The sequence below is a fragment of the Saccharothrix sp. DSM 118769 genome, from assembly GCF_052936295.1.
On record NZ_CP193627.1, the window covers coordinates 2,556,043 to 2,786,728 of the forward strand.

176 protein-coding genes, 4 tRNA genes and 4 pseudogenes (2 of these 184 running past the window's edge) are annotated in these 230,686 nt (G+C 73.1%); 103 read left to right on the top strand and 81 right to left on the bottom strand.

What is annotated here, in order from left to right:
- From ACRAKJ_RS11885 to ACRAKJ_RS11895, 3 genes are all read left to right on the top strand, one after another.
- Positions 1–1,405, top strand: partial view of an acetoacetate--CoA ligase gene (locus ACRAKJ_RS11885; protein ID WP_438923589.1) — the 3' portion only. Its footprint begins 545 nt before the window's first position; only the last 1,405 of its 1,950 coding nucleotides appear in the window; its start codon lies beyond the left edge, outside the window; the stop codon is at positions 1,403–1,405.
- An 80-nt stretch (positions 1,406–1,485) separates the two neighbouring features.
- The gene (gene couO / locus ACRAKJ_RS11890; protein WP_438923613.1) at positions 1,486–2,358 is read left to right on the top strand and encodes a 4-hydroxyphenyl-beta-ketoacyl-CoA hydrolase; all 873 of its coding nucleotides are present in this window, start codon (positions 1,486–1,488) and stop codon (positions 2,356–2,358) included.
- The gene (locus ACRAKJ_RS11895; protein WP_438923590.1) at positions 2,355–2,792 is read left to right on the top strand and encodes a DUF3237 domain-containing protein; all 438 of its coding nucleotides are present in this window, start codon (positions 2,355–2,357) and stop codon (positions 2,790–2,792) included. The genes couO and ACRAKJ_RS11895 overlap by 4 nt, the downstream gene beginning before the upstream one ends.
- Here the strand turns inward: ACRAKJ_RS11895 and ACRAKJ_RS11900 are convergent.
- From ACRAKJ_RS11900 to ACRAKJ_RS11915, 4 genes are all read right to left on the bottom strand, one after another.
- Positions 2,789–3,607 carry a phosphotransferase gene (locus tag ACRAKJ_RS11900; RefSeq protein ID WP_438923591.1) on the bottom strand — a complete coding sequence of 273 codons (819 nt, stop codon included), beginning with the start codon at positions 3,605–3,607 and terminating at the stop codon, positions 2,789–2,791. The genes ACRAKJ_RS11895 and ACRAKJ_RS11900 overlap by 4 nt on opposite strands.
- Positions 3,608–3,667: 60 nt before the next feature.
- Entirely contained in the window at positions 3,668–4,090 is a 423-nt protein-coding gene (locus tag ACRAKJ_RS11905) for a hypothetical protein (RefSeq protein WP_438923592.1), read from the bottom strand.
- 113 nt (positions 4,091–4,203) lie between these two features.
- Entirely contained in the window at positions 4,204–4,878 is a 675-nt protein-coding gene (locus ACRAKJ_RS11910) for a response regulator (RefSeq protein ID WP_438923593.1), read from the bottom strand.
- Positions 4,875–5,972, bottom strand: coding sequence for a histidine kinase (locus ACRAKJ_RS11915; RefSeq protein ID WP_438923594.1), 1,098 nt, complete (start codon positions 5,970–5,972; stop codon positions 4,875–4,877). Before ACRAKJ_RS11915 ends, ACRAKJ_RS11910 begins: the two co-directional genes overlap by 4 nt.
- Before the next feature lie 141 nt (positions 5,973–6,113).
- Between ACRAKJ_RS11915 and ACRAKJ_RS11920 the strand changes: the two genes are divergently transcribed.
- From ACRAKJ_RS11920 to ACRAKJ_RS11940, 5 genes are all read left to right on the top strand, one after another.
- Positions 6,114–6,674, top strand: a complete 561-nt coding sequence (locus tag ACRAKJ_RS11920) for a QsdR family transcriptional regulator (protein WP_438923595.1) — start codon at positions 6,114–6,116, stop codon at positions 6,672–6,674.
- Between the two features lie 132 nt (positions 6,675–6,806).
- On the top strand, positions 6,807–8,156 hold the full coding sequence (locus ACRAKJ_RS11925) for an alpha/beta hydrolase domain-containing protein (protein ID WP_438923596.1): 1,350 nt from the start codon (positions 6,807–6,809) through the stop codon (positions 8,154–8,156).
- The gene (locus ACRAKJ_RS11930; protein ID WP_438923597.1) at positions 8,153–9,430 is read left to right on the top strand and encodes a hypothetical protein; all 1,278 of its coding nucleotides are present in this window, start codon (positions 8,153–8,155) and stop codon (positions 9,428–9,430) included. Before ACRAKJ_RS11925 ends, ACRAKJ_RS11930 begins: the two co-directional genes overlap by 4 nt.
- 152 nt (positions 9,431–9,582) lie before the next feature.
- Positions 9,583–10,185 (top strand): MSMEG_1061 family FMN-dependent PPOX-type flavoprotein, encoded by a 603-nt coding sequence (locus ACRAKJ_RS11935; RefSeq protein WP_438923598.1) that lies wholly within the window; start codon positions 9,583–9,585, stop codon positions 10,183–10,185.
- Positions 10,186–10,385: 200 nt separating this feature from the next.
- Entirely contained in the window at positions 10,386–13,709 is a 3,324-nt protein-coding gene (locus ACRAKJ_RS11940; protein WP_438923614.1) for a discoidin domain-containing protein, read from the top strand.
- 28 nt (positions 13,710–13,737) lie between these two features.
- On the opposite strand, the gene ACRAKJ_RS11945 is transcribed toward ACRAKJ_RS11940, so the two are convergent.
- Both ACRAKJ_RS11945 and ACRAKJ_RS11950 read right to left on the bottom strand, forming a co-directional pair.
- A complete protein-coding gene (locus tag ACRAKJ_RS11945; RefSeq protein WP_438923599.1) occupies positions 13,738–17,547 on the bottom strand; it encodes a DUF4062 domain-containing protein in 3,810 nt (1,269 codons plus the stop codon).
- A gap of 78 nt (positions 17,548–17,625) precedes the next feature.
- Positions 17,626–18,108, bottom strand: a complete 483-nt coding sequence (locus tag ACRAKJ_RS11950; protein WP_438923600.1) for a TetR/AcrR family transcriptional regulator — start codon at positions 18,106–18,108, stop codon at positions 17,626–17,628.
- A gap of 186 nt (positions 18,109–18,294) precedes the next feature.
- On the opposite strand from ACRAKJ_RS11950, the gene ACRAKJ_RS11955 reads away from it, so the two are divergent.
- From ACRAKJ_RS11955 to ACRAKJ_RS11970, 4 genes are read left to right on the top strand one after another with little or no spacing between them, the layout of a single operon-like run.
- Positions 18,295–19,110: an ABC transporter permease subunit gene (locus tag ACRAKJ_RS11955; RefSeq protein ID WP_438923601.1), complete on the top strand. Its 816-nt coding sequence runs from the start codon at positions 18,295–18,297 to the stop codon at positions 19,108–19,110.
- A gap of 23 nt (positions 19,111–19,133) precedes the next feature.
- Positions 19,134–20,153 carry a glycine betaine ABC transporter substrate-binding protein gene (locus tag ACRAKJ_RS11960; RefSeq protein WP_438923602.1) on the top strand — a complete coding sequence of 340 codons (1,020 nt, stop codon included), beginning with the start codon at positions 19,134–19,136 and terminating at the stop codon, positions 20,151–20,153.
- Positions 20,146–21,006: an ATP-binding cassette domain-containing protein gene (locus tag ACRAKJ_RS11965; RefSeq protein WP_438923603.1), complete on the top strand. Its 861-nt coding sequence runs from the start codon at positions 20,146–20,148 to the stop codon at positions 21,004–21,006. Before ACRAKJ_RS11960 ends, ACRAKJ_RS11965 begins: the two co-directional genes overlap by 8 nt.
- Positions 21,007–21,022: 16 nt before the next feature.
- Positions 21,023–21,886: a TauD/TfdA family dioxygenase gene (locus tag ACRAKJ_RS11970; RefSeq protein ID WP_438923604.1), complete on the top strand. Its 864-nt coding sequence runs from the start codon at positions 21,023–21,025 to the stop codon at positions 21,884–21,886.
- A 48-nt stretch (positions 21,887–21,934) separates the two neighbouring features.
- Here the strand turns inward: ACRAKJ_RS11970 and ACRAKJ_RS11975 are convergent, their stop codons facing one another.
- Both ACRAKJ_RS11975 and ACRAKJ_RS11980 read right to left on the bottom strand, forming a co-directional pair.
- Positions 21,935–23,383, bottom strand: coding sequence for a protein adenylyltransferase SelO family protein (locus ACRAKJ_RS11975; RefSeq protein WP_438923605.1), 1,449 nt, complete (start codon positions 23,381–23,383; stop codon positions 21,935–21,937).
- Positions 23,384–23,392: 9 nt separating this feature from the next.
- The gene (locus ACRAKJ_RS11980; protein ID WP_438923606.1) at positions 23,393–24,253 is read right to left on the bottom strand and encodes an alpha/beta fold hydrolase; all 861 of its coding nucleotides are present in this window, start codon (positions 24,251–24,253) and stop codon (positions 23,393–23,395) included.
- Positions 24,254–24,462: 209 nt separating this feature from the next.
- Here ACRAKJ_RS11980 and ACRAKJ_RS11985 point away from each other — a divergent pair, with 209 nt between their 5' ends.
- The 3 genes from ACRAKJ_RS11985 (at position 24,463) to ACRAKJ_RS11995 (ending at position 29,705) form a co-directional block, all read left to right on the top strand.
- On the top strand, positions 24,463–26,220 hold the full coding sequence (locus tag ACRAKJ_RS11985) for a glycosyltransferase (RefSeq protein WP_438923607.1): 1,758 nt from the start codon (positions 24,463–24,465) through the stop codon (positions 26,218–26,220).
- Positions 26,217–27,668 (top strand): AMP-binding protein, encoded by a 1,452-nt coding sequence (locus ACRAKJ_RS11990; RefSeq protein WP_438923608.1) that lies wholly within the window; start codon positions 26,217–26,219, stop codon positions 27,666–27,668. The genes ACRAKJ_RS11985 and ACRAKJ_RS11990 overlap by 4 nt, the downstream gene beginning before the upstream one ends.
- Before the next feature lie 261 nt (positions 27,669–27,929).
- Entirely contained in the window at positions 27,930–29,705 is a 1,776-nt protein-coding gene (locus ACRAKJ_RS11995) for a cellulose-binding domain-containing protein (RefSeq protein ID WP_438923609.1), read from the top strand.
- 74 nt (positions 29,706–29,779) lie between these two features.
- Here ACRAKJ_RS11995 and ACRAKJ_RS12000 read toward each other — a convergent pair whose 3' ends face one another.
- Entirely contained in the window at positions 29,780–30,739 is a 960-nt protein-coding gene (locus tag ACRAKJ_RS12000) for a WYL domain-containing protein (protein WP_438923610.1), read from the bottom strand.
- Between the two features lie 98 nt (positions 30,740–30,837).
- On the opposite strand from ACRAKJ_RS12000, the gene ACRAKJ_RS12005 reads away from it, so the two are divergent.
- The 3 genes from ACRAKJ_RS12005 (at position 30,838) to ACRAKJ_RS12015 (ending at position 34,298) form a co-directional block, all read left to right on the top strand.
- Entirely contained in the window at positions 30,838–31,437 is a 600-nt protein-coding gene (locus ACRAKJ_RS12005; protein WP_438923615.1) for a DinB family protein, read from the top strand.
- Positions 31,438–31,508: 71 nt separating this feature from the next.
- Positions 31,509–32,603, top strand: coding sequence for a DNA glycosylase AlkZ-like family protein (locus ACRAKJ_RS12010; protein ID WP_438923611.1), 1,095 nt, complete (start codon positions 31,509–31,511; stop codon positions 32,601–32,603).
- 348 nt (positions 32,604–32,951) lie between these two features.
- Positions 32,952–34,298, top strand: coding sequence for a pectate lyase (locus ACRAKJ_RS12015; RefSeq protein WP_438923612.1), 1,347 nt, complete (start codon positions 32,952–32,954; stop codon positions 34,296–34,298).
- An 85-nt stretch (positions 34,299–34,383) separates the two neighbouring features.
- Here ACRAKJ_RS12015 and ACRAKJ_RS12020 read toward each other — a convergent pair whose 3' ends face one another.
- From ACRAKJ_RS12020 to ACRAKJ_RS12030, 3 genes are read right to left on the bottom strand one after another with little or no spacing between them, the layout of a single operon-like run.
- Positions 34,384–36,780, bottom strand: coding sequence for an ATP-binding cassette domain-containing protein (locus tag ACRAKJ_RS12020; RefSeq protein ID WP_447008933.1), 2,397 nt, complete (start codon positions 36,778–36,780; stop codon positions 34,384–34,386).
- A 25-nt stretch (positions 36,781–36,805) separates the two neighbouring features.
- The gene (locus ACRAKJ_RS12025; protein ID WP_438926933.1) at positions 36,806–37,216 is read right to left on the bottom strand and encodes a VOC family protein; all 411 of its coding nucleotides are present in this window, start codon (positions 37,214–37,216) and stop codon (positions 36,806–36,808) included.
- A gap of 5 nt (positions 37,217–37,221) precedes the next feature.
- Positions 37,222–37,668: a helix-turn-helix domain-containing protein gene (locus ACRAKJ_RS12030; RefSeq protein WP_438926932.1), complete on the bottom strand. Its 447-nt coding sequence runs from the start codon at positions 37,666–37,668 to the stop codon at positions 37,222–37,224.
- A 121-nt stretch (positions 37,669–37,789) separates the two neighbouring features.
- Here ACRAKJ_RS12030 and ACRAKJ_RS12035 point away from each other — a divergent pair, with 121 nt between their 5' ends.
- The 3 genes from ACRAKJ_RS12035 to ACRAKJ_RS12045 all read left to right on the top strand — a co-directional run bounded on the left by ACRAKJ_RS12035 (position 37,790) and on the right by ACRAKJ_RS12045 (position 40,011).
- Positions 37,790–39,358, top strand: coding sequence for a glycosyltransferase family 39 protein (locus tag ACRAKJ_RS12035; protein WP_438926931.1), 1,569 nt, complete (start codon positions 37,790–37,792; stop codon positions 39,356–39,358).
- A 52-nt stretch (positions 39,359–39,410) separates the two neighbouring features.
- On the top strand, positions 39,411–39,584 hold the full coding sequence (locus ACRAKJ_RS12040; RefSeq protein ID WP_447008934.1) for a CsbD family protein: 174 nt from the start codon (positions 39,411–39,413) through the stop codon (positions 39,582–39,584).
- A 139-nt stretch (positions 39,585–39,723) separates the two neighbouring features.
- Positions 39,724–40,011 carry a DIP1984 family protein gene (locus ACRAKJ_RS12045; protein WP_438926868.1) on the top strand — a complete coding sequence of 96 codons (288 nt, stop codon included), beginning with the start codon at positions 39,724–39,726 and terminating at the stop codon, positions 40,009–40,011.
- Positions 40,012–40,277: 266 nt separating this feature from the next.
- Here the strand turns inward: ACRAKJ_RS12045 and ACRAKJ_RS12050 are convergent, their stop codons facing one another.
- Positions 40,278–41,219 (bottom strand): helix-turn-helix domain-containing protein, encoded by a 942-nt coding sequence (locus tag ACRAKJ_RS12050; RefSeq protein ID WP_438926869.1) that lies wholly within the window; start codon positions 41,217–41,219, stop codon positions 40,278–40,280.
- Positions 41,220–41,298: 79 nt separating this feature from the next.
- On the opposite strand from ACRAKJ_RS12050, the gene ACRAKJ_RS12055 reads away from it, so the two are divergent.
- Positions 41,299–42,000 carry a methyltransferase domain-containing protein gene (locus ACRAKJ_RS12055; protein ID WP_438926870.1) on the top strand — a complete coding sequence of 234 codons (702 nt, stop codon included), beginning with the start codon at positions 41,299–41,301 and terminating at the stop codon, positions 41,998–42,000.
- Positions 42,001–42,045: 45 nt separating this feature from the next.
- Here ACRAKJ_RS12055 and ACRAKJ_RS12060 read toward each other — a convergent pair whose 3' ends face one another.
- The 3 genes from ACRAKJ_RS12060 to ACRAKJ_RS12070 all read right to left on the bottom strand — a co-directional run bounded on the left by ACRAKJ_RS12060 (position 42,046) and on the right by ACRAKJ_RS12070 (position 43,860).
- Complete coding sequence (locus ACRAKJ_RS12060; protein ID WP_438926871.1) at positions 42,046–42,456, bottom strand: hypothetical protein; 411 nt, start codon at positions 42,454–42,456, stop codon at positions 42,046–42,048.
- A 290-nt stretch (positions 42,457–42,746) separates the two neighbouring features.
- Positions 42,747–43,172 carry an HIT family protein gene (locus tag ACRAKJ_RS12065; RefSeq protein ID WP_438926872.1) on the bottom strand — a complete coding sequence of 142 codons (426 nt, stop codon included), beginning with the start codon at positions 43,170–43,172 and terminating at the stop codon, positions 42,747–42,749.
- A 16-nt stretch (positions 43,173–43,188) separates the two neighbouring features.
- On the bottom strand, positions 43,189–43,860 hold the full coding sequence (locus ACRAKJ_RS12070) for a metalloregulator ArsR/SmtB family transcription factor (RefSeq protein ID WP_438926873.1): 672 nt from the start codon (positions 43,858–43,860) through the stop codon (positions 43,189–43,191).
- Between the two features lie 319 nt (positions 43,861–44,179).
- Between ACRAKJ_RS12070 and ACRAKJ_RS12075 the strand changes: the two genes are divergently transcribed.
- The 4 genes from ACRAKJ_RS12075 (at position 44,180) to ACRAKJ_RS12090 (ending at position 48,525) form a co-directional block, all read left to right on the top strand.
- Positions 44,180–45,058 carry a hypothetical protein gene (locus tag ACRAKJ_RS12075; protein ID WP_438926874.1) on the top strand — a complete coding sequence of 293 codons (879 nt, stop codon included), beginning with the start codon at positions 44,180–44,182 and terminating at the stop codon, positions 45,056–45,058.
- A 14-nt stretch (positions 45,059–45,072) separates the two neighbouring features.
- A complete protein-coding gene (locus tag ACRAKJ_RS12080; RefSeq protein ID WP_447008935.1) occupies positions 45,073–46,071 on the top strand; it encodes a YVTN family beta-propeller repeat protein in 999 nt (332 codons plus the stop codon).
- A gap of 468 nt (positions 46,072–46,539) precedes the next feature.
- Positions 46,540–47,601 carry a lytic polysaccharide monooxygenase gene (locus ACRAKJ_RS12085; RefSeq protein WP_438925117.1) on the top strand — a complete coding sequence of 354 codons (1,062 nt, stop codon included), beginning with the start codon at positions 46,540–46,542 and terminating at the stop codon, positions 47,599–47,601.
- Between the two features lie 282 nt (positions 47,602–47,883).
- On the top strand, positions 47,884–48,525 hold the full coding sequence (locus ACRAKJ_RS12090) for a DNA alkylation repair protein (RefSeq protein WP_438925135.1): 642 nt from the start codon (positions 47,884–47,886) through the stop codon (positions 48,523–48,525).
- Positions 48,526–48,555: 30 nt separating this feature from the next.
- Here the strand turns inward: ACRAKJ_RS12090 and ACRAKJ_RS12095 are convergent, their stop codons facing one another.
- Genes ACRAKJ_RS12095 through ACRAKJ_RS12105 form a run of 3 tightly spaced genes read right to left on the bottom strand, consistent with a single transcriptional unit; the run spans position 48,556 to position 53,201 of the window.
- The gene (locus ACRAKJ_RS12095) at positions 48,556–50,340 is read right to left on the bottom strand and encodes an ATP-binding cassette domain-containing protein (RefSeq protein ID WP_438925118.1); all 1,785 of its coding nucleotides are present in this window, start codon (positions 50,338–50,340) and stop codon (positions 48,556–48,558) included.
- The gene (locus ACRAKJ_RS12100) at positions 50,337–52,286 is read right to left on the bottom strand and encodes an ATP-binding cassette domain-containing protein (RefSeq protein ID WP_438925119.1); all 1,950 of its coding nucleotides are present in this window, start codon (positions 52,284–52,286) and stop codon (positions 50,337–50,339) included. Before ACRAKJ_RS12100 ends, ACRAKJ_RS12095 begins: the two co-directional genes overlap by 4 nt.
- A complete protein-coding gene (locus tag ACRAKJ_RS12105; protein WP_438925120.1) occupies positions 52,287–53,201 on the bottom strand; it encodes a glycosyltransferase in 915 nt (304 codons plus the stop codon).
- Between the two features lie 498 nt (positions 53,202–53,699).
- On the opposite strand from ACRAKJ_RS12105, the gene ACRAKJ_RS12110 reads away from it, so the two are divergent.
- The gene (locus ACRAKJ_RS12110; protein ID WP_438925121.1) at positions 53,700–54,905 is read left to right on the top strand and encodes a SpoIIE family protein phosphatase; all 1,206 of its coding nucleotides are present in this window, start codon (positions 53,700–53,702) and stop codon (positions 54,903–54,905) included.
- A 118-nt stretch (positions 54,906–55,023) separates the two neighbouring features.
- On the opposite strand, the gene ACRAKJ_RS12115 is transcribed toward ACRAKJ_RS12110, so the two are convergent.
- Positions 55,024–55,929, bottom strand: a complete 906-nt coding sequence (locus tag ACRAKJ_RS12115) for a LysR substrate-binding domain-containing protein (RefSeq protein WP_438925122.1) — start codon at positions 55,927–55,929, stop codon at positions 55,024–55,026.
- A gap of 106 nt (positions 55,930–56,035) precedes the next feature.
- Between ACRAKJ_RS12115 and ACRAKJ_RS12120 the strand changes: the two genes are divergently transcribed.
- The 6 genes from ACRAKJ_RS12120 to ACRAKJ_RS12145 all read left to right on the top strand — a co-directional run bounded on the left by ACRAKJ_RS12120 (position 56,036) and on the right by ACRAKJ_RS12145 (position 62,051).
- A complete protein-coding gene (locus ACRAKJ_RS12120; RefSeq protein WP_438925123.1) occupies positions 56,036–57,016 on the top strand; it encodes a fumarylacetoacetate hydrolase family protein in 981 nt (326 codons plus the stop codon).
- Positions 57,013–57,966: a cyclase family protein gene (locus tag ACRAKJ_RS12125; protein ID WP_438925124.1), complete on the top strand. Its 954-nt coding sequence runs from the start codon at positions 57,013–57,015 to the stop codon at positions 57,964–57,966. The genes ACRAKJ_RS12120 and ACRAKJ_RS12125 overlap by 4 nt, the downstream gene beginning before the upstream one ends.
- Positions 57,967–57,978: 12 nt before the next feature.
- Positions 57,979–59,097, top strand: a complete 1,119-nt coding sequence (locus ACRAKJ_RS12130) for an FAD-dependent oxidoreductase (protein WP_438925125.1) — start codon at positions 57,979–57,981, stop codon at positions 59,095–59,097.
- 65 nt (positions 59,098–59,162) lie between these two features.
- Positions 59,163–60,179: an amidohydrolase family protein gene (locus ACRAKJ_RS12135; RefSeq protein WP_438925126.1), complete on the top strand. Its 1,017-nt coding sequence runs from the start codon at positions 59,163–59,165 to the stop codon at positions 60,177–60,179.
- Positions 60,176–61,114, top strand: a complete 939-nt coding sequence (locus ACRAKJ_RS12140) for a VOC family protein (RefSeq protein ID WP_438925127.1) — start codon at positions 60,176–60,178, stop codon at positions 61,112–61,114. Before ACRAKJ_RS12135 ends, ACRAKJ_RS12140 begins: the two co-directional genes overlap by 4 nt.
- A gap of 4 nt (positions 61,115–61,118) precedes the next feature.
- On the top strand, positions 61,119–62,051 hold the full coding sequence (locus ACRAKJ_RS12145; protein ID WP_438925128.1) for a fumarylacetoacetate hydrolase family protein: 933 nt from the start codon (positions 61,119–61,121) through the stop codon (positions 62,049–62,051).
- Positions 62,052–62,056: 5 nt separating this feature from the next.
- On the opposite strand, the gene ACRAKJ_RS12150 is transcribed toward ACRAKJ_RS12145, so the two are convergent.
- Positions 62,057–63,049, bottom strand: a complete 993-nt coding sequence (locus tag ACRAKJ_RS12150) for a substrate-binding domain-containing protein (protein WP_438925129.1) — start codon at positions 63,047–63,049, stop codon at positions 62,057–62,059.
- A gap of 11 nt (positions 63,050–63,060) precedes the next feature.
- Complete coding sequence (locus ACRAKJ_RS12155) at positions 63,061–65,721, bottom strand: family 78 glycoside hydrolase catalytic domain (RefSeq protein ID WP_438925130.1); 2,661 nt, start codon at positions 65,719–65,721, stop codon at positions 63,061–63,063.
- 176 nt (positions 65,722–65,897) lie between these two features.
- Here ACRAKJ_RS12155 and ACRAKJ_RS12160 point away from each other — a divergent pair, with 176 nt between their 5' ends.
- The 4 genes from ACRAKJ_RS12160 to ACRAKJ_RS12175 are packed head-to-tail and all read left to right on the top strand — an operon-like array spanning position 65,898 to position 71,409.
- Positions 65,898–66,791, top strand: coding sequence for an ABC transporter permease subunit (locus ACRAKJ_RS12160; protein ID WP_438925131.1), 894 nt, complete (start codon positions 65,898–65,900; stop codon positions 66,789–66,791).
- The gene (locus ACRAKJ_RS12165) at positions 66,788–67,606 is read left to right on the top strand and encodes an ABC transporter permease subunit (RefSeq protein WP_438925132.1); all 819 of its coding nucleotides are present in this window, start codon (positions 66,788–66,790) and stop codon (positions 67,604–67,606) included. The genes ACRAKJ_RS12160 and ACRAKJ_RS12165 overlap by 4 nt, the downstream gene beginning before the upstream one ends.
- A gap of 38 nt (positions 67,607–67,644) precedes the next feature.
- Positions 67,645–68,895 (top strand): extracellular solute-binding protein, encoded by a 1,251-nt coding sequence (locus ACRAKJ_RS12170; protein ID WP_438925133.1) that lies wholly within the window; start codon positions 67,645–67,647, stop codon positions 68,893–68,895.
- 24 nt (positions 68,896–68,919) lie between these two features.
- Positions 68,920–71,409 carry a glycoside hydrolase family 3 C-terminal domain-containing protein gene (locus ACRAKJ_RS12175; RefSeq protein ID WP_438925134.1) on the top strand — a complete coding sequence of 830 codons (2,490 nt, stop codon included), beginning with the start codon at positions 68,920–68,922 and terminating at the stop codon, positions 71,407–71,409.
- Positions 71,410–71,457: 48 nt separating this feature from the next.
- Here ACRAKJ_RS12175 and ACRAKJ_RS12180 read toward each other — a convergent pair whose 3' ends face one another.
- The 3 genes from ACRAKJ_RS12180 to ACRAKJ_RS12190 all read right to left on the bottom strand — a co-directional run bounded on the left by ACRAKJ_RS12180 (position 71,458) and on the right by ACRAKJ_RS12190 (position 74,494).
- The gene (locus ACRAKJ_RS12180) at positions 71,458–71,949 is read right to left on the bottom strand and encodes a hypothetical protein (protein WP_447008936.1); all 492 of its coding nucleotides are present in this window, start codon (positions 71,947–71,949) and stop codon (positions 71,458–71,460) included.
- A 466-nt stretch (positions 71,950–72,415) separates the two neighbouring features.
- Complete coding sequence (locus ACRAKJ_RS12185; protein ID WP_438921465.1) at positions 72,416–73,561, bottom strand: nucleotide disphospho-sugar-binding domain-containing protein; 1,146 nt, start codon at positions 73,559–73,561, stop codon at positions 72,416–72,418.
- 270 nt (positions 73,562–73,831) lie between these two features.
- Positions 73,832–74,494, bottom strand: coding sequence for a hypothetical protein (locus ACRAKJ_RS12190; protein WP_438921464.1), 663 nt, complete (start codon positions 74,492–74,494; stop codon positions 73,832–73,834).
- 120 nt (positions 74,495–74,614) lie between these two features.
- Between ACRAKJ_RS12190 and ACRAKJ_RS12195 the strand changes: the two genes are divergently transcribed.
- Positions 74,615–76,114, top strand: coding sequence for an AlkA N-terminal domain-containing protein (locus ACRAKJ_RS12195; protein ID WP_438921463.1), 1,500 nt, complete (start codon positions 74,615–74,617; stop codon positions 76,112–76,114).
- A gap of 13 nt (positions 76,115–76,127) precedes the next feature.
- The gene (locus ACRAKJ_RS12200) at positions 76,128–76,667 is read left to right on the top strand and encodes a methylated-DNA--[protein]-cysteine S-methyltransferase (RefSeq protein ID WP_438921462.1); all 540 of its coding nucleotides are present in this window, start codon (positions 76,128–76,130) and stop codon (positions 76,665–76,667) included.
- A gap of 359 nt (positions 76,668–77,026) precedes the next feature.
- Here ACRAKJ_RS12200 and ACRAKJ_RS12205 read toward each other — a convergent pair whose 3' ends face one another.
- The 3 genes from ACRAKJ_RS12205 to ACRAKJ_RS12215 all read right to left on the bottom strand — a co-directional run bounded on the left by ACRAKJ_RS12205 (position 77,027) and on the right by ACRAKJ_RS12215 (position 81,711).
- The gene (locus tag ACRAKJ_RS12205; protein ID WP_438921461.1) at positions 77,027–78,505 is read right to left on the bottom strand and encodes a UvrD-helicase domain-containing protein; all 1,479 of its coding nucleotides are present in this window, start codon (positions 78,503–78,505) and stop codon (positions 77,027–77,029) included.
- A 69-nt stretch (positions 78,506–78,574) separates the two neighbouring features.
- Positions 78,575–79,126: a hypothetical protein gene (locus ACRAKJ_RS12210; RefSeq protein WP_438921460.1), complete on the bottom strand. Its 552-nt coding sequence runs from the start codon at positions 79,124–79,126 to the stop codon at positions 78,575–78,577.
- Between the two features lie 56 nt (positions 79,127–79,182).
- Positions 79,183–81,711: a hypothetical protein gene (locus ACRAKJ_RS12215; RefSeq protein WP_447008937.1), complete on the bottom strand. Its 2,529-nt coding sequence runs from the start codon at positions 81,709–81,711 to the stop codon at positions 79,183–79,185.
- 143 nt (positions 81,712–81,854) lie between these two features.
- On the opposite strand from ACRAKJ_RS12215, the gene ACRAKJ_RS12220 reads away from it, so the two are divergent.
- From ACRAKJ_RS12220 to ACRAKJ_RS12245, 6 genes are all read left to right on the top strand, one after another.
- Positions 81,855–82,514 (top strand): FHA domain-containing protein, encoded by a 660-nt coding sequence (locus ACRAKJ_RS12220; protein ID WP_438921458.1) that lies wholly within the window; start codon positions 81,855–81,857, stop codon positions 82,512–82,514.
- A 169-nt stretch (positions 82,515–82,683) separates the two neighbouring features.
- Positions 82,684–84,237 (top strand): FHA domain-containing protein, encoded by a 1,554-nt coding sequence (locus tag ACRAKJ_RS12225; protein WP_438921457.1) that lies wholly within the window; start codon positions 82,684–82,686, stop codon positions 84,235–84,237.
- 26 nt (positions 84,238–84,263) lie between these two features.
- Positions 84,264–86,528 carry a protein kinase domain-containing protein gene (locus ACRAKJ_RS12230; protein WP_438921456.1) on the top strand — a complete coding sequence of 755 codons (2,265 nt, stop codon included), beginning with the start codon at positions 84,264–84,266 and terminating at the stop codon, positions 86,526–86,528.
- Positions 86,529–86,550: 22 nt separating this feature from the next.
- Positions 86,551–87,534 carry an AAA family ATPase gene (locus tag ACRAKJ_RS12235; RefSeq protein WP_438921455.1) on the top strand — a complete coding sequence of 328 codons (984 nt, stop codon included), beginning with the start codon at positions 86,551–86,553 and terminating at the stop codon, positions 87,532–87,534.
- A complete protein-coding gene (locus tag ACRAKJ_RS12240; RefSeq protein WP_438921454.1) occupies positions 87,531–88,700 on the top strand; it encodes a DUF58 domain-containing protein in 1,170 nt (389 codons plus the stop codon). Before ACRAKJ_RS12235 ends, ACRAKJ_RS12240 begins: the two co-directional genes overlap by 4 nt.
- On the top strand, positions 88,697–90,811 hold the full coding sequence (locus ACRAKJ_RS12245) for a DUF4129 domain-containing transglutaminase family protein (RefSeq protein ID WP_438921453.1): 2,115 nt from the start codon (positions 88,697–88,699) through the stop codon (positions 90,809–90,811). Before ACRAKJ_RS12240 ends, ACRAKJ_RS12245 begins: the two co-directional genes overlap by 4 nt.
- A 115-nt stretch (positions 90,812–90,926) precedes the next feature.
- Here ACRAKJ_RS12245 and ACRAKJ_RS12250 read toward each other — a convergent pair whose 3' ends face one another.
- The 4 genes from ACRAKJ_RS12250 to ACRAKJ_RS12265 are packed head-to-tail and all read right to left on the bottom strand — an operon-like array spanning position 90,927 to position 94,877.
- Positions 90,927–91,733: an ATP-binding cassette domain-containing protein gene (locus ACRAKJ_RS12250; RefSeq protein ID WP_438921452.1), complete on the bottom strand. Its 807-nt coding sequence runs from the start codon at positions 91,731–91,733 to the stop codon at positions 90,927–90,929.
- A complete protein-coding gene (locus tag ACRAKJ_RS12255) occupies positions 91,730–92,803 on the bottom strand; it encodes an iron chelate uptake ABC transporter family permease subunit (protein ID WP_438921451.1) in 1,074 nt (357 codons plus the stop codon). The genes ACRAKJ_RS12250 and ACRAKJ_RS12255 overlap by 4 nt, the downstream gene beginning before the upstream one ends.
- Entirely contained in the window at positions 92,800–93,843 is a 1,044-nt protein-coding gene (locus tag ACRAKJ_RS12260) for an iron chelate uptake ABC transporter family permease subunit (RefSeq protein ID WP_438921450.1), read from the bottom strand. Before ACRAKJ_RS12260 ends, ACRAKJ_RS12255 begins: the two co-directional genes overlap by 4 nt.
- Positions 93,840–94,877: an ABC transporter substrate-binding protein gene (locus ACRAKJ_RS12265; RefSeq protein ID WP_438921449.1), complete on the bottom strand. Its 1,038-nt coding sequence runs from the start codon at positions 94,875–94,877 to the stop codon at positions 93,840–93,842. Before ACRAKJ_RS12265 ends, ACRAKJ_RS12260 begins: the two co-directional genes overlap by 4 nt.
- Positions 94,878–95,235: 358 nt before the next feature.
- Here ACRAKJ_RS12265 and ACRAKJ_RS12270 point away from each other — a divergent pair, with 358 nt between their 5' ends.
- On the top strand, positions 95,236–95,739 hold the full coding sequence (locus tag ACRAKJ_RS12270) for an alpha/beta fold hydrolase (RefSeq protein ID WP_438921448.1): 504 nt from the start codon (positions 95,236–95,238) through the stop codon (positions 95,737–95,739).
- A 58-nt stretch (positions 95,740–95,797) separates the two neighbouring features.
- Here ACRAKJ_RS12270 and ACRAKJ_RS12275 read toward each other — a convergent pair whose 3' ends face one another.
- Complete coding sequence (locus ACRAKJ_RS12275; protein ID WP_438921447.1) at positions 95,798–96,526, bottom strand: alpha/beta fold hydrolase; 729 nt, start codon at positions 96,524–96,526, stop codon at positions 95,798–95,800.
- 149 nt (positions 96,527–96,675) lie between these two features.
- Between ACRAKJ_RS12275 and ACRAKJ_RS12280 the strand changes: the two genes are divergently transcribed.
- Both ACRAKJ_RS12280 and ACRAKJ_RS12285 read left to right on the top strand, forming a co-directional pair.
- On the top strand, positions 96,676–97,053 hold the full coding sequence (locus ACRAKJ_RS12280; protein WP_438921446.1) for a winged helix-turn-helix transcriptional regulator: 378 nt from the start codon (positions 96,676–96,678) through the stop codon (positions 97,051–97,053).
- 63 nt (positions 97,054–97,116) lie between these two features.
- Positions 97,117–97,749: a DinB family protein gene (locus ACRAKJ_RS12285; RefSeq protein WP_438921445.1), complete on the top strand. Its 633-nt coding sequence runs from the start codon at positions 97,117–97,119 to the stop codon at positions 97,747–97,749.
- Here ACRAKJ_RS12285 and ACRAKJ_RS12290 read toward each other — a convergent pair.
- A complete protein-coding gene (locus ACRAKJ_RS12290) occupies positions 97,739–98,968 on the bottom strand; it encodes an FAD-dependent monooxygenase (protein WP_438921444.1) in 1,230 nt (409 codons plus the stop codon). The two genes, ACRAKJ_RS12285 and ACRAKJ_RS12290, sit on opposite strands and share 11 nt — an antisense overlap.
- Before the next feature lie 163 nt (positions 98,969–99,131).
- Here ACRAKJ_RS12290 and ACRAKJ_RS12295 point away from each other — a divergent pair, with 163 nt between their 5' ends.
- Positions 99,132–99,698, top strand: a complete 567-nt coding sequence (locus ACRAKJ_RS12295; protein WP_438921443.1) for a dihydrofolate reductase family protein — start codon at positions 99,132–99,134, stop codon at positions 99,696–99,698.
- Between the two features lie 110 nt (positions 99,699–99,808).
- Here the strand turns inward: ACRAKJ_RS12295 and ACRAKJ_RS12300 are convergent, their stop codons facing one another.
- The 7 genes from ACRAKJ_RS12300 to ACRAKJ_RS12330 form a co-directional block, all read right to left on the bottom strand.
- Positions 99,809–100,303: a YxiG-like protein gene (locus tag ACRAKJ_RS12300; RefSeq protein ID WP_438921442.1), complete on the bottom strand. Its 495-nt coding sequence runs from the start codon at positions 100,301–100,303 to the stop codon at positions 99,809–99,811.
- Between the two features lie 167 nt (positions 100,304–100,470).
- Positions 100,471–101,340, bottom strand: a complete 870-nt coding sequence (locus ACRAKJ_RS12305; protein WP_438921441.1) for a GyrI-like domain-containing protein — start codon at positions 101,338–101,340, stop codon at positions 100,471–100,473.
- 108 nt (positions 101,341–101,448) lie between these two features.
- On the bottom strand, positions 101,449–102,048 hold the full coding sequence (locus ACRAKJ_RS12310; RefSeq protein WP_438921440.1) for a hypothetical protein: 600 nt from the start codon (positions 102,046–102,048) through the stop codon (positions 101,449–101,451).
- 66 nt (positions 102,049–102,114) lie between these two features.
- A complete protein-coding gene (locus ACRAKJ_RS12315) occupies positions 102,115–103,053 on the bottom strand; it encodes an aminoglycoside phosphotransferase family protein (protein WP_438921439.1) in 939 nt (312 codons plus the stop codon).
- Positions 103,054–103,086: 33 nt separating this feature from the next.
- On the bottom strand, positions 103,087–103,419 hold the full coding sequence (locus ACRAKJ_RS12320; protein ID WP_447008938.1) for a DUF6210 family protein: 333 nt from the start codon (positions 103,417–103,419) through the stop codon (positions 103,087–103,089).
- Between the two features lie 40 nt (positions 103,420–103,459).
- Positions 103,460–104,461 (bottom strand): hypothetical protein, encoded by a 1,002-nt coding sequence (locus ACRAKJ_RS12325; RefSeq protein ID WP_438921437.1) that lies wholly within the window; start codon positions 104,459–104,461, stop codon positions 103,460–103,462.
- Positions 104,462–104,509: 48 nt separating this feature from the next.
- Positions 104,510–104,878 (bottom strand): DUF6973 domain-containing protein, encoded by a 369-nt coding sequence (locus ACRAKJ_RS12330; RefSeq protein ID WP_438921436.1) that lies wholly within the window; start codon positions 104,876–104,878, stop codon positions 104,510–104,512.
- Positions 104,879–104,893: 15 nt separating this feature from the next.
- Between ACRAKJ_RS12330 and ACRAKJ_RS12335 the strand changes: the two genes are divergently transcribed.
- The gene (locus ACRAKJ_RS12335) at positions 104,894–105,112 is read left to right on the top strand and encodes a hypothetical protein (protein WP_447009113.1); all 219 of its coding nucleotides are present in this window, start codon (positions 104,894–104,896) and stop codon (positions 105,110–105,112) included.
- Positions 105,113–105,140: 28 nt separating this feature from the next.
- Here the strand turns inward: ACRAKJ_RS12335 and ACRAKJ_RS12340 are convergent.
- The 4 genes and pseudogenes from ACRAKJ_RS12340 to ACRAKJ_RS12355 form a co-directional block, all read right to left on the bottom strand.
- Positions 105,141–105,362: pseudogene (locus tag ACRAKJ_RS12340) on the bottom strand (WXG100-like domain-containing protein); the annotation flags it as partial.
- A gap of 386 nt (positions 105,363–105,748) precedes the next feature.
- Positions 105,749–106,267 (bottom strand): oxidoreductase, encoded by a 519-nt coding sequence (locus ACRAKJ_RS12345; RefSeq protein ID WP_438921434.1) that lies wholly within the window; start codon positions 106,265–106,267, stop codon positions 105,749–105,751.
- Complete coding sequence (locus tag ACRAKJ_RS12350; protein WP_438921433.1) at positions 106,267–107,169, bottom strand: methyltransferase domain-containing protein; 903 nt, start codon at positions 107,167–107,169, stop codon at positions 106,267–106,269. Before ACRAKJ_RS12350 ends, ACRAKJ_RS12345 begins: the two co-directional genes overlap by 1 nt.
- A 55-nt stretch (positions 107,170–107,224) precedes the next feature.
- Positions 107,225–107,776 (bottom strand): DUF6817 domain-containing protein, encoded by a 552-nt coding sequence (locus tag ACRAKJ_RS12355; protein WP_438921432.1) that lies wholly within the window; start codon positions 107,774–107,776, stop codon positions 107,225–107,227.
- A 186-nt stretch (positions 107,777–107,962) separates the two neighbouring features.
- Here ACRAKJ_RS12355 and ACRAKJ_RS12360 point away from each other — a divergent pair, with 186 nt between their 5' ends.
- From ACRAKJ_RS12360 to ACRAKJ_RS12370, 3 genes are all read left to right on the top strand, one after another.
- On the top strand, positions 107,963–108,589 hold the full coding sequence (locus tag ACRAKJ_RS12360) for a hypothetical protein (protein ID WP_438921431.1): 627 nt from the start codon (positions 107,963–107,965) through the stop codon (positions 108,587–108,589).
- Between the two features lie 142 nt (positions 108,590–108,731).
- Positions 108,732–109,442 (top strand): tectonin domain-containing protein, encoded by a 711-nt coding sequence (locus ACRAKJ_RS12365; protein ID WP_447008939.1) that lies wholly within the window; start codon positions 108,732–108,734, stop codon positions 109,440–109,442.
- A gap of 806 nt (positions 109,443–110,248) precedes the next feature.
- On the top strand, positions 110,249–110,545 hold the full coding sequence (locus ACRAKJ_RS12370) for a hypothetical protein (protein ID WP_438921429.1): 297 nt from the start codon (positions 110,249–110,251) through the stop codon (positions 110,543–110,545).
- A 22-nt stretch (positions 110,546–110,567) separates the two neighbouring features.
- Here the strand turns inward: ACRAKJ_RS12370 and ACRAKJ_RS12375 are convergent, their stop codons facing one another.
- Positions 110,568–111,602 carry a GTP-binding protein gene (locus tag ACRAKJ_RS12375; RefSeq protein WP_438921428.1) on the bottom strand — a complete coding sequence of 345 codons (1,035 nt, stop codon included), beginning with the start codon at positions 111,600–111,602 and terminating at the stop codon, positions 110,568–110,570.
- A complete protein-coding gene (locus ACRAKJ_RS12380) occupies positions 111,599–111,907 on the bottom strand; it encodes a hypothetical protein (protein WP_438921427.1) in 309 nt (102 codons plus the stop codon). The genes ACRAKJ_RS12375 and ACRAKJ_RS12380 overlap by 4 nt, the downstream gene beginning before the upstream one ends.
- Before the next feature lie 109 nt (positions 111,908–112,016).
- Between ACRAKJ_RS12380 and ACRAKJ_RS12385 the strand changes: the two genes are divergently transcribed.
- Complete coding sequence (locus ACRAKJ_RS12385; RefSeq protein ID WP_438921426.1) at positions 112,017–112,817, top strand: methyltransferase domain-containing protein; 801 nt, start codon at positions 112,017–112,019, stop codon at positions 112,815–112,817.
- 214 nt (positions 112,818–113,031) lie between these two features.
- On the opposite strand, the gene ACRAKJ_RS12390 is transcribed toward ACRAKJ_RS12385, so the two are convergent.
- From ACRAKJ_RS12390 to ACRAKJ_RS12400, 3 genes are all read right to left on the bottom strand, one after another.
- Entirely contained in the window at positions 113,032–113,484 is a 453-nt protein-coding gene (locus ACRAKJ_RS12390) for a transcriptional repressor (protein WP_438921425.1), read from the bottom strand.
- A gap of 274 nt (positions 113,485–113,758) precedes the next feature.
- The gene (locus ACRAKJ_RS12395) at positions 113,759–114,736 is read right to left on the bottom strand and encodes a squalene cyclase (protein ID WP_438921424.1); all 978 of its coding nucleotides are present in this window, start codon (positions 114,734–114,736) and stop codon (positions 113,759–113,761) included.
- A gap of 83 nt (positions 114,737–114,819) precedes the next feature.
- Positions 114,820–115,767 carry an HTH domain-containing protein gene (locus tag ACRAKJ_RS12400; RefSeq protein WP_438921423.1) on the bottom strand — a complete coding sequence of 316 codons (948 nt, stop codon included), beginning with the start codon at positions 115,765–115,767 and terminating at the stop codon, positions 114,820–114,822.
- A gap of 60 nt (positions 115,768–115,827) precedes the next feature.
- Between ACRAKJ_RS12400 and ACRAKJ_RS12405 the strand changes: the two genes are divergently transcribed.
- Positions 115,828–116,961, top strand: coding sequence for an alpha/beta fold hydrolase (locus ACRAKJ_RS12405; RefSeq protein ID WP_438921422.1), 1,134 nt, complete (start codon positions 115,828–115,830; stop codon positions 116,959–116,961).
- Between the two features lie 185 nt (positions 116,962–117,146).
- The gene (locus tag ACRAKJ_RS12410) at positions 117,147–117,917 is read left to right on the top strand and encodes a hypothetical protein (protein WP_438921421.1); all 771 of its coding nucleotides are present in this window, start codon (positions 117,147–117,149) and stop codon (positions 117,915–117,917) included.
- Positions 117,918–118,137: 220 nt separating this feature from the next.
- Here the strand turns inward: ACRAKJ_RS12410 and ACRAKJ_RS12415 are convergent, their stop codons facing one another.
- A complete protein-coding gene (locus tag ACRAKJ_RS12415; protein WP_447008940.1) occupies positions 118,138–118,692 on the bottom strand; it encodes a hypothetical protein in 555 nt (184 codons plus the stop codon).
- Positions 118,693–119,327: 635 nt separating this feature from the next.
- Between ACRAKJ_RS12415 and ACRAKJ_RS12420 the strand changes: the two genes are divergently transcribed.
- Positions 119,328–120,011, top strand: coding sequence for a Pr6Pr family membrane protein (locus ACRAKJ_RS12420; RefSeq protein ID WP_438921419.1), 684 nt, complete (start codon positions 119,328–119,330; stop codon positions 120,009–120,011).
- A 472-nt stretch (positions 120,012–120,483) separates the two neighbouring features.
- The gene (locus tag ACRAKJ_RS12425; protein WP_438921418.1) at positions 120,484–120,801 is read left to right on the top strand and encodes a hypothetical protein; all 318 of its coding nucleotides are present in this window, start codon (positions 120,484–120,486) and stop codon (positions 120,799–120,801) included.
- A gap of 14 nt (positions 120,802–120,815) precedes the next feature.
- Here ACRAKJ_RS12425 and ACRAKJ_RS12430 read toward each other — a convergent pair.
- The 4 genes from ACRAKJ_RS12430 to ACRAKJ_RS12445 all read right to left on the bottom strand — a co-directional run bounded on the left by ACRAKJ_RS12430 (position 120,816) and on the right by ACRAKJ_RS12445 (position 121,667).
- Positions 120,816–120,890, bottom strand: a tRNA-Val gene (locus ACRAKJ_RS12430).
- A 1-nt stretch (position 120,891) separates the two neighbouring features.
- A tRNA-Cys gene (locus ACRAKJ_RS12435) sits at positions 120,892–120,963 on the bottom strand.
- 59 nt (positions 120,964–121,022) lie between these two features.
- A tRNA-Gly gene (locus tag ACRAKJ_RS12440) sits at positions 121,023–121,095 on the bottom strand.
- 146 nt (positions 121,096–121,241) lie between these two features.
- A complete protein-coding gene (locus tag ACRAKJ_RS12445) occupies positions 121,242–121,667 on the bottom strand; it encodes an SsgA family sporulation/cell division regulator (protein WP_306745026.1) in 426 nt (141 codons plus the stop codon).
- A gap of 243 nt (positions 121,668–121,910) precedes the next feature.
- On the opposite strand from ACRAKJ_RS12445, the gene ACRAKJ_RS12450 reads away from it, so the two are divergent.
- From ACRAKJ_RS12450 to ACRAKJ_RS12465, 4 genes are all read left to right on the top strand, one after another.
- Complete coding sequence (locus ACRAKJ_RS12450; RefSeq protein WP_438921417.1) at positions 121,911–122,561, top strand: sigma-70 family RNA polymerase sigma factor; 651 nt, start codon at positions 121,911–121,913, stop codon at positions 122,559–122,561.
- Positions 122,558–123,382 carry an anti-sigma factor gene (locus ACRAKJ_RS12455; RefSeq protein ID WP_438921416.1) on the top strand — a complete coding sequence of 275 codons (825 nt, stop codon included), beginning with the start codon at positions 122,558–122,560 and terminating at the stop codon, positions 123,380–123,382. The genes ACRAKJ_RS12450 and ACRAKJ_RS12455 overlap by 4 nt, the downstream gene beginning before the upstream one ends.
- A 26-nt stretch (positions 123,383–123,408) precedes the next feature.
- Positions 123,409–123,837: a TIGR02611 family protein gene (locus tag ACRAKJ_RS12460; RefSeq protein WP_438921415.1), complete on the top strand. Its 429-nt coding sequence runs from the start codon at positions 123,409–123,411 to the stop codon at positions 123,835–123,837.
- A gap of 50 nt (positions 123,838–123,887) precedes the next feature.
- A tRNA-Val gene (locus ACRAKJ_RS12465) sits at positions 123,888–123,959 on the top strand.
- 117 nt (positions 123,960–124,076) lie between these two features.
- Here the strand turns inward: ACRAKJ_RS12465 and ACRAKJ_RS12470 are convergent.
- From ACRAKJ_RS12470 to ACRAKJ_RS12495, 6 genes are all read right to left on the bottom strand, one after another.
- Positions 124,077–124,325 (bottom strand): tyrosine-type recombinase/integrase, encoded by a 249-nt coding sequence (locus tag ACRAKJ_RS12470; RefSeq protein WP_447009098.1) that lies wholly within the window; start codon positions 124,323–124,325, stop codon positions 124,077–124,079.
- A 69-nt stretch (positions 124,326–124,394) separates the two neighbouring features.
- Complete coding sequence (locus tag ACRAKJ_RS12475) at positions 124,395–124,664, bottom strand: integrase core domain-containing protein (protein WP_438921414.1); 270 nt, start codon at positions 124,662–124,664, stop codon at positions 124,395–124,397.
- Complete coding sequence (locus ACRAKJ_RS12480) at positions 124,661–125,488, bottom strand: integrase (protein ID WP_438921413.1); 828 nt, start codon at positions 125,486–125,488, stop codon at positions 124,661–124,663. The genes ACRAKJ_RS12475 and ACRAKJ_RS12480 overlap by 4 nt, the downstream gene beginning before the upstream one ends.
- Before the next feature lie 75 nt (positions 125,489–125,563).
- Positions 125,564–125,785, bottom strand: coding sequence for a hypothetical protein (locus ACRAKJ_RS12485; protein WP_438921412.1), 222 nt, complete (start codon positions 125,783–125,785; stop codon positions 125,564–125,566).
- Positions 125,680–126,036, bottom strand: a complete 357-nt coding sequence (locus ACRAKJ_RS12490) for a winged helix-turn-helix domain-containing protein (RefSeq protein WP_438921466.1) — start codon at positions 126,034–126,036, stop codon at positions 125,680–125,682. The genes ACRAKJ_RS12485 and ACRAKJ_RS12490 overlap by 106 nt, the downstream gene beginning before the upstream one ends.
- Complete coding sequence (locus tag ACRAKJ_RS12495) at positions 126,037–126,423, bottom strand: helix-turn-helix domain-containing protein (RefSeq protein WP_438921411.1); 387 nt, start codon at positions 126,421–126,423, stop codon at positions 126,037–126,039. It lies immediately after the preceding gene.
- Between the two features lie 242 nt (positions 126,424–126,665).
- On the opposite strand from ACRAKJ_RS12495, the gene ACRAKJ_RS12500 reads away from it, so the two are divergent.
- Positions 126,666–127,916 (top strand): hypothetical protein, encoded by a 1,251-nt coding sequence (locus ACRAKJ_RS12500; protein ID WP_438921410.1) that lies wholly within the window; start codon positions 126,666–126,668, stop codon positions 127,914–127,916.
- A 439-nt stretch (positions 127,917–128,355) separates the two neighbouring features.
- Here the strand turns inward: ACRAKJ_RS12500 and ACRAKJ_RS12505 are convergent, their stop codons facing one another.
- Positions 128,356–130,332, bottom strand: coding sequence for a BTAD domain-containing putative transcriptional regulator (locus tag ACRAKJ_RS12505; protein ID WP_438921409.1), 1,977 nt, complete (start codon positions 130,330–130,332; stop codon positions 128,356–128,358).
- A 43-nt stretch (positions 130,333–130,375) separates the two neighbouring features.
- Here ACRAKJ_RS12505 and ACRAKJ_RS12510 point away from each other — a divergent pair, with 43 nt between their 5' ends.
- Complete coding sequence (locus tag ACRAKJ_RS12510; protein WP_438921408.1) at positions 130,376–132,070, top strand: BTAD domain-containing putative transcriptional regulator; 1,695 nt, start codon at positions 130,376–130,378, stop codon at positions 132,068–132,070.
- Entirely contained in the window at positions 132,067–134,760 is a 2,694-nt protein-coding gene (locus ACRAKJ_RS12515; protein WP_438921407.1) for a tetratricopeptide repeat protein, read from the top strand. Before ACRAKJ_RS12510 ends, ACRAKJ_RS12515 begins: the two co-directional genes overlap by 4 nt.
- On the opposite strand, the gene ACRAKJ_RS12520 is transcribed toward ACRAKJ_RS12515, so the two are convergent.
- A complete protein-coding gene (locus ACRAKJ_RS12520; protein ID WP_438921406.1) occupies positions 134,719–135,354 on the bottom strand; it encodes a LuxR C-terminal-related transcriptional regulator in 636 nt (211 codons plus the stop codon). The two genes, ACRAKJ_RS12515 and ACRAKJ_RS12520, sit on opposite strands and share 42 nt — an antisense overlap.
- Positions 135,355–135,589: 235 nt before the next feature.
- Here ACRAKJ_RS12520 and ACRAKJ_RS12525 point away from each other — a divergent pair, with 235 nt between their 5' ends.
- Positions 135,590–136,339, top strand: a complete 750-nt coding sequence (locus ACRAKJ_RS12525) for an SDR family NAD(P)-dependent oxidoreductase (RefSeq protein WP_438921405.1) — start codon at positions 135,590–135,592, stop codon at positions 136,337–136,339.
- Between the two features lie 224 nt (positions 136,340–136,563).
- Here the strand turns inward: ACRAKJ_RS12525 and ACRAKJ_RS12530 are convergent, their stop codons facing one another.
- A complete protein-coding gene (locus ACRAKJ_RS12530; protein WP_438921404.1) occupies positions 136,564–139,956 on the bottom strand; it encodes a BTAD domain-containing putative transcriptional regulator in 3,393 nt (1,130 codons plus the stop codon).
- 272 nt (positions 139,957–140,228) lie between these two features.
- Here ACRAKJ_RS12530 and ACRAKJ_RS12535 point away from each other — a divergent pair, with 272 nt between their 5' ends.
- The 14 genes from ACRAKJ_RS12535 (at position 140,229) to ACRAKJ_RS12600 (ending at position 188,413) form a co-directional block, all read left to right on the top strand.
- Positions 140,229–140,561, top strand: a complete 333-nt coding sequence (locus tag ACRAKJ_RS12535; RefSeq protein ID WP_438921403.1) for a WXG100 family type VII secretion target — start codon at positions 140,229–140,231, stop codon at positions 140,559–140,561.
- Between the two features lie 36 nt (positions 140,562–140,597).
- On the top strand, positions 140,598–140,900 hold the full coding sequence (locus tag ACRAKJ_RS12540; protein ID WP_438921402.1) for a WXG100 family type VII secretion target: 303 nt from the start codon (positions 140,598–140,600) through the stop codon (positions 140,898–140,900).
- Between the two features lie 77 nt (positions 140,901–140,977).
- Positions 140,978–141,655: a hypothetical protein gene (locus ACRAKJ_RS12545; protein WP_438921401.1), complete on the top strand. Its 678-nt coding sequence runs from the start codon at positions 140,978–140,980 to the stop codon at positions 141,653–141,655.
- Positions 141,656–141,715: 60 nt separating this feature from the next.
- Positions 141,716–144,514: a WXG100 family type VII secretion target gene (locus ACRAKJ_RS12550; protein ID WP_447008941.1), complete on the top strand. Its 2,799-nt coding sequence runs from the start codon at positions 141,716–141,718 to the stop codon at positions 144,512–144,514.
- Positions 144,511–148,500, top strand: a complete 3,990-nt coding sequence (gene eccCa, locus ACRAKJ_RS12555) for a type VII secretion protein EccCa (protein WP_447008942.1) — start codon at positions 144,511–144,513, stop codon at positions 148,498–148,500. The genes ACRAKJ_RS12550 and eccCa overlap by 4 nt, the downstream gene beginning before the upstream one ends.
- On the top strand, positions 148,497–149,879 hold the full coding sequence (eccD, locus tag ACRAKJ_RS12560; protein ID WP_438921738.1) for a type VII secretion integral membrane protein EccD: 1,383 nt from the start codon (positions 148,497–148,499) through the stop codon (positions 149,877–149,879). Before eccCa ends, eccD begins: the two co-directional genes overlap by 4 nt.
- A gap of 3 nt (positions 149,880–149,882) precedes the next feature.
- Positions 149,883–151,238, top strand: a complete 1,356-nt coding sequence (gene eccB / locus ACRAKJ_RS12565; RefSeq protein ID WP_438921737.1) for a type VII secretion protein EccB — start codon at positions 149,883–149,885, stop codon at positions 151,236–151,238.
- A 1-nt stretch (position 151,239) separates the two neighbouring features.
- Positions 151,240–153,942 (top strand): hypothetical protein, encoded by a 2,703-nt coding sequence (locus tag ACRAKJ_RS12570; RefSeq protein WP_438921736.1) that lies wholly within the window; start codon positions 151,240–151,242, stop codon positions 153,940–153,942.
- A gap of 7 nt (positions 153,943–153,949) precedes the next feature.
- On the top strand, positions 153,950–157,258 hold the full coding sequence (locus ACRAKJ_RS12575) for a right-handed parallel beta-helix repeat-containing protein (protein WP_438921735.1): 3,309 nt from the start codon (positions 153,950–153,952) through the stop codon (positions 157,256–157,258).
- Between the two features lie 94 nt (positions 157,259–157,352).
- A complete protein-coding gene (locus tag ACRAKJ_RS12580) occupies positions 157,353–157,769 on the top strand; it encodes a YbaB/EbfC family nucleoid-associated protein (RefSeq protein WP_438921734.1) in 417 nt (138 codons plus the stop codon).
- Between the two features lie 10 nt (positions 157,770–157,779).
- Positions 157,780–158,223, top strand: coding sequence for a hypothetical protein (locus ACRAKJ_RS12585; RefSeq protein ID WP_438921733.1), 444 nt, complete (start codon positions 157,780–157,782; stop codon positions 158,221–158,223).
- 188 nt (positions 158,224–158,411) lie between these two features.
- A complete protein-coding gene (locus ACRAKJ_RS12590; RefSeq protein WP_447009099.1) occupies positions 158,412–186,737 on the top strand; it encodes a hypothetical protein in 28,326 nt (9,441 codons plus the stop codon).
- Between the two features lie 200 nt (positions 186,738–186,937).
- On the top strand, positions 186,938–187,690 hold the full coding sequence (locus tag ACRAKJ_RS12595; RefSeq protein WP_438921731.1) for a type VII secretion system-associated protein: 753 nt from the start codon (positions 186,938–186,940) through the stop codon (positions 187,688–187,690).
- A gap of 96 nt (positions 187,691–187,786) precedes the next feature.
- Positions 187,787–188,413: a LuxR C-terminal-related transcriptional regulator gene (locus ACRAKJ_RS12600; protein WP_438921730.1), complete on the top strand. Its 627-nt coding sequence runs from the start codon at positions 187,787–187,789 to the stop codon at positions 188,411–188,413.
- A gap of 62 nt (positions 188,414–188,475) precedes the next feature.
- Here ACRAKJ_RS12600 and ACRAKJ_RS12605 read toward each other — a convergent pair whose 3' ends face one another.
- Positions 188,476–191,850: a BTAD domain-containing putative transcriptional regulator gene (locus ACRAKJ_RS12605; protein ID WP_438921729.1), complete on the bottom strand. Its 3,375-nt coding sequence runs from the start codon at positions 191,848–191,850 to the stop codon at positions 188,476–188,478.
- 567 nt (positions 191,851–192,417) lie between these two features.
- On the opposite strand from ACRAKJ_RS12605, the gene ACRAKJ_RS12610 reads away from it, so the two are divergent.
- The 4 genes from ACRAKJ_RS12610 to ACRAKJ_RS12625 all read left to right on the top strand — a co-directional run bounded on the left by ACRAKJ_RS12610 (position 192,418) and on the right by ACRAKJ_RS12625 (position 196,286).
- A complete protein-coding gene (locus ACRAKJ_RS12610; protein WP_438921728.1) occupies positions 192,418–192,792 on the top strand; it encodes a hypothetical protein in 375 nt (124 codons plus the stop codon).
- Between the two features lie 305 nt (positions 192,793–193,097).
- On the top strand, positions 193,098–193,457 hold the full coding sequence (locus ACRAKJ_RS12615; protein ID WP_438921727.1) for a hypothetical protein: 360 nt from the start codon (positions 193,098–193,100) through the stop codon (positions 193,455–193,457).
- A 134-nt stretch (positions 193,458–193,591) separates the two neighbouring features.
- A complete protein-coding gene (locus tag ACRAKJ_RS12620; RefSeq protein WP_438921726.1) occupies positions 193,592–194,713 on the top strand; it encodes an FAD-dependent monooxygenase in 1,122 nt (373 codons plus the stop codon).
- Between the two features lie 235 nt (positions 194,714–194,948).
- A complete protein-coding gene (locus ACRAKJ_RS12625) occupies positions 194,949–196,286 on the top strand; it encodes a hypothetical protein (protein WP_438921725.1) in 1,338 nt (445 codons plus the stop codon).
- A 56-nt stretch (positions 196,287–196,342) separates the two neighbouring features.
- Here ACRAKJ_RS12625 and ACRAKJ_RS12630 read toward each other — a convergent pair whose 3' ends face one another.
- The 5 genes from ACRAKJ_RS12630 to ACRAKJ_RS12650 form a co-directional block, all read right to left on the bottom strand.
- Complete coding sequence (locus ACRAKJ_RS12630; RefSeq protein ID WP_438921724.1) at positions 196,343–196,789, bottom strand: CAP domain-containing protein; 447 nt, start codon at positions 196,787–196,789, stop codon at positions 196,343–196,345.
- Between the two features lie 80 nt (positions 196,790–196,869).
- Entirely contained in the window at positions 196,870–198,210 is a 1,341-nt protein-coding gene (locus ACRAKJ_RS12635; RefSeq protein ID WP_438921723.1) for a neutral zinc metallopeptidase, read from the bottom strand.
- 1 nt (position 198,211) lies between these two features.
- Positions 198,212–199,093 (bottom strand): COG4315 family predicted lipoprotein, encoded by an 882-nt coding sequence (locus ACRAKJ_RS12640; protein WP_438921722.1) that lies wholly within the window; start codon positions 199,091–199,093, stop codon positions 198,212–198,214.
- 261 nt (positions 199,094–199,354) lie between these two features.
- On the bottom strand, positions 199,355–201,001 hold the full coding sequence (locus ACRAKJ_RS12645; RefSeq protein WP_438921721.1) for an alpha/beta fold hydrolase: 1,647 nt from the start codon (positions 200,999–201,001) through the stop codon (positions 199,355–199,357).
- A 190-nt stretch (positions 201,002–201,191) separates the two neighbouring features.
- Positions 201,192–201,683: a hypothetical protein gene (locus ACRAKJ_RS12650; protein WP_438921720.1), complete on the bottom strand. Its 492-nt coding sequence runs from the start codon at positions 201,681–201,683 to the stop codon at positions 201,192–201,194.
- A gap of 148 nt (positions 201,684–201,831) precedes the next feature.
- Here ACRAKJ_RS12650 and ACRAKJ_RS12655 point away from each other — a divergent pair, with 148 nt between their 5' ends.
- Both ACRAKJ_RS12655 and ACRAKJ_RS12660 read left to right on the top strand, forming a co-directional pair.
- Positions 201,832–202,488 carry a response regulator gene (locus ACRAKJ_RS12655; protein WP_438921719.1) on the top strand — a complete coding sequence of 219 codons (657 nt, stop codon included), beginning with the start codon at positions 201,832–201,834 and terminating at the stop codon, positions 202,486–202,488.
- A 41-nt stretch (positions 202,489–202,529) separates the two neighbouring features.
- Positions 202,530–203,642 carry an ATP-binding protein gene (locus ACRAKJ_RS12660; RefSeq protein WP_438921718.1) on the top strand — a complete coding sequence of 371 codons (1,113 nt, stop codon included), beginning with the start codon at positions 202,530–202,532 and terminating at the stop codon, positions 203,640–203,642.
- Between the two features lie 142 nt (positions 203,643–203,784).
- Here ACRAKJ_RS12660 and ACRAKJ_RS12665 read toward each other — a convergent pair whose 3' ends face one another.
- Complete coding sequence (locus tag ACRAKJ_RS12665; protein WP_438921717.1) at positions 203,785–204,159, bottom strand: hypothetical protein; 375 nt, start codon at positions 204,157–204,159, stop codon at positions 203,785–203,787.
- A 398-nt stretch (positions 204,160–204,557) separates the two neighbouring features.
- Here ACRAKJ_RS12665 and ACRAKJ_RS12670 point away from each other — a divergent pair, with 398 nt between their 5' ends.
- Entirely contained in the window at positions 204,558–205,793 is a 1,236-nt protein-coding gene (locus tag ACRAKJ_RS12670; RefSeq protein ID WP_447008943.1) for a glycoside hydrolase family 16 protein, read from the top strand.
- Between the two features lie 424 nt (positions 205,794–206,217).
- Positions 206,218–206,559 carry a hypothetical protein gene (locus ACRAKJ_RS12675; RefSeq protein WP_438921715.1) on the top strand — a complete coding sequence of 114 codons (342 nt, stop codon included), beginning with the start codon at positions 206,218–206,220 and terminating at the stop codon, positions 206,557–206,559.
- A 165-nt stretch (positions 206,560–206,724) separates the two neighbouring features.
- Here the strand turns inward: ACRAKJ_RS12675 and ACRAKJ_RS12680 are convergent, their stop codons facing one another.
- Genes ACRAKJ_RS12680 through ACRAKJ_RS12695 form a run of 4 tightly spaced genes read right to left on the bottom strand, consistent with a single transcriptional unit; the run spans position 206,725 to position 210,126 of the window.
- Positions 206,725–207,924: an ABC transporter permease gene (locus tag ACRAKJ_RS12680; RefSeq protein WP_438921714.1), complete on the bottom strand. Its 1,200-nt coding sequence runs from the start codon at positions 207,922–207,924 to the stop codon at positions 206,725–206,727.
- Positions 207,921–208,607: an ATP-binding cassette domain-containing protein gene (locus ACRAKJ_RS12685; protein ID WP_438921713.1), complete on the bottom strand. Its 687-nt coding sequence runs from the start codon at positions 208,605–208,607 to the stop codon at positions 207,921–207,923. The genes ACRAKJ_RS12680 and ACRAKJ_RS12685 overlap by 4 nt, the downstream gene beginning before the upstream one ends.
- Positions 208,604–209,638 carry a peptidoglycan-binding protein gene (locus tag ACRAKJ_RS12690; protein WP_438921712.1) on the bottom strand — a complete coding sequence of 345 codons (1,035 nt, stop codon included), beginning with the start codon at positions 209,636–209,638 and terminating at the stop codon, positions 208,604–208,606. The genes ACRAKJ_RS12685 and ACRAKJ_RS12690 overlap by 4 nt, the downstream gene beginning before the upstream one ends.
- Entirely contained in the window at positions 209,635–210,126 is a 492-nt protein-coding gene (locus ACRAKJ_RS12695) for a hypothetical protein (protein ID WP_438921711.1), read from the bottom strand. The genes ACRAKJ_RS12690 and ACRAKJ_RS12695 overlap by 4 nt, the downstream gene beginning before the upstream one ends.
- Positions 210,127–210,848: 722 nt before the next feature.
- On the opposite strand from ACRAKJ_RS12695, the gene ACRAKJ_RS12700 reads away from it, so the two are divergent.
- Together ACRAKJ_RS12700 and ACRAKJ_RS12705 are read left to right on the top strand one after the other, a co-directional pair.
- Positions 210,849–211,334, top strand: coding sequence for a hypothetical protein (locus tag ACRAKJ_RS12700; RefSeq protein ID WP_438921710.1), 486 nt, complete (start codon positions 210,849–210,851; stop codon positions 211,332–211,334).
- A 444-nt stretch (positions 211,335–211,778) separates the two neighbouring features.
- Positions 211,779–213,515: a hypothetical protein gene (locus ACRAKJ_RS12705; protein WP_447008944.1), complete on the top strand. Its 1,737-nt coding sequence runs from the start codon at positions 211,779–211,781 to the stop codon at positions 213,513–213,515.
- Here the strand turns inward: ACRAKJ_RS12705 and ACRAKJ_RS12710 are convergent.
- The 3 genes from ACRAKJ_RS12710 to ACRAKJ_RS12720 all read right to left on the bottom strand — a co-directional run bounded on the left by ACRAKJ_RS12710 (position 213,498) and on the right by ACRAKJ_RS12720 (position 217,012).
- A complete protein-coding gene (locus ACRAKJ_RS12710; protein ID WP_438923544.1) occupies positions 213,498–214,592 on the bottom strand; it encodes an ATP-binding protein in 1,095 nt (364 codons plus the stop codon). The genes ACRAKJ_RS12705 and ACRAKJ_RS12710 overlap by 18 nt on opposite strands.
- Before the next feature lie 11 nt (positions 214,593–214,603).
- Positions 214,604–215,257, bottom strand: coding sequence for a response regulator (locus ACRAKJ_RS12715; RefSeq protein ID WP_438923543.1), 654 nt, complete (start codon positions 215,255–215,257; stop codon positions 214,604–214,606).
- Between the two features lie 111 nt (positions 215,258–215,368).
- On the bottom strand, positions 215,369–217,012 hold the full coding sequence (locus tag ACRAKJ_RS12720) for an alpha/beta fold hydrolase (protein ID WP_438923542.1): 1,644 nt from the start codon (positions 217,010–217,012) through the stop codon (positions 215,369–215,371).
- 354 nt (positions 217,013–217,366) lie between these two features.
- On the opposite strand from ACRAKJ_RS12720, the gene ACRAKJ_RS12725 reads away from it, so the two are divergent.
- The 3 genes and pseudogenes from ACRAKJ_RS12725 to ACRAKJ_RS12735 all read left to right on the top strand — a co-directional run.
- Complete coding sequence (locus ACRAKJ_RS12725) at positions 217,367–218,443, top strand: N-acetylmuramoyl-L-alanine amidase (protein ID WP_438923541.1); 1,077 nt, start codon at positions 217,367–217,369, stop codon at positions 218,441–218,443.
- 98 nt (positions 218,444–218,541) lie between these two features.
- A complete protein-coding gene (locus ACRAKJ_RS12730) occupies positions 218,542–218,913 on the top strand; it encodes a transposase family protein (protein WP_438923540.1) in 372 nt (123 codons plus the stop codon).
- Positions 218,873–219,076, top strand: a pseudogene (locus tag ACRAKJ_RS12735) (transposase); the annotation flags it as partial. The gene ACRAKJ_RS12730 and the pseudogene ACRAKJ_RS12735, both read left to right, overlap by 41 nt.
- Positions 219,077–219,415: 339 nt before the next feature.
- Here the strand turns inward: ACRAKJ_RS12735 and ACRAKJ_RS12740 are convergent.
- Both ACRAKJ_RS12740 and ACRAKJ_RS12745 read right to left on the bottom strand, forming a co-directional pair.
- Positions 219,416–219,535, bottom strand: a pseudogene (locus ACRAKJ_RS12740) (IS3 family transposase); the annotation flags it as partial.
- A 283-nt stretch (positions 219,536–219,818) separates the two neighbouring features.
- Positions 219,819–220,805 (bottom strand): zinc-binding dehydrogenase, encoded by a 987-nt coding sequence (locus tag ACRAKJ_RS12745; RefSeq protein ID WP_438923539.1) that lies wholly within the window; start codon positions 220,803–220,805, stop codon positions 219,819–219,821.
- Positions 220,806–220,897: 92 nt separating this feature from the next.
- Between ACRAKJ_RS12745 and ACRAKJ_RS12750 the strand changes: the two genes are divergently transcribed.
- The 8 genes and pseudogenes from ACRAKJ_RS12750 to ACRAKJ_RS12785 all read left to right on the top strand — a co-directional run bounded on the left by ACRAKJ_RS12750 (position 220,898) and on the right by ACRAKJ_RS12785 (position 228,510).
- Positions 220,898–221,863, top strand: a complete 966-nt coding sequence (locus tag ACRAKJ_RS12750; RefSeq protein WP_438923538.1) for a WYL domain-containing protein — start codon at positions 220,898–220,900, stop codon at positions 221,861–221,863.
- 79 nt (positions 221,864–221,942) lie between these two features.
- A pseudogene (locus ACRAKJ_RS12755) lies at positions 221,943–222,071 on the top strand (IS630 family transposase); the annotation flags it as partial.
- Between the two features lie 51 nt (positions 222,072–222,122).
- On the top strand, positions 222,123–222,377 hold the full coding sequence (locus ACRAKJ_RS12760) for an integrase core domain-containing protein (RefSeq protein WP_438923547.1): 255 nt from the start codon (positions 222,123–222,125) through the stop codon (positions 222,375–222,377).
- Between the two features lie 178 nt (positions 222,378–222,555).
- A complete protein-coding gene (locus tag ACRAKJ_RS12765) occupies positions 222,556–223,479 on the top strand; it encodes an AraC family transcriptional regulator N-terminal domain-containing protein (protein ID WP_438923537.1) in 924 nt (307 codons plus the stop codon).
- Between the two features lie 350 nt (positions 223,480–223,829).
- Entirely contained in the window at positions 223,830–224,372 is a 543-nt protein-coding gene (locus ACRAKJ_RS12770; protein ID WP_438923546.1) for a 2Fe-2S iron-sulfur cluster-binding protein, read from the top strand.
- Complete coding sequence (locus ACRAKJ_RS12775) at positions 224,369–225,349, top strand: FAD binding domain-containing protein (RefSeq protein WP_438923536.1); 981 nt, start codon at positions 224,369–224,371, stop codon at positions 225,347–225,349. The genes ACRAKJ_RS12770 and ACRAKJ_RS12775 overlap by 4 nt, the downstream gene beginning before the upstream one ends.
- Before the next feature lie 18 nt (positions 225,350–225,367).
- A complete protein-coding gene (locus tag ACRAKJ_RS12780; RefSeq protein ID WP_438923535.1) occupies positions 225,368–227,500 on the top strand; it encodes a molybdopterin cofactor-binding domain-containing protein in 2,133 nt (710 codons plus the stop codon).
- 5 nt (positions 227,501–227,505) lie between these two features.
- A complete protein-coding gene (locus ACRAKJ_RS12785; RefSeq protein WP_438923534.1) occupies positions 227,506–228,510 on the top strand; it encodes an XdhC family protein in 1,005 nt (334 codons plus the stop codon).
- A 261-nt stretch (positions 228,511–228,771) separates the two neighbouring features.
- On the opposite strand, the gene ACRAKJ_RS12790 is transcribed toward ACRAKJ_RS12785, so the two are convergent.
- Positions 228,772–229,749: a hypothetical protein gene (locus ACRAKJ_RS12790; RefSeq protein ID WP_438923533.1), complete on the bottom strand. Its 978-nt coding sequence runs from the start codon at positions 229,747–229,749 to the stop codon at positions 228,772–228,774.
- 245 nt (positions 229,750–229,994) lie between these two features.
- Here ACRAKJ_RS12790 and ACRAKJ_RS12795 point away from each other — a divergent pair, with 245 nt between their 5' ends.
- Together ACRAKJ_RS12795 and ACRAKJ_RS12800 are read left to right on the top strand one after the other, a co-directional pair.
- Complete coding sequence (locus tag ACRAKJ_RS12795; RefSeq protein WP_447008945.1) at positions 229,995–230,225, top strand: hypothetical protein; 231 nt, start codon at positions 229,995–229,997, stop codon at positions 230,223–230,225.
- Between the two features lie 157 nt (positions 230,226–230,382).
- A protein-coding gene (locus ACRAKJ_RS12800; protein ID WP_438923531.1) for a pyridoxamine 5'-phosphate oxidase family protein crosses the window boundary here: on the top strand, positions 230,383–230,686 show its 5' portion. It continues 236 nt past the right edge of the window; 304 of the gene's 540 nt are visible here — the first part of the coding sequence; the start codon lies at positions 230,383–230,385; its stop codon lies off the right edge, out of view.

The following is a 230,686-nucleotide window of genomic DNA, read 5'->3' on the forward strand; positions in this document are numbered from 1 at the left end:
GTTCGCGCAGGTCGAGCCGGCCGTGCTGCTCGCCGTGCCGGGGTACGTCCACGGCGACCGGCACGTGGACCGCCGGGACACCGTGGCCGAGCTCCGCGCCGGCTTACCGGGCCTGCGGCACGTCGTGGAGATCCCCTACGGCGGCGGCTCGCTGCCCGACGCGGTCGGCTGGGACGAGCTGCTCGCCCGGCCCGGCCCCCTCGACTTCGAGCCCGTCCCGTTCGACCACCCGCTCTACGTGCTGTTCTCCTCCGGCACCACCGGCAAGCCCAAGGCGATCGTGCACGGCCACGGCGGCATCACCGTCGAGCACACCAAGAACCACGCCCTGTCCTGGGACCTCGGCCCCGGCGACCGCATCCAGTGGTTCTCCACCACCGCGTGGATGATGTGGAACCTCTCCGTGTCCTGCCTGCTGGTCGGCGCGTCGGTGGTGCTGGTCGACGGCAACCCCGTGCACCCCGACCCCGGGTGGCAGTGGCGGCTGGCCGACGAGACCGGCGTGACCACCCTGGGCGCCTCGCCGGGCTGGCTGATGGCGTGCCGGGCGAAGGGCCTGCGGCCGGGGGAGCTGGGGCTGCGGCGGCTGCGGCAGATCGGCGTGGCGGGCAGCCCGCTGCCCGCCGAGGGCTACCACTGGGTGCGCGGCCAGTTCGGCGACCGCGTGCTGCTCAACAACGGCAGCGGCGGCACCGACGTCTGCACCGCCCTGGTGCAGGGCAGCGCGTGGCAGCCGGTGTGGGCGGGGGAGATCTCCGGTCCCGCGCTGGGCATGGCCTGCGCCGCGTTCGACGTGCACGGCGGACCGGTCGTCGGCGAACTGGGCGAACTGGTCGTCACCGAACCCGCGCCGAGCATGCCGGTGGCGTTCTGGGGCGACGCCGAGCCGACCGACCCCGCGTCCCGCTACCACCGCGCGTACTTCGACGCCTACCCCGGCGTGTGGCGGCACGGCGACTGGGTGCGCTTCCGCGACGGGGGCGGCTGCGTCATCACCGGGCGCAGCGACGCCACCCTCAACCGCGGCGGCGTCCGGCTCGGCACCGCCGAGTTCTACGCGGTGGTCGAGGAGCTGCCGGAGGTGGAGGACAGCCTCGTCGTGCACCTGGAGGACCAGTCGGGCGGCAGCGGGGAGCTGCTGCTGTTCCTGCAACTCGCGGCCGGCGCGGAGCTGGACGACGCGCTGCGCGCCCGGGTCGTCGGGGCGCTGCGCTCGGCGCTGTCGCCCCGGCACGTGCCCGACCGGATCACCGCCGTGCCCGCGGTGCCCCGCAACCGCACGGGCAAGAAACTGGAGCTGCCGGTGAAGAAGATCCTGCGCGGCGCGGCGGTGGACGACGTCGCCGGCCGCGACGTGCTGGCCGACCCGACCTCGTTGGACGCGTTCGAGGGGTGGCGGCCGTGAACACCGGGACGGGTGCCGGGACGGACGACGCCGGGGTGGGTGCCGCCGGGATGGACGTCGCCGGGATGGACGCCGCCGGGATGGACGTCGAGGGGCTCGACGCGGTCGACTTCCACGTGCACGTGGAGCAGGACGCGCACGGGTGCTTCGCGCTCGACCGCGAACTCCTCGACGCCTCCGCGAAGTACTTCAAGGCCGACCAGGACCGCACGCCCACCGTGGAGGCCATCGCGGCGCACTACCGCGCGCGCCGCACCGCCGCCGTCGTCTTCACCGTCGACGCCGGCACCGCGCTCGGCCACCCGGCGCTGTCCAGCGAGGAGATCGCCGACGCCGCCGCCGCGCACGCCGACGTGCTGATCCCGTTCGGTTCGGTCGACCCGCACGACGCCGGCGCGGTGCGGCGCACCCGGTCGCTGGTCCGCGACCACGGCGTGCGCGGCTTCAAGTTCCACCCGAGCCTCCAGGCGTTCGAGCCGAACGACCGCGCCTTCTACCCGCTGTACGAGGCGATCACCGAGGCCGGCGTGCCCGCGCTGTTCCACACCGGGCAGACCGGCATCGGCGCGGGACTGCCCGGCGGGCGCGGCGTCAAGCTGCGCTACAGCGACCCGATGCTGCTCGACGACGTGGCCGCCGACTTCCCGGAGCTGACCGTCGTGCTCGCGCACCCCTCGGTGCCGTGGCAGGACGCCGCCATCTCCATCGCGACGCACAAGGCCAACGTCCACATCGACCTGTCCGGCTGGTCGCCGAAGTACTTCCCGCCGCAGCTGGTGCGCGCGGTCAACGGGCTGCTCAGGCACAAGGTGCTGTTCGGGTCCGACTACCCGGTCATCACGCCGGACCGGTGGCGCGCCGACTTCGCCGAGCTGGACGTCAAGCCCGAGGTCCGCCCGCTGGTGCTCAAGGACAACGCCGTCCGCCTGCTCGGCCTGGGGGGAACCCGGTGACGCACCCCGCCCTGGAGCTCGTCGCCCGCCTGCGGGTGCTGGTCGGCGAGCCGATCGACGCCGGACCCGTCCCCGGCGGCCGGCGGCGCGTCATCCCCATCACCGGCGGCAGCGCCGACGGTCCGCTGATCACCGGCGAGGTCCTGCCGATCGGCGCGGACTGGAGCCTGGTCCGCGCCGACGGCGTGCCCACCGTGACCGCGAAGTACCTGGTGCGCACCGAGGACGGCACGGTCCTGACCGTCACCAACAGCGGCACGATCAGCGTCGACGGCGGCGTGCCGCGCGGCCTCACCACCCCGCGCGTCGAGGCACCGGCCGGTCCGCACGCCTGGCTCAACGACGCCGTCCTGGTCGGCACGCTCGACCTCCTCCTCGACGGCGGGCGACCGGTCGGCGTCGCGCTCGCGTTCCACCGCGCGGTGCGCGGCTAGCGTTCGGGGCCGAGCCCCGCCCGGAGCCGGCCGAGCCACTCGACGCCCAGCCGCCGCCCGTCCGGGAACCGGTCGTGCCGGTCCCAGCGCCACGTCGTGACCATCGCGAGCACCAGGCGCCGGTACTCGCGCAGCAGGTCCCGGTCGACGCCCGGGTAGTGCTCGCCGACCTCCTCGGGCGCGTGGGCGAGGTCGAACTCGACCGGCCCGCGGCAGCACGTCTCGAAGTCCACGAACAGCGGTCCGCGCGCCGCGGCGAGCACGTTGTCGGGGTGCGGCTCGCCGTGCAGCAGTTGCTCGGCCCCGCCGCTCGCCCGGCGCGGGTCCCGCAGCGCGCCGGCGAGCAGGTCCCGGTCCGCGCCGGCCAGGCCCGGGGTGCGGTCGCGGTCCGCCACGAGCCGCCGGGCCTGCTCGACCCGGTCCGTGAAGTGCGGGACGGGGAGGTCGAGCGCGCGCAGGCCGGCGTGCAGCCGCCCGAGCGCGTCGGCGTAGTCGGCCGGCGGGACCGGGGACGGCGTCGCGGGCCCGTAATAGGTCCACAGCGTGACCACGAACCCGTCGTGCTCGTGGACGCCGGGGTCGGCGAGCGCGGCCACCGGGCTCCCCGAGGCGGCGAGCCGCCGGGCGAGCTCGACCTCGGTCCGCGCGACCTGCTCCGCCTCGGGCGCGACCCGGGCCACGACGTCGCACGGCAGCAGCCGCAGGGTGAGCTTGTCGGAGTCCTGGAGGACGGTGGTGTCGTCCACCGCCAAGCCGACCGACGCCGCGACCGACGTGGCCGCGGCCACCGCGCGCCGGAACTCCGGGGTCCGCACCGTCGCCGGGTCCCCCTCCTCGCGCCGCCGTGCCCTCGCCGGCGCGACCCTACCAAGGCGCTAGCAGGTGTACTCGTGGCGGCGGCGCAGCATCGCCGCCACCATCGCCGGGACCATCAGCGCGTGCCCCGCCGTCATCAGGGCCGCCCCGGACAGCGCGCCGGCCCAGTGGAACGGCAGCAGGACCAGGAACGGCGCGTACATCGCGGCGCACATCCCGACCACGCCGGGCCACGCGTGCCGCCGCACGCGCATCCACACCGCCATCCCGACCGACATGTCCGTGGCCATCACCAGCACGTGCGCGGTGGGCACCTCCTCCAGGCCCGGCCAGGCGAACGACCAGACCGGCCCCAGCACGACCATGCCCACCAGCATGGCCGCCACCATCTCCAGCAGGTGCCGGGTGAAGCGCAGCGCACCCCTCGAACGCTGCGCTCCCCCGGCGGTCTCCCGGTCTGCCCCTGCACCGCGGTTCGTCATGGGGGAATGGTCGTCGCGGAGGAGCGCGCGGTCAGGTGCCGAAGGTCATGCGCGGGGTCACGTGACCCCGGCCGGGGCAGGCCGGGCCGGGGCGGGTTCAGGGCGGGCCGGGTTCAGAGCAGGCCGAGGTCGCGCGCCCGCAGCGCCGCCTGGGTGCGGTCGCGCACCCGGAGCTTGGCCAGCACGCCGGTGACGAGGTTCTTCACCGTGCCCTCGGCCAGGAACAGGGTCCCGGCGATCTCGCGGTTGCTGCGGCCGGCGGCGAGCAGCCGCACCACCTCCAGCTCGCGGCGCGACAGCGGCGACGCGCGCGGCGGGGCGTCCTCCTCCGGCAGCCGGGCGATCCGGGCCACCAGCTTGGTCGCGACCGACGGGTGCAGCGCGGACTCGCCGCGCCGGGCCGCGACCAGCGCCTCCACCAGCCGGGCCGACGAGACGTCCTTGAGCAGGTAGCCGACCGCGCCCGCGCGCAGCGCCGCGAACACGTCCGCGTCGTCGTCGAACGTGGTCAGCGCCAGCACCCGCACGCCGGGCTGCTCGACCCGCAGCCGGTCGGTGGCCGCGATCCCGTCCAGCACGGGCATCCGCAGGTCCATCAGCACCACGTCCGGGCGCAGCTCGGCGCACCGCCGCACGGCCTGCTCGCCGTCACCGGCCTCGCCGACCACCTCGATGCCCGGCTGGACCTCCAGCAGCGTCGCCAGGGCCTCGCGGAACAGGGCCTGGTCGTCGGCGATCAGCACGCGGACGGGGCCGGACCGGTCCCCGCCGGTCACCCGGTCGCTCACCCCGGCACCTCCACGGTCAGCGTCAGGCCGCGCCCGGCGGCCGAGTCGACGGACACCCGCCCGCCCAGGTCCGCCACCCGCTCGCGCACCCCGACCAGGCCGAACCCGGGGCCGTCCGGGTCACCGCCGCGCCCGTCGTCGCGCACCTCCAGCCGGACCAGGTCGCCGCGCCCGTAGTCGAGCACGACGGTCGCGGCCGTCGCGCCGGCGTGCTTGCGGACGTTGGTCAGACCCTCCTGGGCGGCCCGGAACAGCGACTCCTCGACCTCGACGCGCACCTCGCGCGCCGTGCCGCGCACCTCCAGCCCGGTCGGCACGCCCGCCTCGCGGGTCGCGTCCGCCAGCGACCGCAGCGCGTCCACCAGCGGCGCGGACCGGGGTTCGCGCAGCGCGGCGACGGACCGGCGCACCTCCGCCAGCGCCGCCCGCGACTGGTCCTGGGCCTTCTCCAGCATCGCGTCCAGGCGGTCCGGGTCGGCGGTGCCGATCACCGCGCGCGCCGCCTGGAGCAGCATCTGCACCACGGTCAGGTGGTGGCCCAGGCCGTCGTGGATGTCGCGCGCCACCCGGTTGCGCTCCTGGGTGGTCGCCAGCTGCTCGGCCTGCGCCGCGTACCCGCGCAACCGCTCGTGCGCCGCCGCCAGCTCCGCCCTGGACCGCTGCTCGCGCAGCAGCAGCTCGGTGATGACGAGGGCGAACGCGCACGCGGCGAACGTGCCGAGCCCTTCGCGCAGCCCGTCCCGCCACTCCATCGGCGCGTGCACCAGCGGCACCGCCACCACCACCGCGACGGCGGCGGGCAGCGGCAGCAGCAGCCTGCTCTGCGAGACCAGCACCACCAGCAGCAGGATGCCCCCGATCGTCGCGCCGGACAGCGCGAACACCAGGAAGCCCAGCGGCAGCTGGACGGCGGTGTAGGCGACCGCGAGCGCCCGGCCACCGCCGCGCACCCGGTGGAACCCGGCGGTGGCCAGCACGACGTAGACCAGGCCGAGGACCAGGGTGGGCACGAGGTACGTCCGGTACTCGCCCGAGCCGCCCAGCGGCAGCGTCGCGTACGCCACGACGGCCAGGATGCTCAGCGCCCACTGCACGCGCCCACTGTGCTGGAGGCCGAACGGCGTGGTCAACCGGGTGCGGGACGGCCATGATGCGAGGTGGTCGGGAGGCGGTCGCGGGCGTGGCGGCCACGGGGCGAGCGGCCGGGCGCGCGGTCCGGCGGGAACGGGTTGGCGGTGGCGGACGACGCGCGGCGCGTGGTGAGCGGGGAGCAGGTCGTGCACGGCGCCTGCGAGTTCTTCCTGCGGCACGGCGAGGTCGACATGGACGGGGTGGCGAGGAGCCTCGCCATCAGCCGGGCGACGCTCTACCGCGTCGTGCACAGCCGTGACGGGCTGCTCGGCGACGTGCTGTGGCGGCTCGGCGAGAGGGTCCTCGACCGGGCCAGGCGACGGCGGCGCACCTCCGGCGTGGAGGGCGTCCTGGAGGTCACCCGGCACTTCGTGGACCGGCTGCGGGTGGCGGGGCCGTTCCGGGACTTCCTGCGCGACGAGCCGGAGACGGCCGCGCGCGTGCTGTTCACCGGCACCGGCGCGGTGCACCGGCGGGCGGTGTCGGCGCAGCGGGAGATCCTGCTGGAGGTGCCGGGGGACTGGCGCCCGGCCGGGCTCGACCAGGTCGCGTTCCTGTACGTGCGCATCGTGGAGTCCGCGCTCTACGCCGAGCTGCTCGGCGGCCGGCCGCTGGACCCGGACCTGACCGAACGGGCGGCCCGCAGCGTGCTGCTGCCGCGCTGACCGCCGGGTGCCGGGAACGCCGGGCGGCGGGTGCTGAGACCGCCGTCTCACGATCGCCGCGGGCGCTGGTGGGTCCTGTGACGGCCCGGTTACGTTCGGGCACGACCATCCCCCACAGTCGAGGGAGTCGGTATGCGGTTCTCGCCGCGCGGCCTCGTCCCGCTCGTGATCGCCCTCGGGGCGCTGCTCCCGGCCGCCCAGGCGGTGGCCGCACCACCGGACCGGCCGCCGAGCCTCGTCGGCCCCCTGCCCGGGGCGGTGCCGGGCGACCGGCTCGCCGAGCGGGTCGAGGACACCTACCCGTTCTTCTCCACGCCCGCCGACCTCGCCGCCGCCGGGTACGTCGAGCAGGAGTTCCACCTCTCCGGCGTCGCGGACGGCTACGCGGTCGACGGCACGCGGGTCGCCACCGGCGTGCCGTACACGACCCGCGTCGTCGTGCGGCGGCCCGCGCACGCCCGGCACTTCAGCGGCACCGCGCTGGTCGAGTGGCAGAACGTCACCGCCGGGTACGACCTGGACGCGCTGTGGCACGCCGAGTCGGTGCTGCGGGCCGGTCACGCCTGGGTCGGCGTGTCGGCGCAGCGCGTCGGCGTGGACCAGCTGCGCGGGTGGAGCCCGGCCCGCTACGGCGACCTGGACGTGACCGGCGGCGGCCGGTTCACCGCCGACGAGCTGTCCTACGACGTCTTCACCCAGGCCGGTCGCGCCGTCGCCGGGGACCGGCTGCTCGGCCCCCTGCGCGCCCGGACGCTGCTGGCCGTCGGCGCGTCGCAGTCCGCGGGGCGGATGGCGGTGCTCTACGACCGCGTCCTGCCCCGGCAGCGGCCGGTGTTCGACGGCTACGCGTTCGTCGTCGGCCCGGCGCCCACCCGGGTCGGCGCGGAACCCGTCTTCCAGGTGCTGTCCGAGACCGACGTGCCCAGTGCGCGCCGGCCCGCCGACACCGACCTGTTCCGCCGCTGGGAGGTGGCGGGCGGCGCGCACTCCGGGCACCAGGGGCAGGTCTACCGCGAGCCGATCTCCGAGCGCGACCTCGGCGGTGCGCCCTCGTACGCCTGCGACCGGCCGCCGTTCAGCCGGGTCCCGGTCCACCACGTCACCGCGGCGGCCTACGAGCACCTGCGGCGCTGGGCGGAGCACGGCACGCCGCCGCCCGCGGCCCGGCCGCTGGAGTTCGAGGCGGACGGCGTCACCAAGAAGCGCGACGCGCTCGGCCTGGCGCTCGGTGGCGTCCGGCTGTCCCAGGTCGTCGCGCCGACCGCGCTGAACACCGGCGACAACTCCGGCGAGACGTTCTGCCGGCTGTTCGGCACGCACGTCCCGTTCGACCGGGCCACCCTGGACCGGCTCTACCCCGACCACGCGGGCTACGTGCGGCGGGTGGTGGCCGCCGACGCCGACGCCGTCCGCGCCGGTCACCTGCTGCCCGCCGACGCGAAGCAGAACCTGCGCGACGCCCTGGCCGGGTGGTCGCGGTGAGGGCGCTGCTGATCGCGCTGGCCCTGGCGCTGACCGCGCCCGCGGCGCCGGCCCAGGCCGACCCGCTCACCCCGGTGGTGTTCGTGCACGGCCAGCAGGGTTCGGCGCAGCAGTGGCAGTCCAACGCCAAGCGGTTCTCCTCCAACGGCTACCCGGACCGGCTGCTGCACGCCTTCGAGTACGACACGGGCATCCCCACCAACGACCACGCCGTCGCCGGGCTGGAGACCTTCCTCGCCGACGTCCGGGCGCGCACCGGTTCGTCCACCGTGGACGTCGTCGCGCACTCGCGCGGCACGACCGTCCTGCACGCCTACCTGGCCGACCCGGCACGCGCCTCGGGCGTGCGCCGGTACGTCAACGTCGACGGGCGCTCGGCCGCCGCGCCGCCCGGCGGCGTGCCGACCCTGGCGCTGTGGGGCAGCCTGCAACCCACCGGGTCCATCGGCGGCGCGACCAACGTGTACCTGACCACGTTGGGGCACACCGAGACCACCACGTCCGCCGACGGGTTCGCCCACGTGCACCGCTTCCTGCGCGGTCGGCCCGCCGCCACGACGCTCGTGCTGCCGCAGCTCCCGACGGCGGTCTCGGTCGCCGGCCGCGCCACGTTCTTCCCGCAGAACGACGGCGCGGCGGGCCTGCTGACCGTCTGGGAGCTGGACCCGGCGACCGGCGCCCGCCGGGGCGTCCCGCGCCACGCCGTGCGCACCGCCGCCGACGGCTCGTTCGGCCCGCTGCGCGTGCACGGGGCCAGGCACCACGAGTTCGAGCTGGTCCGCGACGGCGAACTCGTCCACCACTTCTACGTCGAGCCGTTCGAGCGCTCCGACCGCTTCCTGCGGTTGCAGGTCTCCCGCCCCGGCGGGATCGGCGACCAGGTCGACCGGTGCCCCGCGCACACCGCGCTCACCGTCGTCCGCCAGCGCGAGTGGTGGGCCGACCAGCAGCCGGCGGACACCGACCGCCTGGAGCTCAACGGGGTCGACGTCCTCGCCCCCGCCGTCGCGCCGCGCCTGCGCCAGGTCCTCGCGGCGTTCGCGTTCGACGACGGGTGCGACCTGACCTCGACGCCCGGGGTCGTGCTGCCCCCGTTCGGCGGCCTGCCGTTCCTCACCGCGATCGACGCCTACCTGCCCGCCTCGGGCAGCGTCCGCGTCACCCAGGTCGCGCGCGGCACGGGAGGCCGGTCGCGCACGATCGCGGTGCCGGCCTGGCCCTCGGACGCGCACGCGGTGACCGTGCAGTTCAAGGACTACCTGGACGTGCGCTGACGCGGGTCCCGTCCGACCGGGTCGGTGTGCGGCCACCGACCCGGTCCCCGCCGCGTCGGGCACTGTGATCTGCGCCCCGACGCGGCGCCGTTGCTCCGAACGCGTGATTGGGTGAGGGTGGCCTTACCCCGACCACGCGTTCGGAGACCCTGATGAGCACGCCCCGTCCCGCCTGGAACGGCACCGACCTCGGCACCCCGGTCCGCGACGAGGCCGAGCTGCGGGAGCTGGTCGAGCACCCGCACCCGGTCATGCGGGACAAGGCGATCGACGTGGTGGACGCGCAGTCGAGGCGCTTCCTCGAAGCCTCGACGTTCTACCTGCTGGCCACCACCGCCGCCGACGGCAGCGTCGACGTGTCCCCGCGCGGCGACCCGCCCGGCACCGTCCTGGTGCTCGACGAGCGCACCATCGCGTTCCCGGACCGGCCGGGCAACCGCCGCGCGGACAGCCTGCGCAACCTCCTCCAGCACCCGCGCGCCGGGATGCTGTTCATCGTCCCCGGCCGGGGCGACGTCCTGCGCGTCAACGGCCGCGCGACCCCGGTCCGCGACGCCCCGTTCGCGCACCGCTTCGGCGACCCCGCGCCCGCCCTGGCCGTGGTCCTGGAGGTCGAGGAGCTGTTCCTGCACTGCGGCCAGGCGCTGCGCCGCTCGTCCGCCTGGGACCCGGCCGGCTGGCCCGCCGCCGACTCCCTGCCGGACGTCGCCGAGCTGTTCGAGTCCCAGCAGGCCCGGTTGCGCACCTCCGGCTGACACCCCGAGTTCGGCGGTCACCGGCGCGACCGGTCGAACCGCGCGACGGCGTTCGACGCACCCGACACCGCCGTCGGGCCGGTTTTCCCCCGAACCGGTAATGGCCCCCCTCCTTCCCGCGACCGGATAGGCACACGGCGGGGGGCTGTGCGCGGGGAGGGGGACGGGTGTCGGAAGGCAGCGGTTCGAGACGGTTGTCCGTGCTGGTGGCGGCGGGGGTGCTCGTGGTGCCCCAACTGTTCCCGCCCCTGACGGCGGAGCACGAGGAGCACGCGGAGCACCACCGGCACGTCGTGGCCACGGCCGCCGCGATGGTGCCCGCCGCGACCGCGGTCCCGCGCACCGGCTGGGTGGCCACCGCGAGCGGCGAGGAGGTCGCCGGCGAGGACGGCCGGGCCGCCAACGCGCTCGACGGCGACCCGTCGACGATCTGGCACAGCCCGTGGACCACGCCGACCCCGCTGCCGCAGTCGATCACCGTCGACACGCGGCAGACCCAGCGCCTGTCCGGCCTCGTCTACACCCCGCGCCCCGGCGGCGGGAACGGCACGATCGGCCGCTACGAGATCCACCTGAGCACCGACGGCACGACCTGGGGCGCACCGGTCGCCACCGGCACCGCCGCCGACGACGCGTCCGCCAAGACGTTCAGCTTCGCCGTCGCGCCCACCCGGTACGTGCGGCTGACCGCGATCACCGAGGCGGGCGGCCGGGGGCAGTGGGCCAGCGCCGCGGAGATCGGCCTGCTGGGCGACCCCGGCGCGCCCGCGCCCGCCGTCCGGCTCCCGCGCACCGGGTGGACCGCGACCGCGAGCGACCAGCAGGCCACCGACCCGGCGTCGAACGCGGTCGACGGCGACCCGGCCACGATGTGGCACAGCCGCTACTCGTCGCCGACCCCGCTGCCGCACTGGATCACGCTGGACCTGGGGCGGGCCACCGCGGTGAGCGGCCTGCTGTACCGGCCGAGGCCCAGCGGCGTCAACGGTCGCGTCGGCGAGTACCGGGTGTCGGTGTCCGACGACGGCACGGCGTTCGCCGACACCGTCTCCTCGGGCGCCTGGCCGGACGGCGGCGAGGTGCGGCACGCCCTGTTCACCCGGCCGGTCACCACCCGCTACGTGCGGCTGACCGCCCTCACCGAGGCGGGCGCGCGCGGCCCGTGGACCTCGGTGGCCGAGATCGACCTGCTCGGCCCGCCGCCCGGCGCGCGGTCGCCGCTGTCCCGGGTCGGCTGGACGGCGTCCGCGTCCACCCAGGACCCCGCGCACACCGCCGCCGCGCTGCTGGACGGCGACACCGGCACCCACTGGCGCACCGGCGGGACCACCGCGCCGCCGCACACCGTCACCGTCGACCTGAGCCGCGAGCAGGAGGTGTCGGCGATCGTCGTGACGCCGCGCGCGGACTCGGCGGACGGTCGGGTCGGCGCGTACTCGGTGGCGGTGAGCGCGGACGGCACGACGTGGGGCGCGCCCGTCGCCACCGGCACGTGGGACGACGACGGCACGCCCAAGACCGCCGTGCTCACCGGCAACCCGCGCGCCCGCCACGTGCGGGTGACGGTGACCTCCGAGGCGGGCGGGCGCGGGCCGTGGGCCACCGCCGCGGAGTTCCACGCCTACGGCCCGGCCGCGCCGTCCGGCCCGATCGGCCCGCTGGACCGGTTCGGCTGGGTGGCCACCGCCTCCGACGAGGAGGCCACCGGCGAGGACGGGCGGGCGGCCAACGTGCTCGACGGCGTCGGGAACACCCTGTGGCACTCGAAGTGGACGGCCCCGGAGGCCCCGCTGCCGCACTGGATCACCCTGGACACCCGGCAGGCGCGGACCGTCACCGGCATCTCGGTGCGCACCCGGCCCGCGGACGAGACCAACGGGCGCATCGGCCGGTACCGGGTGCAGGTCAGCGCGGACGGCACCACGTGGAGCACCCCGGTCGCCGAGGGCACGTGGCCGGACGCGGCGGGCGTGCACCGGGCGGACTTCGGCGCGCCGGTGGAGACCCGGTACGTGCGGCTGACGGCGTTGACCGAGGCCGGCGGGCGCGGGCCGTGGACCTCGGCGGCCGAGATCGACCTGCTGGGCCCGACGACGCCGCCCGACCCGAGCGCGGTGGGCGCGTGGGGGCCGCTGACCGGGTTCCCGATCGTGCCCGTCGCCTCCGCGCTGCTGCCCAACAACAAGCTGCTCACCTGGTCCGCGTACGCGGCCGACAACTTCGGCGGCGCCAACGGCTACACGCAGACCGCGATCCTCGACCTGGCCACGGGGCAGGTGACCCAGCGCCGGGTCGACAACACCGGGCACGACATGTTCTGCCCCGGCACGTCCGTGCTGCCCGACGGGCGGGTGCTGGTGACCGGCGGCAGCGACGCGGGCGAGACCAGCATCTACGACCCCGTCGCCGACACGTGGGTGGACGCGGCCGACATGGCGATCCCGCGCGGCTACCAGGGGCAGACCACCCTGTCGACCGGCGAGGCGTTCACCGTGGGCGGCTCGTGGAGCGGCGGCGAGGGCAACAAGACCGCCGAGGTGTACTCGCCCGCGACCAACGCCTGGCGCACGCTGTCCGGGGTGCGGCCGGCGCCGTTCCTGACCGCCGACCCGCAGGGCGTCTACCGGGCCGACAACCACACGTGGCTGTTCGCCGTCGGCGGCGGCCGGGTGTTCCACGCCGGCCCGAGCAGGCGGATGAACTGGATCAGCACGACCGGCGCGGGCTCGGTGACCGACGCGGGGGTGCGCGGCGACAGCGCCGACGCCATGAACGGCAACGCGGTCATGTACGACGTGGGCAAGATCCTGACCGTCGGCGGCGCCACCGCCTACCAGGACGCCGACGCCACCACCCGCGCGCACAGGATCGACATCACCTCCGGCACCCCGGTGGTGACCCGCGTGCCGGACATGGCCCACGCCCGCGCGTTCGCCAACAGCGTGGTCCTGCCCAACGGCCAGGTGGTCGTCATCGGCGGCCAGAGCCGGCCCGTGCCGTTCAGCGACCACACGGCCACCCTGGTGCCCGAGCTGTGGGACCCGACCACCGGCGCGTTCACCCGCCTGGCCCCGATGGCCGTGCCCAGGACGTACCACAGCGTCGCCAACCTGCTCCCGGACGGCCGGGTGTTCTCGGGCGGCGGCGGCCTGTGCGGCGGGTGCGCGACCAACCACCCGGACGGCCAGGTCCTGACCCCGCCGTACCTGCTGAACCCGGACGGCTCGCCGCGCGTGCGCCCGTCGATCACCACGAGCCCGACGAGGGTCCTGCACGGCGCCCCCGCCGTCGTGGGCACCGACCGCCCGGTGACCGGGTTCGCGCTGATGCGCACCAGCTCGGTGACCCACTCCGTGGACAACGACCAGCGCCGAGTCCCCCTGGTGCCGCAGCTGGTCGGCCCGAACTCGTACCGCGTGACCGTGCCCGCCGACCCGGGGATCGCGCTGCCGGGGTCATACCTGCTGTTCGCCCTCGACGCGAACGGGGTGCCGAGCGTCGGCAAGCCCGTTCGGGTCGGGTGACGGGACACCGCGTCGACCGGGATCGCGTTCAGCGGCCCGGTCGGCGCGGCCCCGGAAGCCACTGCGTCAAGGACAGCGGGATGTCCCGCGGGCCGTACTCCTCCAACTCCGGCAGGTCACCGATCCGGATGTCGTTGTGCGCGATCTTCGCAAGCACATCGGAATCGGGCCGAGCGCGCTCGGCCGCGACGGTGGCAAGTCGTGGGTGGCCGGTCAGCTCGTGCTCTTCGATGACGAGTCGAGCGGCGCGGGCGAACGCCGGCGAAGGGGACCGCTCCACTCGACGGGCCATGGCACCCGGGATGTCGGGGTTGTCCGGGTCGTGGCGCAGGAGACAGGTGGCGGCCAAGCGGAACACGTCGTCGTCGTTGTCGTGGCGCAACCGGTCCCACAGCAGTTCGCGCACCACCGGGTCTTCCGGGGCGAGGTGCTGGAGGGTGATCAGCGCGTTGTGCCGCGCCTCGTAACCGGTCGAGCCCGTGGCGATGTCGCCGAGGACCGCGACGACGGCGTCCTGGTCGGGCAGTTCACCGGAGAGGCGCTGAAGGGCGGCGACAGCGGCGGTGTCGTCGAACAGACCGGTGTCGCCGGACGAACCGGCGTCCAGGACGTCGCTGAGGAAGATGGCCAGTTCGAGTCGCGGATGCTCCAGGTTGTGTGCTGCCGCGACGTGGCGAGCCGCCTGGCCCATCATCGAGGACAAGGCGTCCTCGACTCGCCGGATCATCGTCTCCAGGACGTCGACGTCGTTCGGAACGCGGCGCAGCAGACAGGTGGCAACCAGGCGGAACACGTCGTCGTCGTGGTCACGCTGAAGTCGGTCCCACAGGACCTGGAGGATGTCGGGGTCGTCAGGTCCGACGTGGTCCAAGACCACGAGCGCGTTGTACCGGTCAGTGTGAAGATACGAACTTTCGGCTATGGCCCGAAGAGTGGTGACGGCAGCACTGCGGTGCTGCGGCTCGTCGGCGACGCACCGGACCACCGCGTTGACGTCGCTGTCGCCGAACAGCTCACCGCACTCCACGACCGCGCGCACCGCGAGGACCGGACGGAGGCCGGGGTGGTTCAGGTCGTTCTCGGTGACGAGCAACAGGATTACGCGGATCATCGATACCGACAAGCCCTGTGGAATGCGGTGGACCAGGGCTTCCCGGACCTCCGGATCACCTGGGGTGTGCCGCAGCAGGCACGTGGCGGCGAGGTGGACGACGTCGCTGTTGTTGTCGTGGCGAAGCCGGTCCAGGAGCAGTTCCCGGACTTCCGGTCCGCCGGGGTGGAAGAGGTCCAGCGCACGAATGGCCCAGTACCTCCCCCCGGCGTTCGAGCGCCTCGTCAGCGGTTCCAGCACCTTCATGCTCTTCTCGCGCGCGGACCCGTCCGGTGATCCGGGAGTCGTCGGGCCGAGTTCCATCGCGTCGGACACCGAGAACAGGGCGGACGAGGCACGTCGGTCGTTGTTCCCGGCCAGGTGTGCCGGGAGCAGCAGGACGTCCACGCGATCGTTGAACAAGACCGTGAGCAGGGTCGCGGCCAGTTCGGTCACCGGAGCCCAGATGATCCACCGACCACGGCGCAGGTACCAGTCGACGACCTCCTCCCGGGCGGGCCAGGCCGAGCCGACCGATGTGATCGTCGGCAGCAGGTCTTTCCTGATGAGGTCGGTTGCCCGGGAGTCATCGACTCCGACGCAGTGCTCCAGCAACAGCACCACCTTGACGAGTGCCCGCTGCGCGACGCTCGCAAGCCCTCTCATCGACTTCCGCTCACCCAGGCACTGGACGGCGACGGCTACACCGTGCGGTGGGACGACGAACTCCTCCACCGGCCAGGGCAGGTCGACGTCCAGGAGGCGCGAACTGATCCGCTCCACGTGGCGGTCGGCGAGCACCGAGGCGATCAGACGGAGCACCTCGCGCCACGTCGCGTCGGCCCGGTGCTCCACGTACAGCTCGACGACCTGGTCCAGCGATATCGACTGCTCGCGCTGGAAGCGCCGCACCACCTCGTCGGCGCAGAAGAACTCCAGGAACGTCCGGTGCACGAAGCTGTACAGGTTGGGACCGAAGCGGCTCAGGATGAAGTTGCGGTGCTGGAACTGGTCGATGATGACGGTCGCCGCGATCTTCGCCTCGGCCAGGTCACGTCCGTACTTGTCGATCAAGTACTTCTCGAAGAGCTGCTGCAGGTCGCTGCGGTGGACGTAGTTGCCGGTCGTGCCGTCGGCCTTCGTCTGCATCCGCCACGCCAGGCGGCGCAGCAGTTCGCGCTTGTCGTCCTCGTCGATGTAGTCGATGGCGACGCGCTTCTCGCGCAGCCGCCGGTTCACGTCCCAGTGCTGGACCAGCACGCGGGCCGCGTGGTTGTAGACCTCCCAGCGTTCCCGGGGCAGGACCTGGTGCTTGCCGATGATGGCCAGGATGGTGAGCAGCAGGGGGTTGCCGGCCAGTTCGCCGATGGAGCGCGAGTCCCGGACGGCCTCCAGCAGCCTGTCACGCCGCTGTGCCGCCTCCGTTGGGCGGTCGTGCAGGGCCAGCGCGTACCAACTCGTCAGGAACTCGGCGATCTGGCGGTGGTCGAGGTCCTGCAACGTGTGGTGGGCGAAACCGGCGTCGGTGAACCGGCGGGGCGAGTAACCGACGACGCGTGACGTCACGAGTGCCCGGACACCGGGGTAGAGCCCGGCGAAACCGGCGATCTCCTTCGTGGTCTCGTCCCGGCGCCCGGGGTCGAAGATCTCGTCCAAGCCGTCGAAGACCACCACGGCCTGTCCTCCGGCTTGCAGGTAGGGCTCCAGGTGCTGCTTGGCCACGCCGAGGCTCTGGGCGTTCGCGAGTTCGTCGATGAAGTCGAGGAGGGTGCGGCACCCTCCGGCTTCACGCGCCGCGGCGTACTGCCTCAGCTCGATCAACAACGGCAGGTGGCCGGCCAGTGGAGCGAGGCGTCGGTCGACACCGGCCAGGCCGAGCGCCACGAACCGGGCGAGCGTCGACTTGCCCGCGCCCGGGTCGCCGAGCACGACGACGTGCCGATCGGAGCCGGACACCACCTCCAGCACGGGGCGCTGCGGTTTGGCGCGGTACGTCTCCTGAGCTGCCAGCAGGTCGTTCAGGTCGATGCCCTCGGGCAGGTCCGACTCGTCGCTCTCCCCCTCGGTCCGGAGCCGCTGGAGGATTTCGGGCGGCAGCTTCGTCGGAGGCCGGTCCTCGCGGACGTACTGCTCGACGAAGACCGACTCCAGCAGGATCTGGAGGTACTCCTCGCGCTCGGGCGGGGTCAGCGCGTCCAGGTCGAGTCGGCCGTACTCCTTCTGCAACCGCTGGTAGTAGGCGGTCACCGCCTCGGGGCTGATGTGGTCCAGCCGCTTCGCGGGGTCGTCGGTGGTGGTGAGGTGGTGGTGCAGGGCGGTGGCCACCGCGATGCCGAGTTCCGCGGACGTGGTGAAGTACCGCGCCGTGTGCCGCACCGCCAGCTCCTCCCGGAGCGCCTCGATCGCATCCGCCTCGGCCCCGCGGTCGACGCTGGACCGGGGCCACGGCGCGTCGTCGTGCAGCAGGAAGACCAGGCACGGCTTCCCCGCCTCGACGGCGGCGCGGTACTCCAGCTCGGTGATCGACCGGTCCCCGCCGTCGGGCACGTAGCCGTAGCGCCAGGCGAAGACGCCCACGTAGAGGTCGCACTCCCGGACCTTGCGCAGGCACACGTCGAGTGGGCGGTCGTGCTCGGCCACGAAGTGCTCCATCGTGACGTCGTCGAGCCGCAGGCTGCGCAGGGTGGAGTGCACGACCGCGCGGCACGCCCGGAGGTCGCGGAAGGTCGACGACACGAAGACTCGCATCGCACCATCCTCCCCAGTCCGCCGGTGAGCGGGACCGCAGAAATCGGGTCGTTCACCCGTCGCCGGTCAGTGCGGCCGTCAGCCGCCCAGCAGGAGGCGCAGCGCCGGTTCGAAGTCGGTGCGCGTCGGGCGGGCGGGGGAGACGAGTGCCTGGTGGAGCAGGCCGTCGAAGAGCGCGGTGAGCGCTCGGGCGGTCTGCTCCGGCACGTGGCGGGCGAACACCTCGGTCAGCATGTCGTCCCACGCCGTGCTGGCGGCGCGCAGGCCGGGGCGGCGCAGGGCGGCGCCGTACAGCTCGTAGGCCAGCACGCCCGTGCGCCGGTGCCTGGTCGCCAGCAGCACCAGGAAGTCCGACAGCTCGGCGCACAGATCCGCTTGCGGTGGAAGGGAGTCGGCCCACCGACGTGCTCTCGCCACGTTGCGCCGCGCCACCAGCCGGACCGCCGCCTCCAGCAGCTCCTCCAGGTCCGCGAAGTGGTACGTGGTCGAGCCCAGCGGCACGTCGGCCTTCGCCGCCGCGGCCCGGTGCGTCAGCGCGGACAGCCCCGACTCCGCTATCACGGCGACCGCCGCGCGGACTATGCGTTCCCGCCTGCCGGGATCGAATCGGCGTGTTCGTCCCACTGGGTGCCCTCCTCCGCAACGGTTCCACCGGGCGCGTCCACAGAGCGGGAAAGCGGATCGACCGCTGTGTACTTCTGTACATTCGCCGCCGACCGCTTTTCCCGCCACCGCACGGAGTTTCCCATGGCGCAGAAGGAACAACGCGCTACCGCGCTGTCCGCCACGCACTCGGTCGCGGTGCGGGTGGGGGCGGTGCTCGCGCTGCTCGCGGTGTGGCAGCTGCTGGTCCTCGCCGAGTTCTGGCCGCCCGCCGTGCTGCCGGGGCCCGGCCAGGTGTGGGACCAGCTGCTCACCGCGTCCGACGCCGACAACGGCCAGGGCGGGTACGCGGGGTCCACTGTGGTCGAACGGCTGGGCGTGAGCCTGCGCCGCGTCGGCTACGGCGTGCTCTACGGCGTGCTGATCGGCATCGGGCTCGGCCTGCTCATGGGCCTCGTCCCGCTGGTCCGCGCGGTGGCCGAGCCGTTCGTGACGTTCCTGCGCGCGCTGCCGCCGCTGGCCTACCTCAGCCTGCTGGTCATCTGGTTCGGCATCGACGAGGAACCCAAGGTCTACCTGCTGGTGGTCGCCGCGTTCCCGCCGGTCGCGGTGGCGACCGCGGCGGCCGTCACCGGGGTGAACCGGCAGTACGTGGAGGCCGCCCACGCGCTGGGCGCGAACCGGCTGAACGTGGTCGCCACCGTGGTGCTGCCCGCGTCCGCGCCGGAGATCATCACCGGCGTCCGGCTGGCCGTGGGCATCGCCTACAGCTCGGTCGTGGCCGCCGAGACCGTGAACGGCGCGGACGGCATCGGGGGCATGGTCCTCAACGCCCAGCGCTACAACCAGACCGCGGTCGTCCTGCTCGGGCTCGTCGTGATCGGCGTGACCGGGCTGCTCATCGACACCGCCATCCTCGCGCTGCAACGCGCCGTCTCGCCGTGGCGCGGGCGGGCGTGAGCGCCGACACCGGGAGTGCAACCGTGCCCGTCACCCGCAGATCGGTCCTGTCCCTGCTCGCCGCCGCGCCGGTGCTGGCGGCGTGCGGGGTGGGCGGCTCGTCGTCGTCCGGCTCGGGCGGCGGTCGCGAGGTCCGCGTCGCCTACCAGAACTTCGCCGACAGCACGCTGCTGGTGAAGGACCAGGGCACGCTGGAGAAGGCGCTGCCGGACCACCGGATCACCTGGACGTCGTTCGACTCCGGCGCGAGCATCAACACCGCGTTCCTCGGCGGCGCGATCGACCTCGCCGTCATCGGGAGCAGCCCCGCCGCGGCCGGCCTGTGCCCGCCGCTGAGCATCCCCTACCAGGTGATCGAGCTGCTCAACGTGATCGGCGACAGCGAGGCCCTGGTGGTGCGCAAGGACAGCGGCGTCACCGACATCGCCGGCCTGGCCGGGCGCAAGGTCGCCGCGCCGTTCAGCTCGACCGCGCACTACAGCCTGCTGGCGGCGTTCCAGCAGGCGGGCGTCGACCCGGCGTCGGTGACCCTGGTGGACCTGGAGCCGCAGAACATCCAGGCCGCCTGGCAGCGCGGCGACATCGACGGCGCGTACGTGTGGACGCCGGTGCTCGGCGTGCTCCAGCAGGACGGCGTGACGCTCACCGACAGCGCGAAGCTCGCCGCAGCGGGCAAGCCGACGCTCACGTTCACCGTGGCGCGCAAGGAGTTCGTCGAGCGGAACGGCGACGTGGTCGACCAGTGGCTCGCCGCCACCGACGACGCGCTGAAGAAGATCAAGTCCGATCCGGGGGTCGTCGCGGAGGCCGTGGCCCGGCAGATCGGCGCGGGCGTGGACGACGCGCTGTCCCAGCTCAAGCAGAACATCTACCTCGACCACGCCGAGCAGCGCGCGCCCGAGTACTTCGGCACGCCCGAGGCGCCGGGGCAGCTCGCCGCGCAGCTGCGCGCCGCCGCCGAGTTCCTGCACGGGCAGAAGAAGATCGACACCGTGCCCGACCTGTCGGTGTTCCAGGCGGCCCTGCGGGCTCCCCGTGGCTGAGCGGGCGGAAAGCGCGGAGAGGACCGGGAGCGCGGAGAGCGCGGAGAGCGCGGAGAGGACCGAGCGGGCGGGGAGCGCGGGGAGCGCGGTCGAGTCGCTGGTCGAGCTGGTCGGCGTCGAGCACCGGTACCGGGCCGGGCGCGGCGACGTGCCCGCCCTCGGGCCGCTGGACCTGCGCGTCGACCCGGGCGAGTTCCTGGTCGTCGTCGGGCCGTCCGGGTCGGGCAAGAGCACGCTGCTGCGGCTGGTCAGCGGCTTCGAGCGGCCCACCACGGGCACCGTGCGCGTGCTCGGCGCGACGCCCGTGCCCGGCCGCGACGTCGGCACCGTGTTCCAGCAGCCCCGGCTGTTCCCGTGGCAGACCGTGGGCGGCAACATCGGCACCGCCCTGCGCTGGGCGGGCGTGCCGCGCGCCGATCGGGCCCGGCGGACCCGCGAGCTGCTCGGGCAGGTCGGCCTGGCCGAGCTGGGACCGCGCCGCACGTGGGAGGTCTCCGGCGGCCAGCAGCAGCGCGTGGCCATCGCGCGGGCGCTGGCCGCCCGGCCCCGGCTGCTGCTGATGGACGAGCCGTTCGCCGCGCTCGACGCGCTGACCCGCGAACGGCTCCAGGAGGACGTCCGCCCGCTGACCGACGGCGGGCGGGGCGTGGTGTTCGTGACGCACAGCGTGGACGAGGCCGTGTACCTGGCCACCCGCGTCGTCGTGCTGTCCGACCGACCCGGTCGGGTGGCGCTGGACCTGCCCGTTCCGCTGCCGCGCTCCGGCGTGCCGGCCGACGAGCTGCGGGGGTCGGCGGAGTTCGCCGGCCTGCGCGGCGAGGTCGCCGGCGCGGTCCGCGCGGTCGCGGCCTGACCCGCGAGGAGATCCCGTGACGCACTTCGAACCGCTGACCCCGACCCTGGGCGCCCGGGTGACCGGCGTCGACCTCAACGACGTGGGCACGCCCGAGGCCGGCGCCCCGCTGCGCGCCGCCCTGGTCGAGCACAAGGTGCTGGTGTTCCCGGGCCAGTCGCTGACCCCGACCGCGCACCGGGCGTTCGCCGCCGCGCTGGGCGAGCCGACCCCGGCGCACCCCGTCGTGCCGGGCCTGGACGCCGACCACCCGGAGATCTACGTGCTGGACGCGGGCGACGGCGGCAAGGCCCCCGTGTGGCACACCGACGTCACCTTCATGGGCCGCCCGCCGCTGGGGTCCGTGCTGCGGGCCGTGTCGCTGCCGCCGACCGGCGGGGACACGTGCTGGACGGACCTGGAGGCGGCCTACCTGTCGCTGTCCCGGCCGCTGCGCGAGATCGCCGACGGCCTGACCGCGCTGCACGACGGCCGCAAGGACTTCGAGGAGTACCTGCACGAGCGGCTGGGCGGCGAGGGCAACACGTGGGAGGGGCAGCGCGTCCGCTCGCTGGAGCCGGTCGAGCACCCGGTGGTGCGGGTGCACCCGGAGTCGGGGCGGCGCAGCCTGTTCGTGAACCCGGGCTTCACCACGCGGCTGGTCGGCCTCACGGAGATCGAGAGCCGGGCCCTGCTGGACGTCTTCTTCGCCGCCGTGGGCCGCCCCGAGTTCACCGTCCGGCACCGCTGGAGCGAGGGCGACGTGGTCGTGTGGGACAACCGCAGCACGGCCCACTACGCGGTGGACGACTACGGCGACCAGCGCCGGGTCATGCACCGGATCACGCTGCGCGGCGACGTGCCGGTGGGCGTGCGCACCCCCGTCGCGGTCGGCGCCTGACGCCCCGCGCCTCCCCGCGGGGAAGTCGGCCGTGGAACCGGTCGCGGGTCAGGTGCCGCAGTAGGTCTGGTAGGCGGCGGCGAAGTCGCGGGGGGCCGGGGACGCGTAGCGGTCCAGGCCGGGGCGTTCGTCGAACGGGGCGGTCACCGCGGCGAGCAGGCGGTCGAGCGGGCCGAGGTCGTCCTGCTCCGCCGCGCCCAGGGCCTCCTCGACCAGGTGGTTGCGCGGGACGTAGACGGGGTTGACCCGGCGCATCGCGTCGGCGTCCGGGGACAGCGCCCGCCACCGGCCGAGCCAGGCGTCGACGCCCGCCAGGTCGAGGAACAGGCCGCGCACGGGTTCCGCGTCACCGCGCGCGGCGTCGCCCAGGAGGCGGTAGAACGACGTGTGGTCCACGTGGTTGTCGCGCAGCAGCACGAGCAGGTCGTCCACCAGCGCCGCCGCGTCACCGGTCACGCCGAGCTTGGCGCGCATCCCGGCCGACCAGGCGTCCCCGTACCGCCCGCGGAACGCGCCGAGCGCCTCGACCGCCCGCGCGATCGCGTCGTCCTGGTCATCGGCGAACAGCGGGAGCAGCGCCTCGGCGAGCCGCGCGAGGTTCCACTCGGCCACGACCGGCTGGTTGCCGTAGGCGTAGCGCCCGGCGTGGTCGATGGAGCTGAAGGAGGTGGCCGGGTCGAACGCCTCCAGGAACGCGCACGGCCCGTAGTCGATGGTCTCGCCGGAGATGGTCGTGTTGTCGGTGTTCATCACCCCGTGCACGAAGCCCACGAGCATCCACCGCGCCACCAGCGACGCCTGCGCGGCCACGACGGCCCCGAACAGCGCCAGGTACGGGTTCTCCGCGTGCGCGGCGTCGGGGTGGTGCCGGGCGATGGCGTGGTCGGCCAGCCGGCGCAGCAGGTCCACGTCGTCCGTCGCCCGCGCGTACTGGAAGGTGCCGACCCGCAGGTGGCTGCCCGCCACCCGGGCGAGCACCGCGCCGGGCAGCGCCGTCTCGCGCCGCACCGGACGCCCCGTCGCCACCACGGCCAGGGAGCGGGTCGTGGGGATGCCCAGCGCGTGCATCGCCTCGCTGACGACGTACTCGCGCAGCATCGGCCCGACCGCCGCCAGCCCGTCGCCGCCGCGCGAGAACGGCGTGCGGCCGGAGCCCTTGAGGTGCAGGTCGCGCGGGTGGCCGTCGGTGTGGGCCAGTTCGCCGAGCAGCAGGGCCCGGCCGTCGCCCAGCCGCGGCGAGTAGTGCCCGAACTGGTGCCCGGCGTACGCCTGCGCCACCGGGGCGGCACCCTCGGGGACGTGGTTGCCCACCAGCAGGCGCACCCCCTCGGGGCCGCGCAGCCACGCCGGGTCCAGCCCGACCTCGGCGGCCAACGGCTCGTTGAGCACGAGCAGGCGGGGCGCGGTGACCTCGTCCGCGCGCCACGGGAGCGCCAGCTCCGGCAGTTCGCGGGCGAACCGGTCACCCAGGACGACGGTCGACGGTGCGGTGCTCACCCCTCCAAGCTACGTGACGCGCGGGCGGTTCCCGGTCGCGCCGGACTCCGCGAGGACCCCGTCGAGCACCTCCGCGAACGCGCCGGGGCGCACGAGCGGCCCGAGGTGGTCCAGGCCCGGCACCTCGCGGAACGTCCCGTCGGGCAGGGTCGCGCAGGCCGCCGCGAGCGAGTCCGCGGTCACCACGGCCGACTCCGCGCCGCGCAGGAGGAACGTGGGGCAGCCCACCCGGGGCAGCGCCTCCCGCCACGGGCAGGTGACCGCCGTGCGGAACAGCTGCGCCTCCACCCTCGGCGCGCAGCGCAGCCCGACCCGGCCGTCCGGCTCGTCGGCCAGGCCGGAGGCGACGTAGTCGGCGAGGACCTCGGGCGCGAGCCGGGACAGCGGCGGCCGGGCGGAGTAGCGGGCGAGCGCGTCGGCGCGGGACGGGAACACCGCGCGCCGCCGGGCCGCCGCCTCGGCGAACGCCGGGTCGTGGTGGGTCGCGAGCACCGGTTCGAAGCAGACCAGCAGGTCGAACGTGCCGGGTGAGCGGGCCTCCGCCAGCAGCAGGGCCGTGCCGCCCAGCGAGTGGCCCACGCCGATCAGCGGTCCGGGGCCCAGCGCGGCGGCCTCGGCGAGCACGTCCTCGGCGAACGCGGTCCAGTCCGCGTCCTCCGCCAGGGGCGGCGCGGAACCGTGCCCGCGGAGGTCCGGGGCGGCGACCCGCAACGGTGTCCGGAGCTTGTCGACGGCCGACCGCCACACCAGACCGGTGAACCCGGCCGCGTGGCAGAACAACGCCGTCCGAGCGGTCGCGGCAGGAGCACCGGGGTCGTCGCGGGGGGAGGACCCGTACGCGGAACGGGCGGTGCCGGCGACGTCGTCCACGGTTCCCCTTCGGAAGTCCGATCCACGGGCTGGCGCGCGTGGTGGATCGTCCCTACGCTCGGCACGATTTCCGCCCGGCCCCCGCTGATCCAGCGTCGTCGACACCACCATAGTGGAGCGGACGACCGACGGGTCGGTGCCACCACCGCACCCGGGTCCGGTGGCCCCGATCACCAACGGCCGGACCCGTCCCCCGTGGAGGGCGCAGCGTGAACCCGACCCCGGTACCGGGCTTGGTCTCGGTCGTCATGCTGGTCAGGAACCGCCTGGAGCACACCCGCAGGGCGCTGGCGTCCCTCGCCCGCGCGTCCGGTGACTTCGAGGTCGTCGTCGTGGACAACGGCTCGCGCGACGGCACCGCGGAGCACCTGGCGTCCCTCGACCACCCGCGTCCCCTGGTGGTGCTGCGCCACGAGGACGACCGGGGCGGCAGCGAGCGCCGCAACGTGGGCGCGGCGGCGGCGCGCGGCGAGTTCCTGCTGTTCCTCGACAACGACGTGCTCGTGGACGACCCGCGCGTGGTCGAGGCGCTCGCCGCCGAGCTGGCCGCCGACCCCGGGCTGGGCGCGGTGTCGCCGCTGCTGCTCTACCCCGGTGACGTGCCGCTGGTGCAGTGCGCGGGCGGCGGGGTCACGGTCGACGGCCGCATCGGCGCGGTCGGGCGCGGCCGACCCCTCGGCGACGAGCACCGCGCGCACCGCGACCAGGTGTGGGCGCCCACCGCCGCGCTGATGGTCCGGCACAGCTCGTTCCGGCGGGTCGGCGGCTTCGACGAGTCGTTCGACCCGGTCTCGCTGTGCGAGGACGTCGACCTGTGCTGCCGGCTGCGCGCTGCCGGCGAGCGCCTGCGCTACGTCGGGTCCGTCTCGGTGCGGCACTTCGAGGGCACCACGTTCAACCACGTGGGCCACGACAAGCTGCCGATCTGGAAGCGGCACACGCGCGTGCTCCGCGCCCGCTGGGCCGAGGTCTTCGCCGCCGGGCCGGCGCACACGGCCGAGGACCTGGCGTGGGTGCCGGTGCGGAAGGACTACTCGGACCTCGACCGGCCGGTGGTGACCGCGCTCACCGACCCCGCGGGGGCTTCCACCGACCTCAGCTTCTTCGCCAGCGACTCCGCCCTGGCCACCGCGGAACCCGCCGATGTGCGGGTCGTGCTGGTCGGCGCGGCCGGCGCGCCGGACGTGGGCGGGGTGCCCGGCGTGCGGGTCGTCGGCGTGGCCGACCCGGACCCGCGCGCGCTGCTGCCCGCCGCACGCGCGCACGCGGCCACCTGGGCGTTGCGCGACGCGGCGCTGCTGGTGGGGACGGTGCCGGCGGAGGGCGTCGTGGTGCGCGCGCCGGACACCGACGCGGTGCTGTCCGCGCTGCGCCGGGGCCTGCACGTGCTGCTGGGCAAGCAGGCCGTGGACGACCCGCGACGCCTGGCCGAGGCCGCGCGGGAGGCGCCCGGCCGGTGCTCGGTCGACCTGCCGTGGGCGCACCACCCGGAGCTGGCCGCGCTGCGCGAGGCGGTCGCCGGCGGGTGGGCGCGCGGTTTCGCGGTGCGCCTGGACCAGCCCGCGACCACCGGTCACGACGTCGTCGCCGACCTCGGGCCGGACGTGCTGGACGCGGTCGGACGGGTGCTCGGCGCGCCGGTCACCGACCTGCGGACGGTGTCCGCGACCCGTGACCGGGTGCGCGCCGAGGCGGTGGCCGGCGGGGTCGCCGGGACGGTCGAGGTCGGCCTGGGCGACCCCCGGTTCCGCGTGTCCGTCACGGGCGAGGGCGGTGAGCGGACCGCCGACCTCGTCGCCTCCCCGGTCAGCGGCGCGTACCTCGACTTCGTCGGCGCGCTGCGCGGCGGACCGGCCCCGGCGACCGGCCTGGACGCGGTCGGCGGGCTGTTCGACGTGGTGCGGGCGTGGCGCGCGGAGGTCGCCGGCCTCCTCGCCGGGAGCGCGGCGGGGGGAACGGGCCGGTGAACCTGGTCGAGGTGCTGCGCGCCGGGGCCGCCGCCGGCGGCTGGCTGGACCGACCGGCCTACGAGGTCGACGGCGGGGTGCTCACGCACGCCGAGGTGCACGACGGGGCCGCCCGCGTGGCCGGCGCGCTGGTCGGCGCGGGCGTGCGGCCCGGTGACCGGGTCGTGCTCGTGCTCGACGACGGGCCGGACCTCGTGCTCGCCTTCCTGGGCGCCGCGCACGCCGGCGCGGTGGCCGTGCCGGTGAACCCCCGCCTGCACCGCGACGAGCTGCGCCGGGTGCTCGGCTCCGCGCGCCCCGCGCTGGTCGTGCGGCGGCCGGGCGACGACCCGCCGGTGACCGGGTGCCCGGTGACCACCTTCGCCGGGCTCGGCGGCGCGGAACCGGTCCCGGCCGTGCCGCGCGCCGACGACGACCAGGTGTACGCGACGTTCACCTCGGGCACGACCGGCGTGCCCCGGCTGTGCCCGCAGCTGCACGGCGACCCGGTCGTGCACCACCGGTCGTTCGCCGTGCCGGCGCTGGGGCTGGGCCCGGACGACGTCGTCCACTCGGTGTCCAAGGCGTACTTCGCGTACGGCCTGAGCAACTCGCTGCTGTTCCCCCTCCTGAGCGGCAGCCACGTGGTGCTCAACCCGTCGCCCCCGAGCGCGGGGGACGTGCTGTCCATCGTGGACGAGTACAACGTCACCGCGCTGTTCGCCGTGCCCACCTTCTACGGCAAGCTCGTCGCGCACCCCGGCGCCGAGCGGCTGGCGGGCCTCCGCCTCGCCGCCACCGGTGGCGAGGTGCTGTCGGCGGCGCTGGAGGAGCGGCTCATGGCGGTCCTCGGGGACCGGCTGCTCAACGGCATCGGCACCACCGAGGTCGGGCAGGCGTTCACCCACAACACGTTCGCCGCGCGGCGGGTGGGCACGGTCGGGCGCGCGCTGCCGCCGTTCGAGGTGCGCGTGGTGGACGACTCGGGCGCGCCGGTCGGGCCGGACGTCGTGGGCCGGTTGCAGGTGCGCGGGCCGACGGTGACGCTCGGCGTCGCCGAGGACGGTTCGCCGCGCCGCACCCGGGACTGGTACGCCACCGGCGACACGGCGTCGGTCGACGTCGACGGGTTCGTGCGCGTCACCGGCCGGCTGGACGACGTCGAGAACGTGGGCGGGATCAAGCTGCACCCCCTGGAGGTCGAGCACCTGCTGGCCGGCCACCCGCAGGTGCGGGAGGCGGCGGTGTGCGCGGTGGCGGCCGACGGCGGCCCGGCGCGGCTGCGCGCCTACGTGGTGCGGGCCGACGGCCCGGCCGGCGACGACGAGCTGGCCGCCGACCTCGTCGCCCTGGCCCGCCGCGACCTGACCGCCTACAAGGTGCCGCGCGAGATCCGGTTCGTGCCGTCCCTGCCGCGCACCGGATCGGGCAAGCTGCGCCGCCACGTGGTGCGCGGTTGGCGGGCCTGACCCGCCGGGACCCGTAGTGGGACGGGCGCCTTCGCAAGGTTGCGAGAACCGTTGACACCCCGTCGCGGCCGGTCGAACACTGTTCGCACCCGCCGGCCTCGACGAGGAGGAGCCATGCGCGTGGGTGGTCCCGCCGGTCCCGCACACCCGGGCACGACCACCGGTGGCGCACCTCCCGCACTCCCCGCCGGTCGAGGCGCACGTCGACAGGAACACGTTCTTCAGCCGCCACCCCTGTAGGTCGCACCCTTGGAGGGCTGAATGCACATCCACCGACACAGGTCCCGATCAGCGGTCGCGGTGGCGGTCGCGGCGCTCGTCGCCGGAGGCGGCGGGGCGGTCGCGGCACAGGCCGCCGCCGCGGCGGGCTGCTCCGTCACCTACGCGGTCGCGTCGCAGTGGCAGGGCGGCTTCACCGCGAACGTGAACGTCACCAACCTGGGCGACCCGATCAGCTCCTGGACGCTCACCTGGAGCTTCGCCGCCGGCCAGCGGGTCACCCAGGCGTGGAACGCGACGGCGTCGCAGAGCGGCGCCGACGTCAGCGCCCGCAACGCCTCGCACAACGGCGGCCTCGCGACCGGCGCCACCGCGACGTTCGGGTTCAACGGTTCGTGGAGCGGGAGCAACCCCGCGCCGGGCGGTTTCAGCCTCAACGGCACCGCCTGCACCGGCGCGCCCACCTCGACGTCCACACCCACCTCGACGTCCACGCAGACCTCCACGTCCACGCCGACGTCCACCTCGACGTCGACCCCGCCGACCGGCAACCCGCCGGCCGACAACCCGGACTGGGGCAGGGCGCTGCCGCCGGCGACCGCCCCGACGAGCATGGCCTACGACCTGGTGGCGTCCGGGACGGGCTACGCCCCGCGCGCCGCCGAGTGCTCCCGCGAGGTGCACGCGCGGTACTGGGCGTACGGGCCGGACGGCAAGGTCTACCCGACGTGGCACCCGCCGCGCGACCCGAGCGGCTGCGCGTTCGGGCACGAGCACGGTGACGACCCGCGCACCTCGGACCTGTTCGCCACCTCGAAGTGGGCGCCCTTCGGCTACACCAGCGAGGTGATGATGACCGCCAACCCCGGCGGCGCGCACCGGCACGAGGACCACGTGGGGCACAAGGTCCTCGCGGTGAACAACTCCAACGTCGTCCAGGGCGACAACGGCACCAGCTTCTTCCCGCCGCAGGGCGCCACCATCGCCGTGTGCGACGTCCTGCTGAAGTTCCACCAGGGCACCCACTCGACGGACGCGTTCACCAACAACGCCCACGAGCTGATCTACCACAACCGCTGCTCGCACAACGACAACGGCCAGGTCAGCGAGGCCCGGTTCACCGCGTTGATCCCGAGTGGACGGCCCGGCGGCTTCAGCGCCACCGACTGCCCGGGGCCGAACTTCACCGGCCGCTTCACCTCGGTCGGCCCGGCCGTGCCCGCGGACTCGCCGTCCGACACCCGCTCGTTGGGTCGGCTCATCACCGCCGCGGACTGCGTCCAGGCGATCCGGGAGGGCAAGACGCACTACGAGGTCATCCAGGGCAAGGAGGTGCCGTTCGACACGAACGACCTCCACGAGTTCTGGTTCTCCGACGTGTCGGTCAGCACCTCGCAGCTGTCCTTCTCGATCACGCCGCTGTTCTACGTGCTCAACCCGAGCCGCTACTACGACACCGCCGCGCCGAACAGGCTCGCCCGCCAGGTGGACCTGTGCTACGACGGCATCCGCGGCGACTACTGCGACCAGGTCCGCCGGACCACCCAGCAGACCGGGCAGCGGGTGGCGTGGGACGACCCGCGCTCGCCGTTCAAGGGCACGCTGCGCGAGTTCCGGCCGGGCGGGTTCACCGTGCGCAACAGCGGACCCGCCACCGTCCACACCGACGTGTACGGGCGCAACGCGTCCACCACGCCGTTCACCGGGTCGATCCGGCAGCACTTCTCGGGCAACCACGCCCCGGTGCAGATGTTCGTCCGGGGCGCCACGCGGGACTACGCCGCCAACGCCGCGGACCAGATCCACTCGCCGAACTGACCCGCTCGCCGAGCTGGTCCGCCCGCCGGACCGGTCGGCTACCCCCACCGCCGGCCCGCGCCGGCGGTGGGGGATCACCCGGCGGGGCGGGCGGCGTCCGCGAAGCGGCGGGCCAGGCGGGCGAAGGCGTCCCGCAGCTCGGCCGGGCCGACGACCTCGACGTCGGCGTCGAACCGGCCGACGGAGGCCGCCAGGGCGGTCCACGACCACGAGCCCAGCACGAGCCGGCAGCGGTCCGGGCCGAGGGCCTCGACCAGGCCGTCGCCCGCGTGGCGGGACACCTCCCCGGCGGGCCGGTCCAGCACCACCTCGCCGACGCACGGCCAGTCACCGGTGCCGGTGGCTCCCCGGAACCGGTCGGCCACGAAGGCGGCCACGTCCCCGCCGGGCAGCTCGCGCGGGGTGAAGCGGGGACCGGTGGGGGTGCGCGGGCTGATCCGGTCCACGCGGAAGGTGCGCCAGTCGTCGCGGTCGAGGTCCCAGGCGACGAGGTACCAGCGCCCGTTGCGGGTGACGAGGTGGTGCGGCTGCACCCGGCGCGGCGGAGCCCCGTCCGCTCCCGTGCCGTAGTCGAAGCGCAGCACCTCGCGGGCGTGCGCGGCCGTGCCGACCGCCGCGAGCACGCCGCTGTCGACCGCCGGGGCCGCCCGCTCGGCGGTGGTGACCCGGAGGGTGTCGACGCGGTGGCGCAGCCGCGCGGGCAGGACCTGCCGGACGGTGGTCAGCGCGCGTGCCGCGGCCTCCTCGATGCCGGCGCCGGCGGTGGTCGCGATCCGCAGCGCGACGGTGAGGGCGACGGCCTGCTCGTCGTCGAACAGCAGCGGCGGCAGGTCCGCGCCCGCGCCGAGCCGGTACCCGCCCTCCGGGCCCTTGGTGGCCAGCACGGGGTAGCCCAGCCCGCGCAGGCGGTCGACGTCGCGGCGCACGGTGCGCGGGCTGACGTCCAGCCGTTCGGCGAGCAGCGCGCCCGGCCAGTCCCGGCGCACCTGGAGCAGCGAGAGCAGCGCCAGCAGCCGCGCCGAGGTTGTCCGCACGACCTCGATCGTGCCACGAGAAGAGGCCGGTAGCTGACCGCTTCCCCTGCGATGGTCGTCGTGTGCCGGACAACGACGACCCGAAGGACCCGACCACCGTGACCACCAGCACCACCACCACTCCCACCACCGCTCCCGCCGCTCCCGTCCTCGACGCCGAGCGGGCCGACCTGCTCTCCGCGCTCGCCGCCGCGCGGGCCGCCCTGGTCCAGACGACCAGCGGGCTCGACGACGAGCAGGCCGGCGTGCGCCCCACCGTCAGCGAGCTGTGCCTGGGCGGGCTCGTCAAGCACGTCGCCGCCATGGAGGAGGCGTGGGCGCGCTTCGTCGTCGAGGGGCCGTCGGCGATGCGCTACGACCTGCCCGAGGGCGTCACCTGGGCCGACCTCGCGGCGGGCACCGCGCGCGAGTTCCCGCAGTGGGCGATCGACCACCGGCAGGACTTCCGGGTGCTGCCCGGTGAGACCCTGGCCGGGATCGTCGAGCGCTACGAGCGGGTCGCCGCCCGCACCGAGGAGGTCGTCGCCGCGGTGCCCGACCTGTCGGCGACGCACCCGCTGCCCGAGGCCCCGTGGCACGAGCCGGGGGCGGTGCGCAGCGTGCGCCGGGTGCTGGCGCACCTCATCGCCGAGACCGCCCAGCACGCCGGGCACGCGGACGTCCTGCGCGAGTCGCTCGACGGCCGGACCTCGTCCTGACCGCCGGGGCCGGGCCGACCGCCCGGCCCCGCACCCCGCCCGGCCCCGCACCCACCCGGAGGGACCCCACCGTGCCGACCGTCCTGGACACCCGGGCGCTCAACCGCGCGACGCTCGCCCGGCAACTGCTGCTCGACCGCGCCGACGTGCCGGTCCTCGACGCCGTCGCGCACCTGTGCGGGATGCAGGCGCAGGAACCGCAGGAACCGTTCACCGGGCTGTGGTCGAGGCTGCGCGGGTTCACCCCGGCTGGGCTGTCGGACCTGCTGACCGGGCGGCGGGTGGTGCGCACCCACCTGATGCGCCGCACCGTCCACCTCGTCACCGCCGAGGACGCCCTGGCCTGGCGGGCCCGCCACGACGCGATGCTGCGCGGGCGGGTGCTCGCGACCTACCGCCGCGAGCTGGCCGGGATCGACCTCGACGAGCTGGCGGCGGCGGGGCGTGCCGTGATGGCCGACGGCGAGCCGCGCACGATGGCCGAGCTGGTGCGGGCGCTGTCCGACCGGTGGCCGACCCCGCCGCCGCGGGCGCTGGGGGAGCTGCTGGTCGCGGCGCTCCTGCCGGTGGCGCAGCTCCCGCCGCGCGGGCTGTGGCGCACGAAGGCGGGGGTGCGCAACGCCCTGCTGCCCGGGTGGCTGGGCCGGGAGGTCGACCCGCCGGCCCCCGACCCGGCCGATCCGGTCGGCCAGGAGCTGGTGCGGCGCTACCTGGCCGCGTTCGGCCCGGCCGCGACCGCCGACCTGCGCGCCTGGAGCGGCCTGACCGGGTTGCCCGCCGCCGTGGCGGCGGTGCGCGGCGAGCTGGTGTCCTTCCGCGACGAACGCGGCCGGGAGCTGCTGGACCTCCCCGACGCCCCGCGCCCCGACCCCGGCACGCCCGCGCCCGTGCGCTTCCTGCCCGCGTTCGACAACGCGATCCTCGGCTACCACGACCGCGGCCGGATCGTCGACGACGCCCACCGCGGCCTGTCCGTCGCCGGCGAACGCGCGGTCCTGGTCGACGGCCGGGTCGCGGCGACGTGGACCACCGAGGCCGGGGCGGTGGTCGTCACGCCGCTGCGCCGCCTCTCCCGGACCGACCGCGCCGCCGTGGTCGAGGAGGGGCGGGAACTCGCGCGGTTCCTGTCCGACGGCGACGACGACCGGGCGCGGATCGTCGGGTGACGGATTTGTTCACGAGTGTGATCGGGGACCGCTGATTCTGTTCACGAATATGATCGGCACATTGATCGGGAGCCGGGTCGGCGAACAACGGGAACGTGCTGACCTCACCGTTCGACAGAATTCGACGCCCGCTGCCGGTTAGTCGCGGGAACCGTTATTGACCTGGTCCTTTCCCGCCGTCTAACATCCGTCGTGAGGGTGGTTCACACCTTCTTCGCACAGCGGTAATCATGTTGTGGCGACGCCCTGCCGGGTGGTCGCCTTTCTTTGTCGTGCGTGAACGGGGTCAGTCGGCACCCACCGGAAAACCGGGTGCTGGCGACCGGGGAAGTCAGAAGCGGAGTTGTGATGAGAACACCGGATCAACCTTCGACGACGCGGGTTGTGCGGCCGGGCGGCACCCAGTGGCGCCTGAGCCTGGTGGCCGCCGCGGGCGCCGCGGCGTTGGCCGCGGCCCTCGTCGCGTGGCCGAGCGCCGCACCCGCCCAGGCGGCGGTCGGCGCGGGGACCTACGCGGTGAACAACGCGGCGAGCGGGCACTGCCTCGACGTGCCCGGCGCGAGCGCGGCCGCGGGCGTGCAACTCCAGCAGGCGGCGTGCACCGGCGGCACGAGCCAGCGGTGGACGCTGACGGCGGTCAGCGGCGGCTACCGGATCACCTCGGCCGCCAGCGGGCTGTGCGTCGGCGTGCGGGACGCGTCGACGTCGGCGGGCAAGGTGATCGAGCAGGCGGCGTGCACCGGCGGCGCGGGCCAGACCTGGTCGTTGACCCAGAGCGGCAGCAACTACCGCGTGGTCGACACCAACGGCGGCAAGTGCATGAACCTCAAGGACAACTCCACCGCCTCCGGCGCCCTGGTGCAGACCAACTCCTGCGACAGCGCGGCGTCCAAGCAGTGGGTGTTCAACCCGACGAGCGGTGGCCCGACCAGCACCACCACCAGCACCGGCACGACGACCAGCACGACCACCACGACGACGGGTCCGACGACCACGACGTCGCAGCAGCCGGGCGGCGGTGACGGCAGCGGCCCGTGGCCGAGCGACACGGGCAGCGTGCACCAGACGACGACGAAGAACGCGGGAACGTTCTTCGACGGCGGCCTGAAGCGCTACTACGGCATCGGCGACGGCGGTCAGGGCGAGGGCCAGGACCCGATGTTCACCGTGGCCGACGGCGGCACCATCCAGAACGTGATCATCGACGCCCCGGCCGGCGACGGCATCCACTGCGAGGGGTCCTGCACGATCCGCAACGTGTGGTGGAACGACGTGGGCGAGGACGCGGCCACGTTCAAGTCGCCCAGCTCCTCGGCCCGCTACCTGGTCGACGGCGGCGGCGCGAAGTCCGGCACGGACAAGGTGTTCCAGCACAACGGCGCGGGCACCCTGACCATCCGCAACTTCCAGGTGCACAACTCGGGCAAGCTGTACCGGGCGTGCGGCAACTGCGCCACCTCCTACCAGCGGCACGTGGTGATGGACGGCATCACCGCGCGCTCCACCAAGGTGCTCGCCGGGATCAACACCAACTGGGGCGACACCGCGCGCTTCAGCCGGATCACCGTCTACGGCACCACGTCGATCTGCGACAAGTACAAGGGCGTGCCCAAGGGCAGCGAGCCCACCAAGATCGGCTCCGGGGCGGACGGCGTGAACTGCCTGTACTCGCCCTCCGACATCACCCAGCGGTAGCACTCCCGGACGACCGGGCGGCAGCCGTCGCGAACGCGCGGGGCCGCCGGTGACCTGATCGGGTCACCGGCGGCCCCGCGCCCGTTCAGGCGCCCACGTAGGCCGCGAGGTGCTCGCCGGTGAGGGTGGAGCGGGCGGCGACGAGGTCCGCGGGCGTGCCCTCGAAGACGACCCGGCCGCCGTCGTGGCCCGCGCCCGGACCGAGGTCGATGATCCAGTCGGCGTGCGCCATGACCGCCTGGTGGTGCTCGACCACGATGACCGACTTGCCGGAGTCGACCAGCCGGTCGAGCAGGCCCAGCAGCTGCTCGACGTCGGCCAGGTGCAGGCCGGCGGTCGGCTCGTCGAGGACGTAGACGCCGCCCTTCTCGCCCATGTGGGTGGCCAGCTTGAGCCGCTGCCGCTCGCCGCCGGACAGCGTGGTCAGCGGCTGGCCGAGGCTGAGGTAGCCGAGGCCGACGTCGACCAGGCGGGTGAGGACGGCGTGCGCGGCCGGCGTGCGGGCCTCCCCGTCGCCGAAGAACCCGGCGGCCTCGGTCACCGACATCGCGAGCACCTCGCTGATGTCGCGCCCGCCGAGGCGGTGCTCCAGCACGGAGGCGTCGAACCGCTTGCCCCCGCACTCCTCGCAGGTGGTGGCGACACCGGCCATCATCCCCAGGTCGGTGTAGACGACACCGGCCCCGTTGCAGGCCGGGCACGCGCCCTCGGAGTTGGCGCTGAACAGCGCCGGCTTCACGCCGTTGGCCTTGGCGAACGCCTTGCGGATCGGGTCGAGCAGCCCCGTGTACGTCGCCGGGTTGCTCCGCCGCGACCCGCGGATCGCGCCCTGGTCGACCGACACCACGCCCGCGCCGGCCGGGATCGAGCCGTGCACCAGCGAGCTCTTGCCGGAGCCCGCGACACCGGTGACGACGACGAGCACGCCGAGCGGCACGTCGACGTCCACGTCCCGCAGGTTGTGCGCGGACGCGCCGCGGACCTCCAGCTTCCCGGTGGGCGTGCGCACCCCCTGCTTGAGGGAGGCCCGGTCGTCGAAGTGGCGGCCGGTGGTGGTGCCGCTCGACCGCAGCCCCTCGACGGTGCCCTCGTAGCAGACCTCGCCGCCCGCCGTGCCCGCGCCGGGGCCGAGGTCCACGACGTGGTCGGCGATCGCGATCGTCTCCGGCTTGTGCTCCACGACGAGCACCGTGTTCCCCTTGTCCCGCAACCGCAGCAGCAGGTCGTTCATCCGCCGGATGTCGTGCGGGTGCAGGCCGACGGTGGGCTCGTCGAACACGTAGGTGACGTCGGTGAGCGAGGAGCCGAGGTGGCGGACCATCTTGACCCGCTGCGCCTCGCCGCCCGACAGCGTCCCCGACGGGCGGTCGAGCGAGAGGTAGCCCAGGCCGATCTCGGCGAACGAGTCCAGCGTGCGGCCCAGCGTGGTGAGCAGCGGCGCCACCGACGGCTCGTCCAGCCCGCGGACCCACTCGGCCAGGTCGCTGATCTGCATCGCGCAGGCGTCGGCGATGCTGATCCCGGCGACCTTGGACGACCTCGCGCCCTCGGTGAGCCGGGTGCCGTCGCACCCGGGGCAGGTGGCGAAGGTGACCGCGCGGTCCACGAACGCCCGGACGTGCGGCTGCATCGCCTCCTTGTCCTTGGCCAGGAACGACTTCTGGATCTTCGGGATCAACCCCTCGTAGGTGAGGTTGACGCCCTCGACCTTCACCTTGGTCGGCTCCCGGTGCAGGAAGTCCCGCATCTCCTTCTTCGTGAACTCCCGGATCGGCTTGTGCGGGTCCAGGAAACCGGACTCGGCGTAGACGCGGACCGTCCAGAAGTTGTCGGACTTCCAGCCGGGGATGGTGAACGCGCCCTCGGCGATCGACTTGGAGTCGTCGTAGAGCTGGCTGAGGTCGATGTCGGACACCGAGCCCCGGCCCTCGCAGCGCGGGCACATGCCGCCGGTGACGCTGAAGCTGCGCCGCTCCTTCGTCTTCTGCCCGCCGCGCTCCACGGTCACCGCGCCCGCGCCGCTGATCGAGGCGACGTTGAAGGAGAACGCCTGCGGCGAGCCGATGTGCGGCTGCCCGAGCCGGCTGAACAGGATGCGCAGCATCGCGTTCGCGTCGGTGACGGTGCCGACCGTGGAGCGCGGGTCCGCGCCCAGCCGCTGCTGGTCCACGATGATCGCGGTCGTCAGCCCGTCGAGCACGTCCACGTCCGGTCGGGCCAGGGTCGGCATGAACCCCTGCACGAAGGCGCTGTAGGTCTCGTTGATCATCCGCTGGGACTCCGCGGCGATCGTGCTGAACACCAGGGAGCTCTTGCCCGAGCCGGAGACGCCGGTGAACACCGTCAGGCGGCGCTTCGGGATCTCGACGCTGACGTCCTTGAGGTTGTTCACGCGCGCGCCGTGCACGCGGATCAGGTCGTGGCTGTCGGCGGCGTGCGGGGTGCCCCGCCGCGTGTCCGCCGCCCTGGTGGCCGTGCTCATCGCGTCTCCTCGGGTCGGGCGGTTCTCAGCGGAGTTCCTTGATGCGGACGAGGTTGCCCGCCGGGTCGCGGAAGGCGCAGTCGCGCACGCCGTACGGCTGCTCGGTCGGCTCCTGGACGACCTCGCCCCCGCCGGCCCGGACCCGCTCGAAGGCGGCGTCGAGGTCCGTCGCGGCCAGGTTGACGGCGGCGTAGGTGCCCTTGGCCATCATCTCGGTGATGGTGCGGCGCTCGTCCTCGGTGACGCCGGGGTCGGCGGCCGGCGGGTGCAGCACGATGGACGTGCCGGGCTGGCCCACCGGGCCGACGGTGATCCAGTGCATCCCGTTGTAGCCGACGTCGTTGCGGACCTCGAAGCCGAGGGCGTCGCGGTAGAAGGCCAGGGCGGCGGCCGGGTCGTCCTGCGGGAGGAAGGTCTCGTGGATGGTGATGTCCATGTCGATCACGCTAGTTCCGGCGCGGTGGCCGGCGCTTCTCGATTCCTGACCGGTCTGGTGACCTGCTTGGCGACGCAGGAGGGCATCCCGGCGGTGGCCCGCGCCGCCTCGCGCCGGTAGGCGCTGGGCGACATGCCGACCAGTTCGGTGAAGCGGGTGCTGAACGTGCCCAGCGAGGAGCAGCCGACCGCGAAGCACACCTCGGTGACGCCGAGGTCGCCGCGGCGCAGCAGCGCCATCGCCCGCTCGACGCGCCGCGTCATCAGGTAGCTGTACGGCGACTCGCCGTAGGCGCGCCGGAACTCCCGGCTCAGGTGCCCGGCCGACATGTTCGCGCCGCGGGCCAGCGCCTCGACGTTCAGCGGCTGCGCGTACTCCCGGTCGATCCGGTCGCGGACGCGGCGCAACCGCACGAGGTCGCGCAGGTGGGCGGCGGCGGCTGTGCTCGTCACCGCGCGATCGTACGTCGGACGGGGGTGGTGGCCCCACCCCCGTTCCTGGTGCGCGCCCCATCGTGCGAGTCCTCGCGGCGGCCTAGTTTTCGAGTCCTGCTGAGATCTTGGGGGATCGGTGATGGCGTTGTTCTCGGGCGTGGACGTGCCGCGCACGCGGTTGTCGCACGGGGTGGTGTGGGTGTCGGTCGCGGTGGCGGCGGTGCTGGTCGCCCTCGCCGGCGGCTACGGCTACCACGGTGACGAGCTGTACTTCCTCGCCGCCGGGCGGCACCTCGCCTGGGGCTACCCGGACCAGCCGCCGCTGACGCCGTTCCTGGCCCGGCTGGCGGACTCGGTCGCGCCGGACTCCCTGGTGGCGCTGCGGGCGCCGGCCGCGCTGGCCGCCGGGGCGACGGTGCTGTTCGTCGGGCTGACCGCCCGGGAGATGGGCGGCGGCGCGCGGGCGCAGATCCTCGCGGTCCTCGCCGCCGCCGTGTCCGGGCCGGTGCTGGTGCCCGGCCACATGCTGCACACCACCACGATCGACATCTGCCTGTCCGCCGCGCTCGCCTGGCTGGCCGTGCGCGTGGTGCGGACCGGTGACCGGCGGCTGCTGCTCGTCGCCGGCGCGGTGCTCGGGGTGGGCCTGCTGAACAAGTACCAGGTCGCGGTGGTGGCGGCCGGCATGGTGGTCGGGTTGGCGCTGGTCGGGCCGCGCGCGGTGCTGCGCGGGCCGTGGCTGCCCGCCGGGGCGCTGCTGGCGCTGCTGGTGTGGTCGCCGAACCTGCTGTGGCAGTTCGAGCACGGGTGGCCGCAGCTGGAGATGGCGGGCGTCATCAGCGAGAACGGCGGCAACGGCGTGCGGCTGGCGTTCCTGCCCGCGCAGCTGCTCTACGTCGGTCCGCTGCTCGTGCCGCTGTGGGTCGCGGGCCTGGTGCGGCTGCTGCGCTCGCCCGACGCCCGGCCGTTCCGGTTCCTGGGCGTGGCGTGGCTGCTGCTGGTCGTGGTGTTCGTCGCCGCCGCCGGGTCGCCGATGTACCTGTTCGGGGCCTACCCGGCCCTGCTCGCCGCGGGTGGTCTCGCGGTCGACGGCTGGCTGCGGCGCGGGGCCGACAAGAACGGGGCCGACAAGGGTGGGGCCGACAAGAACGGCGCCGGCAAGAAGGGGCTCGGTGCGCGCAAGGTCGTGGTGGGCGTGGCGGGCGTCGCGTCGGCCGCGTTCATCGTGCCGCTCGCGCTCCCGGTGGTGCCGGTGGACCGGCTGTCGGCCATCCCCGTCACCGAGCTGAACGGGCTCACCGCCGAGCAGTTCGGCTGGCCCGAGCTGGCCCGGACCGTCGCCGGGGTCCACCGGGCGCTGCCCGACCGCGAGCGCACCGCGGTGGTGACCGAGAACTTCGGCGAGGCCGCGGCCCTGGAGCGCTACGGCCGCGACCTGGGCCTGCCGGCGGTGCACAGCGGCTACCGGGGCTACGGCGACTGGGGCCACCCGCCGGACACCGCGACCTCGGCGCTGCTCGTCCGGCCGGGGAACCGGCCCGGCCCGCCCGAGTGGGCACCCGACGCCTGCCGCGCGCTCCGCGAGGTCGCCGCGACGGACAACGAGCAGGGCGTCGACAACAAGGAGCGCGGCGGCCGGGTGTGGCTGTGCGAGGGGCTCGTGGAGCCGTGGGCCGACCTCTGGCCCCGCATCCGGCACCTGCGGTGAGCCGGTGGTCGTGAGCGGGTTTCGCCTCCGGGTGCGCGGGTATGCCGTGGCCATGGGTGCTGACGACAAGATCGACGCGAAGGTCGACGAGCTCAAGGGCAAGGGCAAGGAAGCGCTCGGCGACGCCACCGACGACCAGGACCTGGAGGCCGAGGGCAAGGGCGACCAGGCGAAGGGCAACCTGAAGCAGGCGGGCGAGAAGGTCAAGGACGCCTTCAAGGGCTGATCCGACCTGTCGACGGGGCCCGGGGCGATCGACGCCCCGGGCCCCGTCGCGCGTTCCCGGCGGCCGGAAAACGGTGTGCCCCGCCGTCACCGGCCGTGCCACGCTCCACCGATCGACAGGGGGTGGGGGATGAAGCTGGGTGAGGCGCTCGCCGCACGCGCCGACGCTGCGCGACGGGACGATCACCGACGCCCTGGCCCGCCGCGACGCGCTGCGCCTGCGCCACGGGCTCGTCACCGGCGCGGCGGACGCGGCCACCGGCCGCAACCAACCCGGCATGGCCCGCCGGCTCCGCTCCGAGCTGCTGCACCTCTCCGCCCTGCCGGTGGCGGGGCTGCGCGCGGAGGCCGACCGGCCGGCCCGGGAGCTCCGCGAGGTCGACAACGACGTCCAGCAGGCGAACTGGCAGGTGGACCTGCTGGACTGAACGGGAGGCGACGGGAGCGGGTAGTCGCCCGGGGGGGGGGGGCGAGCGCACACCGAGGGCCGGCGGTCATCCGGCTCCCTGATAGCGCGGGGGGCAGCGCTCGGGGTTCGACTCCCCGGACCACAACGCAGCCCAGGACACCTCACAGGTGACCGCGCACGCCGAGCACCGCACCACCACGCGCTGATCCCGGACGACGAGGGCGGGCAAGGGGTTTTCCATCGCCGAGGGGCCCGACGCGCACACCGCGCGTCGGGCCCTCACCGTCACGCGCCGGTTCCCCGGTCGTGCCCGCCGGCCGCGGGGTCGGCGCCGGCCCGCCGCCACCGCACCGGGCTCATCCCGTGCACCCTGCCGAAGGTCCGGGCGAAGTAGCCGGCGTCGGGGAAGCCCACCTGCCTGCCGACCTCGCTGATCGTGAGCCGGGTCGTGGCCAGCAGCCGCCGTGCCTGCACCATGCGCCGCTCGGTGATCCACTCCTGCACGGTGCGGCCGGAACGCCGCCGCACGGTCGTGGTCAGGTGGCCGGGGGAGATGTTGACCGCGGCGGCCACGTCGCGCAGCGACAGCGGGTGCGGGTAGCGCCGCTCGATGACCTCGAACACGCGGGCCAGCAGCGGTTCGCTGTTCTCGCGCAGGTCGCCCACCACGTCGGCGGCCAGCCGGGAGACCCCGACCAGCAGCAGCACCAGGTGGGCGGCCACGGCCTCGCGGTAGCCGTCCCGGCGCTGCGCCAGCTCGTCGTGCAGGGCCCGGACGCGCCCGGCCCACTCGGCCCGGTCCGGCTCGGGCACCCGCAGGCGCAGCGCGCCGACCGCCCCGCCGCGCACGAACGGGAACAGCAGCGGGTGGGTGCGCCACGCCAGGTGCGCGCCGGGCACGTCCGGGCCGAGCGCGTCGGCGGTGAAGAACACGCCCCAGCCCCGGCTGCCGGCCAGGTCGGCGGTGTGGAGGCGGCCCACCACGTCGCCGGGCGCGATCACGAACAGGTCGCCCGCCTCGATCGACCACGTCCGCCGGCCGGTGGGCAGCCGCCCGCCGGTGGTCTCGAAGTAGGCCAGGCCGGGGAAGTCGTGGGCGTGCTCCTCGAACGGCCCGTCGCCGGACCGCCAGTCGTGCTCCAGCCGCCACGTGGTCACCGGCAGCTCGCCGGGCGCGGGCAGCATCGAGTAGGTCGCCGGGCGGTCCCCGCCCGGTGAGGTCCGCACGGTCCGCACCGTCGGATCGTCCCACCGGAACCGCAGATCGGTACAGATTTCGGGTGATCCCGGCGGTCACGATGGGGGCATGACCGAAAGAACGTCCCAGCCGCCCGCCGAGCGGGACTACGTCCCCGGCCTGGGCAAGCACTACCTGCTGCCGCTCTACGACGTGGTGCACCACGTCTTCGGGCTGCGCCCGGTGCACCAGGCGATGATCACGCTCGCCGGGCTGCGCGACGGGCACCGGGTGCTCGACGTCGGCTGCGGCACGGGCAACCTGCTGCGCTCGATCGGCGAGCGGCACCCCCGCGTCGAACTCGTCGGGCTGGACCCCGACCCGAAGGCGCTGGCCCGCGCCGGGCGCAAGATCCGCCGCGCCGGCCTCGCCGTGCGGCTGGACCGGGGGTTCGCCCAGGAGCTGCCCCACCCGGACGGCTCGTTCGACCGCGTCTTCTCCAGCCTGATGCTGCACCACCTCGACACCGCCTCGAAGGACGCCCTGCTCGCCGAGGTGCGCCGGGTGCTGCGCCCGGACGGCGTGCTGGTCCTGGCCGACGCCACGCTCGACGAGCACGGGCGGGGGCACGGGCACGGACCGGGACGCGGGCACGGCCGCGGTCAGCGCGCCCGGGTGCGCGAGCAGCTGCGGGACAACGTCGGCGACGCCGTGTCCCGGCGCGTCGCCGCGGCCGGTTTCACCGCGGAGCCCACCAGGACGATGGCGCTGCGCGTCGGCGGGAAGGTCGCCGTCGAGGTGGCCCGCCCGCAGGCCGCGGCCCGGGAGTAGCGCCGCGGCGTCCGGCGCGGGCCGCGATCCCGGGGGCCGCCGGCCTCACGGGTCGGTGACCCCGGGGCGAACCCGGTCAGCTCCTCCTGGCTGAGGCCGGCGGCGTCGGGCACCGTGACGCTGGGGCTGCCGTGCCCGGGCAGCGGCACCCGCAGGGTCCTCGTGCCCCGGGGTCCCGACGAGCCGGCCCGTGCGGTCGCCGACCGGGACCGGGGTGCCCAGCTCGCCGACCCCGGTGGCGACCCGGCTGACGCCGACCCGGCGGGCGGGGCCGCCGGTCTCCGGAGCGGCGAACGTGACGAACTCGTCCCCCGGTCCGGGGATCGAGGTGACGACGCGCGTCCCCGCCGGCACCCGGGCGAACCCCAGCGGCGCGGGGATGGGCCGGGGGGTGGGCGGCAGCCGCTGGGCGCAGGCGACGTCCTCGGCCTCGGGCAGGGTGCGCGACCGCACCACGACCCACTCGCCGGTGCCCCCCGCCGGACCACCTCGACCCCGTCCCCGTCCGTCGTCCGGAGGACCTCGGCGGTGGTGCCCCGCACCGGGGCGGTGGTCCGGCCGACCACCGTGCCGCCGGGCATGGCCGGGTGGTCGAGGACGTCGGGCCGGTCACCTCGGTCGCCTGCCGGGGAACGGGTCCCGGCCGCACGGCGAGGGGCACGCCGACGCCCAGCGCGACCACGGCCGCGGCGACCCGGCGGGTGCGGCGTTCGCGGCGCACGCGGCCGATCAGCTCGTCCGCCCGGTCAGGTACCGGGGGACCGGACCGCGAGGTGCTCGCGGAGGGCGGCGGCGGTGCGCTCGGCCTCCTCCGGGGTGGTCCGCTGCGGCGCGTCGAGGAAGGCGGTGCCGCGCAGCGGGTGGCTCGCCGGGCGGGGGTAGAGCCAGGCGTGGAAGTGCGGGACGCGGTCGCGGGTGGAGACCACGTGGACGCGTTCGGCGTCGGTGACCGCGCGCAGGGCCGTGTCGAGGCGGGTCAGCAGCGGGCCGAAGGACCCCGACTCGGCGGGGGTCATCTCGGCGAAGTCGGTGAAGTGCCGCCGGGAGGTGACGCGCAGGGCGCCGGTCATCGCGGTGTCGGCCGGGCCGTGGGCGACCAGCCAGTGCTCGTCGTCGTGCACCCGGCCGCGGGGGTCGGGTCCGGCGGGGTCGCAGTAGGGGCAGTCGGGCACGGCGGTCCTCCCGGGGTCAGGGGGTGTGCGCGATCGCCGCGAAGCGGTCGACGCGGTGGGCGAGCCGGGCGAGGACGTCCTCGAAGAACTCGTCGGTGTCCACCGGGCCGGGGTCGGGGACCGACCAGTGGACGTGCCGGTCGGCGGGGCCCATCTCCTCGAACGCGCCGTCGCACACGGCGACCACCAGGTCGTCGGGCTCCACGACGTCGCGCACGTGGGCGGTGGTCCGCCGTTCCAGCACCAGGCCGTGCCGCTCGGCGGTGGCCGCGGCGCGCGGGTTGATCCCCCGGCCCGGGTGGGTGCCGGCGGAGGTGACCGGGATGGTGCTGCGGGTGCTCCACAGGGCGGCGGCCAGGGGGGAGCGCGCGCCGTTGCGGGTGCAGACGAACACCACGCGCGGCGCGGTCACGCTCGGCGTCGTGTGCAGGCCGGTGAGCGGTTCGGGGGTGAGCCGCACGTAGGCGCGCCGGCCGTCCGCGTGGGACTTCGTGCGCTCTACCAGGCCCACCTCGCGCAGCACCTTGAGGTGGTGGGCGAGCAGGTTGGACGTGAGGCCGAACCGGTCGCCCAGTTCGCCCGGCGACCGGTCGCCGACCGCGAGCAGGTCGACGATGCCGAGCCGCACGGGGTCGGACAGGGCGTGGTGCACCGCCGCCCGAGTCCGAAGATTTGTGTCGAGTTCCATTGAGGCAATCCTCGTTGAGGTGCTTAGCTGCCAGCAAGACCGTCCACACCATGGAACACGGGAGGCACCCGAAGCCACCCCCCAGTCCCACCCCGGGTCGGCGAGCGGCCGACGCGGCGGTGGCGCACGGCCCCGCGCGCCCACTGCGATTTCCCCCGGAAAACGCAGCGCACCCGCATGTGGAAAATCAATTTAGTTCTTTTTCCGACGGGTCATCCGGAGCAGTTCGAGTTACGTCCTCCTGTCGATTCCGAATCCGGCCCGGGTGCGTACTTTCAATTCGGTCGAACAGTTCCGCCCTCGGGAATTGGGGGAATCCGTGACCACGAGAGAAGCGATCGGCACGACCGGCGCCGCGCTGTCGCAGCGGTGGGCGCAGTCGTCCGTCCTGACCAAGCTGTACTGGCTGCTGCGCGTCGGCGTCGCCGTGGAGTACCTCGGCCACGGCTGGGCCGGGTTGAGCCGATCACGGGCCTGGCTGCCCTACTACGACCTGTTCGGCATCTCCCCCGACGTCGCCGTCGGCTGGCTGATGTACGTCACGGGCGCGATCGACATCACCGTCGGGCTGCTCGTGCTGTTCTTCCCGCTGCGCGTCGTGCTGCTGCACGCCACGGTGTGGGGCGTGTTCACCGCCCTGCTCCGGCCCGCGGTGGGCGAGGGCTGGTGGGAGTTCCTGGAGCGCGGCGGCAACTACGGCATGCCCCTGGCCCTGCTGGTCCTGGTCGGCGGCGGCGGGTGGTCCCTGCGCCGCTGGTTCACCCCGGGCACCCTGCCCGAGCACGTCACCGACCGCGCCCTGGTCGGGGCGCACTGGGCCGCCCGGGGCGGGTTGGCGCTGCTGCTGATCGGGCACGGCGGGTTCGCCCTGTTCGAGAACAAGGCGTACTTCTACAAGTACTTCGCCTTCTTCGGCGTCGAGCGCGCCACCGTCGACTCGGCGAACCTGATGGTGTGGTTCGGCGCGTTCGAGATCCTGCTCGGCCTCGCCGTGCTGGTCCGCCCGGCGGCGCCGCTGCTGTGGTTCGTGCTGGGCTGGAAGCTGGTCACCGAACTGCTCCGGCCCCTGGTGGGCCAGGAGTGGTTCCAGTTCGTCGAGCGCGACGGCGACTACGTGCTGCCGGTCGCGCTGGTCATCGGTGCGGGCCTGTACGCGGCGGCCCGGCACCGGCTGCGCACCCGATCCACCACCGCCTAGAGGGGACGATCCCGTTGCGCCGTCTGCTCCTGCTCGCCACGACCCTGCTGCCCGCGACCCTGCTCCTCGCGACGCCGGCCACCGCCGCGGCCGGCGCCGCGACCGGGCGACCGGTCGAACTCGGCACGATCCCGATCGGGGCCAACTCCCGGACGGTCGTGTTCACCCCCGACCAACGGCTGGCCTACGTCGCCAACGGCGGCTCCGACACCGTGTCGGTGGTCGACCCCGTCCGCCGGGCCGAGGTCGCCACCATCCCGGTGGGCGACTTCCCCTACGGCATCGCCTTCGACCGGCCCGGCCGGTACGCCTACGTCTCCAACCGCGACGCCGACACCGTGTCGGTGATCGACACCGCCCGCCGGGCCGTGGTGAAGACCATCCCGGTCGGCGACGCGCCCCGCCTGGCCGCGCTCAGGCCGGACGGCCGCGAGGTCTACGTCAGCAGCACCGGTTCCGACGCGGTGACCGTGATCGACACCCGCACCCAGGCCGTCACCCGCACCATCCCGGTGGGCGACGCGCCGCGCGGCGTGCAGTTCACCGCCGGGGGCCGGTACGCCTGGGTGGCCAACTCCGACGCCGACACCGTCTCGGTCGTCGACACCGCCACCTACACCGCCGTCGCCACCATCCCGGTCGGCGACGAACCGCGCGGCGTGCTCATCACCCCCGACAACCGCACCGCCTACATCAGCAACACCATCGCCGGCACCGTCTCGGTCGTCGACGTCCGCACCCGGGAGGTCACCGCCACCATCACCGTGGGCAGCAAGCCGCGCGGCATCACCCTGGCCGCGGGCGGGCGGATCGCGTACGTGGTCAACGCCGGCACCGGCCCCGACGACACCGGCACCGTCGTCACCTTCGACACCCGCACTAACGAGGTGCTCGGCGAGGTCGCCGTGGGCCTGGACGCGCACTGGTCCGCACCCGGTCCCGGTCACCGCTACGTCCTGGTCACCAATTCCGGTTCGGGCACCCTTTCCGTCATCACCCTCGCCCGCCGCTGAACGCCCCGTCGGGTCGACCACCGCGGTGGTCGACCCGACGTCCGGAATGAGGTGAGCGGTATTTTCCGGTGTCCCCGGATCGCTTTCCCGTCGAATTGCCCGCCACGGGCCGGTGCATTTCTTCGACGCCGAACCGCGAGTCCGGTCCCGGCGCGGACCGCGGTGCTCGGGGCGTCCGCGGTGGCGCGGACCGCGCACTGGGGCGAACGGGGGCCGCCGTGCCCCCCGTTGCCCGGCGCGAACCGGGCCGGTCGGCCGGTTTGCGCAACGTCCACTCGAATGGCGGATGCCGGCGGTACCCGTTGATCCCGACACTCACTGTTCTGGGAGCGCTCCCAGAACAGTGAAGGGGTCCCGGCCCACGGGCCGGGACCACGCACGTCCACGTCGTCGATCAACGAAGATTTGGCGGTTCACATGCTGCACTCTTCCGGGAGCGCTCCCAGCGAGTTCCGGGGCTCCTTGACCGTGAGGGTCCCCTCCCGACCCGACTCCGCCTGGCGGGTGGCGGCGGCGGTCGGCGCCTGCCTGGCGCTGCTGACCACCCTGCTGGTCACCTTCGGCGCGGGCACCGCCTCCGCCCACGGCGCCGTCAGCGACCCGCCCGCGCGCCACTACGGCTGCTACCTGCGCTGGCCCAACGGCCCCACGCCGCAGACGGCCGCCGAGGACCCCCAGTGCTACCGGGCCTGGCAGGCCGACCCGTCGGCGATGTACAACTGGAACGGCCTGTTCCGCGAGAACGTGGCGGGCGACCACCAGGCCGCCCTCCCGGACGGGCAGCTGTGCAGCGGCGGCCTGACCTGGGGCGGTCGCTACGCCGCCTTCGACGAGCCCGGCGACTGGAAGGCGGTGGACCGCCCCTCGCGGTTCACCCTCAACCTCAACGACCAGTCCTCCCACGGCGCCGACTACATCCGCGTCTACGCCACCAAGCAGGGCTTCGACCCGAAGACGCAGAAGCCGCGCTGGAGCGACCTGGAACTCGTCGGCCAGACCGGGAAGATCCCCACGGGCAGCAGGACGCCCGTCGAGGTCGACGCCCCCGGCCGCACCGGCCACCACGTCCTGTTCACGGTCTGGCAGGCCAGTCACCTCGACCAGTCCTACTACTTCTGCAGCGACGTCAACTTCACCGGCGGCGGTCAACCCACCACCACCACGACGACCACCACGACCACTACTACGACCACCACGCCGACCAGCACGACGACGACGCCCACCGACGTCCCGGCCCGGACCTGCTCGGCCACCTTCCGCACCACCTCCCAGTGGTCCGGCGGCTACCAGGCCGAGGTGCGGGTGACCGCCGGGTCCACCGCCGTCACCGGCTGGACGGTGAACTGGTCCTTCGCCGCCGGCGAGCGGATCAACTCGATCTGGGGCGCCACCGCGACCACGAGCGGGACCTCGGTCAGCGCCCGCAACGCGGCCTACAACGGCTCGCTCGCCCCGGGCGCCTCCGGCACCTTCGGCTTCGTCGCCTCGGGCACCGCCGGCACCCCGGTCCTCACCTGCACCGCGTCCTGACCCGGCACCACGCCCCGTCCGCCCGCCCCACGGCGGCGGGCGGGCGGGGCGCCGCTCGGCGAGCGGTCGGACCCGGCGGCCGGACCTCCGCACCGCCGACGCGGGCACCTCGTCGCGGCCGGGGGACACGCCCGGCTCCCCGTGTGGTTTCCTCGTGGCCGGATGTCGACGAGGGTGGGGGTCGGGGTGGCCGAGGCGGCGGGGACGACGGCGGCGGGGACGACGGCGGCGGGAACGACGGCGGCCGGGACGACGGCGGCCGGGACGACGGTGACCGAGGTGATGGCCGAGCTGGCCGCCCTGGAGGACCCCCGGGCCCGCGAGGTGAACGAGAAGCACGGCGACGACCACGGGGTGAACCTCGGCAAGCTGCGCGCCCTCGCGAAGCGGCTCAAGACGCAGCAGGAACTCGCGCTCCGGCTGTGGGCGACGGGTGACGGCGCGGCGCGGCTGCTGGCGATCCTGGTCTGCCGCCCGAAGGCGTTCGACCGCGACCGGCTGGACGCGATGCTGCGCGAGGCCCGCACGCCCAAGGTGCACGACTGGCTCGTGAACTACGTGGTGAAGAAGAGCCCGCACGCCGAGGAGCTGCGCCTGGCCTGGTCCGCCGACCCGGACCCGGTGGTCGCGAGCGCCGGGTGGGCGCTGACCACCGAACGCGTGGCCAGGAAGCCCCAGGGCCTCGACCTGCCCGGGCTGCTCGACGTCATCGAGGCGGAGATGCGCGACGCCCCCGACCGCCTCCAGTGGGCGATGAACCACTGCCTGGCGCAGATCGGCATCGAGCACGCCGAGCACCGCGCCCGCGCCGTCGACATCGGCGAGCGCCTGGAGGTGCTCAAGGACTACCCGACGCCGCCGAACTGCACCTCGCCGTTCGCGCCGGTCTGGATCGCCGAGGTGGTGCGCCGGCAGACCGGCTGACACCCCGTCCGGGCCCGGGGGCGCGGGGTGTCAGCCGTACGCCTTCGCCTGGAGCGCGAACAGCTCCGCGTAGGGGCCCGCCGCGGCGGTGAGCGCGGCGTGGTCGCCGGTCTCCACCACCCGGCCGTCCTCCACCACGACGATCAGGTCGGCCGTGCGCACCGTGGAGAACCGGTGGGACACGAAGACGGTGATCCCGCCGGTCCGGGCGGCGACCCGCCTCGCGTGGTCGGCGTACCGCTCGAACAGGACGTGCTCCGCCTCGGGGTCCAGCGCCGACGTCGGCTCGTCGAGCACGAGGAGCAGCGGGGCGTCCCGCATCATGGCCCGGCCGAGCGCCAGCTTCTGCCACTGGCCACCGGACAGCTCGGCGCCGTCGGCGTAGCTCTTGCCGAGGTGGGTGCGCAGGCCGTCGGGCAGGTCGTCCAGCACGCCGGTGGCGTCGGCGCGCTCCAGCGCCGTGCGGACGGCCGGTTCCGACGACGCCCTGGGCAGGTCGCCGAGGCCCACCACCAGTTGGGCCGCGAACTCGTACCGGACGAAGTCCTGGAACCCGGCCGCGACCCGCGTGCGCCACTCGTCGACCGACATGCCGTGCAGGTCCGCCCCGTCGACCAGGACCCGTCCCGCCGACGGCCGGTAGAACCCGCACAGCAGCTTCACCAGCGTCGACTTGCCCGCCCCGTTCTCGCCGACGATCGCGACGGTGGCGCCGGCCGGCAGGTGGAGGTCCACCTCGCGCAGCACGGGCGCGTCGGTGCCCGGGTAGGTGAACGCCACCCCGGACAGCTCGATCCCGTCGCGCAGCCGGTGCGGCGGAGAGTGGCGCGGAGGAGCCGGGTCGGGCCCGGTCACCAGCGCGGTGACCTCGGTGAGGCGCCGGTACGCGCCCGCCATCCGCTGGAGGTCCTGGAGCAGCGCGACGGCGGTGGAGACCTGCTGGTTGACCTGGGCGGCGAGCACGACCACCAGCACCACGTCGCCGACACCGCGCCGCCCGGCCACCGCGTCGCGCACCACGAGCAGCACGCCCGCGACGTAGGCGAGCGCGAAGACGACCTGCCCGGCGGCCCGCACCCACGTGGCGGTCAGGTGCGCGCGCCACAGGCCGCGCGTCGCCTCGTCCCACAGCCGGTCGTGCCGGGCGCGCAGCTCGTCCTGGACCCGGGACACCCGCAGCTCCCCGGCCAGGCGGGCGGAGGTGGCCAGGTGGAACAGGTTGAGCGCGGTCCTGGTCGGCTCGGCGGTCGCCGTCCTGGCCCGGTCGAGCACCCGCTCGGCCGCGCGGCCGGCGAGCAGGGGCGGCACGGCGGCGACGGGGAGCAGCAGCAGCCACGGGTTCTGCACGGCCAGCAGGACGGCGGTGAGCGCCACCGCGAGGACCAGGCCGACGCCGTTGAGCAGCGCTTCGAGGCCGGTGCGGAACTGCCTGCCCTCCTGCCGCAGCACGGTCCACGTGTCGGCGTGCTCGGCCCGCTCGTGGTGCTCGATGCCGGCGGAGCCGTTGGACACCTCGATCACGCGCTCGTCGAAGTCCAGCTCGGCCAGCTCGGCCAGCTCGTAGTAGGCGAGGTGGGCGAAGTGCGCGAGGGCCAGCGCCATCACCGCCAGCACGGCGACGACCACGCCGGCGAGCACCGCCCGCCCCGTCGCGCCCGCGACGACCTCGCGGGTCATCCACCCGAGCGCCCCCGCCAGCAGCGGGGCGGCGACCGCGCCGGCCGTCATCAGGACCACCGCCAGCGCCGTCTTGCGGGGGTTCAACCGCCACGCCGTGGCGATCACGGTCCACGCGCCGGCCACCAGGACCCTCACCCGGCCACCCCGCCGACCCGGCCGACGAACCGGTCCGCCTGCAACCGGAACAGCTCCGCGTAGCGCCCGTCGCGGGCGAGCAGGTCCGCGTGGCCGCCCTGCTCGGTGACCCGGCCGCGTTCGAGGACGACGATGAGGTCGGCGTGCCGCACGGTCGAGAACCGGTGGGAGATCAGCAGGGTGGTCGCGCCGGCGGCGAGGTCGGCGAACTCCTCGAAGAAACCGGTCTCCGCGCGCACGTCCAGGCTCGCCGTAGGTTCGTCCAGGACGACGACCCGGGAACCGTGGCGCAGCGCGAACAACGCCCTCGCCAGCGCGACGCGCTGCCACTGGCCGCCGGACAGCTCCGTCCCGCCGGTGAGGTGCCGCGCCAGCGGCGTGTCCAGCCCGAGGGGGAGGCGGGCCACGGCCTCCCCGAGGCCGACCGAGTCGACGACCTCGCGGATCGCGGCCCGGTCGCCCAGGTGGCCGACCGCGCCGAGCGCGACGTTGTCCGCCACGGACGCCTCGTACCGCACGAAGTCCTGGAAGATCACGCCGAGCCGGGCGCGCCACTCGTCGACCGGGAACTCGCGGATGTCGACGCCGTCGAGCGTGATCCGGCCCGAGGTCGGCTCGTAGAGCCTGGCGAGCAGCTTGACCAGGGTGGTCTTGCCCGCGCCGTTCACGCCCACGACGGCCGTGCAGCGACCGACGGGGATGGTCAGGTCCAGCCCGTCGAAGATCATCCGCCGTTGGCCGGGGTAGTGGAAGCCCACCCGCTCGAACCGGATGGCGCCGACCGGCTCGGGCACCGACCGCCGCGCGGCCCGGACGCGTCCCCCGCCGGCCCGTTCCCCGTTGGCCGGGGCTCCGGCGGCCCGTTCCCCGTTGGCCCGTTGCCCGCCGGCCCGCTCCTCGTGGGCGTCGACGTGCCCGGTGAACCGCCGCACCGCGTCGTGCGCCCTCATGCCGATCGCGGTCGGCAGGTCCGCCTCCGGGTAGTGCTCGGCCAGCCGCAGCACGCCCAGGGTCGCCGTCGCGACGAGCACGAACCCGGTGAGCGTCATCTCGCGCGCCGTCGCGCCGAGCGCCGCGAACACCGCGCCGGCGACCGCGAGGCCCACGACCGAGAACCGCGCGAACGGCCACAGGTAGACGGCGCGGCGCTCGGCCCAGAGGGGGTCGAGGAAGCGGAGGTGGGTGTCCCGCAGGCGTTGCCGCAGCCAGCCGAGCAGGCCGAAGACCCGGATCTCCTTGCCGCCGGCGGCCCCGCCCGCGAGCTCGCGCAGGTAGTCGGTCTCGCGCTGGTCGGCGGCGAGCAGGGACCGGGTCCTCGCGTACCGGCGCAGCCCGCCGCGCTGGCCGTGGCGGAACAGCGCGACGGTGACCGCCAGCGCCGCCGCCGCGGCCCACGAGAACACCACGCCCACCGCGACCACGTAGCCGGTCAGCTCGGTGTACCGGGCGACCAGCGCGAGCAGGCCGGTGGCCGCCCGGCCGGGGCTCTGCACGCCGAACTCCACCTCCCGCGCGGCGGACCGGAGCGCGTCGAGCGCCTCCTGGTCCTCCAGCGGGCCGAGGCCGGGGCTGCGCAGCGACGCGGCCATCAGCTCGTCGAACACCCGGCCGTCGACCCGGCGCGTCACCAGCTCGCCCACGGCCCGCTCCGCGGGGGCGATCAGCTGCCGGGCGACGAACGCGCCGGCCGCGACGCCGAACACCGCGACCAGCGAGTCCCACGCGCCGGAGCCCAGGCCCGCGCCGACGGCCGCCGGGACCCGGCCGAGCAGCACCGCGGTCGCCGCGGTGAACAGGACCGGGAGGCACCCGAGCAGCAGTTCGAGCACGACCAGGACGGCGACCGGCCGGCCGCCGGCGCGGGGCAGGAGCCGGGCGATCTCCCGCCGGGCGGCGAACTGCTCCCGCGCGGTGCCGACCCAGGCGGGGGTCCCGGTGCCGGCCATCTACCCGACGACCCCGTCCCGCGTGTAGTCGGCGCAGCGGGGGAGCCCGCGCTCCTCGACGACGTCGTTGAACGCGGAGAAGCGGATCGCGGGCACCTCGACCAGCAGCCGGGTGATCGGCGTCCGGTACTTCTCCGCGATGTAGCGGTAGTTCTCCAGGGCGGCCCTGCTGTTGTCCTCGTGGTTCTTGTCGTGCGGGTAGTGGATGGACTCGGCCTCCCGGAGCACGCCGAACCGGGCGCCGTCGCGGTGCAGCCGGTAGGCGAGGTCGAGGTCCTCACCGCCCCACTGCCGGAGCGCCTCGTCGTACATGCCGATCGAGCGCACCTGCTCCGTCAGCGCCGACGCGTGGCAGGTCCAGTACATCAACCACGGGGCCGGGAGGTGGCCGAAGTCGTCGGAGTAGCGGGCGTAGAACGGTTCGCGCACGTCCGGCCACGACCCCGTCCGCGCCATCGACTCGATGGACGCGTCCACGTCGTCGACGTCGACGACCTTCCGGATGAGTTCCGCGTCCTCGTTGTCGAGGTTGAAGCAGTACACGTACCCGTTCAGCGCCAACGGTTCCCGGGCGGCGGCGTGGGCGGCGGCGTGCGCGGCCAGGCTCGTCGAGTGCAGCAGCACCCCGGAGTCGACGAAGACGCAGACCTCGCCGCTCGCGTGCCGGATGCCGGTGTTGCGCGCCGCGGCGACCCGGTACCCCTCGTCGGGCTGGTAGAAGTACCGCAGGTCCAACCGGTCCTCGAAAGCGCGCACCGCCGCCTCGGTGCCGTCGTCGGAGCCGTCGTCGACCACCAGCACCTCGAACCGGTCGCGGGAGAGGTCCTGCGCGGCGAGCGAGTCGAGCGTGAGTTCGAGCAACCGCCTCCGGTTGTAGGTCGGGACGATGACCGTGCAACGCAATGAGCTACCCACGAGAGGCTCTCCTCCAGAGGTCCCGCCAAGGCCGTTCGACGGCCGGTCCCGCACGACGTCGGGAACCCGGTGGGACCGTGGCGGAGGTCCACTCTCCCGGGTGATCCCGACCGAGCACCGCGCAAGTCTGCCGAGGTGCCGGAGCGCTGGTCAACACCACGAACGAAGTCATCGCGGCCAGGTCGGCGCGGGCGTCTCAACCGGTGCGCACGCCGGCCGGCGTCCGGCCGGACGGGGTACCGCCGGTGGGCGGATCACCCGGTCGGGCCACCCGATCGGGGCCCCGGGTCGCCGGGTCGCCCGCACGTCCCCGTCCGGTCGGGCGGCGCTCCCCGACGGGGCGCCGCGGCTCCGACTCGTGCGCACCGGGGAGCACGGCGGCCACGGCGCGCACCCCGTCGGGGTAGGCTGGTGTGCTCGACGTCGGCTGTGTGGCACCCGTGGGTAATCGGGCCTCTCACTCCGCGTGACAGGTCGGGGTTCGGACGGGGATGGCGGATGAGCGGTGCGCGACGTGCGCGGACCAGGCTGCGGGTACTGGAGGCGGTGACCGACAGCACGCTGCGGGAACTGGACCTGGACAAGCTCTTCGAGGTGCTGCTGCGGCAGGTCCGCGAACTGCTCGCGGTGGACACCGTCACCGTCCTGCTGGCCGACGCCGCCGGTGAGCAGCTGGTGGCCCGGGCGACGTCCGGCCTGGAGGAGGAGGTCTTCCAGGGCACCCGGGTGCCGGTGGGCTCCGGGTTCGCCGGTCGGGTGGCGCGGTTGCGCGAACCCGTGCAGATCGAGCGCGTCGACGAGTCGACGGTGATCAACCCCCTGCTGTGGGAGCGCGGCCTGGCGGTCCTGCTGGGCGTGCCGATGGTGGCCCAGGGCGAGCTGACCGGGGTGCTGCACGTCGGCAGCACCACGCCACGCCGGTTCACCGACGAGGAGGTCGAGCTGCTGCGGCTGGTGGCCGACCGGCTGGCGACGGCCGCGCACGTGCACCGGTCGCGGTCCGAGCGGGCCGCCGCCATGCTCCAGGACAGCCTCCTGCCGGGGCGCCTGCCCGTCACGGCGGGCTGGGAGGTGGCCGCCCGCTACGTCCCGGGCGCGGACAGCGGCGTCGGCGGCGACTGGTACGACGTGTTCGGCCTCCCCGGCGGGCGCATCGGCCTGGTCATCGGTGACGTGGTGGGCAACGGCCTGCCCGCCGCGATCGTCATGGGACGGCTGCGCAGCGCGTTGCGCGCCTACGCGCTGGAGTTCGACGACCCGGCGGAGGTGCTCGGCAAGCTCGACCGCAAGGCCAGCCACTTCGAGGCCCACACCATGGCCACGGTCGCCTACGCGGTGATCGACGTGGCGACCTCGCGCGCGGAGCTGGCCCTGGCCGGCCACCTGCCGCCCGTGCTCGCCGTGCCCGGCCGGGACCCCGCCTTCGTCGACGCCCCGCTCGGCCCGCCCATCGGCTACCACCTGGGCGTCGCGGGCCGCCGGGGCGCCGGCGTCGACCTGCCGCCCGGCGCGCTGGTCGCGCTGTACACCGACGGCCTCGTGGAGCGCCGCGACCAGGACCTCGACGACCGGTTGGAGCTGCTCCGGCAGGTCGTCTCCCCGGTGGCGCCGGAGACGGCGTGCGCCCGGATCATGGCCACCCTGATCGGCGACCGGCCCGCCACCGACGACATCGCGCTGGTGACGATCCGGCGCGGCCCCTGACCCCGGGCTGCCCCTGACCCCGGGCTGCCCCTGACCCCGGGCTGCCCCTGACCCCGGGCTGCCCTTGGCCCCGGGCGGCCCTGACGCCGGGCAGCCCTGCTCACGGGCGGCGCTCGCCTCAGGCGGCGTCGATCACCCTGCCGACCCGTTCGGCGGTCTCCCGCAGCCAGAGGTGCCCGGCGTCCTGCGCGTGCACCGGGTGCCACCACAGCGCCTCCTGGAGCGGCACGGCGGGGAAGGGGCACGGCAGCACGCGCACGCCGGGCGCGGGGAAGTGCTCGACCAGGCGCTGCTGCACCAGGGCCACCCGCCGGGTGCCGGCGACGAGCGGCGGCAGCAGGTGGAACGAGGGGACGGAGACGTCCACGCGGGGGCTGATGCCCAGCATGCTCAGCTGGCGGGTCACGGGCGCGTCGTAGGCGCGCTGGTAGACGGCCCAGGGCAGGCGGGCGAGGTCGTCGAGGGTCAGCTCGTCGCCGACCTCGGGGTTGTCGTCCGCGACCAGGCAGACCCACGTGTCGGTGAAGAGGCCGACGGAGGGGAAGTCGTCCAGGACGCCGTGGGGCATGAGGAGCCCGTCCACCGTGCTCAGCAGGGTCCCCACGTTGTCCAGCAGGGTCGGGGAGGTCTGGCGGAAGGTCAGGTGGACACCGGGTGCCTCCGCGTGCAGCACCCGGGCCAGGGCCACGCCGAACACGCTCGCGCCGTAGTCCGAGGTCAGGATGGTGAACTCGCGGCTCTCGGTGGTCGGGTCGAAGGTGGCCTGGCTGCTGAACACGCGCTCCAGCACCTCGCACGCGGCGGCGGCCCGGTCGCGCAGCACCGCGCCCAGCGGGGTCAGGTCGTAGTGGGAGCCGGTGCGCGACAGCAGCGGGTCGTCGAAGTGGCGGCGCAGGCGGGCCAGGGCGGCGCTCATCGCGGGCTGGGTCAGGCCGATCCGCTGCCCGGCCCTGGTGACGTTGCGCTCCTCCAGCAGCGCCCGCAGGGCCACCACGAGGTTGAGGTCGAGGTTCGACAGGTTCACCGCGCCTCCAGGCATCCACCGCGTGGATGCGGTGCATCACGAACATTCATTTCCGCGATCCTTTGACCCGCGTCACAGTAGTCCTCACGACACGGGAGGACACCTGATGGCAACACCCACGCAACCCGTCCGGTTCGCGCTCGGCACCTTCTCCGACGACGGGGCGCCGCCGTTCCCCGGCCTGGTCGTCGGGGAACGGGTGCTGGACCTGGAACGGGCGCTGCCGTGGCGACCCGCGTCCGCCCGCGCCCTGCTCGACCGGTGGGACGAGGCCCTGCCCGCGCTGCACGGCCTGGCCCGCGACGGCCACCGCGAGTGGCGACCGCTCGGCGGGCTGCGGGTGCACGCCCCGGTCGAACCGCGCCAGGTGGTCCAGTCCGGCGCGAACTACCGGCAGCACGTCATCGACCTCGTCGTCGCCCACCGCCCGGAGGGCTCGGCCGAGACCGAGGAGCAGGCGCGGGAGCGGGCCGCCGCGATCATGGACCGGCGGGCGCGCGAGGACCAGCCGTACGTGTTCACCGGGCTGCCCTCGGCGATCACCGGCCCGTACGACGACGTGGTGCTGCCGTCGTGGTGCGCGCAGCCGGACTGGGAGCTGGAACTGGCCGCGGTCATCGGCAGGCCCGCGCACCGGGTGTCCCCGGACCGGGCGCTGGAGCACGTCGCGGGCTACACCATCGCCAACGACCTCACCGCCCGCGACCACGTGTTCCGCACCGACATGCGCGAGATCGGCACCGACTGGTTCCGGTCGAAGAACGCGCCGGGCTTCACCCCGGTGGGCCCGTACCTGGTGCCCGCGGAGTTCGTGCCCGACCCGTCGGACCTGCGGCTGACGTTGAAGCTCAACGGCGAGACCATGCAGGACGAGTCCACCGAGGACATGATCTTCGACGTCGCGCGGGTCGTGTCCTACGCCTCGCAGACCGCCCGGCTGCTGCCCGGCGACCTCGTGCTGACCGGCTCGCCCGCGGGCAACGGCATCCACCACGGCCGGCTGCTGCGCGACGGCGACGTGATGGAGTCGACCATCACCGGCCTGGGCGTCCAGCGCACCCGGTGCGTCGCCGAGGGGGGCGCGTGAACCGCGACGACCCGGAGGGCGCGGTCGCGGAGGCCGCCAGGACCTGCTCCAACTGGGGCCGGTGGGGCGAGGACGACGTGCTCGGCACGCTCAACTTCCTCACCGAGGACAAGCGCCGCGAGGGCGCGGCCCTCGTCCGGCGGGGCGCGAGCTTCTCGCTGTCGCTGCGCTTCGACATGGACGGTCCGCAGAAGGGGTGGCGGCGGCGCACCAACCCGGTGCACACCATGCTCGACACCGGCACCGACGCGGCGGCGGGCCTCCAGGGCTTCCCGCACGGCATCGGCGGCGCGGACGACGTGATCTCCATGCCGCTGCAGTGCTCGACGCAGTGGGACGGCCTCGGGCACATCTTCGACCACGGCCGGGCGTGGAACGGGCGTGACGCGGCCACCACCGTCACCTCCGCCGGGGACCAGGTCACCGGCATCGAGCACATGGCCGCGCACGTCGCCGGCCGCGCCGTGCTGCTCGACGTCGGCCGGGTCGTCGGTGGTGGCGAACTGCCCGACGGCTTCGCCATCACCGAGCACCACCTCACCGAGACCGCCCGCGCCCACGGCGTGCGGGTCGGCCGGGGCGACATCGTGTGCGTGCGCACCGGGCGGCTGGCCCGCGCCAAGCGCGACGGGTGGGGCGACTACGCGGGCGGGCCCGCGCCCGGCCTGTCGTTCACCACCGCGTCGTGGCTGCACCGCACCGAGATCGCCGCGGTCGCCACCGACACGTGGGGCTTCGAGGTGCGGCCCAACGAGTTCGACCACGCCTTCCAACCGCTGCACCAGGTCGTCATCCCGCACATCGGGCTGCTGGTGGGCGAGATGTGGGACCTGGAGGCGCTGGCCGAGGACTGCGCCGCCGACGGCGTGCACGAGTTCTGGCTGACCGCCGCGCCGCTGCCCATCACCGGGGCCGTCGGCTCACCGGTCAACCCCGTCGCCGTCAAGTAGCGAGGAGTCGCCATGACCCGCACCGTGCTCGTCCTCGGCGGTGGCACCGCCGGCAACGCCCTGACCGTCCTGCTGCGCCGCGCCGGGCACGCGGTGGACCTCGTGGAGTCCGAAGAGGACTGGAACGCCACGGCCGGCTCCGGCATCACCGTCCAGGGCAACGCCCTGCGCGTCCTGCGCGAGGTCGGCGTGCTCGACGCCGTGCTGCGCGAGGGGTTCCCGTTCGACGAGCTCGGCCTCCTCGCCCCGGACGGCGCGGTGCTCGCCGTGCAGCGCGGCGGTCGCCTCGGCGGCGACGACCTGCCCGCCACCGTGGGGATGCGGCGGCCGGTGCTCCAGCGCATCCTGATCGACGCCGTGCGCGCCTCGGGCGCGTCGGTGCGGCTGGGCGTCACCGCCACCGCGCTCGACCCCGGCAGCGGGGACGTCGCCTTCTCCGACGGCACGACCGGGCGCTACGACCTGGTCGTCGGCGCGGACGGCCTCAACTCGGCCACGCGCCGGCTGATCGGCGTCGAGGAGGTGCCCGTGCCGACCGGCATGGCCATCTGGCGCGCCCCCGTGCCGCGCCCGACCGGCCTGGAGCACACGCGGATGATCTACGGCGGGTCGTGCTTCATCGCCGGCTGCTGCCCGACCGGGCCGGACACCGCCTACGCCTACCTCGTCGAGCGCAACCGCGACCGCGACGCCGTCGCCCCGGGCGCCCACGCCGAGGAGATGCGCCGGCTGGCCGAGGGCTACGGCGGACCGTGGCCGGAGATCCGGGCCGCGCTGACCGACCCGGCGGTGGTCAACTACACGTGGTTCGACCGGCTGCTCGTCGACGGGCCGTGGCACCGGGGACGGGTCGTGCTGGTCGGCGACGCCGCGCACGCCTGCCCGCCCACGCTGGCCCAGGGCGCGGCCATGTCGCTGGAGGACGCGCTCGTCCTGACCGAGCTGCTGTCCGCGCACGACACCTGGGACGACGCCGTGCTCACCGCCTACCGCGACCGCCGGTACCCGCGCGTGCGCACGGTCGTGGACGCCTCGGTGCAGCTCGGTCGGTGGCTGCTCGACGGGGTGCGCGACGCCGACGTGCCCGGCCTGATGGGCCGCACCGCGGGTGTCCTGGCGGCGAAGCCGTGACCGCGCCCGCAACGCCCACCGCGCCCGCAACGCCCGCAGCACCCGCAACGCCCGCAGCACCCGCCGTGACCGCGCCTGCGTCCGCGCCGACCGTGGACGTGCACGCGCACGTCCTGCTCCCCGAGGTGGACCTGCTCGTCGCCGACGCGCCCGGCCGCGCCGGGGCCCGCGAGCTGGACGCCCGCCGCAACGGGCCGGACGCGCTGGCGGTCAGCGGCGCGATGGTCCGCGACCGGCTGCGGCTGCTGACCGACGTGGTGCACCGGCTGGCCGCGATGGACATCGCCGGCGTGGACGTGCAGCTGGTCAGCCCGTCGCCCTCGCACTACCACTACTGGGCCGACCGCGAGGTCGCCCGCGCGGTGTACGAGACGGCCAACACCGCCACCGCGAAGCACTGCGCGCACGCCCCCGACCGGCTGCGCGGCCTGGGCCTGGTGCCGTTGCAACACCCCGACCTGGCCGTGCGGGCGCTCGACCACGCGCTGGGCGAGGGGCTGGCGGGCGTGCAGATCGGCAGCCACGCCCCGGGCCGCGAGCTGTCCGACCCGGCCTACGAGCCGTTCTGGGAGCTGGCCGCCGAGACCGGCGCGGTGGTGTTCCTGCACCCCTTCGGCTGCACGCTCGACGAGCGGTTGGACCGCTGGTACCTGTCCAACAGCGTCGGCCAGCCCGTCGAGAACGCGGTGGCGCTGTCGCACCTGGTGTTCTCCGGCGTGCTGGACCGCCACCCCGGCCTCAGGGTCGTCGCCGCGCACGGCGGCGGCTACCTGCCCACCCACCTGGGCCGCGCCGACCACGCCTGGCGGGTGCGCCCCGACGCGCACGGCTGCGCCCACCCGCCGAGCCACTACCTGCGGCGCCTGTGGTTCGACTCGCTGGTCCACGACGGGGGCGTGCTGCGCGAGCTGGTCCGCGTCGCCGGCGCGGACCGGGTGCTGCTCGGCTCCGACTTCCCGTTCGACATGGGCGCCGACGACCCGGTGGCCGCCCTGCGCGCCGCCGACCTGCCCGAACCCGACTTCCACGCCGTCCGAGGCGGCAACGCCGCCGCCCTGATCAACCTGGAGGAGACCCGGTGACCAGGCGATTGCTCACCCACCTGCGGCACGTCGACCTCGCCGTGCCCGACTACGACAAGCAGCGCGAGTTCTACGCCGGCGTGTGGGGCCTGACCGAGGTCGCGAACGACTCGGGCCTGAGCTTCCTGGCCGCCGAGGGCTCGCCCGAGCAGTACGTGGTGCGCCTGCGCAAGGCCGAGGAGAAGCGCCTCGACCTCATCGCGTTCGGCGCGGCCACCCCCGCCGACGTGGACGCGCTCGCCGAGCGGCTCATCGCCGCCGACGTGCGGCTCATCAGCACGCCCGACCGGCTCGGCACGCTCGGCGGCGGCTACGGCTTCCGGTTCTTCGACGTCGACGGCCGCACGGTCGAGGTCTCCGCCGACGTGGAGGTCCGCCGGCACCGCCGCGTCGAGGAGAAGGAGTCCATCCCGGTCCGGCTCTCGCACGTGGTGCTCAACTCGCCCGACCTCGGCGCCACCCGCGCCTGGTACGAGCGGCACCTGTCGTTCGCGCTGTCGGACACCCTCAGCTCCCCGCACGTGGGCGAGCTGATGCACTTCATGCGGATCAACCCGCAGCACCACAGCCTCGCCGTCGCCAAGGGCCCGCACACCTCGCTGCACCACATCTCCTTCGAGCTGCGCGGCGTGGACGAGTACATGCGCGGCACCGGGCGGCTGCTGCGCGCGGGCGTGCGCAAGATCTGGGGACCCGGCAGGCACCTGGCGGGCGACAACACGTTCTCCTACTTCTTCGACCCGCACGGCAACACCGTCGAGTACACCACCGAGCTGGAGCAGCTCGACGAGGACAGCTGGCACCCCCAGGTGTACGACCTGTCCCGCCCCGAGGTCAGCGACCAGTGGGGCACCGCCAACCCGATGAACGAGCTGGTCGCCAAGGAGTCGTTCAACGACCCCGACCGCGGCTGCTTCGTCGCCCCGCCGGTGTGACGGCATGAGGTTCGCGACCTACCGGCACGAGGGGCGCGAGCAGGTCGGCGTGCTCGACGACGCCGACCTGCTGCACCCGCTCGACGCGGCGTCCCTGGTCGACGTCCTGGGCGAGCTGCCCGCCGTCGGGGCCGCCGCCCTGGAGGGGCCGCCCGGACCGCACGTCTCGGCGGTGCGGCTGCTCGCGCCGCTCCGACCGCCCTCGGTGCGCGACTTCGTCGCGTTCGAGGAGCACGTGGAGGGTATGCGGGCGGGCGCGGGCGTGCCGGAGCGGTGGTACGCCGCGCCGACGTTCTACTTCACCAACCCGCACGCCGTCCTCGGCCCGCACGACGACGTGCCCGTCCCGCCGGGGTGCGCCCGGTTCGACTTCGAGCTGGAGGTCGCCGCCGTCGTCGGCCGCGAGGGCCGCGACCTCACCCCCGAGGCGGCGCGCGACCACATCGCCGGCTACACGATCCTCAACGACTGGTCCGCCCGCGACCTCCAGCACGCCGAGATGGCGGTGGGCCTGGGGCCGTGCAAGGGCAAGGACACCGCCACCACGCTCGGCCCGTGGCTGGTCACCCCCGACGAGCTGGAGCCGTTCCGCGACACCGACGGCCTGCTCCGGCTCGCGCTGACCGCCGAGGTCGACGGCGAGGTCGTCGGCTCCGACCTGCTGTCCAACATGAGCTGGACGTTCGAGGAGATGACCGCCTACGCCTCGCGCGGCACCCTCGTGCGGCCCGGCGACGTGCTGGGCTCCGGGACCTGCGGCAACGGCGGCTGCCTGGCCGAGCTGTGGGGCCGGGGGTCGGACCGGCCGCCGCTGCGGCCCGGCAACGTCGTCACCCTCACCGTCGAGGGCATCGGCGCGCTGGCCGGCACGGTCGTGGCGGGGACGGCGGCGACGCCCCTGCCGCCCGCCCGCCGCCGCCCGCGGACGAGGCCGTGACCGCGTTACGACGACGCGCGCTCCACCAGCTTCGGCTCGAACACCCGGCGCCGGTGCACGTGCTCGGGGCCCAGGTCGATCTCGTCGGCGAGCAGCCGCGCGGCGGCCTGGCCCAGCTCGTAGCCGTCCACGTGGACGGAGGTCAGCGGCACGGCGGCGGTCTCGGCGGCGTCTATGTCGTCGTAGCCGACCAGGGCGAGGTCGTCGGGGACGGTCAGGCCGCCGCGCAGGGCGACCTGCATGACGCCCAGGGCGAGCAGGTCGTTGGCGCAGAACACCGCGGTGGGGCGGTCGGTCCCGGCCAGCAGCCGCTCCGCGGCGCGGCGGCCCTGCTCGACGGTGAACGCGCGCACCTCGACGGTGCGCAGGTCGTCGGGGGACCGGCCGGCCCGCTCCAGCGCGCGCAGGGAGCCCGCCCGGCGGTCGACGGACTGCCGCATGGTCATCGGCCCGGTGACGAAGGCGACGTCCCGGTGGCCCCGCCCGAGCAGGTGGGTGACGGCCTGCTCGGCGCCCGCCACGTCGTCGACGGCGACGCAGCACACGTCGGGCAGGTCGGCGACGTTGTCCAGCAGCACCACGCGCAGCCCGCGCTCGCGCAGCCCGGCGACCCAGGCCGGGGTGGGGTCCACCGGGTTGATCAGCACGCCCTGCATCCGCTGCTCGGTGATCAGGTCGAGGTAGCGGCGCTCCTTGTCCGGGGAGACGTCGCTGTTGCACAGCATGACGGCGTTGTCGAACTCCAGCATGGTGTCCTCGCAGCCGCGCGCCACGTCCGTGAGGAACGGGTTGCGCACGTCGAACACGACCAGCCCCACGGCCTTGGTGCGCCCGCTGACCATGGTGCGGGCGGCGGCGTTGGGCAGGTAGCCCAGCTGCTCGATGACCGCCAGGACCCGGGCGCGGGTGACCGGGGCGACCCGGTCGGGGCGGTTGAGGACGTTGGAGACGGTGGCCGTGGAGACCCCGGCGGTCGCGGCCACCTGCTTGATGCCCACCGTCGACACCGTCAGACCTCCACCGCGGTTGTGCGAACCGGGATCGTACCCGGGCCGGGGTCCTCGTGAGCGGGCCGGCACGGCGCGGTGACGCGGTGCGCGCCGGGCCCGACGTGCAGCGGCTCCCGGCCGTCGAGGTCGAGGACGGCCGTGGTGTTCGCCGGGACGACGACCTCCACGGTCAGCTCCGCCCCCTCCCGCCGCCACGACACCCGCGCCCGGCCGTACGGGGTGTCGTGCTCGGCGGAGGCGGCGGTCAGGCCCCCGCCGGGACGGGGCGCGACGCGGATGCGGCGGTAGCCGGGCGCGGCGGGGGACAGGCCCGCGACGGTGCGGTGCAGCCAGTCGGCCACCGAGCCCAGGGCGTAGTGGTTGAACGAGGTCATCTCGCCGGGGTTGACCGTGCCGTCGGGCAGCATCGAGTCCCAGCGCTCCCAGACCGTCGTCGCGCCCAGGCCGACCGCGTACAGCCAGGAGGGGCACTCGCGCTGGAGCAGCAGCAGGTAGGCGTCGTCGAGGTGACCGGAGCCGGCCAGCGCGTCGAGGACCACCGGGGTGCCCGCGAAGCCGGTGCCGACGCGGTGGCCGTCGGCGCGGACCAGCTCGGCCAACCGCCGGCCCACCCGGTCGCGCCGGTCGTCGGGCACGAGGTCGAAGCGCAGCGCGAGCGCGAGGCCGGTGGGCGTGCCGGGCGCGTCGGGCCGCAGGTAGGCGCGGGCGAACCCGGCCCGCACCCGGTCGTGCAGCGCCCGGTAGCGGGTCTCGTCGGCGGTCTCGCCCAGCACGCGCGCGGTGTCGGCGAGGGTCCGCGCGGACAGCGCCGCGTACGCCGTGGCCACCAGGTGCGGGTCGGTGCGCGCGGCCCACGGGTCCTCCGGCGGCGCGGCCGGGTCCAGCCAGTCGCCCAGCTGGCGGCCCCGGCGCCACACGCCGTCCTCGTCCAGCAGCGACGCCACCAGGTCCACCCAGGCGCGGGCGGCCGGGTACGCGGCGCGCAGCACGCCGCGGTCGCCGAACCGCTCGTGCAGCACCCACGGGGTGAGCACGGCGGCGTCGCCCCACACCGCGCCCGGCCAGGCCGGGTACCACTCGCCCTCGGGCAGGGTGGGGATCGCGGGGACGAAGAACGGCACCGTGCCGTCCGGGAGCTGGTCGGCGGCCAGGTCGGCCAGCCACGAGGTGAGCAGGCCGGCGCAGTCGTGCAGGAACGCGGCGGTGGGCGCGAAGACCTGGATGTCACCGGTCCAGCCCAGGCGCTCGTCGCGCTGCGGGCAGTCGGTGGGGATGTCGAGGAAGTTGCCCCTCATGCTCCACACCACGTTCTCGTGCAGCCGCTCCAGCGCCGGGTCGGAGCAGGCGAACCAGCCGGTGCGGCGCATGTCGGTGTGGCACACCACCGCCGTCACGTCCGCCGGGACCAGGTCACCGGGCCAGCCGGAGACCTCCGCGTAGCGGAAGCCGTGGAAGGTGAACCGCGGTTCCCACTCCTCCGCGCCGTCGCCGCGCGGCGCGTACCGGTCGACCGACACCGCGCCGCGCAGCGGGCGCACGCACAGCTCGCCGTCCTCCAGCACCTCGGCGTGCCGCAGGGTGATCTCCCGCCCGGCCCCGCCGGTGACCCGGACGCGCAGCCGCCCCACCAGGTTCTGCCCGAAGTCCAGCAGGAACCGGCCGTCGCCCTTGGGCGTGACGGACACCGGGGCCAGCAGCCGCGTGCGCCGCACCGGCGGCCCGGTCGGGGCCACCAGCGTGGCCGGGTCGCGCTCGACCGCCTCCACCGGTCCCCACGCCGAGTCGTCGAACCCCGGCGCGTCCCAGCCCACCGGTTCCAGGCGGGCGTCGAAGTGCTCGCCCTCGTACAGGCCGGCGGACACCAGCCCGCCCGTGCCCGCGCGCCACGAGCCGTCGGTGCCCACGACCTGCCGCGTGCCGTCGGCGTACGTGATCTCCAGCTGCGCCAGCGCGCCGACGCGGTCGCCGTAGACGGCGCGCGTGCCGCCGTTGAAGCCCAGCCTGCCCCGGTACCAGCCGTCCGCCAGCGCCACGCCGACCGCGTTGCGGCCGGGGCGCAGCAGCCCGGTGATGTCGTGGGTGCGGTAGCGCAACCGTTCGCGGTAGCTGGTCCACCCCGGCGCCAGCACGTCGTCGCCCACCGGCGCGCCGTTGAGGCGCAGCTCGTGCACGCCGTGCGCGGTGGTGTAGGCGCGGGCGTGCGCCACCGGTCCGCCCACGGTGAACTCCGCGCGCAGCAGCGGCGGCCGGTCGGCTTCGACGGCGGGGGAGACCACGCGCGCGGTCCAGTCCCCCGGGCGCAGCAGGCCCGCCTCCACCGCCGAGGGCGCGCTCCACGGCGTCACCCGCCCGTCGCGGCCCCGGGCGCGCACCCGCACCACCCGCCGGTCCCGCGACCCCAGCGGTTCGGCCGGCCACGGCACCAGGCGCGACTCGCCCGACTCGACCCGGTGGCGGCTGACCGCTCCTCCCGCGCCGGTGCCGGGCGCCCCGACCCGGGACACCTCCACCTCGTAGGCGGCCTGCGCCCACCCGCCGGCCGGGTCGTCCACCGTCCACGACAGGCGCGGTGCCGGTTCGCCGATGCCCAGGGCCTCGCGGTGGTGCTCCGCGGTCGGCGCGGTCACCCGCGCGGGGGCGTCGTGGTTCTGCTGGTGCACGTGGCGTCTCCCGGGACGTCGAACCGGATGTTCCGCTGCTATGTGTAACGCTTCAAGTCATCGTTTGGGAAGCACCCCTTGACCGACGTGCGCGGTGTCACCTACGGTTCGGCCACTCCTGTAAAACGTTTCAATCCCCACCCCCGGTGTCCCGGGGCGAGAACGGAACTCCCGTCATGGCAACAGCGCTCAGACCGCGCCGGCGCTCCCGGTCGGCCCCCTGGTGGTTCCTCGCGCCCGGCCTGGCGTTCTTCGCCTTCGCCGTGCTGGTGCCCAGCGCGCAGGGCGCCGGGTACGCCTTCACCGACTGGGACGGCATCAGCCCGGCGCCGGAGTTCGTCGGCCTCGACAACTTCCGCGCCCTGCTGGAGGACGGGACGGCGCGCTCGGCGCTGCTCACCACGCTCCTCGCGGCGTCGGCCATCACGGTGGTGCAGAACGCGATCGGCCTGCTGCTGGCGCTGGGCGTCAACGCGCGCATCAAGAGCCGCACCGTGCTGCGGGTGTTCTTCTTCGCCCCGGCCGTGATCACCCCGGTGGTCACCGCGTACCTGTGGAAGTACCTGTACGCGCCGGAAGGGGCGATCAACGCCCTGCTCGGCGCCGTCGGGCTGGGCTCCTGGCAGCAGGACTGGCTGGGCGACACCGACCTGGCGCTGTGGTCGGTGGTCGCCGTGGTGATCTGGCAGTTCGCCGGCTACTCCATGGTGATCTTCCTGGCCGGGCTGCAGTCCATCCCGCAGGAGGTCAACGAGGCGGCGTCGCTGGACGGCGCCGGCGCGGTCAGCCGGTTCTGGCACGTCACCAGGCCCATGCTCGCGCCCGCCACGACCATCAACCTCATGCTGTCGGTCATCGGCGGCCTGAAGCTGTTCGACCAGGTGTGGGTGATGACCCAGGGCGGGCCGGGCGGCGCGACCGACACCCTGTCCACGGTCATCTACCGGCAGGCGTTCCAGTTCAACGACTTCGCCTACAGCATCGCCATCGCGCTCGTGCTCACCGTCCTGGTCGCGGTGATCAGCGCGGTGCAGTACCGGGGCCTGAGCAGGCAGGGGGGCGCGGCGTGAACCGCTACACCTGGCGCACCGCGGGGTTGGAGGCCGTCATGGTCGCCACCGCGCTGGTGTTCGCCTTCCCCGTCTACGTGCTGCTGTCGCTCTCGCTGCGCCGGCCCGGCGACCAGTCCTCGCCGATCGCGCTGTCGTCGCCCACCCTGGCCAACTACGGCGACGCCTGGCGGCAGGCGGACCTGGGCACCGCCCTGCTGACCAGCACCCTGATCACGGTGTGCAGCGTGGTCCTCGTGGTGCTGCTCTCGGCGATGGCGGCCCACCCCCTCGCCCGCAGCACGCGGGCGTGGTCCAGGGCGGCGTTCCTGCTGTTCATGCTCGGCCTGCTGCTGCCGTTCCAGCTCGCCCTGATCCCGCTGTACCAGACCATGCGCGACCTCGGCCTGCTCGGCGAACCGCTCGCCCTGGTCGTGTTCTACACCGGCCTCCAGGTGCCGTTCTCGGTCTTCCTCTACACCGGTTTCCTGCGCGCCCTGGACCCCGCCTACGAGGAGGCCGCGCTGATCGACGGCGCGGGCCCGCTGCGGGCGTTCTTCTCCGTCGTGCTGCCGCTGATGCGACCCGTCACCGGCACCGTCGTCATCCTCAACGCCATCTTCGTGTGGAACGACTTCCTCACCCCGCTGCTGTACCTCAGCGGCACCGAGCGGCAGACCGTGCCGGTCGCCCTGTTCGGGTTCGTCGGCCAGTACGTGTCCCGGTGGCCGTTGGTCTTCGCCGGGCTCGTCATCGGCACCGCGCCGGTGCTGCTCGTCTACTTCGCCATGCAGAAGCGCGTCATCCAGGGGTTCGCCGGCGGCCTGAAGGGCTGACCCGCACCCCCACACCACACCACACCCGGAGCACAACGATGTCCTCTTCCCGACGCGCCCTCGCGGTCGCCGTCACCGCCCTGCTGCTGTCCGCCTGCGGCTCCGGCTCGTCCGGCTCCGGCGGCAACGCCCTCAAGGTCGCCGCCAACGCCACCGACCGCGCCTCGGTCGACGCCGTCGTGGAGGCGTTCGAGCGGGAGAACCCCGGCACCGAGGTCACCGTGACCTACGCCGACACCGACCAGTTGCAGAGCACCCTGCGCACCCAGCTGTCCTCGGGCACCGGCCCGGACGTGTTCACCGTCTGGCCCGGCAACGGCAACCCCGGCGCGCTCCGGGTCCTCCAGCCCGCCGGCTACCTCGCCGACCTCAGCGACCGGCCGTTCGCCGCGTCCGTGCCCGCGGCGTCCAAGCCGGTCACCCAGGTCGACGGCAGGACCTACGTCGTGCCCGCCAACTACAGCGGCATCGGCGTCGTCTACACCCAGGAGGCCATGACCGCCATCGGCGGTCGGGAGCCGACGACCTGGGACGAGCTGCTCGCGCTGTGCGGCAAGGCCCGCGACAACGGCAAGGTGCTGCTGGCGCTGGGCATCCAGACGCCGTGGGTCACCCAGCTCGTCACCTACGCCCTCGTCGCCACCACCGCCTACGCCGACAACCCCGAGTTCGGGCAGGACATGGCGGCGGGCGAGGAGAAGTTCGCCGGCTCCGGCTGGAAGACCGCGCTGGAGAAGTACCTGGAGATGGACGAGCGCGGCTGCTTCAGCGACAAGCCGCTGGGCACCAGCTACGAGACCTCGATCAAGGACGTCGCCCAGGGCAGGGCGGTCGGCGTGGTGCAGGTCGCGAGCAGCCTGTCGTCGGTGCGCGCGGAAGCCGGCGACGCCGACATCCGCATGTTCCCGCTGCCCGCCGGCGACGACCCCGCCAAGACCCGCATGCCCGGCGCCGTCTCCGCCGCCTACGGCGTCAACGCGAAGAGCGCCAAGGCCGACCTGGCGAAGGAGTTCGTCGACTTCCTCGGCTCGGAGAAGGGGCAGAACCTCTACAACGAGAAGGGCGGCACCCTGCCGGCGATCCCCAACGCCTCGTTCAAGGCCGACCCCGCGCTGACCCTGCTCGACCAGCACCTGCGCAACGGCACGACCGTGGCGTTCATGGACCAGTACTGGCCCACGCCCAAGGTCCAGCAGGAGCACTTCACCCAGGTCCAGAAGCTGTTCTCCGGCGACGTCTCCGTCGACGACGTCCTCGCCGCCCTGGACGAGGTCTACGCCGCCAAGTAGGTCACCCTCCCCTGAAAGGTTGACATGGACCGTCGAAGCTTCATCTCAGCCACCGCCCTGACCGCCCTCGCCACCGCCGTCACGTCCACCCCCGGCACGTCCACCGCCGCCACCGGCACGTCCACCACCGCGCCCGCCGGGCACGGTCACCGCGCCGCCGCGGCCGACCCCCGGGTCGAGCAGCTGTTGGCCCGCATGGGCCAGGCCCAGAAGATCGCCCTGGTCCGCTGCGACTTCGCCGCCCTGGCCGGGCTCGGCATCCCGGCGCTGAGCATGGCCGACGCCTCCGCCGGCCTGCGCGGCGAGACCGGCGTCACCGCGTTCCCCGTCCCGCTGGCCCAGGCCGCCACCTTCGACCCCGCCCTCGTCGGCCGGATGGCCTCGGCCGTCGCCGCCGAGGGCCGGGGCAAGGGCTTCAACAACCTGCTCGCGCCCACCGCCGACATCACCCGCAGCCGGCACTTCGGCCGCCAGTCCGAGGGCTTCGGCGAGGACCCGACCCTGGCCGGCGCGCTGGCCGCCGCCGCGACGACCGCCCTGCACCGGGGCGGGGTGCTCGCCACCCTCAAGCACTTCGCCGCCTACACCCAGGAGCTCGACCGGTTCGCCGTGGACGTCAAGGTCTCCGAACGCGCCCTGCACGAGGTCTACTACGCCCCGTTCCGGGCCGCGGTCGAAGCCGTCCCGCTCACCTCGGTCATGATCGCCTACCCGAAGGTCAACGGCACCTACGCCACCCAGGACCCGGTGCTGTTCGACGACCTCAAGCGCCTCATCGGCTTGCAGGGCTACACCGTGCCGGACTTCTGGGCAGGCGACGACCAGGTCGCCGCCGCCAGGGCCGGCATGGACCTCGCCGGGCTCGGCCCCGGCGGCGTCCGGGTCACCGCCGACGAGCTGGCCCGCGGCGTCCCCGCGGCGCGCATCGACGACGCCGCGCGCCGCATCCTGTCCGCCATGGTCGCCGCCGGCCTGTTCGACACCCCGCTACCGGCTCCCGCGCCGGTCGTCACCACGCCCGCCCACCAGGCGCTGGCCCACGACCTCGCCGTGCACTCCACGGTGCTGCTGGCCAACCGGGGGGTGCTGCCGCTGGCGCGGGCGGTGAGGTCCCTGGCCGTCATCGGCGTCGCCGACACCGGCGTCATCACCGGCGTGTCCGGCTCCACCTACGTCGACCCCGGCACGTGGACCACCCCGCTCCAGGCCATCCGCGCCCGCGCCGGGAGCGCCGTCACCGTCACCACCTCGCCCGGCACCCTGGGTGACGTGCCGCTGCCCGTCGTGCCCGCCGCCGCCCTCCCGGGCGGCCTGACCGGCACCTTCTACGCCGGGGCCACCCCCACCGGCACGCCGGTCGCCACGCTGACCGCACCGACCCTCGACTTCGACCAAGCGCCCGTCACCGGCCTGCCGGCGGTGTGGTCCGCCCGGTGGACCGGCACCCTGACCCCCACCACCACCGGCCTGCACCGCTTCTCCCTGCTCACCTCCGGCACCGCCGAGCTGGTGATCGACGGCAGGACGGTCGTCTCCGGCACCCGGCACATGCGCCGCTTCTTCCTCGGCCCGTTCGACTACCCCCTCCAGGGCACCGCCCAGCTCACCGCCGGACGCCGGGTCGACGTCACCGTCGAGTACACCAACGCCACCGCCGAACCCGGCCAGAGCGCCCTCGCGCTCGGCTGGCAGCCGACCTCGCTCATCCCCGCCGCCGTCACCGCGGCCCGGGGCGCGGACGCGGCCGTCGTCGTGGTCAACCGCGTCGCCGGCGAGGACATGGACCACGACACCCTGTCCCTGCCCGGCGACCAGGACGCGCTGATCGCCGCCGTGGCCGCGGCCAACCCCGACACGGTGGTGGTGCTCAACACCGACGGCCCGGTCGCGATGCCGTGGCTGGGCTCGGTGCGCGCCGTCGTGCAGACCTGGTACGGCGGGCGCGGCACGGGCACCGCCCTGGCCGCCGTGCTCTTCGGCGACGCCGACCCCGCCGGCCGCCTGCCGGTCACCTTCCCCGCGTCCGAGGCGCAGGGACCGGCGACCACCCCGGCCACCTACCCCGGCGTGGACAAGGTGGTGCGCTTCGACGAGGGCGTCCACGTCGGCTACCGCCACTACGACAAGGCGGGACAGGAACCGCTGTTCCCGTTCGGCCACGGCCTGTCCTACACCACGTTCACCCTGGGCGACCTGACGGCGTCCTACGGCGGCGGCACGCTGACCACCGGCGTGACCCTGACCAACACCGGCACCCGCGCCGGCTGGCAGACCGTCCAGCTCTACGCGGCCCTGCCCCCCTCCGCCAAGGCCGAGGTGCGCCGGCTCGTCGGCTTCCGCAAGGTCCACCTCACGCCGGGCCAGCGGACGCGGGTCGCCATCGCGGTACCCGAGCGGGCGCTGTCGGTGTGGAACCCCGCCACCGACGCCTGGGTCCTGACGCCGGGGCTCTACACCCTGTCGGCGGGCACCTCGTCCCGGGACCTGCCCGTCCGCCGGACGATCACGCTGTAGCGCGGCGGCGCGCCCCGCTCCACCGCTCCGCCGGTCCGCCGGTGGCGGTCAGCGGGGGCAGCGCGCCGGTCGCCCGCCGTGCCCGTGCAGCGCCGGTGCCGGGACCGGCGGCGGTGGTTCCTGTACCTGCGCCGGTACCGGTACCGGTACCGGCGCAGGTGCCGGTTCCTGTGCCGGGACGGACACGGGTGCCGGGTACGGCCTGGCGCGCCGCCGGAACCAGCACAGCAGGGCACCGCTGTGCCGCTGCGGCGGGAGGGTCAACGTGCGCAGCACGTCGTCCTCCAGCCGGTGGACCACGGCGTTCTTCCGCACCAGCACGTCCTCCATCCGGTGGATCGTGCGCTGCCCGCGGTACCAGGCGCCGTCGGCGTGCAGGCCGGCGGCGCGGCTGCGCCGCCGGAAGTCGGCGCTGACACCCGCCCAGAACCTGCTGCGCTCACGGGCCTGCGCGGCGTTCCGGGCCGCGGCCTTGCTGCGCGCCAGTGCGTGGGCGACCCGGGCGTGCCGTTCCGCCGGTGCCTCGATCGACGTCCCCACGGGTCCACCCTTGCCCACGGCCTCGGTCCAAGGCCACAACTTTCACCCGCTCGTGTGACAGGAGGGACTCGTTCAGCGGCACGTGACCGACCGCCGTCACCCGAGAGCCGCATGGGTAGTCCACAAAGGACCACTCACCGTGGCCGCGTCGCCGGTCCACAGTGGTGACGCCGGCGGTCCACCCGGACCGCCGGCGCGCGGCACCCCGCTAGCAGCCCGAGCAACAGCCGCAGCCGGGGCCGGTGCACCCGCTGCAACAGGTGCAGCCGCCGGCGTGCGGCTGTGACGAGGTCGTGGTCTCCGTGGTCATGTCGGCCTCCCGTGGCGAGACGGTCCGGGTCATCACCTCCACGGTGCGCCGCCGCGGTGGCGGGGGTGAAGCCCGGCCACCCGATCGTCGGCGCTCGTTCACCCCGGTGGTGCAACCCCCGACACCGGATCGGCGGCGTCCGCGCGGCGGGCGGGGTCAGGCGTACTCGGGGAGGGCGCGGGCCACGTCGTGCGGGGACGGCATGGCGGCCACCTCCTCGGCCATCGCCGCCACCGCGGCGCGCACGGCCTCGTCGGTCAGCAGGCGGCGAGCCTTGGCCGTGATCACCTCGGCGGTCAGGTCCGCGGCGAGCACCTGGTCGCCGAGACCGGCGGCGGTGACCGCGTCGGCGTTGCTGAACTGGTCGGCGCCCTGCGGCAGGACCAGGTGCGGCACGCCCGTGCCGAACGTGCCCAGCGTGGCCCCGGCGCCGCCGTGGTGCACCACGAGGTCCACGTGCGGCAGGAGGTCGGCCTGCGGCAGCCAGGGCCGCACGAGCACGTTGTCCGGCACGTCGCCCAGCGCGCCCACCTCGACGCTCCGGCCGGTGGACACGACCACCCGGGTGCCCAGCACGGCCAGCCCGGCGATGGCGGTGCGCAGCACGTCCGCGGTGCCGAACGCCGTGCCCAGCGTCAGGTAGACCAGCGGCTCCCGGTGCTCGCGCACCCACGACGGCAGCTCGCCGGGCTCGGAGAACGGCACCGGTCGCAGCGGGACGACCTCGGTCGGCGAGACGGGGAACGCGGGGTCCTGCACCGACGGCGGGCAGATGTCGAGGTAGGGGTTGCCGAGCGGCATGAGGTCGCCGTCGGGCAGGTCGACGCCGAGGTCCGCGGCGACCTCGGCCAGGTTCCCGCGCAGGGCCTCGGGGGGTCCCGTGGGCCGCCACATCCGGCCGAACGAGTGGCACACCGCGGGCACGCCCGCGGCCTTCGCGGCCAGCCCGGCGCCGGGGTTGGCGATCTCGTGCACGACCAGGTCGGGCTTGCGGTCGACGATGATCGGCGCCAGGTCCGCGGCGCAGCGGCGCGGCAGGATCGACCCGAACACCTCCGAGACCCGCTCGGGTCGGAAATCGGGCGACTTCCGGGCCGCGGGACCCGCGCCGGCCAGCTCGAACGCCGCGAGCATGTCCATGCCGCCGGTGACGTGCTCGATGCCGTGCGCGGTCACCGCGCGCGCGAACGGGGCCGTGGTCACGAACGTGACGTCGTGGCCCACCTCTCGCGCGGCGATGGCGAGCGGCAGGAGGGGGTAGGCGTGTCCGTAGGAGCCGAGGCTCGAGAAGAGGATTCGCACCGGGAAGAACGTACTGAGTCCGCCCCACCCTGAAAGTTAACTCTTCCCGTCCCTGCGGGTGGCGCCGCCGCGTCGCTTCGGGACGGGTCGCGGCGGCTACCGGCGGGAACCGCCCGCGGAACTCCTCCGGCGACGCCCGGTGCGCGGCCGGCACCACCACCGTGCCGCAGTCGTCCAGCACGCCGGGGTCGTGCCGGACCGTGATGGCGAAGTCCGCCCCGGTGCGCACGTCAGCACGTCGTACACCGGCCGGCGGTCCCCGGTCCCCGGTCACCGGCCGACCGCCGACGGGTGCAGGTCCGGCCGGTAGCCCGCGGCGAGGGCGGCCACCGTCGAGGGCGGCGTGAGCACCGGCAGGTCACCGCGCGGCACGGGTCTGCGCTCCCGGTAGCCCGCGTGCGACCAGCGGTGCAGCACGTCGTCGTGGAGGAGCCAGAACGCGTCGTCGAGCCGGGTGAACACCCCGTCGGGCAGCTCCCGCGCCGGGCGGGGCCGCAGCAGCCGGTTCCCGTCCACGAGCGCGCGCTCGTCGTGCAGCACGGCGTCGATGGCGTCGGCCCCGGGTACCGCCCCGCCCGGGGCCCGGTGCGGCCACAGCCGTTGGAACAGCCGGTACGCGCGGTTGCGGCACTCGGCGCACGGCCGGTGCCCGGCGGCCAGGGCGACCGCCTCGTCCAGGAAGAACAGCTCGGTGTACCGCCCCGGCCGCAGCACGGGGCGCCGCCTGCCCCGGAAGTCCACCTCGCAGACCAGCCAGCGCCGCACCTGGTGGCGCCTGCGCACGACGAGCCGTTCGTCGTGCAGCACGCCGCGGTTGCCGTACTTGGTGCCCCGGTGGGGCGTGGCGACCAGGTCGCCCGCCGGGGTCACGCGGTTGCGCAGCGGTCGGCTCGGCCACCCTGCCTGTGCGTTCCCGCCCCCGGAGGTCGTCATGACCCCAGTCCACCAGCGGTCGGTGGGTCCGGCCGGCAGGAACGCGCCACCACCCCCGCCCGTGGGCTTGGTGTCGTTTTCCTGCCGGCCGGACCGGTGGGCATCCGCCAGGATGGACCCGTGCACATCGACGTGGAGCGCTGCGTGCGCGCGGTCCAGTCCAAGGACGCCCGGTTCGACGGGTGGTTCTTCACGGCGGTGCTGACCACGCGGATCTACTGCCGGCCCAGCTGCCCGGTGGTGCCGCCGAAGGTCGAGAACATGGAGTTCCACCCGAGCGCGGCGTCCGCCCAGCAGGCCGGGTTCCGCGCGTGCAAGCGGTGCCGCCCGGACGCGAGCCCGGGGTCGCCGCAGTGGAACGAGCGCGCCGACGTGGTGGCCCGCGCCATGCGGTTGATCGCGGACGGGGTGGTGGACGCCGAGGGCGTGCCCGGCCTGGCCCGCCGGCTCGGCTACAGCGTGCGCCAGGTCGAGCGGCAGCTGCGCGCCGAGCTGGGCGCGGGACCGCTGGCCATCGCCCGCGCGCAGCGCGCGCAGACCGCCCGGCTGCTCATCGAGACCACCACCCTGCCGATGACCGACGTCGCGCCCGCGGCCGGGTTCTCCAGCACCCGCTCGTTCAACGACACCGTGCGCGAGGTGTTCGCGCTCACCCCGACCGAGCTGCGGCAGTCCGCCGTGCGCCGCAAGCGCGCGGTCCCGGCCGAGGTCGGCTCGGGCGACCCGCCCGCGACCACGCTGACCGTGCGGCTGCCGTTCCGCTCGACGCTCTGCCCGGACAACCTGTTCGGGCACCTGGTGGCGACCGGCGTGCCGGGCGTGGAGGAGTGGCACGAGGGCGCGTACCGGCGCACGCTGCGGCTGCCCAACGGCCCCGGCACCGTGTCGATCACCCCCACCCCCGCGCACGTCGCGTGCCGGTTCGCGCTGTCGGACCTGCGCGACCTGTCCACCGCGATCAGCCGGTGCCGCCGCCTGCTCGACCTCGACGCCGACCCGGTGGCCGTCGACGAGCTGCTGTCCGAGGACCCGGTGCTCGCGCCGCTGGTGGCCAAGAACCCCGGTCGGCGCGTGCCCCGCACGGTCGACGCCGAGGAGTTCGCCGTCCGGGCGGTGCTGGGCCAGCAGGTGTCCACCGCCTCGGCGCGGACGCTCGCGCACCGGCTGGTCGTCGCGCACGGCGAACCGGTGCGCGACCCGGGCGGCAACCTCACCCACCTGTTCCCCACCGCCGAGCAGCTGGCGACCCTCGACCCGGAGTCGCTGGCGATGCCCCGCTCGCGCCGCCGCACGCTGGTCTCGCTCGTCGCCGCCCTGGCCGGCGGCGAGCTGGACCTGGGCGCGGGCAGCGACTGGCAGCAGGCGCGGGCGAAGCTCGCCGCGCTGCCCGGGTTCGGCCCCTGGACCGTGGAGATGATCGCCATGCGCGGCCTGGGCGACCCGGACGCGTTCCTGCCCACCGACCTCGGCGTCAAGGTCGCCGCCCGCCAGGCCGGGCTGCCCGACTCCCCGGCGGCGCTCACCGCCCGCGCCGCGGCGTGGCGACCGTGGCGCGCCTACGCCGTCCAGCACCTGTGGGCGATGCTCGACCACCCCGTGAACAAGATGCCGACGGCATGAGGAGAGTACGACGATGGCACCACCCGCTCCCGGGCACCGCGTGCACACGACCGTGGACAGCCCGGTCGGCGAGCTGACCCTGGTGGCGACGGACGGGGCCCTGTCCGGCCTGTACATGGTCGAACAGCGGCACCGCCCGCCGCAGGAGTCGTTCGGCGAGGTCGACGCCTCGCCGTTCGACGACGTGGTCCGGCAGCTCGACGAGTACTTCGCGGGCAGGCGCACGGACTTCGACCTCCCGCTGAACCTGGCCGGCACCGAGTTCCAGCGCACCGTGTGGACGGCGCTGCGCACGATCCCGTACGGCGAGACCGTCTCCTACGGCGAGCTGGCCGCGCTCCTGGGGCGGCCGAGCGCGTCGCGGGCGGTGGGGCTCGCCAACGGCAAGAACCCCGTCGGCGTCATCGTGCCGTGCCACCGCGTGGTCGGCTCGACCGGCGGTCTGACCGGCTACGGCGGCGGCCTGGACCGCAAGCGCTTCCTGCTGGACTTCGAGCGCGGCGCGGCCGACGACGGCCTGTTCGGCCGCGGTGAGCTGGTGGGCCGGGCCTGACCGACTATCACTGACCGACTGACCACAGTGATCGACGCGTGGTCGTCGACACCGGCATGATGACCGACACCGCCAACGGCTGCACACGTCGCAGTCGGCGGTGTCGGTGGCGGTGGCGATCGGCGAGCTGGAGCGGCTGCTCGGCGTCCAGATCCTGCTGCGGCACAAGGCGCGTGGCCTGACGCACCCCCGTCGACCCGCTGGTGGTCGACCACCTGCTCGCCGCGTGCCGGCCACCGCCTTCACCGACTTCTGCCGACCGGTTCCCGTGCCGCCGGAGCGTTGCCACCGGTGGAGGTCGATTCCAACGGGTCGGGCGGACTCGTACAGATATCAGGTGCCCGGAGGGCGACGTCGCACTACGGCTCGCCGGGCTTGCCGTCGGGGTGCTGGTTGATCCAGGACAGCCCGCCGAGGTCGAGCCGGTGCTGCGCCCGGGTGACCGCGACGTAGGCCAGCCTCGCTTCGGCGAGGCTGATCTCACCGGGGAGCGGCTGCCCATCGGGGCCGACGTTCTCCCGGTCCTCCGGTTCGACGAAGTCCCGGGCGATGCGGACCGCGGACCACTCCCGCCCCTTGGCCTTGTGCACGGTGGACACCGTGACGTCGGCGCCCTCCTCGTCCGACAACCGGTCGACGGTGCTCAGCACGACGTCGACACCGTGCTCGTCGATCACGTCGACGAGCGGTTGCAGGTCGCGCCCGTCCGGGTCGTGGGCCGCGTACTCCTGGACCTCTCCCCACGTGGAGAACAGCAGCAGTTCGGGATGCCCGGCGCGTTTGCCCTCCTTCAGGTGCTTGGCGGCCGTGGCGAGGTCCGAGAGGGCCTTGCCGCCACCGGTCAGGGCGACCCGCTTGCCGGAACCGAGCAGAGAGAGGACCTCGGCCATCGCCCCGCCGTTGGTGCGGCACAGGATCGCGTCCGGTTCCGCCACGGGACCCAGGCTGCTCTCCACCGCGGGAGAGCCGGTCAGCCGGAGCGGGGCGTTCGCGAGCGCTAGCCACCGGTTCGCCTCCGCCGCGATGGCCGCGCCGAAGCGGAACGAGTGGGACAGCGTGAGCTGCGTGCCCTTGAACGCGGTCATCACGTCACGGGCGCCGCGCCAGCCGTAGATCGCCTGCGCGGAGTCGCCCACCATCACCAACTGGGCGCGCTCGCGCTGGTCGTTGAACACCTGTTCCACCACGGGGTTCGTGTCCTGGGCCTCGTCCAGCAGGAGGAAGTTCCCGCGGATCTCCGGATCGGTCAGCGCCCACATCTTCAGGTAGTGGTCGGGCTTGAACTTCACCTTCCCCGCTTCGGGGTTCTGCAAGTCCGCCCACATCCGGCGGGCGTGCGGCAGCACGAGGTCTGCCAGCTGGTCGTACAGGTGCTGCTCACCGATCCCGCGCACCCACGGCACGTGCCTGTGCCCGATCTGCCGGTCGGCGGAGTAGCAGTAGCGGGTGACCGTTTCCACCGCGATGGAGCACAGCGCGGCGGGTGTGACTTCCCGTGGCCCGATCCGCACCGCGGTCCTGATGCCGAACAGGGCGGCGAGCTTCACGCTGGACATGCGGGGCATGTCCAAGCGCTTGGCGTAGTGCTTGCCGACGGCGGCGTACGCGAGGCTGTGCGCCGTGTTCGCCTTGACGTGCTGGGGGAACCTGCGTTGCGCCTCGTCCGCGATCGAGCGGTTGAAGGCGAGGTAGCGGCCCCACCGGCGGGTGCTCGACGCCATCGCGGCCAGCGTGGTGGTCTTCCCGCTGCCGGCACCTGCCTGCAACACCACGTGGTCACCGGCGGCGAACGCCGCGACGGCCGCCTCCTGCTCGGGTGTGGGTCGTCTCGCGGACATGGTGATCCTTCACTGGTCGATCTCGGTGGGGGAAAGGGAGATGTGGCGCTCACGAGCGAGCGCGGTTCATCACTGGAAGGGAGGAGCCCCTGGTGCGGTGGAACCGCCGCGTGCGCGGACCAGGGTCGCGATGTTGTAGGCGGTCAGTGCGGTGAGGAGGACCAGCGCCAGCCAGAACCCGCTCCGCGTTTCCACCAGATCGCCCGCCGCGGCCGAGCCGATCTCCTCGGATTCGCTGATCTCCCGTACCAGCAGACCTTGCACCGACACCTGCGCGGAGATCAGGAACAGCGAAGCGGTCGCCCCGACCACGATGCCCACGGTGGCGAGCGCCTTCGACGTCGACAGCAGGACGAGACCGGCGAAGAGCACCACCAGCGCGATGATCACGAGTGGCTGGGCGGGCAGGTTGTTCGACTTCTCCGCCAGCGAGTCGTCGGTCTTGCCGGACACCTCGATCGACGGCTCACCGCCGAAGGCCAAGTCCCACCCCGAGTACTCGACTTCGATGTCACCCACCGAGGATTCGCAGGACACCGCTGTGAACGGCAGGGCCAGGCACAGCAGGCTGAGTGCGAGGAGCGGCAGGTTGACACGTCGTTTCGGTGGTCTGTTCGGCATGCTTCAAGTGTGGGAGAGGGGACCGCTCCCCGGTATGGGAAGCGGTCCCCAATGGACTACGAGGTCCAGACGCAGCCCAGGACTTCTTCATAGGTCCAGCCCGCACCGCCTGAGGTGCCTACGGTGTAGAGGAGTTCGCCGTTCCGCTTGTACAGGTAGCGGGAGATCGGGTGTTGGCCCTGCGTGGTGCACTGGCCTCCCGGAGCATTGATTACCAGGCCCACTACGCGCAGGTGCTCCCAACCGGTCTTGGGCTGAGCGTTTCGGCTGAAGTAGTGGTTCGGCGACGCGCCCCCGCAGTTGCTCGCTCCACGACTGCACATGTGGTCGTGCAGTTGACCGGCGGCACCGCCATCGGGGATCGCCCCATTGGGATAGGCCCAACCCAGATCGCTGTGGAAACTGTAACCATTTTCCGCCTCACCCTCGAAGCGAACGATGTGCACCCCATTGCTGTTCGCCAGGACCTGGAGCTTTTTGGCTTCGTACGGTGAGTAGTGGACGGCGATCGAGCCGCCCTTCTGCAGGGTGCCGGCCGGTGGGTCCTGGGTTATGGCGGTTTGGTGTTGGCGAGCGAAAGCGTCCGCCTGCTCGATGCACGCGAAACCCGCCGCAACCACCGCAGCGCACGCCTGTGCGAGGGGCAGGCCCAGCACGTCCGGCGCAGGGGTGGGTGGGGCGGGTTGGCTCGCGACCGTCAGGACCACCGCGCCGCCCGCGCGAACCGGTTGGCCCGCCGCCGGTGACGAGGACTGCACCGTGCCCGGCGCCGGCCCTTCGGGGCCCTGCGTGACCTGGCACGTCACCTGACCCGCCGTGTCCGCGATGATCGCGTTGCAGGCCGCCGCGCCGTCCTGGGCGACGGTCACCAGGTCGGGCATCGCCACGGAGTCCCAGTACCGCACGCCGACCCTCGTTCCCCGGGCCGCGAACTCGCCGTCGCGCGGTGACTGCTCGGCCACGACGTCCAGTTCGGCCCACTTCGCACCGGGGGAGGGCATGGGCTGCTCGTCGCAGACATCGCCCCCGTCCGGGGCGAACACGGCGTTGACCGTCGTGCAGGCGTCCGCCGCACGACGACCGACGACCCTCGGCACCCGCGTGCTGTCCCCGTAGACGTAGACGGTGACGGGAGATCCTTGCGTGACGCGTTCACCGCCTCCCGGAGCGGTGTCGCGCACCGTGCCCGTCTCGCCGCCGACGCCGACGTCCACGACCTGGCAGAGGAGTCCGCTCTCCCGGACCAGTTCGCACGCCTCGCCCTGCGGAGTGCCCGGTGGGATGACGGGTACGGGGACCAGGGCGGCCGGCGGTGTCGCCGGCGCGCCGGTCGGGGTGGCCTGTGACGTCGGGCGCGCCGGCGGTGGGGCGTTCGTGGGCGACGAAGGAGGCGCGCTCGGGGTGGACGAGGTGGTGGGCTTCACCCCGGACGAAGGCGCGGGGATTCCGCCGATGCCCTCGGTGTCGGTTTCCACGCCCGGTCCCGGACCCTTGTCGATGGTCACGGGTCGGCCGTCCGGGGCGATCGCGAGCGTGCCCCGGTCGTTCGGGTCGTTGGCCACGACCCGGCGCTCCTGCACGTCGACGGTGAACCGCGGCGACTTGCCCGGCACGGCCAGGGGTGCCGGGGCCGGCGAGTCGCCACCACGCAGGTCGCGGGGGAGCAACTCGTGATTCGCGTAGTCCGGCACGTAGACCACGTCGTCAAGCACCACCGGCGCACCCAGGTCGTGCCGACTCCCGGTGGGCAAGTCGTCGAACTCGCGTCGTTGCCCCGTGCGCGGGTCGACGCTGACGAGCTTGCCCTTGCGGTCCAGCACCACGAGGTACCTGCCGGCGCCCTTGGCCGAGGGCACGAGGACGTGCTGCCCGGCGGGCACGGGTTCCCGGTTGATGGCCTTCGTCGGCTTGGCGGCCACGTCCAGGGCCTCGCCCGCTTCCGTGATGCCGATGGGACGCCCCTCGGCCAGGGTCAGGTGCAGGATGGGCGTGGGCGCTGTGACGGGCTGTTCGGCCCGGTCGCCGACGACGTGCACGACCTCGTGCTTGTCGGTCAGCACCCACAGGCCGCCCCCGCTGTCGCCGACCGCGGTTCCCGTGGCGCCGGGTACCCGCACCGGGGATTTCGTGGTGTTGCCGTCCCCGATCTGCTCGACGACATCTAGGTCGGGGTACAGCACGAAGGTCGCCATGGGCGAGGGCACCACCACGGGCACTTCACCGCGCTGCGGCGGGGCGGCGAAGCTGGGGTTCAGCCCACCCTGGTCGCCGAAGTCCGAGCCGAGCAGCATGACCTGCTTGGTGGTGCGGTTGACCGACGCGACCCGGCCGTCGGCGAGGGTGACCAGCTCCAGTTCCTGCTCCCCGGTGGCCAGCGCCCTCGCCTCGGCCTCCACGCGTTCGGTCTCGGTGTTCAGCAGCACCGGCGCGTCGCCGCGTTGGACCACCGCCTGAGCGTTGCTCAATTCTTCTTTCGTCATGCTGTAGCCGGCGCCGACGGACGCGACGAACAGCCCGACGAGCAGAACGCATGCTACTGAGAGTATGCGTGATTTGCTTCTCCGGCCCGATCGGGACTCGTTCAATTCACGTCTCCAGTACGACGATCGGCGTAGTGTTCGCATCGGATTTGGCATGGTTGTCCGTGGAGGGTACAAAAGCCACTGCACCGGGGGTACGGGAAGTGCTTCCCAACGCGAGGGGTGGCGTGTCGGTGAGTGGATCATTGGTGGCGCGTGTCGGGGCGACCGTGTGCGAAGTCCGCCCGGACAGGGAGTTCGTGTTCGGCAGGTCCAAGGCGTGCACGGTGTGCCTCGACCCGGCCGACGCGGTGATCTCCCGCCAGGCAGGCGCTGTGACCTGGGAAAACGGCAGTTGGTTCGTGCTGAACCGCAGTACGAGCCACAACCTGGTGATCGTGGACGACTCCAGGCTGCGCACCGTTCTCGCGCCGGGGAAGCGCCACTTCCTGCAAGGACCGACGCGTGTGCTCGTGCAGGGAGCGGGTCCGAAACCGCACGTGATCGAGATCGACGCCCCCGCGCCGGAGCCCGCATTCGTGCGGGAATCCTCGAACGAGTCGGCCACCATCACCGGTGATGGAGTAATGCTCACCTTCGAGGAGAAGCAGGCGTTGGTGGCGCTCTTCGCCGGTTATCTGCAAAAAGGCGAAGCGTACGATCCCTATCCGCGCACCTACGAGGCCGCCGCGAAGCGGTTGGGGTGGCCGCGCACCACGTTGTTGCGGAAGATCGAATACCTGCGCACCCGGTTGACGAAGGCCGGGGTACCGGGGATGACGGGGAACAACGCCCTGCTGAAACTGGCCGAGCACGTGCTCACCCAGCACCTGATCGGTGAAGCCGATCTCCACCTGATCGGCAAGTGATGTCCATGGGAAGCGCTCCCGATCCCGCTGCAGCGCGGCAGTGCCTAGCGTCCGACCCGACAACGTGCGCGGATCCGGGAGCGGTGGCCAGGTGGAAGTCGAGTTGTTGTGCGTCGGACGTGACGGGGGTTGGCGAGCCGTGGTGGTGACCGCGGGGGAGGCGCACCGCGTGGCGGACCTCGCTGCGGCGCTCGGCTCCCGCGAAGCACTCCACCTCGGACCGGTGCCGCTGCCGATGTGGTTGCCGCTGGTGGAGGCGGGCATCGCCCACGGCGTCCTCCTCGGCATCGACCGGCCCACCCCGGTCGTCGGGACCTCGGCCGTGGGTGGCGGTATCCGGGAGATCGCCGTCGTGGGCGGCCTCCACGGCGGACCGAGCACCACCCTCTACCCGTCGGGCACGCTGACCATCGGTCGCTCCCCGGACGCCGACCTGGTGCTGGCCGACGCGGAGGTGAGCAGGCGGCACGCGCGGGTCGTGATCGCGGCCGACGGCCACCACACCCGTTTGGAGGACGCCGGGTCGCGCAACGGCGTCCGTTGGCGGGGGTGGCTGCTCGAAGGGGCCGCGACCATGGTCGCGGGTGACGTGGCGGGCGTCGGGGAGACCGTGATCGGCCTGCGCGACGCGGTGTCGGAGGACGCCGTCGTGGAGGACGTGCCGGGCTCGGGCGTGCGCGTGTTCCTCCGGCCAACCAGAGCGGCGGGGGCGACGGCTGGCGACCAGGACGCGGCGGGGGCGACCCCGGTCGGAGCGGAACGCGCCCGGTCGCTTCGCGACCGCGATCCCGACCCGACCCGCGTCGTCGCCCTCGCGTGCGCGCCGTCCGCCCGGCTGTGGGAACGTCGGCCCGCTGACGACGACTTCCTCCGACTGCGCCTCGGGTTGTGCGACAGACCGGCCGGCCGGCAGGCAGGCGTCCATTCACCGCCGTGCACGGAGCCGGTGCCCGAGTCCGTGCGCCTGGGGGAGGTCGGCGCCCTCGGCGTGAGCGCCCCGCGCGGCGCGCTGCTGGCGGTGGCACGCGCTCTGGTCGCGCAGGCCGCGGTGCTCCAGGCACCCGAGGACCTGGTGATCGCGGTGATCACCGGCCAGGACGGCGGTGCGGCCTGGGAGTGGGCCGGTTGGCTGCCGCACACCCGCCCGCCTTCCGCCGACTTCGACTGCGCACGGCTGGTCGCCACCGACGCGGAACAGGCGCGGTCCAGGCTCGCCGAACTGCGCGGGGTCGTGCACCAGCGGGTCGCGCGGCGGCACGGTTCCCTCAGAGCCGGGGGGCAGAGCGTGCTCGTGGTGGTCGACGGCGTCCGGAGGTTGCGAGGGCTCCCCGGCCTCACCGAGGTCCTGACCGACGGTCCACCGGTCGGTGTGCACTCCCTGTGCCTCGCCGAGCCGGGGGAGGCGCTGCCGGTCGAGTGCCCGGCGACCGTGGTCGCGACCGACCCGGCAGGCAGGCGGGGCAGGCTGCGGCGCCCCGGCACCCACCCCGTCGACGACCTCCTGCTCGACGGCCTCACCCCCGAGCACGCCACTCGACTCGCCCTCGCGCTCGCCCCGGTGCTCCTCCCCGGTGACCGGCCCGCGGTGGAGGACCCCGCTGAACGGCTGGCGGTGCGCCGACGCCTGTTCACCGAACTCGGCCGCCCGTCCCGCAGGCGCGCGGCAGACCCCGACCGCACCGACTCGATCGTCACCGCGGTCCGGCCGGGAAGCACGACCTGATCATCACCAGCAGTGGAGGTTCGAGCGTGGCAACCGTCGGAGAACTACCGGGCTACCGGGTGGTGACCGAGCCGGTGGAGATCGGCCCGTGCGCGGTCGCACACGCCCGGCGCGAGTCCGACGACACCGAGGTCACCGTCCACGTGGTCGTCGAACCGCTCGACCGGAGCGCGGTGCGCAGGTTTCGGACGGAGGCCGCCGTGCTGTCGTCGGTGCTCGGGGAGCTCAACAGCCCGCTGATCGTGCCGCTGGTCGACCACGGCCAGGACCGGGACGCGCGACCGTTCTTCGTCACCGACTCCACCGGGACCCCGCTCACCGACGAGGCCGCCCGGCGGGGACCGCTCCCCGCCGACGAGGTACGCCAGATCGTGCTCGGCACCGCTCCCGGACTGGTCGCACTGCACCGCAAGGAGGTCCTCCACCTCGGCTTGAGCCCGGCTGCCCTGCTCCGGCAGCCCAGCGGTCGAGTCCTGCTGGGCACCCCGCTGCTCCCGGTCCTGGCCGAGATCGACTCCTCCGGGAGCGAGGGCAGCGGGCACGAGCCGCCGGAGGTGCTCAACGGCGGTGACTGGACGCCCCGGGCCGAGTTGTACGCGTTCGCCTCGACGGTGTGGACGCTGCTCGCCGGCCGGCCACCGGTGACCGGTACGCGCTACGAGCGCCTCCTCCACCTGCTCAACGAGACGTCGCCGCGGCCGAGCACGGCCGGTCTTCCGCCGCGACTGGCCGACCTCCTGCTCCGGGCGCTCGCCCGTGACCCCGGTGACCGGCCGCAGTCCCTGGCGTCCTTCGCCGACGCGCTCCAGGAGGAACTGTCCCGCGTCGGGGACCCGGACCGGACCGCACCCGCCGCGCAACCGGGAGCCCTGACCAGGTCCGAGCAGGCGATGGGCACCGACTACGCGCTGCTGTCCGTGCTGGGCTCGGGCAGCGCCGGCCACGTGTGGCGCGCCCGCCGCATCAGCGACGGGCGCGAGGTCGCGGTCAAGGTGCTGAACCCGGAGTCCGCTACCGACGCGACCAGCCGCACCCGCCTGGTGCGCGAGCACGCGACGCTGTGCGGGTTGACCCACCCGCACCTGGTGAAGGTGCTCGACATCGTGATCGACCGCGGTCGGGCGGCGATCGTCATGGACTTCGTGCCGGGGCAGGACCTGCGGGAACTGCTCGACGCGGGGAAGATCGACCGCGCTGAGGGCGTGCGGCTGCTGGCGGAGGTGGCCTCGGGGCTCGCCCACCTGCACGCCCAGCGGATCGTGCACCGCGACGTGAAGCCGGCCAACATCCTGGTGCGCGCGACCGGTGACCGCCGCACCGCCCTGCTCACCGACTTCGGGCTCGTCAAGGTGCTCGGCGACGCGGACCTCACGCGGGTGGGCCAGGTGCTCGGGACGCCGGCCTACCTCGCCCCGGAACTCGTGCACTCGGCCGAACCCACGCTCGAGGCCGACGTGTACGCGCTGGGCGTGACGGTCTACGAGGTGTTGGCCGGCCGACGCCTGTTCACCGGTACCAGCGACGAGGTGCTGCACCGCCACCGGCACGAGCGGCCCACCCGTCCGTCCGGGCTGTCGGACGACGCGTGGCGGTTCCTGGCCGCCTGCCTCGCCAAGGCGCCTCGGGAACGCCCGACGGCGGCGGAGGCGTCCGAGGTCCTGCACGACCTCGTGCGCGACCTCGCGCTCACCCCACCGGAGCCGTTCGCGTCGAGCGGCGGAGGAACACCGGGTGGTGATGTCCTGGCGCCGGCACCCCTGATCGGCACCCCGCACTTCGGGCCGCTCGTCGAAGCGAGTTCGGTGGCGACGATGACGAGCGCCCGTCCTCCCTCACCGGAACCACCTGTCGAGCCCCCCGCGCCGCGGTTCGAACGCCGCACACTGCTCGTCGCCCTCGCGGCGGTGGTCCTGGCGGGTTCCGTGACCGGCGGACTCCTCGCGTGGTCGTCGATACCCGACGACCCGGTAGGGGAAGCGCCCCCGACGACCTCGACCCCCACCGGGCCTCCCTCCGGCCAAGCGGGGTCCCTGGTCTACCGACTCCCGGTCACGCTCGGTCCCGCCCCCGACGGCGGGACGACGATCACGTGGTCCACCGACGCCGCCGAACTGCCCGGCCTGGACCGCTTCGTGGTCATGCAGGGCGGTGTGCTGCGCGCGGAGGTACCCAGCAGCACCACCACCTACCTGGACCCCGCACCGCTGTCCACCGGGTGCTACTTCGTCGTGGCGCTCGGCGTGACCGAACCGGCGCCCGATCCCGCACCGAAGTCCGCCTGCCCCAACTGACACCCACGACGAGGAACACAAGTTGACGACTCACACCCCCCTGCGCTCCGACGACGCGGCCACCAGGTTCCGCTCCGTGCACGACGCGGTCCTCACCGAGGTCGAGCGGGTGATCAAGGGCAAGGCGGCGGCGGTGCGCCTGGCGCTGGCGTGCGTCTTCGGCGGTGGTCACCTGCTGATCGAGGACGTGCCCGGCACCGGCAAGACGTCCCTGGCCAAGGCGCTCGCCACGGCCACCTCCGGCAGCTGGCAGCGCATCCAGTTCACCCCGGACCTGCTGCCCGGCGACATCACCGGCGTGTCGGTTTGGGACCAACGCGAACAGGAGTTCAAGTACCGGCCGGGACCGGTGTTCGCCAACGTGGTGCTCGCCGACGAGATCAACCGCGCCAGCCCCAAGACGCAGTCCGCGCTGCTGGAGGTGATGGAGGAGGGGCAGGTGACGGTGGACGGCGTCGGGCACCCCGTGCCCAGCCCGTTCCTGGTCGTGGCGACGCAGAACCCCATCGACCTGGAGGGCACCTACCAGCTGCCGGAGGCGCAGTTGGACCGCTTCCTGATGCGCATCTCGCTCGGTCACCCCGACCTCGACGTGGAGACGGCACTGCTGATCGGCCGTGCCGGGTCACCGCCCCCGGCGGCGCGACCGGTCACCTCGCTCGACGAGGTTGCCCGGATGCGCGCGGCGGCGGCCTCTGTCCACACCGCGCCCGAAATCGCCCGCTACATCGCGCTGATCGCCCTCGCTACCCGCGAGCACCAAGCCCTCCGCCTCGGCCTGAGCTCGCGCGGCAGCATCGGGTTGCTGCGGGCCGCCCAGGCGTACGCGCTCGGCGTCGGGCGCTCGTTCGTCGTGCCGGACGACGTGCGGGCGGTGGCGCTCCCCGTGGTGGCGCACCGGTTGGCGCTGACCGCGCAGGCGCAGGTCCGCGGTGCCACGGCGGCGAGCGTGCTGCACGACGTGCTCGCCGCCGTGCCCGCGCCCAACCCGGTGGTGCCCGCGTGAGGCGTCGTTCCCCGTTCACCGCCGTGGGGTGGTGGGTGCTGCTCGGCTCGTGCGTCCTGCTGGTCGTGGGCGTGTCGCTCGGCTTCACGACGCTCGTGTCGTTGGCGGCGGCGGGAGGTGCGCTGCTGGTGCTCTCGGGCGCCACGGTGGTCGTGCGCCCCGCCGCGCGCCTGGAGCGGGAAGTCCTGTCGCGGCGCGTGTCGGTCGACCAGCCCGCGCTGGGCCGGCTGGTCGTCCGCAACCCGGGACGGATGACCGTGCCGGACCTGCTCGTCGTGGACCGGGTGGGCGGTCACCCCGTGGAGATCGCGGTCGGTCCGGTGCGCCCGGGCGGTCGCAGGGCCGTGCCCTATTCGCTGCCCACCGGTCGACGCGGTCGCCTGGTGGTCGGACCGCTGCTGGTGGGGCGGCGCGACCCGCTGGGCCTGTTCCACCGCACGCAGCCGCAGGGCGGTACGGACGTGCTGTGGGTCCACCCGCGCGTGCACCCCGCCAGGCAGGTGCCGGTCGGGACCGTGCCGGACTACGAGGGACGTGCCGAAGCCTCCAAGGCGGGGGCGACCGCGTTCGCGTCCCTGCGCGACTACGCACCCGGTGACGACCCCCGCCGCATCCACTGGCGGTCGACCGCGAGGACCGGTCGGCTGGTCGTGCGCGACTCCGTGGACACGATGGAACCCACTGCGACGGTGGTCCTCGACACCCGTGCGGGGGTGTTCGACGCGGCTGCGTTCGAGCACGCGGTCGAGGTCGCGGCCTCGGTGGTGCAAGCCGCCGCCGACACGGGACGGACGATCGGCCTGCGCGTGGTGAGCGAGGACCTCGACGGTTCGACGTCCTCCGAGGCGATGTCGATGCTCGACCGACTGGCCGTGGCCGACCTGAGCCCGGACGACGATCCGCTCAGGTTGCTGGTGGAGGTCGACCGGGCGCAGTCGGGAGGAGCGCTGGTGGTGGTCACCGGCGTCGAGGACGAGTTGGCGACCATCGCGCTCGCCGAGCGCCGCAGGCGGTTCGCGCCGATCGTGGTGTTGCGGGTCGTGCCGCAGCACCGCGGTGAGGTGCTTCCCCACGGGCGGCGCGGGATGTCGGTGCTCGGGGGGCGCACGGCGGGGGAAGTCGTCACCGCGTGGAACCACCTGGTGCTGAACGGGGTGGGCCGATGACGACCGCCGCGCTGGTCGGTCGGGTGGTGTCGGCCGCGGCCCTGAGCGCACTGGCCGCGTGGTCGTTCCGCCCGGTGTTCGACGCGGGGGCCGGACTCGCCGTTCTGTCGGCGGTGACGATCCCCGTCGTCGTCGCGGCGGTGTGGGAGCTGGTGTCGTCGCAGGTGCTGCGACGTCCCGGCGGAAGCCTCGCCTCGGTGCTCGGCGTGCTCTGGGTCCTCGTCGCGGTGGCCGCTGTCACCCGTCCCGGTGGCGACGTGCTGTCCGGACCCTTCCGCCTGCTCACCGGCGTGCTGCCGATGGAGGCCGCAGCGCCGCAACTCGCCGCGGTCGCCCTGGTCGCGGGTCTCGCGTCGGTGGTGGCCGTGAACCTGGCGACGCGCCCGACCGGCGCCCTGCTGCCGGTGGTCCCGGCCCTGGTGTGCCTGGGGGCCGGACTGTCGCTGAGCGCCGGAGCCGGTGCCCCGCCCGCTTGGTACGTGCCGGTGTTCGTCGGCTTGAGCACCCTGCCGGCACTGGTGGGTCCTGCTGTCGTCACGCGTGCCCGCCCGGTCAAGGGCGCGGTCGTGGTGCTGGCGGCCGTGGCCGCGGGCTTGGCGTTCGTCCAGTGGGGGCCGCAGCCGTCCCGGCCCCCGGCGAGTGCGCAGGACCTGGTGTCGGCACCCGTGCGGGCCAGGGAGGGGACCAACCCCATGGCGCAGTTCCTCGCGTTGCGCGAAGGCCGCCTGCTGCTGGAGGTCACCGGCACGGCGTCCGGTCCCGTCGACCGCATCGGCATGGTCACGCTGACGGACTTCGACGGCAGGGCCTGGTCACCGGACGCCGACTACCGGCGTGCCGCGCACCAGCTGCCCGCGCCGACCGGGGCAACCGCTTCGCGCCGGGAGGTGACCCTGGACCTGCGCGTCGCCACACCGGACAGCATCGGCTGGCTTCCCCGGCCCGGCTGGCCCACCAGCGTCAGCGTGTCCGGCCTGGGTTTCGACGAGGGCACCGGCGACCTCGCCGTGCCGGCCGGTGAGCGGACACCGAGCCAATACCGGATCACCGCGGGCGAACCCGTCGTGCCACCGGAGGTCCTGCGCGCCGACCGGCCCGCGAGAGGCCCCGGACGGTCAGGGCCTGCGCTCTCGCCCGAGGTGCTGGCGTTCCTCGACAAGATCACCACCAGTCATACCACCGACCTGGACCGGCTCCTCGGGCTCGCGGAAACCTTGAAGAACTTCCCGTTCCAGCACGACGGTTCCGACGAGGCACCGGGGGGCAACGGGCTCCACCAGGTGTACGCGTTGTTGCGCGGTCACCAGGGGACGAGTGAGCAGTACGCGTCCGCTTTCGCCGTGCTGTGCCGCGAACTCGGCTGGGACGCGCGCGTCGTGCTCGGCTTCACACCGCAGTGGGACGGTGACCGGCTGCGGATCAGCGGACGGGACGTCCACGCCTGGGCGGAGGTCAGGTTTGAACGGGCGGGGTGGCTGCCGGTCGACCCGACTCCGCGGCAGGACGTGGACGGGAAGCAACCTCCCGCGGAGCCGGACGAGTCGCCTGGCGAAGTGGATTCCGGGTTGCCCCCGCCCCACCAGCCGCAACCGGCGCCGGACCCGGACACGTCATCGGCCGACGACCCGGGGGTAGTACCGGACGACTCGTCGCAGGCGGGACCGCTGCTGGTGCTGCTCGGTGCGACGGTGGTGCTCCTCCTCCTGCTGTCGCTCCCCGTGGCCAACGCCGTCAGGATGCGTCGGGCGTCGAGGCGGGGCAGTGCCCGCAGCAGGGTCGTGGCGGCGTGGCGGGAGTCGGTGGCCGTGTTGAGGGCCGGCGGCGCGGACGTCCACGAACACCAGACCACGGGCCAGGTCGTAGGCGCGGTAGCCGACCACCACCGACCCGCCCTGTGGTCGCTGGCCGAACTGGTCGACCGCGCCGCGTTCGGTCCGGACCAGGTCAGCGACGAGATGGCCGCCGCCGCCGCGTTGCTCAGCGTCCGCGTCCGCGACCAGGTCGGGCTGAACGCCGGCCGTCGTCTGCTGCGTCGGTTCGACCCGCGTCCGCTGTTGCCGCGACGCCCTTCGGCCGAGTACGCGGACATCACCGGTCGGCGAGCCCCGTGACGCGCACCGGCCGAGCCGGCGATCGAACCCGGTGCGCCGCGGGAACGGTGTCCGCGGCATCTCGCCGGAGCGCTCGTCCCGACTCCTGCCCGCCGGACCCGTTGGCCCAGCCGGCTCAGTCGGTGAGGGTGTGGTGCTTGCCCATCGGCAGCATGAGCGGCTTGCCGGAGACCGGGTCGACGATGATGCGGCAGTCCAGCCCGAAGGTGGCGCGCACGCCGTCCACCGTGAGGACCTCCTCGGCGGTGCCCGCCGCGTGCAGGCCGCCGTCGGCGAGGGCGATCAGGTGGTCCGCGTAGCGCGCCGCCAGGTTGAGGTCGTGCAGCACCATGACGATGGTCGTGCCGCGCTGCCGGTTGAGGTCGGTCAGCAGGTCGAGGACCTCGATCTGGTGGCTCACGTCCAGGAACGTGGTGGGCTCGTCCAGCAGCAGCAGGTCGGTCTGCTGGGCGAGCACCATCGCGATCCAGACGCGCTGGCGCTGACCGCCGGACAGCTCGTCGACGGCGCGGTCGGCCAGGGCCGCCGTCGAGGTCGCGTCCAGGGCCGCCGCCACGGCCGCGTCGTCCTCCTTGCTCCAGCGCGACAGGATGCCCTGGTGCGGGTGCCGGCCGCGGCCGACCAGCTCGGCGACCGTGATGCCCTCGGGGGCCAGCGGCGACTGGGGGAGCAGGCCCATGGTGCGGGCGAGTTCCTTGGCGGGCGTGCGGTGGACGAGCTTGCCGTCGAGCAGCACCCGGCCCGACTTCGGCGCGAGCAGCCGGGACATCGAGCGCAGCAGCGTCGACTTGCCGCACGCGTTCGCGCCGACGATCACCGTGATCTCGCCGGGCGGCACCACGAGGTCCAGCGACGTGATGACCGCGCGGTCGCCGTAGCCGATGGTCAGCTCCTCCACCGCGAGGGTGTGGGTGGCGGTCACAGCGAGCCTCCGGCGCGGTTGGTGCGGATGATGAGGTAGATCAGGTACGGCGCCCCGAGCACGCCGGTGACGACGCCGACGGGGTACCGCGCGCCCAGCAGGAACTGGCCGCTGAAGTCGCCCACGAGCACCAGCAGCGCGCCGACCAGGGCCGCCGGGAGCATCAGCGACCCGCTCGGCCCGACCAGCCTGGCGGCGATCGGCCCGGACAGGAACGCGACGAAGGCGATCGGCCCGGTGGCCGCCGTGGCGAACGAGACCAGCCCGACCGCGCAGACGATCACGACGACCCGGGTGACGTCCAGGCGCACGCCGAGCGCGGAGGCGGCGTCGTCGCCGAGCTGCATGGCGGCGAGCCGGCGGGTCTGGGCGAGCAGCAGCGGGCCGAGGACGAGCACGGCGCACAGGACCGGCACGACGTCGGACCACGCGGCGCCGTTGAGGCTGCCGGTGAGCCAGCGCAGCGCCTGCTGGAGGTCCCACTGGCCGGCGCCGCTGAGCACCCAGTTGATCGCGCTGTCGAGCACCGCGGCGATGCCGATGCCGATCAGGATCAGCCGGGTGCCCGCGACCCCGTCCCGGTAGGACAGCAGGTAGATGAGCAGCGCGACGCCGAGCCCCGCGACGATGGCGGCCACCTCGACGGCGGCCCCGGACAGCGAGAGCGTGACGATCGCGAACGCGGCGGCGGCGCTGGCGCCCGCGCTGACGCCGATGACGTCCGGGCTGGCCAGCGGGTTGCGCAGCATGGTCTGGAAGGTCACGCCGCCGAGGCCGAAGGCGAGCCCGACGAGCGCGGCCAGCACCGTGCGCGGCAGCCGCAGGCGGCCGACCGTGAACGAGGCGCCCGGCACCTGCTCCCCGAGGACGACGGCGAGCACGTCGCCGGGCGGGTAGAACCGCTGGCCGACCATGAGCGACACCGCCATGGCCACCAGGACGAGCGTGGCGAGCACCGCGACCACGACGCGGCGGCGACGGGCCTGGCGGGTCCTCGTCCGGACCACGAGGTCGACGGTCGAGGGGACGGCGGCCGGGGGAGTGGCGGTGGGGGTGGGTGTGGCGTTCACAGCGCGCGGACCTTCTGCCGGCGGACGATCCAGATGAAGAACGGCGCCCCGACGAGCGCGGTGATGATGCCGACGTCGATCTCCTCCGGGCGGGTCACGACGCGGCCGACGACGTCGGCGAAGGTGAGCAGCACCGCGCCGCCCAGGGCGGAGAAGGGCAGCAGCCAGCGGTGGTCGACGCCGATCAGCAGCCTGCACAGGTGCGGCACGACCAGGCCGACGAACCCGATGGGGCCCGCCGCCGCGGTCGCCGCGCCGCACAGCACGACCGCGCCGAACGAGGCGCCGAGGCGGATGAGCGCGACCCGTTCGCCGAGGCCGGCGGCCAGGTCGTCGCCGAGCGCCAGGGAGTTGAGGCCGCGCGCGGAGAGCGCGCACACGACCGCGCCGACGACGAGGAACGGCAGCACCTGCGTGATCCGGTCGAACGAGGCGCCGCCGACGCCGCCGACCTGCCAGGACCGGAAGGTGGCCGCGATGTCGGCGCGCGCCAGCACGACCGCGCTGATCAGCGAGACCAGGGCGGCCGAGGTGACCGCGCCGGCGAGGGCGAGCTTGAGCGGGGTGGGCCCGCCGCGACCGAGGGAGCCGACGGCGTAGACGAACACCGCGGCCGCACCCGCGCCGAGGATGGCGACCCAGACGTGGGAGGTGGCGTCGGACAGCCCGAACGAGACCATGCCGGTCACGACGGCCAGCGAGGCACCCGTGTTCACGCCGAGGATGCCGGGGTCGGCCAGCGGGTTGCGGGTGACGCCCTGCATGACCGCCCCGGCCAGGCCGAGCGCCGCGCCGACGAGCGCGGCGAGCAGGGTGCGGGGGACGCGCTGCGCGACGGCGGCCCGGGGGAGGGTGTCGTCCAGGCCGCGCACGCCCGCGAGGACGTCGGACGCGGAGACGTCGCGCGCGCCGAGGACCACCGAGGCGACCGCGGCCGCGAGGAGGGCGGCGACGACCAGCAGCAGCCAGGAGACCCGAACGCGCCCCGGGTGCCGCGCGGTGGCGGCACCCGGGGTCGTCCGGTCGGTCGTCGTGGTCACTTGACCTTGTCGGCGGCGGCGGCGAGCCGGCTCGCGTACTCGTCGAGCACCCACGACACCGACATGGGCGTCGGGTTGGCCGCGGTGCCCGCCGGGCCGGAGCCGGACAGCATCACGACCGAGCCGTTGGCCACCGCGCGCATCTTGGACAGCAGCGGGTTGGCGGCCAGGGCGCGGCCCACCTCCTCGTCGCCGTACCCGACGACGATGTCCACGTCGTCGAACGCGTCGATCTGCTCGGTGCTCTGCCGCAGCGAGAACTTGTCGGTGGCCGCGGACGCCTGGGCGATGCTGCCGGGCACGGTCAGGCCGAGGTCCTCGAAGAACATCGCGCGGGTGTCGTGCGTGGTGTAGAAGCCGATCTGGCTCAGGTCGGTGGTGTCGAAGTGCGTCATGAACATCGTCGACTTGCCCTTGAGCTGCGGGTACTTCGCCTTGACGTCGTCGATCTGCTTCTCGATGTCGGAGATGAGCTCGTCGCCGTCGGCGGACCGGCCGATGGCCTTGCTGCTCAGCTTGATGCTGTCGCGCCACGGGGTGGCCCACGCCGTCTTCGGGTAGGCGACCACGGGGGCGATCGCGCTCAGCGTGGTGTAGTCCTCCTGCGTGAGGCCGGAGTACGGGGCGAGGATGACGTCGGGCTTGGTGTCGGCCACCGCCTCGAAGTCGATGCCGTCGGTCTCGTCGAACAGCACCGGCGTGGGGGCGTTGAGCTCCTTGAGCTTCTCGGACACCCACGGCAGCAGGCCGTCGGTGTCGTCGTCGCCGAAGTTGGCCTTGGCCATCCCGACCGGCACGATGCCCAGCGCGAGCGGCACCTCGTGGTTGGCCCAGGCGACGGTGGCGATCCGCTCGGGCTTCTCGGGGATGGTGGTCGACCCGAGCGCGTGCTCGACCGTGACCGGGAACGAGTCCCCGGCGGCGGACGGGGCGGGGGCGTCACCGCCGTCGTTCCCGCCGGTGGACGAGCAGGCTCCGAGGAGCAGCACGGCGACGGACGCGACGGCCCCGACCCGCAGGCGGCGTGAGCGCACGGGACAAACCCCTTTCATCGAGGCAAGGCACCGGTGCCGGTGCCGCACACGGAGCGCCTCATCGGCGACGGGACCCGGTTCGGCATCCCGAAGTGTGTTTAGCCTGGCCTAACCTAACTGTCGGGTGATCGGCCCGGAAGGTCCGCCCACTGTGATCTGGGACCCTGTCGTCGCCGGCGTCCCCTGACGCGGACCCCGGCGACGACAGCACGGACACCCGCGGCCACCGGTACGAGCGCGACCCCTTCGCCAGGGGCGTGGAACCGGAGTGGCCCGCGCCGTGACGGCGGGCAGGGCCGCGTCCCTTGCCGCGGCGACCCTTGTTGCGGCGGCCCTGGCAGCGGCGGTCCTCGCTACGGTGGCGCATGTCCTCGTTGCGCGCCAACGGCGTCGACCTCCATATGAAGACCTTCGGCCGCGACAGCGACCCGCTCGTGCTGCTGGCCGGCGGCACCACGATCCGAGGCCCGAGTGGGGCGACCGGGAGGCGGTCGCCGCGCACGCCGCCGCCCGGGCCGCGCTGCTCGGCGACGACCCGGAGCAGGCGCGCGCGACCGCCGCGCGGATCTGGGACCGCACACCGTCGAGCGCCCCTCCGGTGCACGCGGCGAACCAGCTCGGCATGGTGTTCGCCCGGCTCGACTGCACGCCCCGGTGGCGCGAGCGGCTCGGCGACCTGACCGTGCCGACGCTCGTCGTGCACGGCCGCGCGGACCTGTTCTTCCCGGTCGGCAACGGCGAGGTGCTCGCCGCCCTGATCCCCGACGCGCGGCTGCTCGTCCTCGACGGCATGGCCACGGCCCTCCCCGCCGCCGCGGCCGACGAGGTCGCCGCGGCGATGCTCGCCCTGCCGGACCGCTGACCCCGGACCGCCGGCCCCGGAGTACCGGCCCGGGAGCGCCGGCCCGGGAGCGCCGGGATCAGTCGGCGAGTTCGAGCAGCAGTGCGCTGAGCCGGTCCGGCACGGTGATCATGCAGTCGTGGCCGGTCCGCAGCTCCCGCACCCGCGCCGGGGAACCGTTGGGCTGCACGGCCGGGACGGGCCGCCGGGTGATGCCCTCGGGCACCGCGCCGACGCAGTGGACGTGCGTGCGCGGGATCGCCGCCGCGGCCGGGTTGTCCAACCGGACCGGTTGCCGGAGGCAGAGCACGGGCTGGTCCGAGAGCGTCCCGCGCAGCCAGGCCACGTCCGCCGGGTCGGTGACCCCGAACAGGCCGTGCGGCGGCGGCAGCTCGGGCAGCGGCGGGATGCGCCAGTCGTCGCCGGACCGGGCGGCCAGGTCGATGAGGCCCTGCGTCATGGGCTGGACGTCGACCGCGGTCTCACCGTGCTCGGGGACCATCGCGTCGAGGTAGACCAGGTGCGCGATCCGGTCCGGGACCTCGTTGGCGGCGGAGGAGACGACCAGCCCCGCGTAGCTGTGCCCCACCAGGACGACGTCGGAGAGGTCCTCGTCGAGGACCAGCGCGACGACGTCGGCGACGTGCGTGTCGAGCCCCACCTCGGGGCCGAGCAGGTGTGCCTTGTCGCCGAAGCCGGTCAGCGACGGCGCGAGCACCCGGTGCCCGGCCGACTCCAGCAGCGGCGCCACGCGCTCCCAGCACCGACCGTCGTGCCAGGCGCCGTGCACCAACAGGAATGTCGACATGGTGGTGGTGATCCTCCGGTTCGGGGGTGCGGGAAGGCTGGTTACCATTGGTGACCCGGTACCGTTCGGGAACCACGATCATGGTGGCCGTCCGACGTGTTTTCCGGCAATAAGGCACATTCCGGTGCCCCGGTTCCCTGGAGGTAACCGTGACCACGACAGGTGACGAACCGCGGTCGGGCGACGAGTGCCGGACCCGCGTCGTGCTCGACATCGTCGGCGACAAGTGGTCGCTCCTGGTCGTGCGCACCCTCAGGCACGGGCCGCGCCGCTTCACCGAGCTGAAGCGGGACGTCGACGGGATCAGTCAGCGCATGCTCACCGTCACGCTGCGGAGCCTGGAACGCGACGGCATCCTGACGCGCACCGTCCACAACGTCATGCCGCCCCACGTCAGCTACGAACTGACCCCGATGGGCCGCACCCTCCGCGAGGCCACCGCCCCCCTCCTGGAGTGGAGCGTCGCGCACCTGGCCCACATCGACGCCGCCCGCGCCGCCTACGACGCCCGCCCGGACCCGAGCTGACCCCGTCCCGCCGATGTGCGCTGCCTCGTCGCCTTGTCGGTGGTCGCCGCTAGCGTGGGTCGCATGCCGCTCACCGGTCTGGCCGTCGACCTGCACCGCTACCTGCAAGAGGCCCGCGACAACCTGCTGAGGTCGCTCGACGGCCTGGACGAGTACGACATCCGCCGGCCGGTCACGCCGACCGGCACGAACCTGCTCGGCCTGGTCAAGCACGTGACCGGCGTCGAGGCGGGCTACCTGTGCGAGTCGGTGGGCAGACCCGCGCCCGTGCGGCTGCCCTGGGTCGAGGACGACTCGGTGTGGGACAACGCGGACATGTGGGCGACGGCCGACCAGAGCCGCGAGTACATCATCGGCCTGTACGAGGAAGTCCGGCGGCACTCCGACCGATCACTCGCGGAACTCCCGCTCGACGCACCCGCCGAGGTCGCGTGGTGGTCCGAGGAGAAACGCCGGACGACCTTCGGGTCACTGCTCGTCCGAGTGGTCGCCGAGACCGCCCAGCACGCGGGGCACGCCGACATCGTGCGGGAGGTGATCGACGGCGGCGCGGGCAAGGACCGCGCCGACGTCGGCGACGCGGAGTGGTGGACGACCTACGTCGCCAAGGTCCAGCACGCCGCCGACGCCCACCGCACCGACCGACCACAGGACCGACACCGGTCCGCCGGTCCCGGGCGGTGGCCTACGACGTGACCGAGGAGGTGACCGGTGCCCCGGCCGTGGCCCCGGAGTCGGGCACCCCGGCGTAGTCGGGCAGTTCGACGCCGTTGATCGCGCGCCCGATCAGCTCGGTGAACCACTCGCCGGTGAAATCGGGGCTCGGTCCGGCGTCCGGTCCGGGGACGTCGCGGCTGCGGGCGTTGAGCCGGCCGATCTCCTGGTTCGCCTCGACGAACGAACGCATCCGCGCCTCGTAGCGGGCGAACCCGGCGTCGGGGTCCCACCCGGCGGCGGCCAGCTCACCGGCCAGCAGGTAGGCGCCGACCAGGGCGAGCCCGGTGCCCTGCCCGGACAACGGCGACGAGCTGAACGCCGCGTCCCCGAGCAGCCCCACCCGTCCGCTCGACCAGCGGTCCATGACCACCTGGGCGAGCTGGTCGAGGTAGAAGTCCGGGGTGTCGTCCAGGTGCGCGAGGACGTCCTGGGTCAACCAACCCAGACCGGCCATCCGCTCACGCAGCAGGCGCTTCTGCGCCGCGACGTCACGGTGGTCGACGTCGAAGTCGGCCGAGGCGAAGCAGAACACCGCCATCGCCCGGGTGGGGTCCCCGACGGGCCGCAGGAGGGCGGAGCGCCCGGACTCCCGGTCCTGGTGCTCGAACACCCAGCGGTCCAGCCCGAACTCGTTGGGCACGGTGTAGAAGGCCAGCACGTGCCCGAGGTGGCGCAGGAACCGCTCAGGCGGCCCGAAGACCGTCGCCCGCAGCGAAGAGTGCAGCCCGTCTGCCCCGATCACCAGGTCGAAGCGCCGCCGGTCCCCGCCCGCGAAGACCACGTCGACCCCGTCCGCGTCCTGGGCGAGTTCGGTGATCCGGTCGCCGAAGACGTACTCGACGCCGTCGCGGGTGTCGTCGTAGAGCAACCGGGACAGGTCCCCGCGCAGGATCTCGATGTCCGCGATGGCCCCGTCGCCACCGTCGTCGTCGGCGCGGAAGGTCTCCAGCACCTTCCCGTCCGCGTCCACGGTGTACGCGCCGGCGGTGTCGGTGCACGCCGCGCGCACCGCCGCGTCCAGCCCCATGCGCTCGATGACCTCCTTGGCCACCCCGCGCGCGTCCACCGCCTGCCCACCGGGGCGCAACCCGGGTGCCCGCTCCACCACGGTCACCTCGGCACCCCGCCGACGCAACCAGTGGGCCAGCGCGGGCCCCGCGATGCTCGCCCCCGCCACCAACACCCTGACACCGCTCACCGCGCCCCCCAGTCCACGCACTTGAACCTCGGTCCGAATCCTACGGTGATCCACGGCCGCAGCCGGTGGTTCACCGGCGATCCCGGCCCACCGCCCGGGGTGCGGGTGTCGAGTCGGCGTGGCGGCGCGGTGGGTTCCGCGCGCTCCGGCAGTCTGTACCGCTATGGGAACGCTGACCTACGGCATGAACATCTCGGTGGACGGCTACACCGTCGACGCGAACGGCGACCTCGGCTGGGGCACGCCGGACGAGGAGCTGCACCGGTACTGGAACGACCGGACCGGCGAGATCGCGCTGTCGCTGTACGGGCGCAAGCTCTACGAGCTGATGTCGGCCCACTGGCCGACCGCCGGCCAGGCACCCGACGTGTCCCCGGTGGAGGCCGAGTACGCGCGGCTGTGGGTCGCGATGCCGAAAGTGGTGTTCTCGCAGACCTTGGACTCGGTCGAGTGGAACTCCAGGCTGGAACGGGGTGACGTGGTCGAGACCGCCAGGAAGCTCAAGGCCGAGACCGACGGCCTGATGGAGGTGGGCGGTGCCACGCTCGCCGCGCCCCTGGTCCAAGCCGGTCTCGTGGACGAGTTCCACGTGGTGGTCATGCCGGTCGTGATCGGCGGCGGCACACCGTTCTTCCCGGCGTTGGAGAGGTGGTCGCGGCTGGAACTGGTGGAGAGCCGCACCTTCGCGACGGGCGCGGTCCTCCTGCGCTACAAGTCCGTCCGCGACTAGCGGACGACGGCGACCAGGAACCCCACAGGCTCCCCCTGCCGAAACACCCGCACATGCCGCTCCCGGCGTGCGCACGGGTGTCCGTCGGCCGCGAACGTACCGTCTCGTGCCTATGTCGCCGGGGTGTCGTCCTCCACCACGGTGAAGGGCGAGTGGCCCGGCTCGACGCGGTCGACCACCAGGTCGGAGAAGACGAGGGACAGGGTGTGGGCGTTGGCCTCGATCACCGCCTCGTGGAAGGGGAGGCCCAGCCGGTCGGACCACGCCCCGGTCTCCGCGGTGCCGGGCAGCAGCTTGGCCCCGGGGTAGAGGACCTGCCACCGGACGCCCCAGACGTACCCCTCGGGCCCGCCGTCCTGTTCGATGTCGAGCAGCCGGTCGTCCAGCGACCGGCTCCAGAGTTGCGGGGGCAGCGTCGTGGTCGTCGTCGCGCGGACGCAGTGCTTGAAGCGGTAGCGCAGGTGGGCCGGCGGGATTCCCGTCCGGGGATCGGCGGACACCTGGACGAAGACGTCGTAGTCGCGCATGTGGTCGGCGAAGCCGTGGAAGAGCAGCGCGTGGTCGAAGATGTCGTCGAAAGCCTGATGGATCTGGTGGACGTCCACGGGTGCATCATCCCGCCCGACCGCACCGGACGCCCTGTCGTGCCGCGGAGCGGGTGCGCCGACGCGGTGGTTCGGGTCCCGGCGCCGACGCGGGCGTTCGGGTCCCGGCACCGACCCGTCCCCGCCGGGTGGCGGCAGGACGGGCCGGTGCCGGGTCCGCGGTGCGGTCAGGCCGGTTCGACGGGCAGCCACAGCTCGCAGGTCGCGGTGCTGAAGTCGTCGGCGCGGTCGAGGACGGTCACGATCGACGGGCCCGGCCGCAGCCGCCAGGGGTTCGAGGGGAACCACTCGGTCGCGGTCGCGGCCCAGGTCGCCTGCAACGCCTGCGGGTACGGTCCGGCGGTGCGGAAGACCGCCCACCTGCCCGCGGGCACCTCGATGCGGTGGAGGTCGTCGGGGACCGGGGTGCCCGGCGTGACGGCGACCCCGTGCAGGTAGGTCAGCTCGCTGCCCTCGGTGGCGTCGGGGTCGACGTCGTCGCTGACCTGGAGCAGGCCCGTCGGTTCGGTGTCGCCGAGGGACTTGAGCCGGAGGTGCTCCTCGGGCGGCAGTGCGGTGATGTGCCGCTGGATGTGCGGGTTGACGCCGTGGTGGACGAGCGGCACGCGGGTGGCGTGCCCGACGAGCCGGAACGCGGGGCGGTCGACGACGCGGGTGTCCATGGGGGTGCTCCCTTCGACGGTCAGGCGGAACCTGAGTTGTGGTTGTGCGCGAAGGGGGCCTCCGTCTCGGCGGACGTCACCGGGGTTGGCGCCGTGGACCGCGCGGAACGCGCGTCCGAACGCCTCGGTCGAGCCGTACCCGTACCGGACGGCGATGCCCAGCAGGTCGTGCTCGCGCCGGACGACGTCGGCCGAGGCGACTGTCATGCGGCGCCGGCGCACGTACTCCGACAGCGGCATGCCCGCCAGTGACGAGAACATCCGGCGCAGGTGGTACCCGGTCGTGCCGAACGCCCTGGCCACCCCGTCGACGTCGATCCCCTGGTCCAGCTGTTCCTCGACGAGGGTGACGAGCCGGTTGAGTGCCGAGATCACGAGTGCCTCCTTCCGGTACCAACCCTGGCCGAACGCACCCCTGCCGCACCCGACCGCGGCGAACCGGTCCGATCATCTCCACGTTCGACCGGTGGGGACGACGGCGCGCTAGTGGTTCGCCGGCGTGTACTCCAGCCGTCCGCCGGCGGGCAGCAGGTACCCGCTCCAGCGCTGTTCGGGCAGCGTTCCGCCGAGTTCGGCCGCGGTGGTGTTGTCGACCTCGAAGCCGACCAGGCCGAGCCGGAAGTCGACGTGGCGGAACACCTCGTTCGCCACCCCGACCAGCCACGTGTCCAGCGAGGTCCGCCAGGCTAGCGACTGCGGTCCGCTGTCCGGCCCGAACGGGAAGCCGCCGATGCGCCGGTCCAACCGGGCCAGCGCGCTGAGCGGGAGGTACAACGTCAGCCAGTCCTCGGCGTCCTCGACGCGGGTCGAGAAGCCGCCGCAGACCGAGCCGCCCAGCGGTGACCGCACGACGCCGAGCAGGTGGCCGAACTCGTCGAGGGCCGCCACGGTGACGGGCACCTCGTCCTGGTCGGCCGGTTCCCGGTCCCTGTCGGCGCAGCAGCCGGTGACGCCCGCCGCCCGCCACAACGCGGTCAGCGCGCGCTGGAGGCGTTCGTCGTCGTGGTCGCCGACCTCCAGCGACAGTTCGTAGAAGCCACCGGTCCAGTTCTCCGCGTCGGTGAACGCCATGGGATCACTCACCACCGCAGTATTCCGAACGACGCGGCGCCCGTCGCGCGCTTTCCGCCCGCGGGGGAAGGCCCCGTCCTACTTCGAGGACGCTGCCCCGTCCTGCCAGGGTTCGGTGGCCCGCCACGTCTCCAGCGACGACGACAACCCGTCGACCAGCAGCGGGAGCTGCGGGACCATCGCCACGCAGGCGACCACCTGGAGGTCGCGCAAGCGCTCCATGGCGCGCAGCACGCCGGTGTCGACCGTGCGCAGGCCGAGGTCGGCCGCGGCGGCGTCGTAGGCGGCGATCGCCTCCTCGCCGGTGTGCGCGAGGTCCCACTCGACCGGGGCGACGCCGACGTGCTCGTAGTCGGAGTACAGCACGGTGTCGGCGGTCTCGATCAGGTTGTAGAACGGGGCGTCTCCGTGGACCACCTGGACGGGGACACCGGGGAACATCCGCGCGAAAGCGGCGGGTGACGAGATGGCGGGGGAGAGGACGGCCCACTCGGCGCGGGCGCGGGCCAGGTCGGCGGCGGGCAGCAGGTCCTCGCGGCCCTCCAGGTCGTCGAAGGCGAGGTCGACGTACCCCTGCATGCCCGGGAAGAAGCCGGTCTCGCCCGGGTACTCGGCCAGGACCGAGTGCAGGCGGGCGACGGCGGGCATGCGCCTCACCGCGTCGTAGTCGTTGGGGAGCACGCCCTCGACCTTCTCCCAGAAGGTCATCGCGAACCCGTCGTGCTCGACGGGCTCCGCCGGCACGAGTCCACTCGGCACGACGGTCGGCTCGCCGCGCGACGCCATCCACCTCGACACGGCCAGCTCCGTGCGCTGGAACCCCGCCGAGCCCGTGCCGCGCGGGGTCACCACCGGCACGCGGGCGACGACCGGTGACGGCGCGAGGTCCACCACCACGGAGAAGACGTCGTACACGACCTCCGCCCCGGACGCGTCCAACCCCAGTGCCGTCGCGGCGGCGACAGCGGCGTCGCGGGCGCGCTGCGAGCGGGCGGCGCGTTCTTCATCGGTGATCATGGACGCCACCCTAGGCCAGGCCGGCGTGGGCCCTCAGTCGGAGTTGGACCACACCAGCACCCCGGGACCGTCCGGCGTGAGCACCGGGACCCACGCCTCGTCGGCCTCGCTCATCCGGCTCCCGTCCAGCAGGAGGGGATGCGGTTCCTCGTCGTGCCCCGTCGCACGCCCGGTAGGGGATGTCGGCGAGGATCGCGGCCACCCGGTCCCGTTCGTCGTCCTGCCACGAGTGGTTCCCCACGCCCGCGCCACCGGAGTCCTGTGACGGCAGTCTTCCGGAGCACCGTCCCCGCGCCCAACGATTTCACCCCGCACGGACGGCGGACCGAGGCGTCCGCGCGCCGACGTGCGTCCGCGAGCGAGCACGCGCCCGTGTCGACACCGACGACGTTCGTCGACGAGCGGCTCACCCGGCGAGGGGGTCCCAGTGCTCGGCGTACCGCAGCAGCGACCGGGCCAGGTCGGGGTGGGCAGCCGCCCAGGCCGTGTCGAACAGGTACCACTGCTGGTACCCGAACGCTTCGTCGCAGTGCACGGCGAGCTGGACGAGGTGGTCCCCGACCCGCAGCAGGGAGTCCTGGGGCCGCCGGCCGCGGACGTACTCGGCCGCCTCGACCAGCTCCACGGCGATCAGGTGGGCGGCGGGGTGCTCGTCCGGCAGGCCGGGCCAGGGCTCGGGTTCGGCGACGGAGTTGAAGCCCGGCCAGCGGTTGCAGCGGTCGAGGGCGGGACCGAGGGTGTCCTCGTCGGGCGCGATGAGCGCGCGCAGCACCATCAGCTCGGGCGGCCACGGCGCACCGGCGACATCCGCCGCGCGCAGGTGGCGGGCGAGTTCGGGCAGTGCGACGCCGGGGAAGGCCGGCGGTCGGGAGCGGGCCATGCTCTCGCCGTCGTAGAAGGTGAGGAACACCGCGTACGTGGTGGCACCACCCCCGCCGGGCGGGCCGGTGGGCGTCGTCGGAACGCCGGGGTCGAACGGCCCCGACCGGTCGGCGCGGTCCGGCAGCGGCCACTCCTCGTGCAGCAGGTAGGCCAGGCGGTCCGGAGCGGCTTCCACGACGTCGTCGTGGAAGAAGAAGCAGGCCAGCTCCACCTCGTCGTCGTCGGTCCGCACCCGCAGGCCGTGCTCGTCGAGGCGGATGTCGTCGTCACCCTCGACGTAGAGGTGCTCGTGCAACAGCACCCGCAGCTCCGCGTCGTCCTCGGGCCGCGGCAGACCCAGTTCTCGCGCCGCGCGGAAGACCGAGTCCAGGTCGTGGACGTCCGCGCCCAACTCGTCCCGGACCCACCCCTCCGGGTCCGCGCACCCCCACCCCCGCCGGAACCAGGCGAGCACCGTCTCGTCCGGCAACCGCCGCACCACCTTGCCCAGTGGCCCTTCGCAGTGCGACCGGTACACGAAGTACATGACCGGACCGTACGACACCCCACCGACGAGAACCGCCCGGTCCCGCCGTCACGGCCGGAAGTCGTAGTCGCTCGGCACCAGCCGGTCGTTGTCGTCGATCACCACGAGCCGGCCGTCGCGCACCGCCTGCTGCACGAGCCGGTTGTGCAGGTCCATCGCCTCGCGGAGCTGGTCGGCCGGTCCGGGGTCCGGGACTCCCTCGTGGGGGGTGGTGAGCTGCGCGGCCCGCTCCTCGCCGAGCGAGGAGGTCAGCTGGGCGTTCCAGAACGCGTGCCGGAACGCGTCCCGGTGGTTGTCCAGCTCGCCCGGCCTGCCGACGCCCCGGAAGACGTTCTCCTCCTTCGCGCCGCTGTCGGCAGCCTCGTACGCCTGGTACGCCTGGGCGAACTCCCACGGCCACAGGTCGTTGAAGTACACCCCCACTCCTCCGCGGTGAAGACCTTGCCGAAGCGGGTCACCACGCCGTCCGGGCCGTCGCGGACCTGGTACCTCGCGAGCAGCTCCTCGTGGGACGGCGGGGCGGCCAGCCCGCCCAGCGCGACGTACGCCGGTTCGTTCGCCTCGACCGTCGTGCGGATGTCGGTCTTGGCGCCGGCCAGTTCGGTGGCGTACGCCCGCCGCCCGCCGCCCGCTGCCGCACCCGGTCGGTGAGATCGGCCATCCCGGCGCCGGTCCGGGCGAGCCGGTCGGTGAGGTCCGCGCCCACGTCGTCGGTCCAGGCGGCCGATATCGCGCCGGCGGACCCGGTGGTCGCCTCGTGGGTGCCGCGCACGGAGTCGGCGAGACCGGTCAGCGCGGTCGCGAGCCCGAGGGCGGCCTCCTCGCTGTCGACCGGCCACAGGTCGGGGTCGCGGGCCCGGACCTTCGCCCACAGCTCGCCCGTCGGCGGTGCCTGGGCCACGGCTGCCCCAGCCCCTCGAACGCGGCGCCGCCGGCCCGGTCCCCGGCGAGGTAGGCCTCGACGCTGCTCGCGCCCGCCGTCGCGGAGTGTGCAGCGAGGCGACGCTCAGCACGACCTGCTGGACGGTGCCCGGCGCGCCCGGCCCGTACACGCCCGTGAACGCCTGTCCCATCGGCCCGCCGCCGAGCTGCCCCTCCGCGCCGGCGAGTTGCCCCTGAGCGCTCGCCCACGCGTTCCGGAAGCCCTCCGCGGCAGTCGCCGGCGCCGACACCGCGTCCGAGGTCGAGGTCGGCTCCATGTCCACGAATTCGTAACCCGTGCCGGACACTGTCCGCCGCGCGCGGCGGCACGGTCGGGAACCGGCAGCAAGATGCCACCCGCGGGGGTCAGGCCGGGGACCGGTACCAACGGCGGTGGACGAGCGGTTCGACGGCCAGCACGCCGGTCGCGGCCGTGATCGCGACCGCCCAGGCGAGCGGGTCGGCCGACCCCGCCACCACCCACGCCACGGCGCCGAGCACGACCGCTGGCCGCACCAGGGTGAACGGACCGAGGCCGATCAGCATCATGAACGTGCTCTCGCGCATCGGCAGCAGCCAGTACCCCAGCAGCGAGGCCACCACGAGCACCGCGAACGGCACCAGGACCCGGAGCATGCGCGTGCCCGCCCGGACCAGTTCGTCGTAGCGGGCACCGGGGTCCGCCGAGACGACCAGGGTCGCCGCGACCGGCAGTGCCACGAGCCCGAGGGCGGTCGCCCCCACCACGAGCCCCCGCCGCGCCGCCGACAGGTAGTAGGAGCGCTTGTCGATCCGGCCGTTGCGGCCGGTCGCGGCGCGGAAACCCGCGAAACCCGCGTCGACCAGCGCGAGCACTCCGAGCACGAGCGGGACCACCGCGGCCATCAGTTCGCGACCAGCCGCCGGGCGCGGCGCCCCAGGGCCCGGCGGAAGTCGTCCACCAGCGCCGGTCGCAGGCCGACGACCGGTCTCATCGCCGCGCAGAACGGGTTGGTGTGCCTGAACGGCTCGAACAGGAACGCGTCCATCCCGTCCGCGGCCGCGGCGGCGGAGAGCAGCACCGCGTCACCGTGGGCGCGCCGCGCGGACGCGACGCCGTCGTGGCGGCCCAGCGGCTCCCGCATCCTGGCGCGGTGGTACAGCCAGGCCCCCGACGGGGCCAGCGGGGTCGCGGCGATGTCGTAGTGGACGAACGCCAACGCGCCCGCGCGGTCCTGCGCGCGGAAGAACCCGGGCAGCCGGTCGGCCGCGAAGTGGTGCAGCACCCCGCTCGACAGGTAGACGGCGGCCCCGCCGGGCAGCGCGAACGCGTCCGCGCGGAGGAAGGTGCACGGGAGCCCCTCGTCCTCGGCCAGCCGGGTCGCCTCGGCCACGAGGGCGTGGTTGAAGTCCACGCCCACCAGCTCGACGTCCGCCCCCAGCACCCCGGAAGCGGCCAGGCTCCGCACCACGAACCCCAGGCCGCACCCGACGTCCACCACCCGCAAGCGGCTCCCGGTCGCCCGGACGGCGGCGAGCACCGGCACCAGCAGCTCGGCGAACCGCCGCGCCATGTGCAGCTCCTCGTTGAGCCGCTGCAGCTCGGTGTGCACGCGGACCAGGAGCCGGTCCACCGCGACGGGGTCCAGGAACTCGCCCGTCACGGGCATCCGCCGCACGATCCGCGCGGCCCGCCGGTCCCCGGCCGCGTGCAGCCGGGCGACCACCTCCGCGCGGCGGACCGGGACGCGTTCACCCGTCCGCGCGTCCCAGTCCACCACCAGGTCGGAGATCTCCAGCACGGCCATGATCGGACTGTAGCGACCCGCGCCGGCCCACCCGTCCACCGGCGGTCCGGGGCACCTACCCCGCGGTCGCGGTGCCGAAGTCCAGGACCCGCTCGGCCTCGGCCGTGACCCGGGCGGAGGCGATCCGCGCCCAGGAGGCGAACAGCGACCGGAAGCGGTCGCCGTACTTCTGCGCCACCGCCGGGTCCTGCTCGACCACGTCCAGCTCGTTGACGATGCTCAGGTCGACGAACGGGCGCAGCCGGTCGACGTCCAGGCGCTCGCTGCCGCCCGTGAAGCGGTTGTGGACCTCACCGGTGTCGGCCAGCCGCGGCCAGGTGAGGTCGCGGTCGCACGCGCCGTACAGGTGGACCAACCCCTCCGCCGTCTCGCCGACGAGGTCCCGCAGCGTGGTGCGGTCGGCGGGGTCGAGCAGCGCGACGTCGAAACCGTCCGTGCCGTACACCGCGTGCGCCAAGCCGGCCAACCGCACGTCGACGCCCAACCCCAGGCCGCCGAGGCGGTCGTGGACGCGGCACAGGTGGGTGTAGAGCGTGCCACCCGGGTGGTCGACGGCCTCGGCCCCGTGCTGGCGCAGCCATGCGCGCACGTCCTGCTCGGCACTCATGGCCCGACCGTAGACCCGCCGATCCCCGGCGGTGGACCCCGCCGGGCGGTGCGGTTCGCCACAGCCGGTCACCGGCCGGGCCGCTTCCGCGGGTCGTGCGCGACGAGCGGGGGTGCGCCGTCCGCCGTCCGGCCGCACCCGCGCCAACCCGCCCAAGGCACCCCGTGACCCGCTTATGGTGCCGGAATGGCGGAGAGCGGGTTCGTCGAAGTACGCGGGGCCAACCGGGGCAACAACGTGTTCCCGCACCTCTTCGCCGCGGCGTTGATGGTCACCGGACCGATCGTCCACGCGACCGACGACGGCGGCACCGTCGGCATCGTGCTCACCGCGCTGCTGCTGCCGCTGGGCATCGCCGTGTGGCGAGGTGTCGCGCGCGCCAAGCGGCGGCTGCTGCGCCTGGACGAGGTGGGGCTGCCCGCGACCGCCGCGGTCCTGACCGTGGAACCGATCAGCGAGGACGCCACCGTCCGCGTCCGGCTCCTCATCAGGGGCCCGGACGTGCCCGAATTCGTGATCGAGCACGACACCAGGTACGACCCCGCCCTGAAGCCGGGGAACAAGCTCGCCGCGCTGGTCGACCCCGACGACCACCGCGACTTCGAACCGGGCTGCCAGGGACCGGCCGGCAGGGCCGCATCGCGCACAGCGGCCCCACCGCCGGCACCGACCGCTCCGCCCGACCGGAGGCATTCCGAAAAGCAGTGCCGCGGTTCACCCGGACAGCCCACGTCCGCCTTCGGACAACACCCAGACACGTCGTCCGGCGGGCACCTGCGGCACGAAGGTGATCTTCGGTCCCCATTGGGGTGACAGCGACCGAGCCCGCTCTTCGGGAACTCCGGGGCTGATACGTTCGAAGTGGCCGACAATAAGGCGGAAGAGGCCGTCCGGTAGGCAATCGTGCTCGCGATCCAGGTGTTGTCACCCCTGTTTTCGCGAGGGTTCGAACGACGTGTGGAAGGCGCCATCAGTGGCTCAGTGGAAGAACGTTTCGGGTGGGCTTTCGGCGATAGCGGTCGGCTCGCGGACCGTCGTGTGGGGCGTCAACAGCGGCAGTCAGGTCTACCACTACACCAACCACGACAACAACCCGTGGACCGGCATCCCGGGTGGGCTGGCGGACATCGGCGCGGGCGCCGACGGCACCGTCTGGGGCGTGAACTCCGGCGGCAGCATCTACCGCTACACCGGGGACACCGACGCCAACGAGTGGCTCAACGTCCCCGGCAAGCTGGCGCGCATCTCGGTGGGCTCGCGGACCAACGTGTGGGGCGTCGACTCGATCGGCGGGATCTTCCGCTACACCGGCGACGACGCCGACCCGTGGGACCGCATTCCCGGTGGCCTCGTCGACATCGGCGCCGCGGCGGACGGCACGGTCTGGGGGGTCAACTCGTCCGGCCAGATCTACCGCTACACCTGGACGGCCGACCACTGGATCGGCGTCCCCGGCGGCCTGAGCCGGATCGACGCCGGCTCCCGGACCAGCGTGTGGGGGGTGAACTCCGGCGGCCAGGTCTACCGCTACACCAACGACGACGAGAACCCGTGGGTGGGCATCCCCGGCACCCTGTCCGACATCGGCGCGGGCGCCGACGGCACCGTCTGGGGCGTGAACTCCGGCGGCGGCATCTTCCGCTACACCGGAGACGCCCCCAACTGACCGCGCGGCAGTGCGCTGGTGCGTCGACGAGAATGACGTGGTGCGGATCGGTGGTGCCGGAGGCGGCATCACCGATAACGCCGGAGGCGGCGCCACCGATAATGTCGGAGGAGTGGTCGTCACCCAGGGGTCGTGAACAGCCGCACGCGCAAGAAAGTGCGTTCCGGTGCGGACGCTGATATCGCGGCGGGGTATTCCTGTCGGGCGAGAGCGGCTGTTTGCGTCGCCTTGTCGGACAGGGGCGGTCAGGTCGGACCACGGCGGTGGTCCGCACCTTTCGCGACCGACCTTCGATTTCCTTCATCGCCACCGGTGGGTGGTCCCCGTGCGAGGTGCAGCGTGGACCGCCGGCGGCTCACCGTCGCGGACCTGGCGGGTCAGGCGACGCGCTGGCACGCGCCCTGCCGCGGTGGGGGTTGGTCCCGGGGATCGGGTGCTGCTGGTGTACCCCCGTCCCCGGACTTCGTCGGGGCCTTCCTGTTCCCCGCACCCACCGCCCACACCGCGCCCACCGCCCACACCGCCGCGCCGCGGGCGCACCCGGCACCCCGAGGCCGTTCGCGACAGCCTCGCCCGTGCCACGGCACCGAAGTCGGCGCACACGCCCCTGGCGTGACGACCGGGACGTGCTCTTCCGACCCGGTCGGGACAACGGCGATCGGTCGAGAGGTGATACGTGCATCCGGGTGAACGCGGGCCATGCGACATACATGCGCATGGCCTAATGTGTTGTTGCGCTCGGTCACGGGCGCGGAGGCGTCCGGGTGCTGGCGAAGCTCCGGCGATACCGAAAAAGGCGGTTCTCCATGACCACCGCGCACCTTGAGCACACCGGCCACGAGCACGTGCACGGCGAGGGCTGCGGCCACGTGGCCCTGCCGCACGAGGACCACGTCGACTACGTGCACGACGGCCACCTCCACCGGGGGCACGACGGGCACTTCGACGAGTGCGAGCCGGCCGACCACGGCGCCCACGACGACCACGGCCACGCGCACGGCGAGGGGTGCGGCCACGTGGCGGTCCCGCACCGCGACCACGTCGACTACCTGCACGACGGCCACCGCCACGCCGTCCACGGTGAGCACTACGACGAGCACTGACCCGCGATCGCGGTACCGCCGGTCAGAGCTGCGCGGTGTGCCGCGGAAGGGGGAAGTGGTGGTCGTGGTCGTGCGCGTCGAGGTCGTCCCACGCGGGCAGCGGGTCGTCGAAGCGCCGCCACGCGGCCGGGCCGCCGGCCAGTTCGTCGTCGGTGAGCAGGGCGGGGTCGAGTCGGCGGCGGGGTTCGTCGCGGTCGAGGTGGACGCCGATGAACACCAGTTCCTGCCGCGCGGTGTGGCCGTCGAGCAGCTCGCCCGGCTCGATGGTGAGGTTCGGCCCGGCCTGGGACCACACGGCGAGGGTGTGCGGGCGGCCGGCGATGTGGCAGAAGCCCTTGCTGCGCACCACGCCGTGCCAGTCCTCCAGCGCGGCGGCGAGCCGGGCGGGGTGGAAGGGGCGGTCGGCGCGGTAGGTGACCGAGCGGATGCCGTACTCCTCGGTCTCCGGGGTGTGCGACCCGGCCAGTTCCTCGGCCCAGCCGGGTGACGTGGCGGCCGTGACGGGGTCGTAGCGGCCGGTGTCGAGCACGTCGGCCAGGTCGACCACGCCGCGGTGGGAGCGGACCAGGCGGGCGTTCGGGTTGAGCTCGCGCAGCAGTCCCTCCACCGTGGCGAGCCGGTCGGGCGTGGCGAGGTCGGTCTTGTTGAGCACCAGCACGTCGGCGAACTCGACCTGGTCGACCAGCAGGTCGGAGATGCCGCGCTCGTCACCCTCCGCGGCGGCGAGGTCGCGCTCGTCGAGCCGGTCGCCGCGTTCGAGCTCCACCAGGAAGGTCGAGGCGTCGACCACGGTGACCATGGTGTCCAGGCGGGCGTGGTCGGACAGGCTGGTGCCGTCCTCGAAGGTCCACTCGAACGTGGCCGCGACGGGCATCGGCTCGGAGATGCCGGTGGACTCGATGAGGATGGCGTCGAAGCGCCCCTCGCGGGCGAGCGCGCCGACGCTGTCGAGCAGGTCTTCGCGCAGGGTGCAGCAGATGCAGCCGTTGGTCAGCTCCACCAGGCGCTCGCCACCCCTGCCCGACGCGAGCGAGGCGTCGATGTTGACCTCGCTCATGTCGTTGACGACCAGGGCGACCCGGCGTCCCTGCTGTCGGCCGGGTCGCGCAGGGGGTCCAGGACGTACGTCGCCAGCGCGCGGGGATGACCCAGGCCCGCCACCGAACCCGTGATCGCCTCGCGCGCCGCCGCGAGTTCCGCGCGGCGCGGTGACCGCACCGAGCGCAGCAGGCCGTTCCCGTCCACCTCGGCCCACCCCTCGGCCGCCAGCGCGCGCACCCAGTGCCCGGCGATCCACCGGTGCCGGTCCGCGGCGGGCACGACGTCGGCGGGGTCGGCGGGCAGCGATCCAGCGATCAGCACCCGGTTCCCCCTCCTCTCCGCCGCGGCGCGTGGCGGAGTCAGGGCGAACCTACACGAAAATGATTGTCGTTACGTGGAACATCTGTCGACGAGCGAAGGACGGGGTGCGGTGGGGTCCTCGATGGTGGACGCGTTCGACGAGGGCAGCGCCGAGTTCGCCGAGTGGGCACCGCTGCTGTGGGACCCGATCGGTGCCGAAGCCGTGGAGCACGCCCGGCCGCTGCCCGGCGAACGGGTGCTCGACATCTGCTGCGGTTCGGGCTCGTCCGCGATCCCGGCGGCGCGGGCCGTCGGCGTGGGAGGCGTCGTGGACGCGGTGGACCTCTCCGGCGCGCTGCTCGACCAAGGCGCCCGGCGCGCGCGGGACGTGCCGCAACTGCGGTTCCACCGCGCGGACGCGGCCGGGTGGGAGCCCGCGGACCGCCTGCCCTACGACCGGGTGCAGAGCGGCTTCGGCGTGTTCTTCCTGCCGGACACGGACACGGCGGTGGACCACCTCGTCGGCCTGCTGCGACCGGGCGGCACGCTGGCCGTGAGCACGTGGCGGCAGGGCAGCGTGGACGACGTGGTCGGCCCGTTGATCCGGGCGTTCGCCGAGCACACGGGCGCACCGCCCGTCCGACCCCCCGCAGCGGGTCAGGCGGCGCGCCTGGACACCGGCGACGAGCTCGCCGACTGGTTGCGGGACAGGGGACTGGTGGACGTCGTCGGCCACGCCGCGGAGCGCGACGTCCCCGTCACACCGGAGCCGGCGTGGACGTTCGTGACCGGCTCGGCCGTCCGCGCGGTGCTCGCGGGCCTGGACGCCGACGGCGTGTCGGCCGTCAAGGCCCGCTACCTGGACGTGGCGGGAGGAACGGCGGTGCTCCGCGCCCGCGCGCTGGTCGGCGTCGGCGCGCGCCCGAGCTGACCTCCAGGGCGCGCACCGCGCCGCACCCCGCCGGCGGCCGGTGCACCCGCCGCAGCCCGGACCGGCGCACCCGCCGCGGCAGTTGCGACCGGCGGCGTGCGGCGGTGTCGGCGGTCACGTCGGCCTCCCGCGGCGGAACGGTTCAGGTCACCACGTCCGCGGTGCGCCGCGCGAGCCCTTCGACGAAGCCCGGCCACCCGATCACCGGCCTCCGTCACCCCGGTGGCGCGACCACCCCGGTGTTCCCGTCGAGCGGGCAGCGCGTGCACAGACCGGCCAGCTCGACCGCCACCCGGACGTCCGCGAACCCGTGCGCCGCCGCCGTCTTCGCCGCCCACCGCGTGACGGGCGCCGTGTCCACGCCCACCGTGCGCCCGCACCGCACGCACGTGAGGTAGTGGTCGTGGGCGTCGGTCCTCAGGTGGAACAGGTGACGCCCCTCCCGGTCCTGCGTGATGCCGAGGACGCCCGCGTCCACCAGCGACGCGAGGTGCCGGTAGAGGGTGGTCAACCCGACCCGACCGCCCCCGGACCGCAGCAGGTGGTGGATCGCGTTCGCCGTGGAGGGGCCGGGCAGGTCGGCCAGCACGCGCAGCACCGCCTGGCGCTGCGGCGTCATCCGCGCCCCGGCGCCCCGGTCGAGGACGTGCCCGTTCCTCTCGCGCATCCCCCGCGCGCTCAGGACGTCACAGCCTCGGTCGGGCGGCACCCGGACGGGGGCGGCGGGACGACGTCGGTGGTCGAATCGGGTGACGCGGACATGGGGACCTCGGTGGTGCATCGTCCGACAATGATTATCAAGACCAATATAACCACCCTTCGGTGATCATGCGGCCCCGGCCGGAACCTGCCCCGTCGGTCGTCCGGGCGGTGCGCGACGCGGGCGTGCCCTCACCCGCCCGACATCCCGGCGGCACACCGCCGGCCGGTCCGCCGCGGTATCAGCCCGAGCGCGTCCCGGAGTCCCACCAGTCGAGCACCCGCGTCCCGATCAGGGTCAGCCACTTCGACGGCTCGCCGGCCGGGACGTCGACCTCGAACCACACCCGCCCGGGGTGCCGGCGGGCCTGGAGCCACGTGCCGTCCGGCTGCCGGGCGGCCCGGACCGATTCGATCGCGTCGGCCATGCGCGGGTCCGGCGGTGTGCCGTCGAGGAGGGCGGCCCGGCGGAAGTGGTCGGCCGCGTTGAGCACGCTGTAGTACCAGCGGAACGGGTAGGCGAAGCGGTCCACCCACGGCGCCACCGGTTCGCCCGTCGACAGCCGGCGGAACAGCCCGCGCCGCAGCAGGTACTCCTCACCCGAGCGCCGGGCGGCGCGCGTCGATCCCGTGCCCCCGGTCGCGGCATCGTGGGCGAGCAGGCCGGTGAGGGAGTTGAGCGTCGAGTGGAACGACGACCGCGTGGAGCCCTCGACCCACGCGCAGTTCCACCCGCCGTCGGGCAGTCGGTGCTCGACGAACCAGTCGACGACGCCGGTGACGTCGGCGCCGAGCCACAGGCCGTTGCCGACCGTCCAGGCGTTGATGCAGCAGTCGACCTCACCGCCCCAGTACGGCAGGTCGTCGTACTCCCAGCGGCAGTGCTCGGCGAGCAGTTCGGCCGTGCGACGCCCGCGCAGGACCGCGGCGTCCAGGCCCCACTCGCGCAGCGAGTTCAGCGACCACGTCGTCGCCGTCCAGGGCTGCCCCTCGGTCTCCACCGCGTCGAACTCGAAGCCCGCGGGGAAGAACGCACCGCCGGCCCACCGGCCGTCGGCGTCCTGGAGCGCGAGCAGTCGCGCGCCGAAGCCCTCGGTCGCGACCCGAGCGCGGGTCGCCTCCCAGACCCCGGGCGGTTCGCCCGCGAGGTCGCGTTCGACCTGCCGGCGCAGCGCCGGGTCGGAGTCGAGGAGCCACGCGAGCAGGTTGCCGGTCGCCACGGCGCGACTCCAGTGGGCTCGTCGGGCCGGTTGGGGACGGCCGACCCGGGCTCGTTGTGGAGCGGCCGGGGTGGTCCCGGTGGTCAGGCGCGGGCGTAGCGCTCCGCGAGGGTGCGCAGCAGTGGCCTCAGCTCGCCGGGCGACTCGACGGTGAAGTCCATGCCCAGCATGCCGATGTAGGCGGCGACCGTGTCCAGCGAGTCGGCGCCGGTGACGAGGACCGAGGTGGTGTCGGTGACCGTCTCGACCACGCCGACGCCGGGGTGGATGCGGTCGAGGACGGCCTGGGCCGGCGCGTCGACCCGCAGGCGTGCGTGCACCTGCCAGCCGCTGAACGCGACACGGCGCATGGTGAAGCTCGTGTAGTCCTCGTCGGGGAGGGCGGTGGGGGCGAACCGGCGGTGGGTGCGCGTGCGCGGCGTGATCCAGTCCGCCCGGTAGACGTCCCACTCCCCGCCGGACGGGTCGCGGGCCACGAGGTACCAGCGTCGCTTCCAGGCGAGCAGGCGGTAGGGCTCGACGAGCAGCGAGGTGTCGCGGTAGTCGAAGCGGAACCACTCGACGTCGTGGATCGCGGTCGCGATGGTGCGCAGCACGGCGGGGTCGACCTCGGGGTCCGGGGAGTCGGTGTCGGTGTTCTCCGGCGCGTGGTCGACGACCGAGGCCAGCGCCTCCACCGTCGGCCGCAGGCGTGGCGGCAGGACCTGTTCGAGCTTGGCCAGCGCGCGGGCGCTGGAGGTCTCCAGCCCGGCGATGCCCCGGCCGGCGCGCAACCCGATCGCCACGGCCACCGCCTCCTCGTCGTCCAGGAGCAGCGGGGGGAGCTTGCCGCCCGCTCCGAGCCGGTAGCCGCCCGTCGCGCCGCGGGTGGCCTCGACGGGGTAGTCGAGCGCGCGGAGGCGCTCCACGTCGTTGCGGATGGTGCGGGTCGTGACGCCCAGCCGGTCGGCGAGTTCGGTGCCGCTCCACGACGGGCGCGACTGGAACAGCGCCAGGAGCGCGAGGAGGCGCGCCGATGTGTCCGCGGTCACTGCGACACCCTCCGTCATATAGGAACGAAGCTTTCCTATAGGCACTCTACCGTCTGCGTCATGACGAACACGCAGATCCGCCCCTCCCGCATCGAGGTCACGCAGACCGAGCTGGACGACCTGACCGGTCGCCTCGACCGCACCCGCCTGCCGCAGCCGGCGCCGGGCGACACCTGGGAGCACGGCACCCCCAACCACTACCTGCGCAGGGCCGTGACGGCGTGGCGCGCGTTCGACTGGCGCGCCGCCGAGGAGCGCATCAACGCCCACGCGCACTTCGTCACCGAGATCGACGATCAGCCGATCCACTTCATCCACGTCGAGTCGCCGCACGAGGGCGCGACGCCGCTGCTGCTCGCCCACACCTACCCCGGTTCGTCGGTCGACTACCTCGACATGATCGGCAGGCTCACCGACCCCGTCGCCCACGGCGGGCGCGCCGAGGACGCGTTCCACGTCGTCGTGCCGGACGCACCCGGCTTCGGCTTCTCCAACCCGGTCACCGAACCGGGCTGGACCACCGCCCGCGTGGCCCGCGCCTACGACACCCTCATGCGCAGGCTCGGTTACCGGCGCTACGGCGTCCACGGCTCCGACCACGGCGCGATGGTCGCCCGCGAACTCGGCGTCCTCGCCCCGGAGGGCTTCCTGGGGCTGCACGTGCTGCAGCTGTTCTCCTTCCCGTCGGGCGACCCCGCGGAGTTCGAACAGCTCGAACCGCGGGACCACGCCGGTCTGGAGCACATGCGGTGGTTCCAGAAGGTCGGCGGCTACAACACCATGAACGCCAGCAGGCCGCAGACGGTCGCGGCCGGGCTCAGCGACTCGCCGATCGGGATGCTCGCCTACAGCGAGCTGTTCAACTCCTTCGGCAACGGCACGTCCCTCGTGCCGCTGGAAACCATTCTCACCGAGGTGTCCGTCAACTGGTTCGCGAACGCCGCCGCGGGCATGGCCCGGTCCTACTTCGACAACGCGGCCGCCCCCGCCGACGAGCCCGCCCCGCGGAACGCCGCCCCGACCGGCGTGGCCGTGTTCGCCGACGACTTCCAGACCATCAAGGTGTTCGCGGAACGGGACAACCCCAACATCGTCCACTGGAGCCGTTTCGAGAAGGGCGGCCACTTCGCCGCGCTCGAGGTCCCGGAGATCGTGGTGGACGACATCCGGGCGTTCTTCACCGCACTGCGGTGACCTCCCGGGACGGAGGAGCGGTCGTAGCGGGCCCACCCCCTCGCGCGAGCAGGCCGTTCGACCTGGAAACGTTGGCCCGCAACGAAAAGCATCACCCACCGAAGCTCATGCGTGCCCGTAACACATCCGGGTGAACCGTCGATCTGTCCGGTATCAGTCTTCCGAACCGCGGGCAGGGGCCAGTCTTGAAGCAGTCCGACCAGCCGGCGAGGAACGAGGTCGGGGGCGACGTCGGCACGTCCATCCAGGCCGGGTCCATCAGCGGCGACGTCCACCTGCACCCGCCCGCCGGGCCGCGGTGGCGCAGGCGCCTGCTGCTCCTCGCCGTCGCGGTGGCGACCACCATGGGCGCCTCCGCCACGGTGCTGGTCGAGCTGACGGTGCCCGACGAGCCCGCGCGGTCCGCGCCGCCCCAGGCCGTCGCCGCCACGGCGTCCGCGACGGAAACCGCCGGGGCGGTCACCCACGTGCCGGTCGTGCCGCCGGTGGGCGCCGGCCGGCCGATGCCCCTCGTCCCCGCGACCCGCGCGTCCGGCAGCGTGATCGCCGTGGCCACGACCACGACCGCCGCGACGACCACCACCACGACGGCGTTCGCGCCGGGCGCCGCTCCTCCGCCCGCGGGCACCGTCCGCTTCAGCGGCGAGCTGGAGTTCGGCAGCTTCGACCTCGACCTGCCGCAGCCCAAGCGCGTCGACGGCCGCAACGTCTGGACACTCACCCCCGGCCGCCTGCACGGGGACGAGAACTACTGGTTGGCGGAGTGGTTCGGCGGTGGCGCGCCCGGCCGAGCCGAGTGCGCCACCGAGATCACCGCGCGGGGGACGCGGGACGCCGAGAACCTGGCCGCCGGCGGCACGGTGTGCGGGAGCACGCCGGAGGGCAGGGTCTTCCGGATCGACGTGCTCACCGTGGACCACGCGACCGTCACCGGCCAGGTCGTCGTGTGGGACTAGCGCGTGTTCCGAAGGTGAGGTGAGCGGCGGCGTGTCGGTGGCCGGAACGTGGCGAGGTCTCCGGTGAGTGGTGTAGCGACCGACGCCACCGACATCCGGCTACGCCACATCTGGAACACGACCCAGGTCCGGACGGTGAGACCTCGTGTCATCTTCGGCGATCTCGCGGATTCGGTGCCGACCGCGGGACCGGTGACGAGGCCGCCCCTGGGATGGCGACTCAGAGCGAGGTGATCTCCAGGGTGACCAGGGAGTAGATGCCGGAGACGGTGCCCAGCCCGGCGGTGCACAGCAGCACGTCGACGCTTGGACCGGTGTTCACCTGGACGACGGTGCTGCCGGTGAACAGGCCGGAGGTGACCGTTCCGGTTTGGGTGACCACCAGGGCGGCACCCGCGACGGTGGCGGTGCGGTTGGCCGAGACGATCGAGGTCTGGCCGGTGTTCCAGGCGATGGTGAAGGTGGAGGACCCGGTGTCCAGCAGGTCCAGGCAGGTCTGTTCCGGGTCGTTGGAGGTGCGGGCACGCGAGCCCGAGGTGACGGCCGGGTTGCTCAGCGACACGCAGGGCCCGTACTGCGTCGAGGAGTTGATGGTGACGGCTTGCGGTGCCATGGTCAGCGGCGGGGTGTAGGTGACGGTCTCGCTGCTGGGTGGGGTGCAGGTCACGTCCAGCACCCCGGCCGTCGCCGCCGCGGCCGGCCCCGGCACGGTCAGCGCGAGAGCGGAGACGGCCGTCATCAGCGTGGCCGCGGCGGTGCGCAACGAATTGATCATCATCGCTCTCCATCCGGGCGGCACCGGTACCCCGTGTGGGCCCGAGCACGTGCCAGGCACCCAGGATGATCCCGCCCGGACGATCCCCGACAGGACCGAACGGGCGACCGCGCACAGACGTTCGGCTCGCCATCACCGCCCGGCCAGGACGGCAAGCTGACCGACCCGGGTCACCGCGACGGTACGGAGACCTGCCCCGAACACCCGAAGCCGCACTCGAGATGTATCGCACCACCTGATCACCGACGCCACCGGCATCCCCCTGGCCGTGACAAGTACCGCCGCAGTTCAACGCTCGTGCGCAGAGTCCTGGCACCCCACAGGTGCCCGGCGTGCCCGGGAGACGTCCCGTCACCGGCGACGATTCACCAGTCCGGACGGGCGGCGAACCACAGCCGGTCCGCGGGCTCGTAGCGGACCGGACCGGACCCGTGAGCTGCCGACGAAGGACTGCGCTCTCGTGCTTCCGGACCACTTCGCACAGCAAGGACATGATCACCCGGACGCGCTCCCGACACCGTGACCGCCTTGCTCCACCGGCGACGATGGCTGTTCGAGCGGCACGGGGTGTGCGGAGGTTCGCCGAGGTGGGTGCTCGCCTGGCAGGACCGGTCGACCGGACTGATGATGGGGCGATGAGCACGAGCACCGAACCAGCGCGGTCCACCGGGTGGCACACCGGTTCCAGGACGTGGCACGCGGTGCTGGCGGCCGTCATCGCCGCGTCCCTGGTCATCCAGTTGGTCCTGCTGTTCACCGGAGGCGCGGACGCCAACTCGGGCGACATCGGCGCGGTGGCGGGTGTCGGGACGCGGCTGGTGCGGTTGTTCAGCTACTTCACCATCCAGAGCAACGTCATCGTGCTGGCCGTGGCACTCACCCTCGCGGCGAACCCGGCCCGTGACGGCAGGGGCTGGCGGGTGGCCCGGCTGGACGCGCTGCTCGGCATCACGATCACCGGCCTGGTGTTCGACCTCGTGCTCGCGCCGATCGTGCACCTGGAAGGCGCGGCCCGGTGGGCGACCATCGGCTTCCACTACGTCTCGCCGTGGATGGCGGTGCTCGGCTGGCTGCTGTTCGGACCGCGCCCGCGGGTCGACCGGTCGACGGTCGGCTGGGCGTTCGCCTGGCCGGTGCTGTGGATCGCGTACACCTTCGCCCACGGCGCGATCACCGGTTGGTACCCCTACCCGTTCCTGGACGTCACCCGGCTGGGTTTCGGCACGGCTCTGCGCAACACCTTGTTCGTGCTCGTGCTGGCACTGGTCCTGGCGTTGATCTACAAGGCGCTGGACCGGCTCCGCCCCACCGTGCGTTGAGGGTGTCGCCCGGCCCCGCCCCGGTGCTGCGCACGGCTGCGGGGGACCTCACCCCGGATGCCGGACACGGGGTTATGCGGCGTGTCGGTAGCAGGCTGTTCTTGTAGTCGATCGGGGATGTCCGGCCGAGGTGCGAGTGACGGCCTCGGGTGATGTACCGATGCGCCCAGCCGAACACCGCCGGTCGTGCTTCCCTCGTACTGCCCCAACTCCGGGCGCCTTGGAGCGTCTGGCGTGTGAAGGAGGCGTTGAGGCTCTCGGCGGCGTTGTCCGCGGAGCTGCCCCACCGCGCCCATGGACCGGGTCACCCCGGCGGCGCGGCAGGCGTCGGCGGCCCTGGCACCGCAGTGGGCCCCGTGTGCCCACCCGGATCGTCACGATCCAAGGGTGTCCGGTGTCCAACATCCAGGGTCAAGTCCCCTCGACGGCCGATTGGTGCTCGGCCCGCCCAAGACGAAGGCCAGTAAGTGGCATGGCCTACGTCACATACAAGACGTGGCTGATCGAAGACGGCGTGCCGGAAGTCGTCCAGCACAAGCGGCTGGGGCACCGGTATCGAGAGGTGCGGGGCATCTACTCGTATGTGACACACGTCATGGCCAACGGGGTGCTGGACGAACTCCAAGCCCGCCGGGAGCGGTCCGGCGCGGAAGCAGGAACGGCTGCCACACACGGCGGGGGAGTGGTGACCACGCACGGTGAAGATGATCACACCAGGACCATCTGCTCCCGTTCTGCTCCCACCAACGCAGAACAGCCGCCTGGTGAAGATCACCAAGCGGCTGTCTGACCTGCGTATATCTCTGGTGGACGATACAGGGATTGAACCTGTGACCCCTACCGTGTCAAGGTAGTGCTCTCCCGCTGAGCTAATCGTCCGAGGCGGAGACGGGAATCGAACCCGTGTACAGGGCTTTGCAGGCCCTTGCCTAAGCCACTCGGCCACTCCGCCAGGTTTTCCCGAATGCTAGCACCCAGGAGTCTGGCCTGAGCCCAAGGGGCCCTCTGCCGAGCGGATGACGAGACTCGAACTCGCGACCCTCACCTTGGCAAGGTGATGCGCTACCAACTGCGCTACATCCGCATGCTCCGGAAGATTTCTTGGAACTTGGCCCTTTTGGGGCTTGTCGTTCCGGTCTTCCCCGGTGCGAGAGGAACTTTATTACATGCCCCGCCGCAGAATCAAATCGGGGGGTGCCTAGGCCCCCGGCAGGGCTGCTACCTGCACTTTTACGTCAGATCGGTCGAGATCAGGTGGGTCAGGGCCTCGTCCACGTCGACCCACAGGTGCTCGTTGCCGGGCACGACCACGTCGTAGGTGCGGTCGAGGAAGTCGGCCAGCTCCTGCGCGGACGCCTCGAACATGGCGTGGCCGGACGGGGAGCTCAGTTCGATCACCACGACCTCGGGGTCGTCGGCGGCCGGGCGGATGCGGACGTCGCCGTCCCCCGCGTCGGCGATGAGGCCGTCGGCGAGCAGGTCCCGGGCATACACCCATTCCACCCAACCGGCCCGACCCGTTCGGAACGCGGCGACCACCGCGTACGGGTCCTTCGTGTCGTAGCGAAGCTCAACCTGCACCGGAACAGCGGGGGTCCTCGGCGCCAGCAGGTCGAACACCGCTGTCGAACGGAGTGTCACGTGATCATTGCGCATCGTCGTTACCCTCTTCTCCCTTCCCGGCCAATGGAACGACCGAGCTCTCTACTTGTGACGTATATGTGGCGAGGAACGCTCGACTCCCGGACGTTTATCACCCGTTCGGGTCTACATCGCTCCACTGGGCGACCACCTCGATGCGTTCCGTGTCCGGTCTGATCCCGCAGGCCCCATCTTGCTGGGTTTAACCTGAACCCGGTACCGGCTGTTGCGCGAATGTTGGACGTGAGGACCTCTCTGGTGGCTGACGCACCCGCCCCGGCACCACGCCGCGGGCCCGAACGACGACCTCCCGACGCGGAACTCGTCGAGCGGGTGTCCACGGGGGACCGCACGGCCTTCGGTGAGCTCTACGACCGTTACGCGAAACCAGCGTACTCACTGGCCAGGCGCATCTGCGTGGACCCCGGCCTCGCCGAGGACGTGGTGCAGGAGGCGTTCCTGGCCCTGTGGCGCAACCCGGCCGGCTACGACCGCGCACGAGGCGGCTTCGGCACCTGGCTGATGACCGTCGTGCACCACCGGGCGGTGGACGCCGTGCGCCGCGAGAACACCCAGCGCAAGCGGAACGTGCCGCTCACCGACGAGGTGTCCGAGCGCAACGTCCCGCCCACCGACGGGGCCGACCACGACGCGTTGACCGGCGTCGTGGGCGCCGAGGTGCGGGAGGCGCTGAAGCGCCTGCCCGAGGACCAGCGGCAGGTCATCGCCCTGGCCTACCTCGGCGGGTACACGCAGATAGAGGTCGCGGCGCTCACCGGCATCCCCCTGGGCACGGTGAAGTCCCGCACCTTCGCGGCCATCAGGAGGCTGCGGACGACGTTGCAAGCGGTGTGGACAGGGGAGACCGGCGGCGAAGCGCCGGGTCGGACGACGGGAGCACACCGGTGACCGGGGAGCAGAGGGACGACTGGTGCCCTCAGGAGGAGCTCGCGGTCGGGTTCGCGGTGCACGCGCTCGAACCGGACGAGGAAGCACAGCTGTACGCCCACCTGCCCACGTGCGAGCGCTGCCGGCAGACCGTCCGCGCCACCGAGGAGGTGACCGCCGCGCTGGGGTCCTCCGTCCGCCAGTACGACCCGCCGGACCGGCTGCGCGCCCGGCTCATGGCGGCCGTCGACGAGACGCCCCAGGAACACGTGCGCCGACCCGCCCCCGAGCCCGCCCCTGAGCCCGCCCCTCTCGCCGCACCGATCCCGCTGGAGCCGCGACGCCGTCGTGCCGGCGGCTGGGGCCGCAGGGCACTGGTGGCCGCGGCCGTCGTCGTCGCGGTGGCCGGGATCGGCGTCGCCGGCGTGCGGATCAACCAGCTCGGCGACCAGGTGGCCGCGCAGGACGCGCGCGCCGAGCGGCTGGAGCGGGTGCTGGACCTCGCGGCGAACCCGGCGGCGAACCGGGCCGTGCTGCGTTCCGCGTCCGGCGAGGAGGTGGCGGTGCTGGTGTCGACCGAGGACTCGGCGGCCGTCGTGCCCGTGCGCCTGACGTCCAACGACGCGGCCCACCAGGTCTACGTGGTGTGGGGCGCGAGCACGCAGGACCCCGTGGCGCTGGCCACGTTCGACGTCGGCGCCGACGCCTCGGACGCCCAGGTGCTCACCTGGTCGCCGGACGCGCACAAGCACCTCGTCTTCGCGCTCTCGCTGGAGCAGGGGCGCTCGATGCCCCAGGCGCCGAGCGGTGTGCTCGCATCCGGTCAAGTCGGCTCCGCGTGAGCGGTGTCATGGGCGATGATGTGCGCATGACCACGGAGCAGCGCGAGAACGCCCCCGAGGAAGCGGGACGCCGCCACCGGTTCCGCAGCAACCCCGCGCTGAACATGGGCTACCGCATCGGCGTGGGCGTCGTAGGCGGGTTGGTGCTGGTCGCCGGCATCCTGATGATCCCGTACCCCGGGCCGGGCTGGCTCGTCGTGTTCGCGGGCCTCGCGATCCTGGCCACCGAGTTCGAGTGGGCGGGGCGGGTCCTGAAGTTCGCCAAGCGGTACTACGACGCCTGGGTCGAGTGGCTGAAGCGGCAGAACCTCGTCGTGAAGGCCCTCGTCCTCGCGGCGACCGGCCTGGTGGTCGCGGTGACCTGCTGGCTGCTCGGGGCGTTCTCCCTGGTAGGCGGCTGGTTCGGCCTCGACTGGGCCTGGTTGGAGAGCCCGATTTTTGGTTCCCGGGGATGATGTTGTAAGCTATCGACACACCGCGAGAGCGGGGCAGGACAACAGAACAAGGGCGTTTAGCTCAGCGGGAGAGCGCTTCGTTCACACCGAAGAGGTCACTGGTTCGATCCCAGTATCGCCCACAGTGTGTTTTACCTGGTCAACGGCTCGTAGACGATCTTCGTCTGCGGGCCGTTGATCGTTGCGGGGAGCAACTGGGGAGCAAAAGATCTTGACCACCTCCGTATTTGCGAAGGTGGTCAGGGGTTCTCGCTCCCCGTCCGCTCCCAGCGCCGCTGCAGTCCGGCGAGCATCGCCTCGACCATCGGTTCGGTGACGTGGGAGTAGACGCCCATGACGCCGCGGAACTTGTGACCGATCCTCTTGTGCTGCAGCACCTCGGGAACACCGTCCTCGATGAGCCAGGTCTTGTGGGTGTGGCGCAGGTCGTGGAAGTGCATGTCGGGGTCGATGCGCGGCCGGTTGGTGTCGCCGCGCAGGGCGGGCAGCCAGACGCGGCGGCGGAAGTTTGAGCGTCGGTGGAACCCTGTGCTTGCCGAAAATGTCGTCCGTGCAGGTCAGGCGGCGTGGTGGTACTCGTTGAGGATGCCGCCCAGTCTTTGCCGTCGACGGATGTCGAGTTGGGTGGCGGCTGCTTGATTGGTGGCTGGTTGTGGCAGTGGTTGTAGTGGTCGGGCGTTGTCGATGCCTTGGTGGGGCCGGTGGGTGTTGTAGAAGTCCTCGTACTCGCGCAGGCTACGGAATAGGTGCCGTTGGTTCCAGATCAGTGTGCGGTCGAGTAGCTCCTGTCGGCAGGTCCGGATCCAGCGTTTCATGATCGCGTTCATCCGCGGTATCCGAACACCGGTGAGGACGACCTGGATGTCCGCGTCGGCGAGGATGTTGTCGAACAGGACGGGTACTTGCCGTCGCGGTCTCGGATCAGGAAGCGCACGTGTCGGCCTGCGTCTCCGAGGTCCATGACGAGGTTCGTGGCGGCCTGGGTGACCCAGGAGGCGGTCGGGTGCGCGGTGGCGCCGAGGACTCTGATCCGGCGGTTGGCGTGCTCGATCACCGCGAGCACGTACACGCGGGCGCCGTTCACGGTGCGGGTCTCGAAGAAGTCGCAGGCCAGTAGAGCGTCGGCTTGTGAGCGGAGGAAGGTCGACCAGGTCGTCGAGGTGCGCTCGGGAGCCGGATCGATCCCGGCGTCCTGGAGGATTTGCCAGACGGTGGAGGCTGCGACCTTGCCGAGCACGAGCAGTTCGCCGTGGATGCGCCGGTAGCCCCAGGTCGGATTCTCGCGTGCCAAGCGCAGCACCAGCAGGCGTATTGAGCGGATGGTCCGTGGTCGGCCGGGATCCTGGGGACAGGATCTGACCGCGTGGCGTCGGGCGATGAGGTCCCGGTGCCACCGCAGGATCGTCTCCGGGCGCGCCGGCAGTCGGAGTCGCCGAAGCGTGGCGACGGGGAGTCGGTGCAGCACGGTCGCGAGGAATGCCCGGTCGCAGGGGGAGAACCTCGGACGGGTGTCACCGAGTTGCCGTTCCAGGATGGTGATCTGGTGACGCAGCGCCAGGATCTCCACGTCCTTGTCCCGGTCGCTCAAGGGCAGCAGGCGCAGCAGCGCGAAGGCGTTGGTCATGCCCAGGTAGGCCAGTCGGAGCAGCATGGCCGGTCATCATGCCGCGTCAGCCGAGGGCGGTGCGGACCTGTGGCCACACCTGGGAGCCCTTCGATGCCTCAGCTACGCACGGCTTCGACCTGCATGGATGGAGTTTTCGGCAGCTACAGCGTTGGCATTGCGCTTGAGGTCGGCGTTGAGCAGTTCGCCGGAGTTCAGTTCGAGGCTGTAGCGGGGCATCAGGTGCAGTTCGATCCGGTCGAGGAAGCCGGTGAACACCGGTGCGGTGAAACGGTCGGTGAACACGGTGAACCACAACGCGCCGCGTGAGGCGCCCGCGGACATGACGTTGACCGCAGGCGTTTCCCGGTCACCCGCACGATCGGCGTCCTACCCTTCGGCGCCCAGGGCCGGCCGGGTGGCGCGGCGTCGGAGCGCGGCCCGCACTGGTCGACCCACGTGATCGCCGCGCCCTCGGCCTTCGCCCGGTCCTCGATCGCCGGATACTCCTCGTCCAGCCACGCGAGCACCGCGGCGGGCTGCTGTTCGTAGGCACGTCGGGTCGGGCGTTGCGGGGTGAACCCGTGGCGGCGCAGTCACAAGCCGACGCCCTGCTCGGTCATGTCCACGCCGACGACCAGCCGGATCAGCTCGACCACCGCCGGGCGGGTCCACAACGGGCCGCCGATCAGCAACTCCTCCGGGGTGTAGTCGGCCATCGCTGCGAACAGCGTGCCCCGGTCCTCGGGACTGATCAGCTCGGCCGGTCCGGGCCGTCGCCCCGGTCGCACCGCCAGGCCGTCCCGACCGTCACGCTGGTAGGCGCGCCACCAGGTGCCCACCGACCGCACCGAGACCTCGAACACCTCCGCCGCCCGCCGGTAACCCTCCACCTGCCCGGACTCCAGCGCCGCCACCACCCGCAGGCGCAACACCTCCTGCTCCGCAGGCGACAACCGGTGCGCACCCTCGACCTCGACCACGCACGTCAACATGCGGGCAACCGATCACTTTCGATTCAATAAGAGCACCGGGAGCTTCTTCCATGCCTACGACGTGCAACGATGACTTTCCGGCCGGCGCAGTGTAAAGTGGACTCGGCGCAGGGAGCGCCTCCGGGTCCGCGGTAAGGGCTGAGCCCATCCCAGGCTTTCGCAGTGCACCACCTCGAAGCCAACCTCCTCTCGTGCCCTGAGCAGCGGACCGCAGGTGCCTGGAGGCTGGAATGCCTGTCATCCCCTTGCCCGTCCGGCCCGACGTCGAGCAGGTGCGCAAGCGCGCCAAGGGTTTGCTGCGCCAGGTCCGCGCCGGCGAACCGCATGCGCTCGCCCTCGTAGCCGAGCACGCCCCGGACACGCTCGTCGAGGGCTTCACGCTGGCTTCGGCCCAGTTCGTCCTCGCCCGCCACCACGGTTTTCCCAGCTGGCCGCGGCTGCGCCGTCACCTGGACGACCTGGCCGCCGAGCCTGACCGCGGGGTCCTGACCACAGACAACCGCTACCGCGTGCACCGCGACTGGGCGGCGGACGACGACGTGGCCCGGTGCGTGCGGGCGGCGACCGCCGCCCATCCGCCCACGCGCACGTGGCGTCCGGTGCTGACCGGGCAGCACGCTGGGGTCCGCGTGGTCGTCTTCTCCACCCCGACGGGGCCGGTGTTCGCCGAGTTGACACCCACGACCACGACGCTGTCGTCGCCGGTGACCGCCGAAGCGCCCGCGTTGACCTTCCGCACCGCCGCCGGAACGCTTGCCGGGGTCGTGCCGCCCGGGACCACCTCTGCGTCGGTGGAATGGCCAGCCGGTCGGTACGCTCGGGAACACGCGATCCTGGCCGACGGGATCTTCGTCGTGCCCAACGCCTTCGCCGTCGACGACGCGGGCGTCGTGCTGCGCGTCGACGGCGAAGGCACGTCCGTCGACGTGCCCGCCCGTGCCGCGGTCGTGGTCGACCGCCCCGCCCCGGCAGCCGACCGCGGGTCCCCGGCAGGGCGTCGCCTGGAACTCGCCCTGGAACAGGTCGACCTGCGCCCGATCGTGGACCCGGGGTGCTGGGAACCCGGTGCGCACGCCGTCCTCGACGACGGGGAGTCGGTCCAGTTGGGCCGCTACGGCGACCTGCTGCTGTCCCACCTGACCGGCCGGCCTCCCCGGATCGACGACTTCGGCCCCAAGCACGGGCCGGTGCGCGACTTCGCCGTCGTCGGCCGAGCGGTCGCCCTGACCAGGGTGTACCACGGGTTCGTCGATGACCGCAGCCGGCGCGTGGCGCTGATCGGCCTGGTCGACGGGAACGTCGCCTCGGTGGTCCTGCGCCGCGAGAACGCACCCGACCTGCCGGCCGTGATCGCCGGTGGCACGCTGGTGATCGCCGATCCCGCCCTCACCGCGCCGCGTGAGCGGGGACCGGTCACGGAGCACGTGGTGGCGTTCGACTCCGCCGGCAACGTGCTGGAAGACCTGCCGTACCAGCAGTAGACCGTCGCGGGCTGCCGGTCGCGCCAGCAGCCCGCGACGAGGCGGGCGTCCGCAGTGGACGGATCACGCCACCGGGAACGCCGGTCGTGGTGGCCTCCCGGTCGCCGGGTGCCGTTCGTGTCGTGGACACGGCGATCAGGTGTCATCGCGCGGGCTTCCCGGCGACCGAGGGGGCAAGGGGCGTGGCCCGGGTGGGCACGGATGGGCGTGAGGGCTCCTCGAACCCCGGAAGGCGTGGTCAGCTTGACCGGAACCTTTCCGAGGGGGACTGGACGAACCCGAAGGCGGAAACGATGACGACACCCACTCCCGACCTGTCGAAGGTGGCCGGCGAACGGCACGAGACGACCTGGCAGCGCATCGGTGGCCGCACCCTCACTCCCGCGCACGTCGCGGCTCAACCCGTCGTCCGCCGTTCCGGGAAGCTCCGGCCGGCCGCTCAGGAGGTCGAGCCGTCCGATGCGGGCGGCGACGTCGCCTGGGTGATGGCGGACAATGGGGTGATCTCGCCCCCCGTCGCCTGATCCACCTCGGTCGAACGGGCGAGGCGGTCCAGCAGCGCACGGGCGGTCGCGTGGTCGCCGCGCGCTTCGGCACGGGCGGAGAGCAACGCGAGGTTGTCGTGCTCGCGTGCCGGGAGGGCCGTGGCGTCCGGCACTCGGCGCGTCGCCTCGGCGTACCACTCGATCAGGCGCCGTTCGGCGGCGTCGCGGTCGGTCGCGGTCAGTGCGGACCGCGACCGGAGGACCGACAGCGAACGCGCCAGGGCGTGCTGGCCGTAACCGCCGCCGGGCTCCCAGTCCGCGAGGTGCGCGACCGCCAACGCGTCGAGTGCCCGGCGGGCCCGGGGCACCGGCCACCCGGTCAGCGCGCCCGCCGCCGCGGCCGTGAGGGCGCGGCACGGTTGAGCGCCCAACAGCGCGAGGAGTTCGGCGGGGTCGGCGTCCAGGTCGTCCGCGATCCGGGTGAACGCCGTGGTCAACGGCCCGCCGTCCTCCCCGTCGAGGACGCGCAGGCGCGTCGCGTCGTCACCCAGCGCCGTCACGAGCCCTTCGTGGTCCCGAGTGGCGGCCAGCCGCAAGGCCAGCGGGTTGCCCGCGCACAGCCGGGTCAACTCGGCCGCGTCGGCCGGTGCGCGGCCGAGCAGCGCGGCGGCGGCCTCGACGTCGAGACCGCCCAAGGACAGCCCCAGCGCGCCGTCGCGCGCGGACAGACCTCCCAGGCGGAACCGGCTGGTCACCACCACCAGCGAACCCGGCCCACCGGCCAGGAGCGGCCGCACCTGCTCCGCGCTGCGGGCGCCGTCCAGCACGAGCAGCACCTGCCGGGTCGCCAGCCTGCTGCGGTACGCGCCGGCGAGTTCGTCCAGGTCGGGCGGCACCGGGTCGGGGGCTCCCCCGAACACGTCGAGCAGGGACGTCACCGCCGCGCCCGGATCGCTTCGCCCGCTCAGGTCCAGGAGGTGGGCGCCGTCGCGGAACCGGTCACCGAGCCGGTGGGCGACGTGCAGCGCCAGCGCGGTCTTGCCCGCGCCCGGCGGTCCGTCGACCGCGCAGACCGCCAGTCGCTCGCCGTTCGCCGAGGCCCACCAGTCCTCCACCGCGGCCGCATCGCGCGTGCGTCCGGTGAAACCCGCCGGCTCGGCGGGCAGCCGCGTCCGCGACGGGGGGCGGGAGAGGGCCACCGCCTCGTGGGTCCGCAGCAGGTCGGGGGAGGGGTCGAGGCCGAGTTCCGACCCGAGCAGGTCGCGGGTGCGCTCGAAGAGCACCGCCGCCTGGGCATGCCGACCGGCCGCCGCCAGCGCCCGCACGCGCACCGCCGCGAGCCGCTGGTCCGAGGGGTGCTCGTCGCCGACGGGCCCGACGACGGCGAGCGCGTCCTCGGCCGCCCCGGAGGCCAGCAGCGCCTCGGCGAACGCCCCGGCCCCGCTGACCAGGGCACGGGTGAGCCGTGTGCGCTCGCCCTCGGCGTAGGGCGCGGCCAGTCCGGTCAGCGGCGTCCCCCGCCACAGCGAGAGCGCCTGCCGCCACCGTGCGTGAGCACCGGTCGGGTCCCCGCCGCGCCACGCGTGGTCCGCGGACCTCAGCAGGTGCTCGAACCGCAGGGCGTCCACCGCGTCGTCGGCCACGTCGAGCAGGTAGCCCGTCCCGAGCGTGACGAGCGGTCCGCTGCCACCGGTGACCGCCCTCAGGGTTCTGCGCAGCGCCGATACGTGCGTGTGCAGGTTGCCGACCACCGATGCCGGGGCGTCCTGCCCCCACACCGCGTCCACGAGGTCGTCCCGGGAGACCGCCCTGCCCGCGTGGAGGGCGAGGAAACCCAGCACGGCGCGCTGCCGAGGCGGTCCGAGGGACACGTCACGCCCGCCGACGCGCAGCACCGGCGGTCCGAGCAGTCCGATCAGGACCGATGACACTCCACCATCATAGGAACCGGTGCGGTCGTGTCAGGATGGCCACGTGGTCCCCACCGAGCCCGCCGTCCGGCTGCTGGGAGCGGTGCGCGTCGTCCGGGGTGGCGCGGCCGTCGAGGTGAGCCGCCCGCGGCAACGCGCCGTGCTCGCGGTGCTCGCGCTGCGCGTCGGCCGGTCGGTGCCCGTCGAGGAACTGGTCCGCGCGGTCTGGGGGGCCGACGCGCCGAGCAGCGCGCTCGGCAACCTCTACACCTACGTGTCGGCCTTGCGGGACCTGCTGGGCGCCGACGGCTCGACCGCGCTGCTCCAGCACCAGGGCGGGTACCGCCTCCGCCTGCCGGAGGACAACGTCGACGCCGCGGTGTTCGAACGGCTCGTCGCCCGGTCGCGCGACCAGTGGGCGCGTGGGGATGCGGACGGCTGCCTGGAGTCGCTGGCCGAGGCGTCCGCGCTGTGGGGCGGCACCCCGCTGGCGGGTGTGGCGGGGCCCCGCGCCGAGTCCGAGCGCGCCCGGCTGGTCGCCCTGTGGGGGTCCGCGCGCCGGTTGCGCGCCCAAGCCCTCGCCGCTTCCGGTCGGGACCGGGAGGCGGTGGTCGAGTGCACCGCCCTGGTGCGGGAGACGCCCTTCGACGAGGAGGTCGTCGTGCTGCTCGCCTCCGCGCTGGGCCGGTCCGGCCGGACCGCGGAGGCGCTGGACGAGCTGACCGCGCTGCGGCGCAGGCTCCGCGACGACCTCGGTGTCGCACCGGGGCCCGATGCGGACCGGTTGTACCGCACCCTGCTGGACACCGGCGCGCGGCCGGCCCGGCCCGCGCCGTCCCACCTGCCCCACCGGCCCTGGGGGTTCGTCGGGCGCGCGGACGAGCTCGCCCGACTGCGCGCGCCGACCGCCGAGCCCGGTGCGGTGGTCGTGGTCGGCGGGGTGCCGGGCAGCGGCGCGAGCACCCTCGCCCTGGAATTCGCCCACCGGGTCGCCCCGCGCCACCCCGACGGTCGGCTCTACGCCGACCTGCGCGGTGACGACGCGGACCGCGCGCCGTGGACGACCGCGCAGGCCCTCGACCACCTCCTGCGGTGCCTGGGCGTGCCCGATGAGGACCTGCCCGGTCGGCTGGAGGACAAGTTCGGGCGGCTCCACGCCGCGCTCACCGGTCGTCGGGTGCTCGTGCTGCTGGACAACGCGTCGAGCGCCGAGCAGGTGCGCGAGCTGGTGCGGGTGCGCGCCGACGCCGGGACGGTGCTCGTCACCGGGCCGGTGCCGCCCGGTGTGGCCGGGGTGCGGTTGGGTGGACTCGACCCGTCGGCAGCGGTCGAACTGCTCACCGGTGAGCGCGCACCCGACGGGCCGGCCCTCGCGGTCGTCGAGCTGTGCGGTCGGCTGCCCGCGGCGCTGCGGGCGGCCCGTGCCCTGCTCGGTCGCGGTGCCGACCACCCGACGGCCGACGACCTGCGCCGCCTCGCTCGGGACCTGGCGGATGAGGAGGCCCGGCTCGACCTGCTGTCCGTCGACGGTGAACCGGGGGTGCGGGAGCGGTGGGCACGCCTGTTCGCGGGGCTGTCCGACGGTGCCGCCGCCGCCCTGCGGGCCCTGGTCGAGCACGACCGGCCCCCCGGCGCGAGCGCGGCGGGTGAACTCGTCGCGGCGTCGCTGGTGCGCGTGGACGGTTCCGGGACGCACGTCGTCCCCGCTGCCGTCCGCGCCGTGGCCCGCGGGCTGTGGCGGGAGGTGCACCGGTCGTGACGACGCGGATCACCCTGCTCGGACCGGTGGCGGTGCACGTCCGGGACCGGCCGGTCAACGCCGGACCGCCGTTGCGACGAGCAGTGCTCGCCGTGCTCGCGCTGCACGTGGGCGAGGTCGTCTCCCGCGACGAGGTGATCGCGCTGGTCTGGGGTGCCGCCCCGCCGCGCAGCGCCGCGGGCAACGTGCAGACCTACGTCTCCGCGCTGCGCGCGGTGCTGGACCCGCCCGGCGCGTTGACCCTGGTCGACGGCGGCTACCGGCTCGACCTGCCGCGCGACGCGGTGGACGTCCACCGCGTGGGGGCCGCGGCACGTGCCGCGGACGACCTGCTCGCCGGCGGACGCCCCGACCTGGCCGCACGGGCGTTCGAGGAGGCGCTCGCCCACTGGACCGCTGAACCGCTGGCCGGCGTGCCCGGTCCGTTCGCCGAGGCCCGGCGGGCAGCCCTCGTCGAGCGCCGCCTCGACATCCTGGAGGGCTGGGCCCGTGCCGCGCTCGCCCTCGGTCGTACCGAGGACGTGGCCGAGGCGTTGCTGCCGGTCCTGGTGGACCACCCCCACCGCGAAGCCCTGGTCGACCTCGTGGCGAGGGCGCGGGCGACCGACGAGCCCGTCACCCCCCGGACCGTGCCCGCGCAGCTGCCACCGGGCGTGCCGTCGTTCGTGGGGCGCGGTGGGCAGTTGGCGCGGATGCGCGAGGTGCTCGACGCGGCCGGGACCGCGCCGCGCCTGGTCCTGCTCCACGGCGCGGGCGGTGCCGGCAAGACCGGCCTCGCCGTGCACTTCGGCACCGGGGTCGCGAGCCGCTTCCCCGACGGCGTCCTGTTCCTCGACCTGCGCGGGTTCGGGCCGGAGCGGGAACCGATGACGGCCACCGACGCCCTCGGCGTGCTGCTGCGCGCCCTGGGCACGCCCCACGACCGGGTCCCGGCGCAGCACGACGGGAGGGTGGCGGCCTTCCGCGACCTCACCGCCGACAAGCGGCTGCTGCTCGTGCTCGACAACGCCGCCTCGACCCGCCAGGTGCGCCCGCTGGTACCCGGCGGGAACGGCTGCTTCACCGTCGTCACCAGCCGCCGCTACCTCGCCGGCTTGATCGCACGTGACGGTGCGGCGGCCGTGCACGTCGGTGAACTCACCGAGGACGAGTCGCTCGACCTGCTGGGCGCGGCGATCGGCACCGAGCGGGTCGAGGCCGAGTGCGACGCCGCCCGGGCCCTGGTGCGCGCCTGCGGCCTGCTGCCGCTGACCGTGCGCATCGCCGCCGAGCGCGTCGCCACGAGGACGGCCCGCTCCCTGACCGACGTGGTGGACGAACTGGCCGTCCTGGAGGAGCGCCTGGACCTGTTGGCGGTCGACGACGAGGCGGCGGCGACGCGCACCGTCCTGTCCTGGTCCTACCGGGCGCTGGACCCGGTGACCGCCCGCTGCTTCCGCCTGCTCGGCGGCTCGGTCGGGCCCGACTTCGCAGGGCCGGCCGCCGCCGCGCTGGTGGGCGCGCCGCCGCCCGAAGCGGAACGCGTGCTGCGCGTGCTGGTCGACTGCCACCTGCTGGAACGCCGGCCCGGTGGCCGCTACCAGTTCCACGACCTGGTGCGCCTCTACGCCGGCGAGCTCTTCGCCGCCGAGCCGGCCGAAGCCCGCGACGCGGCGCGGCACCGCTTGTTCGACTGGCACCTCCACGGCACCTCCGCGGTCGACGCCCTGGTCGCTCCGCACCGGTACCAGTTCGCCGTCGTGCCGCCGCCCTCGCCGGAGGTGACGACACCGTCGTTCGAGACCGCTGCCGAGGCGTACCGGTGGAGCGAGGAGGAACTCGACACCACCACGGCGGTGGTGAGTGCGGCCGCGGCGGCCGGTTTCGACCGCCACGCCTGGTTGACCGCGCACTTCTTCGCCCACTTCTGCTACCAGCGCGGTCACGGCCGGCAGTGGGAGGAGGTCCTGACGGTCGCGGTCGAAGCGTGTCAGCGACTGGGGGACGTGTTCGCCGAGATCGTCTGCCGGTACAACCTGAACGGCGCTTACCAGCACCAGGGGCGGTACCGGGAAGCTCTCGACGCCTGCAGGCTGATCATCGACAAAGGGCGTGAATCGCCCGAGTACAAGCCCGTGCTGCACTACGCGTCCACCTCTGCCGCCATGTCGCTGGTAGAGCTGAACCGTCCGGCCGAGGCGGTGGAGATGCTGAAGAGCGTGATCGACGACCCGGAGTTCGCGGCCGCCCCCCAACGCCTCGAAATCGCGTTGGTGATGCTCGGTGAGGCGTGCAGGGCCCTCGGTCGCTACACCGAGGCCATGGAGCACCAACGGCGGGTCCTGGCGGACCGCCTGGACCGGGGTGATGTGGACGGTCAGATGCGGAGCTTCCGCGCCCTCGGCAAACTGCACGCCGAAATCGGTGACCACGAGGAGGCGATCGCCTGTTACGAACGATCGCTCGGACTGGCGCGCGACACGGCCAACCGCCACGCCCGGGGAGAGGCCCTGCTCGGACTCGGGCGCGTCCACTCCGCCGCGCTCCGGCACGACCGGGCGCGCACCTGCCTGCTCGCCGCGCAGGAGTTGTTCGAGCAGGTGGGCAGCGCTCGGGCGGACGAGGCGCGCGTCGCGCTCGCGGAACTGCCCGACGAGCGCGCCGCGTGGTCAGATGATCCCGGCGCGCACGGCGTAGGCCACGGCGTGTGACCGGTTCCTGAGGTTGAGCTTGGTCGTCAGCGAGGTCACGGCGTTCTTCACGGTGCGCTCCGACACGGCGATCCTGTCGGCGATCTCGACCGTGCTCCAGCCGTCCGCCACCAGCCGCAGCACCTCCAGCTCCCGGGTGTTGAGCTGGGTGGGCGACCCGTGCTCGGCCAGCTCGCGCCGCATCCGCTCCACGTGCCGGAGCACCCCGCCCAGCAGCGCCGGCGGCAGCACGCCCCCGCCCCGGGCCGCGGCGATCACCCCGTGCGCCAAGCGGTCGCCGGTCGCCGCGGAGCGGGGCAGCACCGCCACCACTCGGTGCTCCAGGACGAACATCAGGTCCTGCTCCTCCAGGAGATCCGTGATCAGCACCACCGGAGGACCCGATTCCCCGGCCGTCTTCAGGAAGTCCACGGCCTTGCGGTCCATGCGGTCCACCGCCAGGACGACGGCCTGGGCGGTGCTCCGGTCCGGTGCGACCACCAGGTCGTCACGCCCGTCCAACGACCTGGTCAGCCCACCGCGGGTGAGGGCGTCGAAGGCGTGGACGGCCACCCGTACCCGTTCCACCCCGGGGTGTCGCGATCGCTGCTGCATGGCAGCAGCATCGATCGACGACCTCCACGAACTCTCCACGCCGAGCGGGGCGGCGTGGAGCGGGTGACGACGGGGTCGCCCGCCACCGGGCCCGAGGTTGTCACGGCGCTGGGCGCGTTGCCCGTCCGGGCGCCCGTGGTGCGCGAACGGGCAACACCGGGTGGGTGATCGTTGTCCTGCCGTCCCGGTCCTGCCGAGGATTCCGCTGCAGCGGGTGCCGGCGAGGGAGGACGTTATGGGCGGGAACGAGTACCTCGGCAAGGTGGCCCTGGTCACCGGTGGGGGCAACGGTCTGGGAGCGGCCATCGCGTGGCGGTTGGCCAACGGCGGCGCGAAGGTGGTCGTGGCCGACGTGGACGCGGTGCGCGGCAAGCAGGTCGCCGATGACATCGGCGGTGTGTTCGTCGAGTGCGACGTGCGCGCCCCTGGGGACAACGAGGCCGCGGTAGGCGCGGCGACGACCGAGTTCGGCGGGTTGGACATCGCGGTCCTCAACGCCGGTGTGGTGACCACGGGCGAGGGGTTCAGCGCCGAGAGCTACCGACGGGTCGTCGCCACCAACCTCGACGGCGTGGTCTACGGGATCGAGGCCGTGCTGCCCGCGCTGCGGGCACGCGGCGGTGGGAGCGTCCTGGTGATGGCGAGCCTGGCGGGCCTGGTGCCGGTGCCGTTCGAGCCCGTTTACGGCGCGACCAAGGCCGCCGTCACCCACTACGTGCGGTCCTACGCGCCGTTGGTCGCGTCCGACGGCATCCGGATCAACGCGTTGAACCCGGGGTTCGCCGACACCACGATCATCGACGGGTTCAAGGACGTCATCCGCGACCTCGACATGGAGGTCCTGGACGTGTCCGACGTCGTCACCGCGTTCGAGGCGGCACTGGCCTCGTCCGGCACGGGTGAGTGCTGGTACGTCCTGCCGGACCTGCCGGCCGAACCGATGGCCTTCGCCGAACCGCCCAACGGGGTGCCCGACGCGGCCTGATCGACCGGGCGCGGTCGGTGGGCCGTTCGAGCCGGCGCAGGCGGGGGAGGACCACGCCGTCCTGCCGGGGCGCGCCGGTCGCGCGGAGGAGGCGGCGGTCGCCCTGGACGTGGCCGTCGCCCTGGACATGGCGGTCGCGCCGCACCGGCGGGTGGGCGCGCTTCCGGGACGTCCGGCGCACGGCGGCCGAGGTGAGCGCCGGACGCCTCACCGCGTGCCCCGCGTCATGCCGAGTGCACTCGTCGGCGCGAGCGGAGCAGGTCCCAGCGGGCGCCCAACCCGCCGTACCCCGCGGCGACCCGTTCGTACACGTCTTCGGCGGTCCGCCGCTCCCCCTCGGCGGCGTAGGCGACCGCGGCGTCCTCGAGCGTCTCGACCGCTTCGACCACTCGACCGACCGACTCGTAGTGCCCGGCCACCGCCAGCAGCGCCGCCGGATCGTTCGCCACCAGCGCACGGCAGCGCGCCGCAGCCGCGACGGCCCGACCCGGTGCGACCTCTCGGGCGGCCTCCTCCTCGCACACGGCCAACGCCCGGCGAGCCACGGGCTGCCTGCCGGCGTCCAGCGCCAGCCGCACCAGCAGCGGCAGCCACTGGTGGCGCAGCAGCACCGGCGCCTCGTCCGGGCGCAGCAACGGGGAGAGCAGGCGCACCGCCTCGTCCAACGCCCCCCGCCGCTCGGCTGCCAGAGCGGTGGCCACCAGCAGGAAATCGCCGTTCTCCCGTTCGGAGCCGGTCAGGACGACAGGTGAAGCGGCCGCGTCCAGGTGCACCAGCGCGTTCGCCCGCTCGTCCCGGCGGACCGCGATGAGCGCCGACAACCCGTGCAGCAGCGTCCTGCCGGGTCCGCTCTCCCGGATGCCGTAGAACGTCAGGCCGGGCGAGCCGGGGTCCACCCCGCCCATCTCGACGAGTGCGTCCTCCCAGTTGCCCGTCCAGTAGTGCTGCACGGCCAGCGGGACCTGCATCCCGGGCGGCAGCCCGTGCCGGGCGATCAACCGCCGTGCGTCCACCAGCGCGGCTTCGGCGTCGTCCAGCCGATCGAGGTTCTGGAGCGTGAACGCCCGGTTGTCCGACAGGTCGCACCGGGCCTCGGCCACGGGGCGCTCGTCACCGAGCAGCGCCAGCGCGGCGTCCACGTGGCGCAGCGCCTCGCCGTGGGCGCGGCGGACCGAGGCGACGAACCACCTGTTCTGCAACGCGTAGGCCGCGGTGCGCACCTCACCGGCCGCGACCGCTTCGGTGTGCACGCGCCGCGCCACCACGTCGACCTCGTCCAGGTCCGCCAGGTCGCCGCGCCGCAACGTGGCGATCATCGCCTGGTGCCGGGTGCGCCAGGCGTCCGGCACGCCCGGCATCCGCACCGCGCTCTGCAGGGCGGCGATCGCACCACCGGTGTCACCGCACCGCCGACGGGCCCGCGCGAGCAGGTGCCGCGCCTCGGCGGCGTCCTCGGGGGCGACGACCCCGGCGAGCGCCTCGCCGGCGACCGCCTCGACATCGCGCTCCAACCGGAACAACGTCCGCAACAGCACCATGACCAAGGCGGTCCGGTCAGGGCCGTCCACCAGTCCGGTGTCCAGGACCGTGCGCAGCAACCCCGTCGCGGCCTGCGGCACGTGCTCGGCCAGTTCTTCCCGGTGCGCGACCACCCAGCGCGCCACCCAGGCGTCCACCGGGGAGAACTCCAGGTGCTCCGCGACCTGCCCGACGGGAGCCCCCGCTGCGGCCAGGGCCTCGGCGGCCTGCCGGTGCAGGGCCACGCGCAGTGCCTGCGGCACCCGGTTGTGCAGCACCCAGCGGACGAACGGGTGACGGAAGGCCAAGCCACCGCCCGCTTCCACCACCAGTCGGGCCGCCACCGCCTCGTCCAACGCCCTCAGCAGGTGCATCGGGGAACGCCCGCTGACCGCCGCCAGACCCGCGACGTCGAAGCGCATGCCGAGCAGCGCCGCCGACCTCAGCACCTCCCGAGTGCCCTCCGACAGGTCCGCCAGCACGTTCTGCACCTCGCCGCGCACCCGGTGGAGGGAGTCGCCCGGCACGGTCTCGTCCAGCTCGGCCGCCCCGTCGACCACCCTGATGCGGCCGTCGCGCGCCATCAGCTCCGCGATCTCCACCGCGTACGCGGGGTTCCCGGCGGCGATCGACGCCAGTGACCGCAGCCCGGGACCGTGCGTCGCCCCCACCACCGCGCCGACCAGGCGCTCGACGTCCGTCGACGCCAGCGGCGCGAGGGACAGCAGCAGACCGTCCCCGGTGACCACGTTGCGCCGCAGCCTGCTCAGCCGGTCACGGACGCCGGCCGGTCGGGTCGCGCAGACCAGCAGCAGCGGAAGGCCCTCGACGGCGCCCACCAACCGGTCCCAGAACAGGAGGGTGGCGTCGTCGGCCCAGTGCAGGTCGTCCACCACCAGGACCAGCGGCGCGGTGCCGCACAGCTCGGCCACGAACGTGAGCAACCGGTCCACCTGCGCGGCGCGGTTCCAGCCGCGCCGCACCGCCGGGTCGTGCAGCTGCGCGGCCAGCTCGGCCCACTGCCCACCGCCCGAAGAGGAAGCCGCGTCCAGCGCTTCCAGCACCACCTGGAGGGGGAAGCGACTGCTCATCTCGTCGCCTGCCGCCCACACCAGGTGGCACGGCCGGTCCGTGCCCGCCAGCGCCGCGTTCAGGAGGGCGGTCTTGCCGATACCCGCCTCGCCCTCGACCCAGACCGCCCGCCCGCGGCCCGCGAGCACGTCCTCCAGCGCGCCGGTCAACGCCGTCAGCTCGGCGGTCCGCCCGGACAGCTCGCCCGTCGGAACGGGAACCGGAGCCGGTGGCGTGACTCGCACCACGGTCACCCGGTGCTGCTCCTCCTGCTTCGTCGTTCCCTCCAGGACGAGCTGGTGCAGGTCGTTCAGCGTTCGGCTGGGTTCCAGCCCTTCCCGAGAGAGGACGGACCGCGCGGCGCGGAAGGCGTCCAGCGCCTCGGCGCGGCGCCCGCTGTGGTGCAGCGCGAGCATCAGCAGCTCGTGCACCGACTCCTCCAGCGGGTGCTGCCTGACCAGCTCCGACAGCTCGGCGACCAGACCGGCGTGCTCACCCAGCTCCAGCCGGGCACGGGCGCGCAACCGCACCGCGTCCAACCGCAGCGCACCGAGCCGGCGGCGGGCCTGCTCGATGAACGGGCTGCGCAGCCCGGCGCAGACGTCGCCGGACCACAGTCCCAAACCCTCGTCCAGCAGGGTCACCGCGCCTCGTCGGTCACCCGCCGCGTACCGCTCCTCCGCCTCCAGCCGGACCCGTTCGAACACCGCGCTGTCGAGCGCCGCGCTGTCCAGCCGCAGCGAGTAGCCGGCCGCTCCGGACACCAACAGGTCCCGTCCGGGGCCGAACACGCGCCGCAACCCCGACAGGTAGGTGTGCAGGTTGCCCGACGCGCTCGCCGGGGCTTCGCTGCCCCACACACCGGCGATCAGGGTGCGCTGCGGCACCAGCCGGTTGGGGTGCGCCGCCAGCACCGCCAGCACGGCCTGCTGCCGGTTCGACCCCAGCGGCAGTTCGCGCTCACCCAACCACGCGCGCAGCGGACCCAACACCTCGACCCGCAGCGTGGAGGTCCTGGTCTCCGTCACAGTTCCTCCGATCGGCACCGTCCTCGTGCGACAACCGCACGTACGAGGAGGACGTTCGGTTCAACGGACGATCCGATCCTCGCACCCGATCCGCCGGGGTGCCCGGGACGCCCGGGTCACCCGGGCGGCTCGCCTGTCCGGGCACCCGGCCTCGGATTTTGGGGCACCGCTGATCGTCGGGCACTGCACCTGTGACGGCGGGCTGTCAAGACTGAATCGTGCATCGAGCGCCAGTCGGCGCGTGGACCACATGACGTCTCAAGGGGAACACCGTGAATGCACCCATCTCCACCACTACGCCGGGCATGCTGCGCGCTGCCGGCTACTTCGAGAACACCCAGGCCGTCGCCCAGCAGGGTGTGCAGAGCGTCGACGACGTCCTCAACCTCATGCGCGCGAGCTGGAGCGGTGAGGCCTTCCTCGCCTACCGCGGCTCGATGACCGCCTGGTTCGACGACTGCAAGGTCATCATCACCTCGCTGGGCGAGATGATCAACCTGGTGCACAACCAGTCGGTCGTCACCACCCGCGGTGAGGACGGCAACACGCAGATCGCCGCCTCGATGCCCATGGGCGCCAGCCAGACCGCAGGCCTGGGCATCTGAGACCGGCCCCTTCGCCCTCCCGTTAGGAGCAGCAGCATGACGAACTACACCTTCGACCCCCGGCAGGCGGACCAGGCGCGCGACGTGATGGCCGACGTCACCATGCGCCTGCGCACCGAGCTGGAGAACATGCACCAGCAGGTCCTCTCCACGTTGCAGGAGTGGGACGGTCCGTCCAAGGACCAGTACTCCGTCGCGAAGGCCAAGTGGGACGCCGCCGCGAGGCGGATGCCGCACAGCCTGCACACGGCCGAGGTCGCGCTGGAGCAGATCACCCAGGGCTACCTCCGCGTCGAGCACACCGGCGTGAACGCCTTCGGCGGTTTCGACGTCAGGTGACCGCTCGACCGCGCCGGGTGGTCCCCCCGCTCGGCGCGGTCCACCGGTCGACAACAGTCAGCTGAAAGGCGCGAAACGTGGCAAGGATCGACTGGAGCAGGGTTCCGAAGGCCAACGGGTTCGGCTCCGACAAGGACCCGAAGAAGAACGAACACGGCCTCGACCCCACCATGACCGGGGTCGACGAATACCCCGCGAACTGGTTGAACCAGAAGGAAATCGCCGACCTGCGCGCAAAGATACCGCCGCCCAACCGCAGGGACAGCCAAGGCGGTGGGAACCTGGGGGTGAGCACGCAGGCCCTCAAGACGTTCGCGTCCCACCTGCGGACGGTGAAGGACATGTTGGCGGAGCCGTTGGCGCGGCTGAAGAAGGTGGACATCGCTCCCGGCGCCTTCTACGACGCCTACCAGATGCTCCTCAAGTTCCGGGGCAGCGGTCCCGGCAGCGCGGGCGGCCCCACCTCGTCAGGGCTCGTGCAGCCGCTGATCGAGTTCCTCCAGAAAGCTGTCGAGGCGCTCGAAGTGACTGCGCAGAGCGTGGAGAAGCTGGCCCGTGACTACCAGAACGCCGAAGAGTTGAACAGTCTGACCTCGACGAAGTTGGGTGAGCACATCCGTGAGGCGGTGAACTACATCAGTTCGACCACCGGCCTCCAGGAAAATGTCCTCCTCCCGTCGGGCAACCCGCTCAACCTCGTACCGGACAACAACGGGACGGATGTGAAGAACGAGAAGACCGACGTGAAGAAGTAGTGCGCGGAACGCAACAGGCGGGTTGACCGGTCGGTTCGGGCGAGTTGAGGGCATACGGCGATGGCTGACCAAAAGGGTGTTACCACCGACAGCAAGGGGCAGGTGTTCGCGTCCGGCAACGGCGAGGGCACCAGCAAGGCTGATTACGACACGATGAACTGGAAACAGATCCGTGCCGTGGTCACGGGCAATGCCGCGGTCGGCAAGAACGATCGCGGGAAGCAGGAGGTCGTCGAACGGGCCGCCTCCGTGTCCAGCCCGGAATCGTTGTGGGAGGCCGCCCGGGACCTGCGCTTCGTCCAGGAGGTCGTCACCCTGGTCGGCAACATCATCACCGACCAGGTCAACGACCTCACCAGTGACCTCTCCGGTCAGGAGCCGGCCTGGAAGGGGCCTGCGGCCGACGCCTTCCGCGCCATGATGAAGCCGTTCGTGGAAAGCTTCCACCGCGTCGCCGAGCAGATCGCGGGCGGCCCCACCGGCGCGTTCTCCGCCCCGACCCAGTTGTACAACGCGGGGGAATACCTCAACTGGGCGCGCAGGACCATCTGGCAGATCGACCAGCACTACGCGAGCGAGATCCGCAGGATCGGCAAGGCGTACAACGAGAGCTACGCAACCGGCGACGGCGAAGACAGCTGGTACAAGATCGAGTACCAGATGCCCAACGGCAACACCTGGGTGAACTGGAACAAGCAAGTCGTCGAGATGATGAACAACGACATGCGCCGGGTGCTCAAGACGCTGGCCGGGCACTACGAACAGGTCCAGTACAAGCTCGAGCCGCAGCCGGTCAGGGCTCCGAACAGGCCGCTGGACCTGCCGAAGCCGCAGAACCCGAAACCGGACGATCTCAAGAGGGACGCGCCGGACCTCCCGAAGATCGACGACATCGAAATCAAGATCCCGGACTTCACCCCACCCCCGTTGCCGGACTTCGACCCGCCCGGGAACGTCGACCTGGACGTGCCGGAGCTGTCGAACGTCGACCTGGACGGCCCCGACCAGCTGAACCCGAGCCCGGACGGTTCGAACCCGCCGCCCTTGGACCTGAGCGGCGTGGACCTGCCCGACCCGAACCTGGGTGGTCCCATCCCGTCCGGCCTCGACCTGGGCGGTCCCACCTCGTCCGGCCTCGACCTGGGCGGCCCCGACCTGTCGAACCCGGACCTGGACGAGCTGCGCCCGCAGGGGAGCGGGCTCGACCTCGACGGACCGCAGGGTTTCGGTGATCTGCCCGGCCTGGACACGCCCGGTTCCGGCGACCTCCTCCCCCCGGGGAACCAGACCAACATCCCCCTGCCCCAGTTCACCCCGTTCCCCGGCGGGGGCGGCGTTCCGCAGCCCACGCCGTTCCGGCCCGGTGGCCAGCAGGGAGGCGGCAGCCTCGACGTGCCGCCGCCGTCCGGTGTGGGCGACCTGACCCCGCCGGGCCTGGAGACGCCCGCCCCCGGGACGGTGCAGCCGCCGAACTGGGCCACCGACGGACCGCAGGGCCTGGGGAGTTCGCAGGACGACCGGGGCCTGGGCGGGATGCCGCCGATGATGCCGCCGGGGTCGTCCCCGAACTCGGGTGCCCCGGATCGTTCCGACGCGTCGGGGTTGATCGGCGGCGACGTCGAACCGTGGAAGGGTGCGGACCTGTCCGGGCTCGACGATCCGCAGGGGTCTGCGGACCTCCCCCCGCAGACACCGGAGAACTGGGCCGCCCCGGCGGGCAACGGGCTCACCGGCTCGGGCGGGATGCCGCCGATGATGCCGCCGATGATGCCGCCGGGGTCGTCCCCGAACTCGGGTGCCCCGGATCGTTCCGACGCGTCGGGGTTGATCGGCGGCGACGCCGAACCGTGGCGAGGGGCGGACCTGCCGGACGTGGGCGATCCGCTCGTCGCCGTGGAGGTGCCGAAGGTCGCACCGGAGGACTGGGCCGTGCCCGAGGACCAGCAGCAGGTTCTGCAGGGTGGTGCACCGCCGGTGATGCCGCCGGTGGTGCCGCCGTCGTCGTCCCCGAACTCGGGTGCCCCGGATCGTTCCGACGCGTCGGGACTGATCGGCGAAGACCGGAAGCCGTGGGAAGGCGATGACCTCCCCGGTACGGGGCTACCCGAGAACCCGGCGTTGGCGCGGTCGGCCTCCCCGGAGGAGTGGGCGGCTCCGGAGGCGCCCGCTGTCGTTCCGCCCGCTGTCGTTGCGCCCGCTGTCGTTGCGCCTGTCCTCCCGCCCGCCGCTCCTCAGGCCGGTGCGGTCCCGCCGACCTCGTCCGGCCGGACCGGTCCCGAGGGACGCCCCGCCGCGTCCGGGACCGGACCTGGCGCCGCCCCGCTGCCCGGTGCCACGGGCAGCGGGGCCGGGCCCGGCGAACGCCGCGAGGACCGTTCCGCGACCACGGCCGGTGCGCCGGTCCTCCCCCCCGAGGACGACGTCGTGCCCGTGGTCACGGTGGACGACGACGAGGACACCAGCGCCTGGAACACCAGCGCCTGGAACACCGGCGCCTGGAGTGGTGGCGGTGTCGGCCTGTCGTGGGCCGGCGCGAACCGGCGTGGAACCGACGGGGACGACGAGGGGTTCACGCCCGACTACGCGTTGCGCGACAGCGCGCCCTGGCGGCACACCTCCAGCACCACCGTCCACACCACTCCCCAGCCGACCCGCGTCAGCGCCGCCGACCACCTGCCGCGCGCCTACGAGCCCCCGGACGACATGCCGTTCTCCGGTGAAGAGGACGACGTGCCCGAGGACGACGACGCCGAGTCGCAGGAGGACGGGGAGCAGGAGCGCACCGTCGCCGACCTGCTCAAGCAGGACGGGCTGGCCTGGGGCGCCCCCGCGCCCCGCACCACCGGGGTCATCGAATGAGCACCACCACCGTCAAGCGCCGCTCCCGCACCGCGGCTCCCGCCCTGCCCGAGGGCGAGGAGGAGCTCCAGGAGCCACCGGTCATGCCGGAGCCCGCCGCGCGGGACTTCAGCTCGGTGTTGATGTTCATCCCGATGGCCATCGGTCCCATCGCCATGGTCCTGGTGTTCTCCTCCGGCGGCACCGGTGCGGGTGCGTCGCCGCTCATCTACATCATGGGCGGCGCGATGGGCATCGCGATGGTCACCATGGGCCTGAGCCAACTGGGCCGCGCCGGGGCCGAGCGCAAGCGCAAGCTCAACTCCGAGCGCCGCGACTACCTGCGGTACATCGGCCAGCTCCGCGTCCGGGCGCGCAAGACCGCCGATGAGCAGCGCGCCGCCATCGCCTGGAACAACCCCGACCCGTCGTGGCTGTGGGCCATCGCCCGAGGGCCGCGCCTGTGGGAACGGCGGGGCAGCCACGACGACTTCGCCCGCGTGCGCATCGGTTTGGGCACGCAGCACGCGGCGATGGAGTTCACCCCGCCGTCGACCAAGCCGATCGAGGACCTGGAACCGCTGTCGGCGATCTCGCTGCGCCGGTTCAGCGAGACCTACCGCACGGTGGGCGGCATCCCGATCTCGGTGGGGCTGCGCAGCTTCACCAGCGTCGAGTTCGCGGGCGACCCGGAGCCGGCGGTCGACCTCGTCCGGGCGGTCATCGGTCAGCTCGCCACCTTCCACGCACCCGACGAGCTGAGGGTCGCGGTGCTCACCGGCGAGGCCACCCGACCGAGCTGGGACTGGGTGAAGTGGTTGCCGCACAACAACCACCCCACCGCGCACGACGCCACCGGCCCGTTGCCCGTGCTGGCCTGCGACCACGACGAGCTGATGGCCGTGCTCGGCCCGGAGGTCACCGGGCGTGGCGAGCACGACAGGTCGGCCTTCCCCAGCGTCACCGAGCCGTTCGTCGTGGTCGTCGCGCACCTGGCGCACCTCCCGCCGTCCTCGCCGCTGTTCGGCGGCGGCCTGCGCAACACCGTTCTGCTCGACGTCACCGGCACCCTGCCCGGTGGCGCCAAGGTGTTGCGGTTGACCTGCAAGGACGACAAGGTCGAGTACCCCGCCGGCGACGCCACCGGCTCGGCCGTGCCCGACCGGTTGAGCCTGCCGCGTGCCGAGGCGCTGGCCAGGCTGCTCGCGCCCAAGCGCACCAGCGGCACCGTGGACGTGGTCGAGCGTCCGTTCGAGGAGGACTTCGAGCTCACCACCCTGCTCGGCATCCGCGACCCCCACACCTACGAGGTGGCGGCGCAGTGGCGGTTCAAGACGCCGCAGCGCGCCCGCTTGCAGGTGCCCATCGGCGTCACCGAGGACGGCGAGGTCGTCGAGCTGGACCTCAAGGAGTCCGCGCAGGGCGGCATGGGGCCGCACGGCATGCTGATCGGCGCGACCGGCTCGGGGAAGTCCGAGCTGCTGCGGACCCTGGTCTGCGGCCTGGTGGCCACGCACTCCTCCGAGGTGCTCAACCTCGTGCTGGTCGACTTCAAGGGCGGTGCGACGTTCCTGGGCATGGACCGCCTGCCGCACACCTCGGCCATGATCACCAACCTGGCCGACGAACTGCCGCTGGTCGACCGCATGCAGGACTCGCTCAACGGCGAGATGATCCGCCGCCAGGAGCTGCTGCGCGAGAGCGGCCACGCCTCGCTGTTCGAGTACGAGAAGGCCCGCCTCGCGGGCAGCCCGCTCGCGCCGCTGCCCACGCTGGTTGTCGTGGTGGACGAGTTCAGCGAACTGCTGGGCAGCAAACCGGAGTTCATGGAGCTGTTCGTCTCCATCGGACGACTCGGGCGAAGCCTCGGCGTGCACCTGCTGCTGGCCTCGCAGCGCCTGGACGAGGGACGCATCCACCGGGTCGAGGGCCACCTGTCCTACCGCATCGCGCTGCGCACGTTCTCCTCCATGGAGTCGCGCAGCGTCATCGGCGTGGGCGACGCCTACGAACTGCCCTCCGCGCCCGGCAACGGCTACCTCAAGATCGACACGACCACGCTGGTCCGCTTCAAGGGCGCCTACGTCTCCGGGCCCACCGCCGTCGCCGCGCCCGCGGGCGCGGGGGCCGACGCCCAGGTGGTCGCGCTCGACCAGGTCGTCCCGTTCCACACCCACGCCCACCCCGAACCGCACCTGCCCGTCGCCCCGGACCCCGCCGAGGTGGAGGCGGAGAAGAAGAAGGCAGCCCCCGCCGAGGACGCGCCGAGCCTGGCCGAGGTGCTCATCGACCGACTGGCGGGCGCCGGCCCGGCCGCCCGCCAGGTGTGGCTGCCGCCGCTGGCCCAGTCGCCCAGCCTGGACACCCTGCTGCCCAGCGTGCTGCCGGACCCCGACCTGGGCATGAGCGTGCTCGACCACGCCGTGCGCGGGCACCTGCGCATCCCGGTCGGCGTGGTCGACCGGCCCTACGAGCAGGTCCGGGAGCTGCTCGGCGCGGACCTGTCCGGCTCGGACGGGCACGTGGGGGTGGTCGGCGCGCCGCAGACCGGCAAGTCGACGCTGCTGCGCACGCTGGTGCTGGCGCTCTCGGTCACCCACACGCCGGAGGAGATCCAGTTCTACGGCCTGGACTTCGGCGGCGGCGGTCTGATGTCCATCAGCGGTCTGCCGCACGTCGGCTCGATCGCCACCCGCATGGAGCGGGACCGGGTCAACCGCACCGTGCAGGAGATCATCCAGGTGATGGAGCGCCGCGAGGCGGTGTTCGCCGAACGCGGCTACGAGTCCATGAACGCCTACCGCAAGGCCCGCCGCGCCGGCGAGGTCGACGACCCGTACGGCGACGTGTTCCTCATCGTCGACGGCTGGTTCACGCTGCGTCAGGACTACGGCGACCTGGAGGGCAGCCTCACCGAGATCGCCGCGCGCGGCCTGTCGTTCGGCATTCACCTGGTGGTGTCCTCCAGCCGCTGGTCGGAGATCCGCCCGTGGCTGCGCGACGTGCTGGGCACCCGTTTCGAGCTGCGCCTGGGCGACGCGATGGAATCCGAGGTGCAGGGCCGCAAGGCCGCCACCGTGCCCAACCAGCCCGGTCGCGGCCTCACCAGCTCCGGCTACCACTTCCTGGCCGCCCTTCCCCGGCTGGACGGCAGCTCCGCCACCGAGGACCTGGCCGACGTCACCAAGGCGATCACCGAAGAGGTCCGGACCTTCTGGCCCGGCCGCAGCGCGCCCGGTGTGCGGCTGCTGCCCACCAAACTGCCCGCGGCCGACCTGCCCCGCCCCGAAGGCGACCTGCGGATCTGCCTGGGCCAGGACGAGCAGCGCCTGGCCCCGGTGTGGCACGACTTCTCCACCGTGCCGCACCTGATCGCCCTGGGTGACGCGGAAACGGGCAAGACCAACGCCCTGCGGCTGGTGCTGCACTCGGTCGTGCGGGGCTACGGCCCCGAGCAGGCCAAGATCGTGCTCGGCGACTCCCGGCGGGACCTGGACGGCGTGGTGCCCGACGACTACCTCATCGGGCACGCGGTCGGCACCGAGGCGCTGGCCGACCTGTCGAACAAGGCCGCCGTGTCGCTGCACAAGCGCATCCCGGGCGCGGACATCTCCTCCGAGCGGCTGCGCCGCCGCGACTGGTGGGACGGTCCCCAGCTGTTCGTCGTCATCGACGACTACGAGCTGATGAGCTCCGGCATCGGCACGCCGCTGGACGCCCTGCTGCCGATGCTCGCCCAAGGCGTGCACATCGGCTTCCACCTGATCGTCGCGCGAAGCAGCGCCAACGCCATGAGAGGGATGATGGACCCCGTCCTGCGCCGGCTCTGGGAGCTGGGCACCCCAGCGCTGTTGTTCTCCTACCCCAAGGAAGAGGGCAAGTTCCTCGGCGAGGCCGCCCCGCGCACCCTGCCGCCGGGTCGCGCCCAGCTCGTCACCCGACGCGGCGTGAAGCTCGTGCAGACCGCCTTCGCGCCCGTGCCGCAGCTCGCCGGTGACCGGCCGTGACCGCCGCCGGCCTGTGCCGCGTCACCGTCGTGGGTCCCGGCGGCAAGGCCGATCTGGCCGTGCCGGTGGCGACCACCCTCACCGACCTGATCCCCATGCTCGTGGACCACGTCGTGCCCGAGGAGGAGCGCGCCGTCGACTACGGCTCGTGGGTGCTCCAGCGGCTGGGGGAGGGCCCGCTCGACCCGGACGGCACCCCCGAGACCCTGGACTGGCTCGACGGCGACCGGTTCCACCTCGTGCCCGCGCAGGACCCGCTGCCGGAACTGGACTTCGACGACGTGGCCGAGGGCATGGCCACGGCGATCAGCCGCCAAGGCGACAGGTGGAGCGACGCGGCCAACCGGCGGCTGTTCCTCGGCTTGACCGCGGGTGTGCTGGCCACCGCGGGTGGCGTCCTGGTCACCGCGTCGGACACGACGGCGCTCGCCGCCACCGCCGCGGTGCTGGCCCTGGTCCTGATCACCGCGGCGCTCGTGGTGGCGCGCACCAGCGGCGACCGGGCGCTCGCCGGCATCACCGGGCTCGCGGGGTGCGGCTCCGCGTGGTTGAGCGGCCTCGTCGGGCTGCAGGTCGACGGCGCGTTCACGCCGGTCGGCGTGCTCGTCGGCGCGGTCGCGGCGGTGGCGGGCGCGGTGCTGCCACTGGTGCTGCAACGGCTCGTCGTGCGCGACCTGCCCGTGGTCCCGTTCGGGATCGTCGTCGCCGCCGGACTGGGCGCCGTGCTGGCCGGGTGGCTGCACCTGGGGCTGGGCCTGACCGGCACGCAGACCGCCGCCGTGGTCGGCTCCGCGTTCTTCCTGCTCACCCTGTTCGCGCCCAAGCTCGCGACCCGCACCGCCCGGCTGCGCGGACCCCAGCTCCCGCGCACCGCGGAGGAGCTCCAGATCGACGTCGAACCCGAGCCCGCCGCCGACCTCGTGGCCCGCACCCGGCAGGCCGACCAGTACCTGACCATGCTGGCGGTGGGCGCGGCACTGGTGTTCGCGCTCGTCGTGCCCGGTCTGCTGGCCGGTGCCGGTTGGGTCGAGCACGTCACGCTCGGTCTGCTGACCACGCTGGTGCTGCTGCGCGCCCGCGAGTTCCGCAACGTCGTGCAGCGGACCGCACTGTCCTTGGCGGGCGCGGCGGGGGTCGTGGCGCAACTGCTCGTGCTGGGCGTGCTCCTCGACCCGGTGTGGCGGACCGTCGGCCTGGTCGGACTGCTCGGCGTGGCGGTGCTGCTCGTGACCGCCGCCCTGCGCCCGCTCCAGCGCCGGGCGCTGCCCGTGTGGGGGCACCTCGCCAACGTGCTGGAACTCTGCGCGGCCATCGCGATGCTGCCGATGCTGCTCCAGGTCCTGGCCGTGTACGCCTGGGCCCGCGGATTGGCCGGGTGACCCGTGCAGACCCAACGCGACCACCTGCACGCCTACCAGACCATGGTCGGCCGGATGAGTTCGGCACTGCTGCTCGGGGACACCAGCCAGGGCGAGCCTCCCGCGCAGCGGGCGCTGTTCGGCCTCGTGATGGGTACCGTGCTGGCGCTGTTGATCGCCGTCGGCTTCGGCGTCTACGGGCTGATCAAGCCAGGCGGGTCACAGGCGTGGAAGCAGCCCGACGCGATCCTGGTGGAGGAGGAGACCGGCGCCACCTACGTCCACCGCAACGGCCTGCTCGTGCCCGTGCTCAACCAGGCCTCGGCGTTGCTGATGACCGGTGCCGGCGCGCACGTCGAGACCATCAAGCGCGCCTCCCTGGCGGACTTGGACCGCGGGCCCGAGGTCGGCATCGTCGGCGCACCCGAGGCGGTTCCCGACAAGGGCGCGCTCGTCACCGGTCCGTGGCTGCTGTGCCTGGCCGCGCAAGGGGGCGGCATGGGCCTGGACCTCGTGCCCGGCGCGCAGACGGCGACCGTCGGCGACGACCGCCACCTGTGGGTCGCCGCCCCGGACGGCCGCCAGTACGCGGTGTGGGCCGGTCGCAAGCACGGGTTGGCGGACGACACCGCGCCGGTCGCCCTCGGTCTGGGCGCCGGGCCGCCGGTCACCGCACCCGAGGCGTGGCTCGACGCGCTGCCCGACGGGCCGGAGCTCGGTGCCGCGGTGATCCCCGACGACGGCGAGGTCGGACCGCGCGTCGGAGCCGCACCGCGCCGCGTCGGGGACCTGTTCGAACAGGACACGGCCGCGGGCGTCCAGCCCTTCGTGCTGCGCGTCGACGGGCTCGCTCCGCTGTCGCGCACGGAATACGCCCTGCTCCAGGCCAAGCACGGGCGCAACGCCACCCGCCTCGACACCGCGGCGCTCGCCGGTGCACCGCGTTCGGCGGACACCTCGCTCACCTCGCGGCTGCCCGACCTGGTGACCACCAAGCCGCTCGTCGACCGCGACGGTCCCGAGCGCGCCGTGTGCCTGCGGCAGCAGCCCGTCGGCACGGGGGTGTCCAGTTCGCTGGTGACCGCGGACCCGGAGCACCGCCCCGACCACGCCACCGGCTCCACCGCCGCGACGAGGCTCAAGCCGGCGTCGGGTGTCCTCGCCGCGGCCGTGCCGGTGGCCGAGGGGCGCAAGCCGGACCGCTTCCTGATCACCGATCAGGGGGTGAAGTACCCGGTGCCGGACGACGACTCGGTGACCGCACTGGGTTTCGGCGGCGTGACACCGGTACCGGTCGACGCCGCGGTGCTCGACGCGGTGCCCGAAGGGCCAGTGCTCGCGCGCAACGCCGTGGGCGTGGTGGAGAAGGGAGGCAGTTGACATGAGCCAGGTGACCGAACGCCGCGGCGGCGTGGAGATGACCAGCCGCGTGATCGGCAACGCGCTGGTGGTCCACCCGCGCGACCAGTTGACCGCCGAAGCGCGCAACCTCGCCCTCGTGGTGGCGGTCGACCCGCACCACGACCTCGTCGTGGTCGACCTGCCCACCGGCAGTCCGTTCTCGGCCTGGGAGTCGGTCGCCGACCTGATGCCCCGGCCGCGTCGCGGGGTGCGCATCGTCATCGGCGGCCGGTCCCGGGAGACCACCGCGCTGGCCGGGCAGTGGCTGGCCGAACGCCTCAACCGACCGATCATCGCGCCCGACGGAGCGGTGCTGCCCGGTGTCGCCGGCGCGCTGTTCGTCGACGCCGGCCAGCGCAGCGGTTGGATCAGGTTCCAACCGGGCAAGCCGCCGCGCTGGGAGTCCAAGCGGTTCCCCAAGCCGACGTGGGAGCCGGAGGTACCGGCCGAGGCCGTGGCGACGAGCGCGACCGGTATCGCCGAGCCCTTCAGCGGCGGGATCTGGATCAGGCCGGCGACCGACGACGGCCGGTTGCGCGTGCACCGGTCGCGGTTGCAGGAAACCCTGCCGTGCCAGCCGGACGTGATGACGCTCGTCCTCGGCTGCCCCGACGCGCCTCCCATCTCGTTCGACGACGTGGCCAGGTTCTGGAAGGGCCTGCCGGAATCGCTGCGGCGCAACACCCGCCTGCTGCGCTACGGCCAGTTGTCCGACGCCGACGGTGGCGATCCCGCGCAGGCGCTGACGAACTTCGTCGGCGAGCGTTTGGTCTGGTACACCGGGCAACCGGTCGACTCGGTGGCCGACCCGGACATCTACACCATCCGCGCCGGTGGCGCGCCGGGGTGGCGCAGCACCGCGCGCGAACTGGTCTACACCCCGCGGTCCGACGGCGCCACGCCGGCTCCTCGGCTGCTCAGCCACCGACCGCCGGTCGCGGGGGTGACCGAGGTGGGCCCGGCGACCTACTGGTACGCGCCGGACGCGGTCGTCGAGGTCGTGCAGGCCGGGCTGTGGGTCCGCCCGCCGGTCGAGCCGCCGCACGCCGAGTCGGTGCGCACGACCCCGTTGAACCCGGAACGGCACCTGATGCTCTTCGAGGCGACGGACGCGGCCGTGGCGGCCCGGATGAGGTCCCTCGCGGAGGACCTGGTCGCCCGGCTCGACCCGAGCACCCGGTGGATGAGCGACCTGGTGCCCGCGACGGCGCAGACCACCGCTCCCGTCGTCGGGCGTGCGATGGCCGGACTGGAGGCGGAGCCCGCACGCCCGGCCGCCGTCACCGCGGCCGCGCCCGCCGAGGCCGCCACCGGGTTCGTGGCGCGACCGGTGGAGGCGGCGGTCGTGGACGTCGCGGAAGCGGTCGGCGTGGTCGACCCGGTGAGCGACCCCGACCCGGAGGCGCGACAGCAGTCGAGCATCCGCCGGCGCCTGACCGCCGGGGCACCCCCGGCGCCGATCGGGTCCGTCGTCCCGATCACCCCGCCGGTGCCGGCGGGAGGACCGGTCACGGCCACCCCGGCACCCCTCCCGACCGGTGTTGCCCGGCCGACCGCACCGCCGGCCGGACCGGTCCTCCCCCCGGCGGGACCCGCTCTCCCGGGTGGCCCGGTGCTCGCCGCCGCGCCCCCGGTCGGCGCGCCCCCGGTGGACGAGCCCTCCGTCGTGCCGCCGGTCACGGTCCCCGTCGACGGACCCGTCCCACCCCCGGACGTCCCCGTGGCCGGACGCGTTCCCGTTCCGCCTGCCGACGCCCCACCGGGCAGCGCCCCCGAACCCGGGCCTCCGGGCGGGCAGCGGACCCCCACGCCGCCCGCCACCCCGGACGACGCGGCACCCGGCCCGCGGCCCGCCGACCCGGTCACGCGCCCGCAGTCCGTGCCCGCGGCCGCGGCGGCGGCCGTGGTGCCCAGGCGCGGTCTCGAGGAGGAGCGGACCTGGTTGCGCAAGACGCTCAACCAGCAGTTCGCCTCGGTGGCGAACTCGGTGGCGCGCGTCCTGTCCGAGCACCCCAGCTTCCAGGGGGCCGGCGGGCGCTCCGCCGACCTGCTCACCGACGCGGTCGCGGTCCGCCTCTACCTGTCGGCGGACGGCGACGGCCTCGACGCCGCCCTGCGCGGCACCGCCGTCGGCCCGCACGTCCCGTTCGCGCGCTGCGCGGTCTCCGGGTTGAGCCGACTGCCCTCGCACCGGGGCATCGCCGTCTACAGCACCTCCCTCACCGGGCAGGAGTGGGAGCTGTACCGGGGGCGCAAGTTGGTCACGGAGTGGGGCTTCCTCAACGCGCTGACCGCGCCGTGCGCCCGGCAGGAGGGCGACGTGGACGTCCTGCTCTGGTCCATGACCGGTCGTCGCACCAAGCTGCTGGAGCCCGAGGTGGGCGGAGTGGGCGACCGGGTGCTGTTCGTGCCCGGCACCAGCTTCAAGGTGCTCGGCCTGAGCGAACCGACCGCCGACACCCGGGGACGGGTGCTCCTGCGCGAACTCGCGGCGGGGGAGATCGACGCCGAAGGTCGGGTGGACCGCAACCGCGTGTCCCTCGACGAGCTGGCCACGACCGCGTTGCGCACCAGCGCGGACAAGTGGGCGACGGCCAAGCGGGACGCGCGCACCCCCGAGGGCGCGATCCCCCGGTTCCGGACGTTGCCGGGCCTGGTCCGCCTCGCCCGAGCGGAGAGGTGACAGGCGAATGAACCGACAGTTGCTCGTGGTGGACCGCAACCGCCCCGACGCCTACCCCACGATCGGCGCGGCGCTGACCCACGCCCGGGACGGCGCGATGATCAGCGTGCTGCCCGGCCGGTACGACGAGAACCTGGTGCTCACCCGCGTGGTGACCCTCACCGCGGAGGAAGGGCCCGGCACGGTCGAGGTGCGCGCGACCACGGGCAGCACCGTGGTCGTCGACGCGGAGGCCGTGCGGCTGACCGGTCTGGTCATCACCGGGGAAGCCACTGACGTGGCCACGTTGGACGCCCGGCGCGGTGAAGTCGCCCTGGACGGCTGCCGCGTGTCCAGCGCGTCGTGGGCGGCGGTGCTGGCCCGGGCGCGGGGCAGGGTCTCGCTGCGCGGCTGCGCGCTCACCGCGACCGGGGGCGCGGGGCTGGTGGTCACCTCACCGGACCAGAGCAGCGCCGAGGACGTCGAGATCGCCGATGCCGCCTCCTCCGGCGTCGTCGTGACGGAACAGGGCGCGTTGGTGCTGCGCCGCGTCCAGGTCCTGCGCGCGGGCGGCAACGGCATCTGCGTCAACGGCAACGCCCGGGTGACCGTCGAGGACTGCGAGGTCACCGGTACGAGCAAGCCCGCGGTGGTCGTCGAGGGGGACGCCGACGCCGAGATCCGCAACCTGGTCGTCACCGGCAGCGGCAGCCTCGACCTCTACCTGACCAGTCGCGGCAGGGTGAGCGTGGTCGACTCCGGGTTCAGCGGCGCGGGAGCGCAGGCCGTCCACCTCGCGGGCGACACCAAGCCCGTGCTGCGCGGCTGCGGGTTCACCGGGGCCGGTCGCAACGCCGTCCAGGTCACCGGCTCCGCGGCACCGCACTTCGAGGACTGCCGCGTCGACGACAGCCCGATGGGCGTCGTCGTGGACGGCGAGGCCCGTCCCAGGTTCACCAAGCTGTGGGTCGGGGGGTCGACGCACGGCGCGGTGCTGCTGCGCGCCGACGCCCGCGCCGAGGTGCGGGGCCTGCGGGTCGAACCGGCGACCGGCCCCGTGGTCGTCCTCAAGGGGCGGTCCACGCTCGTGCTCGCCGACGCCGAGATCACCGCGGGCGACGGTGTCGGGCTCGACCTCGCCGAAGCGGTCAGCGCGGAGGTCACCGACCTGAGGCTCGCGGGCCGCGCCGAACACCTCGTCACGCTCTCCGGCGGTGCCCGCGGCACCTTCGCGTCCACGCTGCTGCGCGGCGGGGGCCTGTGCGTCGCCGCCGGCGGCGAGGCGGTCGTCCAGGACAGCGAGGTCGTCGCCGCGGCCGGCGACGGCCTGGAGGTCGCGGGCGGCGCGCTGCGCGCCACCCGGTGCAGGGTCCGCGACGCCCGTCGCCACGGCGTCCACGTGCACAGCGGCGGACGCGTCGAACTCCGGGAGAGCGAGGTGACGGGCAGTGCCGGCGACGGCGTCCTGCTGGACACCCACGAGGAAGCCGCCGTCGTCGGCTGCACGGTCACCGGGGCCGGCGGCGCGCCCGTGCACAAGCGCGTCGACCACGACCGGCTCACCGTCACCGACCTGGTCACCGACGAGCGCCGGCTCGCGGCCGGGGTCGGCGCCGCGCCCACGCGGTCCGGGTCGACGGGGCTGCCCGGCCTCCCGTCCCCGGGCGCCGAGGGCGGTGGGACCGGCGCGGTCGCGCTGGACGGCCCGTTGGCCGACCTCGACGGCCTGATCGGCCTGCACGGCGTCAAGCAGGAGGTCATCGGCCTGATCAACCTCATCAAGATGAGCCAGCGCCGCCAGAAACTCGGTCTGCCGATGCCGCCGATGAGCAGGCACCTCGTCTTCGCCGGACCGCCCGGGACCGGCAAGACGACCGTGGCGCGGCTGTACGGCTCGGTGCTCGCCGAACTGGGCATCCTCGCCAAGGGCCACATGGTCGAGGTCGCGCGGGCGGACCTGGTCGCCCAGTACATCGGCGCCACCGCCATCAAGACCGCCGAGGTGGTGAACAAGGCGATGGGGGGCGTGCTGTTCATCGACGAGGCGTACACGCTGAGCAGCCAGTCCGGCGGGAACGGGCCGGACTTCGGTCAGGAGGCCATCGACACGCTGATGAAGATGATGGAGGACCACCGCGACGAGATCGTGGTCATCGTCGCGGGCTACTCCGAGCTGATGGAGAAGTTCCTCGCGTCCAACCCCGGTCTGGCTTCCCGCTTCACCCGGACCATCGAGTTCCCCAACTACAGCGTCGAGGAACTCGTCACCATCACGGTCAACCTGTGCCGCAAGCACTACTACGAGCTGTCCGACGACGCCGTGGGAGCGCTGCACGACTACTTCGACCGCGTCCCGAAGAACGACACGTTCGGCAACGGGCGCGTGGCCCGCAAGCTGTTCGAGGCGATGGTCAACAACCAGGCGTCGCGCCTGGCGAACGAGCCGCCCGCCAAGGACTCCGACTTCAACCGCCTCACCGCCGCCGACCTGGCACCCGAGCTCGGCGCGCTGGGCCAGGCCGTGCCGTCCTCGGACGCCCCCGACGTGAACACCGACCCCGTCGCCGCCCTCGCCGCGAGCCGGGCGTGGGGGAGGCTGTCCGAGCTGTACGGCCTGGACGACGTGCGCGAGAGCCTGGGCCGCACAGCTCTGCGGCTGTGCGGCCTCAAGCAGCGGCGCAGGCCCGTCGCGCGCCAGGGCAGCGCGGTGCTGACCGGCCCGCGCGGCACGGGCCGCAGCGAAGTCGCCCGCCTCTACGCGCAGGCGCTGGCCGAGCTGGACCTCGTCGGCGCCGGGCACGTCGTCCGCGTGCGCGTCGGCACCGATCTGTGCCCGCGCTGGCCGGGGCAGGCGGCCAGCCTGGTCGGGCGGGCGTTCGAGGACGCGGCGGGCGGCGTCCTCGTGCTCGACGCGGACGCGGGGTGGCCGACCGACTCGGCCGAGCGCCGCGCGGAGACCGCGGAGGCACTGGTGCACGCCGTCCGCCGCGACGCGGACACCGTCGTCGTGCTGCTCGTGGGGGAGCGGCACGCCGTACGCGAGCTGATCGGCCTGGACCAGTCCCTGGCCGGCTGCTTCGCCGAGGCGTGGGAGTTCGCCGAGCCCTCGGTGGACGACCTGCTGCGGATGACCGTCCGCCACCTGTCGCGTCGCGGTCACGAGGTGCCCGACGACGCCGTGGTCGCACTTCGCGCCCGCATCGAGGGATCGGCGGACCGCACCGCGCACGGCGCGCACCGACTCGCCGAGCACCTCGCCGCCACCGCCGCCTCCCGCACCCTCACCGCGGCGGACCTGCGTTCCCCCGTGTCCGGCGGTCTCGCCGCGGTGGGCTGATCGTGCACGAGGCCGTGCGCCAACGGGTCTTCCGGACCGGTTGGCGTTGTCGGGGTGCCGTGCGCCGCTGCACATTCGGATCAAGGAGGTCACCATGTCCGACGCGCACACCGAGCAGCTCGGCCGACTGCTCGCGGAGTACCGGGAGCAGCAGCAGGCCTTGCTGGACGTCCAGAGCAGGCTCAAGGACATCCGCGCCACCGCCACCGCGCCCCGCAGGTCGGTGTCCGTCACCGCCGGGCACGGCGGTGGCGTCGAAGAGATCAAGTTTCCCACTGCCGCGTACAAGCGGATGGCCCCGGCGGAACTGGCCGCCGCCCTGGTCGACACCATCGCCGCCGCGCAGCGCAAGGCGGCGGACGAAGCCGCCGACCTGATGGCGCCCCACATGCCGCCGGGGTTCGACGCGAAGGCGGTGGTCGCCGGCGAACTCGACCCGGCGATGTTCGAGATACCCGAACTCGGGCCGAACCGGTCGCTGAACGACCTCTTGTCCGGCCCACCGAACTGAGGAGACGACCATGACGACACCGCGCCCCCAGAAGAACGGCGGCGGGAACGCAGGCCCGGACCGGCCGTCCACCAGTCCCGATCCCGGCAACGGGTACTCCGGCGCCGACGGGGAGTTGAGGGGCGACAGCCGCAAGCTGCGGGTGATCGCCGACAGGTACGACAACGCCGGGGAGAGCCTCGGCCAGTTCCACCTCGCCCAGCACCCGGTCCTCACCCACAAGCCGATCAAGGGCAGTGAGGCCGACGCCCTGAAGGACCAGGGCTACCGGATCATCTGGTCGGGGCTGAACAAGGTGAACACCGAGTTCTTCACCGTCCTCGAAGAACTCCGGAAAGCCGTCGGAACCATCGGGATCGGCCTCCGCGGGCTCGCCAAGGCCCAAGAGGTGACCGAGGAGAACAACATCAAGATCAGCCAGGGCATCACGGGCGAAGTGCCTCCCGTCGCTTAGCCCGGGCTGAACGGCCCCCGTCAAGAGCTCCGCGGTCGGAGGAGCACTGCCGGTCCCCGCTTCGCCCGACGATCATCTTTCCGCTTCCTGCCTGCTTGGAGTTGTTGGTGTCTTTCGAATCGGGTACCGGTGATTTCGAGACGGTGTTGTCGGTGTTGTTCGTGGGGCAGATCCCGCCGGAGTTGTCGGTGGGCGCGTGTCGTGCGTTGGCGGGGGCGTGGCGGGCGGCGGGGCGTGGGCTGACGGGGTGGGGGGAGCGGTTCGGGGGGTTGTCGGGTTCGGTGGAGGAGGCTGTCGGGGAGGGGGTGGCGGCGGCCTTCAAGGGTCGCGTGGGGCGGTTGGCCGGGGCCGCGGCGTCGTTGGCGGGTGTGGTCGAGAAGCCGGCGGGGATGTTGGAGCAGGCGGCCCTGCAGGTGGAGCAGGCCGAGTACGGGTTGTTGGTGGAGGTGTCGTTCTTCACGTCGGCGATCGTGTGGGCGATGGCGAGCCCGTTCACGGCGTCGTTGGTGCCGCAGATCGTGGCGGCGGGTCGGCTGCGGGTCGCGATGCGGTTGGCGAACCTGCACTGGGCGAACCGGTTGTTGGTGGAGGCGGCGCAGGAGGGTGTGGAGGAGGTCCTGCAGGACGCCCTGGTGCAGGTGGTGCAGTTCGGGGAGGGGAATCGCCAGGCTTGGGACGACCAGTCGTCGATGTTGTCGTTCGTGGGTGGCGGTGCGGCGGGCGGGTTGATCGGTGGTTCGAAGCAGCTGGGTGGTCGGTTCACGCCCGAGTTCTCGAAGACGCCGTGGTTCGACGGGTTGGCGGAGGGGGGTGCGGAAGGTGTTGTCGGCGCGGGTATGGCCGGTGCGATGGGCCAGGACATGGGGGATGTGTGGGCAGGTGTTGTCGGCGGGTTCTTCAGCGGGGTCGTGCAGAGCGCGGTGGATCAGGCGTTCGGTGAGGATTTGGAGGATGTCGAGGGGGCGGACCTGACCGGTCTGGACGACATCGAGGCTTTGGGCGATACCGGTGGTGCCGAGCCGGAGGCGTCGGTCGACGGCGGGGTGGTGGGCGAGGACGTGCCCGAGGACGGCGCTCCCGAGGACGTCCCCGAGGACGGCACCACCGAGGAGGTCCCGGTTCCGGTCGGCGTGGCCGGGGACGAGGTGGCGGACCAGGTGCCACCGGGCACGGAGGACACCACCGCCCCGCCGGCGCCGGCGGGCGAGGAGGGGGCCGCACCGGCCGAAGGGGGCGGCGGTGGCCAGGGGGAAGGGGGTTCCGGCGGTCTTGGCCGCGCCATCGGCACCGGCATCGGGATCGGCGCCGCCGCGGGGTTGACCGCGGGCGGTCTGGCCGCGGGTGGTGTCGCCCTGCACAACTCGTCCAGCTCCGGCACCACGCCTCCGGGCGGTGCCCCGTCCACCGGAGCGGTCACGTCACCCGACCCGTCCGGCCCGAACAGCCCTCAGCACGGTGGTCCGGCGCCCGAGCACCACGCGCCCGATCCCGAGGGGCAGAACCCACCGGGACCCGCTCCCCTGCACGGTGCCGACGACACACCGCGGACCGAGCAGCAACCGACCGACGAGGACCCCGGTCCGCTCCGCAGGTACGCGGAGGTGACGGGCCAGCAGCCGCAGCCGCAGCCGTTGCCCGTGTCCTCACCGGAAACGACCCGCATCCTGGCCGGCTGGGAGTCCTCCCACTCGGAAGGACCCGGATCCACCACCTCAGGCGCCACCTCGCCGGGCAGCGCACCGCCCGCGCCGTCCGCGCCCGCGCCCGCGCCGCTCGCACCGGCACCGGCACCTGCACCCCTCCAATCGACCTCACTCCAACCGCCCACCGCCCAGAACCCCCAACAGCCGGGCCCGACGAGTCCGGCATCCCGCGAGGGAACCGGTGTCGCGCCCGGGCAGTCCTCCCAGACCACCGGCCGGGTGGGCACCCACCCGGAGGTCGACGCGCCGCCGGTGGACCTGTCGTCGTACGGCGGTCAGTTCGGCGGCCGCGAGCCCGAGGACCTGTTCGACCCGGAGCACGTCCTGGACGAGGCACGGCAACAGGACCTGAGCCCGGCGGAGCCGGCCACCCTGCTGATGGGCGGACCGCTCTCGTCGCCGTCCGCTGTCGACGACCGGCTCGCCCCTGACGAGCGCTCGGCCGCCTCCACCACCGACGCCGCTGCGGCGCCGTGGACCCGTGCGTCGTTGCGGGACGGGGCGCGCGCGGCCGACGAAATCCTCGAGGGCCGTGGTCCGGGCGCGGTGGAGCAGGCGCGGGCGATCGTGGACGTGGAAGGGGTGACCGACGACGAGCTCTACGACGACCTGGTGTCGATCGTCGCGGTCGACCTCGTCAGGGGAGGGGACCCCGCCGCCGGTGGTGCCCGCGTCCGGCGCATCCTGGGCGACCTGGCCCGCGCGAACTCCTCCTCGGGGGGACGCGACGAGGCCGCGGAGAGCAGGCTGTCGGTCCCCCGACTGCCTTTCTACGCCCCCCCGACCGGACCGACCGGCCATGCGTTGGGCACCCCGTCGGACCTGCCGGTGGTCGATCACCCGATCACCTTCCCCGACCTGGTCGGCAAGGCACTGCCGGTACCGGGGAAGGACCCGTCAGGACCGCCGACCAGTGCGCGGGTCCACGGCAGTGGCGAACCCGGGCCCGACGGTGGTCGTCCGGGTGTCGTGCCTGCCGGCGTGGAGGTCGGTGGTGGTTCGGTGGCGTGGACGGTGGCGTTGGTGCGGGCTGATGCCCGGGTGGCCCGGTCTGCTGTGGATTCTTTGCCGCCGGCGGCTCGTGCGGAGGTGGTGGGGCGCGCGCGGGGGGTGGTGGTCGCGGGCTTGGTGGCGGATGACGTGCGTGATGACGTGGTGACGTTGGTCGCGGCGGAGTTGGCGGACAGCGAGGACCCGGTGGGCAGCGCGGCCCTGGCGCGCCGGATCGCGAACGACCTGGCGAACGACCTGGCGAATGACGTGCCGGGTGACCCGGGTCCACGGCCCGGCACGACGACCACCACGTCGGGGGTCGAACTCGACCGCCGTATCGCGCAGGTCCGGAACACCACGCCGCCCAGCGGCCGGGTCCGGAGCCGCGACTCGGTGGACGGGGGCGGCCTGATCGACCACGACGTCCGGCGGTTCGACGTCGACGGTGATCCCGTGCTCGACCTCACCGTGAGGTTGCACCTCCCGGGGAACGCCCGGATGCGCGACCGCGTGCGCCGAGGTGTCGCGAAGCTGTACAACCAGGGCAACCGGTTGCCCGGCGGTGAGCGCTTCCACGTCACCGTCGAGTTCACCGACCGCGCGGACGACGCCCACGGCTCGATCGACGTCCTCCCGTCCGGCGCGGAACCCAGCGGGCTCGGCTGGCCCGTCGACGCCGACGCGTCGGCGCTGGCCGCCTCCGTCGGCTCCCTCCTCGGCATCTCCGCCGGTCGTGACCTCCGGGGCGGGGTCCCGGCGCACGAGCTCCGGATGGTCGAGACCCGGGTGCTGACGTCGGAGCGGAGCGCCCGGTCCTCCGACGCGCTCGACCGCCGACAAGCGCCTCCCGGGGCCGTCGACCTGCCCCCGCAGGGCAACGCGACAGCCGGCCTGGTGTTCCGCTCGTCCCCCGAGGACGTCTCCCCCTGGTGGCACGACCACGGCTTGGTCGACCTGCCGAAGTCCTCACGGGCCTACTACGTCTTCGCCCGCACCACTCACGACGGCGGGTTCCTCGTCGCCGGCGAGCGGATCGGCGGTGCTGCGCTGGCCGCTCGAACGCGTGAGGCCGAGTGGTTCCGGGACGTCGGTCCCGAAGCGCGGGTGCTCCTGATCACCGACAGGCCGGGGGAAGCCCACCTCACCGAGGCCAGGGCGTTCGCCGAGGCGTTGCGGGACGCGGGCCCCCACCCCGCGGTGCTCACCAGGACAGGGCACGACCGGACCGCGGCCTCGTACGAACTCGTGTCCGACCCGGACCCGGCCGAACTGGTCTGGCAGCCGTTGGTCGACGTGCACGGTCGTGAGTACGGCATGGCCTTCGCGAGCGACGACCAGCGGGCGGCGGCGTGGAGGGAGGTCGCGCGCAACGCCAGTGCGCACACGCACGGGGTCGTCGCCACGCGGGACTCCGGTCGACCGGACCACCGGGACGGCAAGAGGCAGGAAGCCGCGTTGTGGTCCCGCAGCGTCAGGTCGGGCGGGACGCAGCCGGTCCACCTGGCGCTCCAGGGCCAGGACCGGCGGTTCACCCTCCGCACGACCACCGGCTGGCGGTCGCGCCCCACTCCGGAGCAGCTCGCCCGGTTGCTCGTGCGGCACGAGCCCTTCCAACGGATGACCGGTGGAACGATTCGCCCCCCGTTGGCGCTCCTGACCGACGACCCGATCGGTGGCGGTGACGCGAACCGCCGGCTGCTGGCGGAGCTGCGCGACCTCACCGGGCCGCGCGCGACCTTCGAGCACTCCGGACCGGTGACGTTCGCCAGGAGCGGGTTCGGGCTCCCCGTCCTGGCCGAGGGCGCCCGGTACCGGCAGGGTCCCGGCCTGGAACCGGGCGACCTCGAACTGACCGGCCACGGCGACGTGTTCGGCTTCCCGACCGACGAGCGCGCCGCCGCGGCCGTCAACGCGTTCGCGGACGCGGTGGGCCGAGGGGGCGCCCCTGCCGGGGCGTGGTCCGAGCCTCCCCTGTTCGTGGTGGTGGACGGTGGGCCGGGGAGCGCCACCGTGGCCACGGCGGACGGTGCCCGCCTGAAGGTCGACGGTCGCGCACTGGCGGAGTACCTCCTGCGCGACCCCCGGTTCCGCCGCGCGGTCGGGACCGGGAAAGAACGCCCGGTCGTGCTGGTCGGCGACCACGGCGCGCAGCGGGTCGACGTCGGAGGGTTCGGTTTCGACTTCGCCGGGGCACTGCACGCCGAGAACGACTTCAGGGACGTCTACGCGACCGCCGGAGGCTCCTGGCCCGAACCGGACGGGACGGTCCGGCACCCGGACACCCCGTTCACGAAGGTCTCCCGCCTGCGCGGCGACGACGTCCGGACGAGCCGGCTGGCCGCGGCCGACGGCAGCATGACCCTGCTCGTGGTGCGCGCACCCGGTGACGAGGTGGAGTTCCGCCGGTTGGAGGAGTGGGCGGCCAACACCAGCCGGACCGCCCTGCTCCGCGTCAACCGGGTCGACGGTGGCACGTGGCCCCGGCTGTGGGTGCCGGAGGCGATGCCGGTCGGGATCGTGGTCACCCGGAGCGGGGGCGACCTCCACCAGGTGCTGCGCCGCGACGGCGCGGAACTCGCGGTGGGCCCGGAGGTCCTGGCGCAGGTGCTCCGCGAGAACCGGGACCTGCGCGCGGCGGCGGGGCACAACCCCTACGTGCCGATCTTGTTCGGCACGCTCGACGGGCCGACGACCGGCTTGCGCGAGCTGGCCGAAGGCATGGCGGAAGGCGGCTACTCCCGTCGCTTCTTCTCACCGGTCGACAGCCTGCGGTTCGACCCGGACGGCGGGATCACCGTCGGTGAAACCGGGTTCCGCCACGTGAAGCCGATCCCACCCCGCCCCGATCAGCTGATCGGCCACCCGCACGTGCACCCCGCGACGGGCGAGGTCTACGGGCAGTTCTTCCCCGCCAAGGACTTCGACGCGGCGATCCTGGCCGTCGTGGGCGTCCGCGAGGCGGAAACCGGTCGAGACCACTACTTCCGGGGGGAGACCGCCAGCGCGCGCACCACGGCCGCGGTCCGCTCCCCCTGGCACGGCACACTGCCCTGGTTCGTCGACGGTCACGGCAGCACCGACGCCCTGCACTTCCGGATGGCCACCAACGACCCGGACGTCCCGGGTGACGTCGTCCGCCTGGACGGGGACTCCGCCGCGGACGCCATCCACGGCAGCGCCGTCTTCCAGAGCGCCGGCGTCGACCCGAGCCGGCCGATCGTGCTCAGCCACTGCCGCGTCAACGGCGTCGACCCGGGCAGCAAGGTGGCCACCACCACGGCCTACCGCCTGCGGCGCAGGTTGGAGGACCTGCGAGGAGGCCCGGCCACGGTGTACGCGGCGGACGGAGATGTCTCCCGGTCCGTGTCCGACGGCGCACGGGCAGTGCACGACGGCGGGCGCTACGGTGAAGCGCTCGGCCCGGGGGAGCAGCAGCGGCCGGTCGAGACCTTGTTCGAGCGCCGCCGCACCGGCACCGCCGGCGCGGCGATCACCATGTCGGCTCCCGCTGCCGGCTCCGCGCCCGATCCGACCGGCACGCCGGACACCGCGCCGGTCGTCTTCACCTCGCGGAACATGCCGGACTACTTCCAGCGCGGTGAGGCGCTGGGCGCCGTCGCGGCCGTCGAGGCGCGCGGGGTCGCGCACGTCATCGCGGCCCTCGGGAACCTGCTGCCCGCCACCGGGCCCGTCACGGGCACCGACCGGGTGGAACGCGCCATCACCACCCGGTTCGAGTCCCTGATGGGCACCGGCCGCACGTTCCCGGTCCAGGTGGGGAAGTCCTGGTACGAGGCGCACGTCAAGGCGGTCCTCGAACGACCCGACGACGAGTCCCGGGCGCTCACCGTCCCCTCCGCGCCGCTGAACTCGGACACGCGCTTCCAGAACGACCTGACCTCGACGAGCGTCACCGCCGAGGGCACCGCCGCGGACCTCACGGTGGCCGTGATGGTGAGCCAGGGCGCGGGCGCCTACGGAACCGTGGCGGTGCGGGTCCCCCGCGCCCACCCGCACGTCTACACCACCGCTGCGGCGGGCGTGCAGGACCAGCACTACCTGCGGTCCGGGTCGTTGACCGACGCGGTGGTCCCGGTGGTCTACACCATCACGCTCAAGGACGCGACCGGGGCCGTCGTCGGCCGGGACGTGGTGGACAGCACCACCACCGGTGGCGAGCCGGTCGACGTGCTCCTCGGAGTGCCGGACGACCTGAGCACGTTCGTCGACTCCGTCGCCCGCAGCGGACCGGTGGTGCCGGCAGACCCGGAGTGGGGGGAGAAGGTCGAGCACCCCTTCCCGGAAGCGGTCACCGGGTACGACCTCGACCGCGTCTTCGACGACGTCGCGAGCAGGCTCCACCCGTCGATCACCAAACCGGGCGCCGACGGCCGCACCGCGCTGCACGACTTCCTCAACCACACGACCATCCGCGACAACCTCATCACCATGCTCGGCGGCTGGGTCACCTCCCCGGAGCTGACCAGTCCGCACGGCGCCCACTCGGACGCGGTGCGGATGCGGGTGAGGTTGTCCGACGTCGAGTTGGTCGGGACCCACAGCGGGGGACGGCTGCGCAGCCGCGGCCAGGTGACGCACGACAGCAGAACCGCCGCGGGCATCGACTCGGGCGTCGCCCTCCGCGTGACGGCGGGGGGCGGGCTGGGTGTGCCCGTGCCGGTCGTCGCCCAAGCGGGCCTTGTCACCGGGTACTCGGCGCGCACGGTCGACAGCTCGTCGGCCGGCACTTCGGCCACCACCCGCAACGGCGTCGAGGTCACCGAGGACATCGGGCTCTACGAGGTCGGGGCCGAGGTCCTGGTGCGGCCCCCGACGGGCGACGACCTGGTCGTCCCGGTGACGACCTACCTGCGCATCCCGCTGGGCGAGGCCGCGGCCCGCGGCCTGCCCGTGCCCGCGGGCACCACCCCGTCGCCCACCACACCGGGCACTGCCGGCACCCGCTTCGAACTGCCGCACATCGCGCACGGCCTGGCCTCGGGCAGCGCCCTCGTCGGCGAGTTCGCCCTGGCGAGCCGGGTGCAGCCGCAGGTCGAGGAGGCGCTGCGCGCGTTGCCGGACTTCGAGCACTTCCTGCCCACCTGGAACCAGGAGGGCGTGCACCCGCTCAAGAGCGGGCGGAGGTTCGTCGACTTGGCCGAACAGCTGAACAACCTGCGCGAGCTGACCGCCAGGCTGTCACCCACGGCGTTGCGGGCGAGCATCGAAGAGCTCCAGGGACCCGGTGTGGCGGTCCAGCTCAAGCGGCGGGGCCTGTTCTCGACCGACTACGTCAGCGTCGTCGTCACGATCGCCCTGGGCTCCGGGGAGCACCTGGGCGAGGCAGCGGCGCACCACGTCCGCCACTACACGGCGGCCGGTCCGAAGCTGGGCACGTCGACGTCCACGACCAAGTCCGGGAGCGTCGGGTTGGAGGGGCGGTTCGGCCTCCTGCGGCGGTCGGCGGCCAGCGTCACCTCCACCTTCCAGGCCGCCGCGAGGCTGCACCGCACCAAGGGGGTGCGGACCGGGGCCGGACCGGTCGTGGAGAGCACCTCGCTGAACATCGGCCACCCGGTCGCGCAGGTGTTCCGCCACGACGCCGCCTTCCACATCACCGTCACCTCGTTCAGCCGTCCGCGTTCGTGGGTGCGCGGTGTCACCTTCGGCCTGCCCGGCCACCAAGCGCCCGAACCCCGGCTCGTCGCCCGGACCGCGCCGCCCCGCGCCGAGCACCCGGCGGGGAGCGGCGCCGCCACCGGCGGTGTGTCGGACCTGGCGCCGATCGACGGTCCCCTGCACCTGTGGCTGGAGGACGGGGCCACGACCCCGGTCGACCCGGCGGCGTTCGCACCGGGCACCCCCGAGGGAGGGCCGCTGGGAGCGACCACGACCATCGCCTCGATGCTCAACCCGGCCTCGCCGCCCCCGGCGTCCTTCGACTGGCTGCACGTCGAGGCCGTGGCGCACAACCGCGAGCTCCAGGACACCGCCCGGCGGCTGCTCGACCAAGCCGCCGGCGGTGACGCCTCGCTGACCGTGCGCGGCACCGATGCGCGCCGGCAGCTCGACCTGCTGCTCAGCCCGTCGAACGTCAAGGCCAACCTGCACCGCATGGCAGAGCGGGCCCTGGTGCACAACCAGTTGCACTACGGCCGCAGGGTCAAGGACCGGATCGGCGCCCTCGGTGTCTCGGTCGGGCTGAGCAACCCGCGCCTGGTGTCCGTGTCCGACAGCACCGCGTCGGAGAACTCGGTGACCGGCGGCTCCTACGCCGGCAGCCTCCAGGTCATCACCAGGGCACTGGACTTCGTCCTCGCCGTCGGGGGCACCGCACGTCCCAACAACTCGTCACCCAAGGGGCTGGGCGGAGCCAACCTGCTGGTCAGGGTCGTGCCGTGGCTGCGATCGCGGTTCAGCGCCACGCGGCTGGTCGGCGTGGTCGACCGCAACCGGCTCACCCCCGGCGACGCGCGCACCGTCCTGGTCCAAGCGGACGCCGAGTTCACCCTGGTGGCGGAGAGCCGGAACGTGAACACGTTCTCCCGGGGGGTGCTGGGCCGCGCGGGCGAGTACCTGCGCGTACCGGGGGGCGTGTTCGTGCGCGTCACCGAGCAGACCGCGGTCGAGATGGGGCTGCTGCCGGACCCGGAACCGGAACCCGTCGTCCACCCGCACCGCGACACCGATCCCTCCGGCGAGCCGGAGGGGGGCACGCTCGGGCCGTCCCCGCTGCTGGCACCCGGCAGGCCGGGTGCGCTGGGGTTCGACGTGCTCGAACCAGGCGGGCAGACCGACTTGGTCGACGTCGTGCGGAACCTGGTGGAGGAGACCAACAGGAAGACCGCCGGCTTCCTGAAGTCCCCCGTCATCCCCGACTCGGTCCTGGACGACCTGATGAACAACCTCCAGCGCCTGGTCGACTTCTCCTCGCCGACCAGCGTGAAAGCGCTGGTCGACGGTGCGCTCGACGGTGGTGTGCAGCTGCTGCTGCACCGCCCCGGCCGACTGGTGGGCAAGGACGTCTACCAGGTGACGTTGAGGGCGCGGCTCGTCGGCGAGCCCGAGTTGGTCGACGTCGTCAACGACGGCGTGGGCATCGAGCACCTCGTCATGGGCGTGCGCAGCACCGTCAAGGGAACCAGCAGGGGATCGAGCTGGAACGTGGTGCTGCGCACGCCCGCCGCCCACGCCTTCGACCCCGAACGGGGCGGGCCGGCCAACTCGCTGGGGGTCCTGCCCACCGCGGGTCTCGGTGGCGGTTCCGTCGAGAGCGCTTACCGGACCACCACCGACACGGTGATGCACCTGCGCGGCATGAAAGGCCCGATGGCCCGTCGCACGGTGCCCCTCCGGTTCGAACTGGTGGTGGAGAAGGGCGGCAAGGGCGTCGCGAGCGCGACGAGCGAGCGGGTGGAACTGCTGCTGCGCGGACCCGCCGGCCTCCTCCGGGCACACGCCGCGGACCGCCCGGAGCACCGTGCCGGCACCGGGAACCCGTCCGAGGCCGCACCCGATCGCCTCGAGGAGTGGCGGTCGGACGCGGTCGCCGCACCGCCCAAGGCGTCGGTGGCCGGCGTGGTCGGTGTGGACGACCTCAGGAAAGCCGCGATCGACGCGTTGCGCGCAGCGGCGGTCGCCGGACCGGGTGATCCGGACGCGGCACCCGCCGACGTGCGCGCGACGCTCCTGCCGGGGCTGACGGGGAAGGGCACCGCACCGCTCAACGCGCTGCTGTCCGGGCTGGGCAAGGAGCAGTTGCAGGCCGCCCTCCCGGTGCTGAGCCGGGGCGGGGAGTGGGAGGTGCCCGGCCTGCACGAGGCGTCGGTGGGGCCGTCCGACGACGCGAGCGTGAAGGTGTACGCCAAGTTGCGCGAGCCGCGGCTGGGCAGCCTGGTCGACGGCATGTACGACGTCGACATCAGCAGCGGAGCGGAGACCACCGGGAACACCGTCGTCCGCCTGGAGTCGGGCGAGACCTCCGTCGGCATCGGCTTCGGCAACTACTACCAGGTGGAGCGCAACGCCGACGGCGGCCTCGACCCCCAGCAGTCGCTGCACGTGCTGGGCAACGGGGTGGACGTCCGCGGGGTCGTCGAGGCCCTGGGCGTGTCCGCCGGCGAGGTGGGCGACCACAGGCAGTCCGACATGATCAAGCTGGGCCGCAGCGCCCTGGTCGGCTTCGACGTGGAGTACCGGGTCGTCGCGGACCTCGGCGGCGGTCGCACGGCTGTCGAGGACGTGGCCGTCCCGGGCGGCGCGGAGCTGGTCATGCCCGTCCAGGAGGCCGAGGCGCTCCTGGGCAAGCCGGTGGGCGGTCCCCTGGCGGAGGCCCAGGACGTCCTGCGCGCCGCCGCCGCGTCGTGGCGGACCGCCGAGCAGGCCGCGGACCGGGTCCGGCACCGCGCCCAGGACCTGATCCTCGAAGAAGACCGGACGAAGCAGGACGTCGAGGCGGGCGAGCGCACGCTGGCCGCGGCCGAACTGGAGCACGTGGCCGACGTGGCGGCGGTGTCGTCGTCCGCGGACGACCTCGCCGCCCGGCGGGAGCACCACGCCGAGGCCCACGCCGAGCTGGCGCGCCGACGTACCGCCTACGCCGTCGCCCTGCGGACCTGGACCAGTCGGCAGGACGCGTTGACCGATGCCCGCCGGGACCTGCCGCAGGCCCGGCAGGCCCTCGCCGACGCGCGGCAGCGGGTCGACGAGCAGCGCACCCGGGTGACCGACGTCGAGCAAGGGGTGTCGGACGTCGAGCGAGCACTGGCCGAGCAGCAGGACGAGGCCGTGCGCGTCCCGCTGCTCGCGGACCGGCACCAGCAGGAGCAGGACGCGGAAGAGGCGCGCGAAGAGCTCCGCCGACGGGAAACCCGCCTGACCGCCGCCCAGGACCGGCTGCGGGACGCCGAGAACGCGGCGCACGCGTCGGAGCAGGAGGTCGGTGCGGCGGCGCAGGTGCTCGCGGACGCCCGCGGGTTCCTCGACGCCGCCCGGGAAGCCGAGGCGTCGGCCGAGTCGGTGTCGATCGGCGCCGAGCGGACCGCGCGCGAGGCCGAGGACGCGGCCGAGCGGTCCAGGCACGAGTGGTCCCGCGCGAGGGAGGCGCACGAGGCCGCCGTGCACCGCATCGAGGACCTGCGCGCCCGGATCGACGCGGCGAAGGACGAACTGCGGCGGGCCCGGGAGGCGGCTCGGCACGAGCAGCGCACGTGGTGGTCGGCCAAGGCGGCGGTGGACCGCGCGATCGACGGGTACAACGCCCGCCCCGTGACGGCGGTCGACACGCCTGCCGTCAGCCTGACCGGTGCCGAGGACGAGCCGGTCGGCGTCGGCTTCCCGGCACCGGCCACCCACCTGGCGGACCGGCTGCCGCTCTACCGGCCACCCGCCCACGACGGCGACCGCGCCCTGGGCGTCCCCGACGTCCGACCGGGCACCACGCCTGGCGGTCCGCCGGCGCAGTGGCGCCCGTCCGTTCCCGCGCCCAGGGCACCCCGGCGCGCCCCGGCCCCGACCGATTTCAACCCCGGCCCCACCTCGGCCGGTGGCACCGCCTTCCCCGGAACGGGAACCGATACAGGGCTCTGGCAAGCGCACTACGGCACCCTGCCGGTGCCGGGCACGTCCGTGCCGCCCTACTACGTCTACGTGCGAGGCACGCCGGACGGCGCGTTCGTCACGGGTGGTGGAAGGGTCGACGGGGCGGCACTGGCCCGGTCGCTGCGCGCCCGGCCCGCGTTCCAACGGATCGATCCCCGGGTGCCGGTGCTCCTGGTGGTCGACCGGAGCCCCGACGCGCAGACGTCCCCCTTGCCGGGGGGCACCGGCCGGGTGCACGACTCCGAGGCGCACCACGTCGAGGCGCGGGCGTTCGCCGAGGAACTGCGCGGCGGTGGTCCGGCACGTCTGGTGATCACCAACTCCGAGGCCGGTCTCACCGGTGCGGAGTACGAGGTGGTGTCCGGGGTGGGACCGGGAGACATCGCGCCGCTGGTGCTGCGGGACGCGGAGAACCGGGTGTTCCTCGTCGGTTTCCCGGGGGACCTCGAACAAACCCGCCACGTCGACCACTACGCGCGTCACACCAACGTGCAAGGTCATCGCGTGACCGCCGGTGCGGACCCCCGCACCGGGCAGGTGCGGTGGAGGGACGCGCCGTGGGCCGACAGCACGGACGACGACAGGGCGCTGCCGCTCCAGGTGGTCATGCACAGCCGTCGGGGCAGGTACACCGCCCTGATCAACAGCGGCTGGAAGGCCCGCTTCGACCCCGACCCGCTCTCGCCGCTCGTGCTCGCCGCCGCCGCGCAGATCCGGCAGTGGGATGGAGCTGTGCGCAGGCCGCTGGTGGTCTTCACCGACGACCCCCTGGGCGACTACGGCCTGAACCAGCGCTTCCTGTCCTCGCTGCGCCGGTCGGAAGGTGTGCGCCGGACGTTCGAGTACTCCGGTCCCTTCACGTTCGACAGCGCCCACTTCGGCTTTCCCGTCCTGAGGGGCGGGGGCGGCTTCCGCACCGGGCCGCCCCTGAACCCGGGCGACGTCGACCACGTGGTGCACGGGGACGTCATCGGGTTCCCGACCAACCGGGCCGACATCGCGCCGATGACCGAGTTCGCCGTGGCGGTCAACACCGGCGTGGTCGAGGTCGACGGGCCGTGGCGCGGTCTGCGGCCGATCTACCTGGTGGTCCCGGCAGGCGGCGAAGGACACGCCCTGGTGCGGGAGAGCGGCGGCGGGGTCCTGGAACTCAACGGGCACGAGGTCGCGGCCTACCTCGACCACGTTCCCGAGGCGCGCGCGCTGCTCGCCACCGATCCCGACCGGCCCCTGGTGCTCATCGGACCGGGTTCCAGGAGGGTGGGCACCGGCGCGTTCGGCTACGACGTGGCGAGCGCGAGGCACCGGCAGCACGACTTCCGGCCGGTCTACACGTCCACGGCACGATCGTGGGTCGGCCGCCACGGCGTCCACCTGGAACCGGGTGCGGAGTTCGTCCCGGTCTCGGACCTGCGCGCGGGAGACGTCCGGATCACCCCCCTCACCTCCGCCAATGGTCAACCCTTCATGTTCCTGCTGCGCAAGACGGGTGACGAGGCGCTGTTCGAACAGCTTTCGGCATGGGCTTCGCAGGTCACCCCGCAATCCCTGCGGGAAGTGTCCTGGGCGGACGGCCGCTCCAGCCTCACCCCGTGGCTGCCGGGCCGGTTGCCCGTCGTCGTCCTCGGCCACCGGAACGCGGACGGCTTCCACACCGAGCGCGTCGACGGGCTCGTCCTCGACCCGGTCTCGGGCACGCGGCTCTCGGACTTCCTCGCCGACGACCCGCGGTTGCGGGCCGCCGCAGGAAGCGATCCCACCCGTCCGGTGGTGCTGTCGGCGTTGGACGGCTCGACGGTCGGCCTGCGGGACTTCGCGACCGGCATGGCCAGAGGGGGCTACTCGCGCGAGTTCTACCAGTCCGACGGCCCGCTGAACTTCCTCGCGAACGGGCGGCTGGGCGTCGGCGGTGTGGGTTTCCACCGCATGGCCCCGGTCCCGCCCGGCGCTGACGACGTGCAGGTCATCCCGATCGTCCACCCGGTGACCGGTGTCGTCGAGGGACAGATGTACCCGGCCGACGACTCGGACGCCTACAAGTTCACCGTCACCAGTCGAGCGGAGACCGCGAGGCGAGGGGGCCACTACTTCCAGATCGCGAGAACCGGTGACGGAGGCTCTGCGCTCCGGGCGCTCCAGAACCCGTGGGACACCCTCTCCTGGCGATTCCTGGGGCACGGCACTCCCGACGGCTTCGTCGTCCGACTGCGCACCGGCCATCCCCACCGAGGCGGTGACACCTTGCAGGTGCCCGGCGAGGGGGCGGCGGTGCTGTTCCGCGGCGCGTCGGTCTTCCAGACCGCGCGACCCGCGCCGGAAGGCCCCTTCCTGCTGACGCACTGCTCCATCGACCGCCGCACGAACGAATCGTTCAGCCATGCCTACCGGTTGCGGCAGAAGTGGGAGCAGGACAGCGGGACCCGGACGACCTTCTTCGCCGCCGACGCCGCCACCGCCATGTGGAGCAACGGGTGGCGCGGGGTGGACGACCCCGGGCATTACAGGGAAGTGCTGCACCCCGATGACGAGCTACCCCCCGTCGTGCCCCTGCCCCACTTCGACACCGCGACAGTCGGCAGCCTCCTGCCCCGCGTGACCAGCTCGGTCGACCCGAACCCCCGGGCGCAGGACGACGGGCCGCGGACCGCACAACCGGTCCCGGCGGACGCCGATCGGGCGTCCTCCGGCACGAGCCCGTCGCCGGTCCCCGCATCCGGGGAGTGGACGGCGGAGCGACTGCGCTCCCTCGCGGACAACGTGGACGAGGCGCTGGGCGGCACGTCCACCGAGTTCCGCGACCGCGTGTACCGGCAGGCGCAGGACGTCCTGGCGAGCGTCCTGGACCCGGCCGTGCTCGAACCGGACCTGCTCGCCACCGTCGTCGACGTCGTCGCGGCCACGATCGGCCTGCACAGCGCGGAAACGGGTCCCGACCGGGAGACCGGGGACCTCCCGTCCGAGCCGCGCGAGGAGGGCAGTGCCCGCCTGGAAGCCCTGCGGGTGGCCAGGGAGATCGCCCACGACCTCGGTGTGGCGTCCCTCGCCCCGCTGACCGACGTCTCCGAGCGGACGCCCGGACCGGAACTGTCACTGACCCACGAGCCCGGTGGCGTGCTGGAGCGGGAGCAGTTGAGGGAGGTGAACGCCCTCGCAGACCGCTTGGCGGAAGCCGCCCGAACCCGTTCCGGCCGGTACCGGGCGCCGGTGGTCCACGTGTCCGGTGACCGTGTCGTGGCCCGCTTGGTGGGGCACGTCCTGAGCGTTCGCGCGAACCGCCGAGCCGAGGCCGCCGGGGAGGTCGAGGTGGGCTTCGGTCCCGCCGCGGCGACCGGACGGGTGGACGTGCGCGTGGACTGGTCGCTGCGCCGGCTCGACACGACCTCGCGGGACCTCGGTCCGGCAGCTGTGGAGCAGGCCGGTGGCGGGGACCGCGTCGCGAGGAGCCCGCTGACCCCGGAGCGCCTCGGCCGGGACCGGGCGCTGGAGCGGGCCCGGTTGATCCTGGACGACGAGGGCTGGAGGCACAGCCGGGAATCCGACGCCGACTGGTTCACCTCCGTCGCCCCGGTGCCGACGGAGTCCGTCCGCACCGCGGTCGCCCACGCCGACGCCGCCGAGCAGGTACGAGGCGAGGACCCCTACGTCCTCGACTCGTCGACGCTCACCCCCCGCGGCATCGAGCTGCGCGCGGGCAGCGCGCGCATCGCCTACGAGACCACCGCCGTCGACGTAGGCGGTGTGCCGGTCCGCGACTTCACGGTGAAGCTGCACCTGGACCCGGCGGACGCGCAGGACCGAACGCGGGTCCACGCGAGCCCGACCCAGGTCGAGGAGGTGCGTCGTCGCGTGGAAGAGGGCGTCGCCGAGCTGTTCGGCCGGGGCAACCGCCTGCCCGGTGGGGAGCAGTTCCACGTCACGGTCCTCTTCACCGACGGGACGACCCCGGCGCACGGCCGCATCGGGGTCGTCCCGGCCGGTGAGCGGGCCGACCAGACGACCTGGCCGGTCGACATCACCCCGCAGCTCGCCGCCCACGAGATCGGCCACTTCCTCGGCCTGCGCGACGAGTACGTCGAGCACGACGACGTGAAACCCGTCTTCCAACGCCGCGAGGGTCGCGGCGCGGTCGTCTCGGACGAAGGGCTGATGGGAGAGGCGGTGCTCGACTCCTCGGCCGTCCTCAAACCCCGGCACCTCTGGCGGGTCGAGAACACCAGGCTCCAACTGGGCGCCACCCGGTTGGAGCAGGACGCGGACGACCTGCCGGCACCGCACGCGCCGGCGTCCGGCGGGTTGCAGCGCCGAGGCGCGGTAGTGCGCCGTCCACCCGGCTCCCGGGAGCGCGCCCAGGACGGGGCGCCGTCCGGGGTGCCCGATCTGGTGGTGTCGCCTGATTCCCATCAGGTCGTCATGTTCGTGGCGGGCAACGACGACGCCCTCGTGTGGGGGGCGTTGTCCGGCCGGTGGGCGGGCGTCGCCGCGTTGGCCGGAAAGATCGTCGTGTTCGTGCACGTCGCCGGCGGTAGCTTCCAGCTCGACGGCACATGGGTCGAACCGTCGAGGCTGGCTGCGGCATTGGTCGGAACCGCCGCGTACCGCGACGCGGGGCCAGGCGCACCCGTGGTGCTCGTCGTGGACAACCCGACGCGGGCGACCGACCTCCTCCGCACCTCGACGGCGTTCGCTGCCGCGCTGCACGACGGCGACGGCCCGTTCCCGGAGGTCTACTTCAACCCGGCACGGGTGAACATCGCGGACAACATGGGCGATACCCCGGTCTCCACCCAATTCGGGAGAGTGCCGAGCCCGACCGATTCGCGGTATGAAGCTCTCCCCGTCCTCACGGTGTCGACCTCCCCGGCTCCGTCGGGTGAAGTGCGTCGCAGGAATGCGGTGCGTCATCCTGGAAGACGTTCGATCTCGCCGCTGCGGCAGCGGTCCGAAGACTTGCCGGAGGTTGCGAGTCCAACGCTCTGGGGAATGCCCCAGGTGGTCAGCACGTCGTTGGGGAACGCGCCACAACTCGTGATCCCGCCGTTCGGCGATTCCCTCCAAGTGGTCGGCTCGCCGTTCGGCGACGCGCCTGAAGCAGGGCAGCCGCCGACGTGGGGGTCGTCCGGGAACGCCAACTCCCCGTCCCCGGGAGGGGGCAGCTCGCCGCACCTCGAGGTCGTGCCGCAGATCGACTACCCGTCAGGGGGGCGGCAACGGGAACGTTGGTGGCATCGCCAGATCGCCCAGTTGCGTCGTGGGTTGGGTATCCGCCAAGCGCCGCTCCAGGCACCTCCCCGTGCTGAGGGCGGTTACGGCGCCGAGTTGCCCGCCGAGATGCAGGCCGGGTACGCGAACACCGCCTTCACGTCGGGTGTGCGAGGTGAGCTGGAAGGCGCGCCGGAGCGGCACGAGTTGGCGGCCTGGAACACCGGCACTGGCACCGGGGCGAACGCGAACGTGGTGAGCGAACTGCCCACGGGGACCGATCCGACGCGCACGGGGTGGACCGAGGAGCAGGTCCACCGCGAAGCAGCTGTCGCTCGTAACCGGATGAGGTCGGCGGTAGCTCAGGACGAAGGCTGGAGAACGGCACAACAACAGGCCGAGTGGATCGTGGATCTCGTCAGCGACCACCGTTTGGCCGGCAGGTCCGCCCTGCGTGCCGACGTGGGGTACCTGGTGGCCGACCAGTTCGTGGGTACCGGTGGCTATGCCGGCGCGGTCGCGCTCGCCCGCAGGCTGGCGAACGAACTGGGCTTCGCCTCCGCGGAAGAACACGGGCGGCACGAGGTGAACGAACTGCCTTCGCCTGCTGCGCCGGACCGCTCGGGCCGCTGGACCCTGGAATCGCTCAACCACCGTGCCCTGCGCGACTTTCCCCGGCTGGGCAGGATTTCCCCCGCCCAGGCGAATGCGCTTCTGGAATCGGGCACCAACCTGCTGCGCTCTGTCGTCGATTACCGCGCGGTCTCTTCCGCCGTCGATGAGCAGATCGTGCGTTCCGCCCACGAACAAGGGCGTCAGCCGACGGACCTGTTGATGTTCCGGGTGCTCGTGGTCGTCATGGCCGAGATCGAACGCCAAGGTGACGAGCGGTCGGCGCTGCTGCTGGCGTACGGCATCGCCAAGGACCTGGGCATCGCGTTGCCGGAACCACGAGCTTTGCGCGAGGCCGAGATCAGCATCACCTACGCCCCCGGGGCCGCGGAGATGTCGGCGCAGCAGGGCGCGATGGTGCGTGCACGGTTGTCCGACCTGGTGAGGGAGGTCAACGTACGTGCACGACGCGGACCTCTCGATCTGGTGGTCAGGGTGGGCGGCCACCCCTCGGGGGTGAAGGTCGTGCTCGACCTGCTGAACCGCGACGCCCCGCACCTCGACGTCCGGCTGGTCCTGGGTCGGCCCGACGGTTTCGACGTGCACGTGGAGCGGCCTTCGAGGCTGACGCCCACCCCTTCCCCGGTGAGCGCCCGACCGGGCACGCCGTTGGCCGAACCGGACTTCGTCACCCTGGTGGGACCGGCTGGTGACGCAATCGGTGTCGGGTTCCTCTCCGGGCCGGATGCGGGAATCGTGCGCGATTCCTTCGAGGCCGGGGTCGCAGGACACCTCGTGAACGCGGCCCGGCGCGACGCGAAGTACTTCGTCGCGGTACACCACGACGCGCGCGGGTTCCATGTCCCCGATCGAACCGGGGGAGGCGGGCAGTGGCTGGACGAGGCGGGCATCGCTCGTCTGGTCACGACGCTCGTCACGACTCCGCAAACATCGGTGATGTTCGTCGCGTGCCTGTTGTCCGAACCCCGCAGACTCGAAGAAGCAATGCGTGGTTACGGCCACCAAGGAATGGTCGTGACTTTCTCGCAGAAGATCGAGTTGTCGCGCGCGGGCACCCTGAGGTTCTGGTCGGAGGATTCTGAGACACCGCCGGTGTATGACTCGGTGTTCCTGGGCGGGGAGCCGCTCGGGATCGACCTCGGGCCGAACGCCGCTTCGGCCGGCGGTATCGCCTTCTACCCCGGGTTCGCCGTCGCGGCGGGATGGAATCAGATGCACTCGCGCATGACGCCGCGCGTGTCCGGACCGAATCCCGTTCACGTGTACGCGTCGACCCGACAGGGCAGGTTCAACGTTCTCGGGAGCCCGTTCACCGGAGCCGACGTGGCCTCGGCGGTCAGTCGGTCGACCGGCGTGCTCGCGGCGGACCTGCGGACACCCGTCGTGCTGGTGGTCGTCCGGTCGGACGACGCGGACCACCTCCCGGTGGCGAGCGAGTTCGCCGGGACGCTCCGCGCACTCGGGTACGAGGGCCGGATCGAGATGACCACCACGGCGTTGCCGACCGGACTCGACCCGATCGACGTCGACGTCGACGACCGCGACCTGGTCGTCCTGTCGGCCGGTGCGGAGCCGGACGACGACGTCATGGACTACGACGACGTCATGGACTACGACGACGTCATGGACTACGACGACGTCATGGACTACGACGACGTCATGGACTACGACGACGTCATGGACTACGGCGCCGTCATGGACTACGGCGACCTGCTCGCGGATCTGGACGGCTTCCGCGCCTGGGGTGTGGAGGGCGCCGCGCCCGTCGTGGGCCTGGGGGACGGGTTCGGTCGTGGCTTCGGGCTGAGGCTGGTAGCTGATCCGGCGCTGGCCGCGCTGGTGGAGGAGTCGGCGTTGTCGTCGACCGATCACACGTTCCGCTACCTGGGTTCGGTGGCGGGCGACGGTTCGGTGTCGACGGTGTTGGCGCCGTGGGCCGCTTCGCTGGACGGCGAGGGGCCTCGGCCGTTCGTGCTGTACCTCTCGACCGAAGGCGGGATCTTCTCGGTCGGGGGAGCGTGGCTCACACCGGAGGAGGCGGCCGACGTCGTGGTGGCCCGGCCTGAGTTCGCCGCTCTGGCGAACGCGGCGGTGCGCCCCCCGCTGGTGTGGGCGTTGTCCGGTGACGCGGACGAGGCGACCGTGGTCCGGTTGCTCGACGCGGTCGTCACGTCGAGCGACGGCCTGTGGGACATGTACTGGTTCGCGGGTGACATCGGCGTCCGCCCGGGGCACGCGTTGTTGGACATCCCGGCGGGTGGGTTCTTCCGGCGCCGGTCTCCCGAAGCACTGGGGGAAGTGCTCCACATGGTCTCCGACGCGGGTGACGCCTTCGTCTTCCCCCGGTTCGGGTTGAGCGCCGAGCACGAGCGGCTCATCGGACTCCTCGTGGGCGGTGCCGGGTTGACCGACTCGTGGCTGCGCTCGCGGCCGGTGGTCGTCGTCGTCCCGACGGTGGGCGGGCGTGGCGTGATCCACGGGTTCGACGGCTCGGGGGTGGAGGTGGACGGCGCCGATCTCGCGAAGTTGCTCCTCGGGGCGGGCGGTTTCCAGGCCGGGTTGAGGGACTTGGACAGGCCCGTGGTGGTCGTGGGGGACGGGATGCGCTCCCGCCTCGATTTCGGCGGGTTCGGGTTCGACTTCGCCGGTGTGCTGCGCGAGCGAAACGATTTCCGCGATGTTTTCGTGGCGGACCTCGCCGACCTGGTCGGCGGTCCGGCCGGCGTGCGGTGGTCGCCGCAGCACAGGCCGGTGCTGGCGTCGGTGACGCGGGCCGGCGATCTTCAGACCACGGTGCTGGTCGGCGCCGACGGCGAGGCCATCGGCCTGCTGCTGCGCTCGTCCGATGACGACGAGCACGTGCGGCAGGTCGAGCAGTGGGCCGCCCGGGTAACTCCTGGGTCGTTGCGATCGTGGGTTCGGATGGTGGACAGCGCACAGGTCGACGCGCCGTGGTCGGGCGACACCGCACCCGTAGTCGTCATCCTGCCGAAGAAGGACGCGGACAAGAACCGCTTCAGCGCCGTTCTCCGGAACGGCGATCACTTCCAGGCGTCCGGGGAGGAGGTCGCCGCCGCGTTGAGCGGCGATCTCCGTTTGCGCGAAATCGCGGATTCGAATCCCCGGTCGCCACTGCTGCTCCTGGACACCGCCGTCGGGTTCGTCCACTACGAGTCCTTCGTCAAAGAGATCCGTGCCGGGGGTTATGCGCGACCGATCATCTCGCGGAACGAACCCGCCCACCTGTTGCCAGGCGGCTTGCTCGGCTTCAGCGGTCTGGACGACTGGTCGGTCACGACCTCGGAGGGCAGTTACCACTCGCGCATGATCGTGACCTACCCGCACATCGACCCCGGCACGGGGAAGGCGCACGGGCAGATCATCCCCGACCGGTTGGAGGACGTTCCGGTGCGCGCCAGTGCGCAGTCGAACGCCCTCAGGTTCCAGGTGGACCACTACGTGGAAGTGGACTTCGTGCCGGACGAGCGGGGTGTTCCCACCCGCCGGGAGCGGCAGGTCGAACTTCCCTGGAAGGGGTCGTTGCGCCAACCGTGGCAAGTGACCGTGCGGATGGACGCCGACTCCGTGTCGGCAGTTTATCGAACTCGCCGACCGCACATCTTCGGTGACAGGGTCGAAATTAACGCAGGAGGCCTGTCCGGGCTCTTCTTTCAAAATGAGCACTATCGGGGGACCGGCCCGTCGGACAAGAGGGGGCCGATCGTCTTCGACGCGTCCTGGGATGGGAGAACCGGCACGGGTAGAAACCCGCACGTCCGCCTGTCGGACAGAAAGAAAGTGCCGGTCTGGATTGTCCGGGGAGAGAGAAGCGTCGATCCGCTGACCGGGGTGTGGACGCTGGGGAGAAGCGCTGCCTTCATGCTTGGGGGCAAGCAGTATTTGACGGAAGCGGAGTCCGTGGAATTGACGGACGAGCAGGGCGCACTGATCGGTGTCGGCTATCTGGCAGGCCCTGCGGCTGCCGTGGTGAAACCTGCGTTCAGCGCCGGTGTCGCGTCGCGGATTCCGAACTTGGACGGCGCCGCCAATTTCTTCGTCGTGGTAGCGGACCACGACGAGGACGGCTTCCGCCTGCCCGTGAAAACGGGTGGTGAGGTGGTGTTGAGCGATGCCGATTTCCTCAAATTCGCCGTGAGGAGGGGAATCGCTCCGGATGCGAGGTTGGTGTTGCTGAGCTGTTCGATCGCGGATGGCGCTCCGCTGCGCGCGACGGTGCGGGGTCTCGGCCGCCGTGGCGGGTTCGTACCGTTCCCGGGCGAGGCGGAGTTGACGGCCTCAGGCGGCTTCCGCGTGCTGGAGCCCGCCTGGTCTCCACTGCGGCCCGCCGACGCGCTGGTGCTCGCCGACGCCCCTCCGGACATGGCCTCCCAGGAGGCGTCACCGGCGCACGACTCGATGTTCTTCGACGACGAGCCCATCGCGGTTGCCCCGAGGTCGAACGCCGCTTCGGCCGGACGCGATCACCGCGGCTCGTCGGGATCGACGGAACCCGGGATCGACTTGAGCGACCTGGCCGCCTCAAGTGGTCGGCACGACCCGGGCGTGTTCGACGATGTGGCTGAGCTGGTCGCCCCCGGTGTCGTCGATGTGCAGGGTCCGATGTTGGTGGACGGTTTTGGTCGTGGGTTCGGCTTGAACTTCGTGGTCGATCCGACCTTGGCCGGTTTGATCGCGGGCATGGCGGGATCGGCGACTGTCCACACGTTGCGTTATGTGGGTTCGGTGGCGGTCGACGGTTCGGTGTCGGCGACGGTGGCACCGTGGGCTGCGTCGTTGGACGACGGGCGGTCCAAGCCTTTTGTGGTGTTCGCCTCGGTGGAGGGCGGGAGTTTCCTCGTCCGAGGGCCGGAGGGGGCGACGAGGGTCTCGGCCGAGGAGATGTCCGGGCTGGTGGTGTCGCGGCCTGAGTTCGAGGCGGTGTCGGGTGCGGCGGTGCGCGGCCCGTTGGTGTGGGTGTTGTCCGGGGACGCGGACCGCGGTCTGGTGGATCGCTTGTTGGACGAGGTCGTGCGCCTGACCGGTGGCCCGTGGGACATGTACTGGTTCGCGGGTGATGTCGACGTCCGCCCGGGCCGCGTGGTGGCGGACATCCCGGAGGGTGCGGAGTTCCACCGCAGCGTGTTCCTGGACCTGGCGCACGTCGATCATCACGCGTCGGACACCGGTGATATCTTCACCTTTTCCACGCCGAGTGCCGATGAAGCTCATCGACAGCGGATGGCGACCGTGCTGGGCGCTGTCGCGGAGAGGCCGCTCAGGAATGGGGAAAAGCCGATCATCCTGAGCATCCCGACGGCGGAGCGATATGGTTTCGCCTACTCGCTCGAAGGGCGGGGCGGCGAGTTCGGCGGGGCGGACTTCGTCGATCTGATGTTCCAGTCGGAGGTTTTCCGGGAAAAGATGTCGTCACCTGGTCGACCGGTGGTCATCGTGGGTGCGAAGGCGGCGGACCTGATCGATTTCGGCGGGTTCGGGTTCGATTTCGCCGGCGCCTTGCGGACGCGTGGTGATTTCCGGAACGTCTACGTGGTCGACCCCGGCCGCCTGGTCGAAACGCCGACAGGGTTCGACTGGATGTCGGTGCTGGTATCGGTGTGGCGGGCAGGTGACCTCCGGACCGAGGCGCTGGTCAACGCCGCGGGAACGATCCGTGCCCTGCTCATGCGCTCACCAGGTGACGACGAGTACGCCCAGCAGGTGCGGGACTGGGTCGCCGGGGCCACCCCCCGCTCGCTGCAGGCATCGATCCGGGAAGCGGGCGGAATCAGAGACGACGAGCAGCGGCTCGACAACCCGCCCATCACCGTTTTCCTGTCGCCCCTGCTGGTCGGGCAGGTGAACTTCGACGTGATCGGTCGGGACGGCGAGCAGAAGAGAGTCCACAGGGTCGATGTCGCCACGGTGTTGAGCGGTGACCGGGACTTGCGCGCAATGGCTGACGCTGCCATGCGGTCGCCACTCCTGTTCGTGGGGCCCGCTCGTTTCACCCTGAACCCCGCTTTCATGGAACCTTTGCGTCGCGGTGGTTATATGCGTCGATTGTTCTCGCGAGTCGACTCCCCGGATTGGCTGCTGCAAGGGCGTCCGACCCGTGGTCGGGACAGGTGGACGGTCAGTAATGCCCGGCTGTCCGTGTACGTCGATAAGATCATGACTTATGCGCATGTCAACCATCGTGATGGCAACGTGTACGGGCAGATCGTCACCAGTCGTCCGGGTGATGCGGCGGAGTTTGCCAGTGCGCAATTGAACGCGGCTCGTTCGGGGGTCGAACACTACGTCGTGGTGGATTCTGTCCCCGATGGCCGGGAGGGCTCCTCCGAGTCTGTCGTGACATTCGATTCGCTCTGGATGCGGTCATCCGGGAGGAGATGGTTCGTCGACGGTCAGGGAGGCACCGGTCACGTCTTGGCCACTGTTCGCACTCGTTATCCGCACGTTCCGGGCGATCTGGTGGAGCTGAAGGGGGATTCGCTGGCCAATCTCATCAACATTGATGTCGATTACCGCTCGGTCGCGTCGTCCGGTGAAGATTTCTCCATCATCTTCGGTTCGTCCGCGAGCGCAATGCGAAGCGAAACGAATGGTCACAGCGTGCTCAACGTGATCGCCCACCGTCTGGCTGTTCCAGCATGGGGAGCCCGGGGCGATGTGGTGAAGGACCCGCTGACCGGGATCATGACCGTGAGGAACGGCACAGGTTTCACCGTCGCCGGGGCCCACTGGGCCAGCAGCCCATCCCGACCGGCCGATCCGTTGCCGGACGCCGCACCACCGCCGGGGACCAGGCCGGGGGACGTGGTGTTCGTCGACCTGAAGGACCACGAGGGAAACGGGGTGGGGATCGGTTTCCTGGCCGCCGAGGAGGGCGTGATCGCCCGACAGGCATTTGACCGGGGCGCAGGCCGCGGGTTTTCCGGGGGTGCGGCTGCGCCCGACTTCTTCGTGGCGGTCCACCACGACGCGGAGGGCTTCCGCGTACCGCTGAAGTCGGGCGGCACGGCCTTGATGGGACCTGCTTCGTTCACGCGGCTGCTGGCGTCCCTCGACGTGGTCGAGAACGGCGCGCCGTTGGTCTTCCTGAGCTGCGACATCACCGATGATCAAGCTGGTGAGTTGCGCCTCTGGGGGCAGAGGCACCTCCCCCGCAATTCCGTGCGCACTCTTCCGGGCAGGGTCGAACTGAACCGGTCGGGTGATGTACGGATCTGGTCTGCGGAGGAGGTGCCGCCGCTGTCGGAGGGGTCCGTGCTGCTCTTCGGCGGGATGGCCCCGCTCGCCTTCGGCGCGAATGCGGCTGTGGCCGGGGGGATCGTGTTCCCCAGTGGTCCGGAGGATGCCGTCCGGTGGCGGAACGTCCATGACGGTCTGCTGCCGATGTGGACGTCGTCCCCACGGGTGTGCGTGTACGTGACGTTCGAGGACGGGGCGTTCACGGTGCGCGGGAACCGGGTGGACGGGGCCCGGTTGGCGGCCGAGGTGGCGGCGTCACCCGGACACCCGCTCGGAACCCCCGGAATGCAGGTCGTGCTGGTCGTGGACCGGCGGGGAACGGGCGATCACGTGGTCGCGGCGCGGGAGTTCGCCGTCGCGCTGCACCGCGCCGGTCTGCACCGGTACGCCATGGTCACCGATCGACCGGTGGTGGTGGACGAGCACGGACGGGTTGACCTCCACCGTGGTGAACTGATTTCCCTTGTGCCGCCGCGGACCGAGGACATCTTCTGGGAGCCTCTCCACGACGGGCACAACCGGGAGTACGGCATGCAGTTCCCCGTCGATCGGGATCTGAGTTTTGAACTTTCGGACAGCGTCCGAGTGGCCACCGACCACTCGCTGCGCGTCGTGGCGTCGCCGACGGGCTCGGGGAGTATTTCGGTTTCCCCGGCTCCCTGGGCTGCTGCTGCGGACGGGAACCGTGCCAGGCCTTTCATGTTGCACCTGAACGCGCGGAATGGGGAAGTCCTGCTCTTGGTGGGCACTCGCCTGTTCGCCGTGACACCCGAAAAGGCGGCCCACCACGTCGCGGAGCACGAGTTCTTCCGGCGCTTCGCGGACGGAGCGGTACGACGTCCTCTCGTGGTGACCATGTTCAGCGAGCAAGCGGACGACTCGGGTCAGAGGCTGCTGACCGAGTTGATCCGCCTGATCGGGCCGCGCCCCTCCTTCGAGTACACCGGGCCGGTCAACTACATGGAGGGGTTCGGTGTACTCATCCCGTCTGGCCGCGCCTACCGGCCGGGAGTGCCGTTGTCGATGGGCGATGTGGTGCACGTGGTGTCGGACGATGGTTCAGTGGTGGTGTTTCCCGACCCCGGTCCCGGCCTGGTGGCGCAGAACCAACTCGTCACGGCCTTGTTGAGCGGTGTTCCGGTGGCGGGCCCGTGGGGCGATGCGGCGTTGTTCGTAGTTCTGCCTTCCGCCCAGCGCCACATGACGGTGTACCCGGTAGATGGCGGCGGTGTGGAGCTGAGCGGTGCGGAGTTCGGGCGCATGTGGCTGGGTGACCTGCGTCTCGCCGCCCTCCTGGGGAGCCGGTCGGGTCCGCTGGTGCTGATGGGTGACCACGCGGATCTGCGTGTGGGCTTCGGCGGGTTCGAGTTCGACTTCGCCGGCGCATTGCGGGAGACGGGTGACTTCCGCGATGTGTACGCCCTCTCCGGAGGCAGGGCACGAGTGGCCGACGGTGCGATTCGACCGGTGGAAGCCCGGTTCGAACTGGTGTCGGTGTGGCGCGCGGGCGACCTGAGCAAGATCGCGGTGCGCGGCGCGGACAATCGGGTGATCGGCTTCCTCATGCGTTCACCGGGGGACGACGAGCTGCTGCGGCAGTTGTCCGAGTGGGCTGCCGGGGTGACGCCGGAAAGCCTGCGGCGACTGCTCGTATCGGACGGCTCGGAGGAAGAGCCGCCGTGGGGCGGCGCCTCGACGCCGCTAATGATCTTCGTGACGCGGGGGCCGCACGGGTACGTCGGCTTGAACGCGGCCAACGTGCCGGTGGTGTACTCCGGAGCGGACCTGGGCGCGGTCACCTACAACGACCCCGATGTGCGCTCGGCGGCGGGTACGAAACCGGTGAAGCCGTTCCTGCTGGTTGCGCTCAACGGCGAGGTGGTCGACGGGGATGGTTTCGCGCGGGAACTGCCGAGAGGCGGCTACCACCGCTCGGTGCACTACTCGACCGGGTCGTTGAACTTCGGTGACGGCGGCCGCTTGGTGCTCCCCGGCGCCGATCGCCTCATCACGCGGAAACCGCCCGAGGACCCGGAGTACGCGGAATACCTGACGACCGAGGCGGGCACCGGCAGGGTGGTCAGGCAGTTCCTGCCGTTCTTCGAGTACGACCTGGTGGCGATGGCGGCCAGGGGGATTGCCAGGACCGCGTACCCCAGCGACTACTTCACCGTCCACGACACCCCGGCCGAAGGCGTGGCTGTGTCCGATCGGAGGTTCAGGGTGCCGTGGGCGGGGTCAGTGCCGCCGCCCTGGGAGGTCCAGGCGCACGGAACCGGAACCCAGATGGGTTTCCGGGTTCGGACCGACGTCCCGTACTTGCTGGGTGATCAGGTCTTGGTGAAAGGCGACCGGATCGCGAAGATCGTCCTAGCCAGGAAGGTGCAGGTATCGCCCGCAGGAACCCCGGTGGTACTTCTGAGCTGCTTCGCCGGCCTCGTGTCGAAGCAGGGCGTTCCCTCGTTGAACACCGAGGTGCGCCAGGCGCTCGAGGATGCGGAGGGGACCCCCGTGCTCGTGTGGGCGCCGACCGGAGCCGTGTACGAGGAAGGGGCCACAGGACTGCTTTCCTTCCGCCGTGCGGGGAACTTCGTCGAAGGGCTGTCTACGAGGAACGCGGTGCGGACGTCGGCGGTGAGGTTGCCGGATATCCGGCCGGACGTCGTAGTGTACGAAACTCTCGCCGACAACGACGGCCGTGCGGTCGGCGTGAGTTTCATGACCGGCAGCGAGGCGGAGACGCTTCGGGAAGCCGTGCGCAACGGCGCCGCCCGGAACCTCCCACTTCCTGCGGATCCCCGTCGGCGTTACGTGATGGCACCCCGCAGCGGAAAAGGGCTTGGCGTTCGGCTCAAGACCGGGCAAACCGAGTGGGTTGACGGACATTCCCTCTTGGTCCTGTTGTTCGCCATGGGGTTCGCTCCTCCCGGTACGAAGCTCACCTTTTTCAGCTGCTCGACCGCGGATGCGGTGAGCATGAGGCACTGGGGGAGGCTCGACAACCGGTCGGTGTTGGTGGAGACCGTCCCAGGTGAGGTGGAGATGTTCCGGTCGGGTGCGACCCGGGTCTGGCCGGCGGGAACGGCGCCGAGTCCTTCGGCCGATTCTGTGGTGTTCTTCGACAGGGGATGAGCCGACCGTGCCGCGGCCCCCGTCGAATGCCCGTCCCCTGGCCACTGGGGAAGACTCGGGTGCCCGATGGGGCCCGCTGGGTGGGCGCTGCGGACCGGAGCGCTCGACGATCCGCTGAACTGGCCCTGCGGGTTCCGGGGGTGGAACCGGGGAACGATCGGCCGCCGAATCCCGGCGCGCCGCGACGAAGGAGGAGTGGGATGGTCGCCGCAGACGCGGACACCGAGAACTGGTTCCTGTTGATGGACCCGACCTGGCAGCCGGAGAGCGAGGACGAGGCGCCGCCCCTGGAGGCGGTGGTGGGGTTGTGGCCGGTCGAGCCCGAGGGACAAGTGGGACGTTTCCGGGCGAACCCGTCGTACGTGCCGTCCGACCCCGATTCGCCGACCGACCCGCTGGACGCGGTGCTCCGCCTGTTGATGAAGGGCGAGGCCGAAGCGGAACAGCTCCAGTTGCTGCTGCGCGACTCGCTGTTCGACGTCGCGATGAACGGTGACGAGCGCCCGTTGGTCATGCGCTCCCCGGATGACGTGCCGTGCGTGGTGATCGCGACCTCCGAGGTGAACCGGCGCCGGGTGTTCTCCCCCGAGTGGCAGCGGATCGACCTGTCGGACCTGGTGGTCATGTTGGCCGACGGGGTGGACGTGCTGTTCAACCCCGGTGGTCCCGCCTCGGCGCGCCTGCTGGGCGACTTCATGCGGCGCACCCACGTCATGACGGAGGAGGACGTCGCCGCGGCCTACGAGAAGTTCCGCGACGGCCGCACCCTGGAGGTGGTGCCCTGGGACGTGCCGCCGGCGAGTGCGGCTGCGGACGACGTCGCGGGCACCGCGGTGGACGACACCGTGGGCACCGCGGACGACGTCGCGGGCACCGCCGACAGGGGTCCGGTCGTCACCGAGGTGGAAATTCCGGAGGTTCCTGCTGGTCAGGACCGTTCTTCATCTTCGTGAGGACTCTGGAGAACGCGTGTAGATCGGCTTCAGACGGCATGTGGTGACCATCGCGCAGACTCTCCCCAGGACAACAGGAGTCATTCGGAGGCAGCAGTGCGCAAGGTCAAAGTGGCTGTTCAGGCGGCGGACCCGTTGAGCTTGGCGGGGCTGGTCGGCCACCTCGAGGCACACCCGCAGGTGGTGCTGCTGCCCGGTGAGCAGCGCCACCTCGCGGAGGTGGCCGTGGTCGCCGTGGACCGGTTGACCGCGGAGGTGGTCGCCGGGATGCGGCGGGCGGCGGCCGAGATCGGCACGCCGGTCGTGCTGGTCGTGGCCGACCTGGAGGAGTCGGAGCTGCCGACGGCGCTGGAGTGCCGCGTGGTGGCCGTCCTGCCCAAGGCCGCGGCCACCAGCGAACGCCTGATCCACAGCGTGATGACCGCGGCGGCCGGTGACGGGCTCATGCCACCCAACCTGATCGGCGTGCTGCTCAAGGACCTGGAGCGGTTGCAGTGCCAGTTGCTGGAGGCGGACGGCGGTACGCCGCGCAACCGGCTCACGCCGCGCGAGGAGCAGGTGATGCGGATGATGGCGGAGGGCTTGGACACCGCGGAGATCGCGGTGAGGCTGTCCTACTCGGAGCGCACCGTGAAGAACGTCATCCACGGCGTGACCACCCGCTTCAACCTGCGCAACAGGCCGCACGCGGTGGCGTACGCCGTCCGCTCCGGCCTCATCTGATCCGGTGAGCCGCGCCCGCGTGCGGCGTGGGCGGCGCGAACACCGCCCACGCCCGGGTCGGATCACCCGGTCAACGCCCTGACCAGCCTCTCCTCCGCCCGGCGTGCGTCGAGCACCGCTCCGAGCGCCCGGTAGCCCGCCACCGCCTCCCGACAGGCGGCCTCGGCGTCGGCGCGTTCACCGACACCGACGAGCACCACCGCCAAGTCCTCCAGCGCCTCGGCCAGCTCCACCGGACGCCCGGCCAGCCGGTACCGGGTCACCGCGGTCCGCAGCGGCTCGGGGTCGCCGCGCAGCAACCCCCGGCAGCGCGCCTCGGCCGCGAACGCCCGCGCGGGCACCCGTTCCCGCGCCGCCTCGGTCGCGCACACCCGGTAGGCGAGTTCGGCGAGCTCCCGCGCACCGGCCGAGACGGCCGACCGCACGGCGTTGGGCATCCACTGGTGCCGCAGCGTCAGGTGCCCCGGCCGGTCGCACAGCAGCGGCTCCAGGTGCGCGAACACCTCCGCCACGTCCGCGCCCCCGCACTCGGCGACGTACGCCCGCGCGGCCAGCAGGAAGTCCGCGTGCTCCTGGTCCGCGACGAGCACCACCGGCTGGTCCGGCACCGCGGCCAGGTGGGCCCGCGCCTCGTCGAGCCGGTCCCGGCGTGCCTCGACCAGTGCCGCGATGCCCGGCACCAGCAGAGCCGGGCCGTGCCCCTGCGCACCGAGGTGGCCGACCACGTCCGCCGCGTGGCCGAGGCCGGTCAGGGCCTCGTCCCAGCGGCCCGTCCAGAACTCGTGCACCGCGGTGTACACGCGCAGGAACGTCGCGCTGGGGCCCCTGCGCGCCCTGGCGCGCGCGCTCCGCAGCGCCTGCGCGGCCTCGTCCAGCCGGTCCAGCTGCTGGAGCGTGAACGCCCGGTTCTCCAGCAGCACCGGCCGCAGCTCGTGCACGTCCTGCGGGTCGCCGATCATGGTCAGCGCCAGGTCGACCTGGGCCAGCGCCTCCACGTGGTCGCGCCGGGCCGTGCTGATCTGCCACAGCACGCGCAGCGAGTGGCTCATCGCGAACCCGTCGGCCGACTGCTCGGCCCGGCTGATGGCGTCGTGCGCGTGCCGCTCGGCGGTCTCCAGGTCGGCGAACCCGGACCGGTGGACGTCCGCCAGCAGCGCTTGCTGGCGCGTCCGGCACGGCTCGGGTGTCGCCTCGTTCTCCACGGCGACCCGCAGCGTGCCGGCCGCGGCTTCGACCCGGCCCTCACCGAGGTAGAGCATCGCCAGCACGCAGCGCATCTCCGCGGCCAGGTGGGCGTCCTTGGTCCGGGCGAGCACGGCCTTGGCCTCGCTCTCCGGCCGCTTGCCCTGCCAGAACTTCAACCACGCCGTCCACGAGGTCAGCCGGTCGCGTTGCGCCTCGCTCAAGGACGGCCGATCGGCCGCCGCGTCGACCAGCGCGACGGTCAGCTCCTGGTCCACCAGCATGATCTCGCGGACGTTGTCGGCCACCCATGCCGCGCTCCAGGCGTCCATGGTGGCGGAGGCCAGGTGGCGGGCGACCTGCAACGCCGGGGCGCCCGCGGAGTCCAGCGCCTGGGCGGCCTGCCGGTGCAGTGCGGCGCGCACCGGGTGCAGCATGCCCCCGTACAGGCTGTCCCGCACCAGCGGGTGCCGGAAGGCGAACTCCGGGCCCGCTTCGACCAGCACGCCCGCCGACATCGCCTCCTCGACCGGGGCGACCAGCTCGGACACCGGTCGGTCCACCAAGACCGCGACGTCACCGATGGCGAACTCCACGCCGAACAGCGATCCCGCGCGCAGCACCTCGATCGCGTCGGCGGACAGGAAGTCCAACCGGTCGGCGGGCACCGCACCCGCCCGCCACGTCGCGTCGTCCTCCTCCACCGCCACCTCGGCGACGCCCGAGCGCACCCGGATCGCATCGCGCCCCAGCAGGTTGTCCACGGCCCCGATCACGTACGACGGGTTGCCGCCGGCCTGGTCGACCAGGGCGAGCAGGCCCTCCGACGGCGTCGCCGCCAGGTGGCGGGTGACGAGTTCGACCACCGCCTCCTGCGGCAGCGGGGCGAGCCGCAGGACCTGGCCGCCCGATCCGCGCACGGCCTCCCGGAGCCGGTCCAGGTCATCCCGGCAGTGCACGGGGCGGTACGTGGCGACCAGCAGCAGCGGCAGCCGGCGGGTCGACCGGACGAGCCGGTCCCACACCAACGCGCTGCACTCGTCGGCCCACTGGAGGTCGTCCACGGCGAGGACCAGTGGGCCGCTCCGGCACAGCTCGGTCACCAGGTCGACCAACCTGCCGACCGCCTCCAGTTCCGGATCAGCGACACCGCTCTCCAGCAACGCCTCGGCCACCGCCGCGCGACGCGGGTCGGTCGACGTCGTGGTCACCTCCAGGCAGTCCAGCAGCAGGCGCAGCGGGAACCGCGCACCCAGCTCGTCGCCCTCGGCCCAGGCGATCGGCCGGTCCTGCCCGACCGCCTCGGCGAGCAGCGCGGCCACCAGGGCCGACTTGCCGATCCCGGGCTCGCCCTCGACCCACACGCTGCCGCCGCGCCCTTCGCCGAGGTCGGCCAGCGCGCCGCGCAGCACCGCCAGCTCGCGCTGCCGACCGGCCACGTTCGGCGGCGACGGCGGCTTGCGCACCGGGATGGTGGCGCGCAGCGGGGCGGCCGGCGCGATGATCCCGTGCAACAGCCGCTGGTACACCTCGAGCAGTTCGGCGCCGGGTTCGATGCCCAACTGGTCCGCGAGCACCCTGCGGGTGTTCCGGAACACCTCCAGCGCCTCGGCGTGCCGGCCCGCGGCGTGCAGGGCGGTCATCAACAGCGCTTGCAGCCCTTCCCGCAGCGGGTGCTCGACGACCAGCGGTGTCAGCGCGGTCACGACCTCGGTGTGCCTGCCCAGCCCCAGCGCCAGCTCGGCGCGCCGTTCCGCGGTCACCAGCCGCAACTCGGAGAGCCGGGCGCGCTGGGCCTGGGCGAACGGACCGGGCACACCGGACAGCGCCTCACCGCGCCACAGGGACAGCGCCTCGTCCAGTTCCTTCACCGCCGCGCCGGCGGCCAGCGAGTCGGCCCGCCCGCGGTGCGCCTCGAACCGCGCCACGTCCGTCGCCTCAGGCCCCAGGCGCAGTGCGTAGCCGGCCCCCGTGGAGACGAGGACCTCGGGTGCCGAGCGGGCGGACCGGTGCGGTTCCAGGAGCTTCCGCAGGCCCGAGACGTAGGTGTAGACGGACGCCTCGGCGTTGGCCGGTGGCCGGTCGCCCCACACGTCGGCGACCAGGTCGTCCAGGGCCACCGGTTGGTCGGCGCGCAGGGCGAGGACGGTGAAGACGGCTCGGCGGCGGGCGGCTCCCAGGTCGACCTCGGTCCCGCCGAGGAGCGCGCGCACCGGGCCGAGGAATTCTGCGGACAGCCGTTCGACAGCAGGCATGATTCGTCCAGGGGGCTCGACGGCGGACGACGGTTCGGTGCAGGGGAATCTCGGAGCTTAATGGTCGGCCGGGGTGGAAGCATTAACGGGAGATATCGACTTTGGCACCCGCGGTGAACTCGACAAAACGAGGAGACCGGTTCAGTGGCCCGGCACACCCCCGGACGGCGCGGCGGGGCACGGCGACCTGCCCGAGGAGGCAGCCCGTCCGACGTCGCGTTGTACTCCTCCGGGCGGGGTGCGTTCATTCGGTCCGACGCCTGAAGCCGACCGCGGTGAACCACCCCCTCGCCGTCGAGGTGTGACCAGGTGTCCGAAATGCCCGGTGGCGACCCGTGTTCCGGATCGCCACCGGGCATCGGCGTACCGGGGCCGCGCCGCCGGACCGACCGGCCCCCCGCTCCGCGGGTGTCGAAGACGGTGCCTTTCGGGCAACCGGGTGCGGCACAAGGCGCACCTACCGGGTTTGTTCCTTGTCGCCCCGGGCCGGGTGGGAAAAAGTCTGCGTTGTTCCGTCCGGAGTTGTTCTCGACCCGGAGTTGTTCTCGACCAAGGAGTCCGCCGCACATGACGTTCTCGAAGCGAATCAAGTCGACCGCCGTGGCCCTCGCCGCCGGGGTGGTGCTCAGTCTCCTCTCGATGGTGGGTGTGACCGGCACTGCGAACGCGGCGTCGACCGCGTTCAAGCTGTGCAACTACGGTTCCGGCTACTCGGCGGCCGCGGTGTTCCCGTGGCGCGGCGACATGTCGACCTACGCGGTGGCGCCCGGTGAGTGCGTGGAGATCGCCGCGGTCACCGACGAGCCGTTCTACGTGTCCTACGAAACGTGGACCGGCTACCGGTTCTCCAGCACCCTCGACCGCACCTACCCCTCCGGCCGCACGCTGGTCCAGACCTGGGCCGACGCCTCCTACGCCGTCTACGGCAAGCTGCCCTACTGACGGTGGTCCGTCCCGACGGCAAGCAGGGTCGCCCGCACCCCGGTGGGCGGCCCTGCGCGTCTGCGGTCCACACAGGAGTGTGGTCACGCGTGGCTCGTCTCGTTCGGGCAGGCGCGCACAACCCAACGTGCAACGAGCACCCGGACGGGTTGAAGGTTCGCCGCAGCAGTCGTGAAGGTGGTCGGTGCACGGCTTCACGCCCACCGACAGGAGCACGCCGAGGCGCTGTACCGGAACACGCTGATCGAGAGCTGGAACGGGTTCCCGCTGCGCCTCGCGTCACCGGCTCAAGGAGTGAACTGAAGATGTCTTTGTCCAGGCGCGTCGCCTCGATCGCGGTGGCTCTCGTGTTGAGCCTCGCCGGCGTGGTCGGTCCGACCGGCACGGCCAACGCCGAGGAGAGCACCATGTTCATGGTGTGCAACGACGGCGACTACTCAGTGCAGGTCACGTTCCTCGACCCCTACTACATCAGCCCGACCGTGCGGTTCGGGGGGTGCTTCGAATTCCCCGCCGAGCACGGTGAGCACCTCTACCTCACCTTCTTCCGCGAGAACAGCGAGATCCTGCTGTACTCGCCGGTGATCACCATGCTCCCGTCCCCCCACAAGACGCTCGTCCAGACCGGGCCCGACTTCGGTTCCCACAGCGTCACGCCCTACTGACGGGGTGCGCTGGGGCGAGGTGCCGCGCAGGCTCGGCGCGCGTCCCGAGCACGTCACCACCGGCATGTGGGTGCAGCCGCTCGCGTGGTCGGACAACACCGCCAAGACAGTCGCCGCGAGAGGAGCGCCACTCCGTGAAAGTCCTCGTCGCGGGCGGTGGCGTCGGTGGGCTCGCCGCCGCGATCAGCCTGCACGCCGCAGGGATCACCGATGTCCGCGTGGTAGAAGCGGGGGATCGAACCGGGAGCACCGGCGCGGGGCTCGTCCTGCGCCCCGCCGCGGTCCGCGAGCTGATCGAACTCGACCTGTTCGACCAGGTCGTGACCGGTGCGGTGACACCCGGCAGCGTCAAGCACTACAGCCCATCCGGCGAGCTGGTCCGGCAGGAGCCGCTCGGCCGCTCGGCGGGCTTCCCGTGGCCGCAGCTCTCGGTGCGGCGCGAGCACTTGGTCAGCGTCCTCGCCGACGCGGTGCGTGCCCGGCTGGGGCCGGACGCGCTCACCACGTCCGCCGAGGTGGTCGCGTGCGCATCCCGGCTGGACGGGCCCGCCGAAGTGGCCCTGTCGCACACGGACCGCGGTGTCACCGAGGTGGCCTGCGCCGACCTGGTGATCGGCGCGGACGGCGTCGGGTCGGTCGTGCGGCGGGCTGTCGCGCCGGGGGCGTGCCGCCCCGGTTCCAACGGCGTGGTCACCTGGCACGGGACGGCCGTGGTCGAGAACCTCCCGACCGGGGACTCGCTCGTCGTCCTGGGGGACCGCCACCGCGGCGTCACGCTGTTCCCGATCGCCCCCGCCGGTGCGGGGCGCGCACTCGTCGCGTGGATCGCACGGCGAAAGTTCGAGGCGGGTGAGCACGTGGGCGGTTCGGGCTGGCACCAGCGCGTCAGCGCCGTCGGCGTCCAACGCGACTTCGGCGACCTGGGCCTCGACTCGCTGGACCTGACGGAAACCTTCCGGGCCTCGCCGCACGTGCACAGGTACGCCGGAACGGAATCCGACCCGCTGCCCCGGTGGAGCACGCACAACGCGACCCTCCTCGGCGATGCCGCCCACGCGTTGTGCCCCAGCACGGGCCGAGGGCCGACGGAGGCGGTCGTGGACGCCCGCGTGCTCGCCGTGGCGCTGGCCTCCGGCTCCGATGTCACCGCTGCGCTCGCCTGGTACGAACAGGAGCGGCGAACCGCCGCTGTCCGCCTGCACGCCCGTGCCAGGCGCCACGACGCCGCCTTCGCCCGACGAGTGCCCGGCATGTAGGGGCAGACCTGGCACGACTGATGGGCACGCTCTGTCGCGGACGCTCGTCGCACCGTGCTCTTGATCTAGGTTCGACCTCGATCCGCAAAGTACCGGTTCCACGTCGTCGAGCGGTGGAGCCGGCTGTCCGTCCAGGAGAACAGATGCCCAGAACTGCCGTGCGGCCAGCGGACGCCTGCCGGTTACGAGCAGTTGTCGGCCACTCCGCGCCGGGCGCCACCCGCGGGGACGCGGCGTGATCGGAGCCGGCCCGAGGCGCGGTCCGGGTGAGCTGTTGGCCGACCTGCTGCGGTGCGCGCTGTCGGCGGTGGAGCCCGAAGTCGTCGCCGAACGGGTCGGTGCGGTGGTCGTGATCCGGTCCGCCCGGCACGAGGACCCGTCGGTGCGCGATTTCGCCCGGGACCTGCCGCCCGGCCCCGCGTCCGTCGTGGTCGGCCTCGGGGACGTGTCGCTCGCCGCCGTGGTCGACCGGCTGGCCGAGGTGCTGGCGGCGAGGCAGGAGCCGGGGGAAGTCAGGGTGCTGGCACCGGAGGGCTTGGCGGCGGTCGACGTGGCCGTGTGGCGCCGCCTCGCGGAGCGGACAGGGGTGACGCTCCTCGTTCCCGCCGGTCCGGTCCTGGTCGCGGGGGAGACCCTGTTCGCCTGCGACGGGGGTGAGGGCGTTCCCGGCCGGTGGGTGCGGTGCGCCCCTGGCGAGCCCGAGCAGTGGGCAGGACCCCGCCACCCGGCGCCGGGGTGGCAGGAAGGCTCGATCGGGGCCTGGCAGGAGGTCCCCGGGGGCGTGGTCGTCGAGCACCTCCCGCTGGGGATCGTGCTGCGCCCGCAGGGGGCGTTCCCCCCCTCCGAGTGGTACGCGGCCGCGCCGGAGCCTCACCACCTGACCGTCGTGGTCGGTGTACCGGACGGGCCGCCGGTGTGCGCCGAGGACGTGGCGGCCTACCTGTCGACGTTGCCGTCGGACCTGTGCGCGACGGCCCGCCTGGTGAGCGGGGACGGTCGGGACGTGGTGACCACGGGGCGGCGGGTCGCCGAGGTCCTGGGTGTCGGCGTCACCGTGGTCGACGGCGCGCCGCTCGTGCGCGAGGGCTGCCTCGACTTCGTGCTGCGCGACCAGGACGACAGGCCCACCTGGATGCCCTACCTGCGGGAGATCCGCTGCCTGCCCGGCGAAGTGCCGGCCCTCCCCTGGAGGTGGCGCGCGCCGCACCCCGGACTGGTGGAGCACGCCCCCGGCGTGTTCCGGGTGACCGAGCACTGGGTGCTGGGGGTGATGCGCAGCGGTCTGTGGCTGCGCGCGGCCGGTCGGCCGCACCAGCCGGTGCCGGTCGGTGCGCCGGTCGACCCGGCAGTGGTGACCGTCGCCGTCGGTGATCCCGGTTCGGTGCTGCCGGACGGGGTGTGGACCGTGCTGCTCGACCTGCTCGACCGCCTTGAACCGTCCGTGCTGCGTCGGGTGCGGTTGTCGGTGCTGGGAGTGCCGAGCGAACGGGGACGGGAGACCGCGTGCGCGATGGCCCGCGAACGCGGCGCCGAGATCCGCCTGTCCACCTCGGCCGGTCGCACCCCGGGATGAGCCGGTCGACGGCGTCCGGTGGCGACCGGGACCCCCGTGGGGAGACCACCGGGTCGTCAGGACCGGGGTCGGCTTCCGCCGGGGTCGAAACCGAAGTTCTGCGTCCACCAGTGGCCCGCGGCGTCGAGCACCAGCCCCACGCCGATCCGGGCGAAGTCGGGGAAGAGGATGTTGGCGCGGTGGTGCCGGCTGCGCATCCAGGCCGCCACCACCTGGACCGCGGATTCCTGGCCGAAGGCGACGTTCTCACCGCCGGGCTCCTCGTAGCCCTCGGACAGCATTCGCTCGAACGGGTCCGGTTCCCCGGCGAGCTGGTGGGCGAGCACCCGCCGGCGGGCCATGTCACCGCTGTGCCGGCGCGCGGAGCGCCGCAACCTCTCGTCCGCGACCAGCCGGGGCAGCCCGCGCCGTGAACGTTCCAGGTTGACCAGCGAGACGACCCGGTCCTCCGCCGCCTCGCGGGCCGGTTCACGCAGGGAGGCCACGGCGAGAAGGTAGGTCACCGCCGCTCCCCGGCGCGACGCCGTCGGCCGGACCGTGCCCGACCGCGCACCCCTGCCGGCCCGATCGTCCCGGAGGAGGGTCATCCCGCCGGGAACCGGGTGGTGCAGGCGTCGGCCGAGCCGGACAGGAAGCCCGTTCGGAACGCTGCCACCCGGGCGAACCCGGCCGGGATCACCGAGCCACGTGCATCACCGGCGATCAGGCTGCTCCGACCCAGCAGTTCGCGCATCACCTCGTCCACATCACCCGGTGACAGTTCCAGCCCCGCACTGCGCCCCCTCGCGATCGAGGACGCCCACCAGCCGGTCATGCAGGCGGTCCGCTGCCCTGCCACCAGTCCCGTGACCGGTAGTCCCAGGGACTCCTGCACCACCACCGCGTACCGCGACGCCACCGCGCCCAACGCGGCGAAGTCGCCGAGCCGCCCCACCTCCACCAGCGCCCCCGCGTCGATGCCGACGGCGCCGGCACAGGCCGCGGAGGGCGAGGTCCCCCGGCATCCCCGGTCGAACCCCACGGCCACGCCGGGGAACGCCGCCACCAGGCTGGCCCGCAGGTCGGCGAGCACCCGCGGGTCGCCTACGTCCGAGTCGTCCGGCCCGGAGTCCGGGTCCACGCGGTCCGGGCCGAGGAGTTCGCGCGTGCCGAGGTCCTCGGCCTGCTCGGCGTCGACGGCGGCGCAGCGGCCGGACCCCTCGGTGAACCCGAGCCGGAAAGCGGCGACCCGGCCGAACGCCGTACTGCGCGCCCTGCCGGTGCCGGAGTCGGCGCCCGCGGCGCCCCGGGTGGCGAGCAACGTGGTCAGGACCTGGTTGAGGCCGGGGCCCGTCGATACCCGGAACCGATCCGAGCGGCCCTCGGCGACCCAGCGGAAGTAGTCGCCGGTGTAGCAGTCGGCCCGCTGGACCTCCACGGCAGGCGGCACCCGCCCGCGGGTGCCCGCCCGGGACTGCACGGCTTGCCCGATCGCGTGAGCCAGTGCCGCGATCACCGGGATGTCGTCGGGCGAGCGCGACAGCTCGCCCCTGTCCCACGCGACGAGGTCGTTCTCCGGGCAGTAGGAGGCGTGTGCCGAGCCGGCGGTACCCGTCCCGCACGGCCGAGCGGCCGTGTTCCGCGAGTCGTAGGACACCAGCCGCCGCACCGGGGTGAACTCCCCGCCGAAGACGCTCGGGTACCGCTGCCGCCAGAACCGCTCGACGTCCGCGACCGCCGACGCGGCGAGCAGGTCGGTCCGTTGGCCGTCGGTGTCCTCCGGTTGCCGTTCGGGCGCGGGGGCGCCGGGTTTGACACCGCTGTCCCCGGTGGTGACGGGCATGCCCGCCACCGTCGTCGGGTCGAGGGCCTCCGCCCCGGACACCGGGCCCCGAGTCGTGCACCCGGCCAGCACCAAGGCCGCCACCAGCGTCGCGGTCCTCACATCAGCCCAGCGCAACGGACCGGGGCCCCTCGGGGAAGCCGATGGCCGCCAGGTCGCGCACATCGCCCACCGTCACCTCGCTCGTCCCGCGGCAGCCGGGTTCCGACCACAGCCTCACCCGACCTGCGGGCACCGCGGACAGGAACGTGCCGCGCACGTCCTTGCACCCCGGCCCGGCGATCGCGGTGGAGGACTTGCCGCCGGAATCGTCGAAGTCCTTGCCGGAGAACAGGGTTATCACCCGACCGGTCGCCTCGCCGAGGGGGACGAAGGTGGTGCCGGTGGGTGGCCGGTCACCGGGAACCGCCTTCCGCCCGTCCGGCGCCACGGCCGACCACATGCCGTCGACCCCGTGGCCCACCGCGTCTCCCGGGTCGCGATCACCCGCGTACCGGTAGACCGGCCGGCCGTCCACGGTTACCTGCGACCGGCCGTCCTCGCGCTCGACCACACCGACCTCCGTCCGGGGGACACCCGTGAAGAACACGCTGCCGCCCGCGCCGACGGTGACCGGCGGCCACGTGGCGGAGCAGCCACCGCCGCAGGTCGACCCCGGCGGACTCGCGGTGTCCCCGTCGAAGCGGTACAACGTCATACCGGCCCCGTCCACCACCACCGGGTCCAGCTCAGCCGCCCGTGTCACGCGCAGCTGGACCCAGCGTTCCTTGAGGTCCCGAGGCGCGGAGTCCGGTGCGAGATCACCGGTTCGCAAGTCGGCCCGGTTGGAGCGGGCGGTCCCCGGCAGCAGCGAGACGCCGCTGCCGTCCGCGCCCTCCTGCCGGCGCGCGCCGTCGGTGCCCGCCGCCCCCGAGCCACAGGCGGCCAGGGCGAGCGCGCCGACGGCCACGAGGCCGACAAGGGATGCGACATGCCTGCACGACACCGTTTCTCCTCGATTCGTCGATGGTGACCCGGGGCCGGTCGTCGTGGTCCGCAGCAGGGGCGCATGGTCCGGCCCGGTACGGCCAGCCTCATGGAGCCGTTCCCGGCCGACAAGCCGCGTGCGCGGCGACTGCCCGAAGGCCCGCGGCTCCTTGCACGAACCACCGCCGCGGTGTGCGGATCAGCAGGAACCCGTCAGCGGACGACGTTCCCGATCGCGGTCCCGGTGGTGCGGCACTCGACCGCACCACCGGGACGGTCGTCAACCGCGGTGCCCCGTCAACGCCCTCGCCTGGGCCTCCAGTGACCCGGACGGCACCGTGCCCACCCCGCCGTCCACGGGGACGTCCGGGCGCGGCGCGCCGGCGCAGGTGGCCCCCGGTGCCGGCAGGGTGCCCTTGATCAGGTAGTCGTCGACCCGCTGCGTGACGCAGGCGTTGCGGCCGTACATCCCGTGGCCGCCCTGGTCGGTGACGGTCAGCAGGCGGTCGCGGAGCCTGTGGGCCATCGCCGGACCGCCCTCGTACTGGGTCTTCAGGTCGAAGTCGGCCTGCACGACCAGTCCCGTGGGGTAGCCAGCACGCCTGAGGGGCACCGCCTTCTCCAGCGGGGTGAAGCTGCGGAACGCGCAGACGCTGGGCGCGGCGGCCATGGCACCCGGCCCGTAGGGGTAGTGCTCGCGGTAGAAGCGCATGGTGCGGTAGTACACGTTCAGGTCGGTCGGCCAGTCGACCTCGCAGGTGATGGCCTGGTAGCTGCCGTTGACCCGGACGGTGTCCTGCCGGTCGAGCACGATCCCCAGGGCGGCGGCGGCGTCGTCCGACAGCGCACCGGACTCCGACGCCTTGCGGAACTCCAGGACCATCATCGTGGTGACGTGCCAGTTCGGCCGGACCGTGGTGTTGCTGCCGAGGACCTGGTCCAGGACGTTGCGGTCCACGACCGGGAACTGCCCCGGACCGCCCACCCACGGCACCGGCTCCTCGGCCAGGCGCGCTCCGAGGGCATCGGTGGACGACTCCACCTCGGCGGCGGTGCGGCCGAGGCCGTAGGTGTCGTTGCGCTGCGCGACCCACGCGGCCCAGGCGTCGAAGTTCTGCCGCGACGCGACGGCCTGCTGCTTGGTGGCCTCGTAGTAGAGCCAGTCGGGGTGCATCGCCGAGTCGAGCACGCTGCGGTTCAGGCGACCCGGGAACAGGCTCCCGTAGACCGCGCCCAGGTAGGTGCCGTAGGAGATCCCCAGGTAGTTGATCTTCCTTTCGCCGATGACGGCGCGGATGACGTCCATGTCCCGGGCGGTGTTCGCCGTGCTGATGTACTTGCGCAGGTCGCCACCGGCTTCCCGGCACCGCTGCTCGTCGTGGCGCGCTTCTTCGGCGATGACGGCGATCTGCTCGTCGGTCGGCCTGGTCGACGCCGTCCACGTGGTCGGCAGGTCGCACCACAGGCGGGTGGAGAGCCCGCTGCCCCGCGGCGAGAAACCGACCAGGTCGAAGTGCTTGACGAGCACCTGGTCACGCAGGTCGCCGGGCATGTAGATGCCGTCCTGGCCGGGACCCCCGGGGTTGAGCAGCAGCGAGCCCTGCCGCTCGGACGAGTCCTTGGCCCGGCGCCTGCTGACCGCGATGTCCAGCGTTCCGTCCTGCGGTCGCCGGTAGTCCTTCGGCACCAGGATCTTCGCGCATTCCGTGTACGCCGGGACGAGGGGCGGGTCCGGGACGGGATCCGCGGCATCGCCCCCGGTGTCGACGGCGGACGCCTGGGGGAAGACGTTGTTGCAGTCCTGCCACACCGCCTGCTGCTCGTAGAACCGGTCGAGCCCTCGACCCGGCTCCCCGCCGTGGGCGATCGGGGCGAGCGGCACCACCGCCCCGAGCGCCAGGACGAACGGGAGCACTCGTTTCTTCATCTGATCCGCCTTTCTGGGTTCACCCGGCCGCGACGTGCCGCGGCCGGCCGTCGAGGCGGGGCGGCAGCACCGCTTCGACTGGAAATCGTTTCCCGCTCCGCTGTCCGCGGTCCGTCCGGGCCTTCCGCCGATGCGCCTCACGCCGGTGGGACGGCCGGCACCGCCGCGGCGATCACCGCGGGACGCGGGGTCACCTACCGCCCGCCGGGGGTGCGGCGGGGATCCCGCCGGACGGCCCGCACTCGGACAAGGCGTCCTGGAGCGTCTTGTCGTCCACTCCCGCCTCGTCCACCGGGACGCGTCCTCCGGCATCCGGGTCGGGAACGTCCACCCCGTTCTCCCGCATGCACCTGGCGAACGCGAGGCGTTCCTCGCCCGCCTTCGGGTCGGACGGGTCGAAGCGGGCCTCGGGCCGGTGCTCCTCGCACGCCCTGCGGGCTGTCGCGTGGGTGGCGGGGTCGTCCTCCGGGCCGATGGCCGGCGTGCCGATGCGGATCGAACCGTCCTCTCCGAACTGCGGGTCCGACATGTCCACACCGTTGTCGCGCATGCACTGCGAGTACTTCAACGCCTTGTTCTTCTCGTCCTCGGACAAGGAGGAGCGCTCCCCGCCGCCGGCATCGCCGCACCCGGCCACCACTGCGGCGACCAGCAGGGCCAGTGCTCCTGAGAGCCTTTTCACGTCGTTCTCCTCATGTGTGGACCCATCAGTGGTCAGGTCTACCGAGGGGGGTGTTTCAGGCTGGTTTCCCGGTGGCGTCCCGGCCGGCCTTATGGCGGGGAAACCCGGGACGGGGCATGCTCTGGTCCGAGCGCGAGCGGAGGCGGACATGAGGGTGTTGGTGGCGGAGGACGAACGGGTCCTCGCGGACCTGGTGGCCGATGGGCTGCGCGCCGAGGGGATGGCGGTCGACGTCGCCTACGGCGGGCTGTCCGCGCACGAGCGGCTGGCCGTGCACGACTACGACGTGGTGGTGCTCGACCGGGACCTGCCCGGGATGCACGGCGACGACATCTGCCGCGAGCTGATCGCCTCGGGCGCCCGCACCAAGGTGTTGATGCTGACCGCGGCCGGCACCCTGGAGGACCGGGTGGCGGGCCTCGACCTCGGCGCGGACGACTACCTGGGCAAGCCGTTCGAGTACGCGGAGCTGGTCGCCCGGCTGCGGGCACTCGCCCGGCGCGCCGAGCCGGCGCTGCCGCCGGTGCTGGTGGCGCGGGGTCTGGAGCTGGACCCGGCGCGGCGCGTCGTGACCCGCGACGGCCGCCGGGTCGAGCTGCGCCCCAAGGAGTTCGCCGTACTGGAGGTGCTGCTGCGGGCGCGTGGCGCGGCGGTCAGCGCCGAGCAGCTGCTGGAACGGGCGTGGGACGAGTTCGCCGACCCGATGACCAACGCGGTGAAGGTGACGATGTCGAAGCTGCGCGCCAAGCTCGGTGAGCCCGCGGTGATCGAGACCGTACCCGGCGCCGGCTACCGCATCCCGTGATGGCCGGGTTCGTGTCCCCGCGGCTCACCGTGAGGGTGAAGATGACCCTGCTCCACGCGGCGGTGCTGCTGGTGTCCGGCGCGGTCCTCCTCGCCGCTGTCTACCTGCTGATGGCCCGCACGGTCGGCGACAGGATCGAGGCAGCGCTGTCCACCCCCGCCGTGGCTCCGCTGCCCACCCTGTCCGGTGAGGAACCCCGGGTGGCGCAGGCCACCGACGGCCTGGTGGTGACCAGCACGAACGCCGCACTGGGGGCGCTGCTGCTGTACTCGGCGCTCGGCTTGCTCGTGGTGACGGTGCTGTCGGTGGTCGTCGGCTGGTGGCTGGCCGGGCGGATGCTCAGGCCGCTCCACCACATCACGGCCACCGCCCGGCAGCTGTCCTCGGAGAACCTGCACGAACGCATCGCCCTCGACGGCCCGCCCGACGAGCTGACCGAACTGGCGGCCACGTTCGACGTGATGCTCGACCGGCTGGAGCGGTCGTTCGACAGCCAGCGCCGGTTCATCGCCGACGTTTCCCACGAACTGCGCACCCCGCTCGCGATCCAGCGCGCCGCCATCCAGATCGGCCTGCGCGATCCCGACGAACGGCGCCTGGCACGGGTCCGCGAGCAGATGCTGGACGCCAACCGCCGTACCGAGCAGCTCATCGACAGCCTGCTGGTGCTGGCCCGCAGCGATCAGGGACTGGCCGACCGCGTTCCCGTCCCGCTGCACGAGGTGGTGTCCTCGGTCGTGGAGCAGCACACCGCGACCGCCGCCGCCCGCTCGATCAGCGTGGAGGTCGTCACCGAGCCGGTCGTGGTCCTGGGCGACCGCGTGCTGCTCGCCCAACTCGTGACCAACCTGGTCACCAATGCCGTCCGCCACAACGTGGACGGCGGCTCCCTCGCCGTGCGCCTCGACCACGAGGGCCTGGTGGTGGTGAACACCGGGCCGGTCATCGACGCCGACGTGCTGCCTTCGCTGTTCGAGCCCTTCCGGAGAGGGCCGCGCCGCAGCGAGTCCTCCGACGGCGGTCTGGGGTTGGGCCTGGCGATCCTCACGTCCATCACCCGGGCCCACGACGGCGAGGTGAGCGCCCGCGCCCGTCCGGACGGCGGCCTCGAAGTGCGGGTCCGCATCCCGGTGTCGCGCCTGTCGCCGGTGTGACACCGGTCCCGTCGGGCGCGCGCTCCCCGCTTGCACCGGACCCCGCCGGAGGACCTCGTCGTGGTGCTGGTGCCGCGTGGGCGCGCGGCACCAGCACTCCGCTCGGCACCGGGTGCGCGGCACCTCGGGACGAAGCCCCCGGCTACCGGTGGGCGTGGGCCTTGACGGCCGGGCTCCAGTAGCTGCCGTAGGTGTGGAAGACGTCGTTGGAGACGTCCGTGGTGTAGTACGGCGTGCTCCGGGCCGAGTCCTCGGGGTTGTTGGAGCTGATCACGATGCCCACCACCTCGCCGCCGGAGTGCGTGGTGACGATGCACTGGTTGCCCCAGGCGACCGTGCTGTAGATGTCGCGCGCCGGGAAGTAGGCGTAGGAGTGGTAGTCGCTGCCGTAGTTGCACAGGGTGAAGCTGTAGCCGACGGCGGAGGCGGTGCCGGCGCCGGCGATGACGCTGCCGGCGGCCACCGCGGCGACAGCGGCCGACGCGAGGACGTTTCGAACACCACGGGCAATGCGCATGACACTCCTCGAAGGTCGTACGGGTTGGTTCCGGACGACAGTGTGGGCAAGGCGCGACCACCGGAGCGCACGGGAAGCGCCGCGCCGGCCTGAACGGGCACCCGACGCTGCCTCGACGCCCAACCGGGCGCACCGGTCGGGTCGCGTTCTGCTGCCCACCGGGGCCGATGTCCACCCGGGCGACACACCGGACCCGAGCCGGAGGTGGCGGTCCCCGGGCGGGTGCGGGTGGTCCGCGTGCCCGAAGGGGACGTTCCTCCTCGACCGGCGGTCACAACCACGACTCGCGCATTGCCCTGGTCCACGTCACCCGGTGACCGTCGTCCAGACCGGCCCGCACGAGGAGGGACAGGGACATGGTGCTGCCGCCCAAGTGGTTCTGGAGGTTGCGGAGGCGGGTGACGAAGCTGTCGCCGCCCCGCTTCCCCCTGCTGGGGAGGCGGCGGTCAGGAGCCTCGCCGTCGCCGGCCAAGCCGCCCGGACGCCCGCTCCCGCGGTTCTCGCCGGCCCGGTTCTCCCTCCCCCGGGTCCCGCTGTCGCGGTTCCCGCTGATCCTGCCGGTCGTGGTCGTGGTGGTGGCGGTCGCCGCCGCCGTGATCGCACTGGGCACCGGCGACCGGGGCACCGGTGCGGCCTCCACCGGCTCGTCCACGGCCGTCACCACCAGGACGGCGCCCGGCGCGGCCTCGCTGCCGAGCTCCCCGCCACCGTCCGGTTCGGCGTCGTCGACCGCCCCGGCCCAGGAACCGCCCGTCGCCCGGGCACCGGGGCAGCCCGTCCCCGCACCCGTGCCCTGCGGCCGGTTCTTCGACGACTTCCGCTACTCCTCCAGCCGGGACGGACGGCTGGGCGAGGCCGGGTGGACGGCGCGCGGCGACGCCGGTGGCCCCGGTCCCCAGGGCGCGGCGTGGTCCGCGGACAACATCACGTTCCCGGTCGTGGACGGGGAGCAGGTCGCGCAGCTCAGCGCCTCCACCGACGGTACTGCGGCCGGCACCAGCCAGGCCGAGCTGTTCCAGGGCGAGCGGCGGTTCCGAGAGGGGACCTACGCAACCCGTGTCCGGTTCGCCGACGCGCCGGTCGACGGCGAGGACGGTGATCACATCATGCAGGCGTACCTGGCCCTCTCGCCCGCGAAGGGGGACTACGACCCCCTCTACAGCCAACTCAGCTTCACCGAGTACACGCCCAACGGCGCCTGGGGCGGCAACGAGCCGCTGCGCAGCCACGCGAGCTTCTACACGCTGAGGGCCGACCCGTACGACGCCAAGCAGGCCGTGGACTCCGTCCCCGGCAGCGCGGCCGGCTGGCACACGCTGGTGGTGCAGGCGGGAGGCGGTCACGTGCGCTACCACCTCGACGGCGTCCTGGTCGCGGACCACACCGTCGACCAGGAGGGGCACTCCGTGCTCCCCCGGCAGGACATGGCGCTGCACTACAACTCGTGGTTCGTGGACCTCGCCGGGCACCGGGGCGGCCGCAGCACGTACGTGCAGCAGGTCGACTGGACCTACTACGCCCAGGACGCCGTCCTCTCGCCGGCCGACGTCGTGCAGCAGGCCGCCGGCTTCCGGTCCGGTGGTGTCGAACGCCTCGACACGCTGCGCGGGGCCCCGAGCCCGTGCACCGGCTGAGCCCGGCGGTCGGCGCGCGGGCGGAACGCGCGGCGTCGAGTGGACGCGCGGAAGAGGATCGCGTGGTCCGGACGGGCAGGTGCCCGTGCGGCGGTGATCACCGGAAGCGCACCACGTGGTCAGCTCGGCGGAGACACCAAGGACGGAGATGGACCATGGCGTTCCACACCCGGCGCACCGAGCCCGTGCCGGCCGCGCACGACCTCGTGACGTCCTCGACGGGACCTGCCGCCGCGCGGTGCCGATCCCGGCCGGACGTGTCGTCGAAGGTCCGGCGCGCGCTGACGACCACACGGCGGCTGGGCCGCGCGAGTCCGCGCGCCGCAGCCCCGCGCGGGACGTCGCACCGGTCCCCGGCACCTGCGGGGCACCTGCCGCTCGCACGCCGCCTGCCCGCCTGATGGCGTCGGGTGAAGGGGGCCCGGTGGACGTCCGGGACGTGGAGTTCGCAGGTGACCTGTTCCTGCGCCTCGCCGAGGACGGCCGGCTCGTGCTGGAGCCGGCCGAGGCCGACAGGGTCATCGCCGGGTTGAAGCACACGCTCGACGTGGTCGCCGACCGCCTGCGCGTGGTCGACCTGCTGCACGGCACGTCACTGGACGGCCTCCGCCGCGCGCACCCGGAGGTCGAGCGCGCCGTCGTGGACGCGGTGTTCCTGGAACAGGTCACCGGCGGGCGCCTGAGGCGGACGGTGGAGGAGCTGCCCAAGTACATCAAGGCGCTCGAAAGGGCCAAGAGCCCCGTGCCACCGCGGGCGGACCGGTAGGACCCCTCGTCACCGAGGAGCACGGCCGAGCGCCGTCCGCACCGGTGTCCCGCACCGGCCCCGGTCGGCCTGGTGGAGCCGCGACGACCACGTGGACGTGCCCGGCGACCGCTCGATCGCTCGATCGCGGTCGCCGGGCACGCGGTGCCCACCCGGGTGGTCGCGTCAGGCGGCGTTCAGCGCCTCGGTGGGCGACAGCCGGGCGGCACGGGCGGCGGGGAACCAGCCGGCGACGGAGCCGATCAGGACCGACGAGCCGACGCCCACCGCCACCGCCACCGCCGGGACGGTGATCGGCCAGCCGCTGTGCAGGGCCCACCCGGCGGCGGTCGCCAGGCCGAGCAGGACGCCGGTGAGGCCGCCGAGGAGGGACAGCAGCACCGCCTCGGTGAGGAACTGGGTCCTGATCTGCCTCCTGCCCGCGCCCAGGGCCCGGCGGAGGCCGATCTCGGCTCGGCGCTCGACCACGGACACCACCATCGTGTTGGCCACGCCGATGCCGCCGACCACCAGCGCGACCGCGCCGAGCCCCAGGTAGGCGGTGGCGAAGGTGGTCTGCGCGGCCATCTTCGCCTGGAGCGCGTCGGACGGGCGGCTGACCTCGACCTCGTTCGGGTTCTGCGGGTTGACCGTGCCCGGCAGCAGTTCGGCGATCCGCCGCACGGCGTCGTCGTCGGAGCGCTCGTAGACGGTGGTGGGGTGGCCGTCGAAGCCGAGCAGCGCTTCGGCGGCCTCCCAGCCGATCAGGGCGGCCCGGTCCAGTTCGGCCGCCAGCTCCACCGGGGCCAGCACGCCGAGGACGGTGAACCAGCGGCCACCCAGCCACACCTGCGTGCCGGGCGCGTCCACGCCCAGGTGCTCGGCCGCGGCCGAGCCCAGGACCACGCTCGGGTACCGGCCGGTGGCGGTGTTGAGCCACGTGCCGGTGCGCACCCGCGCGCCCACCACGTCCGGCAGGTCCGGGTGCGCCGCGAGCACCTGGACGGCGCCGGTGGACCGCGGGTCGGTCAGGTCGGTGCGGTGCACGGTGGCGCCGCGCACCTCGCCCGTGCCGCCGGCCCGGTGCACGCCGGGCACCCTGGCGACCATCGCGACGACCTCGCGGGGCAACCGGCTCGTCTCGCCGGTGAACGTCTTGCCCGCGCTCACGCGGAGCAGGTTCGTGCCCAGCGCGTCGAGCTTCGCGGCCAGTTCCGCCTGCCCGGCCGCGCCGATGCCGAGCAGGGCCACCAACGCGGCCACGCCGATCGCGATGCCCAGCGCCGACAGCGCGGCCCTGCCCGGTCGGCCGGCCACGCCCACCAGGCCGACCCGGATCAGCTGGAGGAACCGGACGCGGGCCGGGTGGGGGAGCGGGGCGCTCACCACGACGTCAACGCGCTGTCGTGGCGGACCCGGCCGTCGAGCAGCTCGACCCGGCGCGGCAGCGAGGCCGCGATGCCGAGGTCGTGGGTGATCACGACGATCGTGGTGCCCTCGTCGTTGAGCTGCCGGAGCAGGTCGAGCACGCCCGCGCCGGTGGCCGAGTCCAGCGCGCCGGTCGGCTCGTCGGCCAGCACGACCGCCGGGCCGGAGACCAGCGCGCGGGCGATGGCGACCCGTTGCTTCTCGCCGCCGGAGAGCTGCGAGGGCCGGTGCGCGACGCGGTGGCCGAGACCGACCCGTTCCAGCGCCTCGGTCGACCGCCGCATCTGCTCGGAGTGGCCCACGCCGTGGTAGAGCAGGCCGGTGGCGACGTTCTGGGCCGCGGTGAGGTGCGCGGTCAGCAGGAACTGCTGGAACACGAACCCGATCCGCTTCGCCCGCACGGCCGCGAGCTGCCGGTCGTCCAGCTGCGCCACGTCGTGGCCGAGCAGCCGCACCACGCCCTCGGTCGGCCGGTCGAGGGTGCCCATGAGCTGGAGCATCGTGGACTTGCCCGATCCCGACGGGCCGACCACCGCCAGCAGCTCACCCGCGTGCACGCTCAGCGACACGCCCCGCAGCGCGTGCACGCGCCCGGGGTAGGTCCGGCTGACCCGGTCCAGTTCGATCACCGGCGGGGTCACGACGTGGCCACCCTGACCTCCGCGCCCTCGGCCACGCCGGTGACCTCGACCCGCCCGTTGCCGAACAGGCCCAGCTCCACCGGGGTGAGGTCCACCCCGCCCGGCCGCACGACCTCGACGCCGTAGCCGCCGCCGGGCAGCGCCAGCAGCGCGTTGACCGGGACGGTGATCACGCCTTCGCGCCGTTCGGTGGTGAAGTGCACGGTGGCCGGAGCGCCGTCCAGACCGCCCGCCGTCGCCGGGTCGACCAGGGTGACCAGCACGTCGATCACCGCCGTGCCGTCGTCGCGGTTCCTCGCGACCGTCCCCACCGAGGCGACCGCGCCCTTCGTCCGGACGCCCCCGGGCAACCGGACCTCCACCTCCGCGCCCTGGCGGGCGATGGCCTGCTTGGCGACCGGCATCTCCACCGTCACCAGCCGCCCGGTGCCGCTGGCCCGCAGCACCGGTCCACCCGCGCCCGCGCCGAGCACCGAGGTCACCTCGGTGACCCGGATCTCGCCGGGCAGCACCACCACGTCGCCCACGTCGAGCGCGCCGGTGCGCTCCAGGCCCTTCACCCGCTGCCACTCGCGCAGCGCCGCCGCCGTGGTCCAGGTGAACGCGTCGTCGGGCGTGCCGGGGAACAGGCCCAGGTCCTTGAGGTTCTGCTCGACCAGGGTCACGTCCGACCCCTTGCCCACACCGGCCTCGACTCGCCGCCACAGCGGCTTGTCGCCGCGCCACAGCGGGACGGGCCGGTCGTCCACCGCGAACACCCGCTCGTCGTGCCGCACGACCGAGCCCGGCGCGGGCAGCCAGGTGAACACCCCGCCGGCCCGCGCGGTCACCTGGTACGAGCCCGCGTAGCCGAGCGTGCCGCCGACCTGCTCCTGCTGCACCAGGTCCCCCCGGTCCGCGGTGGCCGTCCCGCCGGGCGGGTCCGGCACGACCTCCGCGACCCGCTCCTGCCCGGTGACCGCGACCGCGGCCACCCCACCCGCGCCGGCGACCAGCACCGCCGCCGCGACCACCACCGGGAGCCGCTTCACCGGCCGCCTTCCGCGGGTGCGGCGGGAACGGAACCGGCCTTGCCGCACGCGGTCAGGGCGTCCTGGAGCGTCTTGTCGTCCACGCCGCCCTCGTCGATCGCCATGCCCTTCCCGGCCTGGGGGTCGGGCACGTCCACGCCGTGCTCGCGCATGCACCGCGCGAACTCCAGCCGTTCCTCCATGACCTTCGGGTCGTTCGGGTCGAAGTGGGTGGAGGACCGGAACTCCTCGCACGCCTTCTGGGCCTTGGTGAACGCGGTCGGGTCGTCGTCCTTGCCCAGGGCCGTCACGCCGCCCCGGACGGACCCGTCCTCCCCGAACGTCGGGTCGGGCATGTCGACGCCGTTGTCGCGCATGCACTGCGCGTACTTCAACGCCTTGGTCTTCTCGTCGGTCGCGGCGTTCCCGCCGCCGCTCCCGGTCGTGTCGCCGCAGCCGACCACCAGCGCGGCGAACAGCAGCACCAGTGCTCCCAGGCGTGTACCCACGTCGTTCCTCCTCGGTTCGCAGGTCCGTCGGGAGCAGGTCTACCGAGGGGGGTGTTTCCAGGCGGTTTCCGCCGCGGGCGCCCGGTCCTCCCGGGACCGCGGCGGAAGTGCTGCTCGCGGTGCCGGTACGGGCGCACGCGGTGCGACGTACCTCACTCCGTCGCGTGCGTCCGCAGGGGACGAGGACGACGGCAGGTCGGCGGGCAGGAGTGCGGACCACGGCCCACCAACGGCATGAGGTCCGACCGGTCCGACCTCTGGTGGCACGGCGTGGACGGCACGTTCGCCGGCTCCCGGGTGGAGATCGCCGGGCACGTCGCGGCCGAACCCGGCGTGTCCGAGGACGGCACCACCCGGGAGGAAGCCCGCCCGCGGACCGCCTCGGCCGCCGCCGAGTGCACCTGGTCGACCGTCGTGCCGGACGGGCACCATCCACAACGGACCACCTGCCGCCGAACAGGGCGGAAGACGGCAGGCGGCACTCCGGTCCGGGTGCCACGTGGACGGGCCGGCGGTGCAGCGGCGACCGCCACGGGGCGGTACCGGAGGGACGGTCGGGTGCGTCGTCGGCCGGACTTGTGGGCAAAGGTGGCGGGACGGGTGGGCAAACGCCCGGCCCGCCACCGCATCACGCCACCGATCGCGTGGTGTGCTTGGCGCAGGAAACCCGGAAGGCGGTAGACGTGGTCCTTCACCCACAGCGTGCCGGTACGGCGTCGACGGTGGCGGACTCGGCCCCGCCCCGGAAGACGCAGTGCGCCGTCTGGTACCGCACCCGCCTGGGCTGGCCGGTCGAGGTCGTGGACGGGGATGTGCAGCTGTCCCTCACCGCGGGGCTCACCGCGTTCGAAGTACCCGCTCACCTCGCGCCCCGGGTTCTCGGGCGGTTGAGGTCGATCGGGACCGGCGGCCCGGCCCTGCGCACCGGCCACGGGCGCGTGGCGTTCCTGTGCGATGCCGACGACCTGGTGCTCGTTCGGTCCGACATGCCGCTGGGGGTCGCCCAGTTGCGGGCTTCGGCACGACTGGTGCTGCCGCGGCCCGACGACGCGGGCGCCTGGGTCGTTTCGCCCGAACTGGACCGCGGGGTGCTGCCCTCGGCGAGGGCGGTGCTCCACGCGATCACCCACGTGACCGCCGCAGCGGCGTGTGAGGTGTCACGACGGGCACCGGTCCACGTGAGCCGCTCCCGGCGCCTTCGCCGGTGAGTTGTTCCTGCGTCTCGCCGCGGACGCGGTGTTCGAGGAACAGGTCACCGGGGGACACCTGCGGCGGACGCCGCACGAACTGCCCGGGTACACCGAAGCGCTCGAAACGGCCAAGCGGCCCGTGCGACCCGAACAGACCCCGAACGGGCGGGTCCCGAACGGGCAGACCCCACCTGAGACATCCGGAGGCCGCTCGCGGGGCGAGCTCGACGGTCCCGCGGGCACCGCTGCGACGTGATCGCGCCGGGAGCCGTCCGACGGGGAACGCGACTCGTCGATCCGATGCGGTCACCGACCACCGCGGAAGCCCGCCCCGAGGTCGGCACGGGAAGTCGGCGTTCCCGTTCAGGCACTCTTGCGGGGGATTGCCGAAGTGCCGTTCGCGACGCGCGCCATGATGACGCCGCGCGTGCGTTCCACCACCGACACGGAGGCCGTCCACCCATGACCGGAGCAAACCGCGGCGTCGTCGCCGACACGACCGAGGTGGTCCGCTTGTCCGGGCAGGTCGATGGGCGGCAGGCCGCGCCGGCCGCCGACTGGGCGACCGGTCTGTTCAAGAAGCTCGACCCGCTGCCCAGCGGGCGCGAGCCGCTCCGGGTGGACGTGGTGGGCGGCGGCCCGGTCGGGCTGTCCTTCGCCTGCACGCTGCGGGCGATGATGGGCGACCAGGTCGTGATCCGCATCCACGACCGGCGGTGGAAGCGCCAGGGCAACAAGGTCGTGTGGCTGGGCCAGGCCGAGGGCAACTTCCGGCGCGAGCAGGTCGTCACGCTCCAGAGCAACGTGTGGTCGACCCTGCCGCACCAGGTGCGGAAGCGCCTGTTCGTGGACGGCCGGTTCGCCGAGATGTGGCCGCTGGGCCCGGACTCCCCGGAGGGCAAGGGCCGGCCGCGCAACATCAAGATCCGCTGGGTCGAGGACGCCCTGCTGGAGATGGCGCAGGACCTGTACGGCATCGAGCTGGTGCCGGGCCGCTACGAGGTGCCCAAGACGTTCGGCGACACGCACATCCTGGTCGTCGCGGACGGCGCGAACTCGCCCACCCGCGCCGCGCTCAAGGACCACTTCGGCACGCCGGACCGCAACTTCTACTCGGTCGACGGCGAACAGCTGGTGGAGACGGTGCTGGGCATCCGGGTGAAGGGCAACTTCCCCGACGAGCACACCGTGCCGCTGACCGTGGGGCAGAACCGGTACCTGTTCAACTCGCTCGGCGGCGGGTTCATCAACATGCGGCTGACCGCCGAGGAAGCCTCGGAGATCGTCGCGATCGGCGAGAACGCGCCGGTGGACTGCATCCGCACGTACCGCTGCATGATGCTGCCGCGCGGGGACCGGTTCGTGTGCGACCGGCACCGGGCGATCTTCAAGCCCTCGGTGGACCGCCTGTCGTTCCTGTGGCCGCGCATCCTCGACGGCGCGCGCCTGTTCGGGGCCGCGCCGCGCGACATCCTGGGCATCACCATGTTCAACCTGTCCATGACGCAGAACGCCCGCTTCACCGCGCAGCTCGGTCCGGGGACGTTCGGGTTCCTGATCGGCGACGCGGCGAACTCGCTGCACTTCTGGCCCGGTCGCGGCCTGAACACCGGCGTCAAGAGCGCCCTGTCGCTGGCGGGCACGCTGCGTTCGAAGTGGCAGGGCCGCCAGTTCCGGTCGTCGGACTTCTCCGCGCACGAGGGCCTGATGCAGCAGCTCCAGTACCGGGAGAAGTCGCGGGCGTGGACCACGATGGTCATGCCCGACGACGACGGGATGCCGAGGCTGATCGAGGACCGGTTGCGCGACGGCCTGGAGGGCCCGTTCGACCGGGCCGCGCTGACCGGGGTGCTGTTCGGGCGCGTCAAGGACATCAAGGCGCGGCTGACCGGCCGGATGGGGTCGATGCCCGCCGACGAGTGGTACCTGGAGCGGATCAACGGCCTGCACGTCAAGACGCTCAAGCAGCTCGTCGAGTCCGGCCCGTGGATCACCCGCGAGATCGGCGGCGACGAGGTGTCGGTCGACGTGGACGTCGACTACGCGGACTCCGACCTGCCGCCGCTCGCACCGGTCGCCGCGACCCCGGTCGCGGCGCAGGTAGACCCGGACAAGACGGTCCTCACCTCACTGCGCGACATCCTCCCGATCCCCGACGGGGCGCACCCCGTCGCTCCCCGGTCACGAGCCGGTCGGTAGCACGACCTCGATCCGCAGGCCACCGCCGGGGCGGGAAGTGGCGGTGACCACGCCGTCGTGCGCCCGCGCGATCGAGTCCACGATGGACAGGCCGAGACCGGCGCCGGTGCCGGTGGTGTGGAACGGTTCGAACAGCCGGGGGAGCTGGTCCTCGGGGAGGTGGCGGCCGGTGTTGGCCACGCTGAGTCGGCCGTGGTCGTCGGTGCGCACCCACGCGGTGCCGCCGGGCGCGTTGTGGCGGATGGCGTTGGCCACCAGGTTGGCGGTGAGCTGGACGAGCAGGACGCGGTCGCCCAATACGGCGGCGTCCGTCGCCTCGACGTCGAGTTCGACCCGGTGTTCCGCGGCGAGGTCGCGGTGCTGGTCGACGACCTCGGTGACGACCTCGCGCAGGTCCACCGGTTCCCGGTGCTCCAGGCCGCGGTCGCTGCGTGCCAGGAGCAGCAGGCCGTCGATGATGCGCTCGATGCGGCGGTTGGTGGTCAGCAGGTGGTCCCGGGTCCTGACCACGTCGGGGTCCGGGTTGTCGTCGAGGCCGATCTGGAGCGCCGCGCGTTGCAGCGCGAGCGGGGTGCGCAGCTCGTGGGAGGCGTGGGCGACGAAGCGGCGCTGGCTCCGGAAAGCGGATTCGAGGCGGTCGAGCATCCTGTCGATGGTGTCGGCGAGCTCGATCAGCTCGTCGCGCGGTCCGCCGAGGGAGAGCCGTTCGTGCAGGGTGCCGGCCGAGAGCCGCCGGGCGGTGGCGGTGATGGTGTGCAGCGGGCGGAGCACGCGGCCGGACAGCCACCAGCCGCCCAGCAGCGACAGCGCGGCGATGCCGAGCAGGCACAGGGCCGACACGACGAACAGCGTGTCGAGGGCGGTCGTGCTGGCGACCTCGACGACCTGGTCGCTGTCGCGCGAGTAGACCTGGATACCCTCGACCGGTGCGGCGGGGGTGCCCCGGACCGCTTGTGCCAGCTGCGGTTCGAGCTGCTGGTCCATGACCAGGTACACGGCGGTGAGCAGCAGGGCGCCGCTGACCAGGATGAGGCCGCCGTAGAGCAGGGTGAGCTTGACCCGGATGGTGATCCGCACGTCGTCGTCCCTCAGAGGCGGTAGCCGGCGCCGGGCACGGTCTCGATCACCGGTGGGTCGCCCAGCTTGGCGCGCAGCTTGGACATCGCCACGCGCACCGCGTTGGTGAACGGGTCGGCGTGCTCGTCCCAGGCGAGTTCGAGCAGCCGCTCCGGGCTGAGCACGGCTCCCTGCGCGCGCAGCAGCACGGCCAGCACGGTGAACTCCTTGGGCGAGAGGTCCACGGGGCGGCCGTCGCGGGTGACGGTCCGGTCGGCGACGTCGAGCCGCACGCCCCTGCGTTCCAGGACCGGCGGCAGCGCAGGTTGGCTGCGTCGGCACAGCGCGTGGACCCGCGCCACCAGTTCCGGGTACTCGAAGGGCTTGACCAGGTAGTCGTCCGCGCCCAGTTGCAGACCGTCCACCCGGTCCTCCAGCGAACCGGCGGCGGTGAGCATCAGGACCTTCGTGCGCCCGCCCCGCGCGACCAGGGCGGCGCACACCTCGTCGCCGTGCCTGCCCGGCAGGTCGCGGTCGAGCACGAGGACGTCGTAGTCGTGGTAGGTCAGCCGTTCGTCGGCGGCCAACCCGTCGTGCACCACGTCCACCACCAACCCGTGCTTGCGCAGACCCATCGCCACCAGGCCTGCCAACTCCACCTCGTCCTCGGCCAGCAACACGCGCATCGGTCCAGGATAGGCAGTGGGGTGTTTCCACCGCGTTTCCGCTGCCGGAGCCGACGCCGCGAGCCGACGCCGCCCGCTCCCCGGGGCGGTCCGCGGAGCGGGCGGCGTCCGTCAGGGCCGCAGTGGCCCGTACGCGTCGAGCACCGTGCGGATGCGGTCCGCCAGGGGGTCGGCGGCCGGGGCGCGCGGGGCCGCGGCGGTGGCGTCGCCGTCGGCCGGGACGTCGGGCCTGGGGCGGCCGGCGCACGTCGTTCCCCTCGCCGGCACGGTGCCGCGGACGAGGTAGGCATCGACCAGCGCCGTCACGCACGCGTTGCGGCTGTACAGGCCGTGACCGCCTTCGTCGGTCACGGTGACCAGGCGGTCGTCCAGCTCCGCGGCCATCGCCACCCCGCCCTCGTACGGCGTGATCGGATCCGCCTCGGCCTGCACGACGAGGCCGCGCGGGTAACCGCGGCGCTTGAGGTCGACCAGCTTCTCCGGCGGAGTGAACGACCGGAACGTGCAGTTGCTCGGAGCCGCGGCCATCGCGCCCGCCGTGTACGGGTACTTCTCGCGGAAGATCCGCATCTGCTCGTAGTAGACGTTCAGGTCGGTCGGCCAGTCGGCCTCGCAGGTGACCGCCTGGTAGCTCCCCGGTCGCAGGACGGTCTCCGAGTGATCGACCAGCAGCGCCAGCGCCTCGGCGGCCTCCGGTGTCACGGGCGCGCCGTCGGCCAGCGAATCGAGCAGCCGCACCAGCTCCGCCATCTCGGTCCACAGCGGGCGGTAGGTGGCGCTGGTGCCGATGATGATGTCGAAGACGGTGCCGTCGATGGGCTCGATACCCGGCGGGTCGTCCGGCAGGTGGACCGGGTTCTCCTGGAGTCGACCGCGCAGGGCGTCGAACCGCCGCAGGACCTCCTCCGGGGTCTTCCCGAGCCCGAAGGTCCCGTCACGCTCGGCGGCCCAGGCCGCCAACGCCTCGACGTTGCGGGTCGCGCCGACGGCCTGCTGCTTGGTCGCCTCGTAGTAGAGCCAGTCGGGGTGCATCGAGGAGTCCAGCACGCTGCGGTCCAGCCGGTGCGGGAACAGGCTGCCGTAGACCGCCCCGAGGTAGGTGCCGTAGGAGAACCCCAGGTAGCTGATCTTCCGCTCGCCCAGTGCCGCCCGCAGCACGTCCATGTCCCGGGCGGTGTTCGCCGTGCTGATGTGCTCGCGCACCTCCCCGCCGGCCGCCGCGCACCCCTGCTCCAGCCTGCGGGCGTCCTCGGTGATGGCGGCGAACAGCTCGTCCGGCGGGCGGCTGTCCTCCGTGACGGCGGTCGGCGTGTCGCACGACAATTCGCCGGAGTACACGACACCCCGCGGCGAGAAGCCGATCAGGTCGTAGACGTCCGCGATCGCCTGGTCCTCGAACGTCTTGGGCATCGTCACGCCCTCCTGGCCGGGCCCGCCGGGGTTGAGCAGCAGCACCCCCCGGCGCTCGGCGGGCTTCGACGCCTTGCGGCGCGTCACCGTGATCTCCATCGTTCCGCCGCGGGGACTGCGGTAGTCCACCGGCACGGTGATCTCGCCGCAGTCGATCCCCGTGAACAGCGCGTCCCACTGCTCCTGCGTGTAGTAGGGGGGTGGCGCCAGGTCGCACGCCTGCCACCGCACGTGCTGGTGGCCGACCCCCGCTGTCCGGGTGTCCCCTTCCGCCGCCGCGGTGACGGGCGTGACGACCGCCCCGACCGCCCCGACCGCCACCACCGCGGCTGCCACCACCTGCATCGAACTTCGTCGTCCCAACGTCAACACCTCTCGTGGTCACTCGATCACCGACCGTGCGAACGTTAGGGACGAGGACGTTTCCGCGGCATAACCGCGGACCGAACGCGGTGCGGACGGGTGCGACATCCCGGCGGGATGCGTCGTGCCGTAGCGGCACCGTCGTTTCCCGGTGGTTTCCGCGTGTTCCGGAGTCGTGTTCGGTGCCCGAAGGGGCCGCGTTCCGGCGGTCCCGGGCGATCGGCGTTGATCGGAGGACGTGCGGCCGTGTAATCCAGGAGTCGGTCCGTCCACCGAGGACGGACCAGCGGCGGGACCGGATTGCCCCCGCACAACGGGAAGCAGTGGAGGAACGACATGACTTCGATCTCACGCCGTTCGGTGTTCAAAGGAGCGCTCGGCGCGGCGGCGGTGACCCTGGCGGCAGGACCGGCGATCGCGACCGCGCAGCCGGGGAAGGTCCTGCCGGAAACCCTCGACCGCACGAGGTCGCTCGCCGCGGGCCGCCACCGCGCCGCCACCGGCGGGGTGGCACCCACCCACCTGAGCGTCAGTTCGGCGAACAGCAGGTTCCGGGTGCGCACCGCGTCGGGGTGGGGGGAGTGGCGCTCGATCGCGAGCTGCCCCAGCGGCCGCAGCGAGGCGTCGAGGACCGCGTTCGTCCGCGTTCCGGAGGGTGCGCTGGAGTACGAACTCGACATGACCGAGGCCGGATCGGTCTCGGAGCTCAACACCGTCGCGGGGCGTGCCCTGGGCCGACTGGCGCCTTGGTCCGCGGGGACGTCGCTGCGCGGCCGGCGGTTCCACGGGACCTACCTGTCGCGAGCCGCGTGGGGCGCGAACGAGTCGCTGCGCTTCGCCGAGGACGGCTCCGAGCGCTACCCGCTCGCCTACTTCCCGGTGCAGACGTTGACCGTGCACCACACGGCGCTCCAGGTCGGCCCGGACCCGGCCGCCGACGTGCGGGCGATCTACCACGACCACACCATCACCCAGGAGTTCGGCGACATCGGCTACCACCTGCTGATCGACCCGGCCGGTCGGGTGTACGAAGGGCGGCACTCGGGTGTCGACGGTGTTCCGGTGTTCGGTCCCGACCTGCCGAACGGCGTGCCGCAGATGTCCAACGCCGCCCACGTCGGCGGGTTCAACGCGGGCAACGTCGGCGTGTGCCTGCTCGGCGACTTCACTTCCGGCGAGCCGACCCGGGCCGCTGGTGACGCCTTGGTCAAGGTGCTGGCGCTGCTGTCGATGGCCTGCGGCCTGGACCCGCTGGGGCGGACCGACTACGTCAACCCGGTCAACGGTGCCACGGCGACCGTGGACACCATCTCCGGCCACCGCGACTGGCTGGCCACCGAGTGCCCCGGCAACGCCTTCCACCCCCACCTGCCGGAGGTCCGCGCCCGCGTGGCAGGCCTGCTGAACCGGTGAGATCGGGACTGTTGCGAGATCGGCTCTGGCACACTTCCTCCGGTGGTGACGCGGTGGGCCCGGGCCGTGGCGGGCGTCGAGGGTTGTCATGATCGTTCATGGCTCAAGCGGTGATGCTGGTCGGTGCGGTGCTCTCAGGGCTTTCGGCGCTGTCGGTCGAGGATGTCGAGGACGTCGGCGATGTGATCGTGGTGCGGACGTCGACCAGGGGCGATGAGGTGCCGTGTCCTTCGTGCGGGACGCCGACATCCCGGGTTCATGCCCTCCGCGAGCGGATTCCCGCGAATGTGCCGGTCGATGGCCGTCGGGTGCTGGTGAGGTTGCGGATACGTCGGATGCGTTGCCCTGTCACCGGGTACGTGCGTCGGACGTTCCGGGAGCAGGTACCGGGCCTGATCGGGCGGTACCGGCGACGCACCGTCCGGCTCGATGAGCAGGTGCGCGGTGCCTCGGGTATTGGGGATCGATGATTTCGCCCTGCGTCGGTGTCACGACTACGTCACCGTGGTGATCGACGCCGAGACCGGTGCCTGGATCGACGTGCCGCCCGGACGCGGCGCCGGTGTGGTGGCCGGGTGGTTGCGGGCGCGTCCGGGGGTCGAGGTGGTGTGCCGGGACGGCTCCACCGCCTACGCGCAGGCCGTGCGCGACGCGCTGCCGCACGCGGTCCAGGTCGCCGACCGGTGGTATCTGTGGCACGGCCTGTGCGACGCCGCGGGCAGGGAGGTCGCGGCCCACAGCGCGTGCCGGGCCTCGGCCACGGGACTGCGCCGGGGAAAGCTCGCCGAGACCACCCTCGATCGGCGGCGGCAGATCCATGCCCTGCGCGAGGCCGGGGTCGGGCTGCCGGACTGCTCGCGCCGCCTGGGATTGGCGATGAACACGGTCAAGCGCTACGCCCGCGCGGCCACACCGGAGCGCATCCAGCGGGTCCCGAAGTACCGGGCGGGCATGGTCGACCCGTTCTGTCCCGGTGACCGGCCGGGCACGCCATCGGTAGTACGGCTGTCGAGCGATGTCGAGTACCCGGCACGTCACCGAGACGGGGGTCCCGTCGGCGGCGAGCTCGTTCACGAGCGGGTAGAGCCTTTTCCCGGGTCATCGGGTGGACCCCGAAGTCCTTGGCGATCCGTTCGACGGTCACGCCGGGCTCACGGTCACGGGCGACCCGCACGACATCGTCGCGGAACTCCCGGGGGCAGGGCTTGGGCACAGCGACATCCTCCCAGCTCACCATCACGGCAAGCCAACTCAGATGTCACCAATCCGTGCAGCAGACCCGAAGTCGTCGGCCCGGGTGAGGTGCTGAGTGCTGCGCAACAGGGTCGATCGCACGACTCGCTGATCCCCCAGCAGGGTGGTGAGCCCGGCGTGCTCACGCCAAACGCACCGAGACGTTGCCGCGGTAGGCGCCCTGGAGCAAGGCCAGGAACGCCTGTGGCACGTCGGTGATCGAGCCCTCGACCACAGTCTGCGGGTAAACGAATCGTCCCTGGTCCAGCCAGGCGCTGAAGTGCTTCTGCCAGGCCGAGACCTGCTCTGGCGTGTGGTGGCAGGAGAACGGCGACAGCACGACGCCCCTGGCTCCCGCTTCGGTGCGGTCCGGTTGCGGGAACCGCTCGGCGGCGTCGCCGAGCTGGCTGGACAGCGAGCCGCACAGCGCGAACCGCGCGCCCGGCCGTGCCGCCTGGAGCGCGGCGTCGTACTGCGCGCCGCCGACGACGTCGAAGAACACGCTGATGCCCTCGGGTGCCAGTTCCTCCAGCCGCGCGGCGGGATCGTCGTGGTAGTCGAACGCGGCGTCGAAGCCCAGGTCGTTGACCAGGTAGTCGACCTTCGCCGCGGTGCCCGCGCTGCCGATCACCCGCGCGGCGCCGAGCTGCTTGGCGATCTGGCCGGCCAGCGAACCGACACCGCCCGCCGCGCCGGACACGAACACGACATCTCCCGTGCCCACCTCCGCGATGTCGGCCATGCCGTAGAAGGCGGTCGGGCCCTGACCGAGGTGGAAGCCGGGATTGGGGAACGCGTCGCGGTCGAGTTTGACGTAGGACCGGGCGGGACCGACGGAGTACTCGCTCCAGCCCGTCATCGACTGGACCAGGTCGCCCACTTGGAGCTCGTCGCCGGCTGAGCGGACGACGGTGCCGATCGCGGCCACGCCCACCCGCTGACCCGGCTGCCACGCCGGCACGGGGAGGTGGCAGTCGGCGCGCATCAGCTCCAGGTAGGTGGCGGCCAGCCCCACCTGCTCCGTGCGCACCAGCACCTCGCCGTCGATGTCCGCCTCGGCGACGGTGAAGTGCTCCAGGCCGGGAACGCCGGTGACGTGGCTGGTCAACTGGATCTCGCGGGTGATCATCGTTCTCCCCATCGGTCGATTCGGCTTTCGGGAAGAACGCTAGACGGGCTTCCGGTCACTTCTTGTCCTGAAGTCCTGGCAAGCTGGAAGCCATGGCGAACACCAGCTCCCGCGCCCTGCGATTGCTGTCGCTCTTGCAGACCCACCGGCACTGGGCAGGACCTGAACTGGCCGACCGGCTCGACGTTTCCGAGCGCACCCTGCGCCGCGACATCGACCGGCTGCGCGACCTGGGGTACCCCGTCCAAGCCTCCCGGGGCACCGACGGCGGGTACCAGCTGGCGCCGGGCGCCGTCCTGCCGCCGCTGGTACTGGACGACGAGGAGGCGGTCGCGCTCGCGGTCGGCATGGGCGATGCCGCGCAGAGCGGGATCGGCGGCATCGGGGAAGCCGCAGTCAGGGCGCTCACCAAGGTCGTGCAGGTCCTGCCACCCGGGCTGCGCGCACGAGTGGACGCGTTGCGCGCCATGACCGTCTCGCCGGCCTCGGCCGGACCAATCGTCGCGGCCGGCATCCTCACCGCAGTCGCCCGGGCATGCCGGGACGAGGAACGTCTCCGGTTCGGTTACGCGGCACGAGGTGCCGCGCCGACCGAACGCGATGTCGAGCCGCACCGGCTGGTCGCGCAGGGCGGACACTGGTACCTGGTCGCCTACGACCTGACCCGGCACGACTGGCGCAGCTTCCGCCTGGACCGGCTGACCGACCCCTACCCGACCGGGGCACGGTTCCTGCCGCGCAAGCTGCCGGCAGAGGACGCGGCGGCCTTCGTGCACACCAGCGTCGGCGCTCCCGCTGCCCACACGGTCCGGGTCCTGGTCCACGCACCCGAGGCGCGAGTACGGCAGGTGGTCGGCCAGTGGGGGACGGTCGAGCCCGCGGGGGAGGACCGCTGCCACCTCACCATGATCTCGGCCAGTCTGGACTGGCCGACACAGGCGCTGGGCAACGTCGGCGCAGACTTCGAGGTGCTCGGGCCACCTGAGTTCACCGCGCACCTGCTCGAATGGGGCACCCGGTTCGTGCGGGCCGGCGGGCCGACCGCAGGGGGAACATGACGGAGTTCTCGGCCGGGAACCGGTCTACGACTCGGACAGCCGCCCACCCGCCCTCTCATCGGCATTGCGAAGGTTGAATTCGTGCGCCGCGGAGCCGCGGGTGGGTGTGCGGCAGGTGGAGAAGTGGCGCCGGTCCTGGCGTGAGGGTGGTCTGGACGCGTTGCGGTCGGCGGGGCCGATACTGGCGGAACGCCTCTCCCCGGTTGAATCCACCCAGTACGGAGCCAAATCCTCCGCCGACGCCTGCCGCGCCGCCGGGGTGACCCGGTCCACGGGCGCGGTGGGCAGCTCAACTGACAACGCCGCCGCCGAAAGCCTCAACGCCTCCTTCGAACGCGAAACCCTCCAAGGTGCCCGGAATTGGGACAGCGCAAGGGAAGCACGCCTGGCGGTGTTCGGCTGGGCGCACCGCTGCAACACCCGACGCCGCCACTCCCACCTCGGCCGGACATCCCCGATCGACCACGAGAACAGCCTCACTTCGACACCGGTTACGTTGCCCCCCGCCGCATAACCCCGTGTCCAACATCCGGGGTGAAGTCCCGCCCGGGGACCGCAGGCCGGCTGCCTCGTCGACCGGAAAGCCCACGGTGGGGAAGATCCCGGTCGTGATGGTCCTGCGGGGTTCAGCCCGTCTCCGCTGAACCCCGCCCCTGTCGCTCCCCGGGTTCATGGGGCTGTGTGCTGCTTCAATGACGACCATGCCCCTCGACGAGTTGCGTGCCTTGCTGACCCGGCATGCTCGCCCCGATCTGAGCACGGACATCGATGCCGTGCGCATCTTCCGCGCCGATCGGCCCAGCCCGCCAACGCCGACCACCTACGGCAAGGTGCTGGCCCTCGTCGCCCAGGGCACCAAGCGGTTCGCGCTGGGCAACCGCCTGTACGAGTACCGCGCCGGGGACTACGTCATCGCCTCGGTCGACCTACCGGTGACCGCGCAGTTCATCCGAGCCAGCCCGGGGGAGCCCGCGCTCGGCTTCGGCCTGGACCTGCGGCCGTCCGCCGTCGCCGAGGTGCTGCTGGCCGCGGACGCCGGGGAACTGCCGGGACCCCCGGCCGGTGCGCCGGCCGGGCTGGCGGTCAGCACCGCCTCCGCCGAGCTGCTCGATGCCGTCGTCCGTCTTCTGCGGCTGCTCGACCAGCCCCGGGACATCCCCGTGCTCGCGCCCATGATCAAGCGGGAGATCATCTGGCGGCTGCTCACCGGTGAGCAGCGCAACGTCCTGCGGCAGTTCGGCCTGCCCGACAGCAATCTCAGCCACATCGCCAGGGCCGTCCAGTGGATCCGCGACAACCACGCGCTGACCTTCCGCGTCGAGGAGGTGGCGCAGAGGGCGGGCATGAGCGTCTCCGCGTTCCACCGCAACTTCCAGGCCGTCACCTCGATGAGCCCCATCCAGTACCAGAAGCAGATCCGCCTGCAGCAGGCCAGGCTGCTGCTCGCCGCGAATCCCGGCGACATCGCCGGGATCAGCCGTCAGGTCGGCTACGAGAGCCCTGCCCAGTTCAGCCGCGAGTACCGCCGGCAGTTCGGGGACCCGCCGCGCCGGGACGCGGTCCGCCTGGGCGCGAACGTCCGAACCGGCACATCCGGCACTTCTCGCGACGGTTGACCAGAACTCGCGACTTCTTGCTCGATCCTGCCCGAGTCCTCCGCTGACGGACCCTGCCGCGGGGGACTCGCTATAGCCTCCCCGGGCAGAGGCACCTGAAGACGGTCCGCGGCCGGCTGGTGACCGGCAGGCAACGACGGGCGCGTGAGGTGATGAGGGGCCGGTGCGCCTCCGGACGTCCTCTTGGTCTACGACGCCGCGCTGCTGCTCGTCGGGTCGAACGGGTGCCGCAGCCGCGGCGATCTCGGCGCGGCCGGATCCAGCGTGTCCCGGGCGAGAGTTCGCGGACATCAGGCTCCTCTCGGGCCTCGCCTGTTGTCCTGATCGGGCCAGAAGAAGGGAAGAGCGCGATGGCGAACGACGCTCGAAGTGAGATATCGCTGCACGTCAACGGAACCACGCACCGGTTCACCGTGGACAACCGCCGAACGCTGCTTGACGCGTTGCGGGAGGACACGCGGCACACCGGTCCGAAGAAGGGGTGTGACTTCGGCCAGTGCGGTGCGTGCACGGTGCTGGTGAACGGCAGGCGCGTGGTGTCGTGCCTGACGCTCGCGGTCGCCGCGGAGGGGGCTGAGGTCACCACGGTCGAAGGGCTCGCCGTGAACGACGAGCTGCGGCCGGTCCAGGAGGCGTTCGTGCGGCTCGACGGGCTCCAGTGCGGGTTCTGCACTCCCGGGCAACTGTGCTCGGCCGTCGGGGTGCTGGCCGAGCACGCGGCGGGATGGCCGAGCGCCGTTACCCCCGACCTCTCACCTGACCAGCCGCACCGCCCCCTCGACGCCGATGAGGTGCGCGAGCGGATGAGCGGGAACCTGTGCCGCTGCGGCGCTTACCCGTCGATCGTGCGCGCCGTTCTCGAGGCCGCCGAACGTGAAGAGGTGAACAGGTGAAGGAGTTCGCCTACAGCCGCGCGACCACGGTCCACGATGCGCTGGCCTCCGCGGTGGGACAGGGGAACACCCGGTTCCTGGCGGGCGGCACGAACCTCGTCGACCTGATGAAGCGCGGTGTCGAGGTACCCGATCGCCTGGTCGACGTGCGCGCCCTGCCGCTCGCGGGGGTCCACGAGGCCCGCAACGGTGACCTGGTGATCGGTGCGACGACGACGAACAGCGACGTCGCCGCTCATCCCGAGATCCGGCGCCGCTACCCGGCACTGTCCCAGGCGGTGCTGGCCGGCGCGTCCGGGCAGCTGCGCAACATGGCGACGGTAGCGGGAAACCTGTTGCAGCGCACCAGGTGTGCGTATTTCGCCGACCTGTCGTCGGCGTGCAACAAGCGGGTGCCCGGCAGTGGCTGCGCCGCACTGGCCGGCGTGCACCACAACCACGCCGTCCTCGGCGCGTCACCGGCCTGCGTCGCCACGAGCCCGTCGGACATGGCGGTGGCGATGATGCTGTTCGACGCGGTCGTGCACCACGAGACGCTGGACGGCGAAGGGGAGATCCCGCTCTCGCGGTTCTACCGCCCGGTCGGCGACACGCCGCACCTGGAGACGACGCTCCCCGACGGCGCCCTGATCACCTCCGTGACGCTTCCCGGCGTCGCCGCGGGAGAACGGTCGCGGTACCGCAAGGTCCGCGAACGCTCGTCCTACGCCTTCGCCACCCTGTCCGTCGCCGCCGATCTCGTCGTGCGCTCGGGCCAGGTGCGCGAGGTGCGCATCGCGCTGGGCGGCGTCGCCTCGCACCCGTGGCGAGCGAGGATCGCCGAGGAGGAACTGCACGGTGGACCGGCCACCCCCGAGCGGTTCCGCGCCGCGGCCGAGGCGGAGCTCGGTGCGGCAGAACCGCTGCCGCACAACGAGTACAAGCTCAGGCTGGCACGCAACCTCATCCAGTCCGTACTGACCGAGATCCTCCACTGACCGGATGGGAGCGACAAGGTGAACCCACACCACCAGGTGCTCGACAGCACGGGTGCCGAGATTTCCGAGTCGTCCGCGCCCGCGATCGGCACGCCGCGCACCAGGGTCGAAGGCCGCGACAAGGTGAGCGGCAAGGCGCGCTACGCCGGCGACATCCCGATCGACCGGCTCGCTCACGGCGCGGTTGTCACCGCGACGATCGCCGGCGGTCGTGTCGCAGCCGTCGACATCAGCGCGACACTCGCGTCACCCGGTGTGATCGGTGTGATCGACCACCGCAACGCGCCGCGGGTCGACCCGAGGGCCGGCTCGCCCTTCTTCGGTCCGGACGGCCAGTTGCAGCTGCTGCAGGACGACCGGATCACCCACGGTGGCTGGCCGGTCGCGCTCGTCGTGGCGGAGACCCACGAGCAGGCCCGTGCCGGGGCCGAGCGGCTGCGCGTGTCCTACGCGGAAGAGCCGCACGACATCGCGTTCTCCGCGGGTCACCCGGCGGCGCGGCCCGCACTGCCCGCGTTCGGCCCGGACGCGGACAAGGGCGATCTGGACGCCGAGCTGGCCGCGTCCGCGGTGGTGGTGGACGAGAGCTACACCACGCCCGCCCAGCACGCCTGTGCGATGGAACCGCACGTGGCGACGGCCTGGCTGGAAGGCGCTGTGCTGCGCGCGATCGACTCGAACCAGGCGCCGTACGGCATCGCGGCGCAGCTCGCGACGCTGTTCGGCAAGCCGCTGTCCGACGTTCGCGTCCAGGCCGAGCAGGTCGGCGGCGGCTTCGGGTCGAAGACAGGGCTCGGTCCGCAACTGATCCTCGCGACAATGGCCACCATGCTCTTCCACCGCCCGGTGCGCGTCACCTTGACGAGGGAGGAGGTGTTCCTGGCGACGTCCGCGCGCCCGCGCACCGACCAGCGCGTGCGGCTGGGCGCCGACCGCGACGGCAGGCTGCGGGCGATCGGCCACGAGGCCGCCTTCGAGATCTCCGGCAGGTCCGAGTTCATCGAGAACTGCGTGGAGATCGCCAAGACCCTCTACGCCGCCAACGCGATCCGCACCAGGCTCAACGTGGTGCCGCTGAACATCCTGCCGGTCGCCTCGGTGCGCGCGCCCGGGACCGCGCCGGGGTCCTTCGCGCTGGAGTCCGCGATGGACGAGCTGGCGGAGCGGCTGGACATGGACCCGCTGGAACTGCGGCGACGCAACGAACCGGAGGTCGGGCCGGTGTCCGGCCTGCCGTTCACCAGCCGGAACTTCCAGCTCTGCCTGTCCGAGGGCGCGCGCCGGTTCGGGTGGACCGGCCGGGACCACCGGCCGCGCCGTCGTGGGGAAGGCCACCTGCTGATCGGTACCGGCATGGCCGGCACGTCGTTCCTCACCACCGCCTTCCCGTCGTCGGCGACGATCACCGCCGAGCAGGACGGCACGTTCACCGTGGCCATCGCGGCGATCGACATCGGCACGGGCGCGCGCACGGCGTTGCAGGCGATCGCCGCCGACGCGCTCCGCGTCGGCTGGGACAGGATCCGGCTGAGGATCGGCGACAGTGCCATCGGCCCGGCGTGGCAGGCCGGTGGATCGCTGGGCACGACCTCGTGGGGCTGGGCGATCGTCGCGGCGGCGAGGGAGCTGCTCGAGCAGCTCGAGCCGGGGCCCGCGCTGCCGGTGTCCGTCACTTCCGACACCACCGAGGAGATCATGTCGCGGCCGCACCGTGAACGGCACTCCTACAGCGCCGTGTTCGCCGAGGTGGCCGTCGACCCCGCCACCGGAGAGGTGCGGGTGCGCAGGCTGGTCGGGCGGTTCGCGGTCGGGCGCGTGGTGAACCCGCTGATGGTCCGCAGCCAGCTCACCGGCGGCATGGTCATGGGCCTGTCCATCGCGCTGCAGGAGGAGGTCGTGCGCGACGAGGTCAGCGGCAGGCAGGTGAACGCGGACTTCGCCGGCTACCACTTCGCGGCGAACGCGGACGTGCCGTTCATCGACGCCGACTTCGTCGAGGACCACGAGCCCGACGACCCGCTCGGGATGAAGGGGCCGGGCGAGATCGGCACGGTGGCCGTCGCCGCGGCCATCGCGAACGCCGTCTGGCACGCCACCGGCAAACGCCACCGGGAGCTGCCGATCCGGCTCGACCGCGTCATCGAGGACTGACAGCCGTGCTGCGGGAGGTTTGGCCGTTCGCACAGGTCAAGTACGACGCGGGTCAGGAGGTCGTACTGGCCCGCCTGGTGGGTCGCGACGGCACGGGTGCCCGGCCCCTGGGCGCCACGATGGCGATCGCCGAGGACGGCACGTGGCGCGGCTCGGTATCGGGCGGTTGCGTCGAGGGCATCGTCCTCGACGCGGCGCGCGCCGTGCTCGACGGCGCCGCGCCCCGGGTGGCGACGGTCTCCCCGACCGCGCACCTGATGCCGTGGGAGGAAACCCCGGCGTGCGCGGGTCAGCTCCGGGTGCTGCTCACCCGCGCCCCCGACGCCCCGGTGCGGGCCGCGATCACCTCCGCACTGGCGGATGACCGGCTGCTGGCGGTGCGCATCGAGCTCGAACCGCCGTACTCGTGGTCGGTGGCGACCACCGCCGCGTGGCCGCCGTCCGGTGATGGCGGGTCCGCGTTCGTGGAGGAGTTGAGGCCGCGCAGCACGCTCGTCCTGGTCGGCGCCACCGACCTCGCCGCAACCACGGCGAGGATGGCGGAACCCCTGCACCGCAGAGTGGTCGTCCTGGACCCGCGCCCCGAACACGTGACGTCCGGAGCGTTTCCCGCCACCTGCGAGGTCGTTCGCGCGTGGCCGGACGAGTGGATCGTCGGCAACCGGCTCCGGGCCGAGGACGCCGTCGTCACCTTGACGCACGACCCCCGCATCGACGACCGCGCCATCCGCGCGGCGCTGGAGAGCGGAGCGGGGCACGTCGCCGCGCTGGGCAGTCGGACCACCCATGCCCAGCGGCTGCGACGATTGGCCGGCACCCCCGGTCTGAACCGCCTGAGCGGCCCGGCGGGCCTCGACCTCGGCGGGGCGTCACTCGCCGAGACCGCCCTGTCGATCCTCGCCGAGGTGGTGGCGGTGGGCAACGCGCGATCCGGGCAGCGGCTGCGCGAGGTCGACACGCAGATCAGGGCGATGGTGTCCGCGTCGTGCTCAGGACCTGCTGTGTCCTGAACACGAAGGGCAACCGCAGGTCACTGATCCTCCTCTGGTCGTACGGAGTCGGTTACTGGGTGATCACTCGTCTCGGCAGCCCGGAGGACCGCCCGCGATGCGCAAGCGGTACCCACCCGGGTTCCGGCGCGAGGTCCTCGATCTGGTCGCGTCCGGCCGCCGTGTCGCCCTGTGGGGTTCCAGAGTTCGTGACCTGCGGTTGGGCTGCCGTGGTGCGCTCCCGGACCGCCCGCGGCGTTCGGAACCGGTCGTGCCGAAGGGCTACTTGCGCTCCTCAGGGGCCGTTTCCTTGTTCTGGGCGTACTCGGTCTGCACCACGCCTTCCTGCGACGCCATCTCCACCAGCAACTCCAGGGGGTAACCGGCGATCTCCTCGGGCTTGATGTCACAAGCGGTCGCGGCGGCGTGCACCCAGCCCACCGGGACGTCGTTGGTGGCCGCGTAGTCAACGAACGCAGCGTCGTAGACCTCCGCCTTCACCTTCGGCAGGTCCAGTGCCGGCTTGTCCTTCTTCCCGGTTGCGGTCGTCGGCAGCGCTTCACCGGTCACGACCGCTCTCAGCACCCGTTCGAGTTCGTCCAGAACGTTCTGATCGTCCGCCGACGAGCCCTTGCGGATCACAGTGAGGTCGCTCTGGAACTTGAACCCGCGTTTGTGCTGCGAGCCCGGGGCCGGGGACACCGTCGCCTGAGCCGAGGTGATGTAGCCGTCTTCGAGGAAGCAGTGGATGTGGGGGTATTCGACGCTGCCGTCCGCTCCCCAGATGTAGCGGTCCCGCACCGGCGAATTCCAGGTGCGCCGGTCGTACCCGACGCCTGGAGGCAGTACCTGCGGCAACTGGATGTCCAGCTCCTGCGTGACCGGGATGCTCGCGAGCCTGCGCAGTTTCCGCAGCGCGGTGGTGAACTCGGTGCGCTTGAGCGTGGACGACGGGTCGACGTCCCTCAGGATCACGGCGGCCAGGGCGTTGATCTCCTCGCCGGTGAGGTCGACCGCCTGGCCCTGCGAGGTCGGGAAGATCTCGCCGTTGCGCTTCTCCCACGCGTACCCGCCACACTTGAACAACGCCCGCGGCGCCGCGGCGGCGGCTGTGGCCAGTTCGTTCCACTGCCGAAAATCTTCCAGCAGGACGACGTGCGTGCCGACCGAGGTGCCAACCTTCTTCACGAACCGGTAGCGGTGGATGAAGTGGTAGTCGTTTAAGTGGTATTCCTGGCCGTCCGCGCTGCGGATCTTCATCTGCTGAACCCTTCACCTTGACATGCGGCGCATGTCGAGGTGAAGGGTATCAATCGTCACCGCCCGGAGGGCGAGCCAGAGGGCTGTGCCTGTCGAAACCTCATCCACGCTGGTCAGGCAGCATGACGATATTCGTTGAGGCGTCCCCCGGTCGTTGTCGTCGGCGAACGTCAAGGGGGTGACGGCTGTTTGACCGGCGGCCGGCTGTGGCAGCGGTTGTAGCGGTCGGGGACGATGATGCCTTGATGCGGCCTGTGGGTGTTGCAGAACTTCTCGTACTCGCATGGGGCGTGGAGCAGGTATCGCTGGTTCCGGATGAGGGTGCGGTCGAGGAGTGCGCGTCGGCAGTTGCGGATCCTGTGGGGTTCCAGAAGTCGGCCATGCCATCTGAACTGCGCTTCACGCTGCTGTGGTTCGTACTCGTTGGTCAAGCCGCCGAGGACTGGTCGGCGGCGTATCGGGGCGTTGCCCATTGATGATGAGCAGTCGGTCGTGACTTCGCGCCTGACGGTGCCGACTCGCCTTCGCCGGCGACATCCTCGGGACCGGCACCCACCTCCTACCGACTCGCCCACGCCCGGTCGGCGACTGCACCGAGCCGACACTGTCGGTGGGAGTTGGTTGACTGGCCGGGTGTTCGAAACCCCTGACGAGATCCGCAGCCTCCAGGTCCTGCTCGACACGTCCCTGGCCGGCTCCGGCAGCCACCTCAAATCCATCATCCGGCCAGGTGACAGCACCTTGAATGCCGAGCAGGTCGTCCGGGTCTGCCGCGGCATGTGCACCCTGGCCGTCGCCACGGTCACCCGGCGCGGCGAGCCGCGCATCAGCGGCGTCGACGGGCACTTCCTGCACGGCCGCTGGATCTTCGGCACCCACCGCCAGGCCGCCAAAGCCCGTCATCTCGCGGCACGGCCCGGCATCAGCGCGACCTTCC

Excerpts from the sequence above, each read along its gene's own strand:
- ACRAKJ_RS12170 (WP_438925133.1), top strand. The coding sequence starts at position 67,645 with ATGTCCTCTTCCCGACGCGCCCTCGCGGTCGCCGTCACCGCCCTGCTG.
- ACRAKJ_RS12705 (WP_447008944.1), top strand. The coding sequence starts at position 211,779 with ATGACCGGAGCAAACCGCGGCGTCGTCGCCGACACGACCGAGGTGGTC.
- ACRAKJ_RS12460 (WP_438921415.1), top strand. The coding sequence starts at position 123,409 with ATGACCACGGAGCAGCGCGAGAACGCCCCCGAGGAAGCGGGACGCCGC.
- ACRAKJ_RS12730 (WP_438923540.1), top strand. The coding sequence starts at position 218,542 with ATGGCTCAAGCGGTGATGCTGGTCGGTGCGGTGCTCTCAGGGCTTTCG.
- ACRAKJ_RS12025 (WP_438926933.1), bottom strand. The coding sequence starts at position 37,216 with ATGGACATCACCATCCACGAGACCTTCCTCCCGCAGGACGACCCGGCC.
- ACRAKJ_RS11905 (WP_438923592.1), bottom strand. The coding sequence starts at position 4,090 with ATGACGAACCGCGGTGCAGGGGCAGACCGGGAGACCGCCGGGGGAGCG.
- ACRAKJ_RS12475 (WP_438921414.1), bottom strand. The coding sequence starts at position 124,664 with ATGAACGCGATCATGAAACGCTGGATCCGGACCTGCCGACAGGAGCTA.
- ACRAKJ_RS12525 (WP_438921405.1), top strand. The coding sequence starts at position 135,590 with ATGGGCGGGAACGAGTACCTCGGCAAGGTGGCCCTGGTCACCGGTGGG.
- ACRAKJ_RS12360 (WP_438921431.1), top strand. The coding sequence starts at position 107,963 with ATGGCGGAGAGCGGGTTCGTCGAAGTACGCGGGGCCAACCGGGGCAAC.
- ACRAKJ_RS12425 (WP_438921418.1), top strand. The coding sequence starts at position 120,484 with ATGGCCTACGTCACATACAAGACGTGGCTGATCGAAGACGGCGTGCCG.
- ACRAKJ_RS12295 (WP_438921443.1), top strand. The coding sequence starts at position 99,132 with ATGGGAACGCTGACCTACGGCATGAACATCTCGGTGGACGGCTACACC.
- ACRAKJ_RS12355 (WP_438921432.1), bottom strand. The coding sequence starts at position 107,776 with ATGAGTGCCGAGCAGGACGTGCGCGCATGGCTGCGCCAGCACGGGGCC.
- ACRAKJ_RS11995 (WP_438923609.1), top strand. The coding sequence starts at position 27,930 with ATGCACATCCACCGACACAGGTCCCGATCAGCGGTCGCGGTGGCGGTC.
- ACRAKJ_RS12130 (WP_438925125.1), top strand. The coding sequence starts at position 57,979 with ATGACCCGCACCGTGCTCGTCCTCGGCGGTGGCACCGCCGGCAACGCC.
- ACRAKJ_RS12160 (WP_438925131.1), top strand. The coding sequence starts at position 65,898 with ATGGCAACAGCGCTCAGACCGCGCCGGCGCTCCCGGTCGGCCCCCTGG.
- ACRAKJ_RS12285 (WP_438921445.1), top strand. The coding sequence starts at position 97,117 with ATGCCGCTCACCGGTCTGGCCGTCGACCTGCACCGCTACCTGCAAGAG.
- ACRAKJ_RS12575 (WP_438921735.1), top strand. The coding sequence starts at position 153,950 with ATGAACCGACAGTTGCTCGTGGTGGACCGCAACCGCCCCGACGCCTAC.
- ACRAKJ_RS12570 (WP_438921736.1), top strand. The coding sequence starts at position 151,240 with ATGAGCCAGGTGACCGAACGCCGCGGCGGCGTGGAGATGACCAGCCGC.
- ACRAKJ_RS12585 (WP_438921733.1), top strand. The coding sequence starts at position 157,780 with ATGACGACACCGCGCCCCCAGAAGAACGGCGGCGGGAACGCAGGCCCG.
- ACRAKJ_RS12325 (WP_438921437.1), bottom strand. The coding sequence starts at position 104,461 with ATGTACTTCGTGTACCGGTCGCACTGCGAAGGGCCACTGGGCAAGGTG.
- ACRAKJ_RS12660 (WP_438921718.1), top strand. The coding sequence starts at position 202,530 with ATGACCCTGCTCCACGCGGCGGTGCTGCTGGTGTCCGGCGCGGTCCTC.
- ACRAKJ_RS12795 (WP_447008945.1), top strand. The coding sequence starts at position 229,995 with ATGCGGCCTGTGGGTGTTGCAGAACTTCTCGTACTCGCATGGGGCGTG.
- ACRAKJ_RS12480 (WP_438921413.1), bottom strand. The coding sequence starts at position 125,488 with ATGCTGCTCCGACTGGCCTACCTGGGCATGACCAACGCCTTCGCGCTG.
- ACRAKJ_RS12770 (WP_438923546.1), top strand. The coding sequence starts at position 223,830 with ATGGCGAACGACGCTCGAAGTGAGATATCGCTGCACGTCAACGGAACC.
- ACRAKJ_RS12750 (WP_438923538.1), top strand. The coding sequence starts at position 220,898 with ATGGCGAACACCAGCTCCCGCGCCCTGCGATTGCTGTCGCTCTTGCAG.
- ACRAKJ_RS12745 (WP_438923539.1), bottom strand. The coding sequence starts at position 220,805 with ATGATCACCCGCGAGATCCAGTTGACCAGCCACGTCACCGGCGTTCCC.
- ACRAKJ_RS12720 (WP_438923542.1), bottom strand. The coding sequence starts at position 217,012 with ATGCAGGTGGTGGCAGCCGCGGTGGTGGCGGTCGGGGCGGTCGGGGCG.
- ACRAKJ_RS12520 (WP_438921406.1), bottom strand. The coding sequence starts at position 135,354 with ATGCAGCAGCGATCGCGACACCCCGGGGTGGAACGGGTACGGGTGGCC.
- ACRAKJ_RS12245 (WP_438921453.1), top strand. The coding sequence starts at position 88,697 with ATGACGACCGCCGCGCTGGTCGGTCGGGTGGTGTCGGCCGCGGCCCTG.
- ACRAKJ_RS12275 (WP_438921447.1), bottom strand. The coding sequence starts at position 96,526 with ATGTCGACATTCCTGTTGGTGCACGGCGCCTGGCACGACGGTCGGTGC.
- ACRAKJ_RS12110 (WP_438925121.1), top strand. The coding sequence starts at position 53,700 with ATGAGCGGTGCGCGACGTGCGCGGACCAGGCTGCGGGTACTGGAGGCG.
- ACRAKJ_RS12665 (WP_438921717.1), bottom strand. The coding sequence starts at position 204,159 with ATGCGCATTGCCCGTGGTGTTCGAAACGTCCTCGCGTCGGCCGCTGTC.
- ACRAKJ_RS12375 (WP_438921428.1), bottom strand. The coding sequence starts at position 111,602 with ATGAGCGAGGTCAACATCGACGCCTCGCTCGCGTCGGGCAGGGGTGGC.
- ACRAKJ_RS12345 (WP_438921434.1), bottom strand. The coding sequence starts at position 106,267 with ATGGCCGCGGTGGTCCCGCTCGTGCTCGGAGTGCTCGCGCTGGTCGAC.
- ACRAKJ_RS12610 (WP_438921728.1), top strand. The coding sequence starts at position 192,418 with ATGACGTTCTCGAAGCGAATCAAGTCGACCGCCGTGGCCCTCGCCGCC.
- ACRAKJ_RS12020 (WP_447008933.1), bottom strand. The coding sequence starts at position 36,780 with ATGAGCACGGCCACCAGGGCGGCGGACACGCGGCGGGGCACCCCGCAC.
- ACRAKJ_RS11925 (WP_438923596.1), top strand. The coding sequence starts at position 6,807 with ATGCGGTTCTCGCCGCGCGGCCTCGTCCCGCTCGTGATCGCCCTCGGG.
- ACRAKJ_RS12120 (WP_438925123.1), top strand. The coding sequence starts at position 56,036 with ATGGCAACACCCACGCAACCCGTCCGGTTCGCGCTCGGCACCTTCTCC.
- ACRAKJ_RS12500 (WP_438921410.1), top strand. The coding sequence starts at position 126,666 with ATGCCTGTCATCCCCTTGCCCGTCCGGCCCGACGTCGAGCAGGTGCGC.
- ACRAKJ_RS12200 (WP_438921462.1), top strand. The coding sequence starts at position 76,128 with ATGGCACCACCCGCTCCCGGGCACCGCGTGCACACGACCGTGGACAGC.
- ACRAKJ_RS12370 (WP_438921429.1), top strand. The coding sequence starts at position 110,249 with ATGACCACCGCGCACCTTGAGCACACCGGCCACGAGCACGTGCACGGC.
- ACRAKJ_RS12100 (WP_438925119.1), bottom strand. The coding sequence starts at position 52,286 with ATGGCCGGCACCGGGACCCCCGCCTGGGTCGGCACCGCGCGGGAGCAG.
- ACRAKJ_RS12540 (WP_438921402.1), top strand. The coding sequence starts at position 140,598 with ATGACGAACTACACCTTCGACCCCCGGCAGGCGGACCAGGCGCGCGAC.
- ACRAKJ_RS12790 (WP_438923533.1), bottom strand. The coding sequence starts at position 229,749 with ATGAAGATCCGCAGCGCGGACGGCCAGGAATACCACTTAAACGACTAC.
- ACRAKJ_RS11955 (WP_438923601.1), top strand. The coding sequence starts at position 18,295 with ATGGCGCAGAAGGAACAACGCGCTACCGCGCTGTCCGCCACGCACTCG.
- ACRAKJ_RS12605 (WP_438921729.1), bottom strand. The coding sequence starts at position 191,850 with ATGCCTGCTGTCGAACGGCTGTCCGCAGAATTCCTCGGCCCGGTGCGC.
- ACRAKJ_RS12390 (WP_438921425.1), bottom strand. The coding sequence starts at position 113,484 with ATGCGCGAGAGGAACGGGCACGTCCTCGACCGGGGCGCCGGGGCGCGG.
- ACRAKJ_RS12205 (WP_438921461.1), bottom strand. The coding sequence starts at position 78,505 with ATGTCCGCGAGACGACCCACACCCGAGCAGGAGGCGGCCGTCGCGGCG.
- ACRAKJ_RS12315 (WP_438921439.1), bottom strand. The coding sequence starts at position 103,053 with ATGATCACCGATGAAGAACGCGCCGCCCGCTCGCAGCGCGCCCGCGAC.
- ACRAKJ_RS12035 (WP_438926931.1), top strand. The coding sequence starts at position 37,790 with ATGGCGTTGTTCTCGGGCGTGGACGTGCCGCGCACGCGGTTGTCGCAC.
- ACRAKJ_RS12350 (WP_438921433.1), bottom strand. The coding sequence starts at position 107,169 with ATGGCCGTGCTGGAGATCTCCGACCTGGTGGTGGACTGGGACGCGCGG.
- ACRAKJ_RS12145 (WP_438925128.1), top strand. The coding sequence starts at position 61,119 with ATGAGGTTCGCGACCTACCGGCACGAGGGGCGCGAGCAGGTCGGCGTG.
- ACRAKJ_RS12210 (WP_438921460.1), bottom strand. The coding sequence starts at position 79,126 with ATGCCGAACAGACCACCGAAACGACGTGTCAACCTGCCGCTCCTCGCA.
- ACRAKJ_RS12725 (WP_438923541.1), top strand. The coding sequence starts at position 217,367 with ATGACTTCGATCTCACGCCGTTCGGTGTTCAAAGGAGCGCTCGGCGCG.
- ACRAKJ_RS12420 (WP_438921419.1), top strand. The coding sequence starts at position 119,328 with ATGAGCACGAGCACCGAACCAGCGCGGTCCACCGGGTGGCACACCGGT.
- ACRAKJ_RS12015 (WP_438923612.1), top strand. The coding sequence starts at position 32,952 with ATGAGAACACCGGATCAACCTTCGACGACGCGGGTTGTGCGGCCGGGC.
- ACRAKJ_RS11935 (WP_438923598.1), top strand. The coding sequence starts at position 9,583 with ATGAGCACGCCCCGTCCCGCCTGGAACGGCACCGACCTCGGCACCCCG.
- ACRAKJ_RS12405 (WP_438921422.1), top strand. The coding sequence starts at position 115,828 with ATGACGAACACGCAGATCCGCCCCTCCCGCATCGAGGTCACGCAGACC.
- eccCa (WP_447008942.1), top strand. The coding sequence starts at position 144,511 with ATGAGCACCACCACCGTCAAGCGCCGCTCCCGCACCGCGGCTCCCGCC.
- couO (WP_438923613.1), top strand. The coding sequence starts at position 1,486 with ATGGACGTCGAGGGGCTCGACGCGGTCGACTTCCACGTGCACGTGGAG.
- ACRAKJ_RS12645 (WP_438921721.1), bottom strand. The coding sequence starts at position 201,001 with ATGAAGAAACGAGTGCTCCCGTTCGTCCTGGCGCTCGGGGCGGTGGTG.
- ACRAKJ_RS11945 (WP_438923599.1), bottom strand. The coding sequence starts at position 17,547 with ATGCGAGTCTTCGTGTCGTCGACCTTCCGCGACCTCCGGGCGTGCCGC.
- ACRAKJ_RS12485 (WP_438921412.1), bottom strand. The coding sequence starts at position 125,785 with ATGTCCGCGGGCGCCTCACGCGGCGCGTTGTGGTTCACCGTGTTCACC.
- ACRAKJ_RS12190 (WP_438921464.1), bottom strand. The coding sequence starts at position 74,494 with ATGACGACCTCCGGGGGCGGGAACGCACAGGCAGGGTGGCCGAGCCGA.
- ACRAKJ_RS12055 (WP_438926870.1), top strand. The coding sequence starts at position 41,299 with ATGACCGAAAGAACGTCCCAGCCGCCCGCCGAGCGGGACTACGTCCCC.
- ACRAKJ_RS12445 (WP_306745026.1), bottom strand. The coding sequence starts at position 121,667 with ATGCGCAATGATCACGTGACACTCCGTTCGACAGCGGTGTTCGACCTG.
- ACRAKJ_RS12175 (WP_438925134.1), top strand. The coding sequence starts at position 68,920 with ATGGACCGTCGAAGCTTCATCTCAGCCACCGCCCTGACCGCCCTCGCC.
- ACRAKJ_RS12040 (WP_447008934.1), top strand. The coding sequence starts at position 39,411 with ATGGGTGCTGACGACAAGATCGACGCGAAGGTCGACGAGCTCAAGGGC.
- ACRAKJ_RS12615 (WP_438921727.1), top strand. The coding sequence starts at position 193,098 with ATGTCTTTGTCCAGGCGCGTCGCCTCGATCGCGGTGGCTCTCGTGTTG.
- ACRAKJ_RS12580 (WP_438921734.1), top strand. The coding sequence starts at position 157,353 with ATGTCCGACGCGCACACCGAGCAGCTCGGCCGACTGCTCGCGGAGTAC.
- ACRAKJ_RS12415 (WP_447008940.1), bottom strand. The coding sequence starts at position 118,692 with ATGATCAATTCGTTGCGCACCGCCGCGGCCACGCTGATGACGGCCGTC.
- ACRAKJ_RS12655 (WP_438921719.1), top strand. The coding sequence starts at position 201,832 with ATGAGGGTGTTGGTGGCGGAGGACGAACGGGTCCTCGCGGACCTGGTG.
- ACRAKJ_RS12090 (WP_438925135.1), top strand. The coding sequence starts at position 47,884 with ATGGCCGAGCTGGCCGCCCTGGAGGACCCCCGGGCCCGCGAGGTGAAC.
- ACRAKJ_RS12070 (WP_438926873.1), bottom strand. The coding sequence starts at position 43,860 with ATGGAACTCGACACAAATCTTCGGACTCGGGCGGCGGTGCACCACGCC.
- ACRAKJ_RS12595 (WP_438921731.1), top strand. The coding sequence starts at position 186,938 with ATGGTCGCCGCAGACGCGGACACCGAGAACTGGTTCCTGTTGATGGAC.
- ACRAKJ_RS12550 (WP_447008941.1), top strand. The coding sequence starts at position 141,716 with ATGGCTGACCAAAAGGGTGTTACCACCGACAGCAAGGGGCAGGTGTTC.
- ACRAKJ_RS12715 (WP_438923543.1), bottom strand. The coding sequence starts at position 215,257 with ATGCGCGTGTTGCTGGCCGAGGACGAGGTGGAGTTGGCAGGCCTGGTG.
- ACRAKJ_RS12765 (WP_438923537.1), top strand. The coding sequence starts at position 222,556 with ATGACGACCATGCCCCTCGACGAGTTGCGTGCCTTGCTGACCCGGCAT.